General features: G+C 54.0%; 196 protein-coding genes and 1 riboswitch (2 of these 197 running past the window's edge). Of the genes, 101 read left to right on the plus strand and 95 right to left on the minus strand.

Features of this window, described 5'->3' with window-relative positions; genetic code table 11:
- Nucleotides 1–408 carry the 3' portion of a DUF3087 family protein gene (locus L1D43_RS01010; RefSeq protein ID WP_239849597.1) on the plus strand. It extends 117 nt beyond the left edge of the window, so 408 of the gene's 525 nt are visible here — the last part of the coding sequence; its start codon lies beyond the left edge, outside the window; the stop codon is at nt 406–408.
- Between the two features lie 5 nt (nt 409–413).
- On the opposite strand, the gene L1D43_RS01015 is transcribed toward L1D43_RS01010, so the two are convergent.
- Entirely contained in the window at nt 414–1,361 is a 948-nt protein-coding gene (locus L1D43_RS01015; RefSeq protein ID WP_239849598.1) for a LysR family transcriptional regulator, read from the minus strand.
- Nucleotides 1,362–1,508: 147 nt separating this feature from the next.
- Here L1D43_RS01015 and L1D43_RS01020 point away from each other — a divergent pair, with 147 nt between their 5' ends.
- The 4 genes from L1D43_RS01020 (at nt 1,509) to L1D43_RS01035 (ending at nt 6,850) form a co-directional block, all read left to right on the plus strand.
- Nucleotides 1,509–2,966: an NAD-dependent succinate-semialdehyde dehydrogenase gene (locus tag L1D43_RS01020; RefSeq protein ID WP_239849599.1), complete on the plus strand. Its 1,458-nt coding sequence runs from the start codon at nt 1,509–1,511 to the stop codon at nt 2,964–2,966.
- 33 nt (nt 2,967–2,999) lie between these two features.
- On the plus strand, nt 3,000–4,280 hold the full coding sequence (gabT, locus tag L1D43_RS01025; RefSeq protein WP_239849600.1) for a 4-aminobutyrate--2-oxoglutarate transaminase: 1,281 nt from the start codon (nt 3,000–3,002) through the stop codon (nt 4,278–4,280).
- A 444-nt stretch (nt 4,281–4,724) separates the two neighbouring features.
- Nucleotides 4,725–5,510: a prolipoprotein diacylglyceryl transferase gene (gene lgt, locus L1D43_RS01030; RefSeq protein WP_239849601.1), complete on the plus strand. Its 786-nt coding sequence runs from the start codon at nt 4,725–4,727 to the stop codon at nt 5,508–5,510.
- Nucleotides 5,511–5,659: 149 nt separating this feature from the next.
- Entirely contained in the window at nt 5,660–6,850 is a 1,191-nt protein-coding gene (locus L1D43_RS01035) for a potassium/proton antiporter (protein ID WP_239849602.1), read from the plus strand.
- A gap of 80 nt (nt 6,851–6,930) precedes the next feature.
- On the opposite strand, the gene L1D43_RS01040 is transcribed toward L1D43_RS01035, so the two are convergent.
- The 3 genes from L1D43_RS01040 to L1D43_RS01050 form a co-directional block, all read right to left on the minus strand.
- Nucleotides 6,931–7,929, minus strand: a complete 999-nt coding sequence (locus L1D43_RS01040; protein WP_239849603.1) for a WD40 repeat domain-containing protein — start codon at nt 7,927–7,929, stop codon at nt 6,931–6,933.
- A gap of 108 nt (nt 7,930–8,037) precedes the next feature.
- Nucleotides 8,038–8,751 (minus strand): oxidative stress defense protein, encoded by a 714-nt coding sequence (locus L1D43_RS01045; protein ID WP_239849604.1) that lies wholly within the window; start codon nt 8,749–8,751, stop codon nt 8,038–8,040.
- 422 nt (nt 8,752–9,173) lie between these two features.
- On the minus strand, nt 9,174–9,419 hold the full coding sequence (locus tag L1D43_RS01050; protein WP_239849605.1) for a hypothetical protein: 246 nt from the start codon (nt 9,417–9,419) through the stop codon (nt 9,174–9,176).
- Between the two features lie 518 nt (nt 9,420–9,937).
- On the opposite strand from L1D43_RS01050, the gene L1D43_RS01055 reads away from it, so the two are divergent.
- From L1D43_RS01055 to L1D43_RS01065, 3 genes are read left to right on the plus strand one after another with little or no spacing between them, the layout of a single operon-like run.
- A complete protein-coding gene (locus L1D43_RS01055) occupies nt 9,938–10,666 on the plus strand; it encodes a basic amino acid ABC transporter substrate-binding protein (protein WP_239849606.1) in 729 nt (242 codons plus the stop codon).
- Nucleotides 10,667–10,672: 6 nt separating this feature from the next.
- Nucleotides 10,673–11,353, plus strand: coding sequence for an amino acid ABC transporter permease (locus L1D43_RS01060; protein WP_239849607.1), 681 nt, complete (start codon nt 10,673–10,675; stop codon nt 11,351–11,353).
- Nucleotides 11,346–12,071 (plus strand): amino acid ABC transporter ATP-binding protein, encoded by a 726-nt coding sequence (locus tag L1D43_RS01065; RefSeq protein ID WP_239849608.1) that lies wholly within the window; start codon nt 11,346–11,348, stop codon nt 12,069–12,071. The genes L1D43_RS01060 and L1D43_RS01065 overlap by 8 nt, the downstream gene beginning before the upstream one ends.
- 43 nt (nt 12,072–12,114) lie before the next feature.
- Here L1D43_RS01065 and L1D43_RS01070 read toward each other — a convergent pair whose 3' ends face one another.
- From L1D43_RS01070 to L1D43_RS01085, 4 genes are all read right to left on the minus strand, one after another.
- Entirely contained in the window at nt 12,115–13,122 is a 1,008-nt protein-coding gene (locus L1D43_RS01070) for a diguanylate cyclase (RefSeq protein ID WP_239849609.1), read from the minus strand.
- Nucleotides 13,123–13,373: 251 nt separating this feature from the next.
- Nucleotides 13,374–16,940, minus strand: coding sequence for a zinc-dependent metalloprotease (locus L1D43_RS01075; RefSeq protein WP_239849610.1), 3,567 nt, complete (start codon nt 16,938–16,940; stop codon nt 13,374–13,376).
- Nucleotides 16,941–16,977: 37 nt separating this feature from the next.
- Complete coding sequence (locus L1D43_RS01080; protein WP_239849611.1) at nt 16,978–17,763, minus strand: hypothetical protein; 786 nt, start codon at nt 17,761–17,763, stop codon at nt 16,978–16,980.
- 217 nt (nt 17,764–17,980) lie between these two features.
- Nucleotides 17,981–18,331 carry a hypothetical protein gene (locus L1D43_RS01085; RefSeq protein ID WP_239849612.1) on the minus strand — a complete coding sequence of 117 codons (351 nt, stop codon included), beginning with the start codon at nt 18,329–18,331 and terminating at the stop codon, nt 17,981–17,983.
- 779 nt (nt 18,332–19,110) lie between these two features.
- On the opposite strand from L1D43_RS01085, the gene L1D43_RS01090 reads away from it, so the two are divergent.
- A complete protein-coding gene (locus L1D43_RS01090) occupies nt 19,111–20,172 on the plus strand; it encodes a glucosaminidase domain-containing protein (RefSeq protein ID WP_239849613.1) in 1,062 nt (353 codons plus the stop codon).
- 14 nt (nt 20,173–20,186) lie between these two features.
- Here L1D43_RS01090 and nrfD read toward each other — a convergent pair whose 3' ends face one another.
- The 4 genes from nrfD to L1D43_RS01110 all read right to left on the minus strand — a co-directional run bounded on the left by nrfD (nt 20,187) and on the right by L1D43_RS01110 (nt 22,810).
- Nucleotides 20,187–21,128, minus strand: a complete 942-nt coding sequence (gene nrfD / locus L1D43_RS01095) for a cytochrome c nitrite reductase subunit NrfD (protein WP_239849614.1) — start codon at nt 21,126–21,128, stop codon at nt 20,187–20,189.
- Nucleotides 21,125–21,817 (minus strand): 4Fe-4S dicluster domain-containing protein, encoded by a 693-nt coding sequence (locus tag L1D43_RS01100; RefSeq protein WP_239849615.1) that lies wholly within the window; start codon nt 21,815–21,817, stop codon nt 21,125–21,127. The genes nrfD and L1D43_RS01100 overlap by 4 nt, the downstream gene beginning before the upstream one ends.
- Before the next feature lie 10 nt (nt 21,818–21,827).
- Complete coding sequence (locus tag L1D43_RS01105) at nt 21,828–22,292, minus strand: cytochrome c3 family protein (RefSeq protein WP_239849616.1); 465 nt, start codon at nt 22,290–22,292, stop codon at nt 21,828–21,830.
- A gap of 98 nt (nt 22,293–22,390) precedes the next feature.
- Complete coding sequence (locus L1D43_RS01110) at nt 22,391–22,810, minus strand: DUF2726 domain-containing protein (RefSeq protein WP_239849617.1); 420 nt, start codon at nt 22,808–22,810, stop codon at nt 22,391–22,393.
- 471 nt (nt 22,811–23,281) lie between these two features.
- Here L1D43_RS01110 and L1D43_RS01115 point away from each other — a divergent pair, with 471 nt between their 5' ends.
- Complete coding sequence (locus tag L1D43_RS01115) at nt 23,282–24,256, plus strand: LysR family transcriptional regulator (RefSeq protein ID WP_239849618.1); 975 nt, start codon at nt 23,282–23,284, stop codon at nt 24,254–24,256.
- Nucleotides 24,257–24,323: 67 nt separating this feature from the next.
- Here the strand turns inward: L1D43_RS01115 and L1D43_RS01120 are convergent, their stop codons facing one another.
- A complete protein-coding gene (locus L1D43_RS01120) occupies nt 24,324–25,316 on the minus strand; it encodes a LysR family transcriptional regulator (RefSeq protein ID WP_239849619.1) in 993 nt (330 codons plus the stop codon).
- A gap of 254 nt (nt 25,317–25,570) precedes the next feature.
- Entirely contained in the window at nt 25,571–28,762 is a 3,192-nt protein-coding gene (locus tag L1D43_RS01125; RefSeq protein ID WP_239849620.1) for a DUF2339 domain-containing protein, read from the minus strand.
- A gap of 753 nt (nt 28,763–29,515) precedes the next feature.
- Here L1D43_RS01125 and L1D43_RS01130 point away from each other — a divergent pair.
- The 6 genes from L1D43_RS01130 (at nt 29,516) to L1D43_RS01155 (ending at nt 36,237) form a co-directional block, all read left to right on the plus strand.
- Entirely contained in the window at nt 29,516–31,177 is a 1,662-nt protein-coding gene (locus L1D43_RS01130) for a hypothetical protein (protein ID WP_239849621.1), read from the plus strand.
- Between the two features lie 590 nt (nt 31,178–31,767).
- On the plus strand, nt 31,768–33,150 hold the full coding sequence (mpl, locus tag L1D43_RS01135) for a UDP-N-acetylmuramate:L-alanyl-gamma-D-glutamyl-meso-diaminopimelate ligase (RefSeq protein WP_239849622.1): 1,383 nt from the start codon (nt 31,768–31,770) through the stop codon (nt 33,148–33,150).
- A gap of 47 nt (nt 33,151–33,197) precedes the next feature.
- Nucleotides 33,198–33,857 carry a flavin prenyltransferase UbiX gene (locus tag L1D43_RS01140; RefSeq protein WP_041510085.1) on the plus strand — a complete coding sequence of 220 codons (660 nt, stop codon included), beginning with the start codon at nt 33,198–33,200 and terminating at the stop codon, nt 33,855–33,857.
- 18 nt (nt 33,858–33,875) lie between these two features.
- A complete protein-coding gene (hpt, locus tag L1D43_RS01145) occupies nt 33,876–34,406 on the plus strand; it encodes a hypoxanthine phosphoribosyltransferase (RefSeq protein ID WP_011866938.1) in 531 nt (176 codons plus the stop codon).
- Nucleotides 34,407–34,510: 104 nt separating this feature from the next.
- Nucleotides 34,511–35,452 carry an ABC transporter ATP-binding protein gene (locus L1D43_RS01150; RefSeq protein ID WP_239849623.1) on the plus strand — a complete coding sequence of 314 codons (942 nt, stop codon included), beginning with the start codon at nt 34,511–34,513 and terminating at the stop codon, nt 35,450–35,452.
- 14 nt (nt 35,453–35,466) lie between these two features.
- Nucleotides 35,467–36,237: an ABC transporter permease gene (locus L1D43_RS01155; protein WP_041510088.1), complete on the plus strand. Its 771-nt coding sequence runs from the start codon at nt 35,467–35,469 to the stop codon at nt 36,235–36,237.
- Nucleotides 36,238–36,326: 89 nt separating this feature from the next.
- Here the strand turns inward: L1D43_RS01155 and L1D43_RS01160 are convergent, their stop codons facing one another.
- The 12 genes from L1D43_RS01160 to sfsA form a co-directional block, all read right to left on the minus strand.
- Nucleotides 36,327–36,641, minus strand: a complete 315-nt coding sequence (locus L1D43_RS01160; RefSeq protein WP_239849624.1) for a DUF4144 domain-containing protein — start codon at nt 36,639–36,641, stop codon at nt 36,327–36,329.
- Complete coding sequence (locus tag L1D43_RS01165) at nt 36,638–37,054, minus strand: hypothetical protein (RefSeq protein ID WP_239849625.1); 417 nt, start codon at nt 37,052–37,054, stop codon at nt 36,638–36,640. The genes L1D43_RS01160 and L1D43_RS01165 overlap by 4 nt, the downstream gene beginning before the upstream one ends.
- 79 nt (nt 37,055–37,133) lie before the next feature.
- Nucleotides 37,134–37,682, minus strand: a complete 549-nt coding sequence (locus L1D43_RS01170) for a DUF4124 domain-containing protein (RefSeq protein WP_239849626.1) — start codon at nt 37,680–37,682, stop codon at nt 37,134–37,136.
- Between the two features lie 333 nt (nt 37,683–38,015).
- Complete coding sequence (locus L1D43_RS01175; protein WP_239849627.1) at nt 38,016–40,820, minus strand: FAD-binding and (Fe-S)-binding domain-containing protein; 2,805 nt, start codon at nt 40,818–40,820, stop codon at nt 38,016–38,018.
- 67 nt (nt 40,821–40,887) lie between these two features.
- Nucleotides 40,888–42,531: an L-lactate permease gene (locus L1D43_RS01180; protein ID WP_239849628.1), complete on the minus strand. Its 1,644-nt coding sequence runs from the start codon at nt 42,529–42,531 to the stop codon at nt 40,888–40,890.
- A 781-nt stretch (nt 42,532–43,312) separates the two neighbouring features.
- On the minus strand, nt 43,313–44,161 hold the full coding sequence (gene panC, locus L1D43_RS01185) for a pantoate--beta-alanine ligase (RefSeq protein ID WP_239849629.1): 849 nt from the start codon (nt 44,159–44,161) through the stop codon (nt 43,313–43,315).
- A 16-nt stretch (nt 44,162–44,177) separates the two neighbouring features.
- Nucleotides 44,178–44,972: a 3-methyl-2-oxobutanoate hydroxymethyltransferase gene (panB, locus tag L1D43_RS01190; protein ID WP_160797849.1), complete on the minus strand. Its 795-nt coding sequence runs from the start codon at nt 44,970–44,972 to the stop codon at nt 44,178–44,180.
- Between the two features lie 79 nt (nt 44,973–45,051).
- Nucleotides 45,052–45,540, minus strand: a complete 489-nt coding sequence (gene folK / locus L1D43_RS01195) for a 2-amino-4-hydroxy-6-hydroxymethyldihydropteridine diphosphokinase (protein ID WP_239849630.1) — start codon at nt 45,538–45,540, stop codon at nt 45,052–45,054.
- Nucleotides 45,540–46,982 (minus strand): polynucleotide adenylyltransferase PcnB, encoded by a 1,443-nt coding sequence (gene pcnB, locus L1D43_RS01200; RefSeq protein WP_239849631.1) that lies wholly within the window; start codon nt 46,980–46,982, stop codon nt 45,540–45,542. The genes folK and pcnB overlap by 1 nt, the downstream gene beginning before the upstream one ends.
- Nucleotides 46,983–47,063: 81 nt before the next feature.
- Complete coding sequence (gene gluQRS / locus L1D43_RS01205; protein ID WP_239849632.1) at nt 47,064–47,987, minus strand: tRNA glutamyl-Q(34) synthetase GluQRS; 924 nt, start codon at nt 47,985–47,987, stop codon at nt 47,064–47,066.
- 86 nt (nt 47,988–48,073) lie between these two features.
- On the minus strand, nt 48,074–48,517 hold the full coding sequence (dksA, locus tag L1D43_RS01210) for an RNA polymerase-binding protein DksA (protein ID WP_011866925.1): 444 nt from the start codon (nt 48,515–48,517) through the stop codon (nt 48,074–48,076).
- Between the two features lie 159 nt (nt 48,518–48,676).
- Entirely contained in the window at nt 48,677–49,381 is a 705-nt protein-coding gene (sfsA, locus tag L1D43_RS01215; RefSeq protein WP_239849633.1) for a DNA/RNA nuclease SfsA, read from the minus strand.
- Between the two features lie 632 nt (nt 49,382–50,013).
- Here sfsA and pepB point away from each other — a divergent pair.
- The gene (pepB, locus tag L1D43_RS01220) at nt 50,014–51,291 is read left to right on the plus strand and encodes an aminopeptidase PepB (RefSeq protein ID WP_239849634.1); all 1,278 of its coding nucleotides are present in this window, start codon (nt 50,014–50,016) and stop codon (nt 51,289–51,291) included.
- Nucleotides 51,292–51,332: 41 nt separating this feature from the next.
- Here pepB and thpR read toward each other — a convergent pair whose 3' ends face one another.
- Nucleotides 51,333–51,863, minus strand: coding sequence for an RNA 2',3'-cyclic phosphodiesterase (gene thpR / locus L1D43_RS01225; protein ID WP_239849635.1), 531 nt, complete (start codon nt 51,861–51,863; stop codon nt 51,333–51,335).
- 235 nt (nt 51,864–52,098) lie between these two features.
- Here thpR and L1D43_RS01230 point away from each other — a divergent pair, with 235 nt between their 5' ends.
- From L1D43_RS01230 to mrcB, 3 genes are all read left to right on the plus strand, one after another.
- Nucleotides 52,099–54,294: an EAL domain-containing protein gene (locus tag L1D43_RS01230; protein ID WP_239849636.1), complete on the plus strand. Its 2,196-nt coding sequence runs from the start codon at nt 52,099–52,101 to the stop codon at nt 54,292–54,294.
- Between the two features lie 93 nt (nt 54,295–54,387).
- Nucleotides 54,388–56,919 carry an ATP-dependent helicase HrpB gene (hrpB, locus tag L1D43_RS01235; RefSeq protein ID WP_239849637.1) on the plus strand — a complete coding sequence of 844 codons (2,532 nt, stop codon included), beginning with the start codon at nt 54,388–54,390 and terminating at the stop codon, nt 56,917–56,919.
- A 27-nt stretch (nt 56,920–56,946) separates the two neighbouring features.
- The gene (gene mrcB, locus L1D43_RS01240; protein WP_239849638.1) at nt 56,947–59,334 is read left to right on the plus strand and encodes a penicillin-binding protein 1B; all 2,388 of its coding nucleotides are present in this window, start codon (nt 56,947–56,949) and stop codon (nt 59,332–59,334) included.
- 388 nt (nt 59,335–59,722) lie between these two features.
- Here mrcB and L1D43_RS01245 read toward each other — a convergent pair whose 3' ends face one another.
- The 3 genes from L1D43_RS01245 to L1D43_RS01255 form a co-directional block, all read right to left on the minus strand.
- A complete protein-coding gene (locus tag L1D43_RS01245; RefSeq protein WP_239849639.1) occupies nt 59,723–60,523 on the minus strand; it encodes a PepSY-associated TM helix domain-containing protein in 801 nt (266 codons plus the stop codon).
- 154 nt (nt 60,524–60,677) lie between these two features.
- A complete protein-coding gene (locus tag L1D43_RS01250) occupies nt 60,678–61,196 on the minus strand; it encodes an FMN-binding protein (RefSeq protein ID WP_239849640.1) in 519 nt (172 codons plus the stop codon).
- Nucleotides 61,197–61,374: 178 nt separating this feature from the next.
- Nucleotides 61,375–62,544, minus strand: a complete 1,170-nt coding sequence (locus L1D43_RS01255; RefSeq protein ID WP_239851007.1) for a porin — start codon at nt 62,542–62,544, stop codon at nt 61,375–61,377.
- A 564-nt stretch (nt 62,545–63,108) separates the two neighbouring features.
- On the opposite strand from L1D43_RS01255, the gene L1D43_RS01260 reads away from it, so the two are divergent.
- From L1D43_RS01260 to L1D43_RS01290, 7 genes are all read left to right on the plus strand, one after another.
- Entirely contained in the window at nt 63,109–63,822 is a 714-nt protein-coding gene (locus L1D43_RS01260; RefSeq protein WP_239849641.1) for a DUF3581 domain-containing protein, read from the plus strand.
- Between the two features lie 401 nt (nt 63,823–64,223).
- Nucleotides 64,224–67,895 carry an ATP-binding protein gene (locus L1D43_RS01265; protein WP_239849642.1) on the plus strand — a complete coding sequence of 1,224 codons (3,672 nt, stop codon included), beginning with the start codon at nt 64,224–64,226 and terminating at the stop codon, nt 67,893–67,895.
- On the plus strand, nt 67,896–68,549 hold the full coding sequence (locus L1D43_RS01270; protein WP_041510107.1) for a hypothetical protein: 654 nt from the start codon (nt 67,896–67,898) through the stop codon (nt 68,547–68,549).
- A 1-nt stretch (nt 68,550) separates the two neighbouring features.
- A complete protein-coding gene (locus L1D43_RS01275; protein WP_239849643.1) occupies nt 68,551–69,771 on the plus strand; it encodes a phosphoenolpyruvate carboxylase in 1,221 nt (406 codons plus the stop codon).
- A gap of 588 nt (nt 69,772–70,359) precedes the next feature.
- Nucleotides 70,360–71,628, plus strand: a complete 1,269-nt coding sequence (locus tag L1D43_RS01280; protein ID WP_239849644.1) for a dicarboxylate/amino acid:cation symporter — start codon at nt 70,360–70,362, stop codon at nt 71,626–71,628.
- Between the two features lie 262 nt (nt 71,629–71,890).
- Nucleotides 71,891–72,451: a hypothetical protein gene (locus L1D43_RS01285; RefSeq protein WP_041510110.1), complete on the plus strand. Its 561-nt coding sequence runs from the start codon at nt 71,891–71,893 to the stop codon at nt 72,449–72,451.
- Nucleotides 72,448–75,405: a prolyl oligopeptidase family serine peptidase gene (locus L1D43_RS01290; protein ID WP_239849645.1), complete on the plus strand. Its 2,958-nt coding sequence runs from the start codon at nt 72,448–72,450 to the stop codon at nt 75,403–75,405. The genes L1D43_RS01285 and L1D43_RS01290 overlap by 4 nt, the downstream gene beginning before the upstream one ends.
- 167 nt (nt 75,406–75,572) lie before the next feature.
- Here the strand turns inward: L1D43_RS01290 and L1D43_RS01295 are convergent, their stop codons facing one another.
- Together L1D43_RS01295 and L1D43_RS01300 are read right to left on the minus strand one after the other, a co-directional pair.
- On the minus strand, nt 75,573–76,955 hold the full coding sequence (locus L1D43_RS01295) for a sigma 54-interacting transcriptional regulator (protein ID WP_239849646.1): 1,383 nt from the start codon (nt 76,953–76,955) through the stop codon (nt 75,573–75,575).
- Nucleotides 76,956–76,964: 9 nt separating this feature from the next.
- A complete protein-coding gene (locus L1D43_RS01300; protein ID WP_239849647.1) occupies nt 76,965–78,929 on the minus strand; it encodes an ATP-binding protein in 1,965 nt (654 codons plus the stop codon).
- Nucleotides 78,930–79,582: 653 nt separating this feature from the next.
- On the opposite strand from L1D43_RS01300, the gene L1D43_RS01305 reads away from it, so the two are divergent.
- The 4 genes from L1D43_RS01305 to L1D43_RS01320 all read left to right on the plus strand — a co-directional run bounded on the left by L1D43_RS01305 (nt 79,583) and on the right by L1D43_RS01320 (nt 84,732).
- Nucleotides 79,583–81,373, plus strand: a complete 1,791-nt coding sequence (locus tag L1D43_RS01305) for a flavocytochrome c (protein WP_239849648.1) — start codon at nt 79,583–79,585, stop codon at nt 81,371–81,373.
- 608 nt (nt 81,374–81,981) lie between these two features.
- The gene (locus L1D43_RS01310; protein WP_239849649.1) at nt 81,982–82,863 is read left to right on the plus strand and encodes an NAD(P)-dependent oxidoreductase; all 882 of its coding nucleotides are present in this window, start codon (nt 81,982–81,984) and stop codon (nt 82,861–82,863) included.
- 430 nt (nt 82,864–83,293) lie between these two features.
- Nucleotides 83,294–83,638: a hypothetical protein gene (locus L1D43_RS01315; RefSeq protein ID WP_239849650.1), complete on the plus strand. Its 345-nt coding sequence runs from the start codon at nt 83,294–83,296 to the stop codon at nt 83,636–83,638.
- Nucleotides 83,639–83,703: 65 nt separating this feature from the next.
- Complete coding sequence (locus tag L1D43_RS01320) at nt 83,704–84,732, plus strand: DUF2157 domain-containing protein (RefSeq protein WP_239849651.1); 1,029 nt, start codon at nt 83,704–83,706, stop codon at nt 84,730–84,732.
- Nucleotides 84,733–84,817: 85 nt separating this feature from the next.
- Here the strand turns inward: L1D43_RS01320 and L1D43_RS01325 are convergent, their stop codons facing one another.
- Entirely contained in the window at nt 84,818–85,807 is a 990-nt protein-coding gene (locus tag L1D43_RS01325) for a class 1 fructose-bisphosphatase (RefSeq protein ID WP_239849652.1), read from the minus strand.
- Nucleotides 85,808–86,010: 203 nt separating this feature from the next.
- Between L1D43_RS01325 and L1D43_RS01330 the strand changes: the two genes are divergently transcribed.
- Nucleotides 86,011–88,263: a S9 family peptidase gene (locus L1D43_RS01330; protein WP_239849653.1), complete on the plus strand. Its 2,253-nt coding sequence runs from the start codon at nt 86,011–86,013 to the stop codon at nt 88,261–88,263.
- 759 nt (nt 88,264–89,022) lie between these two features.
- Here the strand turns inward: L1D43_RS01330 and arcA are convergent.
- The gene (arcA, locus tag L1D43_RS01335; RefSeq protein WP_011864583.1) at nt 89,023–89,742 is read right to left on the minus strand and encodes a two-component system response regulator ArcA; all 720 of its coding nucleotides are present in this window, start codon (nt 89,740–89,742) and stop codon (nt 89,023–89,025) included.
- Between the two features lie 577 nt (nt 89,743–90,319).
- Here arcA and L1D43_RS01340 point away from each other — a divergent pair.
- The 3 genes from L1D43_RS01340 (at nt 90,320) to L1D43_RS01350 (ending at nt 93,621) form a co-directional block, all read left to right on the plus strand.
- A complete protein-coding gene (locus L1D43_RS01340) occupies nt 90,320–90,751 on the plus strand; it encodes a DUF3293 domain-containing protein (RefSeq protein ID WP_011864584.1) in 432 nt (143 codons plus the stop codon).
- A 102-nt stretch (nt 90,752–90,853) separates the two neighbouring features.
- Nucleotides 90,854–91,030: riboswitch (Lysine riboswitch) on the plus strand.
- A 129-nt stretch (nt 91,031–91,159) separates the two neighbouring features.
- Nucleotides 91,160–92,512: a lysine-sensitive aspartokinase 3 gene (gene lysC, locus L1D43_RS01345; RefSeq protein ID WP_239849654.1), complete on the plus strand. Its 1,353-nt coding sequence runs from the start codon at nt 91,160–91,162 to the stop codon at nt 92,510–92,512.
- A 2-nt stretch (nt 92,513–92,514) separates the two neighbouring features.
- Nucleotides 92,515–93,621, plus strand: a complete 1,107-nt coding sequence (locus tag L1D43_RS01350; RefSeq protein WP_239849655.1) for a succinylglutamate desuccinylase/aspartoacylase family protein — start codon at nt 92,515–92,517, stop codon at nt 93,619–93,621.
- Between the two features lie 114 nt (nt 93,622–93,735).
- Here L1D43_RS01350 and L1D43_RS01355 read toward each other — a convergent pair whose 3' ends face one another.
- The 6 genes from L1D43_RS01355 to L1D43_RS01380 all read right to left on the minus strand — a co-directional run bounded on the left by L1D43_RS01355 (nt 93,736) and on the right by L1D43_RS01380 (nt 100,412).
- Nucleotides 93,736–97,587: a S8 family serine peptidase gene (locus L1D43_RS01355; protein WP_239849656.1), complete on the minus strand. Its 3,852-nt coding sequence runs from the start codon at nt 97,585–97,587 to the stop codon at nt 93,736–93,738.
- Between the two features lie 220 nt (nt 97,588–97,807).
- On the minus strand, nt 97,808–98,269 hold the full coding sequence (gene asnC, locus L1D43_RS01360) for a transcriptional regulator AsnC (protein WP_011864588.1): 462 nt from the start codon (nt 98,267–98,269) through the stop codon (nt 97,808–97,810).
- A 117-nt stretch (nt 98,270–98,386) separates the two neighbouring features.
- Nucleotides 98,387–99,064 (minus strand): bifunctional tRNA pseudouridine(32) synthase/23S rRNA pseudouridine(746) synthase RluA, encoded by a 678-nt coding sequence (gene rluA / locus L1D43_RS01365; RefSeq protein ID WP_239849657.1) that lies wholly within the window; start codon nt 99,062–99,064, stop codon nt 98,387–98,389.
- A 113-nt stretch (nt 99,065–99,177) separates the two neighbouring features.
- Nucleotides 99,178–99,465 (minus strand): hypothetical protein, encoded by a 288-nt coding sequence (locus L1D43_RS01370; protein WP_041510124.1) that lies wholly within the window; start codon nt 99,463–99,465, stop codon nt 99,178–99,180.
- A gap of 25 nt (nt 99,466–99,490) precedes the next feature.
- Nucleotides 99,491–100,021 carry a class I SAM-dependent methyltransferase gene (locus L1D43_RS01375; RefSeq protein ID WP_239849658.1) on the minus strand — a complete coding sequence of 177 codons (531 nt, stop codon included), beginning with the start codon at nt 100,019–100,021 and terminating at the stop codon, nt 99,491–99,493.
- Nucleotides 99,996–100,412: a hypothetical protein gene (locus L1D43_RS01380; protein WP_239851008.1), complete on the minus strand. Its 417-nt coding sequence runs from the start codon at nt 100,410–100,412 to the stop codon at nt 99,996–99,998. The genes L1D43_RS01375 and L1D43_RS01380 overlap by 26 nt, the downstream gene beginning before the upstream one ends.
- A 218-nt stretch (nt 100,413–100,630) precedes the next feature.
- Here L1D43_RS01380 and L1D43_RS01385 point away from each other — a divergent pair, with 218 nt between their 5' ends.
- Complete coding sequence (locus L1D43_RS01385; RefSeq protein WP_239849659.1) at nt 100,631–101,620, plus strand: 2-hydroxyacid dehydrogenase; 990 nt, start codon at nt 100,631–100,633, stop codon at nt 101,618–101,620.
- Nucleotides 101,621–101,734: 114 nt separating this feature from the next.
- On the plus strand, nt 101,735–102,472 hold the full coding sequence (locus tag L1D43_RS01390) for a dienelactone hydrolase family protein (RefSeq protein ID WP_239849660.1): 738 nt from the start codon (nt 101,735–101,737) through the stop codon (nt 102,470–102,472).
- Between the two features lie 74 nt (nt 102,473–102,546).
- Here L1D43_RS01390 and L1D43_RS01395 read toward each other — a convergent pair whose 3' ends face one another.
- The gene (locus L1D43_RS01395) at nt 102,547–103,515 is read right to left on the minus strand and encodes a magnesium transporter CorA family protein (protein WP_239849661.1); all 969 of its coding nucleotides are present in this window, start codon (nt 103,513–103,515) and stop codon (nt 102,547–102,549) included.
- A gap of 16 nt (nt 103,516–103,531) precedes the next feature.
- Nucleotides 103,532–104,083: a mechanosensitive ion channel domain-containing protein gene (locus tag L1D43_RS01400; protein WP_239849662.1), complete on the minus strand. Its 552-nt coding sequence runs from the start codon at nt 104,081–104,083 to the stop codon at nt 103,532–103,534.
- A 345-nt stretch (nt 104,084–104,428) separates the two neighbouring features.
- On the opposite strand from L1D43_RS01400, the gene L1D43_RS01405 reads away from it, so the two are divergent.
- From L1D43_RS01405 to L1D43_RS01420, 4 genes are all read left to right on the plus strand, one after another.
- A complete protein-coding gene (locus L1D43_RS01405; RefSeq protein WP_239849663.1) occupies nt 104,429–105,175 on the plus strand; it encodes a fused MFS/spermidine synthase in 747 nt (248 codons plus the stop codon).
- A 197-nt stretch (nt 105,176–105,372) separates the two neighbouring features.
- The gene (gene ahpC / locus L1D43_RS01410; protein WP_041510132.1) at nt 105,373–105,942 is read left to right on the plus strand and encodes an alkyl hydroperoxide reductase subunit C; all 570 of its coding nucleotides are present in this window, start codon (nt 105,373–105,375) and stop codon (nt 105,940–105,942) included.
- Nucleotides 105,943–106,114: 172 nt separating this feature from the next.
- Nucleotides 106,115–107,680: an alkyl hydroperoxide reductase subunit F gene (ahpF, locus tag L1D43_RS01415; RefSeq protein ID WP_239849664.1), complete on the plus strand. Its 1,566-nt coding sequence runs from the start codon at nt 106,115–106,117 to the stop codon at nt 107,678–107,680.
- Between the two features lie 111 nt (nt 107,681–107,791).
- A complete protein-coding gene (locus L1D43_RS01420; protein ID WP_239849665.1) occupies nt 107,792–108,976 on the plus strand; it encodes a GGDEF domain-containing protein in 1,185 nt (394 codons plus the stop codon).
- A 47-nt stretch (nt 108,977–109,023) separates the two neighbouring features.
- Here L1D43_RS01420 and L1D43_RS01425 read toward each other — a convergent pair whose 3' ends face one another.
- The 4 genes from L1D43_RS01425 to L1D43_RS01440 all read right to left on the minus strand — a co-directional run bounded on the left by L1D43_RS01425 (nt 109,024) and on the right by L1D43_RS01440 (nt 112,029).
- Nucleotides 109,024–109,428 carry a hypothetical protein gene (locus L1D43_RS01425; protein WP_041510135.1) on the minus strand — a complete coding sequence of 135 codons (405 nt, stop codon included), beginning with the start codon at nt 109,426–109,428 and terminating at the stop codon, nt 109,024–109,026.
- Nucleotides 109,429–109,636: 208 nt separating this feature from the next.
- On the minus strand, nt 109,637–109,834 hold the full coding sequence (locus L1D43_RS01430; protein ID WP_011864602.1) for a hypothetical protein: 198 nt from the start codon (nt 109,832–109,834) through the stop codon (nt 109,637–109,639).
- Nucleotides 109,835–109,942: 108 nt separating this feature from the next.
- Nucleotides 109,943–111,361, minus strand: coding sequence for a cytochrome C biosynthesis protein (locus L1D43_RS01435; RefSeq protein ID WP_239849666.1), 1,419 nt, complete (start codon nt 111,359–111,361; stop codon nt 109,943–109,945).
- Nucleotides 111,362–111,591: 230 nt separating this feature from the next.
- Nucleotides 111,592–112,029 (minus strand): hypothetical protein, encoded by a 438-nt coding sequence (locus L1D43_RS01440; RefSeq protein ID WP_239849667.1) that lies wholly within the window; start codon nt 112,027–112,029, stop codon nt 111,592–111,594.
- A 323-nt stretch (nt 112,030–112,352) separates the two neighbouring features.
- Here L1D43_RS01440 and L1D43_RS01445 point away from each other — a divergent pair, with 323 nt between their 5' ends.
- From L1D43_RS01445 to chrA, 4 genes are all read left to right on the plus strand, one after another.
- Nucleotides 112,353–112,820, plus strand: coding sequence for a MarR family transcriptional regulator (locus L1D43_RS01445; protein WP_239849668.1), 468 nt, complete (start codon nt 112,353–112,355; stop codon nt 112,818–112,820).
- Between the two features lie 33 nt (nt 112,821–112,853).
- Entirely contained in the window at nt 112,854–114,095 is a 1,242-nt protein-coding gene (locus L1D43_RS01450; protein WP_239849669.1) for an FAD-dependent oxidoreductase, read from the plus strand.
- A 42-nt stretch (nt 114,096–114,137) separates the two neighbouring features.
- The gene (gene rlmC, locus L1D43_RS01455) at nt 114,138–115,277 is read left to right on the plus strand and encodes a 23S rRNA (uracil(747)-C(5))-methyltransferase RlmC (RefSeq protein WP_239849670.1); all 1,140 of its coding nucleotides are present in this window, start codon (nt 114,138–114,140) and stop codon (nt 115,275–115,277) included.
- 152 nt (nt 115,278–115,429) lie between these two features.
- Nucleotides 115,430–116,626, plus strand: coding sequence for a chromate efflux transporter (gene chrA, locus L1D43_RS01460; protein WP_239851009.1), 1,197 nt, complete (start codon nt 115,430–115,432; stop codon nt 116,624–116,626).
- A gap of 34 nt (nt 116,627–116,660) precedes the next feature.
- On the opposite strand, the gene L1D43_RS01465 is transcribed toward chrA, so the two are convergent.
- Genes L1D43_RS01465 through L1D43_RS01480 form a run of 4 tightly spaced genes read right to left on the minus strand, consistent with a single transcriptional unit; the run spans nt 116,661 to nt 119,818 of the window.
- Nucleotides 116,661–117,899, minus strand: a complete 1,239-nt coding sequence (locus tag L1D43_RS01465; RefSeq protein WP_239849671.1) for an ATP-binding protein — start codon at nt 117,897–117,899, stop codon at nt 116,661–116,663.
- A complete protein-coding gene (locus L1D43_RS01470) occupies nt 117,896–118,600 on the minus strand; it encodes a response regulator transcription factor (RefSeq protein ID WP_239849672.1) in 705 nt (234 codons plus the stop codon). The genes L1D43_RS01465 and L1D43_RS01470 overlap by 4 nt, the downstream gene beginning before the upstream one ends.
- The gene (locus L1D43_RS01475) at nt 118,597–118,992 is read right to left on the minus strand and encodes a DUF3019 domain-containing protein (RefSeq protein ID WP_239849673.1); all 396 of its coding nucleotides are present in this window, start codon (nt 118,990–118,992) and stop codon (nt 118,597–118,599) included. The genes L1D43_RS01470 and L1D43_RS01475 overlap by 4 nt, the downstream gene beginning before the upstream one ends.
- Entirely contained in the window at nt 118,982–119,818 is an 837-nt protein-coding gene (locus tag L1D43_RS01480) for a MipA/OmpV family protein (protein WP_239849674.1), read from the minus strand. The genes L1D43_RS01475 and L1D43_RS01480 overlap by 11 nt, the downstream gene beginning before the upstream one ends.
- Nucleotides 119,819–120,535: 717 nt before the next feature.
- On the opposite strand from L1D43_RS01480, the gene L1D43_RS01490 reads away from it, so the two are divergent.
- Nucleotides 120,536–125,653 (plus strand): S8 family serine peptidase, encoded by a 5,118-nt coding sequence (locus L1D43_RS01490; RefSeq protein WP_275659036.1) that lies wholly within the window; start codon nt 120,536–120,538, stop codon nt 125,651–125,653.
- Nucleotides 125,654–125,932: 279 nt separating this feature from the next.
- Complete coding sequence (locus L1D43_RS01495) at nt 125,933–127,597, plus strand: methyl-accepting chemotaxis protein (RefSeq protein WP_239849675.1); 1,665 nt, start codon at nt 125,933–125,935, stop codon at nt 127,595–127,597.
- Between the two features lie 191 nt (nt 127,598–127,788).
- Here the strand turns inward: L1D43_RS01495 and fdhF are convergent, their stop codons facing one another.
- Nucleotides 127,789–132,021: a formate dehydrogenase subunit alpha gene (gene fdhF / locus L1D43_RS01500; protein WP_239849676.1), complete on the minus strand. Its 4,233-nt coding sequence runs from the start codon at nt 132,019–132,021 to the stop codon at nt 127,789–127,791.
- A gap of 295 nt (nt 132,022–132,316) precedes the next feature.
- Nucleotides 132,317–133,297, minus strand: coding sequence for a pentapeptide repeat-containing protein (locus L1D43_RS01505; RefSeq protein WP_239849677.1), 981 nt, complete (start codon nt 133,295–133,297; stop codon nt 132,317–132,319).
- Nucleotides 133,298–133,486: 189 nt separating this feature from the next.
- Between L1D43_RS01505 and prfB the strand changes: the two genes are divergently transcribed.
- The 3 genes from prfB (at nt 133,487) to L1D43_RS01520 (ending at nt 139,150) form a co-directional block, all read left to right on the plus strand.
- Nucleotides 133,487–134,585 (plus strand): peptide chain release factor 2 gene (gene prfB / locus L1D43_RS01510; RefSeq protein ID WP_239849678.1). Its coding sequence is split into 2 segments (ribosomal slippage): nt 133,487–133,561 and nt 133,563–134,585, totalling 1,098 coding nucleotides; the frame shifts between segments, so codons are not numbered across the junction.
- Between the two features lie 12 nt (nt 134,586–134,597).
- Entirely contained in the window at nt 134,598–136,100 is a 1,503-nt protein-coding gene (gene lysS / locus L1D43_RS01515) for a lysine--tRNA ligase (RefSeq protein WP_144203950.1), read from the plus strand.
- A 569-nt stretch (nt 136,101–136,669) separates the two neighbouring features.
- Nucleotides 136,670–139,150 carry a bifunctional diguanylate cyclase/phosphodiesterase gene (locus L1D43_RS01520; protein ID WP_239849679.1) on the plus strand — a complete coding sequence of 827 codons (2,481 nt, stop codon included), beginning with the start codon at nt 136,670–136,672 and terminating at the stop codon, nt 139,148–139,150.
- 69 nt (nt 139,151–139,219) lie between these two features.
- Here L1D43_RS01520 and L1D43_RS01525 read toward each other — a convergent pair whose 3' ends face one another.
- A complete protein-coding gene (locus L1D43_RS01525) occupies nt 139,220–139,768 on the minus strand; it encodes a pseudouridine synthase (protein WP_239851011.1) in 549 nt (182 codons plus the stop codon).
- 312 nt (nt 139,769–140,080) lie between these two features.
- Between L1D43_RS01525 and nagB the strand changes: the two genes are divergently transcribed.
- From nagB to L1D43_RS01550, 5 genes are all read left to right on the plus strand, one after another.
- Nucleotides 140,081–140,887, plus strand: a complete 807-nt coding sequence (gene nagB / locus L1D43_RS01530) for a glucosamine-6-phosphate deaminase (RefSeq protein WP_239849680.1) — start codon at nt 140,081–140,083, stop codon at nt 140,885–140,887.
- Between the two features lie 278 nt (nt 140,888–141,165).
- Nucleotides 141,166–141,702, plus strand: a complete 537-nt coding sequence (locus tag L1D43_RS01535; protein ID WP_239849681.1) for an SRPBCC family protein — start codon at nt 141,166–141,168, stop codon at nt 141,700–141,702.
- 17 nt (nt 141,703–141,719) lie between these two features.
- Nucleotides 141,720–142,037, plus strand: a complete 318-nt coding sequence (locus L1D43_RS01540; protein ID WP_239849682.1) for a cupin domain-containing protein — start codon at nt 141,720–141,722, stop codon at nt 142,035–142,037.
- 167 nt (nt 142,038–142,204) lie between these two features.
- Nucleotides 142,205–144,118 (plus strand): U32 family peptidase, encoded by a 1,914-nt coding sequence (locus tag L1D43_RS01545; protein WP_239849683.1) that lies wholly within the window; start codon nt 142,205–142,207, stop codon nt 144,116–144,118.
- Between the two features lie 40 nt (nt 144,119–144,158).
- A complete protein-coding gene (locus L1D43_RS01550; RefSeq protein ID WP_239849684.1) occupies nt 144,159–144,533 on the plus strand; it encodes a PH domain-containing protein in 375 nt (124 codons plus the stop codon).
- 49 nt (nt 144,534–144,582) lie between these two features.
- Here the strand turns inward: L1D43_RS01550 and L1D43_RS01555 are convergent, their stop codons facing one another.
- The 4 genes from L1D43_RS01555 to L1D43_RS01570 form a co-directional block, all read right to left on the minus strand.
- On the minus strand, nt 144,583–145,770 hold the full coding sequence (locus tag L1D43_RS01555; RefSeq protein ID WP_239849685.1) for an AAA family ATPase: 1,188 nt from the start codon (nt 145,768–145,770) through the stop codon (nt 144,583–144,585).
- A gap of 84 nt (nt 145,771–145,854) precedes the next feature.
- Nucleotides 145,855–146,148, minus strand: coding sequence for a helix-hairpin-helix domain-containing protein (locus tag L1D43_RS01560; RefSeq protein WP_239849686.1), 294 nt, complete (start codon nt 146,146–146,148; stop codon nt 145,855–145,857).
- Nucleotides 146,149–146,210: 62 nt separating this feature from the next.
- A complete protein-coding gene (locus L1D43_RS01565) occupies nt 146,211–146,804 on the minus strand; it encodes a LysE family translocator (RefSeq protein WP_239849687.1) in 594 nt (197 codons plus the stop codon).
- Nucleotides 146,805–147,072: 268 nt separating this feature from the next.
- Nucleotides 147,073–147,972 carry a LysR family transcriptional regulator gene (locus tag L1D43_RS01570; RefSeq protein ID WP_239849688.1) on the minus strand — a complete coding sequence of 300 codons (900 nt, stop codon included), beginning with the start codon at nt 147,970–147,972 and terminating at the stop codon, nt 147,073–147,075.
- Between the two features lie 144 nt (nt 147,973–148,116).
- Here L1D43_RS01570 and L1D43_RS01575 point away from each other — a divergent pair, with 144 nt between their 5' ends.
- On the plus strand, nt 148,117–148,758 hold the full coding sequence (locus L1D43_RS01575) for an NAD(P)-dependent oxidoreductase (protein WP_239849689.1): 642 nt from the start codon (nt 148,117–148,119) through the stop codon (nt 148,756–148,758).
- 115 nt (nt 148,759–148,873) lie between these two features.
- On the opposite strand, the gene rpiA is transcribed toward L1D43_RS01575, so the two are convergent.
- Nucleotides 148,874–149,533 (minus strand): ribose-5-phosphate isomerase RpiA, encoded by a 660-nt coding sequence (gene rpiA, locus L1D43_RS01580; RefSeq protein WP_041510159.1) that lies wholly within the window; start codon nt 149,531–149,533, stop codon nt 148,874–148,876.
- A 565-nt stretch (nt 149,534–150,098) separates the two neighbouring features.
- On the opposite strand from rpiA, the gene L1D43_RS01585 reads away from it, so the two are divergent.
- On the plus strand, nt 150,099–151,022 hold the full coding sequence (locus L1D43_RS01585; protein WP_239849690.1) for a DUF808 domain-containing protein: 924 nt from the start codon (nt 150,099–150,101) through the stop codon (nt 151,020–151,022).
- 110 nt (nt 151,023–151,132) lie between these two features.
- Nucleotides 151,133–151,780 carry a peptidylprolyl isomerase gene (locus L1D43_RS01590; RefSeq protein ID WP_239849691.1) on the plus strand — a complete coding sequence of 216 codons (648 nt, stop codon included), beginning with the start codon at nt 151,133–151,135 and terminating at the stop codon, nt 151,778–151,780.
- Between the two features lie 4 nt (nt 151,781–151,784).
- Here L1D43_RS01590 and L1D43_RS01595 read toward each other — a convergent pair whose 3' ends face one another.
- Nucleotides 151,785–152,678: a LysR substrate-binding domain-containing protein gene (locus L1D43_RS01595; RefSeq protein WP_239849692.1), complete on the minus strand. Its 894-nt coding sequence runs from the start codon at nt 152,676–152,678 to the stop codon at nt 151,785–151,787.
- Nucleotides 152,679–152,778: 100 nt separating this feature from the next.
- Here L1D43_RS01595 and L1D43_RS01600 point away from each other — a divergent pair, with 100 nt between their 5' ends.
- Nucleotides 152,779–153,207: a CidA/LrgA family protein gene (locus L1D43_RS01600; protein ID WP_239849693.1), complete on the plus strand. Its 429-nt coding sequence runs from the start codon at nt 152,779–152,781 to the stop codon at nt 153,205–153,207.
- Nucleotides 153,200–153,901, plus strand: a complete 702-nt coding sequence (locus tag L1D43_RS01605) for an LrgB family protein (protein ID WP_239849694.1) — start codon at nt 153,200–153,202, stop codon at nt 153,899–153,901. The genes L1D43_RS01600 and L1D43_RS01605 overlap by 8 nt, the downstream gene beginning before the upstream one ends.
- Before the next feature lie 35 nt (nt 153,902–153,936).
- Here L1D43_RS01605 and L1D43_RS01610 read toward each other — a convergent pair whose 3' ends face one another.
- Nucleotides 153,937–154,356: a CBS domain-containing protein gene (locus tag L1D43_RS01610; protein WP_239849695.1), complete on the minus strand. Its 420-nt coding sequence runs from the start codon at nt 154,354–154,356 to the stop codon at nt 153,937–153,939.
- A gap of 359 nt (nt 154,357–154,715) precedes the next feature.
- Between L1D43_RS01610 and L1D43_RS01615 the strand changes: the two genes are divergently transcribed.
- Entirely contained in the window at nt 154,716–156,488 is a 1,773-nt protein-coding gene (locus L1D43_RS01615; protein ID WP_239849696.1) for an alkaline phosphatase D family protein, read from the plus strand.
- 273 nt (nt 156,489–156,761) lie between these two features.
- Entirely contained in the window at nt 156,762–157,328 is a 567-nt protein-coding gene (locus L1D43_RS01620; protein WP_239849697.1) for a phosphoribosyltransferase family protein, read from the plus strand.
- A gap of 72 nt (nt 157,329–157,400) precedes the next feature.
- Here the strand turns inward: L1D43_RS01620 and L1D43_RS01625 are convergent, their stop codons facing one another.
- The 6 genes from L1D43_RS01625 to L1D43_RS01650 form a co-directional block, all read right to left on the minus strand.
- A complete protein-coding gene (locus L1D43_RS01625; protein WP_239849698.1) occupies nt 157,401–157,613 on the minus strand; it encodes a hypothetical protein in 213 nt (70 codons plus the stop codon).
- A gap of 131 nt (nt 157,614–157,744) precedes the next feature.
- Nucleotides 157,745–160,327 carry an ERAP1-like C-terminal domain-containing protein gene (locus L1D43_RS01630; protein ID WP_239849699.1) on the minus strand — a complete coding sequence of 861 codons (2,583 nt, stop codon included), beginning with the start codon at nt 160,325–160,327 and terminating at the stop codon, nt 157,745–157,747.
- 218 nt (nt 160,328–160,545) lie between these two features.
- Nucleotides 160,546–161,139, minus strand: coding sequence for a penicillin-binding protein activator LpoB (gene lpoB, locus L1D43_RS01635; RefSeq protein WP_041510170.1), 594 nt, complete (start codon nt 161,137–161,139; stop codon nt 160,546–160,548).
- A gap of 25 nt (nt 161,140–161,164) precedes the next feature.
- A complete protein-coding gene (locus tag L1D43_RS01640; RefSeq protein WP_239849700.1) occupies nt 161,165–162,574 on the minus strand; it encodes a hypothetical protein in 1,410 nt (469 codons plus the stop codon).
- 60 nt (nt 162,575–162,634) lie between these two features.
- Complete coding sequence (locus tag L1D43_RS01645; protein WP_239849701.1) at nt 162,635–162,847, minus strand: SlyX family protein; 213 nt, start codon at nt 162,845–162,847, stop codon at nt 162,635–162,637.
- 13 nt (nt 162,848–162,860) lie between these two features.
- Entirely contained in the window at nt 162,861–163,829 is a 969-nt protein-coding gene (locus tag L1D43_RS01650) for a WD40 repeat domain-containing protein (protein ID WP_239849702.1), read from the minus strand.
- 180 nt (nt 163,830–164,009) lie between these two features.
- Here L1D43_RS01650 and fkpA point away from each other — a divergent pair, with 180 nt between their 5' ends.
- Nucleotides 164,010–164,777, plus strand: coding sequence for an FKBP-type peptidyl-prolyl cis-trans isomerase (gene fkpA / locus L1D43_RS01655; RefSeq protein WP_239849703.1), 768 nt, complete (start codon nt 164,010–164,012; stop codon nt 164,775–164,777).
- Nucleotides 164,778–164,961: 184 nt separating this feature from the next.
- Complete coding sequence (locus tag L1D43_RS01660; RefSeq protein WP_041510175.1) at nt 164,962–165,336, plus strand: YacL family protein; 375 nt, start codon at nt 164,962–164,964, stop codon at nt 165,334–165,336.
- 147 nt (nt 165,337–165,483) lie between these two features.
- Here the strand turns inward: L1D43_RS01660 and L1D43_RS01665 are convergent, their stop codons facing one another.
- Nucleotides 165,484–166,113 (minus strand): response regulator, encoded by a 630-nt coding sequence (locus L1D43_RS01665; RefSeq protein ID WP_011864648.1) that lies wholly within the window; start codon nt 166,111–166,113, stop codon nt 165,484–165,486.
- A gap of 61 nt (nt 166,114–166,174) precedes the next feature.
- Entirely contained in the window at nt 166,175–167,878 is a 1,704-nt protein-coding gene (gene narQ / locus L1D43_RS01670) for a nitrate/nitrite two-component system sensor histidine kinase NarQ (RefSeq protein ID WP_239849704.1), read from the minus strand.
- Nucleotides 167,879–168,126: 248 nt separating this feature from the next.
- Here narQ and nrfA point away from each other — a divergent pair, with 248 nt between their 5' ends.
- Nucleotides 168,127–169,527, plus strand: a complete 1,401-nt coding sequence (gene nrfA / locus L1D43_RS01675) for an ammonia-forming nitrite reductase cytochrome c552 subunit (RefSeq protein ID WP_239849705.1) — start codon at nt 168,127–168,129, stop codon at nt 169,525–169,527.
- A gap of 57 nt (nt 169,528–169,584) precedes the next feature.
- On the opposite strand, the gene L1D43_RS01680 is transcribed toward nrfA, so the two are convergent.
- Complete coding sequence (locus tag L1D43_RS01680) at nt 169,585–170,127, minus strand: hydrolase (protein ID WP_239849706.1); 543 nt, start codon at nt 170,125–170,127, stop codon at nt 169,585–169,587.
- A 252-nt stretch (nt 170,128–170,379) separates the two neighbouring features.
- Between L1D43_RS01680 and L1D43_RS01685 the strand changes: the two genes are divergently transcribed.
- The 4 genes from L1D43_RS01685 to L1D43_RS01700 all read left to right on the plus strand — a co-directional run bounded on the left by L1D43_RS01685 (nt 170,380) and on the right by L1D43_RS01700 (nt 173,687).
- A complete protein-coding gene (locus tag L1D43_RS01685; RefSeq protein WP_011864652.1) occupies nt 170,380–170,718 on the plus strand; it encodes a P-II family nitrogen regulator in 339 nt (112 codons plus the stop codon).
- 12 nt (nt 170,719–170,730) lie between these two features.
- Nucleotides 170,731–171,981, plus strand: a complete 1,251-nt coding sequence (locus L1D43_RS01690; RefSeq protein WP_239849707.1) for an ammonium transporter — start codon at nt 170,731–170,733, stop codon at nt 171,979–171,981.
- A gap of 105 nt (nt 171,982–172,086) precedes the next feature.
- Entirely contained in the window at nt 172,087–172,413 is a 327-nt protein-coding gene (locus L1D43_RS01695; RefSeq protein ID WP_239849708.1) for a hypothetical protein, read from the plus strand.
- Nucleotides 172,414–172,535: 122 nt separating this feature from the next.
- Nucleotides 172,536–173,687 (plus strand): hypothetical protein, encoded by a 1,152-nt coding sequence (locus L1D43_RS01700; protein ID WP_239849709.1) that lies wholly within the window; start codon nt 172,536–172,538, stop codon nt 173,685–173,687.
- Between the two features lie 145 nt (nt 173,688–173,832).
- On the opposite strand, the gene L1D43_RS01705 is transcribed toward L1D43_RS01700, so the two are convergent.
- Nucleotides 173,833–174,600 (minus strand): transporter substrate-binding domain-containing protein, encoded by a 768-nt coding sequence (locus L1D43_RS01705; RefSeq protein WP_239849710.1) that lies wholly within the window; start codon nt 174,598–174,600, stop codon nt 173,833–173,835.
- A 338-nt stretch (nt 174,601–174,938) separates the two neighbouring features.
- Here L1D43_RS01705 and aroG point away from each other — a divergent pair, with 338 nt between their 5' ends.
- Entirely contained in the window at nt 174,939–175,991 is a 1,053-nt protein-coding gene (gene aroG / locus L1D43_RS01710) for a 3-deoxy-7-phosphoheptulonate synthase AroG (RefSeq protein WP_239849711.1), read from the plus strand.
- A gap of 95 nt (nt 175,992–176,086) precedes the next feature.
- On the opposite strand, the gene L1D43_RS01715 is transcribed toward aroG, so the two are convergent.
- On the minus strand, nt 176,087–176,263 hold the full coding sequence (locus L1D43_RS01715) for a hypothetical protein (protein WP_011864658.1): 177 nt from the start codon (nt 176,261–176,263) through the stop codon (nt 176,087–176,089).
- Nucleotides 176,264–176,661: 398 nt separating this feature from the next.
- On the opposite strand from L1D43_RS01715, the gene L1D43_RS01720 reads away from it, so the two are divergent.
- Nucleotides 176,662–178,437, plus strand: a complete 1,776-nt coding sequence (locus tag L1D43_RS01720; protein ID WP_239849712.1) for an ABC transporter ATP-binding protein/permease — start codon at nt 176,662–176,664, stop codon at nt 178,435–178,437.
- 75 nt (nt 178,438–178,512) lie between these two features.
- Complete coding sequence (locus L1D43_RS01725; protein WP_239849713.1) at nt 178,513–178,770, plus strand: hypothetical protein; 258 nt, start codon at nt 178,513–178,515, stop codon at nt 178,768–178,770.
- A gap of 30 nt (nt 178,771–178,800) precedes the next feature.
- Here L1D43_RS01725 and L1D43_RS19920 read toward each other — a convergent pair whose 3' ends face one another.
- Both L1D43_RS19920 and L1D43_RS01735 read right to left on the minus strand, forming a co-directional pair.
- Nucleotides 178,801–179,010, minus strand: coding sequence for a hypothetical protein (locus L1D43_RS19920; protein ID WP_082035623.1), 210 nt, complete (start codon nt 179,008–179,010; stop codon nt 178,801–178,803).
- Nucleotides 179,011–179,123: 113 nt separating this feature from the next.
- A complete protein-coding gene (locus L1D43_RS01735) occupies nt 179,124–179,660 on the minus strand; it encodes a phosphoglycerate mutase family protein (protein WP_239849714.1) in 537 nt (178 codons plus the stop codon).
- Nucleotides 179,661–179,813: 153 nt separating this feature from the next.
- Here L1D43_RS01735 and L1D43_RS01740 point away from each other — a divergent pair, with 153 nt between their 5' ends.
- From L1D43_RS01740 to L1D43_RS01750, 3 genes are all read left to right on the plus strand, one after another.
- Nucleotides 179,814–180,395 carry a DUF5610 domain-containing protein gene (locus L1D43_RS01740; RefSeq protein ID WP_041510196.1) on the plus strand — a complete coding sequence of 194 codons (582 nt, stop codon included), beginning with the start codon at nt 179,814–179,816 and terminating at the stop codon, nt 180,393–180,395.
- A 466-nt stretch (nt 180,396–180,861) separates the two neighbouring features.
- The gene (locus tag L1D43_RS01745; protein ID WP_239849715.1) at nt 180,862–181,602 is read left to right on the plus strand and encodes a ferredoxin--NADP reductase; all 741 of its coding nucleotides are present in this window, start codon (nt 180,862–180,864) and stop codon (nt 181,600–181,602) included.
- 10 nt (nt 181,603–181,612) lie between these two features.
- Entirely contained in the window at nt 181,613–182,212 is a 600-nt protein-coding gene (locus tag L1D43_RS01750; protein WP_239849716.1) for a glutathione S-transferase N-terminal domain-containing protein, read from the plus strand.
- Nucleotides 182,213–182,254: 42 nt separating this feature from the next.
- On the opposite strand, the gene L1D43_RS01755 is transcribed toward L1D43_RS01750, so the two are convergent.
- Entirely contained in the window at nt 182,255–182,725 is a 471-nt protein-coding gene (locus tag L1D43_RS01755; protein WP_239849717.1) for a hypothetical protein, read from the minus strand.
- A 170-nt stretch (nt 182,726–182,895) separates the two neighbouring features.
- Here L1D43_RS01755 and L1D43_RS01760 point away from each other — a divergent pair, with 170 nt between their 5' ends.
- The 4 genes from L1D43_RS01760 to L1D43_RS01775 all read left to right on the plus strand — a co-directional run bounded on the left by L1D43_RS01760 (nt 182,896) and on the right by L1D43_RS01775 (nt 187,849).
- Nucleotides 182,896–183,903: a Fe(3+) ABC transporter substrate-binding protein gene (locus tag L1D43_RS01760; RefSeq protein ID WP_239849718.1), complete on the plus strand. Its 1,008-nt coding sequence runs from the start codon at nt 182,896–182,898 to the stop codon at nt 183,901–183,903.
- A gap of 158 nt (nt 183,904–184,061) precedes the next feature.
- Nucleotides 184,062–185,693 (plus strand): iron ABC transporter permease, encoded by a 1,632-nt coding sequence (locus tag L1D43_RS01765; protein WP_239849719.1) that lies wholly within the window; start codon nt 184,062–184,064, stop codon nt 185,691–185,693.
- A gap of 1 nt (nt 185,694) precedes the next feature.
- Complete coding sequence (locus tag L1D43_RS01770; protein ID WP_239849720.1) at nt 185,695–186,723, plus strand: ABC transporter ATP-binding protein; 1,029 nt, start codon at nt 185,695–185,697, stop codon at nt 186,721–186,723.
- Between the two features lie 187 nt (nt 186,724–186,910).
- Nucleotides 186,911–187,849, plus strand: coding sequence for a Dyp-type peroxidase (locus L1D43_RS01775; RefSeq protein ID WP_239849721.1), 939 nt, complete (start codon nt 186,911–186,913; stop codon nt 187,847–187,849).
- 61 nt (nt 187,850–187,910) lie between these two features.
- Here the strand turns inward: L1D43_RS01775 and L1D43_RS01780 are convergent, their stop codons facing one another.
- Nucleotides 187,911–188,369 carry a cupin domain-containing protein gene (locus L1D43_RS01780; protein ID WP_239849722.1) on the minus strand — a complete coding sequence of 153 codons (459 nt, stop codon included), beginning with the start codon at nt 188,367–188,369 and terminating at the stop codon, nt 187,911–187,913.
- 230 nt (nt 188,370–188,599) lie between these two features.
- Nucleotides 188,600–189,070 carry a transcriptional regulator ArgR gene (gene argR / locus L1D43_RS01785; protein WP_041510202.1) on the minus strand — a complete coding sequence of 157 codons (471 nt, stop codon included), beginning with the start codon at nt 189,068–189,070 and terminating at the stop codon, nt 188,600–188,602.
- A gap of 318 nt (nt 189,071–189,388) precedes the next feature.
- On the opposite strand from argR, the gene mdh reads away from it, so the two are divergent.
- Nucleotides 189,389–190,324 (plus strand): malate dehydrogenase, encoded by a 936-nt coding sequence (gene mdh, locus L1D43_RS01790; protein WP_239849723.1) that lies wholly within the window; start codon nt 189,389–189,391, stop codon nt 190,322–190,324.
- A gap of 107 nt (nt 190,325–190,431) precedes the next feature.
- Here mdh and ispB read toward each other — a convergent pair whose 3' ends face one another.
- A complete protein-coding gene (ispB, locus tag L1D43_RS01795; RefSeq protein WP_041510203.1) occupies nt 190,432–191,403 on the minus strand; it encodes an octaprenyl diphosphate synthase in 972 nt (323 codons plus the stop codon).
- Between the two features lie 276 nt (nt 191,404–191,679).
- On the opposite strand from ispB, the gene rplU reads away from it, so the two are divergent.
- From rplU to L1D43_RS01830, 7 genes are all read left to right on the plus strand, one after another.
- A complete protein-coding gene (gene rplU, locus L1D43_RS01800; protein ID WP_011864675.1) occupies nt 191,680–191,991 on the plus strand; it encodes a 50S ribosomal protein L21 in 312 nt (103 codons plus the stop codon).
- A 15-nt stretch (nt 191,992–192,006) separates the two neighbouring features.
- Nucleotides 192,007–192,261 (plus strand): 50S ribosomal protein L27, encoded by a 255-nt coding sequence (gene rpmA / locus L1D43_RS01805; RefSeq protein WP_011864676.1) that lies wholly within the window; start codon nt 192,007–192,009, stop codon nt 192,259–192,261.
- 216 nt (nt 192,262–192,477) lie between these two features.
- Nucleotides 192,478–193,641 (plus strand): Obg family GTPase CgtA, encoded by a 1,164-nt coding sequence (gene cgtA, locus L1D43_RS01810; protein WP_041510204.1) that lies wholly within the window; start codon nt 192,478–192,480, stop codon nt 193,639–193,641.
- Between the two features lie 35 nt (nt 193,642–193,676).
- Nucleotides 193,677–194,438 carry a threonine/serine exporter family protein gene (locus L1D43_RS01815; RefSeq protein WP_239849724.1) on the plus strand — a complete coding sequence of 254 codons (762 nt, stop codon included), beginning with the start codon at nt 193,677–193,679 and terminating at the stop codon, nt 194,436–194,438.
- Entirely contained in the window at nt 194,435–194,905 is a 471-nt protein-coding gene (locus tag L1D43_RS01820; protein WP_041510206.1) for a threonine/serine exporter family protein, read from the plus strand. The genes L1D43_RS01815 and L1D43_RS01820 overlap by 4 nt, the downstream gene beginning before the upstream one ends.
- Before the next feature lie 40 nt (nt 194,906–194,945).
- Nucleotides 194,946–195,428: a type 3 dihydrofolate reductase gene (folA, locus tag L1D43_RS01825; RefSeq protein WP_239849725.1), complete on the plus strand. Its 483-nt coding sequence runs from the start codon at nt 194,946–194,948 to the stop codon at nt 195,426–195,428.
- Between the two features lie 85 nt (nt 195,429–195,513).
- Nucleotides 195,514–195,906 (plus strand): DUF3718 domain-containing protein, encoded by a 393-nt coding sequence (locus tag L1D43_RS01830; RefSeq protein ID WP_041510208.1) that lies wholly within the window; start codon nt 195,514–195,516, stop codon nt 195,904–195,906.
- A 104-nt stretch (nt 195,907–196,010) separates the two neighbouring features.
- Here the strand turns inward: L1D43_RS01830 and L1D43_RS01835 are convergent, their stop codons facing one another.
- The 7 genes from L1D43_RS01835 to lptD form a co-directional block, all read right to left on the minus strand.
- Complete coding sequence (locus tag L1D43_RS01835) at nt 196,011–198,035, minus strand: methyl-accepting chemotaxis protein (RefSeq protein ID WP_239849726.1); 2,025 nt, start codon at nt 198,033–198,035, stop codon at nt 196,011–196,013.
- A gap of 104 nt (nt 198,036–198,139) precedes the next feature.
- On the minus strand, nt 198,140–198,964 hold the full coding sequence (locus L1D43_RS01840) for a symmetrical bis(5'-nucleosyl)-tetraphosphatase (RefSeq protein WP_239849727.1): 825 nt from the start codon (nt 198,962–198,964) through the stop codon (nt 198,140–198,142).
- Nucleotides 198,965–198,990: 26 nt separating this feature from the next.
- The gene (gene apaG / locus L1D43_RS01845) at nt 198,991–199,371 is read right to left on the minus strand and encodes a Co2+/Mg2+ efflux protein ApaG (protein WP_239849728.1); all 381 of its coding nucleotides are present in this window, start codon (nt 199,369–199,371) and stop codon (nt 198,991–198,993) included.
- A 52-nt stretch (nt 199,372–199,423) separates the two neighbouring features.
- Complete coding sequence (gene rsmA / locus L1D43_RS01850; RefSeq protein ID WP_239849729.1) at nt 199,424–200,233, minus strand: 16S rRNA (adenine(1518)-N(6)/adenine(1519)-N(6))-dimethyltransferase RsmA; 810 nt, start codon at nt 200,231–200,233, stop codon at nt 199,424–199,426.
- A gap of 2 nt (nt 200,234–200,235) precedes the next feature.
- Nucleotides 200,236–201,234: a 4-hydroxythreonine-4-phosphate dehydrogenase PdxA gene (gene pdxA / locus L1D43_RS01855; RefSeq protein WP_041510213.1), complete on the minus strand. Its 999-nt coding sequence runs from the start codon at nt 201,232–201,234 to the stop codon at nt 200,236–200,238.
- A 5-nt stretch (nt 201,235–201,239) separates the two neighbouring features.
- Nucleotides 201,240–202,544, minus strand: coding sequence for a peptidylprolyl isomerase SurA (gene surA, locus L1D43_RS01860; RefSeq protein ID WP_041510214.1), 1,305 nt, complete (start codon nt 202,542–202,544; stop codon nt 201,240–201,242).
- Between the two features lie 126 nt (nt 202,545–202,670).
- On the minus strand, nt 202,671–204,992 hold the full coding sequence (gene lptD, locus L1D43_RS01865; protein WP_041510215.1) for an LPS assembly protein LptD: 2,322 nt from the start codon (nt 204,990–204,992) through the stop codon (nt 202,671–202,673).
- A gap of 156 nt (nt 204,993–205,148) precedes the next feature.
- On the opposite strand from lptD, the gene L1D43_RS01870 reads away from it, so the two are divergent.
- Genes L1D43_RS01870 through L1D43_RS01890 form a run of 5 tightly spaced genes read left to right on the plus strand, consistent with a single transcriptional unit; the run spans nt 205,149 to nt 209,317 of the window.
- A complete protein-coding gene (locus L1D43_RS01870; protein WP_239849730.1) occupies nt 205,149–206,189 on the plus strand; it encodes a phosphotransferase in 1,041 nt (346 codons plus the stop codon).
- Nucleotides 206,186–206,911: an N-acetylmuramate alpha-1-phosphate uridylyltransferase MurU gene (gene murU / locus L1D43_RS01875; RefSeq protein WP_239849731.1), complete on the plus strand. Its 726-nt coding sequence runs from the start codon at nt 206,186–206,188 to the stop codon at nt 206,909–206,911. Before L1D43_RS01870 ends, murU begins: the two co-directional genes overlap by 4 nt.
- Nucleotides 206,912–207,688 (plus strand): co-chaperone DjlA, encoded by a 777-nt coding sequence (gene djlA, locus L1D43_RS01880; protein WP_041510217.1) that lies wholly within the window; start codon nt 206,912–206,914, stop codon nt 207,686–207,688.
- Between the two features lie 25 nt (nt 207,689–207,713).
- Nucleotides 207,714–208,343, plus strand: coding sequence for an outer membrane beta-barrel protein (locus L1D43_RS01885; protein ID WP_239849732.1), 630 nt, complete (start codon nt 207,714–207,716; stop codon nt 208,341–208,343).
- 20 nt (nt 208,344–208,363) lie between these two features.
- Entirely contained in the window at nt 208,364–209,317 is a 954-nt protein-coding gene (locus L1D43_RS01890; protein WP_239849733.1) for a D-2-hydroxyacid dehydrogenase, read from the plus strand.
- Nucleotides 209,318–209,400: 83 nt separating this feature from the next.
- Here L1D43_RS01890 and purT read toward each other — a convergent pair whose 3' ends face one another.
- A complete protein-coding gene (gene purT / locus L1D43_RS01895; RefSeq protein WP_239849734.1) occupies nt 209,401–210,579 on the minus strand; it encodes a formate-dependent phosphoribosylglycinamide formyltransferase in 1,179 nt (392 codons plus the stop codon).
- A gap of 266 nt (nt 210,580–210,845) precedes the next feature.
- On the opposite strand from purT, the gene L1D43_RS01900 reads away from it, so the two are divergent.
- From L1D43_RS01900 to L1D43_RS01910, 3 genes are all read left to right on the plus strand, one after another.
- On the plus strand, nt 210,846–211,235 hold the full coding sequence (locus L1D43_RS01900) for a DUF3302 domain-containing protein (RefSeq protein ID WP_239849735.1): 390 nt from the start codon (nt 210,846–210,848) through the stop codon (nt 211,233–211,235).
- 1 nt (nt 211,236) lies between these two features.
- Entirely contained in the window at nt 211,237–212,373 is a 1,137-nt protein-coding gene (locus L1D43_RS01905; RefSeq protein ID WP_239849736.1) for an HlyD family secretion protein, read from the plus strand.
- Nucleotides 212,374–212,597: 224 nt separating this feature from the next.
- Entirely contained in the window at nt 212,598–214,067 is a 1,470-nt protein-coding gene (locus tag L1D43_RS01910; protein WP_239849737.1) for an AAA family ATPase, read from the plus strand.
- A gap of 11 nt (nt 214,068–214,078) precedes the next feature.
- Here L1D43_RS01910 and L1D43_RS01915 read toward each other — a convergent pair whose 3' ends face one another.
- Nucleotides 214,079–214,618 carry a DUF4136 domain-containing protein gene (locus L1D43_RS01915; RefSeq protein WP_239849738.1) on the minus strand — a complete coding sequence of 180 codons (540 nt, stop codon included), beginning with the start codon at nt 214,616–214,618 and terminating at the stop codon, nt 214,079–214,081.
- Nucleotides 214,619–214,806: 188 nt separating this feature from the next.
- Between L1D43_RS01915 and L1D43_RS01920 the strand changes: the two genes are divergently transcribed.
- Entirely contained in the window at nt 214,807–215,079 is a 273-nt protein-coding gene (locus L1D43_RS01920) for a DUF1289 domain-containing protein (RefSeq protein WP_239849739.1), read from the plus strand.
- 78 nt (nt 215,080–215,157) lie between these two features.
- Here L1D43_RS01920 and L1D43_RS01925 read toward each other — a convergent pair whose 3' ends face one another.
- The 5 genes from L1D43_RS01925 to L1D43_RS01945 all read right to left on the minus strand — a co-directional run bounded on the left by L1D43_RS01925 (nt 215,158) and on the right by L1D43_RS01945 (nt 219,468).
- Entirely contained in the window at nt 215,158–216,441 is a 1,284-nt protein-coding gene (locus tag L1D43_RS01925) for an ATP-binding protein (protein WP_239849740.1), read from the minus strand.
- Between the two features lie 10 nt (nt 216,442–216,451).
- A complete protein-coding gene (locus L1D43_RS01930) occupies nt 216,452–217,165 on the minus strand; it encodes a response regulator (RefSeq protein ID WP_011864701.1) in 714 nt (237 codons plus the stop codon).
- Entirely contained in the window at nt 217,165–217,473 is a 309-nt protein-coding gene (locus tag L1D43_RS01935) for a DUF3019 domain-containing protein (protein ID WP_239849741.1), read from the minus strand. Before L1D43_RS01935 ends, L1D43_RS01930 begins: the two co-directional genes overlap by 1 nt.
- A 107-nt stretch (nt 217,474–217,580) precedes the next feature.
- Entirely contained in the window at nt 217,581–218,459 is an 879-nt protein-coding gene (locus L1D43_RS01940; protein ID WP_239849742.1) for a MipA/OmpV family protein, read from the minus strand.
- Nucleotides 218,460–218,631: 172 nt separating this feature from the next.
- Nucleotides 218,632–219,468: a LysR family transcriptional regulator gene (locus tag L1D43_RS01945; RefSeq protein WP_239849743.1), complete on the minus strand. Its 837-nt coding sequence runs from the start codon at nt 219,466–219,468 to the stop codon at nt 218,632–218,634.
- Between the two features lie 156 nt (nt 219,469–219,624).
- Between L1D43_RS01945 and L1D43_RS01950 the strand changes: the two genes are divergently transcribed.
- From L1D43_RS01950 to L1D43_RS01970, 5 genes are all read left to right on the plus strand, one after another.
- On the plus strand, nt 219,625–220,800 hold the full coding sequence (locus L1D43_RS01950; protein ID WP_239849744.1) for an acyl-CoA dehydrogenase: 1,176 nt from the start codon (nt 219,625–219,627) through the stop codon (nt 220,798–220,800).
- Nucleotides 220,801–220,908: 108 nt separating this feature from the next.
- A complete protein-coding gene (locus L1D43_RS01955) occupies nt 220,909–223,182 on the plus strand; it encodes an alpha-ketoacid dehydrogenase subunit alpha/beta (protein ID WP_239849745.1) in 2,274 nt (757 codons plus the stop codon).
- Entirely contained in the window at nt 223,179–224,267 is a 1,089-nt protein-coding gene (locus tag L1D43_RS01960; RefSeq protein WP_239849746.1) for an ACP S-malonyltransferase, read from the plus strand. The genes L1D43_RS01955 and L1D43_RS01960 overlap by 4 nt, the downstream gene beginning before the upstream one ends.
- 66 nt (nt 224,268–224,333) lie before the next feature.
- A complete protein-coding gene (locus L1D43_RS01965) occupies nt 224,334–224,855 on the plus strand; it encodes a GNAT family N-acetyltransferase (protein WP_239849747.1) in 522 nt (173 codons plus the stop codon).
- A 589-nt stretch (nt 224,856–225,444) separates the two neighbouring features.
- Nucleotides 225,445–226,011: a GPR1/FUN34/YaaH family transporter gene (locus L1D43_RS01970; RefSeq protein WP_041510231.1), complete on the plus strand. Its 567-nt coding sequence runs from the start codon at nt 225,445–225,447 to the stop codon at nt 226,009–226,011.
- Here the strand turns inward: L1D43_RS01970 and L1D43_RS01975 are convergent.
- From L1D43_RS01975 to L1D43_RS01990, 4 genes are all read right to left on the minus strand, one after another.
- The gene (locus L1D43_RS01975; RefSeq protein ID WP_239849748.1) at nt 226,008–227,192 is read right to left on the minus strand and encodes a response regulator; all 1,185 of its coding nucleotides are present in this window, start codon (nt 227,190–227,192) and stop codon (nt 226,008–226,010) included. The genes L1D43_RS01970 and L1D43_RS01975 overlap by 4 nt on opposite strands.
- A complete protein-coding gene (locus tag L1D43_RS01980) occupies nt 227,189–227,527 on the minus strand; it encodes an Hpt domain-containing protein (protein ID WP_041510233.1) in 339 nt (112 codons plus the stop codon). Before L1D43_RS01980 ends, L1D43_RS01975 begins: the two co-directional genes overlap by 4 nt.
- Entirely contained in the window at nt 227,517–230,264 is a 2,748-nt protein-coding gene (locus L1D43_RS01985) for an ATP-binding protein (RefSeq protein ID WP_239849749.1), read from the minus strand. Before L1D43_RS01985 ends, L1D43_RS01980 begins: the two co-directional genes overlap by 11 nt.
- A 149-nt stretch (nt 230,265–230,413) precedes the next feature.
- Nucleotides 230,414–230,686, minus strand: the end of a protein-coding gene (locus tag L1D43_RS01990) for an OmpA family protein (protein ID WP_239849750.1). The gene runs 402 nt beyond the window's last position; 273 of the gene's 675 nt are visible here — the last part of the coding sequence; its start codon lies off the right edge, out of view; the stop codon is at nt 230,414–230,416.

The following is a 230,686-nucleotide window of genomic DNA, read 5'->3' on the forward strand; positions in this document are numbered from 1 at the left end:
TTGTTTGGCAATCAGGCGGTGGTCAGCGGCGAGTCGACAGGTAATCTGCACCTGAACTTTCTCGGCGTGCTACTGGGGTTCGCCGTCTGCGCCTGGGGGCTCTACCAGCAGAGGCACAAAGACTACTTTCGTGAGATCTATTATGTGTCTCGCCTCAAGGCGCTGCAGAACCGTATCTACCGCAAGTTTAAGCAGATCAAACAGGCGGGCGAACGTAACGACATCGACGCCCTCACCATACAGATGTTCTATTTCAGCAGCCAGAAGCTGGTCTATCTGCTGGACGACAACACCCTGACCCTGAGCCAGGTCGATAAGGAGCTGGAGGCAGTCAAGGCGCGCATCGCTGCACTTGGGCTTAATATCGGCCCTGAAGGTTTTGATGAGTCGCTGCTGGAGAAGTTTTAGCTCCTCTATCTCTGCTCGCCACGGGGCTTATCCAGGCCAAACACCTCGTTGAAGGCTTGGGTGAGCAGCTCTACCTTGGCGCTCTCCCGCGCCGACTGCTTGACCACCATGGAGAGGTTGAACTGGTAACAGGCCTCATCCCCGTGAATGATCTTGATCTCCTGCTGTTTCAGCTCCTCCTGAATGTAGCTCTGGGGCAGGTAACCTATGTAGCAACCCGATAGAATTAAGGTTTTACGAGTATCAAACTGATACGCCTTGGCCGACAGGTTGAGGCGTTTTAGTTGCTCTCGGCCCTCGGGATCGATATCGACACCTGGGTGGACAGAGGGGGTCTTGGCCAGCATCTCGGCACTGATCTCTTCGTCGCTCAGGTGAAAGTAGGGATGTTTGGCGCTGCAACACAGGTAGATGGGCTCGCTGAAGATAGTCTGATAGTTTAAGCCCTGGATCTGTTGATAGCTGGGCAAGAGGCCGACGTGGGCCTTGTCCTGTAGCAGCGACTTCTCAATCTGGTGCAGCGCCTCGCCGTCTAGAATAAGGTGCAACTGAGGCTGGCGTTGGTGTATGTAGGCGATCACCTGGGCCAGTTTCTGCTGCATGCCGTAGTCCAGCTGATCGGCGCAGAGGATCACCAATTCGCCGATCAACTCTTCCCCCAAGTTGTTAACAAACATCGAGAAATCGTTGAGGGAATCGAATAGTTCGATACAGGCGTGATACACGGCCTGGCCAGCCTCCGTGAGGGCAAATCCGCCCCGTCCCCGGCTACACAGCTTGAGCTTCATGCGACTCTCAAGGTTCGACATGTGCACGCTGATGGTGGAGCGGGTGACCCCGAGTTCATTCTCTGCGGCGGCGAAGCCTCCGTTCTCTACCACGGTGCGAAAGATGCGTAGCAAGCGCAGATCGTATTCGGTGATCGCCTTAGGGATGATGGACTGTTTACTCATTAGTTTTATAGGTTTCAAACTTTATGTTGAATATTTGGTATTTAACCCGAGTTAGTTTTGCTATTCAATAGAGAAATTAGCGCGCCCGTCTTGATTCAAGCTCAGGCGTAGCCCTTTAGATTCGGACTATTTATGCAGGGAACTGTTATGCAGGGAATTAGAGACACTCAGTTAATCAAACTTTCCTCCTATATTGACGGCAGATGGACGGCGGGCGAGCAGCGCTTCGACGTGTTGAATCCGGCCAGCCAGGAGGTGATCGCCCAGGTGGTTGACGCCAGTCTCGACGATACCCAGGAGGCGATATTGGCCGCCAAGCGGGCACTGCCGGAGTGGTCTAAGCGATCGGCCAACGAGCGCGCCGCCCTGATGCGTAAATGGTTCAACCTGATGATGGAGCACCAGGAAGATCTGGGCCGCTTGCTGACTCTGGAGCAGGGTAAGCCCCTGGCCGAGGCCAAGGGGGAGATCGCCTATGGCGCCGCCTTTATCGACTGGTTCGCCGAGGAGGGCAAGCGTGTCTATGGTGACACCATTCCGGCACCTGCTAACGACAAGCGTATTCTGGTGATCAAGCAACCTGTGGGCGTGGTGGCCTCTATCACCCCCTGGAACTTCCCCAACGCAATGATCGCCCGTAAGGCGGCGGCTGCGCTGGCGGCCGGTTGTACCTTCGTGGCGCGCCCCTCACCGCTGACGCCGCTGTCTGCCTTGGCGATGGCCGAGCTGGCCGAGCGCGCCGGTATTCCTGCTGGGGTGTTCAACATAGTGGTGGGCGAAGATGCCGTGGGCATGGGCAAGGTGCTGACCCAGCATCCAGATGTGGCCAAGTTTACCTTCACTGGCTCTACCGCCGTGGGCAAGATTTTGCTGGCCCAGTGCGCCACCAGTGTGAAGAAGGTCTCGATGGAGCTGGGGGGCAACGCGCCCTTCATCGTGTTCGACGATGCCGATATCGACGCCGCGGTGCAAGGTGCGCTCATCTCTAAGTATCGTAATGCCGGGCAGACCTGTGTCTGTACCAACCGTATCTTCGTGCAGAAGGGGGTCGAGCAGGCCTTTATCGAAAAATTTACCGCCGCCGTGGCCAAACTCAGGCTGGGCGATGGCTTGGGCGATGGTGTGACCGTCGGCCCCATGATCTCAAAGGACGCGGTGCAAAACGTGCTCAAGCTGGTGGATGACACAGTGGCAAGCGGCGGCAAGCTGGTGACCGGTGGTCAGCCGAGCGAGCTGGGCGAGAGCTTCCTGGCACCCGTGATCGTCACCGAGGTGACCAACGAGATGCCGTTGGCTCGCAACGAGATCTTCGGTCCCGTCACCCCTATCATCAGCTTCGACAGCGAGGCAGAGGCGCTGGCCATGGCCAACGATACCGAGTATGGCCTGGCTGCCTATTTCTACGCCCGGGATATCGGCCGCATCTTCCGCGTCGCCGAGGGGCTGGAGTATGGCATGGTCGGCGTCAACGAGGGGATCATCTCCAACGCCGCCGCGCCATTTGGCGGGGTGAAGCAGTCGGGCAATGGCCGTGAAGGCTCCAAGTATGGCCTGGACGATTACCTGGAAATTAAATACCTGTGCCTCGGTGGCTTGGATAAATAGTGGCTTGGATAAATAGAAGTAAGGATAGAGACGATGAGCAACGCAGAATTACAGGCACGTAAGGTACAGGCAATCGCCAGGGGACAGGGTAACGCCTATCCCGTTTATGTAGAGCGGGCGTTAAACGCTGAGCTGTGGGATGTCGAGGGCAAGCGCTACATCGACTTCGGCACAGGCATCGCCGTGTGTAACACTGGCCATAGCCATCCCAAGGTGGTGGCGGCGGTCAAGGCGCAGCTGGATAATTTCAGCCACACCTGTGTGATGGTGAACCCTTATGAGTCGGCGGTAGCCCTGGCGGAGCAGCTTAATCGCATCGCCCCCGGCGGTAGAGACAAGAAGGCTATCTTCGTGACCACGGGCGCCGAGGCGGTGGAAAACTGCGTCAAGATCGCCAGGGCCCATACCGGGCGTCGCGGCGTGATCGCCTTCAACGGTGGCTTCCATGGCCGCACCAACCTGACCATGGCGCTGACGGGTAAGATCACCCCCTACAAGCATCAGTTTGGCCCCTTCGCCGGGGATATCTTCCACGCGCCTTATCCTGTGGCCTTCCATGGCGTGAGCGTGAAAGACTCCCTCAAGGCGATCGAGCATCTGTTTAAGGTGGATATCGCCCCTTGTGATGTGGCGGCGATCGTGGTCGAGCCTGTGCAGGGTGAGGGCGGGTTCTACGCCGCGCCGCCTGAGTTCTTACAGGCGCTCAGGGCGCTGTGTGACCAGCACGGTATCGTGTTGGTGATGGATGAGATCCAGACCGGCTTTGGCCGTACCGGCAAGATGTTCAGCTGCGAACACGCGGGGGTCGAGCCGGATCTAATGACCATGGCCAAGGGGATCGCCGGTGGCTTCCCACTCGCCGCCGTGGTGGGTAAGAGCGAGATCATGGACGCGCCGTTGCCGGGAGGCCTTGGCGGCACCTATGGCGGCTCACCCGTGGGCTGCGTGGCGGCGCTGGCGGTGCTCGAGGTGATGCAAGAGGAGCAGCTGGTGGAGCGCGCCGTTAAGATAGGCGACAGCTTCAATCAGGCGCTCTCTGCCCTCAAGGAGCAATATCCACAGCTGATTGGCGAGGTGCGCAATCAAGGCGCCATGATCGCCATGGAGTTGGTGATCGACGGTGACAGTGAGCAGCCAAACACGGCATTGACCCAGGCTATTATCGCCAACGCCGCGGCCCATGGCTTGGTGCTGCTGGCCTGTGGCTTCTACGGCAACGTGATCCGCTTCCTGCCGGCGTTGACCATAAGCGATGAGATCATGGCCGAGGGGCTGGCCAAGTTTAAAGCGCTGTTCGAGAGCCTGGTGGACTAAGTCGCGTTGGGAAGGTGCAAACAAGTCGTCGCACAGCTCTGGCTTTGATAGCAGCGACAGTTCAAGGCATTCAACTGAGGGCATGCCGAGGCCTGTTGAAGCTGAATAACGCCGAAATAGTGTTGCTATCCAAGCCCCGCAGGGCGAGGCTTACAGTGGTATTTGCTGCGTTACAGTTCTTGCGAAGGACTAGGGCCATTCGCAAGAACTGTGCCTTGCATCTATCCACTTTAAGCACACGCAGAGCAAGCACGGGACTTATTCGCACCTTCCCTTGTTTGCGAGCCATCACCAAAAGCCTGGGAGATATCTTCCGGGCTTTTTTGTATCTGCATGTTGAAAATCGCCACAAGACCTTGAATAAGCAAGTCGAAGCGCGTAAAACTGCCTGTCAGCAGCGTTATTCACCAGGCCAATTGGCCTCAGGCGAGGGAGTTTAGGTTTTTGGATCACTTTATTTGGAATATGGACCCTGTGTTGGTCTCTTTCATGGGGCTGACGATTCATTGGTACGGCGTCTTGTTTGCTACCGCGATCTTCGCGGGCTTTCAGGTGATGAAGCACATCTATGTGCGCGAAGGGCTGGATGTCGAATCTCTAGATAACCTATTGATTTATTGTGTAATAGGCATTGTGGTGGGGGCCAGGTTAGCCCATGTGCTGTTTTACGATCCTAGCTACTACTTCTCTCACCCGGCCAAGATTTTGGCGATCTGGGAAGGCGGTCTGGCCAGCCATGGCGGCGGCCTGGGGGCGATCCTGGCGCTTTATTATTACCATCGCAAGATGAAGCTGCCGTTCCTCTTCCTGCTGGATCGACTGGCGATCGCCACGGCCATCTTCGGCTTCTTCGTGCGCATGGCCAACTTCGTCAATTCTGAGATCCTTGGCGTGCCGAGCGACAAGCCCTGGGCAATAGTGTTCGAGCGGGTGGACATGTTGCCGCGCCATCCGGCCCAGCTGTATGAGGCGTTGGCCTACCTGAGCATCTTCATCGCCCTTTGGGCTATCTACAAGACCACAGAGATGAAGCAGAAGCAGGGCGCCCTGTTTGGCCTCTTTCTGGTGTGGGTGTTCAGTGCCCGTTTTGCCATAGAGTTCGTCAAGGTGAAGCAGGCGGCCTACGCCCAAGATTGGACCATGAGCGCCGGTCAGATGCTGAGTATTCCTTTCCTGCTGGTGGGGGTCTTCCTGCTGGTGAAGCCCTATTTGGCATCCAAGACCAAATAGCGATAAACAAGCCCGACTCAGTTCGGGCTTTTTTTTCAATTAAAAACAGTTAATCAATCATTTAACTCATCTCCAATTAATAGTTCCTCTGCTAAAATAGGGGGGCAAATCTGATTGTCCCAGCCTATTCATCTGCCAGAAGGAGACCTATGTCCTACCAGGTTATCTTGTTAGGGATCGCCGCGCTAATCGCCGTGGGGATCCTGTTGCATCACCCCTCAAAGACCCTGGGTTTGCCCAGTCTGTTGATCTTCATGGGCGTGGGCCTGAGCCTGGGCAATGGCGAGTTTAATTTTGTCTACGATAACCTCACCCTGACCTCCACGGTCGGGGCGGTCGCCCTTAACATGATCGTCTTCGTCGGCGGCATCAATACCAAGACGGAGAGCATCAAGCTGGCCTACAAGGAGGGCGGGGTGCTGGCAACCTTTGGGGTGCTGTTGACCACGCTTATTTTGGGGGCGCTCCTCTATCCGCTGACGGACTGGAGCCTGGTGATCTGCCTGCTGTTTGCCGCCGTGGTCTCCTCGACCGATGCGGCGGCCGTGTTCTCGATTCTGGAGTCCAAGAAGCTCAAGCTCAAGGAGCGCACGGATACCGTGCTGGAGTTCGAGTCGGCCACCAACGACCCGGTCGCCCTGGTGATGGTGATGATACTCACAGGTATCGCTCTGGCGCCGGATGCGCCGGTATCGCCTTGGGCGATAGGCCAGATGCTAGGCTTGCAGATCGCCTTAGGGATAGGCGTTGCCTTCGTGGTGGCCAAGTTGGCGGTGTGGGCACTGAACAGCATACATCTCGAGGAATATGGCCTGATCCCAGTGTTTGTGCTCGCCAGTTTCGTGCTGGCGGCCTATGGCAGCGAGCTGGCCGGCGGCAATATCCTGATCGCCTCCTACGTGTGTGGCGTGGTGATGGGCAACGGCATACGCCGGGGCGTGGAGGTGACGCGGCATTTCTTTAACAGCCTCTCCTGGCTGGCGCAGTCGCTGATGTTCATCATACTCGGGCTGCAGATCTTCCCCCAGACCCTGTTTAGTGTGTTCTTCCTGTCGCTTATTCCGGCGGCGCTACTGATGCTGGTGGCCCGCCCCTTGGCGGTGCAGATCTGCTATCTGCCGTTTCGTCACGCGAGCTGGAAGAAGCGGCTGTTTATCTCCTCCATCGGTCTCAAGGGGGCGACCCCCATCGTCTTCTCGCTGATCCCGGCGGCGGCCGGTGTCGAGGGGGCGGTGGAGATGGTGCATCTGGTGTTCTTCATCGTGCTCTTCTCCATCCTGTTACAGGGGGCGGCCATAGAGCCACTGGCCAAGCGGCTTGGGCTCAATAGCGACAGTTAAGGGGCATTGCTCAGAGCCTTGCGCTCTATTTTTTAAGCTCAACTCACAGTGTTCAAATCTCAGTGCTCAGAGAAAAGTGCTTAATTCCCTGCGCCCAACTTCCACTGCTCTAGGGCGCCGTCTGAGCTGAGGGTGATGAGCTGCCCACCCTGGCTCACCATATCCATGACGGTCGTGCCCATGGAGAAGGGGGTGAGCTGCCAGCGTTCTAGCTCCTTGCCGGTGGCGACCTGCCAGCGAAAGATAGTCTGCTTCGAGGTGGCGGTGATCAACTCATCGCCCCTGTGAATGAAGAGGGCGCGGCGAAAATAGCGGTAGCGCTCGAAATAGTTCAGCTGACTCAGCGCCTCTCCCGTATCGAATGCCAGCAGTTGGTGATTATCCAGGTTGTCGGCGAAGAAGATGCGCCTATCGGCCTCATCGAAGGCTAGGCTGGTGATCCGCTGAGGCAGAGAGAACTGCTTGATGATCTTTCCGCTGGCACTTTCCCACCAGAGCACCTTGCCATCGTGGCCTGCGGACAGGAGGCGATCGTCCGTGGTGCCAAATTTCAGGAAGGACACCTCGGTGTCGTGTTGTTTGAACAGAGAAAAATGCTGCGCCGTGAGATCCACCAGGATCACGCTGCCTTCATTCATGCCGATGGCGATGCGTCTTCCCGTCTGATTGAGTGCCAGGGTCGAGATGCTGGCATAGTCGTTAAAGCCGTTGACCTGCCAGGTCAGCTGGATATTGCCCTGCTGGATATCTATCAGGGTAATTTGGCGTTTGCCGGCATAGGCTAGATAACGCTTGTTGCCCGATAAAGCCAGTTGATAACCCGGATGCTCGAAGGCAGTCGCCGGCCAGTGAAAACGCTGCTTGCCCTCGGGCAGCGTCCAGACGCTGAGATCCCGACTGCGGCTCAATGTGATGGCCAGGCTGGCATCCTCTGCCAGTAGCCCAGCCACCAAGCTATTTTCCACCAGACGTTTGAGGCTCTGCGGTGGCTGGCTTGTCTGCTTATCTGAGCAGCCTGAGAGGGCGACGAGTAACAGGGCTAGGCTTAAGAGGTGGCACTGGCGTTTGAGTGTAGACATGGGGATAGCGGATAAGGCTCATTTACAGGGAGTTAGCTGAGCATAACACATGTAAAAGCCCGCTGGCGTCTGCCGGCGGGCCTGAGCGGATCCGGTCTTGCCGGAGCATTACTTGAGGCGGTAGATCACCTCGACGCGATCGCTGATGCTAGTCTGCGCCTCCTGGTAACTCTCGGCCACATCACCACGGGCGGCGCTCATCTTATACACCATGGGGCGCACCGCTCCCTGGGCCTGATAGCGGATCTCCCATACGCCATCCAGGCGCTCGCCGAAGCCTTCCGCCAGTGCCGCGGCCTTCTGCTTGGCGTCCTTGATCGCCATCAGCCTGGCCTGTTCAATCATCTCCGCCTCCTTGCTGGATTTGAAGTTGATCTGATGGATGCGGTTGATCCCTTGCTGCAGCGCGCTGTCGAGCAGGTCGTTAAGCTTGTCCAGGGCCCTTAGGGTGACCACAACCTGGCGACTGGCGAGGTAGCCGATCTCCTTGTTGGTGCGTGTCTCAGGGTCGTACAGATAGTCGGGACGTAGATTCAGGTTGGCGCTCTGTACATCCTCTCGAGCGATTCCCGCCTTGGCTAATCTGGCCAGGAAGTCGCTGACCGCCTTGTCTGATCCCGCCTTGGCCTTGGCCGGGTTGTCGGCCTTAGTCACCACCTCGACGGTTAGCTCGGCCATGTCGGCCTTGACGACCAGCTCGCTGGTGCCGACGGTTTCGATATGGGGGAAGTTTAGCTCTGCGGCGGCCGCGTTAGGTAAAGCAAGCAGGCTGCCGGTGAAAACCAATGAACCAAATAGGGTGGCAATCAGGGTCTTTTTCATCGAATACTCCAAACGCTCTATAAAGTTAGCGGATATGAATCAGTTGTTTGAGCATATAGACGGAGCGGATCTGAAAAGGGGTTAAATAAATTGAAAAGTTTTTCTTGGGGCGATTTGGTGCTTTGCCTAAAAGAAAAAACCTGGTGATAGAGCGTCCTGCCTATCACCAGGCGAAAGCGCCTTTGGGGGAGCGCTGGGGAAGCTGCGAATAAGTCCTTGTGGGACTCGTTTGCATCTTCCCTAGAGGTGCCACCTGTAAAACACCTCTTTTAAATGGCTTTGGGATTCAGGCCCGTCGTCGGTCTCTGGCCCTCGACTTAGGCTATTATGTTTGCTGCCCTCTAACCTGAAATCCCATGCTTCCTGCAGACCACTTATTCCGTTGTTTTCTTATATTATTGTTATTTTGTTCTGTCGCCGTCTCATCCTTGGATGAGTTTGAGCTCACGCATGAGCTGATTGAGTTGTAGGGTGAGGCGGTCTATTTCCGCCCTTAGCACACCCACGCGTCCACCTTGCTGCTCGCTCTGCCTGACCAGTTGGTAGACCGTCTTGGTTGAGACGCCAAACTGTTTGGCGACCTCTGATAACAGGCAGTTATTGCTTTTGACTTCGGTGACGATCCGCTCTGCCATCTTAGGCGAGATACTCTTAGATATTGTACTCATCTGTGACTCCTTATGGATGAATCTGCGTGTTTGCCTATTCGACGTCCCACTGGCTGATGCCGAGGTGAAGGATAAACTGCCAATCTTCGAAGCGGCTGACTGCCAATAACCAAGGTTTCATCTTCTACTCCTTATGGGCTTAAATCTGTTTCTGGTAAGCCCGCCTTAGCAACTACCTATAAAGTAGTATGTAAGTTCTGTGCCAACTTTATAATGATAAGTTAATTTATTGATTTTTAACTATATATTCTATTTTCGCTTGGGGCGGTCGAGTGTGACCAGGCGCACAGCGCTCACCAACTTGGTGCCCTCGTGACTTGCATTGGTGCAAGTCGGCCGTCAGCCATAAGGTCGTCCCGTGCATTGAGGACTACACTGATTAAGAGGTGCGCGTATGTTAATAAAAAGCAAACAAAATGACTAAATAATCATTTTTATCGCATAAGTATTGACTGTGTGAGATGGGCTGCCTATAGTCGTTGCCAATTCGGTGAATATTCTGAGTAAGCGAGTAAATAATGAACAAATCTATCATGTTAGCCTGTTTTTCAGCCCTGTTAGTGCTGAGTGGCTGTGGCAAAGAGCAAGATTATCTGGTGGTGGGTACCAATGCGGCCTTCCCGCCCTTCGAATATGTGGGCGGTGTCAGCGGCGATCAGGTGATGGGATTCGATATCGATCTGGCGCGTCAAATAGCCGAGGATGCGGGCAAGACCCTCAAGGTGGAGAACATGAAGTTCGACTCGCTGATCGTGGCCCTGAACGCAGGCAAGATAGATATGATAGCCTCGGGCATGACCATCACCCCTGAGCGTCAGGCCAGCGTGAATTTCTCTGAGCCTTACTATGAGGCGACCCAGGTGGTCTTGGTCAACAAACAGGACGACAGCATCCACAGCCTCGCGGATCTCACCGATAAACACTTCGCGGTACAGCTAGGCTCCACGGCAGATATGATGGCCAAGAAATATACCCAGTCGGTGACAGCCTTCAATACCGGCTTCGAGGCGATCATGGAGCTGAAGAACGCTAGGGTGGATCTCGTGCTGTTCGACAGTGAGCCGGCCGCCAACTACCTGGCCAAGAACCCTGATCTAAAGCTCATTACCCTGGACTTTCCCCCCGAGTTCTACGGTTTTGCCGTGGCCAAGAGTCAGCCCGAGCTGCTGGCCAGCATCAACCAGACGCTGGCAACCATGAAGCAAAACGGTCAATACGACGCCCTGCTTGCCAAGCATATGAAGTAGGCCGCAATGTTAGACGCAATTAATACCTCACTATTTACCCCCATAGGTGAAGATGGACTCATAGGTATCTACCTGATCCTCAATGGCTTAAAGGTGACGCTGATAGTGACCCTGTTCGCCATGATCTTGGGGGCCATACTGGGTGTTGCCACCACATTGATGAAGATGTCGAGCCGTTGGTATCTGCGCTGGCCTGCCAACCTCTATGTGGGCGTGATACGCGGCACCCCAGTGGTGGTGCAGTTGGTGATCCTCTACTTTATCGTGCTGGCCACCTGGGATGTGGACAAGGTGAGCGCGGCGATTATCGCCTTCGGTCTCAACAGCGGTGCCTACATCTCTGAGATCATCCGCGCCGGCATACAGGCGGTGGATAAGGGGCAGACGGAGGCGGCGCGCTCCCTCGGCCTGTCGCAGGCGGTGACCATGAAGGAGGTGATCCTGCCCCAGGCAGTTAAGAATATCCTTCCCGCCCTGGGTAACGAGTTTATCGTGCTCTTGAAAGAAACCGCGGTGATAGGCTTCATCGGCGGCGTGGATCTGATGCGCTCGGGCGAGATCATCCGTAGCCGCACCTTCGAAGACAGCGTGCCCCTGTTTACCTGTGCACTCATCTACCTGGCGTTGACCTATAGCTTCACCTTTATGTTGTCGAAGTTTGAGAAGAGGCTTAAGCAAAGTGATTAAGATTAGCAATCTGCATAAATATTTCGGCGACAACCAGGTGCTCAAGGGGATCGACGAGTCGATCGAAAGAGGCGAGGTGGTCAGCGTCATCGGTCCCAGTGGCAGCGGCAAGAGCACCTTTCTGCGCTGCATCAATCTGCTGGAACAACCCACCCAGGGGGAGATAGTGATCGACGGTCAGTCGATCACCGCGCCCGATGCCTGCATCGACAAGCTGCGGCAGAAGGTGGGCATGGTGTTTCAAAACTTTAACCTCTTCCCCCATAAAACGGTGCAGCAGAACATCACCCTGGCACCGGTGAAACTGGGCTTGATGACTCAGGCCGAGGCGGACAGTGAGGCGATGAGGCTACTCGAGCAGGTGGGGCTGAGCGATAAGGCGAGCGCCTATCCCGCCAGCCTGTCAGGCGGTCAGAAACAGCGGGTCGCCATCGCCCGCGCCCTGGCGATGAAGCCCGAGCTGATGCTGTTTGACGAGCCCACCTCGGCGCTGGATCCTGAGATGGTGGGCGACGTGCTGGATGTGATGAAGCAGCTGGCCCAGGCGGGGATGACCATGGTGATTGTCACCCACGAGATGGGCTTCGCAAAAGACGTTTCCGATCGAGTGATCTTCATGGATGGCGGCTATGTGGTGGAGAGTAATGTGCCTTCGCTGCTGTTCGGTCAGCCCCAGGAGCCGCGCACCCAGGCATTCTTGAGCAAGGTGCTCAGATAAGTTAAATCTTCGGGTAAGTTAAATCTTCAGGTGAGTATTGCGGTTAGCCCTCGGCCGCCTGCTCGGGCTGCCAGAACTGGTAGTCGTGTTTGCCCTGGGCCTTGACCCGATACATGGCGGCATCGGCGAACTCGCAGGCGCTGGCAAAGTCATCGCTCGGGGTGAAGCAGTAGATGCCGATACTGAGGCCGAGTTTAACCTCTGTTCCTTCTAAGATGATTGGCTGACGATAGACATCCAGTAGAGACTGAGCCCGCGCCTGCAGCAGCGTCTGGTCCTGGCTTGGGTGCAGGATCAAAAACTCATCGCCGCCGAGACGGGCGATGTCGGCCTGCGTGCCAATCACGCCTCTGAGGGTGTCGGCCACATGGATCAGCAGGTGATCGCCAAACTTGTGGCCCAGCTTATCGTTGAGCTCCTTAAAGCCATCGAGATCGATGAAGAAGACGCTCCCGGCATCGTGTCGATATTGCTCCTCAAAGGCCTGGGTGATCGCCTTGCGGTTGCTAAGGTTGGTGAGGGGGTCGCAGTGTGCCAGCTCAGATAGCTCCTGCTCGTAACGCTTCTCCTGGGTGATATCCATATGCGTGCCCATCATCCTAAGTGGCGTGCCGTCACCCATGCGCTCGACGATACGGCCGCGATCGGACACCCAGGTAACCGAGCCATTCTTGTGGATCATCCGGTGCACCGCCTGATAGTAGTCGGACTTACCCTCCACATGATCCTCGAAGGCCTTGATCACCCAATCTCTGTCCTCGGGATGCAGATTCCGTTTCCAGCTGTCCACATGGGCCGCCAGCTCTTCACGGCTAAAGCCCAGCAGCTCGCCCCAGCGCATGTTAAAGATGGTCAGGTTGCCACTGGGAATATGTTGCTCCCACAGGCAGAGACGGTTGCCGTCCAGCGCCGCGAAGAGTTTCTCTTCGGCGCGATCATTGAGTAGCTTTAGCTTGGCGTTTTCGCGTTTGAGCGCCGCATTTTCGGCTTTAAGCTCGGCAATGAGGTCGGTAAGCGCTGACTGATTGGATGCTTGCTCATCCGGCTCCATCAGTGGGGATCTCCTATATGTTTATCAAGCATAAGTTAACCATTATTGGGTAGCGAAACAACCGTTTAAACAAGATGATACATTTCGCTACGTTTGTTGCAGCCCAGGCCTGGCAACCGATTCGGTGAGGTTTTCATGAAGAGTAGAGATGACCTCCATGGATTTTTTGGACAAGGTGCGCAGCTAAGTGGTTAGCACCAATAAAAAAAGAAGCCGACAGGCGGCTTCTTTTGGGTTGAATAAACCAGACCTTAGAGTATAGGCAGGTAGGTGATCACTCGCTCGTTGCGAGAGATGATAGGATCGACGACTAGTTGCTGGAAGGTCTCACCCTTGCTGTTCATCTGATGTTTCATCAGCTCGGGTGAGTCGACAATAAGCGCCTTGAGGGTGGTAATCTGATCGATCAGCATGAGAGCCAGCTGGTTTTCTTCCGTGGCGACATAGATTTTACCCTGCAGGGCGATCTGCTTGCTGGCGGCAACGGCGTCGCTGGCAAGATGGATGCCCACATACTCGCGCCATACTCTGGCCTTCTCCTCACCACGATAATCGCTATCACGTGATGCTAATACCACTTGTTTGAGCATCATCTGCAGCAGATTGCTCTTACCCTTCATCTCATAGCTACTCTGAGGGAAGCCGAAGTAGCGTCCCAGGGAGGTGGCATAGCTAGGAAGCGCCTCGATATGCTGGTCGGCATAATCGACGTCGTTGACATAGTACTTGGCATCCACCGACTTACAGCTGTCGCTCAGTACCGGCTTGGTCAGATACTGGTTGATATCCTGAACCGTGTTACCCATGGTCATCTGGCACAGCATACCTTCGAGTTGTTCCTTCACCTTAGGATAATCTGCCAGGGCGTAGTAGGTGCGACCAGTGGTGCTGCGAGGCGACTTGCGGGTTAGCAGCTGACGCATCGCCAGCAGTTTATCTGGCCACATGCCCAGCACGTCACGCTCATTAACATAAGGGTGGTTCGGGCTCGACGCTGGGGCCTTGATGCCGTTAAGCAGGCGTCCCTTGTTGGCAGTGACGTCGGCATAGAGCAGATCCTGATAGGCCTCGACGATATCGGCCTTGAGCAACAGCTCTTTTAGTTTTTCAGGGGCTTGCTCGTAGCCTGTGATAATTTGACCCAGCTCGAAACCTTCATCCAGCTTGCTGGCATTGAGGCGATAGAGGCGAGTCAAGATATCTTCCAGTGAGTGAACCTTGGTCAGCGCGCGGCTGTCGTCACTGTTCATGCGATAGGTGACATGCAGATAGATGTCGCTCAGACCGGCCGCGGTAAGGAAGGTATCGGCCGCCTTCTCAACTGCCCGCTGTGAGGCGCAGAACCAGTAGTTTTCATGGCTTGGGCAGAACTCGGTCAGCTCGTTTTGATCGAAGGAAAATAGCTCTTCTACCGTGGCGGTGTCTTCGACAAACTGACGTATGTCGCTAAAGCCTCTCAGACGATTGATGGTGTAGGGCAGAATATGGTCTTCGAACAGGGTCTGACGGTTATGACGCACGTTCATTGTGTCATAGCTGTCATGGTAGCTGTCGATATAGTACTGCACTATGTCGTCGTTGTTGGTACCGGCGTCGAAGCGGTTACAGTTGCTGTTGAGGGTAACATGGCCGTCGGTGCAGAAGGCAAAGTAACGCAGGTCGTTCTCTTTGCCTATCTGATGCAGGGCGCCATATTGGATTTCGCCTGTGATATTACCCTGGCGTAGCTCCTCGCGACGCTTGGCATCGGCGGCTTCGAGTGAGACAAGCGTGCCATCTTGGGTCTCTACCTGACGACCATAGCCGAAACGCAGTGCGGCCAAATCGTATTTTTGGAAGGTGGTGGCGAAACGGTCGGCGTTATAGTCCATCTGACTGGAGAAGTCAGCCTTGACCGTCAGGTGTGGATAACCCGCCTCGCTGAAGGCCTGGCTGAACTTGGCGATCTCCTCCTCGTTAAAGAAGTTGGCCTGATCCCGGCTACCTGCGAAGTTGTGTCTTAGCCCCAGAGTATGACCTAGCTCGTGGGTAAGGGTACCGGCAAACGCCTGAGCTGCCAGCTTAGTCACCAGATCAGCCTGGAAGCTGGTGGGCATCTTCTCGATATCTTTAAGCTTGCCGCCTATGATGCCATCGACCCAGAAGTTTGTGTCTTTCCAATCGATCTCATAGCCCTGTATGCCTCGTGGCAGTTCACGCAGTGCTCCGCCTGTCAGACCGAAGGCTTGATCCACGCTCATCAGATTGTGCTCTGCCCAGAAGGCTTCAGTTTTATTGTGTTGATTAACCAGCTCCTCGAAGGGGGCGTTGTTGGCATCATCAGTTGAAAGATCAGGGATGACGGTTTGCGGCTGAGCCTCGGTGCGCGGTTGCTGCACCATAGGATCTTGGCTCTGACTGTTCTGCTCGGCAATCAGCTTGTTGGCCGCCACCTGATTGGCGCGATCCACTGCTTCTTGCGAAGGCGTATAGTCGATGCCGGTGAGATCTTTTACCGAGTTAGGATCTAGCATGCCGCGGTTGTAGTCCAGCTGAACCCTGCGGTAATAGCGAGTCGAGCCCTGCTGCAGGTTAGCGCTGTACTGGTCTACTCGGCCGCTGACGATTTCGCCTGTGAGTGGGTTGGCGGCAGAAGGACCGTAACCGGCCAGGCCGTTGTCTAACGGTTCGTCAAACAAGGTGATGTTGCTGTAACGCAAATCCCCATGTCTGTGTTCGTTTGCCTGGGCCAGTTTTAGTTCGGGTAAGCCTGTTTCAAACAGCTTGTTCTGGATGTTGATGGCGGTAATGCTCTGTTTGGCCGCGTCCAGGAAGGGCTGATTCTTCGGCTCGAAGAAGTTGTTACTCAAGAAGTAGGTGATCGCCTCCTTCTTGGGATTGAAATGGTTGAGGTACTGGCGCACATAGCCATCCTTACCATCGGCATTGTTGCCGTCGCGGTATTCATGCTGGGTGCGGAAGAAGCCGAAGGTGCCGTTCTCATCCTCACTATAAGGGATGGTGACAAAGTCCTTGCTGGCCAACTGATCCAGGGCCACGACAGAGATATATTCCGTGGTGGTGAAGGAGAGGTTGTCGAAGCTGCCCTTGAAGAACTTGCCGAAACAGGCGGGATTGGCCTGATAGGTGTGCTCGATTTCGAAGTTGATCACCCCCTTGGCCAAGTCCATCTCATAGCCTTCCCAGTTTCCATCTTTTACCAGGTGGGCCGACTCGGTTTCAGTGGTGCACTGCTTGAAGGTGACCAGATCTGTGTAGTTCTCTTCGGCGATCTGTGCACCTTCAAACTTAGGAATGAAGAACTTCTTCTGATCCCAGGTGATATTGCGATCTGTGACTTCCTCTTCGCGGTTGGTGCAGTCACCCCAGTTGTCTTGTTGGCACTGGAAATCGATGTAATCGCCGGGAATCGTGAGCACAGGTGCCTTGTTGTACTCGTTATCGAAGCGCGAGTCGTGGTCCAGACCTATGTTGTCTCTGTCGATCTGACGCAGCTGGATGCCGTTTTCCGTCATGCGCAGGGTCACCAGTTTGGCTTCCCCCTGAGAGAAACCATGGATGGGGGCCGAGTAGCGCGGTGCCTCACCCAGGCTGCGGGTGTAGAGAAAGAGTCGTTCGGGCTGCTTGCTGGCTAATTCGCCCGTGGTGGTCGAGGAGGTAAGTTGATCCCCCGCGGCGCCGCTGGTGGTGGCATCTTTGAAGTCTTTGACGGCGATCATCCGCTCATCTTTCTTGACCTCCTGATACGGCTCGTCTGTGCCGCAGGCGCTCAATCCTATCGCGCTCAATATGGCGATGGCGACAGTGCTCTTGTACATTGAAACCTCTCCTAGCTGTTTGATTTATAAGTGCTTTTTATAAATATTTAGTGATCGATAGATAAAACACGGAGTTGCGTTCGTCGTAGAGCGTAAAGCTGTGGGACGGGCCGCGATCCGGGTCGAAGAAATAGCCGCTGTTGTTGTGGCCTATGGCCGCCACCCAAGTGGGGGCAAACGACCAGCCGATCTCTTCGCTGATGGTGAAACGGTTGTCGTAACGGCTGGTGTTAAAAGGCTTGTTCATGGTGTAGGAGGCGTTGACATCCAGATACCAATTGTCGATGAACTGCCAGGTGGCATCGGCCAGCAGGCTGATGCTGTGCTCGATGAAGTGCTCGCCGTGACGGCCTATCTCATGTTCATAGGCGTTATATTTAAGCCGGGGTGAGAGATAGAAGTTCCAGTCTTGGTTCGGGCGGTAGAAGAGATAGCCCGCCAGCCTGGGGGCGGCCCTCAACTTGTTTTCTTTGCTCGTATGGCCGGTAGGCAGATAGATCCCGGCACTGCCGACATAGCTCCAGTCATTGCCCAGAGCCTTGGACGGGGTGCGATACTCTAAGAAGGTGTCGTAGAAATAGCTCTGGTTATGGCGCGTCTCCACCTCGCCGCCGCTGGAGAGACGTATGCTGCCCCAGGTGTCGCGGTAGGCTATCCTGCCGCTGGCACTGAGGGCCTGGTAGGAGCTGGGGGCCGACTGCTCGAAGGTGTTGCTGGCGGCGCTGGCACTGAGATAACCGGACCAGTGGGAGCGCTTGGTGTCTATGGCGGCGGCAACGTTTTCATTGTCTGCCAATACCTGACTCGACAGCATCAGGCTCATTATTAGTCCCAGGGATAATTTTGCATGCCGTGTCGTGGAGCGCGCGCAATAATTCGCACTCGACAGACGTGAGTGTGCATAAGGCATTAAATAAACCTCATTTGAATAAGTTAGAAGAATCAGCCAAGCTTAGTAATAATGTGGCTAGAGTTTTAGAATTGGTTTTGGATGTGAATATCAGTAGCAACATCTATCACTGAATATTCACTGTGTTGGCCTATGAAGGTGTGCCCTTTATAGGTTTAATCCAGCTCATGAGTAATGAGATAGATTCCAAAATACTTTTGGGTGTACGATATTTTCTCTGTCCGTAACAAGGAAGGCCAGCAGAGAGAAATAATAGGCAGAAGATGACGGCAGTCTGCGTTACATTGCTACTTTCACTTTCGTGGGTTTCGCCGTTAAGCTGCATAAACACTTTATGTGGCTGCTGGCAAGCGCATTGCCAATACAGTGCGATTAATGCTATTTGTCCGGCGGGAGCTACCTCCTTGGTCGCGAGATTTTCTGCTTTTATCGCTTTACAGATTAGTGTTTGTTCGGAGCGAATGCCTTGCTCCTCAGCCATTAGACAGGTGCTCAGGTGGCTGAGTACCAGTAGGCCGAGCAAGAGAGTTAAGCTTGATAGTGTGACTGTTCCTTGTTTCAACATATAACCAGCTAAGTAGAAATTTATATATCGCTCGAATGATACAAAAAGATACATTTAATTTTGAGGCGAATATTCAATGTATGAAACAGGCAAATTTTAATCAATATTAAAATAACATTAACGTCAATATTGAGGTCTTTGTCACATTCATTTGTGGAACTAGGGTTTTAATTTAAAAGTTATTAACTTTTTATTATCGAGTTGTTTACCAGAAAGGGATTGGTTCTTGGTTATTCTAAATTAGAAATAATTTGTGGTGCTAATTTTAGATGCTATTTATTGTCTGGTTTTATAAGTTTACTTTAAAATGCTTAATTTAACTTGATTTTAACTTTAGGTTTTAGCTCTTAATCGTAATGGCTGAATAAAAGATTTATTTAATTAAGCAAATAATCTTGTAATGAAGTTTATGAGTTAGGGAGGCTTACTGCGGTATTTGCTGCGTTACAGTTCTTGCGAAGGACTAGGGAAGGTGCGAACAAGTCGTCCCACAGCTCTGGTTTTGATAGCAGCGACAGTTCAAGGCATTCAACTGAGGGCATGCCGAGGCCTGCAGCAGGTCTAAGCTGCTCGTTAGGTGAGGGTTCAGGGTCTTGCTTGAGAGCTTGGCTAAAGACGGGCATCGAAAGATGGATTAGAGTAGATAATAACATTGATAACTAATATCTCTCGTCTAATCGTCAAAAGGAGCCTTTATGCCCAGTGATAGCCGCTTTAAGATTGCACTGCCTCTGCTACTCTTGATCGCCTCGCTACTTATACTGTGGGCGTTTTGGTACCGCTCCACCGAGAACATCGGCGGTCTGTCTACAGCACTAGCCGCTGCGGGGATGGAGCCGCCAGTAGCAGATGCTAGCCAGTTGGTCACTCCGCCGGACAGTAAACAGACACAGACCAGCTTCAAGACTGTCTCCAAGGCGAGGCCGACCAAGGCACCCAAGGATGTGGTACTTAACTCCCTCGATGAGCTGATCGCCCTGTTCGATAGTCTGGAATATAACCAGGTCTCCTGGAAGGCTGGCAATCGTGAGGTGCCCAGACTCACCTTCGAGGCCGTGAGTGAGCGCTGGCAGAAGACCTCGTCGCAGATCCCGGTGCAGCTTAAGAAGATGGTGTTCTTCCGTCTGATGGCGCCGCTGATTCTGGTGGCCAATGAGCAGATATTGCTGGAGCGGCAAACTGTCGCCCAGTCGTCGCTGGATTCTCCCGAGCTGCTCGCTCTGGCTCGTAAGTATCGCCTGTTAACCGATGAGAGCGGCAGCCTGACCGAGGAGCAGCGTCAGCAGCTCTTAGCGAGGGTCGACATCATGCCGCCCTCCTTGGTGCTGGCCCAGGCGGCAGAAGAGAGTGGCTGGGCGACGTCACGCTTTACCGTCGAGGGTAATGCATTCTTTGGTCAGTGGGACTTTAGTGGTAAGGGAATGATCCCTAAGGCCCAGCGCAAGGAGCTGGGTAACTATGGTCTGGCACGTTTCGATACTCCCTTGGCCTCGGTGGAGGGCTACCTGCTTAACCTCAACACCAACGCCGCCTACCAGTCGCTGAGAGAGCTAAGGGCGCAGCTGCGCGAAGGCAATAAGCCAATCACAGGCCTGGAACTGGCGGGTACCCTGGAGCGATATTCCGAGCGCGGTCAGGCCTATATCGATGGTATACGCCATATGATCCGCTACAACGGCCTGGATCAGGTGGATGAGGCTTACCTGAGTGATGGGGCGCCGCTGCACCTTATTAGCGCAGACGACGCCCGTGAGTGATTGCCCAGCTTTGATTAGGTCCCCGTCATCTGGCCGGTATAGAGGATAAAGTTGCGCAGCAGGAACACCCCTATCAGGCTGAAGCTGGCGGTAACCGCTACATAGGCGAACTTACGATCTGCCGATACCTTCATCCATAGGTTGAAGGCCAGTGGCAGGGTGAGGCCTATGCCGATAACACCGGCCCAGAAGATCCAACCCCAGAAGCCGAAGCCCAAGGCGTTGAGCGCGGCGACCTGGCTCTGGCCGCCTGAGAGGATCAATCCGGCGAAGAAGGTAAACAGCAGGCCAATCTCCACTAAAATCAAGGGGATCTCTATGCCGTGGATGAAACGTACCTCGACTCCATTGGGATTACCTCGAAGCAGTACACCACCCAGCAGAGTCGCGGCGGCGCCGGAGGAGAGCCCGGAGATCAAGAACAGCAGCGGCAACACCGGGTTATTTAGTAGTGGGAAGCCGATCAACGCCGACAGCAGGAAACCGGTATAGGCCCCAAGTGAGATGGCGAGGATCACCAAGACGCCGGTGATCGCCGCTTCCTGCTTCACCAGCCAGTTAAGCAGCCTGTGGGCGATAGGCAGACGCTTACCCAGCAGCTGAGTGATGCGACGCTGGAAGACGCAGGCTATCCAGGCAAACAGCACTAGCTGGTAGGCCATCAGCACCAGTACCCCCATGGACATCACTGAGCTGGTGTTGTAGAACACCAGGATCTTCCAGAAATCCAGCGGGCGGGTGAGGTCGAATACCAAGATCCCCAGGCCTGCACACACGGCGACCGGTGCTATGATGGCTGCTGCCTGCACGAAGGGTGAATGCCAGGCCTCATGGGATAGCTTGAAATGTTTCAGCATGATGGCGAAAAATACCGCCCCGGCTGACAGACCGGCGAGGAAGAGGTATATGGCGATAGGCCAATGCCATACCAGGCCTTCGAAATGAAAAGCACTCATAGCATTATCTCCCCATCTATGGTTTGAATATGGAACAGCTTAGGCCGGGTGCCCAGGTCCACCTTGGCGCGGTAGCTGGGCTTGCGCTTAAGCAGCTTGACCAGATCCGACTCGGGATCCTTGAGGTTGCCGAAGGTCAGTGCCTTGGTGGGGCAGGCCTCGACACAGGCAGGCTGAAGCCCTTGGGCCAAGCGACTCTTCTGACAGAAATCACACTTGTCGGCGGTACGGGTCTCGGGGTGGATATACCTGACCTGATAGGGACAGGCGGCGATGCAATACTGGCAGCCCACGCAGCGGTCGCTATTGACCGCGACTATGCCTGTCTCTTTATCTATATAGGCGGCGCCTGTGGGGCAGACCCTTACACAGGGTGCGGCTTCGCAGTGCTGACAGGAGACACGGCTGAAACGGTAGCTCTGATCTGGGTACTCGCCGAAGGGACCCTTGCGCTCTATCTTCACCCGGGTGACGCCCTCGGGAATATGGTTAACCTCGCGGCAGGCCTCGACGCAGGCGTTGCAGCCGATACAGGCATTCTCATCATGCACCATGGCGTATTTGATCTCGCTTTCCTGCTCTGGTTGAAGCAGGGAATCGGCCTGGGGCGTCCGGGTGGCACCATACACAGAGACACCGGCCAGTAGGGCCCCAACTCCCTTGAGAAATTGGCGTTTAGAAACTTGCATCACAGGCCTCCTATTGTTCGACTTGGTGGCAGCCGACACAGAGCTGGCTATGTTGTTGCGTATCGAGCGACAGCATAGGATCCGTTTCGGGATGAAGCTTATGGCACTGATCGCAGCCAAGGTGATTGGCGTGTACATTGTGGGTCCATTCGACTTCACCCAAGGCCTGATGGTCGTGACAGGTCAGGCAGACGGCGCCGCGTTGCTGAGCCGAGAAGGGGCTATCGGGCCCAAAGGTTATGATGGTCGATCCCTTCTTGGGATGGCTGCCTTTGGGGCCGTGACAGTCCTGACAGAGAATGGCCAGGCCGGGGCTTGCGTGTATGCCCTCGAGTTGGCCATTGCGTTTATGACACTTGATACAGCTGCGGCTGGTTTGCTCGTCGGCGGCTAAGGCATTGGGCGTTAGGCCCACCAGGCCAAGTGCTAAGACGCTGGCCAGCAGCAAAGTAGTACAAGGGGTAATCTGACACATAATGCATCCTTACACCTCAGTGAGCATGACGTTGTGGGGAAGAGGAGCGTCAAGTGGTCGGTTTGACGCTCAGTGGGCGTTGCGGTGAGGGACACTCATCAGGCGGCGAGTGCGGTGCGCAGCAAGGCTTCGTCGCAATGCTTGTCTTTGTCCAGCTTAATCAGCTGTACCCCTATATAATCCAAACATTTTTCGACAAACTTCATCTGCTCTGGAGAGCTGGCCGCAGGGTCGCTCACCACGAGTTTGACCGCAGAAGATTCGTTGTCGACGACCACGTAATCCAGGTGACAGTGCTCCATGAAGTCCTGTACCTCTTCGTGATTCTTGAGGGAGTCATCTAAGTCGACGACATTCACCAGTGACGCGCCGTAAAGGACATCGTAGCGGTTGGCGGCGATGGCCTTTAAGCCTTTTAGAAAATGCATTGACTCTTTATCGAGCAGGTGAGGCTTGATACTTACGGCAGCATCGACCAGCTGAGTCTCGCTTGATCTAAAGAACTTGATGCACGTCATGACGAAAGTCACGATGACGAGAGGGCAAATGATAAACAAAACAAAGTACATAAATGCATAGCTTAAAATAACGGTAGCGGTGGCGTTCATGATAAACCTCCAAGGTTATTTTGATTTTTAACTCTCGATTTAATTATTACGCCATGGGATTTATTTACAATAATTATTGAAATCGGATTATTAAAATTTAGCCTTGGGTCAGATACTTATTTTTAGTTATTTCATTTTGTAGATAATCAATAAGTAGATATGTGTTTTTTAATTGTTGGATATCTGGGTGTTGGTGGGGCTTTCAAAATATTTCGCATGAAAATTAGTTCATTGCAACTTTTATGTAAATGATTGAAATTTAGAAATATGATCTAGGTCTATTTTATTTGTTTTATTGAATCAGAATAAAAGTATTGTCTGCTTAATAATATTTACTATACTCTCAATGGGTATATTCGATGTCGGGAGAGGTATTTTTAAATGAAAAATATGACTCTAGATAGTTTAGATATGCTGAGCGCCAATATATTAGTTAATTTGTATGAAAAGCATTCCGCTTCTTCGGTGGCGATGGAGATGAATATACCCGCCCCCAAGGTAAGCCGCTGTCTGCAGCATGCCCGAATGATCTTTAACGATCCCTTGTTTATTCGTAAGAAGCATGGCCTGGAACCCAACGATTTTACCCGTCAACTCTACCCTCTGGTGAAGGCGCTGGTGCAATGTGGCGAGCAGCTGCATCAGTTGGAGATCTGTCACGATCAGGCCGCGAGCCAGATCATGGTGCTCTATGTCAGCGATCTCTTGATTGCCGAGCTGCCTCAACGCCTGAGTGGCGCCATCAGCGAGGCACAGCTGCCTATTAGCTATGAGCTGCGTAGCGGCAGTGTGGATCTGGTAGAAGATCTGGCCCAGGGGCTTATCGATCTGGCAATTGTCAGCGAGTCTTCGGATAAGGCATTGCAAGATGATAGGCTCAGTGTCGAACCACTCAAACAGTTAACCCATCTGTATCTACTCTGCTCCCTCAAGCATCCCCTGCTGCAGCAGGAGATCAGTCTGGCCAATATCGCCAACTATCCCTACCTAAGCGCATTCGGCCAGTTTGATAAGCTGGCGCCGGATCCCTTCCAGCGTTACTGCGCCCAACACAGACTCAGCTGCCATCCTGCGCCTACCGAGATAGGAAGAGAGGGGCTGGCCTTTAATCAGCTTTATCGGTATCTGTCGGACGATAAGACGGTGAGCCTGCTGCCTTACAGCAAGGTATACGAACACAGTGAGCTATTACCTGGCCTGCATGTATGCTGCCTGTCGAGCATGGATACCAAGCGTCTGTATCAAGAGCAACCCTATCCCAGGCTCTATATGTTGAGCCGCGGCGGTCGCTGCGCTACCCATCTCGACTGGTTAAAGCGGGAGATAACTCTGCTGATCAAGCAGAACGTGCACTAGCCAGCGCATTCGGCGCGGCCTGTAGCGGCTAAGTGTTCTTGGCGGTTAAACTTATCTCTGTGCTTGTCTAGGCTTGGTCCAAGGCCCGTGCAAGGGGGGCGCGCTTCTGGGTCACTCGAGCACAGTGTGCCTGCATCTCGAGTAATTTCTCCGTTAAAATCCTGCGCAGGCAGTTCACCAGCTCAGGCTTGATCCCCTTGTGGCAGTGCAGATAGTAGCTCTGCGTCTCAAGGTCTGTGATTTCTAACCAGATCTTAGAGATATCCAGGTAGTCCACGTCGTTGCGATTCTCGAAATAGCTCATGGACATGGCCGAGGAGAGCAGGCCGATATCCTCGCTGTGACTGACATGATCCACCAACATCCTCAGGCTCGGGCTCTTGAGGGCCACACGGATCTCTATCTGCCTGGCTCTGGCATACACCTCTATGGGATGAGGTTCCTGCTCCTGCAGGTGGGTATTAACCAGGGCGATAGGGTAATCAAACATCTGCCGCAGCGGATCCTCGCTGTGAAGAATGGGATGATCCTGTCGGGCGACGATGAAGAAGTGGGTGATATCCCCCAGCTTAAAGTTGTTCACCATGGGGTGGTTGATCGGCTCGGTGGAGATGCTGCAGTCGACCTTGCCCTGACACAGGCGTTGATTGACCTTATCTGTCCAGGGTTGAATATTGATATTGACCCCACCCTCGATGCAGTTGCAGGTGTTGTGTACACAGTTCATCGCCATCAGCGACCACTGCTCATAGATGGCGACACTGAGTTGATAGGGCTCGGCTACCTTGTCTATGGTGGCGGCCACTATTTTGTCGTACTGCTCCACTATGGTCTTGACCATGGGGTAGATGGTGAGGGCGACCTGATTAGGTTCGAAGCCATATTGCTGACGGATAAAGAGCTCGTCTTCCAGCACCTCCCGCAGGCAGGTAAGGCTGCGGCTTACCTTAGACTGAGTGGTACGTAATCGCTCGGCCACCGCACTGCCACTCTTGAGTTCAACCAGTCCGATAAATACCTGCAGGGTATAGTAATCGAGTCGGCTCACTTTCTTTAGCATGACATATCCCTCTATCGGCAGGTTTCGATGGCGTTAACAGGCAAAAATTATAGATCTTATGCCTAAAAATTAACCAGTTGATGAAGGTTTCTTTTAGCACGGATTGGTTAAAAATTCTGCGGGTGACATCACAGTTAGCCGGCGGTAAGCCTTGCTGTAGAGCTTCATCAAAGTCTGCCGATACCGAGCTTTAGGGGGAGTAAGCCAAAGTTCCCCATGTGGCAGCCTTAACTGCCACATGGGGGGAAGAGTGACTATTGAGGCGTCGGCAGGCGGTTCTTCTGCTTCTGGTAGAAGTAGGCCACCGTCAGCAAAATGATGCCTATGATGATGAAGGCGACCACCTTCTGCACCAGCACGAAGGAGGCCATGTCGATAAACAGCACCTTGAGACAGGCGAGACCAAACAAGATGCCGGCCAGTCGTACCAGGCTGGCCTGTCGAGGTCGCAGGCTGAGGAACATGAGCGCGCTGCCGTGACTCACCAGAAAGATGCTGCTGACAGGCGCGGCTATCTGATCCCCCAGCTGATAACTCCAGAGGAAATAGCTCACCGCCAGCAGGCTGTGCCAGCCCCACAGCAGGGCAGGTTTTGGCAGCAGCTTCTTATGGGACGCTATGCCGAGTCGCTTGCCCCTGAGATACCAGGCGAGCACCACCAATATGCCAAGCTCGCTGAGGCTAAACAGTAGGCTGCTGATATCCAGCCCCAGGGGGCGATCGCCATGCAATATGATGGGCGCCAGCGGCAGCGAGATGAGCGAGGCGTAGGCCAGGCCATAGCCGGGTCTTAGCGCCTCGGCGAAACGTCTGCCCAGGGCATTGTCTCGCTCAAGCAGCAAGGCAAAGTAGGTCGTTAACCCGAGGAACACCAGCGTCCATCCCGGGGCGATGAGCCCGGACAGGGTCTGTACGGCGACGGCGACTACCAAGGCAAAATAGAAGGGGCTCAACTGCCATGGGAAGCGTAGCAACAGACGCCAGTGTCGGTTCATTTGCTCATAACGGCCGTGCACTGTGCCCAGTGCTAGCGCGCCTATGGCGAGGGCGACAAGCCCCTGCCACTGATTGTCCAGACAGCTAATGGCGGTGAACAGCATGGCCGTTGCACACAGCACTTGCGTCTCAATCACCAGACTCCTATGGCGCACGAACCTCGCGAGGCCGAGGGCCATGGCGCTGGCCAACCAGAGGTAGATGGGCAGCAGCGCCAGATAGCTGCGAAGCACCTTGGGCAGCAGGATGAGTGGCACGGCCAGATAACAGCCCAGTTGCACATAGTAGGCCAGACGCACCAGAGGCGATTGCGGGGAGTATTTTTTGTACCAGTAGTAGGCCAACAGCAGACTGGTAAACAGCTCGATACGCGCCAGCTTGGCGTTGAGAGGCTGCTGGGCAAAGTTGACGCTGCCCGCCTCTAGCATGCCGAGCATGATGAGGCCACCTAGCGGCAGTAGCCAGAACCAGGCCATGATCTCGGTAAAGCGCAGCTCGTTTCGCTTACCAAGATAGAGCAGCATCAGGGCGATCAGTGGCAGCCCATTGAGATAGAAGTCTGGGCTCAAGCAGTAGCCGATAAACAGCGCGGTGATCGCCAGCAGCTGACCAAAAACGCCCTGCAGGGCGCGGCGCAGGAGTCGCTCCGTCCCGGCAAGCCTATCCCCTAGGGCATCAATCAGGCGTATCGCCTGATAACAGGCGGCGCAGCTTAGTGTAAGGGTGAGAATGAGGATGAGGTTATCGCTCATTCCCGCGGCGCCACCCAGCTCGCGGTGACTCACTGCCAAGCTGTCGAACAGGGTCAGCAGGTTGCTGCCAAGGCCCATCGCCAACAGGATATAGGCCTCGGTGCGAATCGCGATAAAGTCATGTTTAGCGCCGAGCCAGAGCAGCAGTAGGGCTTCGATCAACAGCACTAAACCAAGCAGATCGGCGCTGATGAGGTAGAGCGCAGCCACCCCGGCGAACACCCCGGCCGCCGCCAGCATCAGCGGCGCAATCAGGCTATCACGCCGTATCTTCCAATAGAGCAGGGCGCAGATAACGCCGTTGATCGCGAAAAGCTCGCCGGCGTAAGAGGTAAACTCCCCCAGGGTATAGAGGGTAAAGCAGAGCATGGCCACGGGCACCATGAGCAGGCGTGCACTGGGCTCCCGCTTGGTCTGGAGCCTGAGGCTACCCAGGCCATAGAGATAGAAGAGGGCGTTGATGCACCCCAGCGCCAGCATCTTCATGGGGCCGATGGGGGCCAGCGGCAGAAACAGAAAGAAGCCCAGCAGCTGCACACATGCGATATGCAGCAGTGCCGTTATCTCGATCAGCACGGGCCAATTCAGCCTATGACTCTGCACCAGGGAGCAGGCACCTATGATCAGCAAGTAGGGCAGATAGAGCAGCGGTGCTTGGCTGGCATCGAGCAGCATAAGCGGCGCCAAGGAGCCGCCGCACAGGGCGATGATGGCCACCACCTTGGTCTCCAGCTTCATCGCCAGGCCATAACCCAGGAGGGTGTTGACCAGCATCAGCGAGAAGGCGGCGCTCTCCGGGATCAGCTCAAAATAGGGGCCGAGGAAATAGATACAGAGATAATTCAATATGACGCCAAGGCCCACTATGCCCGAAGCATAGTCCTCCATACCGGGCCTGGCCCGCCGGATAAAGAGGCCGACAGCAATGACGGTATTGGCCGTTACCAGGCCGAGCAGTGCCTTACCCAGCTCGGAGAACCAGTGGTTGATGGAGTATTGCAGCAGGTAGCCAAAGCCCAGGGTGAGGGTGATGATGCCTGCCAGTGTCATCAGAAACACCGCGCCTTGTCCTTTGGCTTGATAGTGTTGATAGAAGGCCTTGGCCTGCTCGCCGAGGCCGCCGAAGGGGCCGAGCAGCAGGTTGACCAGCTGTCCCAATGAGCCCTGCAGCTGAGCCGCCGAGTTGGCCAGCTGTTGGCCAATACCTGGAGTGGCGGCCTTCTGTTTTGTGGTTTTCGTTGTGCGAGCCGAAGTTTTAACTTGTTCCTCTGGTTGAGGCGTCTGGCGCTGCCAGGCGTCGTGGCGATAGCTGGTATCGGCCTGCTGGCTGAGTTCGCCTTGCTGGGGGGACTGTGTCTGCTCTAACTCTAGCTGCGCTGACTGAACTTGCGCTGACGCTAAGTGAGTTTGCTCAGGCTGGGCTTGTCCAGAATGCGTCTGCCATGGCAAGTATTGGCTTGATTGGCTTGGCGCAGATGTTGAGTGCGCAGATGTTGAGTGTGTAGGAGTGGAATGCGCCAGATCTGAAGCCTCGGGCTGGTCATAGCCCTCCAGGGCATTTACCCGCGCATTGAGCTCAGCCAGCTGCTGGCTAAACTCCGCTAATTGACTCGTGAGCGCCGCGCGGTCCGATGCCTGTTGTGATTGCATCGCCTCCAGGGCCTGAGTGAGCTTGTTGACATCTTCCTTCAGTGTCATCGCCTTTCCTTTGGTCTTGCCAACTTATCCTAAGACTTATCATTGTACTTGTAGTATAGGCACTTAGGGAAGTGGTTGATATTTTTATGAATGCGGACGTTCACTTGTTTTCCAAACTCTGTTTGAATTAGCGGAGTGGGATTCCATCTCACACACTGGGATGTGCGACCTGATGGTCGAGGTAAGTCGTGGGAGTCTTCCCATGTTGTGGGACGGATAGGACCTATGACCATTTACTTGATTTTCAAACTCCGTTTGAAAATGAAAGTCGTGGGATTCCATCCCACACCTGGGCAAGGAGGACTGCTCGTCCTCGCCCTCCTTGCATCCACCCTGACGCCCCGACGAAGTTGTTGATCCTCATGCTTCAATGAAAATCGCCTAACGACTCGGATGGGACTCCTGTCCCCCCGAGTCTTAGCCATCGTCCATGATGGCTATACGGCATTTTCATCTACGCATTTCGGCAACTTCGATGGGGATCAGTTGTAGCCACAACCGGCATTTATTTGAGGTGATATATTGTTTAGAGCTTGCTTAAGTATTTAAGATGTTTGAATTTATACAACGAAAGTATGCGAGCCTACTACTAGACATGCTTCTTTATCATCTGTATTTTAAACCGTATTTTTTACATGATTTTTGCTAGATTTATTGGTTAGGCTTTACGATTGTTTGGACATGATTTTTAATGTTTCGATAATTGCTGGTTTAATTTGTCATTAGTATTCTACAAAATCACTGAGATAGGACATGACTTTGGAGCAAATAGTTATAAAGAAAGGCGTTAAGTTAGGGCAGTTAGACGCTGAATCTGACTCTAGCTTGCTAGATAACTGCTTTATTGATAATGGACAGTTGGAAGATTTACTTGATGTAAGTAAGACAGAGTCTATTATAGTTGGTCGTACAGGGGCTGGGAAGAGTGCTTTTGTTTATCATATTTCAAAATCAGTAGAGCATTCGGTTATTTTAGATCCTCATTCTATTTCTGTTCAATTTGTAGAACATTCAAATATAATTCAGTTTTTAAATAAGTTGGGGATAAAGCTTGATTTGTTTTATCGCATGCTTTGGCGACATATCCTAATAGTTGAATTGTTGAAGTTAAGATATGAGTTAAGGAGCGAAGATGCTAGCGCTAACTTCATTCGTAGGCTCTATGAAAGTGTAAGTAGAGATCAGACCAAGCAAAGAGCGTTAAATTACTTCAGGGATTGGGGTGATAAATTTTGGTTGGAAACAAGTGAGCACCTTAAAGAAATAACAAATAAACTTAGTCAGGATTTAAAATCAGGTTTAGGCTCAAAGTTCTCATCATTAGATATTTCTCTTGAAGGGGCAAAACATCTATCGGATAGCGTGAGGACTGAAGTTAAATCTCTTGCTACGCAAGTTATAAGTCAAATTCAAATTCAAAAGTTAAATGAAGTTTTTGATTTGTTATCAGATTATGCATTTAATGACAAGCAAAAGAAATTTTATATTTTAATTGATAAGTTAGATGAGGATTGGGCAGGAACAGAAACTAGGTGTAGACTAATAAGGGCATTGATTGAAGAAACAAAGTCATTTCGAAATATTCCTCAAGTGAAAATAATAACAGCTTTAAGGGTTGACTTGTTAGACATTGTTTTTGATAAAACTAGGGACTCAGGTTTTCAGCAGGATAAATATGAATCTTATCTTGTGAAAATTAGTTGGAGTGAACAAGATTTAAAGAACTTGATAGAGTCTAGGTTGAGAGAGGTTTATAAACGACAATATACATCAGTTGATGTAGGGTTTAGCGATGTATTCCCGTCACCAAAGCATGGTCAGGATGCGTTGTCATATATTATTCAGCGTACTTTAATGCGGCCTAGAGATGTTATTCAGTTTGTTAATGAGTGTTTTTTTGCTGCGTTAAATACACCTAGGATTTCGTGGCGTTCTATTCATGTTGCTGAGTCGACATATTCAGCTAAGCGACTAGATTCTTTGAAGGAGGAATGGCACGAAATATTTCCAAGTCTTGAGACTACGGTTGAGATGTTGCGTGGTATTGTTTCACCATTTACTCGAACAACTTTGTCTAATGATAAGATTGAAGCTATTGCTTCTGATTTAGCTATTAATAGTGATGATGGTAATTGTGATCCGTGCACTGTTTTAGCTAAAAGAATGTATGAAGCTGGTCAAAATTTAGAAGTGTCAGATTTTATGTATGAATCACTTCTCTGCTTGTATCAAGTGGGGGTTATTGGGGCAAAAATCAGTACGCTTGATAGTTTTAGTTGGTCTTATAAAGATCAGCCAAAGTTGAAAAAAAGTGAGATAAAAAGAACGAATCAAATGGCCGTGCATAGAATGGTTTGCCATGTTCTAGAAATATCAGAGAAAGAAATATTGTCTTTACCAAGGAAGCAGAAGTAAAGGTTTATTTTAATTATATAATTAGGTTTTAGCTTGATTTTTAAATTAGCATTTCTTTATTGCTGTTGCGGGTAGAAGCTACGACAGGTCCCCATCGAAGTTGCCGGAGTGGATAGCAGGAAATGGCGTGAGACTCACATGGATGTGAGGCTAGCTTTCGGGGGGCTTGGACGCCCCATCGGAAGCGTCAGTCATTTTCAAATATCCACGTAGGGATCACAACTTCGTCTGGGGCGGCACGGGGAGATGCAAGAGGGGGATTGCTGGAGATCCCCCTCTTGCCCTGGTGTGGAACGGAGTTCCACGACTTTCACTTCCAAACGAAGTTTGGAAAACGTAATTCCGGTCGAAAGGCTACACCTACCCTGGTGTGGAACGGAGTTCCACGACTTTCACCTCCAAACGAAGTTTGGAAAATCAGTATCCGGCCGTAAGGCCGCGCACCGGCGTCAGCCATCCCAAACGAAGTTTGGATAAACCATCAACATGACGTTAGTCATCAAAAAGTTATTTAAACCATTGTTAACTGACAATGGTGACACGAATCGTTAGAATAACCCCCAGATTATTCCTATCCAGAGCCAACCCCAATGCATGTACATATCTTAGGGATCTGCGGCACCTTTATGGGTGGTCTCGCACTCCTTGCTCGCGCTAACGGTCACAAGGTCACGGGCAGCGATGCCAACGTCTATCCGCCCATGAGCACTCAGCTCGAGGAGCAGGGGATAGAACTGATCCAGGGCTTCGACCCAAGTCAGCTGGGGCAAAACGAGGACGAGGCGCCGGATCTGGTGGTGATAGGTAATGCCATGAGTCGCGGTAATCCCTGTGTCGAGGCTGTGCTGAATCGTGGCCTGAAATATACCTCCGGGCCACAGTTTCTGGCCGAACATATTCTGCCCAATCGTTGGGTGCTGGCGGTGTCGGGTACCCATGGTAAGACATCGACCTCCAGCATGCTGGCGTGGATCTTAGAAGATTGCGGCTATGCGCCAGGCTTCTTGATCGGCGGCGTGCCGCAAAATTTCGGTGTGTCAGCGCGGTTGGGGGATTCCCCCTTCTTCGTGGTGGAGGCGGACGAGTATGACAGCGCCTTCTTCGATAAGCGCTCCAAGTTTGTTCACTATCAGCCGCGTACTCTGGTGATTAACAACCTAGAGTTCGACCACGCCGATATCTTCGATGATTTAAAAGCGATCCAGCGTCAGTTTAATCACGTAATACGTACGGTACCGGGTCAGGGCAAGGTGATCTGGCCATCCGCCAGCGACGCGGTGCGCGAGGTGATCGACATGGGCTGCTGGAGCGAGCAGGAGACCTTTAACCTGATGGCGGGTAGTCCAGGCTGGTACAGCGAGCTGCTGAGTGAGGATGGCCATAGATTCGAGCTGTTCCTCGATGGCGAGTCCCAGGGCGTGCTCGACTGGTCGCTCATCGGTCAGCACAACGTGGAGAACGCCACCATGGCAGTTGCCGCGGCCCGTCACGTGGGCGTCAAGCCCGCGGCGGCTATCGAGGCATTGACCCGCTTCGCGCCGCCAAAGCGGCGCATGGAGCTTATCGGCACTGTCAATGATATTGCCGTGTATGATGACTTTGCCCACCACCCAACGGCCATTGCCACCACGCTACAGGGCTGCCGCGCCAAGGTGGGTGATGGTCGCATCCTGGTGGTGCTCGAGCCTCGCTCTAACACCATGAAGCGCGGCGTGCATAAGGATACCCTGGCGGGATCTATGGCGCTGGCCGATGCCGCCTACCTGTATCAGGCGGACAACATCGACTGGGACGTCGAGGCGGCGATGGCCAAGGCCGAGTTGACCGTGACTGTGCTATACCAGATAGATGAACTGGCAGACACGGTCGCTGGCGCGGCTAAGCCGGGCGACACCATCATAGTGATGAGCAACGGCGGCTTCGGTGGCCTACACGGCAAGTTGCTGGCTAAGCTGGAACAGAACAAGGCATGAGTCTAGCCTGTAAGGGTTAGACTCGGGTCTTCAACGAAGAGAGTGATATGAATTATCCCAAGCGGGCCAAGGCGATCAGCCTGGCCTGGACCGGCGCCAGCGGGGCGCCATATGGACTTAAGTTATTGCAGTGTCTGCTGATGGCGGATTATCAGGTGTTTCTGATGATCTCCAGCGCGGCGCGTGTGGTGCTGGCTACCGAACACGGCTTGCAGCTCAGTGCTAACGGCGACAAGGCTAAGGAGCAACTGCTGGCGCTGTTTGCCGAGCAGGGGCTAAAGCCAACAGGTGAATTGCATGTGCTGGGCAAGGAGGAGTGGTTCTCGCCACCAGCCTCTGGCTCGGCGGCGCCCAAACAGATGGTGATCTGCCCCTGTAGCACGGGCACCCTGGCGGCGGTGGCCACCGGCATGAGCAATAGCCTGCTAGAGCGCGCCGCCGATGTGGTGCTCAAGGAGCGTGGCCAGCTGATCTTAGTACCCAGAGAAACCCCCTTTAGCAGCATACACTTAGAGCATATGCTGTCACTTTCGCGCCTGGGAGCCACCATAATGCCGGCGGCGCCGGGCTTTTATCATGATCCCAAATCGATTGAAGATCTGGTAGACTTCATGGTCGCTCGGATTTTAGACCATCTGGGTGTCGACCACGGGTTAACCAAGCGTTGGGGCTATGATAAGCACAGTGCCGACAACCGCGACAATTAACACAAATTTGAGAAGAGTATGAAACACACTACCGAAGTGATGATCTCGGCAGATGAGATTGAACAACAACTGGATATCCTGGCAGCGCAGATCAATGCCCATTACGCCAATAGCGAACGCCTGCTAATGGTTGGCCTGCTGAAGGGGTCAGTGGTCTTTATGGCCGACCTCTGCCGCCGCATCAAGGGCCACGTTGAGATCGATTTCATGTCGGTATCCAGCTACGGCAACGCCATGACCAGTTCGCGCGACGTGAAGATCCTAAAGGATGTGCAGTCGGATATCGAAGGCCGTGACGTGTTGATCGTCGAAGACCTGATCGATTCGGGTAATACCCTGAACAAGGTGCGCGAGATGCTACTGCTGCGCGAACCTAAGAGCCTGGCCCTCTGCACCTTGCTGGACAAGCCAGAGCGCCGCGAGGTGGATGTACCGGTAGACTTTATCGGTTTCACCATCCCCGATGAGTTTATCGTCGGCTATGGTATCGACTATGCCGAGCAGTATCGTAACCTGCCTTACATAGCGAAAGTCGTACCCTTAGATTAATCGCGCCTTAGTTAAGATCTTAAACTCCTGCTTTGTGCGGGAGTTTTTGTTTTTTCATATCAATAGCAATACCAATTTCAAGATCAGGATAACGGAAGTCACTAATGACCAAAGAGCCATATGCTTTAGTTATCGACTCGCTCAGAAAAACCTACAAGGGCGGCGTCGAAGCGGTAAAAGGGATCAGCCTTAAGGTCGAGGCGGGGGATTTCTTTGCCCTGCTGGGCCCCAACGGCGCCGGCAAGTCCACCACGATCGGGGTGATCTGCTCCCTGGTGCAGAAGAGTTCCGGCAAGGTGAAGGTGTTCGAACACGATATCGACACCCAGCTGGAGCTGGCCAAGATGTCCATCGGCCTGGTGCCCCAGGAGTTCAACTTCAATCAGTTTGAGACGGTGCAGCAGATAGTGGTCAACCAGGCCGGCTATTTCGGTGTCTCCCGTGAGGTGGCCTTCGAGCGCGCCAAGAAGTACCTGAGCCAGCTCGACCTGTGGGACAAGCGCAACAGCCCGTCTCGCGCCCTCTCGGGCGGCATGAAGCGCCGTCTGATGATTGCCCGCGCCCTGATGCACGAACCTAAGCTGCTGATACTGGATGAGCCTACCGCCGGGGTGGATATCGAGCTCAGACGTTCAATGTGGACCTTCCTGACGGATCTTAACCGCCAGGGGGTGACCATCATACTGACCACCCACTACCTGGAAGAGGCCGAGATGCTGTGCCGCAACATTGGCATCATAGACAAGGGCGAGCTGGTGGAGTGCACCAGCATGAAATCCTTGCTCAGCCGCCTCAACATGGAGACCTTCGTGTTCGACCTCAAGGCCGATATCAACGAGGCGCCGACCCTCGACGGAATTAGTTGTCGCCTGACCGACCCACACACATTAGAGGTGGATGTGGAGAAGGCCCATAGCATCAACAGCGTGTTCGCCCAGCTTACCGAGCAGGGGATAGAGGTGTTGTCTATGCGTAACAAGGCTAACCGATTGGAGGAGCTGTTTGTGGAGCTGGTGGAACAAGGTAAGGGAGGTGCTAAGGCATGAGCACTAGCATGAACATGAAGCAGGTCTATTTTACCGCCTTTAAGAGCATATTGATCAAGGAGGTGACCCGTTTCACCCGTATCTGGGTGCAGACCCTGGTGCCGCCGGCGATCTCTATGACTCTGTATTTCCTGATCTTCGGTAATCTGGTGGGTAAGCGCATCGGTGAGATGGGCGGCGTCAGCTACATGGAGTTTATCGCTCCCGGCCTCATCATGATGTCGGTGATCACCGCCTCCTACTCCAACGTGGCGTCATCCTTCTTCAGTGCCAAGTTTCAGCGCAACCTGGAGGAGCTGATCGTCGCGCCCGTGCCTCACTATGTGATGATTGCCGGTTACGTGGGCGGCGGTGTGGCTCGCGGCCTGTGTGTGGGTACCATAGTGACCCTGGTGGCCATGTTCTTCGTGGATATCAGTCTGCATCACGCCGGGCTGGTGGCCCTGACCGTGCTGCTGACCTCTATCCTGTTCGCCCTTGGTGGCCTCATCAATGCGGTCTTTGCCAAGAGCTATGACGACATCAGCATAGTCCCCACCTTCGTGCTGACGCCGCTGACCTATCTGGGCGGTGTCTTCTACTCGCTGACTCTGCTGCCGAGCTTCTGGCAGGGGGTGTCACAGCTGAACCCTGTGGTCTATATGATCAACGTGTTCCGTTACGGTTTCCTGGGTTATGCCGACATAGGCATTGGCCTGTCGATTGCCGTCATGGTGGGCTTCTGCGCCGGCCTCTGGTTGCTGGCCTACTACCTGATCAGCCGCGGCATAGGCTTGAGAACCTAGTTGGTTCATGACAGACAAATCCAACTAAAAAGCCCCACATTGGTGGGGCTTTTTTATGGCTGTATTCTTTAATGCATGGCGTGCATCGACTAGCTATCTTCCAAATAGCGCACCATATCAAACAGCTGCGCCAGGCTGTATGCGCCTATCTTGGCACTGCAGAAATGACCATTTTGGCAGGCATAGTCGCTGACCCATTGGACTATTCGTGAAAGGGCTATCTGCTCGTCCGAGGGGAGTAGAACGCCATCTTGGCAGTGATAACAGATGCCTTGGCTGTCGATAAGCAGCAGGGATTGGCCAAGCAGATGGTCGCGCTCATCGAGCCAGGCTCGCTCGCTATCTAACAGCATCAACTGCTTGTCGTTGGTGAGCTTGAGCAGTAAGGGCCAGTGGATAGTCATATTTGAGTCTGCTCTGGGGCCATCTGAACCTCGGGATGGTTCTGGTCGCAGCCCAGGTGGAAGTAGGCGCCGGGTTTGTCCTCTATGCCGTGGGCCAGTCCGAAGGCGTAGCCTTTGACATAGATAAACAGATACAGGGCGGCGTCTTTATCGTCGTCATAGGCTTTGAGGGTCTGCCGCAGCGCTTGGTTAACCTGGTTTTGGTCTATGGTAAAGCCCATGTCGATGGCGAGCTTGGCACATACCAGAGGCGCTATCACCTCGCTCTGAGTCGTCAGGTATTGGGCATGGTCGATGAAGCTGTCGACGTTGATCTCTCTGGGGTCATCGGCAGGCGTGAAGAAGGTTTGGCGCAGATAGAATCCCAGCAGAAGCAGGCCGATAATGAGCAGGCTCAACTGGGTCTTGTTCATGGTGGCCTCGCGACTTAAGTTAGTGCTGCATGACTGAGGTCAATGCGGCAAGGCTTTCATCAAAGCTTTACGGCTCATGTTAGTGTTGCACTACCTGGGGCGCGCCCCTGTCGACCTGCTCCCTCTGCTCTTCCTGCTCCGGCGCCGTGATGCGCCGCTTATGTTGCTTTAGCATGAACATGGCGTCCTTGTTGAGCTTTATCAGGCCGTCGAAGTAGCTGTTCATCTCATCGACTTTGGTGAGAAACTCGGGGTCGTCCTTGGCCTGCTTCTGCCAGTAGCGCTTGCGATCCAGCTTCTGTTTCTCGCTGGCCCTTAGGATCTCATAATAGCTGTTTTCCTGCTTGAGGCGGTAGACTTCCGCATCGATCAGCTGTAACAGCTTTTCCTGGGACAGGGTGCGCTTGTTGAGTAGCGCCTGCAGGGGGTCGAGCTTCTCCTTAGGCTTATCGCTATCGATCTCAGTCGTGATGCCGAGTTGGTACTGAATATGGTGTTGCTTAAACTCTTTCGGACAGGAGGTCTGGCTGAAGACCACCTTATCGCCCTTGATACACTTATAGATGCTGCTGGCGTGACTCAGGCCGGGAAGCAGCAGGAGTGCGATGGCTAAGAGCAGTTTTCCCATGGAGCGATAATTCCTCTATCTGCGTCGAGTCTTGGGGTGGCGGCATCAATTGGGTGAGCGTCGCCGCGACGAGTGATTTCCCTGATTCCTTGTTCATGTCGGCAAGCCCTAGCTTCTACAGGCTATGGCTAAAATCTTCAGCCTGTGTGCCACTGGCATGGACAGCTATTACTATGGCGCAACTCCTGGAATAACACCAGTATTTTGCATGACTTAGGTGGTTTTCACGGTTTTTCAGAGGCGTAGAGATAAAAAACCGCGATGTGAGCTAATGTCACACCGCGGAGTTTGCTTGGGTGGGGTTATCTAAACCTTAAATCGGTTGCTGCTCCCCTAGCGGCTACACTCTTCGAGCAGGTAGGCTAGGTGGCGATAGGAGATGCCGCTGTGCTGGGTCAGACCCACTTCGCACATACGGTTGGCATAGTAGCCCTCCTTGATGTCCACTGGGATCAGCTTCTTGATGTTGCGCAGGGCGCTGGCGTTGATCTCAGGCTTGTATAAGCCCTTCTCGCCGGCGTAACCACAACATTCAATTCCTTCCGGCAGCTTAACGCCGTTACTACACGCATCGGCCAGGGCCTGCATCTTAGGCTCAAGCTTCATCTTGCGGGCACTACAGCCCAGGTGGAGCGCCACATTAACCTTCTTGGTGAAGGTGAGCTTAGGCAGGATCTTGTCGTGCATAAATTCGACCAGATCGGTGATCTCCACCTTAGGGTTACCCGTCAGTGTGCGGTAGGTACAAGAGAGGGCATCTACCACCACCGGCACCTTACCGTTGTCGCTCAGGGCGCTGAGGGCGTCGATCAGCTCATCGCGCTTGGCATCGGCGTTCTTGAAGTCACCCTTAGATTCCCACATCTGGCCGCAGCACAGGTGACGGGTGTTATCAGGAGTCACTACGTTGTAACCGGCGCGCTCCAGCAGGGTGACCACGACCTCAGGCAGGGTGCGGTTGTCGGGATCTTTCGGCGTCGGGCCGAAGGTGCGACCGCCACAGGCCGGGAAGTAGACTATCGTCTCCTTGTCTGGCGAGGCTGGGCTAGGCTTAGGCAGCTTGCCGCCCTTGGCGAAGTCCGGGTTCCAGTAAGGCACCTCTTTGGACACCATGCGGCCCACCTTCATCAGGCCGTTGGTGACGCTGTCGCCTGTGACCTTGTGGATGATGTTGAGCACGTCGAAGCCTGTGCTGATCACCTGGTTGACGGCGCCGAAGTGTTTGGCCTGGAAGTCCAGCACCTTCTGCTCGGTCGTGGTGATGTATGGGGTTCTCAGCTTACGTACCAGCTGACCCATGCTGTTGTCCACCGGACAGGCGATGGTACAGAGCTGACAGGCGGCGCAGGTGTCGACCACGTCATACTTGGCGGCGGCGCGCATCTCTTCGGCGGCTTGCTTGTCGCCAGAGGCCTCCAGGCGGGCGATCTCACGCAGGGTGGCGATACGCTGACGCGGAGTAAAGTTAAGCGCCGAGGTCGGGCAGGTCTTCTCACAGAAGCCACACTCGATACATCTGTCCACAAAGTCATCGACCACAGGGCATGGCTTGATGTTCTTGACGTGCACGTTGGCGTCGTCGTTGAGGATCACGCCTGGGTTAAGCAGGCCCTGGGGATCGAAGATCTGCTTGATGCGCTTCATCAGGGTGTAGGCATCGGCGCCCCATTCCATCTCGACGAAAGGTGCTACCGCGCGGCCTGTGCCGTGCTCCGCCTTCATGGAGCCGTCGTACTTGTTGATCACCATCTCGGCCACGTCTTGCATGAAGCCGTGGAAGCGCTCGATATCAGCCTGTGAGGCGAAGGTCGGTGTGATGATGAAGTGGAAGTTACCCGCCAGCGCATGGCCGTAGATCACCCCTTCAGGGTAGCCATGCTTGTGGAACAGCGCGGTCAGGTCGGTCGCCGCATTGGCCAGGTGTTCCAGCTCGAAGGCTACGTCTTCGATGATCACCGAGGTGCCCTTTGGACGCTCGCCGCCGATGATAGGGAAGAGGCCAGAGCGCATCGCCCAGTATTTGCTATAGACCTCTGGGTCACGGCTGAAGCTGATAGGGCGCTCGGTTTCGATATGGGCCAGCTTGGCGATTACGTCCTGGGTGTAGGCATCCAGGGTCGTTTCGTCGTTGGCGCGGGATTCGATAAGCAGGATGGCGGCACCTTCCGGCAGCTCGCTCAACCAGTCTGGCATCCCTTTCTTGCCGGTCACCGCCTTGATCGACGCCCAGTCCAGCAGCTCGGCGGCCGCTACGCTGTCGCATTTGATCGGCGGAATGGCACGGGCCGCATCTTCCATGTTGAAGAATACCGCCATGGCCGAGGCCTTGAACTTGGCCTCATCGACCGTGTTGTAGGTGACCTCTTCGACGAAGGCCAGGGTGCCCTCGGCGCCGACGATCAGGTGGTTGATCAGCTCGAACGGATCCTCAAAGTCTACCAGGGCGTTAATGCTGTAGCCGGTGGTGTTCTTGATGGAGTATTTCTTGCGAATACGGTCGGCCAGTACCGGGTTGCTGGCGGTGAGCTTGGCGAGATCGGTGAGCTCCTGCAGCAGTTGCTTGTGTGACTCGCGAAACGCTTCTTTTGAGCGCTCACAGCCTGTGTCCAGACGGGTACCGTCGGCAAACAGTAACTTGGCCGAGGCGATGGTCTGGTAGCTGTTCTGGGCCGTACCACAGCACATGCCCGAGGCGTTGTTAGAGACGATACCACCCACCATGGCCGAGGCCAGGGTAGCCGGATCCGGCCCTATCTTCTTGTTGAAAGGCTTGAGCGCCATGTTGGCATCGCTGCCGATGACGGCTGCGCCTAACGAGATTTGGTTGTGATCTTCGCTGACGGCGATCTTTCTAAAACCGTCGTGGCCGAGGATCAACAAGATGCCTTCGCCGATGGCCTGGCCTGACAGGCTGGTGCCGGCGGCGCGGAAAGTGACCGGGGCATTATGGGCGCGGGCGACCTCTAGGGTGTCGCGGGCATCTTCCAGGGTCTCGGCGTGGACCACGACCTCAGGCACGATACGGAAGTAACTGGCGTCGGTTGACCAGGCGAAACGACGTACCGCATCGTCCGATACCGCTTCTACACCAAGTTTTGCACGTAAATCTGCGACTACTGCTGAATAATTAATCGACATAACATTACTCTTTTATTTGACCCACAAAAAGGCGGGTTCATCACGTCCGCCTTTCTCGAGTTATCTGTTATAGACCGCCCCACAGGGTAGCGATAGTGCCTGCAATCAAGGCATAACCGAGCGCAACGGGCATGGTTTTACGGATAATTTCTGATTCTCGGCCTGCCATACCCACCACGGTAGCGGCGGCGACCACGTTCATGACACACATCATGTTACCTGCGTTGGCACCTATGCCTTGTAGGGCCAGGACTAACGCGTGGTTCATGCCGATGTTGTCGGCCACGCTGTACTGTAGGCCTGAGAACATCATGTTAGAGAAGGTGGCCGAGCCAGATAGGAAGGCACCGAAGATACCCACTATGGGTGACATCCAGGCCCAGATGGCGCCCATAGAACCGGCCAGCATGTCGGCCAGGGCAACAGGCATAGACTGCAGGCCCGCCTCGTTGGTGCCAGAGTTCAGGAAGATCTTCACCATAGGCACAGAGGCGCCCAGGGAGATGATGGTCGGCAGCATAGACTTGCAAGAGACGGTGATCGACTCCTTGATGGCTGGCGACTTCATCTTGAAGAGCACGAAGCCCAGGATACACACCAGCACGAAGAAGGCGCCAGGGGCATACAGGGTCGCGAAACCGGCTTTTAGCTCGGTACCCAGCAGGTTAGTCCAGCTGATGTTAAAGCTAGTGAGCCAGGACTTGAGCGGCGCAACGGTGCGAGACAGTACCAGCAGGCCGGCCATGATGATGTAAGGCGTCCAGGCGGCAACCTGAGAGAACTGTGCCTTGGTTTCAATCTTGGTCTGAGTCTGGTTGTCGTTTTCGGCGAAATCGTTCCAGGGGGTCTTAGGTAGCAACAGACCCTTGCGCGCCACTGGGATCACCAGGGCCATACCGACTAGTGCACCGATAACCGATGGGAACTCAGGACCGGCGAAGTAGTTGATAAGCCAAGCCGGTACGGTAAAGGCGAGACCGGCGAACAGGGCAAACTTCCAAATTGCCAGACCCTCTTTGAAGGACTTGTTACGGCCGAAGAAGCCGGTGAGAACAGAAACCAATACCAGCGGGATCAGGGTACCCGTCAACAGATCGATAGTGATCATATGCAGGGCGATAAACTGGGCATAGTCGGCGAAGCTGGTGCCGTGCTGGGCAATCTGGTCGGCAGCCATGCTGACACCACCCTGCATCAGACCCTGTTCCATACCGAAGAGCACCGGCAGACCGATGGCGCCGAAGGAGACGCTGGTAGAGTCGGCGATCAGGGCAACCACGGCGGCTGCCACAGGCGGCACGCCTAGCAGTACCAGCAGCGGCGCGCCGATGGCGGCCGGGGTACCGAAACCGGCAGAGCCTTCGATAAACGAACCAAATAACCAACAGATGATGATCACCTGCACGCGGGCATCACCACTGATGTTGGTAAAGCCGGCGCGGATGGTGTCCATGGCGCCCGAGTATTTAAGGGTGTTCAGTAGGAACACGGCGCCGAAGATGATGCTCAGTGGGGTCAGGGCCGAGAGTAGGCCTTCTACCACTGAGGCACCTAAGATAGTGGTATCCATCTGCCAGATAAAGACGGCGGCAAGGCCTGTCATTACCATGGAGATGGGCATGGCGCGAGATGCTGGCATCTTGAGTAGCACCAAAAATAGCATAACGCTGATTACAGGCGTCAAACTGGCGAGTAGTTGAAGTAGGGTCATGATTGCCTCTTACTGTCTTTACTTGGTTATTTTAGTTGTTGTTGATGCTGACTCGTCCGTTGCAGCATCTTGTGTTGTCGGAAGCTATTCCCAAATGGAATCCTTTCATCCTTGATGCGTAATAAACGCTAATTCACCAAATGCAAATATGATCTAGATCATTATGTGCCGATTATGTGAGATGGGGTTAGATGGGTGTGAACTTTGTCTGACCACTTAAACTGAAAGTGTGATCGATATCACTGGTCGGAGCGGGCTTTTATAACTTTTTGAAAGTTACATGACGCTTTTTAGCTGAAAATGGGATTTTACTAAGAGTTATTACTCTAATTTGGTCTCAAAAGTGGAAATATCTGATCGGATAATTTCAGTTTAGAATCTAATCAGTTAGTGGTGGAAATTTGGCTTTAGTGATCCAGATCACCTTGTGAAACCTCTGTTGGAGCCTGGCATTTCTGGTAAATAGGTATTACCAATTAATTTCAGTAGGTTAGCCAGAAAGCATGCTTAATCGCTTGAAATGCATGTAAATGAATTGCAGGGGATCTGGATCCAGGTCACTTTATTGGCTTTCGCTCAAATAAGTAATTTTATTTCTGAAAATAATGGCATTTTTGCCTGGCAGGCCGATCGACTTTGGTGCATTACCAGGGACTTAGCTGGCAAGGTTTAGAGCAAATTGCGGTGTTTTGGGGCAAATCTCAGGATGAAAAATACGCTAAATATAGAAAATCGCTTCCCCGGTCGGAGAAGCGATTTTTAGGCGCGAACGTCCCTAAGTTTAGGGACGCTCGAAGGTTAAGTTATCAATAAGGCGTGTGCTGCCCATAAAGGCGGCGGCCAGGATCACCAGCTGCTTGTCGTCGTCGCTGGCTTCGCGCAGATCGGCGGCGTTGCGCACCGACAGGTAATCAGGCTTAAACCCAGCCTGGTGCAACTGCTCCTGAGCCTGCTGCACTACATTAGGGATGGCTTGACCCTGGGCGATCGCCTCGGCCATCTCATCCAGGGTGCGCTTAAGCTGAGCCGCCTGCTGCTTCTGAGACTCGCTGAGGTAGCCATTGCGTGAACTCATGGCCAGGCCAGAGCGCTCACGAATGGTATCGACACCGAAGATCTCGATAGGCAGAGACAGATCTTCCACCATGGCCTTGATCACCATCAGCTGCTGGAAGTCCTTCTTGCCGAACAGGGCCACGTCTGGCTGCACTATGTTGAATAGCTTGCAGACTATGGTGGCGACGCCGCGAAAGTGCCCAGGGCGACTAGCGCCGCACAGCTCTTCAGACAGGCCCGGCACCTCGACAAAGGTCTGCTTATCCATCCCCTTGGGATAGATGATGGCCGGTGTTGGGGTAAACAACAGCTCGGCACCGGCGGCCTCGAGGGCGGCCTGATCGGCGGCCAGGGTGCGCGGGTAGGCATCCAGATCTTCATTCTGTCCAAACTGCATAGGGTTTACGAAGATGGAGACCACCACGTGATCGGCGCGTTTAAGCGCCTCGGTGACCAGGGTGATATGCCCCTGGTGCAGATTGCCCATGGTGGGCACGAATGCCACTGTCTCGCCGGCATGTTTCCACTGACGCACCTGGGTGCGGATCGCGGCGATATCTTGGGTGGTGTACATGTTACAGCAACCTTTCTTAGCTAAATGTATGCTCGGCGGCGGGGAAGACGCCAGTGTCGACCTCTTCGATATAGGCGCGAATGGCGCTGCGGATCTCGCCGGTCTGGGCCAGATAGTTCTTCGAGAAGCGTGGAATGTAGCCGCTGGAGATCCCCAGCACGTCGTGCATCACCAGGATCTGACCGTCGGTGTCGGCGCCTGCGCCAATGCCGATAACGGGAATGGTGAGGGCCTCTGTGATGCTCTTTGCCAGCGCGGCCGGGATACACTCGAGCACCAATAGCTGGGCACCGGCCGCCTCGATCGCCTTGGCTTCATCTATGATGCGCTGGGCGTTGTCGGCGTCACGGCCCTGTACCTTGAAGCCGCCGAAGACATGCACAGATTGCGGGGTGAGTCCCAGGTGGGCACACACGGGAATGCCGCGCTCGGTTAGCTTAGTGACGGTTTCCAGCAGCCAGTGACCGCCTTCGAGTTTCACCATGTTGGCGCCTGCCTGCATCAGGGCGGTGGCATTGGTCATCGCCTGCTCTGGTGTGGCGTAGCTCATGAAGGGCATGTCGGCGATCAGCAGTGAACGCTTGATGCCACGACGCACACAACGAGTGTGGTAGGCGATATCTTCGACTGTGACCGGCAGGGTGTCGTCGTGTCCCTGCAATACCATGCCTAACGAGTCGCCCACCAGTAGGACGTCGATCCCTTCGCTGTCGAAGGCGCCCGCAAAGCTGGCATCATAGGCGGTGAGTGCAGTGAACTTCTTACCTTCCTGCTTGAATTTCAGCAGGGTAGAGCTGGTTATCTTAGACATAATGCTGGTCTTAACTTTGATTTAAAAAAGGGTTCTGCCTGGGCAGTAGTGTGCTTTATAAGCTAACTGGGGCCTAAGTTCAATGATCCGGGCCGAGTTGTTGAACTTGCCTCTTAAGTTCCTCGGTGATCAGTGAGCTGAGTTGGGTTCCGCAGGGGAGAATGAGCGTTGGCGCCAGATCTGACAGGGGAATTAATACGAAGCTGCGGGTCTTCATGCCGTAGTGTGGCACTTGAAGACGTGGGATATCCAATTGCCAGTCGCCATAGAGGAGCAGGTCCAGATCTAAGGTTCTGGCGCCCCAGCGTACCTCGCGCACCCGGCCTTGTTCGTTCTCGATCGCCTGCAGGGCATCGAGCAGCGCCAGTGGCGCTAGGGTAGTGGTAAAGCTAGCCACGGCATTGAGGTAGTCGGGCTGCGGTACATCGCCCATGGGGGCGCTCTGGTAATAAGGGGAGACGCTAAGTTGTCCGTCGCTTGCCAAGGCCTTCAGTGCCTGACAGGCCTGATCCAATTGGGCTTTAGGGGACGCGAGATTAGCCCCCAGTGCGACATAGACGATGTTCATTATTCGGCTTTCGGTGTCTTCTTCGGGCTGCGACGACGGCGGTTGTTGCGGTTGCGGCTACCCTTGTTGGTGCTGCGGGCGATGACGCTGCGCTGCTCTTCGCTGCCTTCGACGAAGCTCTTCCACCAGGCGGCCGTCTTGGCCAGGTTGCCGCCCTCGGCCTCGGCCCTCAGCAATAGCAGATCATAGGCGGCGCGGAACTTAGGATGCTCGATAAACTTGAAGGCACGTGTGCCCTGATTGCGCTCGAACCTCAGTTGCAGCTGCCAGATATCCTTGGCCGGGGTGCTGAAGCGACGGGGAATGCTGATGGTGCGGCACTGCTGCTCCATCACATCGCCCATGGCGGCGTAGAAAGCGTCGTATTGGCTCAGTCCACTCTCCAGGGCGATATCGTCGGCCCGTTGACTGAGGGGGTACCAGAGCATGGCGGCGTAGAAGAAGGCCGGCGTGACCGACTTATCTTGCTGCACCCGCTCGTCAGTGTTGCGCATGATCGCCTTGATCATCTTGTGACTAGGCCCCTTGGGATCTTCCTCTAGCAGGTTATCCACCAGGGGAAAGAGGGGGGCAAACAGGCCAAAGTCGCGCATCATGACGAAATTATTTTGTGCCTGACCGGCGAAGAAGAGCTTGAGTACCTCTTCATACATGCGGGCGGCGGGAATATCTTTCAGCAGGGGCGCCAGCTCGGAGATCGGCTCGGCCGCTGCCTTGTCTATGTTCATCCCCAGCTTAGTGGCAAAACGTACGGCGCGCAGCATACGCACGGGATCTTCGCGGTAGCGTTTCTGTGGGTCACCGATGAGGCGCAGGGTGCGAGACTCGAGATCTTGCAGGCCGCCGCCATAGCTGTGGATGGAGAAGTCGCTGATATCGTAATAGAGGGCGTTAACCGTGAAGTCGCGGCGCTCGGCGTCTTCATCTATGGTGCCGTAGACGTTGTCGCGCAGCAGGCGACCCTCGGCGTTGATCTTAGAGATCTTTTCGCCGCTATCTACATGATGGCCCCTCAGGGTCGCGACCTCGATGACGTCGCGACCGAAGACGATATGGGCCAGACGGAATCTGCGTCCCACCAGGCGGCAGTTACGAAATAGCTTCTTAATCTCTTCCGGCGTGGCGTTGGTGACCACGTCGAAATCCTTGGGCTCTAGACCGAGGAGGATGTCGCGCACGCCGCCGCCCACCAAATAGGCCTTAAAGCCAGATTTGTGTAGACGATAGAGTACCTTAATAGCGTTTTCGCTAATGTGCTTGCGAGAGATTGCATGATGTTTGCGTGCAACTATCTCCAGGCTTAGTCCCGCTGGTGTGGTTTCTGTGGTGTTTTGATTGTCTTCAAAAAGCTGTTTACAGAATTGACTAATACGGCGAAAAATAGGACACCTCGAACTTGGATCTTGAGTCAGGGTTAAAATTAGGCCGCTATCATAACTCAATTATGGGTTAAAGAGTATACCCGGACTTAGCCTGTCAAATCGGGTTTCGTGACGGCGGTTTGGTTTATGGCCTTAGCGGACTTAAGCGCCCGGCGGAAGTATGATCTCCTGCTGGCGCGGGATTCGGCTCAGGTCAAACTGGCTGACGGCCTGGGTCAGCATGGTCTCGACCCTGTCGGGGTCGCAGAGGGGCTGTCCGAGGAAGGCGAGCGCCGCATTGATGCTGGCCTGTGGCGCCTTAAGGTCGATGGCCGGGGCGTGATTCTGTTTCGAGAGTTTCATCCCGGGCTCGGCGCAGGCCAGAGGCAGGTGCAGCCACTTAGGCGTGTGTTCGCCAAAGAGGCGAAACAGGGTCGTCTGGCGGGCGCTGGAGGTGAGCAGGTCGGCGCCGCGCACCACCTCGGTAATGCCCTGAAAGGCATCGTCCATCACCACGGCCAGCTGATAAGCGTAGAGGCCGTCGCGGCGCTTGATGATAAAGTCCTCGGCGGCAAACACTGGCTCGACCTGGATAGGCCCCAGCAGCTCGTCATCGAAATGATCTATGGCAAGCGTGTTACGGATGCGAATAGCGCCTGCTGTATGTTTAGCTGTGCGGGTCGCGCAGCGGCCATCATAGGTGCCGCCCATCGCTTGGATCTGCTTGCGGGTACATTGGCAGTAGTAGGCCATGTCCTCTGCCAGCAGGCTATCGAGGCTCGCCTGGTAGGCCTCTAGGCGCTCACGCTGATAGAGCACGGCGCCATCCCAATGTAGGCCGTAGGCCTCTAGGGTCTTGAGTATGAGCTCGCTGGCGCCGGCTACCTCTCTGGGCGGGTCGATATCTTCGATACGCACCAGCCACTGACCCTGCTCGGCACGGGCTCGCAGATAGCTGCCCAGTGCGGCGACAAGGGAGCCAAAGTGCAGCGGCCCAGAGGGCGAGGGGGCGAAGCGGCCGATATAGGCCTTGTCGTCTAGCTTAGGGTGATTGGGGAAGAGGGTTGGGTCTGCTTGGGGGCTCACGGCAAAACCTTTGTTAACACTATCTATATCGCTGATTGGGGCGACTGGATACAAAAAAGCGGGGCTAAGCCCCGCTTCTCGCCAGATTAACCGGCCATCTGTTTCTCTTTGATCTCGGCGAGCGTCTTACAGTCGATACAAAGGTCGGCCGTCGGACGGGCTTCGAGACGTCGGATACCGATTTCGATACCGCATGAATCACAGAAACCGAAATCGTCGTCTTCGATCTTCTGCAATGTCTTTTCAATCTTCTTGATCAGCTTACGCTCTCTGTCACGGGCGCGTAGTTCAAGACTGAACTCCTCTTCCTGAGCCGCACGGTCGACAGGGTCTGGGAAGTTAGCCGCTTCATCTTGCATATGATTCAGGGTGCGATCCACTTCTTCACGGAGCTGACTACGCCAAGCATCGAGAATCTTTTTGAAGTGACCCAGTTGAGCGGTATTCATATATTCCTCACCCGGTTTTTCCTGGTAAGGATCTACACCTGCGATAGCGAGCACGCCAAGTTTTTTAGTGCCTTCAGGCATAACGCATCTCCTGTTAATCATTTGCGTTGTAGGGCGTCTTTTATTAAAGGCCGATATCTATATCAGAATCTGATATACCACGCAAATTTTTTAAGCTGCCATGAGTTTATCTTTTGACTATGTCCTCTATTACGTATTAATTCAACTTTTACCGTCTATTTACAACTTGACAGGGCAGGATTTAATCAGCTTGGCGGCACTGGGCGATAGTTCGCAGCGGTAGGCGAGAATTTCTACCCCCGCCAGGTGCGCCTGAGCGAGCAGATCGGCGTACTCAGGGTCGATATGGCGGGCCGCTGCCACAGTGGTTATCCCAGTATGTTGCACCACAAATAGCAGCACCGCCCTGTGGCCTAGCTTGACCATCTCCATCAGCTCGCGCAGATGTTTCTGACCACGAGTGGTCACCGCGTCCGGGAAATACCCCTGATCCTGCTCTAATAAGGTACAACTTTTGACTTCTATATAGCAGGCGGGTTTGTTCTTGCTCTCCAGCAGGAGATCGATACGGCTGTTCTCGCTGCCATATTTGACCTCGCGGCGCAGGCTGTCGTAGCCGGTCAGTTCGCTTATTACCCCGGCCTCAATCGCCTCGGCCGCCAGGGCGTTGGCCCTTCCCGTGTTGATCCCTATGATGTGACCCTCATCGGAGGCCGCCTGCTCCCAGGTGTGGGCATACTTACGCTTGGGATTATCTGAGGTAGAGAACCAGACGGGCTCACCGGGAAACAGGCAGTTGCGCATCGAGCCCGTGTTGGGGCAGTGGATGGTGATCTCCGAGCCGTCGCTGAGCTGCACGTCGGCGAGGAAGCGCTTATAGCGTCTGAGTAACTTTCCCTGTTCAAATGCGGGGGTAAAAATCATCTTTTTGACCTTGTTGTTCTGCTTATATGTCTTTGGCTGAGTTAGGGACTGAGCTTAGGGCTGAGCATGGAGTTGTCTTGGGCCTGTCTGGAGCCCGAGTGTCTGAGACTCCCTGTTGAGATACGCCGATACTTAGCGCCCGGATTCTACCTTATTAGGCGGCGTGCTGTCGCGGCGCCCTTTTAGGTTAAGTGTGAGTAGGTTAGATAAAGCAGGGCGATTGGCGTTATACTTGGCTGCATTATTAGGCAGGCCCACTAGGGCCTGTTGATCTTTTCCGTTTGTTTTTGCAGCTGTTTGAAGGTGATTTATACAAGGCAGAGCCTGTGTCGTGTAGTCTTCTACACAAACTGGCGATAACGCCGTAGAAATGGCCTACAAACGCTGCCCAACGGGTTCATCTAAACGCGCGCTGCACTTTATGAAAGGCTTCCTGCCTTTCACCGCAGGCGGTCAGCTAGGCTGTTAGAAATCGTTCCAGACGATTTCTTTGTTGTTCGCCATTCACATAGAGTAACTATGCTTCATGGCTCTCGCCTCGTGCAAAACGCGTTTAGATTGAACAAAAATTAAACTTGAAAGATTAACAGGCCCTAATGCCTAGCCACTCTCTGTACTGACAAGGAACAATTATGAGCGACGTGATGAAGATTTATCTGACCGAGGACGCCCCAGCGGCCCATTGGGGCAGCGCAGATGTGACCTTTACGACTGGCCAAGCCAATATCCATCTGCAGGCGGGGGATCAGCTACGCCAGGTGCAGCAGGCGGCACGTAAGCTGCGCGGTCAGGGGATTAACGAGGTGGCGCTCGAGGGCGAGCTGTGGGATCTTCACACTCAGTGGGCCTTCGCCCAGGGCTTTGCTACCGCCAAGCAGATCGGCAAGATTGCCTGGACCGGCGACGATGCCGTCAAGAAGGTTCTGGACGACAGACGCGATAGCGCGGCCTTCGCCCGACAGTTGATCAACGAGACTCCTGAAAACTTGGCCCCAATGACCCTGGCCAACCAGGCGGCCCAGTGGCTGACTAAAGTGGGCGGCGACAAGGTGAGCTACCGCATCATCGAAGGGGAAGCCCTGCTGGAAGAGAAGTGGATCGGTATTCACTCTGTCGGTCGTGGCAGCGAGCGTCCACCTGCGTTGCTGGAGCTGGATTATAACCCGCTGGGCGAAGACGCGCCTGTGTCGGCGGCCCTGGTCGGTAAGGGGATCACCTTCGACTCTGGCGGTTACAGCATCAAGGCATCCGAAGGCATGCTGGGCATGAAGTGTGACATGGGCGGCGCGGCGACCGTGACCGCGGCCCTGGGACTGGCTATTAAGTCTGGCCTGAACAAGCGTATCAAGCTGTTCCTCTGCTGCGCCGAGAACCTGATCAGCGGCCGAGCCTATAAGCTGGGGGATATCCTCACCTATAAGAATGGTGTCTCGGTCGAGGTGGTAAACACGGATGCCGAGGGGCGTCTGGTGCTGGCCGATGGTCTGCAGGCCGCCTGTGAAACCGGTGCGCCTCTGGTGATCGATGCCGCGACCCTGACCGGCGCCGCCGTGATGGCGGTGGGTACATCATACAACGCCATCTTCTCACCTAGCCGTGAGCTGATCAGCCGTACGCAGGAGAAGGCATCCGCCGTGGCCGAGCAGGTATGGCCGCTGCCACTTGAGCCTTGGCATAAAGAGATGTGTCCATCAGCCTATGCCGATACCGCTAACAGCCGCCCAGTGAAGGGTGGCGGTGCGGGTGGCGCCTCAAATGCCGCCGGTTTCCTCTGGCGTTTCGTGTCCGATGACACTCAGTGGCTGCACATGGATCTCGCCTCGGCCTTCGCCGACACGGCTAACGGCCTGTGGGCCGCTGGGGCAACCGCACATGGCGTGTTGACCATCGCCGAGCTGCTGCAGGACTAAGTTGTAGTGAAAGAGAAAAACGCGCCATTTGGCGCGTTTTTTTATGCTTTTGGGGCCGTGAGCGGCCAGGAGGCCAATACCTTATACTGCACGCCCTGCTCGCTACTCTGAGAGTGATATAGATGCAGGGCGTTGCCGCTGAGGGTGAGGGAAGGCGCCTTGAACTCGGGTAGCACCTTGGCCTTACGCATCAAGGTAATATGGGGCGTAAAGCTGTGCTCGCTGGTGTGTAGACCCAGCTGCTGGGCCAGCCCTTGGCATAAATCGAACAGGCTGATGAGTCCGGGATCCCGCGCCACACCCTTGAGACAGATAATCTTAGGCTTAAGCCAATGGTCCAGGGTGTTGAGGGTCACCTCGAAAGCCGGTAAACGGCGTTGATGGCCGAGCCTGTCGAGGGTGTCGCATAGCGCCTCCTGCTGCGCCTCGCTGCACTGGCCGAGGAAGGCTAGCGTCATGTGCAGATTGTCTCTGGGGACTAGGCGTCCCTCACCGTCTAAGCTCGCCTGTAACTGGGTCAGTTGCGCCAGCTGCACCGCATCGGGGGCGATGGCGAGAAAGAGTCGTTTCATTGGTGTCCCCTGGTTGCCGATAAAGGTTAAAGTGTGTTACAAAAATGCTACGAGTTGAGCTTTCTACTGGCTTGATTTTTAAGCGACTTATTTTGCTGGTGTCGCTGTAAAAGCGAAATATAACCTATAGTCACTCACAGCTAGCCGTTACAACTTTAATCATAAGGTAATCCTATGATTTCTGACTATAATCAGTGTTTGTATCAGGTTAGCCAATCTAAGGACTAGATAGTATATGTCATCCGATACGCAACAGGGCCCCCTATCGCTAGAGCAGACGCTTGCTTACTTATGCGAACACGATCTGGAAGAGGAGCTGCAGCTTATCCTGCAGCAACTTGCCGCCAGCAATCAGTGTGATGGCCTGTTTCTGTTACGTATCGGCAAGGGACGTTTGCCGGTGCAGATCGAAGCCATGTACCAGTCCGACGCCTCTATTTTCAGTAAGCGCGACGCCGAGATGTTGCTCAGTCGGGTCGCCAATAACCGTCACCTGCATTCCTACACCTCCCTGCGCGAACCCGCCATAGTCGAAGATGTGGCCGCGATCATCGATGATGAGGACAGCCGTCTGCGCCTCAACCAGGCCAAGATCCGCAGCGTCCTGCTGCTGCCCGTGGGAGGAGAGAGGCACTATATCTTCGGCGCCTATCGCTACGACTGCAACGGCATATGGCCAGAGGCTATTCGCCACAATCTGCTGCTGGCCGGCAGTATGCTGGGGCTGGTACAGGAGGCGGCGCGCCAGCGCTTAAATGCCAAGAGTAACGAGCTGGTCTGTATCGAGCATCTCTATCGTCTGCCGATTCCCTGCGTGCATATCGGCGTGGATGACAGGGTGATTCGCTACAATCAGAGTGCGGCCGAGATACTGCGTGTGGAGACGCTGCAGAAGGTGGAGAGCCTGGTGCCCAAGCGGGCGCAGAAGCGTCTGCTCGAGACCATGGCCCTGGTAAGAGATCAGCTGCTGGAGCAATCCAGCTGCGAGGTACCGCTGAAATATGCCTTGGACGATGACTTGTCCAAGGTGACATTTCTCTGCCTGTCCGGTGAAGATGGCCCCATTCTCATGCTGGTGGAGCCTGTGGGCGAGCCAGCAGTGGAGAGCGAAGAGCGCAGCGTTTCGCTCAATTTCGACTCGCTGACTGGGCTGCCCAATCGCGCCTACTTCGAGGCCCTGTATGATCTGGCCAATCCCTGTCAGTGCGAGCGCTCTACCTTCGTCGGCTTCATCAACCTGGACAGGTTTCAGGTGGTCAATAATGTCAGCGGTCACAGGGCCGGCGATCAGCTCTTGTGCCAGCTGGCAGCCCGCCTGAGTCAGTTGGTACGCAAGGAAGATGTGATCGCCCGTCTCAGCGGCGATGAATTTGGCATCCTGATGCCCAATATTGATGCGCAGAGCGCCGAGCAGGTCGCCGAGCGTATCTGTCATGCGATGGCCAACCATGAGTTTTGCTGGGAGGGGCGCCGCCATAGCGTGAGCGTCAGCATGGGGCTGGCCCGCTGCGAGAGCGAGGTCGACTCTGTCTCGGATCTGCTGCGCCGTGCCGGTGCCGCCTGTCGTCTGGTCAAGGAGAAGGGCGGTAACGCCTGGTACTTCTATAGTGCCCAAGATCCCGTGGTCGAGAAACTCAATACCGAGATGAATGCCTCGGTGGATATCGTCGGTGCCCTGGCGAATGACAGGTTTGAACTCTTCTATCAACCCATAGAGCCCCTGAATGTCAACGACGACGGGCTGCACTTTGAGATCTTGCTGCGCATGCGTTCGCCCGAGGGGGAGCTGATCCCGCCGGGGATCTTCCTGCCCGCCGCCGAGCGTTTTAACCTGGCGTCCAAGCTGGATCGCTGGGTGATCGATAAGCTGCTGCGTTGGGGCAGTGAACACCTGGCGTTGTGGCAGTCACTTTCTATGGTGTCGGTGAACCTGTCGGCGCTCTCCATCAGCGACAGCGAGTTTATCAACTGGCTGGAGATGCGCCTGCTGGGCGAGCCTGAGCTGGTGAGTAAGCTCTGTTTCGAGATCACAGAGACGGCGGCGGTGAGCCAGCTGGATCATGCCACTGGGCTAATCAATACGGTGAAGCCACTTGGTTGTAAGCTGGCGCTGGATGACTTTGGCTCAGGGTTTTCCAGCTTTGCCTATCTTAAGTTGCTCAATGTCGATTATGTGAAGATTGACGGCCAGTTCATTCAGCACCTGTGTGAGGATCGCGCCGACCAGGCCATCGTCTCTGCCATCTGTCAGCTCGGCCGTGACATGGAGTTTGAGATAGTGGCCGAGTTTGTCGAGTCGCTCGAAATCGCCAAACACCTGTTAAAACTGGGCGTCGAGTTTGGCCAGGGCTATGGCATAGCGTGTCCCGCGCCGCTGTCGACCCTGACCTCGGCTGAGGGACTGCACTGGTATCGCGAGCTGGAAGGTTAAGAGATGTTAACCTAAGGCAAGGCCTAAGCGGGGACTCCTCTGTTTAGCTTTGTCCTCATCTTTAGTAAACTGTCGCCAGTTTTTGCCGATTGAATGCGCCCTTTGAACCAAGTAGCTACTCAAGAATTTAGTCAAGTCCCGATCCAGACACTCCTTCCCGAGATCCAGCGGACGCTGGCGGACAATGCCCAGCTGATCTTGCAGGCGCCGACCGGCGCGGGCAAGTCGACCGCGCTGCCCCTGGCCATGCTCGACTGGCCTGAGATTGAGGGTAAGATCTTGATGCTGGAGCCCAGACGCATCGCGGCCCGTAGCGTGGCGCATTTTATTGCGGCCAGGCGGGGGGAGGCCGTGGGTCAGTCTGTGGGTTTTCGGGTGCGCGGCGAGTCGAGCGTTAGCGCCAAGACCCGCCTCGAGGTGGTGACCGAAGGGGTGCTGACGCGGATGATCCAGCAAGACCCTGAGCTTAACGGTTATGGGCTTGTCATCTTCGATGAGATCCATGAGCGCCACCTCAGCACTGATCTCGGTCTGGCACTGGCGCTGGAGGTGCAGGCCTCGTTTCGCGAAGATCTTAAGATACTCGCCATGTCGGCCACCCTGGACGGTTTGCCGCTAAAGGCGCTGATGCCCGAGGCGGCGAGTCTGGTGAGTGAGGGCCGCAGTTTTCCCGTGAGTCTGAGTTACCGCCCTGGCGCGGCCCATCAGGACTGGCTGCTGCACATGGCCAAGGTGATCGTCGAGGCGGTGACCGAGCATCAAGAGGGCTCCTTGCTGGCCTTTCTGCCCGGCCAGCGAGAGATAGCGCGGCTACAGACCCTGTTATCGGAACGGCTCGATGCTAAGCAATTTTTAATTACGCCGCTTTATGGCGCCCTGCCGCCGGCGCAGCAAGACAGCGCCATCGCGCCGCCACCGCCTGGGATGCGTAAGCTGGTGCTCGCCACCAACGTGGCCGAGTCGAGTCTGACCATCCAAGATATCCGTCTGGTGGTGGACGCAGGCTTTAAGCGTCAGGCAAGTTTCAATCCCAAGACGGCGGTGAGCCGCCTGTCACTCAAACGGATCAGCCAGTCGTCGGCGGCGCAGCGTAGCGGCCGCGCAGGGCGTCTGAGTGAAGGCCACTGCATTCGCCTCTGGCCGCAGCAGGAGCATGAGCGTCTGCTCAAGGCCGATGAGCCCGAGATCCTCCATGGGGATCTGACCAATTCAGCCCTTGATGCCGCCTACTGGGGGGTCAACGCCCTGGGGGCTCTGCCGCTGATCTCGCCCCCGTCCGAGGCCAATGAGACGGTGGCCTGGGAGCTGCTGCAAGCCCTGGCGCTGGTGGATGGCGACAGGCGTATTACCGCCCATGGCCGCGCCGCCTATCGGCTTGGTTGTCATCCGCGCCTGGCACATATGCTGCTGGCCGCCAGGGAGATGGACGGCATGGACGAGCCCTATTACCTGCCGATCGCGGCGGTGCTGGCGGCGCTGCTGGAATCTCGCGCCCTGGCGCGACGCGGCGCCGATATCAGCCGTTATCTGAGCGATGCCAGGGGCGGTGAAACGGCCAAGTTGGCGCAGCAATATCTGGCCAGGATGAATGCTGGTCGAGGCAATCAGATAGCCAAGGTCATCGGCGAGAGTCGCGACCAGGATATCGCCACCCTGCTGGCGCTGGCCTTTCCCGATCGCATCGCCAAGGCACGCGGTGCCAAGGGCTATCAGCTGGCCTGCGGCGCAGGCGTCGCCCTCAATGATGACGATGCATTGCAGGGTGAGCCCTGGCTGGTGGTAGCACAGTTTCAGGAGAGTGAAGGCCAGAGCAGCGGCCGGGTGCTGCTGGCGGCCAAGCTGGATGCGACGCTGTTTGACGGGGCGCTGGCCAGTCAGGTGAAGTCGGCTGTTGAGACTGGCTGGGATGAGGAGAAGGCGCGTTTTTACGGGTTAACTCAAGCGCGTATCGGCGCTATCATATTGCGCGAGCGCCCCCTGGCTACCCTGGATGAAGAGACAATCAAGCAGGCGATCTATCAGCTGATCCGCACTAAGGGTCTCTCCTTACTGGGCTTTGATGATAAGGTGGAGCAGCTTCGCCTGCGCGTCGCCTTGGCAAGCAAGCTCGGCCTAGCGGGTGATTGGCCCGATCTGAGTGATCAGGCCTTGCTCGCGACCTTGCCTGAGTGGCTCGGCCCCTATCTCGACGGTGTGCGCCGTCTTACCCAGCTCAAGGGACTGGATTTCTATACCTTGCTCCACAACCAGATGGAGTGGGGGCAACAACAGATATTAAACGAGGCGCTGCCGAGCCATTGGCCGATGAAGACGGGCACTCGGGCGGCGATACGATATGAAAATTCGGGGCGAGCCCTGCTGAGTGTGCGCCTGCAGGAGGCGCTGGGCATGGCCGAGAGTCCCAGGCTGGCTCAGGGCAAGTTGACAGTGACCATGGAACTGCTGTCGCCGGCCATGCGACCGCTGGCGCTGACTGCGGATCTGGTCAACTTCTGGGCGGGCCCCTATGTCGAGGTGAAGAAAGAGATGAAGGGGCGCTATCCCAAGCATCTGTGGCCGGACGATCCCGCCAACACCTTGCCGACTAAATTGACCAAGAAAAAGATGTCAGCAAAGGGGCTTTAGCCCCTTTGCTGTTTGACTGGAAATACGATGACGAATAAAGAGACACCAAAACCACGCAGACCCCGCCAGTCTTCTAATCGAAAGCCTTCTACTGGCAAGTCGGCTAGTAGCAAGTCGGGCAAGAGTAAGACGGCCAAGAGCAAGCGTGCCGCTGCGGCGAGGCCGGGTTGGGGACGCAGGATCTGGTCGTTAAGCTGGAAGCTTGGTCTGATCCTGATTGCCGCCATGACCATCTACAGTATCTATCTGGATCAGATCATCGCCCGCAAGTTTGAGGGGCAGAAGTGGCACCTGCCGGCGCAGGTATTCAGCCGATCCATGGCCCTCTATCCCGGCGCCGCTGTGAGTCATGCTCAGCTGATCGCTGAGCTCAAGCTACTGGGCTACCGCAAGGTGGCCAACCCCCGCCAGGTGGGGGAATTTTCTGCCTCCATGACCAAGGTGGATCTCTGGCGTCGTCCCTTCCTGCATCCCCAAGGATCCCAAGAGGCGCAGCGGGTGATGATCACCTTCGACAGCCAGGGGGTCGCCTCGGTGTCGCGCAATAGCGATCACCGCGAGCTGGCGGTGTTCCACCTTGAGCCTGTGCTGTTGGATCGCATGATCACCGGCGACGGTGAAGACAGGTTGTTTGTGGCCACAGATAAGATCCCCCAGGCGATCGTCGATGCGCTAATCCTGGTGGAAGACAGGAGCTTCTACGAGCATCACGGGGTTAACCCCTTCGCCATCATACGTGCCGCCATGGTCAACATCAGCGCCGGGCGCACTGTGCAGGGTGGTTCGACCCTGACCCAGCAGTTGGCGAAAAACTTCTTCCTCTCCAGTGAGCGCTCCATCATACGTAAGCTCAGAGAGGCCTTGATGGCGATCATTATCGATTTTCGTTACGACAAGGATGAGATCCTTGAGGCCTACCTCAACGAGGTCTATATGGGCCAGGATAAGTCTCGCGCCGTTCACGGCATGGGCCTGGCCTCTCAGTTCTATTTCGGTCGGCCGATCGCCGAGTTGACCCTGCCGCAGCAGGCCTTCCTTGTGGCGGCAATCAAGGGGCCTTCCTACTACAACCCCTGGCGTTATCCTGAGCGGGCTCAGGAGCGACGGGATCTGGTGCTGCGCCTCTTGATGGAGTCGGGACAGCTGCCGGTGGCCCAGTACAAGGCCGCGGTGGAATCTCCCCTCGGTGTGCGTAAGGCGAGCAAGCCTGTGCATCAGAAGTTGCCGGCCTTCTTCGCCGTGGTGCGCGGCGAGTTGTCGCGCCGATTCGGCGACAGCCTGTTGCAGCAGTCGGGCATCAAGGTTTACACCACCCTAGATCCCCTGGCCCAGGAGGCGGCGGAGCAGGCGGTGCGCTCGACCATGAAAAAACTGGAGCAGCGCGACAAGGCGCTGCAGGTGGGCATGGTGGTCACCGACAAATACTCTGCCGGTATCGCCGCCATGGTGGGCGACAAGGTGCCTAGTTATCAAGGCTTTAACCGCGCGGTGGAGATCCGCCGCCCCATAGGCTCGCTGATCAAGCCGTTCGTCTATGCCACGGCGTTGACCCATGGAGACAAGTACACCCTGGCGACGCCGTTAAAGGATGAGCCCATCACTCTGACCAACTCCCATGGCAAGACCTGGTCGCCGCAAAACGTCAACAAGCAGTTCTCCGGCGAGGTGCCGCTATTGACCGCCTTCAAGAAGTCGATGAACGTGCCGACGGTCAACCTGGGGATGGCGATTGGTACAGACGCGGTGGCAACCACCCTGGCCAAGTCTGGCTGGAACGAGGCGATCCCCGAGTATCCTTCCATGCTGCTGGGGGCGGTCAACGGTTCGCCTTTGATGGTGGCCCAGGTGTATCAGACCCTGGCCGATAACGGTCGCTACCGTCAGCTGAGTGCGGTGACCCATGTGCTGGATGCCGATAATCAAGCTCTGTCGGCCAGTCAGCGCGCGACGGATCAGGCGATCCCCGTGGCCAGCGACTTCCTGGTGCAACATGCCATGACTCAGGTGGTGCAATCGGGCACTGCCGCTAGGTTGGGCCAAGCCTTCCCGGGCGTGACCCTGGCGGGTAAGACGGGTACCAGTAACGATTCGCGCGACTCCTGGTTTGCCGGATTCGATGAGCGTAACGTGGCGGCTGTCTGGGTGGGGCTGGATGACAACGGCAAGACCAGCCTCTATGGCAGTAGTGGCGCCATGGCCGTGTACCAGGCCTTCCTCAAGCAGCGCGCGCCTATCAGCCTGAGACGCACGCCGGTAAGTGGAGTGGTGCCTGGATATTTCGATGCCAAGACGGGGGTCGCCAAGGAGAAGGGCTGCAACAATGTGGTGGCGCTACCGGCCTTGAGTGAGAGTTATCATCCGGCCAAGAACTGTGGCGATCCGCTGTCCTGGTGGCAGAAGCTGATGGGCGGCTAGGCGCTATCAGGCTTTCCATAGTTAATAAAAAAGCTCACCTTAGGTGAGCTTTTTTATTGTATCGCTGGATTGAACCGCGCTATATGGCGCTCTCTGTCTTGGTGGCAGAGCTAGGGCCTGTTGACCTTTTGAGAACAAATTTTGTTCTAATTGAGCACGTTCAAATCGCGGCATGAGGCTTGTAGTATAGTTATTCTATATATAAAGCCGAGCAACAAAGAGTTGAACGTGCTCAAGACGAACCCTGCGGGCAGTGTCTGTATCATTTTTCTACTGCGTTATCGCTCATTGATGTAGCACACCACATTACAATCGCTCTGCCTTGTATAAAAGCGATACAGAATGCTGCACAAATGAACGCGAAAGATAAACAGGCCCTAGGGCCTAGTTACTTACGGCGTTTCTTAGGCTTGGCCTGTTGCCATAGATAGAGGCCGGAGATCGCCATGAAGATGAGACAGAGGGCGACGAGATCCATCATCAGCGAGCCGGCTAGCCCGACGATGCGGCCGCTGTGCAGGTCCAGCAGCACACGCTCCCAAGTGAGGTGCATGGCGCGGGCGCTGAGTGATAACTCCTGGATGAGCTTGTTACTCTTGTCATCGGCCAGCGGCGCCTGCCAGTCGAGGGCCACCAGAGGCTTTGCCGCCTGCCACTCGATGAGATCGGCATCGCTCAGATAACTGCCCGAATCTGTGTCGAGCCATAGCTGCTGGCCGTCACCTGTGGGCAGCAGGCCCAGTGCTTTGAGATCTTGAGGCAGGCCGGTTGCCCGGCCCTGCTGTTCAAGCAATGCGCCGTCTTGGCTCAGCAGATAGAGGTGCTGGGCGTCGATGGCCACATAGTGCTCGCCATAGGCGAGGGCACCAAGCAGCGGCCCTTGGGCTTCTAATACAGGTTTGCCTTTTAGCCAGAGCAGGTTATCGCTGGTGGCGAGCAGTGGCTGTGTTTCGAAGATGGCGACCCGGCCAGGCGCCTTGATGCCATAGTGATCCAGCAGCCGGCTCTGATGTACATGGGCGCTGTCTAGTGCGAAGTCGTTGCTGTGGTTGATTAAGACGCCAGTGACTGCAACCATGACCACTAAGAGGGCGCTGGCGATCCCTAAGCGTCTGTGCCAGGGGCGGAAGATCTTGGCGAGTTTCTGCCACAGGGGTTTACGATGGGGGTGGCGGGGCTTGTTTGTCATCTATGGCGTTCTTTATTCTGACTATTATCTGGCGCGCGGCCGAAAGCAGACTCATGGATGCCCGGCGCTGACAGCCTGTTGGATACGAAAAGAGCAGGGCTAGCCTGCTCGCTGGTCATCATATAACAGCCTTTAGAATAACGCCAACCTAGGCTTAGGGCTTGTTGACCTTGTCGTCCAGATAGAGGGCGATGCGTGATAGCTTAGTCAGGGCGCGTACCGACAGGGTGGCCCCTGTGATGCCATCTATCTTGCGATCCAGCTGATGTTCCTCGGTAAGCCTGGCCTGCTTAAACTGATCGGTGAAAAACTCGTGGCGTACCTCGTCGCCGCGGCTCTCACGGTAGACCAGCACCTTGGTCTGCACTATCGCCTTGTCTTTCACATGAATGCCGACCGTGATGGGGGACTCCTTGCCTATCTCTTCGAGGATCCAAACTGTCTCGCCTTGTTGCAGCCAGTAGCGAAGGCGCATCTTGTTGAATTTATGCGCCAGGATATCTTCGATCACCAGCTTGTCGCTATCCTCTAACCAGTAGACCTTAGCCTTGGGCATGGGGCCTGCAAAGGCCTGGCTGATAAAGTCTTCACTGCTTTGGTAGACGCTGGCGGCCTGTACGCAGAAGGCGGTGAAGAGTGAGGCAAATATAAGTTTGATAGAGAGAGACTTCATTGGATGACCCGGTAGCAAGAGTGGAGGAGGCCTGTGGTAATGAATCCGTTCAGCTGTTGTTTCATTGTGCTTGTTAACTATGACTAAGACACCTCGTAAAGTGGCTTAGCCATAGGCAGTGCTCAATGGGAGCATTGAGCACTGCGGTATGTGCTATTGGCTTAGATGGGCCAAAGGCTTAGAACTGGTAGCCAACGCCTAGGTTGAAACCGTCGGCATCCTTAGCGCCACCAACTTTTTCGTAGTCGGCCTTGAAGACAACGTTTTCGTGCAACCAGTAGTTGATACCTACGTTAGTTTGCTCGACCTTAGTGTCGGCGCCGTTACCTGCGTTGTTGTCATACTCGTTGTAGCGAGCGAAGACACCAAAGCTTTCGTTGAAACGGTAAGATGGCTCGATATACCAACCTGTTTGCTCATCACGGCCAAGTGCTTCAGCTTCTTTACCATCGATATCCCACTGAGCATAAAGTGCCTTAACGGTGAAGTTTTCGATGTTGTAGATAGCGTGTGCAGTCAATAGGGTCGCAGAAGCGGTATCGACATCGCCACGGCCTTGAGTCAGATCAGATTGGTACTGCACGGTAGCAGCCAGCTCTAGACCTGGAACGGCAGTGTATTTAACGCGTGCTGTGTAAGCCAGATCTTCAGCTTTTGCCTTAGAAACTTTCTGACGACCGCCACGGATCTTGTAGTCTTCGCCAACGTTCAGGCCAGAAGTGACCGCTGCATCGAAGGCTAGGCCTGGGGCTGCCTTAACGTTTAGGTTTAGACCTGCTTCCCACCAAGTGGCTGGCAGGATGTTTTTCTCAACTGGGTTACGCTCAACACCGTAGAATGCTGGTGGCTCGTGAGTTTCGTTGATGATACCTACTGGCATCAGGAACAGACCCGCCTTACCGGTCAGCATGTCGTTGAAATCGTGCTCGATGTAAGCCTGCTCTAGCTCGACTTCACCGTTCTGGCCGTCACCAGAGATAGAGTGCTCTAGCTCTACTTCAGAGAAGAAACGTGTGTTTGAAGTGAATTCGTGGCCGAAGAAAAGTACGAAACGGTGGAAATCGAACTCTTTCTTGTCTGAACCTGATTTGTTGTCAGTGATGTTGTTGTAGTGAAGCTCACCATAACCACCGATAGTCGTCGCGCTCTTAGCAGAGCTGCTTTCTTCAACGGCGTCGGCAGTTTTCTCTACACGCTGCTCGGTTTGCTCTAGACGCTTCTCAAGATCTTTCAGCACTTTCTGTTGCTGTTCGATCACTTTACGCAGTTCTTGAGTCTCATCTGAGGCGATAGCGGCTTGGCTAGCGAATGCGCTGACCAGTGCTGCGGCAATTAGCGTTTTCTTCATCATTTCTCTTCCCAGTTGTTGTATCAGGGTTATTAAGTTGCTGGCGATTCTATCAACTAGGTATCGTAATGCAAACTATTATCATTAAGTTTTTTGATTGAGATCAACAAATGTAAAGTCAAGGTAAATGAGCTTGTACCCAGGTAGTGCAGCGTTAGTGTGGTTTAAAATCATTTTATAACAATGTCTTGATGTTGTTTTTCCTGATTTTTAACCCTTGACGTTGACTGACATTGTTAATTTTAAAAAATTTATCTTTTTTGCAGCTTTAGAGGAGTTTTGGGGAAAATCAGCATTCTTGCTTCTGGTTTGAGGCTCAGCTTTAGGCATGGTTTGGGCACAGTTTGAGCGATCGAGTAGATGGGCTTAAGTCATAGACGAGTCAAGGGAATAGGAGAGTTGCGTCAGGGAAATGGCGGATCTTTCGGCCTAGATTGGTGGCAAAACAAGGGCTCCTCAAGTCATCGGAGAAGTGTTTGGCGGGTTTTGCTATAGACTGTGCCTCCTTAAATTTTTAACTGACTGTTATAGTTAACTCTTACACCACCTGATTGACGAGCCGATATGTTTCTAAGTCCTTATTTTAATAAAGCACAGCAATTGGTCTCTGTGTCAGCCCAGCAGGCGAGCGAATTTGCCAAAGGGGTCGCACAGGACTTTAATCCCATCCACGATGTCGATGCCAAGAAGTTTTGCGTACCCGGAGATCTCCTGTTTGCCTTGGTGCTGGGACAATATGGGCTGAGCCAGAAGATGACATTTCGTTTCGAGGGCATGGTCGGCAGCGGTGTCAATCTGGTGTTTCCCGATGCGGTCGGTGACAGCTTTGCCATCTTGGATGATAAGGACAAGCAGTACCTGAGTGTGAGCCGCAGCGGCGAGACAACCGAGTGCGAGGTGCAGACAGAGTCCTTCGTGCGTAGCTATGTGGCCTTCTCCGGGCTCAACTTTACCCATGTGCTGGTGCCGCTGATGAAGCAGCACGGCATGATGATCAACCCGGCCCGTCCTCTGGTGATCTATGAGAGCATGTCGTTCGATCTCAATACCTTAGATTTCGACAGCATCGCCCTCAACCTGGTGGAGCAGACGCTTGAGATAGACGGCAAGCGCGGCGACGTGACCCTGAAGTTTGAGCTGCACTGCGGCGACACCCTGGTGGGCACGGGTGAGAAGACCCTGGTGCTTAGCGGCCTGCGTCCACTGGAAGATGCAAGCATGGATGAGATGGTGGCCCGCTATGAGGCGCGCCGCGTCAGCTATCAGCAAGCCGACTAGTCTGCTGGCATGCTGAATTGGGGTCGGCGCTTGCCGGCCCTTTCTATTTCTGCTCCCGACGCCTAAATTGCGGCCCCAGCTCTCCATTTCCTGTTCCCAGCTCTCCATTTCCTGTTCCCAGCTCTCAATTTTCTGTTCCAAGCATTTAGCCATTGGCATTCGCCACGAGCCGATCCTGAACATCACTCCTTCTCTTTATGCTTGCCGTCTTCTTCATTCCTGCCGTGAAAACCGTCTGAAATCGGGCGTTACGCACGCTTTTTAAACGACTACCCCGCGCAAGTCTCGGGCCAGATTGCCAAGCCGATAGCTTTGTTTTACTTTAGTGGGATTGTTTTGCTATTCCCCTTTGCTGCTCGCCCCGCTGGGCGGCCGACAAGCTCGTTTGGATAAGGAAAGAGATGCCAAGCTTAAATCGAATCGTGCTGATCAATACGCACCTCCCTGGCGTTGTGGAACTCGCCCTCGATGGACACACCAATATTTGTGGTACCAATGCCTCGGGCAAGACCACACTACAGCGTCTGGTGCCCGTGTTTTATGGCGAGTACCCCAGCCGCGTGGTGCCCTCGACCCGTGACAGCTTCGAGCGTTGGTATCTGCCCCATGATTCCAGCTATATCATCTACGAGTATCGCCGCGACGATGGCCTGCTGACCCAGGCTGTACTGGCCTCTGCAGGTGACGGCAAGGGGGTCAACTACCGTTTCATCGGCAAGGGCTTCGAGCTGGAAGACTATGTCAAGTCGCAACAAGGGGAGTCGATTCTTTGCCATAACATGGCCGAGCTCGGCCGGGAGATGAAACGCGCCGGGGTGGCGGTGACTAATTTGCTGAACACCCGTGAGTATCGCGCCATCATCCAAAACGATCGCACCCTGCTCAGCACCGGCAGCAACCGCAGCGAATTACGCGCCTATGCCCGTCAGTTCTCCCTGTGTCAGCACGAACATACGCTGCGCCACATAGAGAAGTTGGCTAAGGCGGTGCACTCCAAAGAAGGCAAGATGGAGACCATCAAGTCGATGATCGCCGCCATCTTGGAGGAGGATGGGGTTAACCCGCCGAGTTCACGTCTCAACCCTCAGCGGGTAGAGGCCTGGATCCGCGAGAGCCAATTAATCCAGGGCTTCGAGCAGATCCGTCCCGAATTTGACAAATTAGAGCAGGAATTTAATCAGCTACTGAGCGCCGAACAGCGTCTGGCCGGACTCAAACGCGGCTATGGCAAGGATGAGGCCCAGGAGATAGAGCGTCAGGAGATCAATCAACAGCGCTCGAAAGATCTTGGTAACAAGCTGCGTCAGCTCGACGACGAGTGGAAGGAGCTGCGCGACGAGCTTAACCTGGACCTCTCAGCCGCCAAGGGCGACGTGGCCAAGATAGAGCACGAGCTGGATATCATAGAAGATCAGCACGCAGGTTTTCTCGATGCCGACATAGAGCAGGCCAAGCTGGACCTTGAGCAGCTGCCTAGCTGGCGCGCCAGCCTGGAGAATCTGACCGAGCGTCATAAGCTGCAGACCGAGAAGCACCAGGATATCGAGGCGGCCTACAATGCCCGTCGTAGCAAGATTGGCGAGAACCTCAACCGCGAACTGGAACAGCTAGATAAAGAACAAGATAAACATCGCGAAGCCAGAGACAAGCAGCAGGAGGCGGGCCGTGAGGAGCTGGCCGCCCTCGAGCAAAGCTGGCGTGAGCAGATGGAGGTGGGCCGCGCCAAGCACAACGAGCAGGAATATCAGCTCAAGCTGACCGCGGCCGAGCTGCAGATGCAGATTAACGGCGTCACCTACAGCGAAGAAGAGAAGCTGACCCTGGCGGTGTTTGACGAGCGTATCTCCCGCGCCGACGAGGAGCAGGAGGCGTGCAACGCCATGGTGGATCGCCTGGCAGGCGAGGAGCGCAAGCTCAGAGCCAAGCGGGACCAGGCCAACGAGAGCCTGAGACAGGCAGGGCTAAGGGTTATCGAGCGTCAGGGCGCACTGGATGAGCTGCATCAGGTGCTCTTTCCTCAGTCTCATACCCTGCTTGAGTACCTGCGCAAGGAGGTCGACGGCTGGGAGGAGAGCATAGGCAAGCTGATCAACCCAGAGCTTTTACATCGCAGCGATCTGCACCCGGCCAAGTCGGCCGGCGGCGACAGCTTCTGCGGCGTCGAGCTGGATCTCAAGGCGCTGGCAACTCCAGAATATGCTGCCTCGGAGCAGGAGCTCAGGGGCCGCTACAGCGAGGCCGAGGAGGCGCTGGCCAGCGCCAAGCAGCTGCAGGCCGAGGCGGAGGAGGCCCTGGTGGCCATCAATGCCGAGCTGGATAAGCTTAATCGCGAACTCACCTTTGCCAAGACGGCCTACAAGAACAGCCGCGACGATCTGCGCCGCCTGTTCGACGAGAAACGCGCCGAGCAGGAGAAGATCAATCAGGCACTCTCTGCCCGTAAGGCCGAGTCGCAGAAGCGTCTCGCCCGTCTCGACAGCGAGATGAAACAGCTTAAGGCTCAGCATCAGGAGTGGCTCGAGGAACAAAACGAGCAGGCGCTCGAGGCGCGCATGGAGAAGAAGGCCTACTGGCAGGAAGTGGTCGGCGCGCTGGATGCCCAGCTCTCCCAGGTGAAGCAGAATATTAACGATCGCCGCCAGGCGGCCAAGGCGGAGCAGAAGGCCTGCGAGCAGTGGTATAAGGATGAGCTGAAGTCCCGCGGCGTGGATGAAGACAAGATCCTTAAGCTTAAGCAGGAGATCCGCGAGCTGGAGAGCAACATCAGCAAGGCGGAGCAGCGCCGCAGCGAGGTACTGCGCTTCGACGACTGGTATCAACACACCTGGCTGGCCCGTAAGCCTAAGCTGCAGACCGAGCTGAGTCAGGTCAAGATGGCGGTGACCGAGCTGACGCAACAGCTCACCACTAAGGCCAACGAGATTAAACATCAGCGCCAGCAATATGATAGCGAGCGTAAACAGTCCGATGCCATCCAGGTGGAGGCCTCGGAGAACCTGACCAAGCTGCGCGCCGTGATGCGCAAGCTGGCAGAGCTTAAGCTGCCATCGAGCCAGGATGAGATGCAGGGTGGACTCACCGAGCGTCTGCGTCAGGGCGAAGAGTTATTGCTGCGCCGGGATCAGCTGATGGGATCGGTGAAGCAGTATATCGAGCATTTCGACTCGGTGATCGCCAGCAAGTCGGGCTCTAGCCTGTCTGAGACCTGGGAGCGCGCCCGCGAGGAGTCGAGCTTCGTCAACGACAAGGGCATTCGCCTGCTGGATTATCGCAAGCTGGTGCCGCAGCTTGAGCAGCTGCTCAACGTAATGGTGCCACAGGCGATCATGGGGCTGCGAGAGCAGGGGCGTAACTTTGGTATCGATCTGACGGCGTTTTACGACGTGCTGGCGGATATCGACCGCCGCATCGCTTCCCAGAGTGCACGCATCACCCGCGAGGTGGGTGAAGAGCTGTTCCTCGACGGGGTGAGCGAGTCGGCGGTGCGTATCCGCTCACGCATCAGCGAGCTCGAGTTCTGGCCCGAGCTGGAGGAGTTCGTTAAGGCGTTCAAACAGTGGAAGGCCGAAGGCTTTGCCGATCTGCCTGACGAGCACTACACCAGCAGCATGCGCCGTGCATTGGATATTATTGGCCGCGCCGCCCTGACTGGCGGTATCGCCAAGCTGCTGGAGATCGAGCTGCGCCTGAAGGAGGGCAACAGCGATCTGGTGATCCGTACCGACCGTCAGCTCAACGAGTCGTCGAGCCATGGTATGGCCTATCTGATCTTGTGTAAGTTCCTGCTGGCCTTCACCCGCCTGCTGCGTGGCCGCGCCGACGTCACCATCCACTGGCCGATCGACGAGCTGGGTACCCTGCACCACGGCAACGTGAAGAAGATCTTCGATGCCTGTGAGAACAACAACATCTCGGTACTGGGCGCCTTCCCGAACCCTGAGTCAGAGGTGCTTAACCTGTTTGCCAACCGATACATCATCAATAAGCAAACCAAGAAATTACAGGTGGTTAAGCCGCAAGTTAACCCTATTGCCGATAAGCTGAGCCAGCGTTTTGCCAAGGAGGCTGTGTAAATGAGCACTAGCACACAAACCGTACTCGTGGGCCAGGGCGCCCTGATCGAAGCCTTGCTGCGCGGCGAGTTTATCTGCCGAACCAGTAACGAAGACGCCTGGCGCGCGCTCAAGTCCCAGACCACGCGTGACAGCGTCGAGCAATACCTGAATCAGATCAACCGCACCCTGGCCTCAGCCGGGGAGGGCGAGGTGTTCTTCTGTGGCTATCTGCAACTGGGGGACGATGAGCGTAAGGTGATCTCCAGTCAGTTTCGCGACATCTGTCATGCGCTGATCCCGCTAGTGGAGTGGTTGGTGCTGGTGCAAGAGGCCAGCGGCCAGGATGCGCCCCTGTCAGAAGGTGCGGCGGTGCGTCTCAATGAGTTACAGACACGTATCGAAGATACGCCGGCGTTTCGTGAGCAGCTGGCCAAGATCAGCCACTATCGCCTGTTTGGCTCAAGTTCTACTCAGGTGGACGCGCAGATCAAGTTGGTGTTTAAGCGCCTGGTGGAGCTGGGATATCTGCTGCGTCCCAACCAGGAGAAGCAGATCTATATCGCCACCGGTAAGCTGGACTATCTCTATGAGGTGATCCGCTTTATCGATGAAACCGAAGGACTCAGCCTGGAGGCCCAGGCGGAAACCGCAACCCAGAGGGACTTGATCTGATATGAGTAGCAACTTACATCAGGCGGGGGTCACGCTACTCAAGCAGCTGGGGCGCCATGCGGATCTCATCATGGATGTCTATCTGTCTGGCTCTGTGACCGAAGAGGGCGAACGCGCCGGTGCCATCGACAAGCTGCGTAAGGCCGACATCTTGTGGCAACCCGACGGCGAGCAGGGACTGAGGCTGAAACGCTCGGTGCGCGCCCTGCTCGAAGAGGTGCTGAGCGATGAGCGCAATCGACAGATCGATGCCAATGTTGGCTCTTCGCTTGCCACCATCAAGACCCTGGCGGATCACTATAAGGAGGCTCGCCAGGCGGCCGATTACGGCGCCAGCGAGGCCTATCTGGCCGATCTCAGCGAGCAGGTCTACAGCTTTACCGAGGGGCTGAAGTACTCTATTCGTGTGCTCTGGAGCCGGATCAACAACGAATTCGGTTATGTAGGCACCATCAACGCCAAGATACGTGAAAATGAGCTGGCCCAGAGTCAGGTGACCGAGCTGCTCAACGGCCTGGAGATGTTCCAGTTTAGCGAGCTGGGTGAGATTGCCGGCGATATCCGCGAGCTGCGTAAGCTGTTGGTGACCCGCTTACAAGAGACCCTGAGTGACTGTACCCAGGAACTGAGTGTGGTGCAGGGACGCCTGCTGGAGCTACTTGGCCGTTTCCGTCAGATCCAGGGGCGTACTCGCCTGCTCAAGGGCTGGCTGCTCTATACGGATATGCACCCAGACTATGAGGTGGCGGATCATGTGAGTCACAAGCAGCTGCCGACCCTGTTTAATCGCGCCGAGGCGATTCTGGCACCGGCGGCGGTGGATGTGACCAACACAGGTCAGGAAGCCGAACTGCTGGCCATGGTGTCGCAGATCAAGAGCATCAGCCGCGCGGGCCGTGATCTTTCGGTGCGTGACCATGATGTGCCTTTTGCGCTAGTGGAGGCGGAAGACTTCGATATTCCCGATAATCCGCTCAAGCTAGCGGTGGATGAGTATTTCTGCGCCGTGATCGACTCAGGACTCAGACAATCGGCGCTGGACTATCATAGAGCCAACGAGCTGAGCTGGGATACCGAGAGCTGGCTGTATCAGGTGATCTGTGGCTATGAAGGCCTGCCCGAGGAGCACAGGCGCTATTTCGAGCTTGAGCCCATAGGCGAGCGTCATCCTGTCTATAGCGGCAACTTCATCATACGTGACGTGGAGTTATGGTTGGCCTAAGTTTAAGCTTAAGCATTAGCCGTGATCAGGTGTTAACCAATATAGTGACTGCTTATCCGGTTGCTATCTGATGCTAAAAATCACTTAAAACCGTTAAATCAGTAGCTTATCAAAATGCTGGTTTAGCGGTTTTTGTTTATCTGCCTTCTTGGCTATCTGCTGTGTTTTCGCCTATGCCTAGTGGATCTCACTAGCCTCTGCCTGTGAGTAATGACTCTCACTGAATATCGTGGTTATGTCAGAGTTTAATGTTGGTTAATTTGTTCTTGCTGGCGTGTTTCACTGGCTTGAGAGAGGCTTTTGTGAATGCCTTGTTGGTTTGTTGTGCTAACAGGTAAAACTTGTTATTTAGCCTTAAACGGGTGGTGTGTATGTTTGTATTTTTAAATCAATGGCTTGCATTGTAATTCTCTTTGCTTTCACCTTTTGTAGGCTGTTAACCTGCCCAGATTATGATTGAAATTATCACTAGCATGATCCACTATCACTGACCAGTAACGGCAGAGCCACGGCTCTCATCACTATCTCCACGCTAGATGGAGAAGAAAAAAAGCGCACGATAGATGCGCGGCAAAACAAGGCAAGCATATGACTAAATCACTTTCAACGCGCATCTTTATCGGCCTCTTTTCTGGCCTGGTTCTGGGTAGCATCATTCAATATTTCTTGGCCGATGTCGGGTTTTTCTCCGGTACCCTGGTCGAGGTCGCCTCCGGCTTAGGTACCATGTTCGTCAACATGATCATGATGATGGTGGTGCCCCTGGTCTTCGTCAGCATCGTCTGCGGCGTGCTGGAACTCGACGACCTCAAGAGTTTCGGTCGCCTTGGCGGCAAGACCTTCGGTTTCTATATCATCAATACCCTGGTGGCCATCTTCGCCGCCCTGACCGTGGCCCTGCTGCTTAAGCCAGGACTCGGGGTAGACATGACGGGGGGCACGGGCGCAGAGATCACTGCAACCGAGCTGCCTAACCTGATGCAGCTTATCGTCAACATAGTACCGAGCAACCCGGTAGCCGCCTTCACCTCGGGCAACATGCTACAGGTGATCTTCATGGCGCTGCTGGTAGGTGGTGTCATCAAGGCGATGAATGGCGCCGTGCCGCTGTTGCAACAAGGCTTCACGGAAGGCAACAAGCTGATGATGAAACTTATCAGTGTGGTGATGCAGCTGGCGCCGATTGGTGTGTTTGCGCTGATGTTTAAGCTGGGCGCGACCCTGGAGGCTAGCCTATTCCTCAGCGTTGTCGAATACCTGGTGGTGATCCTCAGCCTGCTGCTGCTGTGGATCTTCGTGGTCTACCCTTGGGCGGTGAGCCTGTTTACCCCTGTGTCGGCCAAGACCTTCCGCGCCAAGACCCAGGAGCAGATCCTATTCTCTCTGTCGACCGCCAGCTCGAATGCCACCATTCCTGTCACCATGCGTACCCTGACCGAGAAGCTGGGCGTGAAGCGCGCCGTGGCCGGTTTCGGCGTGCCGCTGGGGGCGACCATGAACATGGGCGGCGTCTCTATCTATATCACCATCGCCATCTTCTTCGTGGCTAACTCCTTCGGTGCTCCTATCGCCATGGATCAGCTGCCCGCCCTGCTGTTCAGCATCTTCCTGCTGTCTGTTGGCGCAGGCGGCGTGCCAGGCGGCGGCATGGTGATGATCGGCGTGCTGATTCACCAGATGGGTCTGCCAGTCGAGGCCTTCGTGATTGTCGCGGCACTGGATAGACTGATCGACATGGTACTGACCTCTTGTAACGTCGTGGGTGACGCCGCCGTGCTCACCATAGTCGACGCCACAGAGAACGCCCATGAAGAGGAGCAGGCTGTCACTGTGCCTCGTACCAGTGAGGTGAGTTAAGGTTAATCTTACGGTTTCATTTTATCGATAATTGGCCCGCCTCTGGCGGGCCTTTTTATTATTTGATTGTGAGGAAAGGGGTGCCAGCAAGCGTCATTCATCAGCGATGTGTATTAGCGCTTGGTTAATTAAGTGTTTGTTAAAAGTGTTGATTTTTTGTTTTATTTGGGTATTTTAGAGCGGTTGATATAGCACTTTATTACTAGAAAATGAGAAACGGTAATTAACCGTCGCTTGTAATAGATAGACGAAAGGGAATTCGATGAAACAATTCATGACCTTATTACTCATCATAGTGGTGAGTACCCTCTCTGGCTGTGCCCAAAGGCTGCAGTCCATTTCAAAAGATGTTGATAAAACCTTAGCTGAAAACAGTGGTTACCTGCTGATCGGTGTTGATACCAATTGGGGATTACACAGTATTCTTATCGGCGGTGATAACAAGCTGATGTTGACCGAGCGCGATCTTAAGTTTGGTAGTAATTATATATTGGTGGATGTGCCAGCCGGTCATTATCGAATCGAAGATGTGAAGTTTGGGCGCTACGTCTATATGGAGCTTGAGGAGGGCTACTGGGATTTTGAAGTCCGGCCGAATCAGGTGAGCTATGTGGGGGACTTGAACATAGAAATTCAGGGATTGTGGGAAATCACGTCGGCAGAGATTATCCTCGAAAATCGTTCAACCAAGGCACTGCGTTTTCTCGAATCCTCTTTTCCTAACATTTTGCAGTCGCGTCAGGTGCGTTATTCAGGCCCTGGAAAAGATAACTTTCTCGAATTTGCAGAAGGCTTAAGCGAGTCGAAGGAGGCTGCACTATGAAGTATTTGATCGCCTTAGCGCTGTTAATCATTAGCCTTTCGATTCATGCGTTGCCTATCCCAGCTTCGACGCTTTATCGCTCTCCCATGATGTCCCACGTGACATTTACGCCTGATGGTAAGCATATCTCTGCGCTTATCGTGGAGGAAGGCAAATCCTATATTTCACTTATCGATACTCGCGATAAGGAGTATCAACATATCGGCTCATTCGATAGCGATGAGCGACTGAGTGAATATAGTTGGATCAATGATGAGGTGCTCTATATCCATTATGTAAAGCGTGGTGAATCTAGGCATGTGCTACTCAAGCTGTCAGAGAAGGAGGGAAAATTTACCTCTGAGTTGGTGCCGCTGCCAAACGATAGCTACCTGGTGGATCCGCTTGTTGATGAGCCCAACCATGTGCTTTTCGCCAAGAATCGCTATGACGGACGACTCAGCTACCAACTCTATAAACTGACCCTGGCACAGTTGCTGGATAAAGATTTCGACAAGGGCAGCCTTGTTGAACAAAAACTTAAAGATGTGGCTTTTTTTGGTTGGGACAATATACGCAAAGCCTTGTTTGCCGTGACCGTTGATATTGAGGCGATGAAGGGGGAAGTGCTTTATCGAGAGTTGACAGATCGACGCTGGAAGCAGCTGTTTGAGATCACTGATAAGAAGGTGCAATTTAGCCCCATTGGCTTCATTGGCGATGATAAGCTGGCGGTCTTGAGCAACGAAAACACAGATAAGATTGCGCTCTATGAGTTTGATATTGCTAGCCAAAAGCTTGGTAAGCTTATCTATGAACATCCTAAGTATGATCTTGTCAGCGGAGAGGTGAATAATGCTGGCAATGGCATAAGTTCGGTGACCTATGTTGAGAATGGCCAGCATGTTATCCAATTTCTCGATAGTGGCACGACAGAAGGCGACTCACTGATTAAGCATCATTTCAAGGGTAAAGAAGGGGTTGTTAGTGCCTACGCACCTGATAACAAGCATCAAGTATTATTTGTCTATGCCTCAAATGATCCCGGTAGCTACTATCTCTATGACCAAGAGGCGGACAAAGTTGAGTTGTTGACTGAGCTGAATCCTGAACTGATGGCCTTTGACTTGTCTGACACTCAGGTCTTTAGCGTAGAGAGTGTGCCCGGTGTTAACGTCGAAGGCTACCTCACCTTGCCTAATTCGCAGAGTCGTAATGGTGTCTTGCTTGTTATGCCCCATGGTGGGCCTATCGGTAGACGCGATTATAACTACTTCAATAATGATACTCAGTATTTTGCAAGCCGTGGTTTTGCTGTCTTAAGGGTAAATTTCCGAGGCTCCGAGGGGTATGGCAAGTCTTTCCTAAATAGCGGTAAGGGCGAGTTTGGTAAGGCGATTGAGCAAGATATCACGGCTGCGGTTAATCATGTCAGGAAACAATATTCCTTCGAGAAGATGTGCGCCATGGGGGCGAGTTATGGTGGCTATTCTGCATTGATGTTAGCGATCAAGCATCCTAAAGATTATCAATGCGCCATTGGTGCCTACGGTGTCTATGACCTCCCGCTTTTGTTTAATGGTAGCAACTACAAGGTGCTAGAGGAATATCGCAAGGCAGTGAGTGAAGTTGTGGGTGAACTGAGTGACGACTTGTTGAAGTATTCCCCCGTCTATCTGGCCGATAAGATAGAAGCACCAGTGCTGCTAATTGCCGGTAAAGAGGATCGTATCGCCGACTTTGAACACTCGCAACGTATGCAATATGTGCTCGAGAAACAAGGTAAGCGGGTCGAGCACCTTTATTATGACAAGACGGCGCACGGTCAGAATACTTGGTATTGGCAGCAACATGAAAATGCTTATGTGGCCGATTATTTGAAACGAACCTTGGCGCTGTCTGAATACCATGAGATGGCGGGCGTAAAACCTGAACTTGCACACCAGCTGGGCTATGACCTGGCTATCATTGCCGATGGCTATAACTTTGATAATAAAGTTGAAAATAGTCCTTCTCAGGCACTTGCCTATTATCATCAAGCCGCGTTAGCCGGCGATGGACGCTCTGCTTATAACTATGGGGTTAAGCTGGTGCAAAAGGGCAAGCAGTTGCTTAAAGAGACTCAAGGGAAGCAGACCACAGAGCTGATGGGGGGCGATGACAGTCAGGAAGGCACTCGTCTGGTGGCGGATGGGATAAGCTGGGTAGAGATAGGTTCCTCCTTAGGTTATGCGTCGGCCAGTAATTGGCTCGGCTTGTTATACGATGATGGCGAAGAGGTGACTCAGGATCTGGCCAAGGCGGTGGAGTTTTATAGCGCTGCGGTGGAGCAGGGTTATGATGCGCGATCTCAACTGAGGATGGGGAAAATATACTGCCTCGCCAAGGATGAGTTGAGAGATGTGAAGCGCTGCACCGAACTGCTTGCGCTCTCTAAGTTGGCGGACTTGCCGAAGCAAGATCAGAAAAATGCCGTGACTGACGATTCGCGTAAGTTGCTGCATTGGATAATAAGCCAGCTTTATACTTACGGACATTTTGATGCCAAAGAGATTCAGCTCATCCAGGATTTGGTTAAACAGGAGTACGGCGTCTCGGATGTGCAAGTGATGTTAGAGGGTGTTGAAGCCGGCGCAATCGAATATAGTCGTTATTACAAGAAGTATAGGATTTACGAGAAGCGTAAGCGTTTTGATGCCTCACCCAGCCTGGTGTTAGGAATGGTCTTCGAAGTTGAGCCGCAAAAAGGTGTGGATCAACAGAGCAAGGTCGCCTTTATCGCCAAGTGGACTAAAGAGGACGATAAGGGACGCAAAGAGATAGTGCAGACGAACTTCTTGTGGGGAAGCCAGGAGGACACATGGAGTACGCGTATCTCGTTTGGCGACGATGAGCTGTTCAAGGGTAAATTGACAGTGGAATTATCTGATCTCAATAATAACTTGCTTGCGACTAAGACATTGGAGCTCCTTTAACTTATTCGCTTGAGAGTAAAAAGGGACGCTACGCGTCCCTTTTTTATTGCTTTAGCTTCTAACCTCTCGATAGGCTACTCGGAGCAGTGCCCCTTGGTCAGTGCCCCTTGGTCAGTGCCCCTTGATCAGTGCCCCTTGGTCAGTGCCCCTTGGTCAGTGTCCCTTGGTCAGTGTCCCTTGGTCAATCGCCGGCTGAGGGCGCTCTGGCTTATTCCCAGCATCTGCGCCGCCGCCGTCTGATTGTTGGCCGTGCGGCTCATGGCCTCGTCGATCAGGGCCTGGTTCATCTCGGCCAGCGTCGGCAGGGACTTTGGAAAGATGATGTGATCTCCAGGCGTAGCCGTGAGTGACTTATGCTCCTTCACCGCCTCCATGAAGGGGGAGATGTTGAGGGTGACGCCGTCGCTGCGACTGACGGCATCGAATACCATACCCTTGAGCTCATTGAGGTTCCCAGGAAAGTCATAGTCCAGTAGTTTGGGCGCCAGATCCCTGGGTTGCTGTGGAGCACTAAGGGACATCTCCTCGGCGGCCTCGGCAATGAAGTGGTTGATCAACATGGCGATATCCAGCGGTCTCTCCGCCAGCCTAGGCAGCTTTATCTTGTGGGCGCGCAGGCGGTAGAGGAGATCGCTACGAAACTCGCCCGCCTTGTTCAGCGCAAGTAGATCATCCTGGGTGGAGACCACAAACTTACACTTGATGGGGAAACGACTGTCGCTGCCCTGGGGGGAGTAGCTTCTGCTCTCGATAAGCTCCAGCAGGATGATCTGGGCGCTCAGGGGGAGGGCGCCTATCTCACTCAGGTAGAGGACGCCACTGCCTGCCTGATGGAGCAAGCCGGTCACCGCATCGAGCTCACCATTAGGCTTATGGCTCAGGCGGCCACAGAGCTTGAGCTCGAAGGTGTCGCTGTTGATGCCCGCCAGGTTGAGGCTGACAAAGGGCTGCTCTGGACTGAACAGCTGGTGACAGGAGCGGGCGAATTCACTCTTGCCCGTGCCGCTCTCGCCGTAAATCAGCAGAGGCTCAGGGCTGAAGGCGACGGCCTCGAGATAGCGAAACTGATCCAGCAGCGCAGGCTCGCAGGTAAGAATATTATTAAAGGCCTTGGGGTTATCTAAGGTGCGGCTGAGAAAGCGCTCCTTGATATGTAGATAGTTGCGCTCTAGCCCCACCACTTCAAGTGCGCGGCGTACCGTATGGGCTAAGTCGCTGACATTGTCTGTCTTGATGAAGTAGTCGTAGGCGCCATGCTTGATGCAGCGCACCGCGGTATCCACCTCGTTGACGCCAGTGACTATGATCACCCGGGTATTGGGATGTTCGGCGCGGATCATCCCAAGCAGCTCTTCGCCCGAATGAAATGGCATGGTGAGATCGAGTAGCACCAGGGCATAGTCGCCTACCTCTAGGCGGTTGAGCACCTGGCGGCTGTCGACACAGGTATCTATCTCTGCCTCGGGGACCAGACGGTTGAGGGTTACCGCCAGCGTGCGTAGCCAGGAGGCCTCGTCGTCGACCAATAGGATATTGCGTGCAAGTTTCATCTGTCGTTGCTACTCCTGAACCAAGGCAAAACTAAGTTGGATACGGGTACCCTTACCGGGTGTCGAGTGGATCTGCATCTGCCCCTGATGCTCCTTGATGATACGGCTGCAGACCGACAGGCCCAGGCCGCTGCCGCCCTCGGTGCGCCGGGTGGTGAAGAAGGGCTCAGTGATGCGCTTAAGGGTATTGCTGTCCATGCCGCAGCCATTGTCGTTGACATTGATGATGGCGCGCCCCTGGCTAATCTGGGTGCTGATCTGAATGCTGCCCTCATGGGGTGGACAGGCATGGCAGGCGTTTTGGATAAGGTTGATTAACACCTGATGCAGCTGCTGGGCATCCCCCATAATTTTCGGGCTGGGCAGGTGCAGCAGTTTAGTGATCTGGCGGGTCTTGGTCTGGTTAGCGGTGAGACGCAGCGCCACCTCGACCACCTCGTTGAGGCACACCGGAGTATGTTCCTGGGTGAGATTAGGCAGGGCGTAGCGCTTGAGATCCTTGACGATACGGCTGATGCGCTTGGCGGCCTCCTCTATGGTGTCGCAGCTCACGCCCATCTCATCTATGGCTTGGCCGGGAGGCAGGCCGGCTACCTGCCAGAAGGGGTTGTGCTGCTGATAGTAGTTGGCTGCGGGCCTTAAGTCTTTCATCGCCGCCGAGAATAGCGAGATGGCGTGCAGGATGAGCCCGGTCGGGTTATTGATCTCGTGGGCGATGCCGGCAGAAAGCTCCCCAAGGGATGCAAGACGACTGGCCTCTTCGTTGGCCTGACGCAATTGATGCTGCTCCGTGCTCTCCTCAAGCAGGATCACCACCTGATCGTTGGCGATGGGGTGGATCTGCAGCTGCCAATATTGCTCCTGATACATCATATCGGCGATCAGTGATTTTTGCTGGGTGAGTACCTGCAGCACGGCGGGCCTGAGGTCGAACGCCTGGTTATCTATGTAATGAAAGGCTTCCGAGATCAGCAGGTGCACATTGTTGTCGTTACTCCACAGGCGCTGTAGCTCGCGGTTGACTATGGTGACCCCGTGAGGAATACCGTCCAGCACAGACTGGAACTGTTTGGAGATGTTGGAGATCTCCGCCTCGACCCGGCGGCGCTGAATGAGCTCGGCGTCCAGCGCCTTCTTGCGCCTGCGCAGGCTGGCACTGATGAAGCCTGTGTAGATCATACCGCTCGCCGAGACGATGGCGACTAAGATCGCCAGAGAAAACATACGTTTCTCTGTCGAGGTCAGGTCGACTTTCTCGCGGCCGGTACCAAACCACTTGTTGACCAGGCGGTCATATTCACCCGACAGCTTGAGCTGGCGCAGGGCGTCGTTGATCTCATGCATCAGCTGCGACTTTTTGCCGTTACAGACGAAGTTGAAGGCACCGTAGATGAGGGCGTCGCTGGAGCTGCGCACCGAAGGGTAGAGTGGCAGCAGGCGGCGGGCCACGAAGCTCTCGGCGATCACCACATCCACCTCGCCCTCAATCAGCTGCTTGAAGCCGGTTTCATACAGGTCGACATCGACGCGGTTAAATTTTTGCGGATAGCCTGAGAGATAGACGTCGACGAAGGCGCCTTTCTTGATGGCAACCCGTTTACCCACCAGATCTGTCCAGCTGTTGATCAGCGCCTTACCTTGCAGGGTATAGGCCTTGGCATGGGTGGCATAGATGGGATCCGACTGGGCTAGCTTGCGATCCAGATTCACCGGGCTGACGACGGCGATCACATCTATGTCGCTGCCGGGATTGTGCACATCTTTTACCAGCTGCTGAAAGCTCTTGCGGCGGATGATGATCCGCCTGTCGATCAGCTGGCCGATCCTGTGCATCAGCTCTATGTTGAAGCCTTGGTCAACACCGTTGTTGCGCCACTCTAGCGGCGCGGTCTTCGAGTGGACGCCAAAGACGATGCTCTCCTGTGTCAGTGCAGGAAAGCTGATAAATAGTAGGCAGATAAGTAAGCGTTTCATGCGGAAATGTTACATTTTTCCGATGCAATAAACTGTGCTGTATTACGCGAATTAGCGATTTCTTATCTAGGGCCTGTTTATCTTTCGCGTTCATTTTTGCAGCACTCTGTATCGATTTTATACAAGGCAGAGCGATTGTAATCTAGTGTGCTATATCAATGAGCGATAACGCAGTAGAAAAATGATACAGACGCTGCCCGCAGGGTTCGTCTTGAGCACGTTCAACTCTTTGTAACTCGGCTTTTATATAGAATAACTATACTCCAAGCCTCTTGCCGCGATTTGAACGTGCTCAATTAGAATAAAATTTGTTCTCAAAAGGTCAACAGGCCCTAGCTAACATTTGGGTGATCCCGATCTCCGTGAGTTATGCATTTTTGCATATACCTCTTTGTGATTATGCATACTTGCATAGGGGATCTCGGGGCATGTGATTGAGGTGTCATTTCTGAGGGTTATTTAGGGTATCCGTTTGCCGCTTTGTCATCCCTGGTTAATCATTTATATCGAGCGATAGTGAAGGCCCTAGGTACTCATCAATACCTGTTAAGGCTTTCTTCTAAAGTTAAGTGTGAATCACTTTAATCTAAATATAATGTAAGTGCTTCTAAATTCAGCGGGTTAAGCCTGTAAGTTTAGAAGGGGGAGCAAAGATGAAAAAGATGAAACTTGCGGTTTGTCTAGCCACATTAATGGGCACAGCCGGATTCATGGGTAACGCCATGGCAGCCGATAACCTGGCTGACTTCCACGCCCAAAATCAAGAATGTGATAGCTGCCACCAACCCGATGGTGAGTTGTCAAACGACAGCCTGACCTATGAGAACGAGCAGTGTGTATCTTGTCATGGTACCTTAGCTGAAGTGGCTGAAACCACTAAGCATGAACACTACAACGCCCACGATTCTCACTTCCCTGGCGATGTATCCTGTACCTCATGTCACAGCGCCCACGAAAAGTCTATGGTCTACTGTGATTCTTGCCATAGCTTCGATTTCAACATGCCATATGCCAAGAAGTGGGAGCGTCACGAGCCTACTATTGCCGAACTGGCGAAAGACAAGGCAGAACGTCAAGCGGCTCTTGCTAGCGCACCTCGCGATACCGTTGACGTAGTGGTTGTGGGTTCAGGCGGCGCAGGTTTCTCTGCCGCAGTATCGGCCCATGATAACGGCGCCAAAGTCATTCTGATTGAGAAAGAGCCTGTTATCGGTGGTAACGCTAAGCTGGCGGCCGGTGGTATGAACGCCGCTTGGACAGATCAGCAAAAAGCGAAAAACATCAAAGACGACCCAGAGATCATGTTTAAAGACACCATGAAAGGTGGCCGTAACATCAACGATCCTGAGCTGGTTAAGATTCTTTCTTCTCATTCTAAAGGTTCAGTTGATTGGATGACCGCTATGGGTGCTGACCTGAACGACGTGGGTCGTATGGGTGGCGCATCGGTTAACCGTTCACACCGTCCAACAGGTGGTGCTGGTGTTGGCGCACACGTGGTACAAGTACTTTACGATAATGCTGTTAAGCGTAACATCGATATCCGTATGAACACTCGCGGCATTGAGATCCTAAAAGATGACAGCGGCAAGGTAAAAGGTATCCTGGTTAAGGGTATGTACAAGGGTTACTACTGGGTGAAAGCAGATGCTGTGATTCTTGCTACCGGTGGTTTCGCTAAGAACAACGAGCGCGTGTCTAAGCTGGATCCTAAGCTAAAAGGCTTCATCTCTACTAACCAACCAGGTGCTGTAGGTGATGGTATCGACGTAGCAGCAAACGCTGGCGCAGCGATGAAAGATCTTGAATATATCCAGGCTCACCCAACCCTATCTGTTAAAGGTGGTGTGATGGTAACTGAAGCGGTACGTGGTAACGGGGCTATCTTAGTTAACCGTGAAGGTAAGCGTTTCGTTAACGAAATTACCACCCGAGACAAAGCTTCTGCGGCTATCCTGAAGCAAACTGGTAAGTCTGCCTATCTGATCTTCGATGATTCAGTTCGTAAGTCTCTGAAGAAGATCGATAAGTATATCGGCCTGGGTGTTGCACCTAGCGCAGATAGCCTAGAGAAACTAGGTAAACTGGAAGGTATCGACGGTAAAGCACTTACCGAAACCGTTGCACGCTACAACAGCTTCGTGACTGCCGGTAAAGATGCTGATTTCGAGCGTCCTAACCTGCCACGTGCACTAAACGAAGGTAACTACTATGCCATCGAAGTAACTCCTGGTGTTCACCACACCATGGGTGGCGTGATGATCGATACCAAGGCTGAGGTAATGGATGCTAAGAAGCAGGTCATTCCAGGTCTATATGGTGCCGGTGAAGTAACTGGTGGCGTTCACGGTGCAAACCGTCTGGGTGGTAACGCTATCTCTGACATCATCACCTTCGGTCGCCTAGCGGGTGAAGAAGCAGCGAAATACTCTAAGAAGAACTAAATCTTCTTAACTAACCTAACTCATAGGTTACTAACATAGTTTAGCAACATCCCAAAGGTGGCTAGGAAGCCACCGCTAAAAAAGCCACGGTCTCCGCCGTGGCTTTTTTGTATAGGGATATGCTTATCCCCGGTGGCCAGGGAAGGCCAAAGAGGGGATTTGTGTCAGGAACACTTATGCCAAAGCCCAGGGATGGAAGGCTTTGGTGTTTGTATAGGGATATGCTTATCCCCGGTGGCCAGGGCCTTGAAATGTTCCCGACATTTCAAGGCATTTCCTCCCTGACCCACAGGGAAGTGGGGAATGTCTAAAATCCTAGGGAAGGATTTAGACCTGGAGGTCAGAAGGCCAAAGAGGGGATTTGTGTCAGGAACACTTATGCCAAAGCCCAGGGATGGAAGGCTTTGGTGTTTGTATAGGGACTTACGTTTATGGGGACGTTATCCCCGGTGGCCCTGCTATCGACGTTCGCAGATGCATTTATACAGGAAGTTTTACCTCTTAGATTAGGCTTTAACTCTGTCATTTAAGGGTTAAGCGTTTGGGATTTCGTACTATTAGGCTTTTCGTTGTTAGAATGGTTTCCTGTATTCAAATAGGCAGCAAAGTTGAAAATTTTAGTTACAGGCACTGCGGGTAGGGTCGGTCGGGCCATCTATATTCACCTAATGAAAGAGCATGAAGTCGTTGGGATCGATAGGACACCATGTTCGACCGCTGATGTTGTCGGAGATATCCGTGACACTGCCTTATTGGCAGAAGCGTTAGAAGGTGTCGAGGTGATCATTCATACCGCGGCGCTGCATGCGCCCCATGTTGGGTTGGTACCAGATGATGAATTTGAAGAGATCAATATCAAAGCGACAGAGCAGTTGGCTCTGATGGGGGTAAAAAAGGGGATCAAACACTTTGTATTCACCAGCACTACTGCCCTTTATGGTTTTGCGTCAACTCCCGAAGGACGTGCCGGATGGGTTGATGAAACTGTGATGCCAAGGCCTAAGACGATCTATCATCATTCAAAGATTAAGGCTGAGCAGTTACTCGAAAATATCTCAAGCTCGTTTGATTTACCTGTCACGGTTCTGCAGATGTCGCGCTGTTTTCCTGAACCGGTGAACTTAATGGCTGTCTATCGTTTGACCCGCGGCATAGATGCTCGAGACGTTGCCCGTGCCCATGCCTGTGCCGTGGAGCGCAGGTTGTCGGGATTCAGGCGTTACATCATTTCCGGTAAGACCCCCTTTAGCAAAGCATGTTGTGAAAGGCTTTATCGAGAGGCCAATGATGTTATTCGAGAGGCGATACCGGGGCTTGCCGAGAGCTTTGCGGTTCGAGGTTGGAGCATGCCACAATCGCTCGATCGTGTGTATGATTCAAGCCTGGCACAGCATGAGCTTGGCTGGCAGCCCAAATATGGTTATGAGAGTGTATTGAGTTTGCTCGATAATGAAAGCGCCGAGGTTCTACCAATGAAAAGTCAAAGTTAGCAAAGAAACAAATTGCCTGTATGATTCGAACCTAGAGTCTTAAGTTTGTCTAAGTAGGATATTTCGCATCTTATAATTAAGCGCAGTTTAGAAAATGGAGTGTTAAGTCGAATGGATTTAAACGCAACTGTTTGGGGGCAAGTGTATTTGGTTCTTGCTCTTATCGTTATTTATCTGACAATTAGGTATGCAAAAGGCATTTCTAACAATCTTTCTTTGGTTGTTTTTTATACGTGCATCCTAAATGTTTTTATGCCGCCGGTTGGCTGGATATATTGTTTCTACTGGTTTAGACGCAGCGCTTTAGGAAAAATCAGCTAATAAAGAGTTTAGGCTGCGAAAGAGGTGAGTGCTGTCTTTCGATAGCTTTTATGCATTGACTGTATCTATTTGGGTATTGAGAAACGATAAGGAAAGGAGACCTTAAATTATGCAAAGCGTTGTTGAAGTGCTAGAGAGCGAAGGGTTTAACGTTCGTCAGAAGGATAGCAAAGCCATTGTGAAGCTCGATGGTCTCGCTAACCCCGTCACTGTCACCAAGGATATTGCGAAGAACGAGTATAAGCTGGGCAGCAACGATTGGGGCAAGTCGTTATCCGCTTCTTTGGTTCTTATGCTCGGCCTTTATGGATATCAACACCAGAGTGGCAGCTTTATTAGTTCCGTTTTTATTGCTGGAGGCCTGTGGCTGTTTGTCGTCGTGCTGCTTACCGAGCTTAAGTTGACAAAATTGCGTGCCCTTGTCGATACGCTCAATCGAGAAAGTCAAAGATAACAAGTGATTATCGCAATACCACTGTAGCCACAGTGTTCGACAAAAATTAATGTCAGGGAGTAAACATGGATGTCAGTAAGAAACAGTTAGATGCTGCGGCGCGGGAAAATATCATTTCAGCTCAGCAAGCTGAAGCCCTCTATCAGTTCTTAGCCGCTCAGCCTGGTGCCAACCCCAAATTTACTTTTACCCATGTGCTCTATTACTTGGGTGGGCTTATCGCCATCGGCGCAATGACACTTTTCATGAACTTAGGTTGGGAGTCCTTCGGCGGCGCAGGTATTTTGTTTATCTCGATGCTGTATGCGGCTGTTGGCTTAACCCTGACCAACAGGTTTTCGGCAAGAGGCCTCATCATCCCAGCTGGCATTTGTGCCACCTTTGTCGTCTGTCTAACCCCGCTAGCGATTTATGGCCTGCAACAATGGTTAGATGTATGGCCAGATGAGAGTAGATACAGGGATTATCACAGAGTCATAAAATGGCATTGGTTATACATGGAACTGGGGACATTAGCCATCGGCGTCATCACCGCGTGGCGATATAAATATCCCTTTTTAATCATGCCTATTGCGGTCACGCTCTGGTATATGACGATGGACATGACGGTAGTGATCTCGGGTGATGATATAACATGGGAGCTTAGAGCCTTAGTCTCAATGTATTTAGGCCTGTTAATGATAGGGCTCGCCTTTTGGGTCGATATTAGGTCTCACCATAAGGCTGACTATGGCTTTTGGATCTACATTTTTGGGGTTATCGCCTTTTGGTGTGGCTTAACTTTCCAGCACTCTGACAGTGAACTATCAAAGTTCATCTATTTCTGCATTAACCTGTTGATGATTGGGGTTGGCGCGCTATTAGTTCGAAGAGTGTTCGTGATATTTGGCGCCCTTGGCAGTTGCGGCTATCTGAGTTACTTGGCTTACGACGTCTTTAAGGATAGCTGGCTGTTCCCGATTGCATTATCGTTAATCGGGCTCGGGGTGGTTTATCTCGGCGTGCTCTGGCAGAAGCATGAAAAAGCCATTACCGAAAAATCGAGAGCATTACTGCCGGCGCCACTTAGGGAACTGCTGGAATCAAAGTCGTGAATTGGCTTTTAACATGCTTCCCGTGAGGCAATAAAAAAGTCGCCAGTTGGCGACTTTTTCATTTAATAAACAGGAGAAGATTAGTTTACAGGCTTGGCTCTTCGCTGTAATCCTGACCATGGTATTCCAGGCAGGCATCGACTTCGTTGGCCGAGCCTAAGATCACCGCGACGCGCTGGTGGATCTCGCTTGGCTGGATCTCCATGATGGTTTCATAGCCGGTAGAGGCCTTGCCGCCCGCCTGCTCGACCAGGAAGGACATAGGGTTGGCCTCATACATCAGGCGCAGCTTGTATGGCTTCTCTGGGTTCTTGTTGTCGGTGGGGTAGGTGAACAGGCCGCCACGTGACAGTACGCGATGCACGTCGCCAACCATGGCGGCGATCCAGCGCATGTTGAATGACTTCTCGCGCGGACCTATCTTACCAAGCAGCAGGTCGGCGATATAGGTCTGCATCGGTGCTTCCCAGAAACGCTGGTTAGACATATTGATGGCAAATTCGCTTGTGTCCTTGCTGATGGACATGGCGTCGTTGGTCAGCAGGTACTCGTTGGTCTCAGGGTTGAGGGTAAATAGCTGTACCCCTTGGCCAGTCGTCAGTGCCAGCATGGTCGAAGGGCCGTATAGCACATAACCTGCGGCGACTTGTTGACGCCCCGGCTGCAAGAAGCTTTGCTCGCTCAGTTCACCGCTAGGAGCCGGCAGTACCGAGAAGATGGTGCCCACCAGTGAGTTGATGTCGATGTTTGACGAGCCATCTAACGGGTCGAAACAAACCAGGAAATCGCCACTCTGACCTACCTCGACGATATGATCTTCCTCTTCAGATGCCAGGCCACGTACCGTGCTGTCGGCGGTTAAGGCTTCTTTGAGCATGTCGTTGGTGATCACGTCGAGCTTCTTCTGGGTTTCGCCTTGAACGTTTTCCTGTTCGGTGGCGCCCAGCACGCCTGCAAGGGCGCCGTGACGCACCGCATGGCTGATGGCTTTGGAGGTATCGGCCAGCGTGGTTAACAGCTGGGCTAGCGGAGCTTGAATTCCTTGTGAACTAAGGTGTTGTGCCAGAGTTTGCATGTTATTTCCTATGACAAATGGGAGCTAGGCTCGCACTGGAGGTCAGATCTTGCTTATCTTGTTATGCGGGCGATTCTACCCCAGATGAATCATTTTTTCAGCGGCAATTTAGGTCGGCTGGATCGCGGTTTTCGTTTTGGGTCACTTTAGGGCACAATGTCAGCCTGCAATTTGACCTAACTGTTTTCTATCCGGACATAATAATGACTAAAAAATGGATAAGTTCAGCCTTAATGGCGGTGCCTATGTTTTTATCTCATGCGGTAAGTGCGTCACAACCCCAACTTGTACAGCCACTTGGCGGCAACGAGCCCCTCACTATCGAAAGGCTCTATGCCTCACCAGCGTTGGCGGGGAGTAGCCCAAGAGGATTAAAGCTGTCGCCTGACGGTAAGCGGGTGACCTATCTGGCGGGGCGGGCGGAAGATCAACATTTCTATGATCTCTGGCAGATGGAGGTGGCAACGGGTAAACAGAGCCTGCTGCTCGATGCCGATAAGTTAAAAAGTGCCGAACTGTCCGACGAAGAGAAAGCGCGGCGTGAGCGCCAGCGCATCTATGGTCAGGGGATCATGGAATATTTTTGGGCGGATGACAGTCAGGCGCTGCTGATCCCGGCATCGGGGGCGCTCTATTACTACTCTCTGAGTGACAACAAGGTGACGCCGCTGCCTGTGGGGGAGGGCTTTACCACGGATGCCAAGCTGTCGCCTAAGGGGCATTTTGTCTCTTTCGTTAGAGATCAGAACCTCTATGTATTCGATCTGAAAACCCAGAAGCTTACTGCCATGACCACAGATGGGGGCGGCGCCATCAAGAATGGCATGGCCGAGTTTGTCGCCCAGGAAGAGATGGACAGGATGACGGGTTACTGGTGGGCGCCGGATGAGTCGGCCATCGCCTTTACACGTATCGACGAGTCCGGTGTAGAGCTGGTGACCCGCAACGAGATCTATGCCGATGGCATCAAGCTAACCGAGCAGCGTTACCCTTATGCGGGTAAGAACAACGTGGTCATCGACTTGGGCGTGGTGACCCTGGCCGATAAAAAAGTGCGCTGGGTCGACCTGGGAGAGGAGAAGGATATCTATCTACCGGGAGTGAAGTGGTTGCCAGACAGCCTGCAGCTTTCCTTTCAGTGGCAGAGCCGAGATCAGAAAACCTTAGATCTGCGTATTGTCGATCTACGTAGCCAGGATGCCCCAATGACCATGATCCGCGAGGAGAGTGACGCCTGGGTGAACCTGAATAACGACCTATATTTCCTCAAAAAATCAACGCAGATGCTGTGGGCATCGGAGCGCGATGGCTTTAACCATCTGTATCTGTTCGATCAGCAGGGACGACTGCTTAAGCGGTTGACTAAGGGCGATTGGGCGGTGGATGAGCTGGTGCATGTGGATGAGCAGGAAGGCTGGGTCTATTTTACCGGCCGCAAGGCGAGCGTGGTCGAGCAGCATCTGTTTCGCGTGTCACTCAAGGGCGGCAAGATAGAGCAGCTGAGCAAGCGTAGCGGCATGCACGCGCCGGTATTTGCCGACAATCAGGCAATCTATCTGGATTACTTCAACAGCCTGGCGCAGCCGCCGCAGATTAGTTTGCACGACGAGCAGGGCAAGCGTCTGGCCTGGGTGGAGCAGAACAAGGTGGATAAGGCGCACCCTCTCTATCCTTACTTTGGTCAGTGGCAGCTGCCCGAGTTTGGCCAGATAAAGGCTGAAGACGGTCAGGCACTGCAATATCGTCTGTTTAAGCCGACGCAGTTTGACGCCACTAAGCAATATCCTGTGGTGGTGCGCGTCTACGGTGGTCCCCATGCCCAGCTGGTGGTTAACAGCTGGAGTGAGCATGACTACTTTACCCAGTATCTGTTGCAGCAGGGCTTTATCGTGTTCCAGCTGGATAACCGTGGCTCGGCTCATCGTGGTACTAAGTTCGAGCAAGTGATCTATAAACATCTGGGGGAGGCCGAGGTGAACGATCAGAAGGCCGGTGTCGACTACCTGCGTAGCCTGAGCTATGTCGATGGCAAGAATATCGCTATCTATGGCCATAGCTATGGCGGCTACATGGCCTTGATGAGCCTGTTTAAGGCGCCGGATTACTTCAAGGCGGCTATCTCGGGCGCACCCGTGACCGACTGGTCTCTGTATGACAGCCACTACACAGAGCGTTACCTGTCGCATCCGGCGACCAATGCCGAAGGCTATGAGGCCTCTAGCGTACTGCCATACGTCAAAGGCTATCAGTCTGGCCTGCTCATGTACCACGGTATGGCCGACGACAACGTGTTATTTGAAAACAGTACTCGGGTCTACAAGGCGCTGCAGGATGAGGGCAAGCTGTTCCAAATGATTGATTACCCTGGCTCTAAGCACTCGATGCGCGGTGAGAAGGTGCGTACCCACCTCTACCGCTCACTGGCTGACTTCCTCGATAAGCAGCTGAAGCACTAGGCTATCGCTCTTAAGCCTTAGCAAAACAAAAGCCCTGTTGCTTATCGAAAGCAGCAGGGCTTTTTGTTGGGGAATAAGTATTGAAGTAGTTGAGTTGGTTTTGAATAAATTTTAACAAGGTACGAATAAACCTAACTAATCTTAGTTAGCCTAGGTTTAGAACTTTTGTGCATCTAATCAAATGTAGCTAAATCGAAGAGATAGAAGATACCTGTGTAAACACGATTTTGGCCCTTGATGACAGGACATCGTCGTGGAGGCTCCAAGGATGGAAATTCGGCGTGCCAAAATTGTGTTTGCACATCCCTCGCCGGGCAGGCGATTCAAAGCAATGCAGTGTGATGATGTTAATTAGGTTAGTGTGACAAAATTTGTAGGTGCAAATACCAAAGCTATCCATTCTTGGGCTTTGGCATAGTGTACCAGACACAAATCCCCTCTTTGGCCTTCTGACCTCCAGGTCTAAATCCTTCCCTAGGATTTTAGACATTCCCCACTTCCCTGTGGGTCAGGTAGGAAATGCCTTGAAATGTCGGGAACATTTCAGGCCCTGGCCATTGGGGATACCTCTCCATAAACAGAAAATCCATGTACAAATCCCCTCTTTGGCCTTCCTTGGCCACCGGGGATAAGTACAGTCCATGTACAAATACCAAAGCTATCCATCCATGGGCTTTGGCATAAGTGTTCCAGACACAAAAAAGCCAGTCGTTAGACTGGCTTTTTAATCGAATCACATTTGCGCTAGCTGGATGTGATTTATGCTTCTTCTAAGTTACCGCAGAAACGATAGCCTTCGCCGTGGATGGTGGCGATGATCTCTGGCGTATCTGGTAAGCTTTCGAAGTGCTTACGGATGCGACGAATGGTCACGTCCACGGTACGGTCGTGTGGCTTAAGCTCACGGCCTGTCATCTTCATCAGCAGGTCGGCACGGGTCAGGATCTTGCCTGGGTTCTCAACGAAGTGCAGCATGGCGCGGAACTCACTGCGGGGCAGCTTGTACGACTCGCCTTGTGGGCTTACCAGTGAACGGCTGTTGATCTCTAGGCTCCAACCGTTGAAGCGGTAGAATTCTACGGCACTCTTTTCTTCGGTTTCGCCGCCAGTGCTGTTGACGCGAGTCAGCAGGTTGCGTGCACGGATAGTCAGTTCGCGTGGGTTAAATGGCTTGGTGATATAGTCATCTGCACCAATTTCCAGACCCAAGATCTTGTCAACTTCGTTGTCACGGCCGGTAAGGAAGATAAGGCCGATGTTGTTGATTTCACGAAGTTCACGCGCAAGCAGTAGACCATTCTTGCCTGGTAGGTTGATATCCATTACCACAAGATTGATCTTGTTTTCCTGCATGGCTTTATGCATCTCTGCGCCGTCATTGGCTTCAGTTACCACATATCCTTCAGCCTCGAAAATACTTCTTAGCGTGTTCCGGGTAACGGCTTCATCTTCAACGATCAGAATGTGCGGGTTTTGCATATTTATTTACCTAATATTTGTTTAAAACTGTTCTAACCATGAGCGCTAGTTGGTGCTGCTGCGCCCTATCTGTCTTCGCGACAATTACCGAACTCACGTAGTGCTTTTATCAAACCCAATTGGTACAGCAACACACTTCATGATTAGTAAAGTATACGTATCTCTTTCAAAAGACACGCGAACTGTTACTCACTTCGATTAACAATAGTTGGGAATAGTTCCGTTAACTATCTAATATTTTCAAGTTTAAATGCTAAATCAGCCTAAGCTCACATTTTATACAGGAAATTGACTAACTTTTGATGACCTTGTCGTCGACAAGATGTAACAAAAAGTATTTCATCGTGAGATGAGTGGAAGTGAATCAACGAACTTATTGTACTCGTTTTAGTCATTTGTTAACAAATGAAATGTTAACAAAATTCCTTTGAGATTTGATGTAAATCACATTTGTGTGCATAAGGTTCTGATTTTAATGGTATTAATAAAATTTAATAAAGTGACCTGTCTCACACCTCTAGGAAGGCGGAGGAATTTTGCTATAATCGACGGAATCTAATTTAGGAATATTTTAGTGATGAGTACAGCAAGCGAACACCTTTGGCAATGCTATCAGCAAACGCAGTTCTTACTTACACAACCTTTCTCCCCTTCGTTATCATTTGCAATCATTACCGCTCATAATCCTAAAGGCCAACACCTTTCTCCCTCGCAAAACCGTCTCCTCGACAAACAGCTTCAACGTCATATTCAACGTCTCCAATATCCCTATCGTGCCCTGATCGGTGCCTCCAGTGACAGAGGCCATATGGAGAAGAGCTGGGCCGTGTCTATCGATAAGGCCGCAGCCGTAGATCTTGGCAAGGTGTTTAATCAAAACGCCATCTATTTTGTCGATGAGGACGAGCTGCAACTGGTGCCTTGTCTGGTGGAGTATGACGAGCTCACCCTGGGCAAGTTTTCTGCCCGGGTCTGTCTGGTCAGCGAGCTGCCCGACATCAGCCGCTAGCAGGCGGGGAACTTGAGAGGCTTTCATCAAGACAAGCTAAAATATCGTTGACTTTTTATTCTGTTATTTGATAGTTTTCTTGCATCCTGACCTTAAGGTTAGTGATACAGAAGAGGAGCGTTAACTAGGTAGTAAGCCCGAGGAGTCCAAACTCCGTTGACGGTTTATGAGGGAGATTAACGCCGAGGTAAAGAGATGTTTGGTTTCATCTATTTATCGGTCGACTGGGCTGAATCCCATCGATTGTCACCTGTTTTTTGGTGGAGAGCTTCTGGTGGCAATCGCTGTTTCCCGTCTTGGGGTGCGTCATCTTTGCACCAGGCTCTTCGAACGAAGTAAGTTCGGAGCGTATTCAATGTTATCTATTTCTTTCGTGTCATCGTCAGCTACTTGGGTTGAGGTGCGCTAATGTCTATTGTTGTTGCTAAGTTTGGTGGTACCTCGGTTGCCGATTATGAGGCGATGAACCGCTGCGCCGATATCGTATTGGCCAACCCTGAAACCCGCGTGGTGGTCGTTAGCGCCTCGAGCGGTGTGACCAATCTGTTGGTGGAGCTAACTCAGGAGCATGTGGACTTTGAGCGTCGTCAGCAGCTGCTCAAGGCGATCGCCTCGATTCAATATAAGATCCTCGACGAGTTGGGTCAGCCCCATGATGTGGCCGCCCGCCTCGATGCCATCTTAAGTAAGATTGCCAGCCTGAGCGAGTCGCTTTGCCAGCATCGCAGCAAGGCGACCATAGATGAATTATTGGCTCAGGGTGAGCAGTGCTCGTCTGTGCTCTTTGCTGCCGTGTTAAGAGAGAAGGGCGAGCGGGCGAGTGCCTTTGATGTGCGTCAGGTGATGCGCACCGACAGTCATTTCGGCCGCGCCGAGCCGCAGATAGAGGCGGTGAAGCAGCTTTGCTCAGAGCATCTGCTACCGCTGCTTAGTGAGCAGCGAATCGTGACCCAAGGTTTTATCGGCGCCGATGAACAGGGGGCCACCACTACGCTAGGGCGTGGGGGTAGCGATTACTCTGCGGCTTTGCTTGCCGAGGCGCTGGATGCGTCTGCGGTTGAGATCTGGACGGATGTGCCGGGGATCTTTACCACAGATCCACGCCTTGCACCGAATGCGCGTCCTATCCCTGAGATCAGTTTCAACGAGGCGGCCGAGATGGCCACCTTTGGTGCCAAGGTGCTGCACCCGGCAACCATTTTGCCTGCGGTCAGACATAAGATTCAGGTGTTTGTCGGCTCTAGCAAGGCCCCTGAGCTAGGCGGCACCTGGATTCGTCATCAGGTGAATGACGAGCCTATCTATCGCGCCGTGGCGGTACGACGCGACCAGACCCTACTTAACCTGCATAGCCTGCAGATGCTGCATGCCCAGGGCTTCCTGGCCGAAACCTTTGCCACCCTGGCAAGGCATAAGATCAGTGTGGATTTGATCACCACCTCAGAGGTAAACGTCTCGCTGACCTTAGATAAGACGGGATCAGATTCGGCCGGAAACAGCCTGCTGAGCGAGGCCTTGTTGCAGGAACTGTCACAGCACTGCCGGGTGCGGGTAGAAGAGGGCTTGGCGCTGGTGGCGATCGTCGGCAATAAGATTGCCACTACGGCAGGTGTGTGTCGCCGGGTCTTCGAGGTGCTTGAGCCCCACAATGTGCGCATGATCTGTCAGGGGGCGAGCCCGCACAACCTGTGTGTCCTGGTGGCCGAGTCTGAGGCGGCTCAGGTGGTGAGTGCGCTGCATCAGAATCTGTTCGAAGGCTAATGATGAAACCAATTCGTTCTACGCTAAAGGTTGGCGAGCTCGCCACAGGCCAAGATCTCGAACTCAACCTGTTTGAGTTTGCCCCAGAGGTCGTGACCGGCCCGAGCGTCTATATTCAGGCGAATGTGCACGGCGCCGAGGTGCAGGGCAATGCGGTGATCTATCAGTTGATGCAGGCGCTCGAAGGCTGTGAACTGCGCGGCAAGATCACCCTGGTGCCCCTGGCCAATCCTCTGGGAATTAATCAAAAGAGTGGCGAGTTTACCCTGGGCCGGTTCGATCCCATTACCGGGGTAAACTGGAACCGTGAATATCTCGACCATAAGCTGGATATTGCTAGCTGGTATCAGGGTCATAATCACCTTAATGATGCCGAGCTGATCGCCCATTTCAGGGCCTTGTTGGTCGAGCGTTGCTATAGCCGTCTGCATGAGCCCTGGGGGATCACTACGGGCCATCGTCTGGCGGTGAGCCTGCAGCAGATGGGCCATGAGGCGGATATCGTGCTGGATCTGCATACCGGCCCTAAGTCGTGTAAGCACCTCTATTGCCCCGAGTATGATAAAGATGCCGCCAAGTACTTCTCTATTCCCTATACCCTGCTTATTCCTAATGAGTTTGGCGGGGCCATGGATGAGTCTATTTTTTGCCCTTGGTGGCAGCTGAGTGAATATCTGGCCACTCAGGGGCGAGAGATTGAGGTGCCTGTGTCGGCCTTTACGCTGGAGCTGGGCAGTCAGGAGAATGTCGACCTAGAAGATGCCTTGGTGGATGTCGAAGGGATACTGGCCTATCTCAGCCTGCGCGGCGTGATAGGTGAGCGCATTTCGCCCTCGGGCATGCCACGCTATGCCTGCTACCTGAAAGACTATAAGAAGTATCATGCGCCACTGGGTGGTTTGGTGGAGTACAAAGCCAAGGTCGGGCAGCCGCTGCTCGCCGGTGAACCCTTAGCCAATATCCTGCGCGTAGACAGATATGGTGAGGAGCAGGCGATAGTGCCTTTGAGTCTGCGGGTAGACTGCGTGCCAGTACTGCATTTTGCCTCGGCATCTGTCTACCAAGGCACGGAACTCTACAAGGTGATGACCAAGGTGTTTGCGCTTTAGTTATAGGCTTGGTTAAGACTTAGCGTGTTAGCGTAGAGTTTGGTCTAATCGCCCGAAGCGTTACCAATAAAAAAGGGAGCCAAATGGCTCCCTTTTTCTGTTCATGCTAGATGCTTACTTGCGACGACGTAGCGCTGCAAATGGTAGCATCAGTAGTGCGAACCAACCCAGTGAACCACCACCTGAAGATTTCTCTTCCTTGGCGTTAACTGTGATTGTTGCAGTACCTGCTGCACTCTCTAGCTCACCATCGCTGGCGACAACAGAGAAAGTCAGGGTGTTGTTACCCGCTGGAGCAGTGAACTTAATTTCTGCACCGCCGTTGTTAAAGGTAACAGGTGTACCTGCAGTCTGTGTCCAAGTGTAGGTTAGCTTGTCACCATCAACGTCTTTACCGTTAGCCTTAGCGGTAACCACGAAGCCTTCGGTACTTGTCATACCGCTAGGCGCCACAGTTGGCGCATCGTTGATGTTGTTCACCATCACGTTGACAGTAGTCGCTGCGTTCAGGTTGCCTTCGGCATCCTTAGAGGTGTAGGTGAATGAGTCTTTACCGAAGAAGTCATCTTCTGGTGTGTAGGTAATAGAACCATCTTTATCTACAGTTACTTCACCATGCTCAGGCTCATCAACCAGTGTCGCTTCACCTAGGGCTCCAGCAGGCGCAACATCGATAATGCGCTGCGCATTAGCCGTCATGCCGTCACCAGTTATAGAGACGCGAGCCACTTTTTGGCTAACAGTGTCGTTTTCTAACACGTTTGCTTCCAAGGTCGCTTCTTCGTCAACTGAGAAGTTGTCTGTTTGACCTGGGTTGAAGCTAGTTGGTGTTGCCAGATAGTCGATCTCTACGCTGCCTGAAGAGGTTGCTTGAAGTGCAACATAGTCGTCAGAAGTAACAGTGCCACCTTGTCCATTGTAGTGGAAGGTTGTACCTACGCTACCGCTGATGTTCTCTGCACCGATAGTGACATTGCTAGGCATGTTAGGGATGTCTAGGTAGTTGAACCAAATATCTTCTACGTCACCAGTTTGAATCCACAGGCTGAAGCTGTACTTGTTACCAGAATCGTCTGCATAGAGCTGGGCATCTTTCCATTCGACAACGATCCACTTCTTGTCGCCAGCAGCAACAACGCTGATACCTAGCTGTCCGCCACCAGTGTCACCAACAGTGCCATCGCTCAGGTCGTAGTCACTCCAGAACGGTGCCAAGATGTTGTTTGGATTCGCGCTATCTGGTAGTTCCTTGTTGTTCCAAGTGCCAGAAGCTGAACCGCCACCAACGATAGCGATACCGTTGTCAGAGATGGTTAGCTGGGTGTAAGTTGCACCGTTGTATTTGAACTCAGGCAGGTTGAAGGTGAATGACTTCTCATCGCAACCATCAGTACAAGCTGGAACATAAGCCAGGTCTAGGTCGAAGATACTTGGCGCTGCGCCAGTACCTTTAGCCGATTTGATCTCTGGAAGATCCAGTCTACCTACCCAAGTGATACGACCAAGTGCTTCATCAACTTCAAAACCGTTTTGCGTTGCACCATTTAGTGTCACCTCAACATCATCGGCAGAAGTGAGCTTAGTGCCTTCTGGTGCCATAGCGGTAACAGTCACAGTGTTCTCAAACACAGTGTTGTTTACAACGGCTTTGATTGGCATATCCTCAGCGGCTGTTAGATCCGCCTTGGTCGCCATGGTAGAGATCAGTGAATCATCACTAGATTCTTTCGCCAAGATGGCAACAGGTAGGTGAGCATCTTGGTGAGAAGCACTCTTGATCATTACGTTACCGAAGATCCAAGCACCGTATTCGCTGAAGGTTGAATCAACAGTCACAGTGAAGGTTGCTGATTCGCCAGCTTCCAGTTCCAGTGATGAAGGCGATACGCTGATACCTGCGCTGTCAGAAGAAGCTGAAAGCTCCCAAGAGGTCTTCTCGTCGCTCTTGTTGTATACGGTACGAGTGAAAGTACAAGGACCGACACAAGAGTCAGAAGCGATTGAAGGCTTGTCGAAGGTCAGAACTGCTTTAGCCGCAGCATCTAAATCCATGCGACCCGCGCCCATTGCAAATGGATCGGCTGGTGTGGCTGCATCATCATCAAGCACGCCATCCATATGAGCGGTAGAGGTTAGAGCAGTCTTGATGTCGTTAGCAGACCAATCAGGGTGTAGCTGGCTCATCAAGGCTGCAGCACCTGCAACATGTGGGCTCGCCATACTTGTACCTGACATAGTGGTAAAGTCAGTGCCATCTTCATCAGGAGAGGTTGCAGACAGGATAGAGGTACCTGGCGCTGCAAGATCTGGCTTCAGAATGTTTTGGTTACCGTTAGGACCACGAGAGCTAGACTGGTTCAGGATATCGGCAAACTTGCTGTTAACGATACGAGTAACTTCGGCAGCAATCGTACCTGTGGTGTCATCACCTAGGCCTTCAAGAATTGCAGCACCATCAGCGTCAGAGACCATCACTGCTGGCAGTGTTGAATCTGGCATATACATAGTGATTGGAGCACCTGGTACGCTGTTGTAAACGATCATAGCTTTCGCGCCAGCAGCTTCTGCATTTTCAGCCTTAGTCGCGAATGAGCATGAACCACGAGAGATAAGCGCGATACCGTCTTTGAAAGAGTCGGCAGCAAATGGCGTACAGCCAATAGTGTTCTCTGCATCAATATTAGCTGCAGCGATAATTTGTCCAGAGATATCGCTTTCTAGCAGACCATTGTTACCTTCAAGAGCTAGAATTTCTTCCCCATCCACGGTTAGCGTGTTAGCGAAGAAACGACCTGTTGTGGTGTTGGCTACGGTAATGCCAGATTCGATACAGGCTGGACAACCGATAGTTTGAGGGCCGTTACCGTCGTTACCCGCAGCGGTAACAACCACTACGCCAGCGGCTTCAGCGGCTTCATACATCGCCTTGTATGGGCTGTTGGCTGGGTCGCCACCGGCGCCACCACCCCAAGAGTTGTTGATTACATCTGCACCATCGTTTACCGCGTGCTCCATCGCTTCCATCAGCATGATGTTAGAGCCACTGCCACGAGCGCAGTCAGTCTTAGTGAATAGGGCCTTGTAAACCATCAGGTAGGCAGCAGGTGCAACGCCTGACAGTTCAACTTCAACACCTTCATAGGTAGTGGTGATCTTGTTACCTACAGAAGTACCGGCAACGTGAGAGCCGTGACCACCGTAACCCAGTGGGCTCATGTGCTCTTCGGCACACACTTCAAAAGTAGGTTGTGACCAACGGGCAACGATTAGCTTGTCGTTACAGAAGCTTGCATCTACTGTCGAACAGTAGTCGTCGCTAGGCATTCCTTCGGCTGGTTTTGTGAAACCTTCGCCAGCAAACATTGGGTTTTCTGGGCGGATACCTGTATCAATTACCGCTACGCGAATGTCTTTACCAGCGTTTTCCATACCAGAAACCGCTTCCCACATCGCCGCTGAGTTGATGACGTCGTGAGATGAGTCCATGTTAGCTTCGTACATGGTCTCTGGGTACACAGACTTAACGTTTGGCATGGCCGCTAGCTGCTCGATGCTTAGACCTTGACCAACGATAGTCACACCGTTAAATAGGGTCTTGAAGCTTTGCTCGACTTTGGCGTTAGGCACTTTCTTCGCCAGTTCACTCACAAATTGTGACTGCTCTTTGGCGAGGAAGCTGGCATAGCTTTGAGCTGGTGCAGACTGTACGTTAACCTTTTGGCCTTTCTTAGGGGCTGTAGCTGCCATTGACTCAATGCCGCCTTGGTATTTAGCGACGGCTGGAGAGTTTAGTTCAATTATGAAGCGCTGCGGAGCCACTTGTGAAGGCTGAGAAGCTGCTGGCTTCTTGTAGCTATCGGCAGAAGTGATTTCCGGTGCGTAGGGATTTGCGGTGTACTGGTTGCTGGCAACAGCCGCACTCGAGATCAGCGCCGCTGAAATGGCTAGAGATAATTTAGTTTTCACAACTTCTTCCTTGTCAAATAGAAGTGTTTTGAGACACAAAACACTATTGGTATTGCTGTAACTTTGGTTACTAATCTTTTCTTATTTTGTTGCCGCTATGTTGACGGCTTGTTCTTTTTAACACAAAAGATTACCAAAGTTAAAGCTGGTAGAAGAAAAAGTTGTAAGCGGTTTTTAAATAGTAGTATCCACTAAGGCTGTAAGCCCCAGTGGTACTGACTTAAGGCTTCACCGCGCGGCTGATTGGATTTTGTAAACTGATGAGTGTTTCGGTGGACTGGATCTCATCGATCGACTGGATGCGGTTGATCAGCACATGTTGCAGGCCATCGATCGACTGGCACATCACCTTGACGAAGATGCTGTAGTTGCCCGTGGTGTAATAGGCCTCGGTGACCTCTTCTAAGGCGTTGAGTTTAGCGATGGCGGCAGGATAGTCTCCGGCGCTCTTGAGGTTGATGCCGATAAAGCAGCAGACATCATAACCTAAGGCCTTGGGGTTGACCGTGATCTGGGCGCCCGTGATGATGCCAGCCTGCTTCATCTTCTCTACCCGCACATGTATGGTACCGGCGCTCACGCCGAAGCGTTTAGCCAGTTCGGCGAAGGGGGTGCGTGCCTCCTCCATGAGTGCCGAGAGGATCTGGTTGTCGAGTTGGTCTCGTTGAAATGAACTATCCATTGCCATATACCGTTTTAAGTCAATATTATGAGGTAATTTACGGCATTGGTTAGCAAACTGCTAACCTTTTAGCGAGTTAAGTAGATTTTATCGCAAAATTCTCTGTGAATGACGGGCCTATTGCTGCTCGGTGACATCTACAAAAGGAATAGGTGTGCTAAAAGTCATCGGCTGCTTGCTGTAGGGATGGGTCAGGCTCAGTGATTGGGCATGCAGTAGCAGACGCGGTGCCAGACGCTTAGCCAGAGGATCGGCGTAGAAGTTATCGCCCAAAATGGGATGCCCAATGGCCATCATGTGAACACGCAGCTGATGAGAACGCCCCGTTATCGGGGTGAGCTTGACCAGAGTCGAGCGCTTGGCGCGGCTGACGACCTCAAACAGCGTCTTAGAGGCCTTACCAACCTGATGATCCACCTTCTGTTTCGGGCGATTAGGCCAGTCACAGATAAGCGGATAATCCACGCTACCTAGTTCTTCCTTCACGTGGCCGGCGACGCGGGCGTAGTAGATCTTATGGGTCTCCCTATCACGAAACTGTCGCTTAAGCTCCCGCTCGGCGCTGCGCCTGAGCGCCACCACGATAATGCCAGAGGTGGCCATATCCAGGCGGTGTACTATCTGGGCGTTGGGGTGGTCGTGTAAGACACGGGTGTAGACGCTGTCATGATAGGCGGGGTCGCGTCCTGGCACCGACAAGAGGCCTGAGGGCTTATTGACCACCAGAATATCTTTATCCTCATGGAGGATCTCGAGCCAGGGCTCGGTAGGCGGCGCATACACAAAATCAGTCATAGCAAACCTTGGGGGTTAAATCGGGCTGCAAAGATACCCCTAGGGCGCGGGCGGCGCAAGTATTGTGGACGAAACCTATGTGGTTTAGACGGGTGTATCGGTAGAGCTTGGGGCTAAAAGCTGTGGCCATTGACATGCATGATGGCGAAGGTCCAGACCACGAAAGCTAGGCTGAGGTGGATAAAGGCGTAGATGCCCTGATCCAGCCGCTCTATTCCCTTGGCCTGCCAGATCAACTTGCCGTGCAGTAAGATATTGAGAGGAAACAGCATAAACAGCGGGTAGAAGGCGATGGCGCTGTCATCGCCGAACAGGGCGCGTGACAGGATTGACCATAACACCATGAAGGCGGTGACCAATGGTGGCGCGGCGAGCCGGTACTGTTCGGGATAGGGAAACATCTATCGTCCTTAACGCTGTGAGATCCTAGTTAGCCGGCTTGCGGCCAATATATTGCGCCTTGAAGCAGGGCGTCTCTTCACAGCCTACATCACCTTCGAAAGCGTGCAAAGTCTTCCAGCCACAAAAGCGCTGTGATAATTCGCCTTCGGCCAGAAGGAAGTTGGGATTCTTAGGTCTGCCCACCTCGGCCTGCTTCTCTATGAAGGTCTCATAGACGATGAGACCGCCGGGCTTGATGCTCGCCTTAATCAGCTCAAACAGCTGGCGGTGCAGGTAGTTGAACACTAGGACTATGTCATATCGCGCCGTGGGGAGTTGTGGCTCGCCGCTTTCCAAGTCGAGGGCTAAGGCCTGACACTGCTTAGGAACAGCTGCTAGCCTGCCAAGGTCTTTGTCGATAAAGGTGACATGGGCGCCATGGGCCGCTAACCATATGCCGTTACGCCCTGTGCCGCAGGCAAGGTCGAGCACCTCGGGATGGCTATCGAGTTCGAGAAGCTGGCTGCTTTGCGTCAGCAGCGGCGCGGCTTCAGCCCTTAATCTCTTTTCGTCCATCGAGGCGTCGTCCATGTATTACCGAGAAATGTCTGAGCCCAGCGGGGCCGTGGGAGACGATCACCGACAGCAAGACGATGACTATAAGCAGCTCAGGCTTGTAGTTGGCTAAGGGAATAAATAGCGCCAGCAGGCAGAGTTTCACCAGGGTCAACACGCCCTTGAGCTGGATCAGCCAGCGCCAGTCTCTGACCACTTCCCAGAGCATCAACAAGCTGCCAGTGCCCATGGCCAAGATCCAGTAGTTGCACCACAAGGTTTTATCCACCCCGAGTAAGATGCCGCCACCGGCGCCAGTGATGCCTAAGATGTGAAGGGCGCGCAGACTGGTCTTGCTTAGGCGTTGCAGCCAAAACTGTTTCTCGGAAATCGGCTTATGCTTTTGACTCATGGGGCGAAAGAAGGCTGAAAATTTGCGCCAGCTTAGCAGGAAATTCACATAAAACACATTGGCGGCTCACAAAGTTAACTATTTCGTGATCTAAGGGCGATTTATCTTTGCTAAGGCACATGTTTCCTTGGCTATAATGGAGCCAAGACAGGCAGAGGCTTTGTGATACTAGGGTGACAAATCTCTGCTTAATGTTGAACCACTTTTAGGTAGCTAAGATGAGAATAGGTTTTTTTAGTGCTAAGCACTATGACATGGAACATTTCAACCGCACCAACCAGGCCTTTGGCGCTCAGATTGAGTATTTCGATTATCGTCTGTGTATGCAGTCGGTCAAGCTGGCCTATGGTTTTGAGGTGATTTGCGCCTTCGTTAACGATTCGCTATGTGAAGAGGTGTTGGTAGAGCTAGCTAAAAATGGCACTAAGATCATTGCGATGCGCTGCGCCGGATTTAATAACGTGGACCTCGATGCAGCCAAACGTTTGGGGATCAGGGTGGTAAACGTTCCCGCCTATTCGCCCGAGTCGGTGGCCGAGCATACGGTGGCCCTGATGTTGACCCTTAACCGTAAGGTACATAAGGCTTACCAACGTACCCGTGATGCCAACTTTTCCCTTGAGGGGCTGGTGGGCTTCAATATGTATGGCCGCACCGTCGGGGTGATTGGCACGGGCAAGATTGGGGTGGCGACCATTAAGATTCTCCTTGGTTTCGGTTGTAAGGTCGTGGTTTACGATCCTTACCCCAACCAGGCGGTGTTAGATATGGGCATCGAATACCTGTCACTGGATGAGCTTTATGCCGTGAGCGACATCATCAGTCTGCATTGTCCGCTAACCAAAGAGAATCATCACCTGCTCAACAAGGCGAGCTTCGACAAGATGAAGTCTGGGGTCATGGTGATCAACACCAGCCGTGGCGGCCTGCTAAATGCCTTCGATGCCATGGAGGCGCTCAAGACCGGACAGATAGGTTCCCTCGGGCTAGACGTGTACGAGAATGAGAAAGAGCTCTTCTTCGAGGATAAGTCGAACCAGATCATCCAGGACGATGTGTTCAGACGTCTGTCGGCCTGCCACAACGTGATCTTTACCGGTCACCAGGCCTTCCTCACCGAGGAGGCGCTCGGCGCCATTGCTCACACTAGCTTGACCAATGTGCGTCAGCTGCTCGATGGCGAAGAGTGCCCGAACCAGCTATTTTAACTTCTTTCACTTCTACTTCTTTCACTTCTTTAGTTTCGTCAGCCGGGTTTCACCTGACAAGGGGAGCCCAGGCTGATAACTTAGGGATAAGTTTATTGGCCTGAGGGCAAGATTATGATGGTAAAACAGGAAGTTCACGACATAGACACGCCCACGGGCACGATGCGCTGTTATCTCTATCGTCCCGACAGCGAGGGCTTGTTCTCGACGATCATCTTCTACTCGGAGATTTTCCAACAGACCGCACCCATCGCGAGAGCCGCAACCATGTTGGCCGGTCACGGTTTCGTGGTCTTGGTGCCGGAAGTCTTCCATGAGCTCAACCCCATAGGCACAGTGTTGGCCTATGACGATGAGGGCAAAGATAAGGGCAATCAGGACAAGTTTACCAAGGCGCTGGAGCATCACGACAGCGACACTCAGGCCTTAGTCGACTTTGCCATGAGCCAAGCATTCTGCACCAATCAGATCGGGGCCATGGGCGTCTGTATCGGTGGTCATCTGGCCTTCCGCGCCGCACTGAATATCGATGTTGTCGGTGCCTTCTGCCTCTATCCTACGGACATACATTCCAATACCTTACCTGCTAATCCTGGCAATGATTCCCTGAGCCGTACCGGCGATATAGACGGTGAGTTAGTGCTGGTGTTTGGCAAGCAAGATCCCCATGTGCCGAGCGAGGGGCGCAGGCTCATCTATGACAGACTGACGGAGACGCGGCGCAAGTTTACCTATCTCGAGGTCAATGCCCAGCATGCCTTTATGCGTGATGAGGGCGACAGATACGATCCCGCGCTGGCGTTGCAGATCTATCAGCAGGCGGTGGCCTTCTTCCATCGGGTGCTGCGCTAAACTGATTATGTAGAAGTATTATGAACAAAAAGGCGAACCTAAGGTTCGCCTTTTTACTTTGGCCTAGATAATGGTTAGAGCCATTTGCGGCGCCTGAACAGCCAGATCAGTACCGCAGTGATGCTAAGCATCACGCCCCAAACGATGAAGTAGCCATCTTTATGTTTCAGCTCTGGGATATACTCGAAGTTCATGCCATAGATACCGGCGATAAAGGTCAGCGGCACGAAGATGGCGGTAATGATGGTCAGCACCTTCATGATGTTATTTAGCCTGTGGGCGCTGATGGAAATGTAACCGTCGATGAGATCGCTTGAGACCTGATAGAAGAGGTCCGCCAGACTGGCCGCCCTGTGTTGATGCTCGCACACGTCGTTGATCTCATGGTAGAGGCTGTCGTCGAAGGGGACAGAGGGCTCGCTGCGCAGGCTGTCGAACAGCTCCACATGGTAGTGAAAGTTGCGTCTCAGCCGGGTGAGATCTGTCTTGTAGAGTACCACCTCGGCCAAGATCTTATCGTCCGCCGTGGTGAGCATCACAGTTTCCAGCTCCTCCAGGCGGCTCTCGAGATCGAATAGGATCTTATGGTAGCGCTTAATCACATAGCGACTGAGTTTCAGCGCCACGGCACCTGTGTTTTGCAGCGACAGCTCGCCCGCCTCAAGCGAGGTCATGGTGCGCTCGATGGAGAGGGAACGCTTACTGTGTCGGGTCACGATAAAACGCGGCCCCACAAACAGCGCCAGTACTATGTTGTCGCAGTTGATGGAGTCTGAATCGGCCGACAAGCCCCTAAGCAGAATAAAGGTATGATCGTCGAAGTCCTCTATCTTAGGAGGATGGCGATCCCGCGAGGCGTCCTGTAGCGCCAATGGGTGCAGGCCGAAATCCCGCTGCAGCGACTCGCTCAACTCATCGTCTATCTCACCGTCGATATTGAGCCAGAGTATGGTGTCGTCGCGCTGCTGCCAGCTGGCGACCTGAGACGCGTCTCCCCGGGTGAGCGAATCATCTTGCGGATCATAGAGTAATGTCGTGAGCATCGCGGCCCCCTGTAGGTTAATCGCTTTGTACTTGAGTATGGTCTTTCTCGGACGATTCGCTCAATGGCTTGGTCTGAGTGTGTGCCTGAGTCAGTTTCAACACCCCTTTCTGTAGCATCAGGTTGTTCGGATAGGTGATGGTGATGCCATCGCTGCGTTCTATCAGCACATGAAACAGGCTGATCTCGGCGATGATACCGCTGACATCTTCATCCTTGTCGATAATCTTGATGCGATCGCCAATACGGTAGGGGAAGACGAAGAAGATCAATATGCCGGCGGTGATGTTACTCAAAATTGACCACTGGGCTACCAAGGCCACGCCGAGTACGGCAAATACCGAGGAGATAAACAGTGACACCTGCTGATATTCGATGCCGAGTGAGATCACCCAGAGACAGGCGATGATGATAAACAGCAGGTAGGTAATATATTGGGTCACCATCTTGGTGCGCTTAAAGGAGACCTGTTTGGCCTCGGAAAGCTTGGCGATCCAGTTGGTCAGTAGACGTTGGGCGAAGATGAAGATGCCGATATAGAGGCAGCTGATGAGTAGGGTTTGTGTCATGGTAAATCGCAAATGAGCCAAAGATTTCAAACAAATACTACAAGGCTTGCCCGATTGCAACGCGAGAATGATGGGCCGAATGAGGGGAGGGGGCGGCATTGGACGATGCTGCTTAGCTCTAATCCTTACTTCACGAAATAAACCCGCGCGCCTGCCTCTCGTTTTGTATAAGGCTCTGTAAAAGGGCTAAGAAAAGGTTTTGTCTGTTGTTGTGTGCGCTGTTGTCTTTGCTATTGCCTTTGCCGTTGTGGGGGCTTTTGCGGCATACTAGCGCCTTTATTTCGCCTATCTTTTGTTGCGTTTGAAGACCTACGCCTAAGATGAGGCGTGCCTGCGGAGAGACAGATGTCAGACTATACCACCCTATATACCGGCGAAGATGACCACGGCCCACTGCTGGTCATGGAAGATAAGGAGGTTCGCCTACTCTCCTTCGGGGATAACGATGAGCAGAGCAAGCTGCTTAAGTCTGCGCTGCATGTGCCCATGCATACCTATCTGCAGGCCATGTTGCTGGTGTTGCTGTTTATCAAGCCAAAACGCGTCATCGTACTCGGCCTGGGTGGTGGCGGCCTCATTCATGCACTGCGTAACTTCGACCGCGGGATCAATATTACCGCGGTAGAGCTGAGGGAGGCGGTGATTGAGGTGGCCAAGCGTTATTTCTGGTTGCCACTGGGGAAGAAGCTCAACCTGATCCACCAAGATGCCAATGAGTTCCTGAGCGAGGCTAACCACAAGAAGGCCGATGTGATCTTCGCCGACATCTACCATGGTGACGGGGTGGACGAGCAGCAGCTAAGCGAGACCTTCATCGCCAACGCCGCCGCCCTGCTCAAGAGTGAAGGTTATTTGGTGCTTAACTGCTGGAAGGAACATAGTCGCAACACCGCCTTGCTAGCTCAACTAGAGCAACATTTCGGTGACGTGCGCGCCTGTCTGACCGGTGGTGGCAACTGGGTAGTACTCGCCGGTAAACAGGCGCGCCAGATAAGTGCCAGTGCTCTTAAGGCCGAGGCGCAGCAGTTGTCGCAACAGTTGGATTTCCCCCTGAGTCGCAGCCTGACGCGCTTCGAACCCTGGGAGTCATGATTCAGAGGTGTTGGCCTAATCGGTTTTTTGCCATCATAGATAGTTCAATCTTAAAAATCGATTAGTATGATAGTTTTTATCCGTTATATTTAATTATCCAGTCTCGTTATTATCTCTTCATCGACAAAGAACACGGGGTTAAGGCAAACGCCTCACCCCCACAAATTTACTGTTAATAACGAGCACTGGAGCAAGCAATGACTCAATCTATCATCAACACCGAAATCAAGCCTTTCTCAGCCACTGCATACCACAATGGCGATTTCGTCTCTGTGACTGAGCAAGACCTACTGGGTAAGTGGTCTGTGGTTTTCTTCTACCCAGCCGACTTCACTTTCGTCTGCCCGACTGAACTGGGTGATATGGCTGACCATTACGAGAAGCTGCAGTCTATGGGTGTCGAAGTTTACTCAGTTTCTACCGACACTCACTTTACTCACAAGGCGTGGCACGATAGCTCAGACACTATCGGTAAGATCAACTACCCAATGATCGGCGACCCAACCGGTGTTATCTCACGTAACTTTGGCGTGATGATCGAAGAGGAAGGTCTGGCACTGCGCGGTACCTTCGTGATCAACCCAGAAGGTCAGATAAAGGTTGCCGAGGTTCATGACCTGGGTATCGGTCGTAGCGCTTCTGAGCTGGTTCGTAAGATTCAAGCGGCTCAGTATGTTGCGACTCACGATGGTGAAGTTTGCCCGGCAGCATGGCAGCCAGGTGAAGAGACCCTAGCACCTTCACTTGACCTGGTCGGTAAGATCTAAGATCTCTCTTAAAGGTTTCCCGGGCCCCATCATCTCGGGCGACCCGGCGAAAGCCAAAATCGTTTAATCATCATTCTTTTTCATTGCCGGTTCACCTCCCCCTGCATGCGAGCCGGCAATTTTTCCCTATGTTTTGGCTCCCTATGGGAGCCACTTTTTCCTAGGAGTTATCATGTTAGATGCGAATGTGAAAAATCAGCTGACTACCTATCTGCAAAACCTCAAGCGCCCAGTTGAACTTGTCGTATCGGCAGATGAGCGTCCTAAAGCAAAAGAACTATTGTCGTTGGCAACCGATATTGCCGCGCTTTCCCAATTAGTGTCATTGACCCAAGTTGAGGGTGAGCGCACTCCGTCGATGACAGTGACCAGCCCTGACGCCGGTAGTCAGATCCATTTTGCCGGTCTGCCCATGGGGCACGAGTTTACCTCTCTGGTGCTGGCACTGCTGCACACAGGTGGCCATCCTATCAAGCTCGCCCCCGAGGTGATCGAGCAGATCCGCGACCTGCCGGGCGAGTATCGCTTCGAGACCTATGTGTCACTCAGCTGTCAAACCTGTCCCGAGGTGGTGCAGGCGCTCAACATGATGTCGGCGATCAACCCTAATATTCAAAACACCATGATAGACGGCGCCCTGTTCCAGGATGAAGTGAACGAGCGCAATATCATGGCGGTGCCCTCTGTTTACCTTAACGGCGAGCCGTTTTCTGTCGGTGGTATCAGCGTGGTCGAGATCCTCAATAAGCTGGATGTTAACGCGGCCAGTCGTCAGGCGGAAAAGCTCAGCCAGAAAGAGGCCTTCGATGTGCTTGTGGTCGGTGGTGGCCCAGCTGGCGCCTCTGCAGCCATCTATGCGGCCCGTAAGGGGCTGAGAACCGGCATCCTGGCGGACAAATTTGGCGGCCAGGTGGCCGAGACTGTGGGTATCGAAAACTTTATCTCGGTCAAGGCGACCGAAGGGCCTAAGCTGGTGGCTAATCTGGAAGCCCATGTTCACGACTATGATGTCGATATCATGGATAACCAACGCGCCCTGAGCCTCAAGTCAGGCGAGCTGTTTGAGATCCAGACCGAAAGCGGCGCACTGCTGCGCAGCAGGACGGTACTCTTGGCTACGGGCGCCCGCTGGCGCGAGATGAATGTACCGGGTGAGAAAGAGTACCGCGGCAAAGGCGTCGCCTACTGCCCACACTGTGATGGCCCGCTGTTTAAGGGCAAGCGTGTCGCCGTGATTGGCGGCGGTAATTCTGGCATTGAGGCGGCCATAGATCTGGCCAATATCGTCGAGCATGTCACCGTACTGGAGTTCGACAGCAAGCTACGCGCCGACGAGGTGTTGCAGCGTAAGGCGGCTTCCATGGGCAATATAGACATCATCACCCAGGCGATGACCACAGAAGTGGTGGGCGATGGCACACGGGTACAAGGCCTGAACTACACAGACAGAGCCACGGGTGAGCAGCACCATGTACCGCTGTCGGGGATCTTCGTGCAGATTGGCCTGGTGCCAAATGCCGAGTGGCTCAAGGGCACGGTCGATCTCAGCGAACGCGGCGAGATCATGGTCGATGCCAAGGGCCAGACCTCATTGCCGGGGGTATTTGCCGCGGGCGATGTGACCGATTCGGCCTTTAAACAGATCATTATCGCCATGGGCAGCGGCGCAACGGCCTCCCTGGGTGCCTTCGACTATCTGATCCGTCTCGGCGAGCCGGCGGAGTCGGTTGCGGCTTAGGGAACAAATTGCTACAGATAAACAGCCAGCTTTATGCTGGCTGTTTTTTTATTCGTCTTTATAATTACTTAAGCTTATGACGATAGCAGAAGAGGGGCGGGCGCAGATACGATGAACAGTAAGCCAAAAAGCTTTGACGAACTCCTGACCCAAGAGACTCACCTCTATCTTTGCCGCTCGGTGAAGTGGACCGCCTATCTCTCGGTGTTCCTGCTGGTTGCCATCTTCCTCGCGACCATGCTTCAGAAGCATCATGTTTTAACCCTACAGGATCTCTTGGTATTGCAGATGCCCACTCTGTGTATCGCCCTGTTTGGGTTGGCGGGGATTCTCTATCGTCAGCCTGAGCAGCATCGCATGGGGCTAGTGCTGGCTTACCTCTTGGTACTCGAAGTCGCCTGGATCTATTTTGTGATTGGACATTACTGGCTGACCAGCACCTTAAGTATTCAATGGGAATATAGCTCCCTTGCCGCAGTCGATTCTGTTGTCGATGTCTTGGTGTTTACCTTTGCCATCTCTCTCTATCCCCTGCGCGGCTGGCTCTTGGTGAGCGTGGTGCCCTTGCTGACGGTGAGTATGGTGACGCGGCTTATCGAGATCCCGGAAAATCCCATTTTTGCCGTCACTAAGTTTATCTGTCTCTTTGTGATCATACTTACCGGGCAGAAGGTGTTGCTGCAGTGGTTTCGTAAGGCAATTCTGCGTAACGCCGAGAAATTGCAGCTATTGCAACAATTTAAGCGGATGGCCTTGATAGACGGCCTGACTGACCTGAGCAATAGACGCCATTTCGACGAGGTGCTGGCCCTTGAGATCAAGGCGTCCGAGCGCACCGGCGACCCCCTGAGCATCATCTTACTGGATGTGGATTTCTTTAAACGCCTCAACGATAGCCTGGGCCATGGCGAAGGCGATCGCTGTTTGATTCGGCTCGGTGAGGTGCTGCGCGGCGTGGCGTCTCGGCCTAGAGATCTGGCGGCGCGCTATGGCGGTGAGGAGTTTGCCATCATATTGCCCGATACCGATCTCGATGGGGCGCGTCATATTGCCGAGCAGATCCGTAATGGGCTAAAGAGCGCCGAGATTCCCCATCCAGACTCGATGCTGGGGGATTATGTCACCGTCTCTCAAGGGGTCAGCCTTTGGCAACCTGGGCTGGATGCCAACGAGCTGCTGGCCAGCGCCGATAGGTTGCTCTACCTGAGTAAGTCCCAGGGGCGGGATCGGTTTAACTGTGGGGTAGCCAAGGTGGAGGAGGCCGACGACAAGCTTGTCAGCCACCACTTAGCCTGATCCCTGTGAATCTCCCTGAGTGCAAGGCAGGCAGAAGGGACTTTGCTTCAGCTATATTTGGCATCTATGGCTTTGAGTGAGCGTAAAAACAGTCCCAGGCCGCCCACGGCCAGAACCAGGATGACCAAGAGGTCGAAGGTGGTCATGGTCCTGAGATTGAACCTCACACTGGCCAGCACGCCGAAGATAAGCGCCGTGAGTGACCCCAGGGTCAAAAGCCAACCCAGCAGATTTCTGGCGTTGTAGAAGATGATGCCTATGCCAAAGATCAGCGGGATCAGTATGGTGCCCCCGGTGATCCCCATGCCGCCGACGTTGTACAGTCGATAACCAAGGCTAAAGTTTGACGTCACGGAAATGGCGTTCAGCAGCAGGTAGAAACCGCCGCACATCATTACCAGGCCCACTAAAAACAGGCCTATTCCTCCGGAACTGCCGCCGGCTCCTCTCATTCGTCTATCCTCCATGTGTAAGCTTCCACTTTCTATTCCAAGTACTGGCTACATTGCATCGCTTCGATGAGCGCTATGATAAGCGCCTTAGTGACCGGATTGGCTCAGCTTAATATGTTTTGCCGCAAGGTGATAGTCGTCACCTGTATGTTTTGAGCCACTATAAAAAAAGCCCTCATGATGAGGGCTTTACGAAGTTCGCTCTGATTTAAGCTGTGGTATTAATGTTGTGACCACTATTTCCCACAGGCCCAGCGCTAGGCGCTGAGTCAACCGCTTCAATCAGTTGTAGTGCAATCTCTCCCTCTGCCTGCTGCTGCTCTTTGGCGAGCTGTGCAACTTTAACCCCAACGCTTCCATTGCTTAGGTTAGGTTGTAGATTACTGGTTCCAACTGTTATTGCCATGATTACCGCCTTAAACTGGGTGAGAGCCTATAGTTAACCGAAAAACTTTCGCTAAGGTTAACTATAGTGCTATCGGCAGGGTTTGGGAAAACTTTAGCCTATTCCAAATTAATTGGTGGCGCGCCGTCTCTCAAGCAACTTGCGTCCCATGCTGATGATGAAGGTGACGCCGATGGACGCGAAGATCAAGCCAATGGCCAGCCCAGCGTTTTGCAGCGCGGTCGGGTCGAGCGCCAGCATGCCGCCCAGACCTATCATCATGATCCCCGACATGAGTTTCAGGGTTTGGCCCTCTTTCTCGGTCAGCTTACGCTTGCCCAGGGTGGCGCTGAAGGCGATCACGATAGCTGCCAGTGGGATCACATAGACGATGTTGTAGAAGGCCAGGTAGAGGTAGCGCTCGAAGGCCGGCAGCTCATGCATAGAGAGTACGCTGGTGTAGATCATCGGGAAGCCCGCGGTACACAGCAGCTCATAGGCGTTGGCCAGAATGGCTAACACCACAGTGCCGGCGATCATCGCCGCCATGCTGCTGGCACTGGTGAGCTTACCCATACGCTTGATAAGGCCGGTGCGGTTTTCCGCCGACATGGAGAGGCTGACTTCCCCCTTGGTGAAGAAGTATTCCTTGATGTTGATAGCACCGGCGATCAGCGCCATGATCCCCGCCCCAAGAATGATGAGGCCACCGTCGCTACCCGCGCCCAGCAGCTCGAAGATGTTGAGCCAGGCGATCATAAACAGGAAGTAGATAAAGCCAGAGAAGAAGACGAAGATGCCACCGACGATCAACATGCGACTGCGGCTCTTGGCGTTGACCATGATAGAGAGCAAGAACAACAACACGAAGAAGGCGCAGGGGTTAAAGGCATCGACCCCGGCCAGCACCACGGTCAGCACGGGCAGTGAGAGCTGCTCGGGGGCAACCACGCCGATAAGTGGCAGCTCTATGGGTTGTATCTTAGTGGCTGGCGCGGCAGCGGTGCTTTCCTCCAGTCCCAGGTCACAGGTGCCGGGTTGGCTGCTGGCGCTACAGGTGGCAAACAGCGGCTCGCCTTCAGTGGCAGCCGTACCAGTCTGAGTCGCCTGGTCGTTATCCTCCACCACGCCGCCCAAGGCGCGATAACAGGCCTTGAGCTGCCCCAGAATAAATTGTCCGGTCACGGCCTCGCTGCTGTAGCCCACGGTAGCCTGTTCGCAGGCGGCGATATAGGGCACAGAGCGGGCGGCAACCTTGGTCTGCTCGGCGACCGCCTGCCATTTCTCCCGGGTGCCCGCCTGAGACACCATGTGTGACTCCAGTTCTATCCAGGGATATTTTTCCGGCAGGCTGTCGATAAAGGGGTGGGCCTCGGCGCAGTGGGGGCAGGTCTTAGACCAGAAGAAATAGAGCTTAATTTTCAGCTGACCGTCGGCGTCGACATAATGCCAGGTGGCATTTTGAGGTGCTGGCTGTCCTTCGGCCTGTGCGAAACTGGGTTGTGCGCTCGAGAGCATTAGAAAACAAAAAATCAGGGCTCTAAACATAATCCCTCCCCGGGAGCTGATTTGCCAAAAGACGATGACAAAGGCGTGAATCCTCTGCCTCTAGTGTACTGCGCGTGGTGGGGGAGGCTAAGTTTATGTTTCAGATTTGCAACGCAAATCTTGAAATGTACAGGAAGTGTTAACTGGCGCGGATTTTAACCTATCGTCAACTTGCCGCCTCGCCTTTTTACAGGGAGGCGGGCTCTGGAATTGTATATACCCTAAACCTATTATTTCAGCTGCTGGTGGGCTGGAGCTGTGGTGCTGGCGATGACAGTTGCCTGCTCGCTCTGCTGGCACCAGTGGATGCTCAGGGTGCGGGTATCTTCCTTGCTGGCGGTTAACAACTTGGTGACCACAGGTTGGTTGTAGTCGGCCTTGGTCAGGAAACTCTTGACCCGTTCGATGCGGCGGTTGGCGAGCCAGAAATTGTATTCTCTGAGCTTCTTATCTGTCTCGCCCTTAAAGAGGGGAAACTCCAGTAGCAGGTAACCGCTATCTGTCTGAGTCTTCTCGATCAGCTGCTGCAGCTGTTTGGCATATCGGCTATTGAAGTAAGAGCTGTTTTTCTCGAAGGGGATATCGCCAAAGCTGATGTTTTGCGGGCAGGCAGCACCGGCTTGGGCGGTAAAGAGACATGACAACATCACCAGTAGCAATCGCTTCATAGTGAACACCTCCATTGTGTTTTTAGAGTATTTAAGCTGAATTAGGAGGGGGAATTTAGGGGATTATCGCTCGAAAAGCAACCATGTTTGATGTAGGGGATGGGCGAAAATTCCAGCTTTTTTGCGTATTTAACCCGGCGTCAGGTTTCAGTCGAACCGCATCTAAATGGTTTTACTTAGTTATTTTAATAAGTCACTGTAAAGATGACAGATTATTGACTAACTATGCAGTAAAAAAATTTTTTGATAATTTTTCACTTTGGCCAGCACATGGCGTAAACTTGGTAAAAGTTGTGTGCAATTTAATAATGGCGATCCAATTCATGAGTCAATCCACGAGCCAAGATACTCAGCCTAACCCCCTGGCCCTCGAAAATCAGATCTGTTTCTCGCTTTATAGCGCTGCCAATGCCATGGTGCGTGCCTATCGTCCCTTGCTGGAGGCGCTGGACTTGACCTATTCGCAATATCTGGCGATGTTGGTCTTATGGCAAGAGCCGGGGATCAGCGTCAAGACCCTAGGTGAGCAGCTGCATCTGGATTCGGGCACCCTGACCCCGCTGCTGAAACGTTTGGAAGCCAAAGGACTGGTGACCCGTGGGCGCAGCGAGGCCGATGAGCGGGTGCGGGTACTCCAGCTGACTGATGCCGGCAAGGCGTTACAGCAGCAGGCTAGGTCTATTCCTATGCAGATGCGCTGCAAACTGGGAGGTGAGCCCGAGGAGTTTATTGAACTCAAGCGCCTGTGTGACAAGGCCTACCGTTATCTGGAAGCGGCGGGCCAGGGGTAATCTAATTAGATTCATTTAGCGAAAGGACGCGATATGCAAGCAGTGGATTTAGTAGTGATTGGCGGCGGTATTACCGGGGTGGGCATCGCCCAGTGTGCCCAGGCGGCTGGCTACTCAGTGGTGCTGCTTGAAAAGGATAATTTGGGCGAGAAGACCTCATCTAACTCGAGCAAGTTGATCCATGGCGGCCTGCGTTACTTAGAGTCGGGCCAACTTGGTTTGGTGCGCCAATCCTTGGCCGAGCGCAAGGCACTACTGACCTTGGCCCCCGAGCTGGTCAAGCCTGTGCCTTTCTATATTCCTATCTATCGGCGCAGTCAGCGCGGCCCCCTGGCCATTCGCGCCGGGTTGAGTCTGTACGCCCTGCTGAGCGAGCTGGATCCCCTGGGACAGTTTCAGTCTGTGGCGGCCAGTCGCTGGAGTGAGCTGGCCGGTCTCAAGCTTAAGGGGCTGCGCGCCGTGTTTCGTTACTGGGACGCCCAGACGGACGATGGTGCCCTGACTCGCGCGGTGGCCGAGAGTGCCAGGCAACTGGGCGCCGAGCTGCTGACCCATGTCAGCCTGGAGCAGATAGAGCATAGGCCTGATTCCTGTATCGTAAGCTTTAGTGCTGACGGCGAGCGTCGCCGCCTCAGCAGTCGCTGCGTCATCAATGCCACCGGCCCCTGGGTGAATCAGACGCTTGAGTGTGTCATCCCTAAGGTCGAGGTCTCGCCCGTTGAGCTGGTGCAAGGAAGTCACCTGGTGCTGGATATCCCAGCGCCGAGCGGCATCTTTTATCTGGAGTCTATCTTCGACAAGCGAGTGGTGTTTGTCATGCCCTGGCTGGGCAAGACAATGATAGGCACTACCGAGACCCCAATCGATAATGTGGAGGCGGCGGGGGTGACGCCAGCAGAGGAGGCCTACTTGCTGGGGATCTACCGCCATTACTTTCCCCTGTGTGAGAATGATGGCGTGCTGGAGGCGCGCATCATAGGGCGATACTGCGGCGTGCGCGTGCTGCCCAAACAAGGCGGGGAGGCATTCGATCTGCCCAGGGATACCATGATGCTGTCACGGGATACCCATCCCAACCTACTCACCGTCTATGGCGGTAAGCTCACCACCTTCAGGCACACGGCCAAGGAGGCGCTGGCCTGGGTCAAGAATCGCCGCGGCCCCAAGCCGATACGCGCCGATGTCGATAAGTTGCGCCTCACTCCCGTGACAGATGAGGCGCTGCTAAGCGAATCGCCCACGGCGACAGGTGATTTTTCTCCCCAAAAAGGCTAAAGTAGGGCGCCTTTTTTAAGCCAAGCTGCGAGCAAACCATCCGTGAAGTGTGCCTATTTCGATGCTAATCAGTGTCTTTCCTGCCGTCATATCGAGACGCCCCTGAATGAACAGGTGGCGGCGAAAACGGCGACCCTTGAGGCGCTGCTAAAGGATCTGCCCGTGGCACAGTGGCTTCCTCCCGTGGTGGGGCCCGAGAGTGGTTTTCGTAATAAGGCGAAGATGGTGGTACTGGGCGCGGCCCATGAGCCGATACTCGGACTGGTGAGCCCCAGCGGCGAGGCGGTAAGCCTGTGTGACTGTAGCCTCTATCCTCAAGATATGCAGCAGTTGCTGCACAGATTAGAGCGTTTCGTGCGCCAGGCAGGCATCCCGCCCTATAGGGTCGATAAGGCCAAGGGCGAGCTTAAGTTTATTCTGTTGACCCGCAGTCAGGTACGCGGCGAGTATATGCTGCGTTTCGTGATGCGAAGCCAGCAGGCGATTCCCCGTATCGAACGTGAACTCCCCGCGCTGCTCGCCGAGCACCCTGAGATCAAGGTGGTGTCGGTGAACCTGCAACCCGTGCATATGGCCATTTTGGAAGGTGAGGAGGAGATCTTCCTCACAGAGGCGACTCGGCTGGAGGAGGAATTTAATGGCGTGCCCCTCTACATTCGTCCCAAGAGCTTCTTCCAGACCCATCCCGAGGTGGCGGCCAAGCTCTACCTGAGCGCGCGGGAGTGGACTCGTGAGTTGGCGCCTAAGTCTATTTGGGATCTCTTCTGCGGCGTCGGCGGCTTCGGCCTGCACTGCGCCTCGAAAGAGGTAGCGCTTACCGGTATAGAGATCGAGGCTGAGGCCATCGCCTGCGCCAAGATGTCCGCCGAGACGCTGGGGCTTGATAAGGTACGCTTCACCGCCCTGGATTCGACCAGCTTTGCCAGCGACAGCCGCGGCGAAGAGAAGCCGGAGCTTATCATAGTCAACCCGCCCAGACGCGGTATCGGCGAGGCCCTGTGTCATTCGTTGAGCGAGTTCGCGCCCAAGGCGATTCTCTATTCCAGCTGTAATCCCAAGACGCTGGCCAAAGATCTACATTGCATCTCAGGCTACCGGGTGACCAAGGTGCAGCTGTTTGACATGTTCCCCCACACAGATCATTTCGAGGTGCTGGTGATGCTGCAGCGCATCGGCGACTAGCCGCTGAGCTCTCTAAGCCCGCCTAACACTTCCCGGTCTGTCATCAGACGGTCATCTGTCTGTCATAATCTCATTAACCTGTATTTCAAAAGGCTGCGCGCAACATAGCGGCGCGGCCAAATCTCGGCTCTGGCTTGACGGAGGGTGACCAATTGGGTGAGGTGTTTAAGCAGTTTCTGCTCTTGGGACTGATGAGTTTTGGGGGGCCTGCGGCCCATATAGGCTATTTTAAGCGACGTTTCGTAGATGAACTCAGCTGGCTGGATGCGGAGCGTTTCGGTGCCATAGTCGCCATGAGTCAGGTGATCCCAGGGCCGGGCTCGAGCCAGGTGGGCTTCGCCATCGGGCATCACAGGGCGGGGCTGCAAGGTGCCATCGCCGCCTTTCTCGGCTTTACCTTACCCTCCTTTCTGCTGCTCTATCTCTTGGCGGTGGCGAGTGTCAGCTGGCTGGATACCAGCTGGTTTCAGGGGCTTATCCATGGCCTCAAGTTGATGGCGGTCGTGGTGGTGACCGACGCCGTTCTGAGCATGTTTAAACAGTTCTGCCGTCGCGGCGCGACCCGGCTCTTGATGCTGCTCTGCGCCTCGCTGACCCTGTTTGTCGGCACCCTGGCTAGCCAGCTGGGCATGTTGCTTCTGGCCGGTGTGTTTGGGAGCTTGTTATTGGCACCAACAGCGCTGCAAGATGGCGAGAAGGGCGAACAGAAAGGCTTTCAAGGCGATGTTGTTGATACCTTGCGACCTCAGATGCTGCCGCTGGCGCTGTTTATCTCGCTGTTTGGCCTGTCGCTCTTCTGGCTGGGGACTGGCCATAGTCTGGCGCAGTTGTTTGCCCAGTTCTATCAGGCGGGTTCCTTGGTGTTTGGTGGTGGTCACGTGGTGCTGCCGCTACTGGAGGCGAGCGTGGGGCAGCAGCTGACCAATGAGCGTTTCCTGACGGGTTATGCCTTGGCGCAGGCGGTGCCGGGCCCCATGTTTACCCTAGCGGCCTTTCTTGGCGCCGAATCCTGGCTGGCGTCGCCGCTGGTGGGGGCCCTGGTGGCGACCCTCGCCATCTTCTTGCCGGGATTTTTGCTGCAACTCTCCTTGCTGCGCAGCTGGCATGGCTTGATGGGGCGGGCGAGATTTCGCGGCGCCATCATGGGGCTTAACGCCGCCGTGGTGGGTCTGCTGTTGGCGGCGTTGATCTCACCTGTGATAACCAGTGCCATCCTCTCCTGGCCCGATGCCTTGTTGGTGCTGGCGGGGCTGGCCTGGCAGCTGCGTTATCGCCCCAGCATTCTCATGCTCTTGCTCTGCTTCGCGCTGGCGGGGATGCTGCTCGGCGTGCTGGCTGGGCTTTTTTAGGATGAGACAAGTTTAACGCAGCGGCGAGCCGAGTCTATTTTGTTGGCTGATTGCGCCAGACTAGGGTGAGGCTGGCGCCGCCGAGTTCATCTGACTTTGCCGCCTCTAGCCGGCCCTGATGCCAGATGGCTATCTTACGGGCGATGTAGAGCCCCAGACCGTAGCCCGAGCCGTCGGATTGCTCCTTGTCCCTTGCAAAAGCGGCCAGTAGTTGCTTGCCCTTACCTTCGAAGCCGGGACCATCGTCTTCGACCGTGATCTGGCATTGATCCTTGTCGCAGCAAAAGCGCACCTGGATCTTATGTTTAGCGAAGCGCAGGGCGTTCATGATCAGGTTTTGGGTGGCGATGGTCATGGAGTTGGCATCGAACAAGGCCTGCCCATCGTCGGCGATAAACTCTATGCTTATCTTGTCTTGATAGAGGGCAAACTTCTCCTCTAACTGTTCGAGGAAGGCTTGGGTGGCGATCGTCTGTTTCTGTATTTTCGCCTCCCTGTGCTCCAGCTTGGCGAAGGAGAGGTAGTTGTTGGCCAGCTGCTCAATCTCATCGATATCGGCGTTGAGTCGCTGCCAGTATTTCTCATCTAGCTCAGCCTTGCTCAGCTGCAGGGCGAAGCGCATGCGAGCCAGGGGGGTCCTGACCTCGTGGGAGATGGTGCGCGACAGCTCCTTGTGCATCTGCAGAAAATCCACTATCTGCAGTGTGACCTCATTAAACACCTTGGCCAGGGGATAGATGGCCGAGCGCTTGTTGATCGTCTGCTCCATCTTTCTCGGGTTGGCACCGAACTCCACCGCGGATGCCTGCAGCTGGGCGAGATCCCGAAACAGGGGCCAGATAAGCAGCAGGGCCAAGCAGCCCAGGCTGGCATAGAGGGCGAAGATGATAAGCTCTGTGGGCACTGCCAGAGTGGGCTTACGCAGCACAGGGCCGAAGGCGATCACCTTGGCTGGTTCTTTGTTGTTTGAATCGCTAATCTCGGGGGCCTGGCGATAGTAGTAGGTCTTGCCGCCGCTCAGGGTGAGGGCGATGGTTTCGCCGCGGGCGAGCTTGTCGGCCAGATCTTGAGGCAGCGCGAGCTCGTCTCTGAACAGCTCGCGGATGAGAAGCTTGTTGTCTGCCTCATTCAGGCTGTGAAACACGCTGTCGATATCTATCTGGTAGGATTCTACCTGATGCTGCATGGCGCCGTGGATCTCGCTGAAAGACCAGATGATCAGCGCGCTGCTTAAGATCAGCAGGGCGTAGAGACGGTAGAATTGAAATTTCATCCCTTTTCCGAGGTCTGGGGCTGATAGTTAAACAGGTAGCCCTGGCCGTGTACCGTCTTGATGGTGAGTCCGTCTATCTGATAGCTGTCGATTTTCTTTCTCAGGCGGCTGATCTTGAGATCGATCGCCCGGTCGAGGCCATCGTAGGGGCGGCCCACATACTGCTCAAATAGATATTCGCGGCTGAGTACCTTGCCCGGGTGCTGGGCGAAGATCCACAAGAGATCGAACTCTTGAGTGGTCACCTTCTGGGGGCGATCGCCTATGGTCAGCAGTTGATGGGTATGATCTATGGTGAAGTCGTGTAGGGTGACGGCCTGAGGGGCTGCCTCGCCGGGGAATTTCCTCAGGTTGGCCTTGATGCGAGCCACCAACAGCTCAGGGTTGACCGGCTTGACGATATAGTCGCTGGCACCCAACTCCAGGCCCTTTATCTGCTCCTGCTGGCCGTCGAGGGCGGTCATGAAGATGATCACGCACTGGTAGCGCGCCTGTAACTCGGCGAACAGGCTAAAGCCATCTGTGTCGGGCAACATGATGTCACAGATAATGAGATCGAAGTTGAGATCGGCGGGCAGGTTCGCGACCGCCTGGGCCGATTCGCTGTGGGTCAGGTCGAAGCCTTGCTGCGTCAGGTAGAGCAGGGTGAGCTCGGCCAAATCCAGATCGTCTTCAATCAGGAGTATCTTAGGTTTGCTCATAACAGGTTCCAGTTGAGTCCTCGGCGTTTGCGGGTGTTGACGGGCTGATAGGTGGCGATCTGTATGGTCACCTCATCGAGCACCTTGTTGTTGAGATCTTTAATTTGTACCTGGGTGTCTTTGGTGAGAGTCAGCTCGAGCAGGTGATCCACGCTCAGGCGGTCGAAACACTGCTCTGGCTTCTCCTTGAGGGCGACCCAGATACAGGTTTGCTCCAAGGCCTCTAGTCTGTAGCTTATCTTGAGCGTTAGATGGCAGGGACTTCCCGCCTCGAGTACTGCGCAGGTCTTGGGCTTGATATTGACCTGGGTGCTATTGCCCTGGCAGTAGAAGCTGGTGGTCAGGGCCAGCAACAACATGCACTGTATCAGCTTGATGGCGTTAGAAGGCATAGCTGACTCCAATGAACCCGGATAGGTAGCCATCCTTCTCTACCATGAGGTTCTTAGTGATCTCATCTCCTAACCAAGTGTAGGTGACAATGGCTACGAAATTAATATCTTGCCACAGGGGGACATTGACGACGCCGCTGGTATGGTAGTTGATAGCCGCCGATTGGGGTTGTTGCGCCCGGCCGCGGCCCAGTTCCTCCTGGGTAAAGTGGTAGTAGTAGCTGATCAGCTGGCTGCTCTTGCGTATCGCACCGACTTCGAAACCCAGTGCCCCCCAGGAAAATGCCATGTTTTTCTTGGCCTTGAAGTGGATCTCGTTGCCCTGATGTACACCACTGATATCGTGAAAATAGCCCAGAGTGAAATCGCTGTAGGGAGTCAGCCAGGTGGTGCTGAGGCCACCCAGGTAGGAGATGTGACGCTCAATGGGTACCTCGGGGATTTCGGGACCAAACAGGGGTTGTTTGTTGGGCTTATAGCCGAGAATGTCACTCAAGAAGACCTTGTTCCAACCATCGAGTTCGAAGAAGAAGCCATCTTCGTTGAGGCGGGTCTGCAGGTCGACCAATAGGCTGTCTGACTCATACAGGCTATAGCCCAGAGTGAAGTTCTCGACATAGAAGCGGTCATCATAGTAGGACCAGCTCGGCAGGACATAGGTGGTGATATCGTCTGACTTGGCCCTGGGGTTCTCGATGCCACCATAGCCCAAGGCGAGGGTGAAATGAAATTCGCCCGTGGTAATGTCATCTATCTGCTCTTCGGCCCTAGCCTCGCTCAGGAGCAGCCCTGTGAGGAAAATAAGACCGGACAAGAGGTACTTCATGGCCTTCATCCACATCCCGAAACTGAAACTAGCATCTAAAACCATCTCAGGTTAAAAGTCTGTAAAAATATATATAAGTGTACAAAATGCTACATGCCTTGGGAGGATTTTTCGAGTAGAGCCTTTAGGTTAGCGCTAATCGAGGCATTTAAGATCTGTCCCTTGCCAAGCTTAGCTGTGACTTTGTTGTATTCCCCCGTCATTCGCGTACTGCGTTTTTCTTCTTTTCGCTACAGCCACCCGTGTCGGTCGGCTGTACAGCTTGACTTGTACTGTGCGACTTGTAGCGCTCGACTTGCACTGAATGATTGAATAATCATGCTTGGTCATTTGCTAGCGCAGAAGCTCCTTCTATCATGTAGCAAGATGATCTCTTATCCCACTTGCCTCTTGAGCTTACTGCATTTCGACGCCTAGTTTGTAGTGATTTTGTTATCGGATGGCGTTTTTGGGGGAACTCGGGTTATTGTATTTAATTTATTGTTTTAATTGTGGTTGTCGTTGTTTTTAGGCTTTGGTTTTTCTGTGGTCTGACCTGAAAGTTGTAAAAATAATCCGCTGTTAACCAAATGTTTGTTTTTTAACAAAACTACAAAATGCTACACCAAAGCTATCCACATTAGTTAAGTCATCATGATTATATGTTAGTTCGCTGGTGAATAAGTATGCAAACAACAAGCTTCATCAGGGCATAACTACAAAAAAGGTGGAAGTTTCATGAGAGTGAAAACATTAGTAACAGCCGTGGCAGCCGCACTCTACAGTGCCGGTATGGCCCATGCGGCGATACAGCCGGGTAAGGTCGAAAGACTCGAGCCGTTGAAGATCACCGCCGAGCAGGCGAAAAAGCTCAACGCCGGTAGCACGCAAGAGGTTAACCTGTTGCAAAACGATGGTCTGAACGTACAGATCAGCCATCAGAACCAGAAGTTCGTCGCCGAAGAGGGGCTGACTGGCGAGCACGTCTATATCGTCAGACTCTATCAGAAGCCGTTGGCACAGGCGGGCGCGAGTCTGTTGGCGCAAGGCGGCGCCGAGCGTAGTTCGGTCAAGGGTAAACCAGGTGAGGCTAAGTTGTTTGTGGCCGGTCAGCCGGTTAACCGCGAGATTAAACAATACCGCGATCAGCTGCTGAGCGAGCAGCAGTCGGTCATTTCTGAACTGTCGGCCACTCTGGGCGATCGTCCTGTGCGTCAGCAGTTTACCAATGCGGTCAACGGTTTCTCTATGACCATGACCCAGGAAGAGGCCAAGCGCGTCTCTCAGATGGCGAACGTCGCCTCTGTTCGTCGTTCTAAGACCTATGATCTGCTTAGCGATGTTGGCCCAGAGCTGATTGGCGCCGACAAGATCTGGACCGGCACAGTGACAGACTCTGTACCTTACAAGGGTGAGAACGTGATCGTCGGTATTATCGATACCGGGGTAAACACAGACCACAGATCTTTTGCCGATGTGGGCGACGATGGCTATGACCATCAAAACCCATGGGGCGCGGGCCAGTATGTGGGCGACTGTCTGAAAGAGGGCTTCGAAGGCCTGTGTAACGACAAGTTGATCGGCGTTCGCTCATATCCTGTGATCACTGATAACTTCACCAGCGGTGTCTATGGCGATACGCGTCCGGCAGTGGGTGAAGATTACCAGGGACACGGCTCTCACGTGGCCTCGACTGCGGCGGGTAACGTGCTGCTGGATGTCGACTTTGTGAACCCGGCGCCGGGGGCGGTTAACGATGGCAACGTGGTGAAAGAGGCACTCTTCCCACGCATGAGTGGTGTGGCGCCTCATGCCAACATCGTCTCTTATCAGGTATGTCATCCTTCGAACGCATTAAACGCTGGCTGTCCGGGTGAAGCGCTTATCGCCGGTATCGAAGATGCCATCAGCGATGGCGTGGATGTGATTAACTTCTCTATCGGTGGTCAGGATTCTCACCCATGGAGCGACGATGTGGAACTGGCCTTCCTGTCGGCACGCGAAGCTGGTATCTCTGTGGCGGCCGCGGCGGGTAACTCGGGTCAGCCTCAGGGATATAAAGAGTATTTCGGTGCCATCGACCATGCCTCGCCTTGGCTGATGAACGTGGCGGCGAGCACTCACTCGCGCGAGATTCTGGTGGAGACCAAGCTTGTCGATCCTATGGGCGGCGCCGAAATGCCTCGCTGGAGCGAGATTGTCGGCGGTGCGGTAAACACCAGCTCGGTAACAGGTATGGTGGTGAAGGCCAGCGACTATGGTGACGAGTATTGTGGCGAGCCGTTCCCGGCGGGGACTTTCGACCTGACCGATTCTGGTGGAAACCCAACCGATGTGATTGTGGTATGTAAGCGTAACAGTCTTAGCGATCCTAACGGTATCGCCCGTACCGCCAAGGCCGACAACATCAAGGCGGGCGGCGCCGATGGCATGATCATGTACAACTATGCCAATGCCGACGCCATCGTAGCAACCGCAGCCTACTCTGTGCCAAGCATACATATCACCAAGCAGGAGTGGGATGGTCGCTGGGACAACGGCATGTCTGGTTACGGCCTGAGTGATTGGCTGACTAAAGGCAGCGACCATGTGTTGACCATCTCAGAGACGACGATAGATCGTGATCTGGATCCTGAGCGCGCCGACTGGCTGGCCGCCTTCTCGTCACGTGGCCCGAGCCCTTCGACGCCTGAAGCCCTGATCCCAGCGGTAGCGGCGCCTGGTGTAAATATCTACGCCGCCTTTGCCGATGAGCATCCGTTTGTCAGCAGTGGCGCATCCGGTGACTTCGCCTTCCTCAGCGGTACCTCTATGGCCTCGCCACATGTGGCTGGTGCCATGGCGCTGCTGAAGCAGGCTAAGCCGGACTGGAGTGCTACCGAGATCCAGTCTGCGCTGGCAATGACTGCCGAGAACAAGGTGCAATATCACAGACTCGACGATGAAAATGGTGATGTGGCACTGGCTTCGACCTACCGTGCAGGTACGGGTCGTATCAACGTGGCTAACGCCGCCAAGGCCGGTTTTGTCCTGGATGAGACTGCCGAGAACTTCAAGGCTGCCGATCCGCAAAATGGCGGTGCTGTGCACAAGCTCAACATTCCACAGCTGGTGAACTTCGAGTGTAAGCCACAGTGTCAGTGGATCCGTACTATCAAGGCGACAACCGCCGGTAGCTGGAGCGTGACCCATGATGACGTGATGAACTGGGCCTTCGATTCTCGTTCTCAGATGGTGCAGAATGGTGTGTCTATCAAGGTGACCCCGAGCGAGTTTAGCCTCGAAGCCGGTGAGACCATGGATATCGTGGTCGAAGCCTCAATCATGGATACCCAGGACTGGTTCAGCAACGCGGAAGTTGAGCTGCACTCTAACCTGATCTTCACCGAAACCACAGGCAATGCCTCAGAGGCCCACTGGCCAGTGGTCTTCAAGTACGACAAGAACGGTATGCCTGGACGTCTGGCGGCAACCGCGCATCGTAACGACGGCAATGTCGTCATTAAGGGCATCAACCTGCCTGAAGGTGATAACATCCACGGCCGTATCTTCGCGCCGGTCAAGGCCGATGTGAAGACCATTACCCTGCCAAAAGATGATGATGGTAACTTCCCATGGAGCGCATCGGGCGACATGACTGTGCCTATGGAAGAACGTCTGGATGAGGCGACTCATGTCGAGATGATCGATGTGCCAGCCAACGCCCGTCGTCTGATGGTCGAGTCTTTCGGTACTACAGAGAGTGAACTCGAAGGCACCCTGGATAAGGGTAACCTCTTAGTATTTGTGGGTAAGGACTACAACGGTAACGGTCAAGCGGATCCGTATGAAGAGCTACTCTGTGTCTCTAACCACATCCAGTACGACAACTTCTGTAACATCAACCAGCCGGAAGAGGGCCAGTACTGGGCGGTCTTCTACAACCCAAGAAAGGGCTCGGCGCAGAACAACTACTATGACGCCATGGAAGAGACCTTCCAGTTTGCGACTACGGTAGTGACTGACACTGTGGCGTCAAACATGAGCATCGACGTGCCAGCCAGCAATGGTCAGGACGCTGTAGATGTTCAGGTTAACTGGAACCTGCCTGAGATGGTTGAGGGCGACGTTTACTACTCGCTGATCGACTTTGGCAGTTCAGAGATTAACGCCGGCAACATAGGCAAGGTTGCCTTCAAGTTGGAACGTGGTATCGATGATGTGCATCTGGATGTACCGCAAACCGGTGCCCATCTGGGTGAGCAGGTGCCTTTCACCTTCGAGGTGCAGCCTAACGACAGTGGTATCGATCGCGCCTTCACCATTAGCGCAGATATCCCTGCAGGCCTGAGCCTAAATGTGGAAGATGTACTGACCTCATCAAAAGAGATAGTCACAGATATCACTTTAGAAGATGGCACTCTGACCATTAGCGGTATTCAGCCTAATACGGCGGATGTTGAAGCCAGCTATAACATAACCACTAACTTAGAAGATGCCATGTGCCGTACGCCGAACTTTGGCAACAGCAACCCAGGTGGCTATGTGAACCTCGAAGAGTTCCGTATCTACCCTATGTTCAGTGGTTTCGCGCCGGTGGAATACGATGCCAATGGTCGTGCCCTCACAGGTAAAGACAATAATATTCTTTACCGCAAGGGCATTGCGCTGCCAATCGACGTGATCTTTGGTGGTCGTTATGACAATTTCCATCTGTATAACAACAGCGAAAACCTCAACGTAGGAAAGCAGAATGCACTGGATATCCATGCTCACGGCATAGTATCGCTATGGGAAGGTCAACCTTTCTTCTTCCCATATCACGACATCTTCCCGTATAACAGCTTCCCATACGAGTCGATCGGCATGATGTGGCGTGGCTTCGAGGTGCTGGATGTCAATGCACCAAAAGCTATCCTGTCGGCACCACTGATCAACAACTTCAGCGAGCGCTCGGGTATCTCAATTGCCAGCACGCAAACTGGTTGGGCTATCTTGGAATACGACAATGCCCGTACATACCTGCCTGCGGGCCGCGATGCAAACCGCGTCTACCAGTGGGAAGAGCTGGATGACAGATTTGACTTCGAGCTGATCTTCAACGTCAATACCCGTCATGGTGACGGCGAGTACGAGATGATGATGGCCTATGACAATCTGGACTTCGGTTCACAAGATGGTCGCGGTTCTATCGGTGTGCAAGGGTTCCGAGGTGGGGTGTATCAGTATGGTCCTTTAGAGAAACTTCTTGGAGAGCAGTTCAGCTATGGTGAGCTGGATAAGAAGCTATCTGACGGTCTGGTGATCTGTTACGACTATGTGGGACCTGAGTCTTCACAGTTCGAGGTAACCGCCTGGACCAGTGTTAAGCAAAATGCCGCCGGTCAGGACCTGACGGTCAATGCCGTCAGCCAGGTCGAAGGCATGGCCGATATCAGCATGAGCCACACAGTTAGTGTTGCTTCTAACATCACCCTGGGCGCCATCGCCGACCAGAGTGTTACCGAGAACACGAGTCTGGAAGGCATCACAGTGATGTACGCCGATGAGCAAAACAGCGTTAATCAGATCACCGTTACCGGTGAGCACATTACCGCTGTGGTCGATGGCCATACTTCGGGCAGCGAAATCACCATCACACCAGAAGAGAACTTCTACGGTGAGGTTGAAGTGACGGTTACCGTGAGTGATGTGGAAAACCCGGCAGATGCGGCATCGACCAGCTTCATGCTGACGATCGTCTCTGACGGTGTCGAGCCACAGCCTGAGCCAGAGACAGAACCCGAAGTCGAAGAAAAAGACGACGGTGGTGCGCTCGGTTTCGCGGCTCTCATGCTGCTGATGTTTGCCGGCCTGCGCCGCAAGTTAGCACGCTAATCTTGAGAGCGTTCAGGCGGTTTGTCACTGAGCCGCCTGACAAATCGATAAACGCCTAGTGCCTAGCTATCAGGGCGATACCTAGGCAGAAACCAAAAAGTGAAGTGATTGCCAGTATTCCAGGGATGGAATGCTGGCTTTTTTTATGTTAGGTGGAAAATTTGAGTAACTTGGCAGGGATTATTGATCTACTACAATTTATCTAGCATTAGGCACTGACACTGGTACTTTTTAGCTATATTTTACTTACAAATGTAACAAATCCTGTTGGAGTTGGTCATGTGGCAATTAAAAATGAAGAATAAGCTGTTGGTATTTGCTCTCCTACCCCTAATATTAAGTTTTCTATTTTTAGTTTCAATTACCTATAACTTGGAATCCAATTCTCTCGAAGAGAATATGGCGACCTTCAAAGAGAGTCTCTACAAAGAGAGAAAGGCGCAGTTGCAGGAGCAAGTTCAGATAGCCCTCGAAATTGTTAACTATCAGATGAGTCTTGGCGAAGCCGGGGACGTGAATAAGGCGCTGCGTAATGTGCGTTTCGGCAGTGCTGGCTACTTCTTCATCTATGACTTTAATGGCATTAGCATTTTTCATGCGGTGAAGCCGGATCAGGAAGGCAAGAATATGATCGGCATGACAGATCCCAATGGTAAGAAGGTGGTGGTGGGGTTGATCGATACCGCTCGTCGTAGTGATGGTTTCTTCTCCTATAAACATGCCAAGCCTGGTGCGGTGGGCCTGGTACCCAAAATCGGCTACGCGGTGACGATACCAGGAAAGGATTGGATCTTAGGAACCGGCGCCTATACCGACGATATCGAGGCGCAGGTGGACAGCTACCGCGAGGTGATGACCCAGCACATGAACGACAAGGCGATGATGATCATGCTCTTCGCCCTGGTGCTGGTGGCTATTACCGCGGTAGTGATTCTGGTGGCAGCCCAGCGCATGGTCAATCCCATTCATAACATGGTGCAGAACCTCGAAGATATCGCTAAGGGTGAGGGGGACTTGACCAAGCGCCTCGATGTGCAGGGCAGCGATGAGATCGCCATGCTGGGCCGCGCCTTCAACCAGTTTGTCGATAAGCTACAGGGGATCATCAAGGATGTGGCCAGGGCCACGGTGGAGGTGAAGAGTGGTGCCGACAATATCTCCTCCCAGACCGCCGCCATGGCTCAGCAATTGATAAGCCATAACAACGAGACGGATCAGGTGGTCACGGCCATTACCGAGATGTCGGCGACCGCCTCTGAGGTGGCCATGAGCACGACTCAGGTGGCCGAGGCGACTCAGGCGGCGACCCAGGATGTGGGCAATGCTCAGGAGTGTGTCGACAGCTCGCTGCATGAGGTGTCGACCCTGATGGCCGAAATCGACATGGCGGCGGGACACATCAACTCGCTCAATGAACAGTCGCAGAAGATCAACAGCGTACTGACTGTGATAGGTGGCATCGCCGAGCAGACCAACCTGCTCGCCCTCAACGCCGCCATCGAGGCCGCCCGTGCCGGTGAGCAGGGGCGTGGTTTTGCCGTGGTGGCCGATGAGGTGCGCAGCCTGGCCAGCCGCACACAGGCCAGTACCTTAGAGATCAACGAGATGCTTTCCGAGCTACATAATCTGGTGTCGCTGGCGGTGAGCAGCATGGAGTCGAGTCAGCAGAGCTGTCATCGTTCTGTGACCTCGTCGCGGGCGATCTCAGACAGCCTGGGCGCGGTGACCTCGGCGGTGACCTCCATTAACGACATGAGTACCCAGATCGCCACCGCCGCTACCGAGCAGAGTTCGGTGACCGAGGAGATCAACCGCAACGTGTTTGCGATTCAGGAGATCGTCAACGAGCTGCTACAGGCCAGTAACAGCGCCTCGGATACCAGTCAGGGACTGGCCAACGAGGGCAGCAACCTGGATACCCTGGTAGGCCAATTTAAGGTTTAGGGGGGCTGTTTAAGGTATAAGGGGCAGATTAAGGTTTAGGGGCAGTTTAAGGCTCCGTGGGAGCTATGCCTCTGCCGAGTCAAAGGGCTAAAAAATAGAAAAAGGCCGTAACCTAAGTTACGGCCTTTTTTCATCAGTTTATCAGCTAGGCTTATCTGCCAGGACTATCAGTCTAGGCTATTCGCCGGGCATCAGGGCCAGCAGATGGCCTCGCTGGCCTTCTCGACCCTGACGGCGCAGATCTTAAACTCGGGGATCTTGGCCACGGGATCCAGCACATTGTTGGTCAGCTTGTTGGCCGCCGCCTCGGCGAAATGGAAGGGCAGGAAGAGCACCCCAGGCTGGGCGCGGCGTGTGACGAAGGCGGCGATGTTGATGCTGCCACGCCTCGTGGACAGGGTCAGCACGTCGCCGTTGTTCACCCCCAGGCGGTCGGCGTCGATGGCCGACATCATCACCCTGGGCGAGCCCAGGGTATTGAGGCCGTCCGTCTTGCGGGTCAGGGTGCCGGTGTGGAACTGCTCCAGCAGGCGCCCGGTGGAGAGGGTGAAGGGATAATCCTCACAGGGCAGCTCGGCCGGCAGGCGGTAGCCGACGGGCGTCATCTTGCCAAGCCCGCGGGTAAAGAGCTCTTTATGCATCAGGCGGGTACCCTCATGGCCAGGCTCTGGGCAGGGCCAATGCTTACCCAGCAGGCCTTGTGGCGTGCAGGGGTCTGTGTCATGCCATTGGATGCCGCGGTACTGGGGCGTGACGCAGGTCAGCTCCCGCCAGATAGCCTCTTCATCCTCATAGCGCCAATCGGCGCCGAGCGCCTTGGCGATATCTGAGATGATCTGCCAGTCGCGGCGCGCCAGCCCAGGGCTCTCGATGGCCGCCTGCAGACGCTGCACCCGGCGCTCGGTATTGGTGAAGTGGCCCGGCTTCTCGGCGAAGCTGGCGGCTGGCAATACCACGTCGGCCAGCTGGGCCGTCTCCGTCATGAAGATATCCTGCACTATGAGCAGCTCGGCCGACTCAAGCCCCTGCATCACATGGGCCTGATCGGGATCGCTCAGCACAGGGTTTTCCCCCATCACATAGAGGGCCTTGAGTCTGCCGTGGGCCAGGGCGTGCATCATTTCGGTGGCCGCCAGGCCTATCTGATCCGGTAGCCACTCCTGCTGCCAGGCTTGTCTGAAAGCGGCTTGCACCTCGGGGTCGGTGACCTTCTGGTAGCCGGTGAAGTAGTTGGGTAGGGCGCCCATGTCGCAGGCGCCCTGGACATTGCTCTGGCCCCGCAGCGGGTTGATCCCCGCGCCCTCGATGCCTATGTTGCCGCACAGCAGTTGCAGGTTGGCGATGGCGGTGACATTGTCATGTCCCGAGGTGTGCTGGGTGATCCCCATGGCGTAGTAGATGGCGGTCTTCTCTGCCGTGCCTATCATGCGGGCCAGCTGGGCTATCTCCTCTGCGTCGACGCCTGTGATCTTGGCAGCGTTACTCAGGCTGTAGTCGTCCTTCATCACCTCGGCGCGCAGTGCGTCGAATCCTTCGACACGGCGACTGATGTAGTCGCTGTCGTGCCAGCCCTGCTTGATGATCTCCTGCATGATGGCGTTGAGTAGCATGACGTCGCTGCCGGGGCGGTGACGCAGGTAGAGCTCGGCGCTGTCGGCGATGCTCACCCGTTTGGGGTCGGCCACCACCAGGCGGGCACCGTGTTGCTTCACCGCCTGTTTGATCTTGGAGGCGATGATGGGGTGAGCCGACTCGGTATCCGAGCCTAGGATGAAGATAAGGTCCGAGGATTTGATTGACGGAATATCATTGGTCATGGCACCGCTGCCCAGGCTTTCCTGCAGGGCCGTCACCGTAGAGGCATGGCACAGGCGGGCGCAGTGATCTATGTTGTTGGTGCCGATGACGCTTCTAAACAGCTTCTGGAACAGATAGTTGTCTTCGTTGGTCGCCTTGGCCGATGCCAGGCCCGCGATGGCGTTGCCGCCATGTTCTGCCTTGATGCGGCTAAGTTCACTGCCTATGTAGTCGATCGCCTCGGACCAGCTTACGGGCACCAGTTCACCTGCCTTGCGCAGCAGTGGCTGGGTCAGGCGTTGCTGGCTGTTGATGAAGTCGAAGCCGAAGCGCCCCTTGACGCAGAGCATGCCTTCGTTGACCAATGAGCGACTGTCGCCGGTGACGCGCTTTATCTCGTTGCTCACGGGGTCGCTGTGGATCACTATCCGGCAACCCACACCGCAGTAGGTACAGACGGTGGAGGTCTGTTTCGGCTGCGCCTTAACCCCCTGACGCTTGTCTCTGGCGTCGGTCAGCGCCCCAGTCGGGCAGACCTGCACACAGTTACCGCACTGCACACACTGGCTGTCGGCCATGGTGGCGCGAAAACCGGCGCGAGGGGCCTGTCGGATAGCTTGTTGGGCGTTCTCCTGAGGCAGGGCCAGGTAGCTGTCGGGCTCGAAGCTGATCGCCTTGTGGCCCGATTGTTGATGGCAGGCGCTGACGCAGGCACCGCAACTGATGCAGCGGTTGGGATCGAAGTTGATAAAGGGCGTACTGTCATCCTGAGTGAAGGCGCGGTGGCCTTGCTTGTCCAGCGCCGCGCCGTCGATGCGGTATTCTGTGGCATAGTCGCGCAAGGCGCACTCTGTGTTGGCCTGGCAGCCACACTCGAGACAGCGAGCGGCCTCCAGCATCGCCGCCTCATCGTTGAAGCCAAGTTCAATCTCGTCGAAATTGCTCAGGCGCTTGTCGATGGCCAGCTCGGGCATCTTGGCCTTGGCTTGCAACAGGCGTGCGGGGAAGTGGCGGGTATCTGGCTTCTTGTCGGTCTGTTTTTGCGAGTTAAAGGGGGCTGGCGTCAGCTCGCAGCTCAGCTCGCCGCTGAGCAGCTTCTCGATGGCATCGGCGGCCTTACGACCGTCGGCCACCGCGGCCACCGCCGTGGCCGGGCCTGTGCGCGAGTCGCCAAGCACAAACAGCTTCTCTACCCCGGATGACATGGTGTGCTCACAACCGGAGAAGGTATTCCAGCGTGTCAGCGCCACCTCGCCGCTCGAGAGCTGGCTCTCGGGATGGATCAAAAACTCCATGTCCGGGGTCTGGGAGACGGCCGGGATCACGGTATCGAAGGCCTCGGTAAAGGTCTCGCCCGTGGCCTGGGGAGAGCGTCTGCCCGAGGCATCGGGCTCACCAAGGCGCATCTTCTCGAAGGTGACAGCTTCGATACGGCCATTGGCGTCGCCATGGTTTTCGACAGGGTTGGTGAGGAAATGGAAGCGCACGCCTTCGTGTTCGGCCTCTTCTATCTCATAGGTTTCCGCCGGCATCTCGTCGCGGGTGCGGCGGTAGACCAGGGTCACCTCTGCGCCTTTACGCAGGGCGGTGCGAGCACAGTCGATGGCGGTATTACCTCCGCCGATCACCGCTACCTTCTTGCCCGTATGGTAGCGGTTGTCGGTGCAGTGATCCTTAAGGTAATCGACCCCGAGATAACAACCCTCGAGGTCCACCCCTGGGTAGTTCATGGGCACGGCTTTCTGGGCGCCGATGGCGAGACACACGGCGTCGTACTGATCGACGAGTTCCTTAAGGTGAATGTCGCGGCCGAGGCGGGTATCTGTCTGGATTATCAGGCCATTTTGGCACAGAAGATCTATCTCCCTGTCCAGGATCGCCTTGGGCAGGCGGTACTCGGGAATACCGTATCTTAGCCAGCCGCCCGCCTTGGGCATGGACTCGAAAATGGTCACCTCGTGACCTGCGTTAGAGAGGTAGTAACCCGCGCTGATCCCCGCCGGGCCGCTGCCTATGATGGCGACGCGTTTGCCGGTAGCGGGCGCCTTGGGCGGCACATAGGTGTCTTCACTGTCGAGATCAAAATCGGCGGCATGACGCTTGAGCTGACGAATCGCCAGGGGCTCGTCCAGCTTGCCACGGCGGCAGGCCGATTCGCAGAAGGCCGGGCAGACGCGGCCGATGGAGAGCGGCAGAGGCAGTGTCTGTTTGATCACCTTGACCGCCTCTCTGTGGTTGCCCTGGGCGATATGTAACAGATAAGACTGCACGTCTACCCCAGCGGGGCAGGCCTGTTGGCAGGGCGCCTCGCAGTCGGCGAAGTGATCGCTCAAAAGGTGTTTCAGGGCGGCCTGGCGGCGTTTGCTTAGGGCGGCAGAATGGGGGATCACCTCGAGCGGTGACTCGACCTGTGTCTTACAGGCCTTGACGGTGCGGGTTTCGCCTCGGCTGTCTCGCACCTCGACATAACAGAGGTTGCAATCTTGTTTGCCGGCGAGTTTGTCATCCAGTTGTTTGCCCAGATGACATAAATTTGGGATCGCTATGCCTGCGGCCTTGGCCGTGCTGAGCAGATCGTCGCCCCGGTTGGCTTTGACGACCTGGCCGTCGAAGGTGAGTTCTATCATGGTAGGGACCTTTTATTAGAATCTAAGCCTGAGCTCGACAGTCTTTAGTTTGGTAATCTTGAGCTCGACAACCTTGCTCTCGTTGATGGTTTTTATGGATTGCCTATGGGTAACAAGGCGTATCGGTAAATTAGCGAAACAAGGTTTTCTGGAGTATACCCAGAGCCTTTTTCACCACAGGTCTTAGTAGTGATTTTTTGTGCAGCATTTGCAGGGGTGCTCACAAATTGCGCTGGGTTTGTTGGCTTACGCCATGCTTTGAAGGGCTTGATTTGAGGCGGATCACACTTTGGGTTTAGCGGGTCATCTTCTTGACGAATACCACCACGAACAGGGCGATGGTAAAGCTGCCGGTGAAGGCCTCAACCGCGGCGATGGCGCGGGAATAGCCTATGGGGGTGAAGTCGCCATAGCCTAGCGTGGTGAAGGTGACGACCGAGTAGTAGATGCAATTGAAGAAGAGCGCCAGGTTGGTGGTGAGATCGTTGTGCCAGTTGAAGACATGAATATTGCCGTCATAGTTGAGGCCAGTAAACAGGTAGAGCAGGGCGCAGACGAAGATGAGCCCCATGGAGAAGCCGATCACCCGGGTGGGGGCCTCACCATAGCCGCAGAAGATGTCGATCATCTTGGAGAGGATGCGCGAGTAGCTGTATTTGGGCATCTGATGGCGGCGCATGGTGAGCTCTTTACGCAGGTAATCGCCGCCCATGGCAAACAGCCCCTCCCGCTCGGCGGCCTTACGCAGATCTCGGTAGATCTCTTCGGCCTGCTCGAAGTAATCCAGGGCGATCTCGGTTTCGCCGACCCTTTCCGCCTCGTTGGCCAGTCGCTCCTGTTTGAGCACCTTGCCTGTGTTGATGTTCTCTATCTTGGCGCCGTTCCACTTGATCCCCAAGAGATTTGTACCCACTAGGTTGGCGCAGTGGACGTTGGCCTCACGTAGATCTGCCTTCATCAGGCTGGCGTGTTGCAGGTTGAGGTTAAACATGTGCGCCCCCTGCAAATTGGCGCGGTACAGCTCGGCGTGGCTCATGTCGAAGCCTGTCTTCTGATGGTGCCTCACCAGATCGATGCCGGGCAGGTTGGCACGCTTGAGGGAGATGCCCCGCAGCATGCCGCCGTTGCGGGCGAAGGCCTCCAGACGGGCGACATCTTCCGGCTTATCTTTAATGATTTTAGGATCATGCCAATAACAGAGCCCTGAGGCTTCGGCTGGCTCGGTGCAGGAGAAACCTTCGTCTTCGTGATAGCAGCATTGGTTCGTCTGTTTCATATTGAACATTATAGCCAGCCTGTCGAAAAGGGGCGGGGATTCTCCCGTCGAGTCATTGGGAGCAATAATGCTGTTTTTTGCGATGAAATTCGCTCAATAAGACTGAGTGTGCCCCTATGCGAATTGGGGCGATTGCGTTAAAATACCGCGTTTGCATTCCTGCCAATCGAATTTTAAGTAGAAAGAGTCATGTTTGAAGTAAATCCGGTTAAATTTAAAATCAAGGAGCTGGCCGAGCGCACCCAACTTCTTCGGGGGTATCTTTGACTACGATGCCAAGAGTGAGCGTCTAGAAGAAGTCAGTCGAGAGCTAGAGAGCGCCGACGTTTGGAACAATCCCGATAATGCTCAGGCCCTGGGTAAAGAGCGCGCCTCTCTCGAGGCCGTGGTCAAGACCATAGACGATATGGACAGTGGCCTAGAGGATGTGGAAGGCCTGCTGGAGCTGGCGGTCGAAGAGGAAGATGAAGACACCTTCAACGACGCCAACAGCGAGCTGGCTGGTCTAGAGAAGCGCCTGGAAGAGCTGGAGGTCCGCCGCATGTTCTCGGGTCCGAACGACGCCTCTGATTGCTACCTTGATATTCAATCGGGTTCTGGTGGTACCGAGGCTCAGGATTGGGCCAACATGGTGCTACGTATGTATCTGCGCTGGGGCGAAGCCAAGGGCTATAAGCCAGAGCTTATCGAAGTCACCGACGGCGATGTCGCCGGTATCAAGGGCGCCACCATCAAGTTTACCGGCGAGTACGCCTTCGGGTCGCTACGCACCGAAACCGGGGTACACCGTCTGGTGCGTAAGTCGCCGTTCGACTCCTCGGGTAAGCGTCACACCTCGTTCTGTTCTGTGTTTGTCTATCCGGAGATCGACGACTCTATCGAGATCGATATCAATCCGGCGGATCTGCGCATCGACGTCTACCGCGCCTCGGGCGCTGGTGGTCAGCACGTTAACCGTACCGAGTCTGCGGTGCGTATTACCCACTTGCCGACCAATACCGTGGTGCAGTGCCAGAACGATCGTTCACAGCACAAGAACAAAGACACGGCGATGAAACAGCTGAAAGCTAAGCTGTTCGAACTGGAAATGCATAAGCAAAACGCCGAGAAGCAAGCCGCCGAAGACGCCAAGTCTGATATCGGTTGGGGCAGCCAGATCCGCTCTTACGTGCTGGACGATGCCCGTATCAAAGATCTGCGTACCGGCGTGGAAAACCGTAATACCCAGAGCGTCCTCGACGGCGATCTGGACAAGTTTATTGAAGCTAGCCTGAAATCTGGCCTTTAACGAGAGAAGAAGATGACTGAACAAACTCAAGACGAAAACAAGTTAATTGCAGAGCGCCGTGCCAAGTTAGATCACGTTCGCGCTTCTTGCCCTGCTAACGGTCACCCGAACAACTTCGATCGAAAACATAAGGCTGCCGACATCCAGGCCGAGTATGGTCAATACAGCAAGGAAGAGCTGGAAGAGATGAATGTCCAGCGTTCTATCGCCGGTCGTATCATGGCCAAGCGTGGCCCCTTCCTGGTGATCCAGGATGTGAGCGGTCGTATCCAGGCCTATGCCGGTAAAGACGTTCAGAAAGATCTTAAGGCCAAGTATCAAGGTCTGGATATCGGTGACATTATCGGTGTTACCGGCCAGCTGCACCTGTCTGGCAAGGGCGACCTCTATGTCAACATGGAAGAGTACCAGCTACTGACCAAGGCGCTGCGTCCGCTGCCTGAGAAGTTCCACGGCCTGACCGACCAGGAGACCCGCTACCGTCAGCGTTATGTAGACCTGATCGTGAACGAAGAGTCACGTGCGGCCTTCATCATGCGCTCTAAAGTGGTAACCGCTATTCGTAACTTCATGGTAAGCAAAGAGTTTATGGAAGTGGAAACCCCTATGATGCACAGCATCCCGGGTGGTGCCTCTGCGCGTCCTTTCATTACTCATCACAATGCGCTGGATATCGAGATGTACCTGCGTATCGCGCCTGAGCTATACCTCAAGCGTCTGGTGGTAGGTGGTTTCGAGCGCGTGTTCGAGATCAACCGTAACTTCCGTAACGAAGGCCTGTCGCCACGCCATAACCCAGAATTCACCATGATGGAATTCTATATGGCCTATGCCGACTACAAAGATCTGATGGATCTGACCGAAGAGATGCTCTCGTCAATCGCCAAAGATCTGCTGGGTGATACCAAGCTGCCATATGGCGATCACACTATCGACTTCGGCGGTCCATATGAGCGTCTGAGCATGCTGGATGCGATCAAGAAGTACAACCCAGACAACGAGACGATTCAGTCTATGACCTATGAAGAGGTTAAAGACGTCGAGTTTATGCGTAACCTGGCCAAGAGCCTGGGCATGACTATCGAGAAGTTCTGGACCTGTGGTCAGCTGCTGGAAGAGATCTTCGGTGAAACCGCCGAGCCTAAGCTGATGCAGCCTACCTTCATCACTGGCTACCCGGCAGATATCTCGCCGCTGGCCCGCCGTAACGATGAGAACCACTTCATCACCGACCGTTTCGAGTTCTTCATCGGTGGCCGTGAAGTGGCCAACGGCTTCAGCGAGCTGAACGACGCGGAAGATCAGGATAAGCGCTTCAAGGCGCAGGTAGATGCTAAAGACGCGGGTGATGACGAAGCCATGTTCTACGACGCCGACTACATCACGGCGCTGGAGCACGGTCTGCCGCCGACTGCGGGCCAGGGTATAGGTATCGATCGTCTAGTGATGTTGTTTACCAACACTCACACCATTCGTGACGTGATCCTCTTCCCGGCAATGCGTCCTCAGGGATAAGCCATTACGCCACACTAAAAACCAGCCTCAGGGCTGGTTTTTTTATCGCTATCGATTGGAGGCTAAATAACCATCCGAACAGAAGTTTTAGATTAAATCACTGATAATCTATCCTATTTTTAGTGTAAGATGGCTTAAGTTTCTCCACGAGCCATTTTTTGTCGCGGTTCGTATACTTTTGTTAATTTAGGGTTAATTTTCTAGCGTTTGTGGGTGTCTATTAGCATGAATAGACGATATGCTTGCAAATAGCGAAGGGAAGATGGGAGAGTGCTAGGGCCTGTTGACCTTTTGAGAACAATTTTTGTTCTAATTGAGCACGTTCAAATCGCGGCATGAGGCTTGAAGTATAGTTGTTCTATATAAAAGCCGAGTAACAAAGAGTTGAACGTGCTCAAGACGAACCCTGCGGGCAGCGTCTGTATCATTTTTCTACTGCGTTATCGCTCATTGATGTAGCACACCACATTACAATCGCTCTGCCTTGTATAAAAGCGATACAGAATACTGCAAAAATGAACGCGAAAGATAAACAGGCCCTTGTTCACGGTCACTCTCGGAGAAGGATAGTGATAGATATCAAGATTCCAGATGATGCATTGCAAGAATGGCAGGAAGCGCTAGAGACCCTAGCCCTGGCATTTGACGGCAGTCTTTTTTTGCTGGCCTTAACCGCGACCGATGGCCTGACACCTATGCTCAGCCTGTGCGACGACACCGAGACACATCGCCAGAGTGTGAATCAGCTTTGCGCTCAGGGACTCACCCTGTTTCGCGACTATATCGAACATCCCCATCATCCCCGTGAACCTGTCGATGTCGGCGGTATCATACTGCATCCGCTCTTCTGGCCGTCTCAGGCCCTCTTCGGCACCCTGTGTCTGGTGCCCAACGAACAGCCTCATCATGACAAGCAGCTAGACGTCTTAGTCAAACTGACCTGCCAGTCAATGCAATATGGGCTGGTTAACCTATACCAGGACCATCGCCAGCAGTTGCTGCAACTTGCCCCGTCAGAGACATCTAATGTGGACCTGCAGCTCTTTATCGATAGCCTGCCTGAGCATGTATGGATGAAGGATGTAGCGGGGCGCTATGTGCTGATCAATCACAGTGTCGAGGTGGCCTGGGGAAGAAGTCGGCAGGAGCTGCTTAATCGCACCGATGATGAGATCTTCTCCCCCGAGGTGGCCGAAGAGTTTGTGCAGGGAGATTATGAGTCTATCGTGCGCGGCGTGCAGGTGACGGCTGCCGAGTGCGAGGCTAAAGATATAGACCAGTCCAACTCCTGGCTTGAGACCACTAAGGTCCCCGTCGTCTCATCCGATGGCACCCTCGAGGGGGTGATCGGCATCTCCCGTAACATCACCTCCCATAAGGCGGCCCAGGAACAGCTGGAACTGGCCGCGAATATCTTCGAGAACTCGGTGGAAGGCGTGGTGATCACAGATGCCAGCGGCAATATCGTCGAGGTTCATGGTGCCTTTACCGAGATCACCGGCTACAGCCGTGAAGAGGTTTTGGGCGAGAACCCACGCATCTTGAATTCCGGCCGCCACGACAAGGCCTTTTTCGAACGCCTGTGGCAATCCTTGCTGACCAATGGCAAGTGGCATGGCGAGATCTGGAACCGGCGCAAGAGTGGCGCCATCTATCCCGAGCAGCTGACCATCAGCTCCATGTATGGCGACGACCACCAGGTGCGCTATTTTGTCGCCGTGTTCGCCGATATCTCGGCGCAGAAGCAGAGCGAGAAGGAGATGGCAAGGCTGGTGTATCACGACCCACTGACCAAGCTGCCCAACCGCCTGATGCTGTCGGCCAACCTGGAACAGGAACTGCGCCACGCGGCCCGTGAAGAGACGCAACTGGCGCTGATCTTCATCGACGTGGATCTGTTTAAACATATTAACGATAGCTATGGTCATGTGACCGGCGATGCCATCCTAATGGAGGTGTCCAGGCGCCTGGAGCAGAAGCTGGGCGAGGAAGCCACCTTGGCCAGGCTAGGTAGCGACGAGTTTATTGCCGTACTGCCCCATGTGGAGAGTGACGATAGTGTCTCCCTCATGGTGAGTCGGCTGCGCGAGGCCTTCGATGCGCCTTTCCTGCTGGATGATAAAGGCAGTGTGCGCCTGACCGCCAGCATGGGCGTGGCCATCTATCCCGGCGACGGTGATAGTGGCGACACCCTGCTGCGTAACGCCGATACCGCCATGCACAGGGCTAAGGCCAATGGCCGCAACAACTATGCCTTCTATACCCAGTCCCTGACTCTGGCGTCGGTAGAGCACCTCAAGTTGCAGAGCGCCCTGCACGATGCCATCAGCAAGGATGCCTTCTATCTGGTGTATCAGCCCAAGCTGGCATTGGGCACTGGCCAATGTGTCGGCTTCGAGGCGTTGCTGCGTTGGGAAGACCCGCAACTTGGGCTGATCTCGCCTGCGGTGTTCATCCCTGTGGCGGAAAATATTGGCCTGATCAACGAGATAGGCCTCTGGGTGCTGAAGCAGGCAGCCGCTCAGGGTGCATTTTGGCTGGCCGAAGGGAAAACCTTCGGGCGGATATCTGTGAATGTGGCTGGGCCTCAGTTGCAACAGAAGCAGTTTTTCACTCAGGTCAAACAGGTGCTCGACGAGACGGGCTTGCCGCCCGAGTATCTGGAGCTCGAGGTGACCGAGAGCTGCATGATGTCCGACCCACTGGCGGTGATCGAGGTGCTAAAACAGCTGGGCGAGCTCGGCGTCGAGCTGTCGGTGGATGACTTCGGTACCGGCTATTCGTCGCTAAACTATCTGAAACGCCTGCCCATACATAAGTTGAAGATAGATCAGTCTTTCATTCGCGATATCCCAAGAGACGGCAACAACACGGCGATTGCTAAGGCAGTGATCGCTCTCGGTCATGCGCTGAACCTCTGCATCATAGCCGAAGGGGTCGAGACGCCTGAGCAGGCGGCCTTCCTGGAAGCGGCGGGATGTGACCAGGCCCAGGGCTATCTCTACAGTAAGCCCAGGGTGGTCGATGAGCTGGATGAGTTTCTTGGCTAGACGCAGATTGAGTGCTCGTTTCGGCGCTTGAGCTAGCTATTAAGCTAGCGTTTGAGTTAGCGCTTAATGCTAGCCGAGCGTCCTAAGCGGGCGAACCTCGCCCGGCTGTAAGGTTCCCAAGTGAATATCGCCGATGCGCACCCTGACTAACCTGAGGGTGGCAAAGCCTACGGCGGCGGTCATCTTGCGTAGCTGACGATTCTTGCCCTCTGTGATGGTGATCGCCAGCCAGCTGGTGGGGCCGTGACGAGCATCCCTGATCTTGCGCCCTCTGCCTAGCAAGTTAGGTGCCAGCGCCAGCCTCTGTGCCCGGCAGGGCAGGGTAAGGTATTTTTCACCCTTGATTCCTATCTCAACTCCCTCGCAGAGACTGGCGATAGCCTGATCGGTGATCTCGCCATCGAGCTGCAGATAGTATTCCTTCTCAATCGACTTGCTGCGCACCGCATGGCTGGTCTTGCCGTTTGTGGTCAGCAGCAGTAGCCCCTCTGAATCATGATCCAGCCGACCGATCGCCATGATACCGCTTGGAAAGTCGGCTAGCTCGCCCAGCAGGGGCTTACGTTTGCGCCGCTCGGCGACAAACTGGCTCAGGTAGCCATAGGGCTTGTAGATCATGAAGTGCTGGGGCTGAGTGTTATCTTGCGCCTCTGTGCTTGTATGTTCTGATGACCCAGGTGCTGCCTGCATGTGCGTCTGATTGGATGTCTGATTGAGCGTCTGATTGAGGGGTACTGACATAGGTTTCTCTGTGATAAAGGGCTGAGCTAGCTTACCACGAATGGCGTGTTGATTTTACCATCAGATTAATAATGACAACGCTGTCATTTGTGGTTATAGTAATGTTAATTTCTCTTGTCGCCGCTCAGCTGTGATGCTGACAGGCGTCGAGAGAGCGTGTTAATTACCAGGGCCGAGACGAATCAAATCATGCAAATTGTTATTCTAAGAGACAGCGACGAGGTGGCCGAATATGGCGCCAATCTCATCATCAATCAGCTTAAGCGTAAGCCGGACTCGGTCCTGGGACTGGCGACGGGATCGACCCCTGTATCCCTCTATCAGCGTCTGGTTGCGGCCAATCAGGCGGGCACGGTCTCCTTCGAGGGCGTGACCAGCTTTAACCTGGACGAATATCTGGGGCTGGAGGGCAGTCATCCCCAGAGTTATCGCTACTTCATGAATAGCCAGCTGTTTGATGCCATAGATATCGATAAGGCCAACACCCATGTGCCGCCTGGAGATGCCGAGGATCCCATCGCCGCCTGTGAAGCCTATGAGGCGCAGATCCAGGCCGCTGGCGGTATCGACATTCAGCTGCTCGGCATAGGGCGCAACGGGCATATCGGCTTCAACGAGCCCTCATCGGGTTTGATGTCACGCACCCGGGTGAAGACGTTGACCAAGGCGACCATTGAAGATAACGCCCGCTTCTTCGGCGAGGGGGAATATCAACCCCACCTGTCGATCACCATGGGGATAGGCACTATCCTAGATGCTAGAAAGGTACTGCTGCTGGCAACCGGCGAGAGCAAGGCCGAGGCGATTCGCGCCGCGGTAGAGGGCGCCCTAAGTGCGTCCTGTCCCGCATCTGCGCTACAGCTGCATCGCGACGCCGTGTTGGTGATCGATGAGGCGGCGGCATCTAAGTTGGCCGACAAGGCGTTCTATCGTCATATCGAGGTGGAAAACCAGCAGCTGCAGGCAAGACTGGCCGCACTGAAGGTCAATCGCTAAGCTCTGTTCACTCAGGCCAGCCTTACTTAAGTTAGTCTCACTCTGCTGTTTATCGTCGAGTGTTGTACGTCGGTGTAAAGCGCGTCACCATCTGTGATGCGCTTTTTTGTTTATGTGGGGAGAGCTGGCGTCGCAACGCCTTGTTAATTATCCACTCTTGTTTCATTTTAATCGTGCGATGGCTTTCCTGTCGCCGCAATCTTGACTATGTTATGACAAGTAGCGCAAGCCCTGAGCAGATCTTTGGGGCAGCTTGTGCCAGTCCTAAGGAACTCGTCATGCTAAAGAAACTCTTGATACTCGTGTTGCTGCTAGCCTCGTCGCCCTTTATTGCCGCCCTCTTTATCGAAGAAGATTATCGTGTGGATACCCAGGTCGTCATAGATATACCCAATGAGCAGGTGTTCGACTTCCTGAGAAGGCTCAAAAATCAGGATCAGTTCAGCGTGTGGGCCAAGATGGATCCGGCCATGGAGCAATACTATCGCGGCGAGGATGGTACTGTGGGGTTCGTCTCCGGCTGGCGCAGCGATAATCCCGATGTGGGTTCGGGCGAGCAGGAGATCATGGCGATCTTTCCCGGCAAGCGTATCGAATATGAGCTGAGATTTAAGACACCCTTCGAGGCGGTCTCGCCCGCCTATATCACTACCGACGCCCTGGGGCCGAATCAGACCGAGGTGCATTGGGGCTTTAGCGGCCACATGGCCTATCCAATGAATATATTGCTGCCGCTGATGCAGGTGGATGCCATGGTCGAGCGGGATCTCAGCCAGGGGCTGAGTAACCTCAAGACCCTACTCGAGAGCAAGTGAACCTGAGGGAGATGGCGATGGAAAAGCACAACTTCTTTACGTCTTTGCCGGAGGATCTAACCCTAGAGGCGTTCGAACCCTTGGTGGAAACTGGCGGCGTGTTGATCGAGCGAATCGTCTCTAAGGCCCACCGCACGCCAGAGGGGCAATGGTACGATCAGGACAGAAACGAGTGGGTCATGGTGCTTAAGGGGGAGGCGACCTTAGTGTTCGAGGGCGCCGAGGTGGTGCACCTTAAGGTGGGCGATCACCTTAATATTCCTGCCCACTGTCGCCACAGGGTCAGTTGGACCAGCGAGCAGGAAGAGACTATATGGCTGGCGGTGCATTATTGAGTATATGGCGACCGGCATTAGTTAAAGCCGAGGCTCGAGTGGTATCTGAGCCTGATGAATGGCTGGCTTGGTGAAAAAACGCGCGATATCGAAGTGTTTTGTGAGCCAGGTCTGTTATAATCGCGCCCCTAATTTTTATCTATCTGTGATCTGATTCGAGACTCCTCATGGACAAGCCTGAGATTTTTATCCCCGATAGCGCCGCCAGTGCGCCGGTAACCACCCGCTCAAACCGCCTCGAGCTCCTGGCCCCCGCCAAGAATGCCGACTATGGTATCGAGGCCATCAAGCATGGTGCCGACGCCGTCTATATCGGTGGCCCAGCCTTCGGTGCCAGGGCGACTGCCGGCAACAGCGTCGAGGATATCGCGCGTCTGTGTGAGTTTGCCCACCGCTATCACGCCCAGGTGTTTGTCGCCATCAACACCATCTTGATGGACGATGAGCTGGACGCGGCGCAGAAGCTGATCTGGCAGGTATATGAGGCCGGGGCCGACGCGCTGATCGTGCAGGACATGGGCGTGCTGCAGCTGGATATTCCGCCTATCGCCCTGCACGCCAGTACCCAGATGGATAACCGTAACCCAGAGAAGGTCGCCTTCTTAGAGCAGGTAGGCTTCTCACAGGTGGTGCTTGCCCGAGAGCTTGGCCTGAGTCAGATCCGCGACGTGGCAGCTAAGACTAATATGCAGCTGGAGTTCTTCATCCACGGCGCCCTGTGTGTCGCCTACAGTGGCCTGTGTAACCTGAGTCACGCCTTTAGCAATCGCAGTGCCAACCGCGGCGAGTGTTCGCAGATGTGCCGTTTGCCGGGGGATCTCAAGACTCGTCAGGGCGAGGTGCTGGCGCAGAATGAACACCTCTTGTCTCTCAAAGACAACAACCAGACGGATAACTTAGAGGCGCTGATCGACGCGGGCATTCGCTCATTCAAGATTGAGGGGCGTCTTAAAGATCTCAGCTATGTAAAGAACGTGACCGCTCACTATCGTCAGGAGCTAGATAAGATCATCGCGCGCCGCCCCGAGTTTGTCGCCTCGAGCCATGGCCGCTGCGAGCACACCTTTACGCCTAACACAGAGAAGACCTTTAATCGTGGCCGCACCGACTACTTCGTTAACGAGCGTAGCCAGGGGGTCAGCGACTTCCGTTCGCCAAAATACATCGGCGAAGAGGTGGGCAAGGTGGCGGCCCTGGGCAAAGACTTTATTCAGGTAGAATCGAGCCACAGTTTCAACAATGGTGACGGCCTGTGTTACTTCCCGCCTAACTATGAGAAGGCCAAGCAGTCTGACGATAAGCTACAGGGGCTCAGGGTCAACCGCGCCGACGGCAACAAGCTGTATGTGATCGCCGTGCCGGGCGATCTTAAGGTGGGCGCTACCCTATACCGTAACCATGATCAGGCGTTCGAGACAGTGCTGGCCAAGGAGTCGTCTAAGCGGATCATCAAGGTGGACATGACGCTGAGCGATACCCCGGAGGGGGTCGCCCTGACCATGACCGACCAATATGGCCTGAGCGCCACCTGTGAGCTGGCGATGGAGAAGACCCCGGCCACAGACGTCGAGAAGGCGATGCAGAACCTGAACAAGCAGCTAAGAAAGCTGGGCAGCACAGACTTCGAGGCCCGCGAGATCCATGTTGAGACCGCCAGCGCCTGGTTTATGCCGGCTTCCCAGCTTAACGGCCTGCGCCGTGACACGGTCGCGGCTCTGGAGCAGGCGCGCGTCGAGGGTTATGTGCGCCCGCAGGCGTGGAAATACAATCAAGACGCCACCTATCCCTTTAAGCATCTGAGCTTCATGGGCAACGTGGCCAACGAGAAGGCGAAAGACTTCTACACACGTCATGGGGTGATCGAGATAGAAGATACCTATGAGAAGAACGGCATCACAGAGGATGCACCGCTGATGGTGACCAAGCACTGCCTGCGCTTTAATTTCAACCTCTGCCCGAAAGAGGTGCCCGGTATCAAGGCCGAGCCACTGCAGATAGAGATAGGTAAAGATGTGCTCAAGTTGGTGTTCGACTGCCCTAAATGTGAAATGATGGTTGTCGGCGCTAACCGTCAGGTATAGGCTAGGGAACAAATTAAGTTCACTTTCAAGGAGATCAAATATGGGACTGTTAGATGCGCTGATGGGCAATGCTGCCGAAGTGAACCTGGATGAATTAGCCCAGGATCTGGGGCCTATCATGGGCGACAACGAGCAGTTAGCCCTGGCTTACCGAGTGGTGCGTGATATGTTTGTGTTTACTAACAAGCGCCTTATCCTCATCGACAAGCAGGGCGTGACCGGCAAGAAGGTGAGTTATCACTCTGTGCCCTATAAGGCGATCACCCATTTCGAGGTGGAAACCGCCGGGACCTTCGACATGGACGCCGAGTTAAAGCTGTGGATCTCGGGCCAGAAAGATCCCCTGGTGAAGGAGCTGAAGAAGGGCACAGACGTGGTGGGTATCCAGAAGACGATCGCTAACTTCTCACTCTAGGCGATGACTCCTCGATTTAGTCGCCTTATCGACCCTTACAAGCCCAGGCCTAGGCCTGGGCTTTTTGTTGCCAGTGCCAGCTTGGCGTCGAGAGCAGATCTTGCCCCAAGACCTTGGTCTGCCCCAATTGTTTATCTAGTTCGATGAGCTGGCACTGCTCAAATTCGTTGAGGGCATTTATCAGCCGATTGGCGTGGGAGACCACCCATAGCTGACACACCTCAGATGCCTTGGCGATAAGCCTGGCCAGTGCCGGTAGCAGATCCGGATGCAGGCTGGTTTCCGGCTCGTTCAATACCATCAGCTCCGGCGGCCTGGGTGTCAGCAAGGCCGCGATCAACAGCAGATACCTTAAGGTGCCATCGGAGAGTTCTTTGGCATTGAGGGGTCTGAGCAGTCCCTGCTGATGAAAGTTGACGCTTAACAGGCCACCTGCCTGGTAGTCTATGGTGACATGGGCGCCGGGAAAGGCATCACTCACCGCCTCGTCGAAGCTTTCCTTATCGCCTATCTCGAAGATGGTCTGAATCGCCGAGGCCAGATCCCGACCGTCATGGTGCAACACTGGGGTGCGGGTGCCCAGCTGTGGCTGGCGCGCGGGCGCCTCGCTGTCGCTGCGAAAATGATCGTAGAAGCGCCAGGCGCGGATGCTGTCTCTGAGTCTTAACACCTCGGGCGTGCGAGTGGGATCCGACAGCTCGGTGAAGATGCTGTCGCCGTGCTGCATATGCTGATTCAGGCTCTGCCAGCCATCTTGCCCCCCTTGCTGGGCGCGCCCCTTCACCATGGGGCCACGTCGCTCCACCAGTACGGTGGCGGGTCGATACTTGTTGCCGACCCAGATCGCCTCACGTTTTATCTGAGGATCTAGCCCAAAGAGGGTGGTGCTGTCGGGCTTAGGCAGGCCAAGCTCAATCAGGTAGCTAAACTCGTCGCCGGCAAAGCCCAGTTTTAACCGCTTAGTCTGTTGGCGAACTGTAGGCGTGATTTCTGTCTCGCCGCTTAACATTCCTTTAGTAAGGTTTTCCGGTCCCGCCCAGAAGCAGGAGTCTAATCCGCCCTCCTGAGCCAGGGCGTTGACTACGCCGCCTTGTGCCGTTTGTGCCAGCAGGCGTAGCGCCTTATAGAGATTGGATTTACCACTGCCGTTGGCGCCTGTCACCAGATTGAGCTGGCCAAGAGGCAGACGTATGTCGCGTAATGAACGGTAGTTACTGATGGCTAAGGTGGTGAGCATGGCTTATTCGGATTGAGATGAGCTTGGATCAATAGTGGCATCTTTAATCTCTCGATGCCATAAAAGGCCAGGAGGAAAATGAGCTTAACCCTGATTTTGCTTGGCCAGATGCACCTTACGCTCGGGCGTGTAGTGCCACCAGGGCTGCGCCTCTTCCCCTTCCATGAAACGCACCGCGGCGATAAAGACATCGATGACGCAGGGGTCGTGACGTTCGCCCGTGATGGCTTCGAGCCTGGCGTGCATCTGGTAAGGATCTTGCCCAATAAGATCGCTCGGCTGCGTTAGCCCAAGCTTTTGAAAGTCCTCAGCGGTGGCCTTGCCCACATTGGGGATCATGGTAAATGTGGTGATGCAATCTCGCCCGGCTTTGTTCATGAGCTGCTCCTGTTGATATGGTTAAAGTGTAGGGCCTATTACTGGCGGTCTGCTGCTGGCTTTTATGCCCACAGGGCGTAGCCGACGGCGATCAGCATGGCGATGGCGAAGAAAATTCGCAGCGCTCTTGCCGCGCGCGGGCGGGAAAACAGCGGTCGCAGCAGGCCTCCGAAGGCTAGCCAGAGGCTGTCTACCAGGGTGGCGACCAGCAGGGCGCAGATACCTGTGGCCAGATAGCCCAGGCTGGTGTTCTCGAGTGGCAGCAAGAACTGGGAGAAGATGGCCAGAAAGGCCGCATAGGCCTTGGGGTTGAGCAGGTTTAGGACAAAGCCATCCCTAAAACTCGGCGCACGCTGGGCCGCATCCAACTGGGTGCAGGGGGCGCTGGCGATCTTATAGGCGATAAAGGCGATATAGGCGGCGCCCAGTAGTTGGCAGGTGAGCCTTAGCTCGGGAAAGCGGCTAAACAGGGCGGCGAGTCCAATGCTGGCGCCAACAATGGCGACCGAGAGTCCCAGGAGTATGCCCGCAAGAAAGGGGGCGCCGCGTCTGATGCCAAAGGTGGCCCCTGTGGCGGCAAGCGCCAGTGGCGCGGGCCCTGGCGAGCCCAGGAGTAATCCAGTTGCTGCGATTAACGAAAGTAGTGATTCCAACATGCCAGGCTCCTTGTGACGCATATTCCATTGGGTAACCCATTTACCCGGACTCAGCATCATATCCTGAATGGCAGGCGTGTAAAGTCATCACCTAAACTGGCGAGGCGGCCTGGCTGCAAGTTTATCGCTACACCTGCACAGCTTTCCTTACAGACTCTCATATAGCAGCGCTTACTGTTGCACTTTCTGTTGCACTTTCTGTTGCACTTACTGTTGTTAAAGACAGGCCTTGCTTGGTTTCGCTGTTTCTCACTCTGCTTCGACAGCGCTATTCGGGCTGGTGTTTGACTATGTCTTGCTGCCAGCGCTCGGCGAGAAAGTCGATGAAGTGACGAATGAGATGTTGCTGATAGCTTCGCGACAGATAGACGGCCCACAGCTGCTTGCTCGACAGATGATAGTCGGGCAGCAGCTCGACCAGCTCCCCCGAGCTCAGGTATGTATTGGCGAGGTCGCAGGGCAGATGGATGATGCCCTTACCCCGCAGCGCGGCCTTGAGGAGCACGCCCATGTCGTTAGCCTGTAGGTTGCCGCTAATCGGTTGCTCAATGTTTTGATTGTCTTTTACAAATCGCCAGCTGGTTTGGCTGACATGGATCAGGCAGTTGTGCACGGCGAGATCGCCGAGCTCAGTGATGGGCTCATGCCCGGCGAGATAGTCCGGCGAGGCGCACAGCACCGAGTCAATCTGCATCAGGCGGCGGGCGATCAGGCTCTCGTCGGGCTGCTGGGTATAACGCAGGGCGATATCCACCCGCTCGTCGACCAGCTGCACCATCTCATCCGACAGCACCAGCTGTACCTTGACCTCTGGGTGTGCCTGGGTGAAGTCGTCTACCGCATCGAACAGTAGCGCCTGACCCAGGCCGATGGGGCTGGCGATGCGTATGCTGCCGACCAATTCTTGTCGGTGGCGCTGGGCGCGGTTTTGCAGGGCGGCGACCTCATCGAGGATCTTCTGACAATAGAGAAACGCCTCTTCGCCCTGCACGCTCAGGCTGACGCTACGTGTGGTGCGATGCAGCAGGCGCAGCCCCAGCCAGCGTTCCACCTCTTGAATATGGCGGGAGACCTGTAGTCGGCTCAGGTTCAGTTGCTCGGCGGCCTGGGTGAAGCTGCCGCAGCTGGCGACCTCGACGAAGCTGCGGATAGCGCTGATCTTATCCATTCTAGTAACCTTATTTTGTAACTAAGATTGGCAACCGAAATTGGTAACCTAAACTGAAACAATGATGCTCTATCTAAGCTGTTTATCACGATAAGCGGGCTAAGTAAACTGATGCCAATTTAGTCAGATTGTGAGGAACAGAAGATGAATATAGCGATCATTGGCGCCACGGGTTGGATAGGCAGCACCTTGATGCAGGAGGCTTTGAGCCGCCAATTGCCGGTCACCGCCTTGGTGAGAGACCCAGCTAAATTAACCGGTGAGTTAGCAGATCAGGTTACGGCGCGGCCCTTAGATCTTGAGCAGGCCATAGACCCTCAGGTGTTTGAGGGGATCGATCTGGTGATCGCCGCCGTGGGCGGACGCGCCTCGGGTCAGCATCAGCTGGTGCCATCGAGCGCCAAGGCGCTACTCGAGGTGCTGCCTAAGACGCAGGTGAAGCGTCTGTTGTGGGTCGGCGGTGCAGGTAGCCTTGAGGTGGCTCCCGGTGTGACCTTAGTGCAATCGCCGGACTTTCCGCCAGAGTATAAGGATGAGGCTTTGGCGCAGGGCGAAGCGCTTAAGGTGTTTAGAGAGAGCGACTCGGCCGTTAACTGGACCTTTGTCAGCCCGGCCGCCGAGATCTACCCCGGCGCCAGCGAAGGGGCCTATCGTATCGGTGGTGACAAGTTTTTCACCGATGACGCGGGACGCAGCCGCATCTCGGTAACGGATTACGCTAAGGCGATGTTAGATCTCATCGCTTCAGAAGACTATGGCCGTCAGCGGATCAGCGTCGCCTACTAAGAAGCGACAAGGGGACCTGGCCCTGATACAGAAAAAGCCACTCTATGAGTGGCTTTTTTATGAGGCCTTATTTTAAGACTGTTTTATAAGGCTGTTTTAAAAGGCTTAGTCTGGCCTATGGCTTAACCGTCTTGACGCCTTCAGGGGTGCCGACCAGCAGCACGTCTGCGCCGCGGTTGGCGAACAGGCCGTTGGTGACCACGCCGACGATCTGATTAATCTGCTCTTCCAGCTCTTTTGGATTAACGATCTTCATGTTGTAGACATCGAGGATCACGTTGCCGTTATCTGTGACAACGCCTTCGCGGTAGACAGGATCGCCACCTAGTTTCACCAGCTCACGTGCTACGTAAGAGCGCGCCATAGGGATCACTTCGACTGGCAGCGGGAACTCGCCCAATACTTCGACTTCCTTGGTGTTATCCACGATACAGACGAACTTGTCGGCCACGGCGGCGACAATCTTCTCGCGGGTCAATGCCGCGCCGCCACCCTTGATCATGTCCATGTGGCCATTGATCTCATCGGCACCATCGACATAGACAGAGAGCTGATCGACAGAGTTCAGATCAAAAACCGGGATCCCCAGCGCCTTCATCTTCTCGGTCGAGGCCTCAGAGCTAGACACTGCACCTTCGATGTCGGCCTTCATGGTGGCCAGGGCATCGATAAAGTGGTTAACGGTCGAGCCGGTACCTACGCCGACAATACTGTCTTTCTCAACATACTCGAGCGCAGCCCATCCGGCGGCTTTTTTCATTTCATCTTGAGTCATAAGGAGTTCCTATAAGGATAAACGAAGCATTTTGTCGTCATTATACCTTTAGTTCTCCTCGGGAGTATGTCAAATGACGCAGTTTGTTACTTTAGCGAAGAATTTATCTAGGGCCTGTTGACCTTTTGAGAACAATTTTTGTTCTAATTGAGCACGTTCAAATCGCGGCATGAGGCTTGAAGTATAGTTATTCTATATAAAAGCCGAGTAACAAAGCGTTGAGCTTGCTCAAGACGAACCCTGCGGGCAGCGTCTGTATCATTTTTCTACTGCGTTATCGCTCATTGATGTAGTGCACTACATGACAATCGCTCTACCTTGTATAAAAGCGATACAGAATGCTGCAAAAATGAACGCGAAAGATAAACAGGCCCTAGGGGAAATTTGTGTGAAATCTCTCAACTTAGGCCTGTGGTGGGGGATTTGCATGGGTCTTACTGGAAAAATACCCGGGTTCAGAGTACGTTAGCTGTCAACATTAGCCCTCTAGCGATTAATTGGTTAGAGGCCCCGTGCCCAGTTCGGGTTGCGGGTAAAGGATATTGAGTAGAGAAAAGGAGACAGCATGGCAGGCGCGAGTCTATTGAGCTTGTTGGATGATATTGCAGCCATTTTGGATGATGTGGCCCTGATGAGTAAGGTCGCGGCGCGCAAGACGGCCGGGGTGCTGGGGGATGACCTGGCGTTAAACGCCCAACAGGTATCAGGGGTCAACGCCGATCGTGAGCTGCCCGTGGTGTGGGCTGTGGCCAAGGGCTCGCTGCGAAACAAGCTGATCTTAGTGCCGGCGGCGCTCTTGATTAGCGCCTTCATCCCCTGGGCGGTGACGCCTCTGCTGATGTTCGGCGGCCTGTTTCTCTGCTATGAGGGCTTCGAGAAGGTCCACCACTCCATGACCCATAAGCACGAGCCTGCCATGAGTGAGAGCGAGATGGCCAAGGCGGCTGTGGATCTCAAGGCCTTCGAGAAGCAGAAGGTGGCCGGGGCGATCCGCACCGACTTCGTGCTGTCGGCGGAGATCATCGCCATCACCTTAGGCGTGGTGGCCGAGAGCAGTTTCATGACTCAGGTGGTGACCCTGGCAATCATTGCCGTGTTGATGACGGTCGGTGTCTATGGCCTGGTGGCGGGTATCGTGAAGCTGGATGATGCCGGGCTCTACCTGAGTCAGCGTCAGGGGGATGGCCTGCTGCGACGTCTGGGTCGTAAGTTAGGCGGCGCCCTGGTGAACGCCGCGCCCTACCTGATGCGCGGCCTGACCGTGGTGGGCACCATCGCCATGTTTATGGTGGGGGGCGGTATCCTCACCCATGGTATTCATCAGATTGCCGAGGTGTTTGAGCAGGCAGCCCATTGGGTGGCAGGGTTTACTATAGTCGGGCCTGTCTTGGCCTGGATGACCCCGAGTCTGCTCAACGCCCTGTTTGGTGTATTGGTGGGCGCGGTGGCCCTTGTTGTGATGTCGCTGATTGGGCGGCTTCGCAACTGATATTTGGCCGTTAGATGTAGCATAATGTATCAGTAACAACTTGTATCTTATGTTGTTTTCTAATTTACGGACTCGTAACATCCCTCTTGTGACACGCTTTGGGGACTGTGATGAAAAAGCAATTAAGAGGCAAGTTAGTCCTGGGGGCTCTGTTGCTCCTGGGTTTGAGTGGCTGCGGCAGTGAGGCAGGCAGTAACGGGGTGATAGTCAATCCGCCGGTGACCGGCCCAGTGCCCGATATGAGCATAGATGCCTGCTTCACCATGACCACGAGTCTGGGGGAGGTTGGGCTAGGTATAGATAGCCGCCATACGCCGCAATCGGCCGCCAACTTCATCGGCTATGTCGATGCTAAATTTTACGATGGCACCCTGATCCACAGGGTGATTCATAATTTCATCATTCAGGGGGGCGGTTTCACCTCGGGCATGGTACCTAAGCCGGGAGGTGCGCCCATATCTAACGAGGCTAGCGTAGGCTTTAGCAATCTCAGGGGAACACTGGCCATGGCGCGTGGGCGTCAGAGTGATTCGGCCACCTCGCAGTTTTTCATCAACATCCTAGACAACCCTCAGCTGGATTACAGCGCCAGCAGCCCAGGCTACGCCGTGTTCGGCAAGGTGCTCTTCGGCATGGAGGTGGTGGATCAGATAGGCATAGTGGCCACCACTCGGGTAGGGGAGTACAGCGATTTCCCGCTGGAGGAGGTCGTTATCGAGCGTATCGCCCCCAGCGAGTGTCCCATCGTGGAAGACTAATAGGCTATTCGCCGCTCGCCTGATGGCGTTTGACCAGGTCTATCATCGCCTGAGCCGCGAAGGAGAGGCTGAGATCTTTGCGCCAAAATAGGCTCATCTGCCAGCTGAGTGCAGTCTGGGTGAGGGGGCGGATGACCACGCCCTTGGGCCGGTAGCGCTCGGCAATAAACTTAGGCAGTAGCATCACGCCGATCCCGGCGGCCACCAGGGCGACGCCAAACTCGGGCTGGTTCACCTGGGTCGGATTCTTGATGTTAACGCTTGCCTGCTGACATGCCCTGATCACCATCTCATGGAGTGAAAATTCCGATTCAAACAGTATTTGTGGCTGGTCATCGAGTTCGCCTAGGGGGATCTCAGCGTGCCTCGCCAGCGGATGTTCGCTGGGGAGCACCACCACCATGGGCTCGGTATGAATGGCAATCCCCTCATAGCGATCCTTGAGATCGATAATGCCGGTGGCGAGTTCAATTTCACCCTGTTGCAGTGCCTGAGTCTGCTCCACGCCGCCGCGAACCAGCAGCTGGGTCTCTATCTCTGGGTAGGCCTGACGATACTTAGCGATGATGGGCGCAAATAGCTCGGCGCTGCCCAGTGGCGCCAGACCCAGGCGCAGTATCCCTAAGTTAAGTCCTTTGAGCTGTGCCAGCTCTTCCATCATTGCCTGCTTGTCTTCCAGTAGCCTAATGGCGTGGCGATAGACCACCTCGCCATGGGGTGTAAGCTGCACCTTAGTGCCGCGTTTGCCCCGGGTGAGCAAGGGTAGATCCAGCTCGTGCTCGAGCTGGGCGATAGACTTTGACAGGGCAGGTTGGCTGATATGGATCCGCTCGGCGGCGCGGTTAAACCCCCCCGAGGTGACGATTTCGACAAAGTAGTGTAATGCCTTGAGATCCATTGAATAGCTTTTGGTAATCTATTTTATAAATAATATTCATTTTTTTTATTTAAATGGCAAGCGTAAGATCGCTACATCTTCTCGTTATACAGAGTTTTTCATGGCAACTTTTCTTCCCCCACTTCGAAATCTGCTGCAACTCCTGTTGCAGGTGGGGCTATTGTCTCTGCTGGCCCTTGCCGCCCAATGGTTGGTGACTCGCCTGGCCTTACCCCTGCCGAGCGGGGTGATTGGCTTGGCTGCGCTGCTGGCCCTGTTGTCACTCAACTGGTTGCCGGAGCGTTTCGTGGCCCGCGGCGCAGCCTGGCTGCTGGGTGAGCTGCTACTCTTCTTCATTCCGCCGGTTGTCGCCTCCATGCATTATGCGCCGCTGCTGGAGCAGTATGGTGTGAGCCTACTCTGCACCTTAGTGCTGGGGAGCGTCAGCGTCCTGCTGATCACCGGCTTTGTCATCGACCGAGTCTTTAAATATGAGCGCCGCATTAGACGCGTCGGCGCGGCCCAGACATTGGATATTCGACATGGTTAACTCATTGCATCTGTCGCTGCTCGGCCTAGGCTGCTTGCTGGCGACCCTGGTCAGTTATGCCCTGAGTAAGTACCTCTATCGTCGCTTCGGTCACTGGTGGTTATCGCCCATGGTGCTGACACCGGCCATACTGCTGGGCTTGGTGGTCATTTTTGCCATTCCGCTGCCCACCTATTTCGAATATAACCACTATCTCAGCTTGCTACTGGCGCCGGCGACCATAGCGTTCGCCTTGCCCATCTATCGTGAGCGTCATCTGATCCGTCGCTACCCGCTGACTTTGAGCCTGGGTGTGCTGACCGGTCTGCTGGCGGGTCTGGTCTCCTCCTGGCTGCTGACGCGGGTGATCTATCTGCCGCCCGAGTTGTCTCACAGCCTGCTGGTGCGGTCGGTTTCGACCCCTTTTGCCTTGGAGGCGACCCGCGAGTTTGGCGGCGTGCCGGACCTCACCGCCGTACTGGTGTTGATGACGGGTGTGCTGGGCATGTTGCTGTGTGGTCCTGTGTTCAGGCTGGCGAAGATCTCTAGCCCTTTGGCTAAGGGCGCCGCCTTAGGCGCCAGCGCCCATGGGGTGGGGGCGGCCAAGGCCGCCGAATATGGCCGTGAGGAGGGCGTAGTGGCCAGCCTCACCATGATCTTTACCGGCATCGCCATGGTGATCGGTGCGCCGCTATTCGCCTATCTCTTGGTGTAGTTAGCCTAAGTTACAGGCTTAGACGACTCGCGTATCTAGCGTTTCAGTAGCGCGGCGCATAGCTTGACGAAGTCCGACGAGGTTAAGATGCCGATCACCTTGTGGGCCTCGTCGACTACCGGCAGGCAGCCCAGCTTGTTGTCGACGAAGTAGTCCACCACCACGGCCAGCGGCTCGTCCAGGGTCACCTTCTGAAACTCTCTATCCATGATCTCGGCCACCGAGGTGCGCCGCTCCTGACGATCCAGCCCTTCGTTGCCGTAATGGGTCAGCATGCCCATGACTGTGCTGATCATCTTCTTGTGGGTCAGTATGCCTACTAGGGTGCCGTCGACTTCGCTGATGACGGGCAGATGGCGCACGCCGCGGCTGCTCATCAAGAGGTGGGCGTCCTTGGTGGTGGCCTGATCGCTGATGCACACAGTGTCTTTGGACATGATATCGCTGACTCTCATGGTCGACTCCTTCAACTATGGGGATGCATTTATCATAACAGTTATTTACGGCGCGATTAAAAAATGCACGCCATCGGCCTGAGGGCGCAGATATCCGCACGGCGAAAAATGCTGCTGCATGGCATTAACCCTGCCCCTTTCGAGATGTTCTGCTGCCTTGGCTATCTCCCTCAGTCGAAACTAGCGGTTGCCGTGATCATAATAATTTTGCAATATTGTTAATTGATAATTAGAGTCATTAGACCTCTTACCAGGAATAACAATAACAAGGTCAGTTATCTTTCGCAGTAGGCGTTTTCAGCTTCACATGTTGTGAAACGAGGGCACAAGGGATAACCGGCTCAAATAAAGGAATAATAATGAAAACCAAGTATTCTCGCAGGGATTTTCTGGCCATGTCGGCCAAGGGTGTTGGTGCCGCCGTTGTCTCCTATGGCCTGATGGGCTGTTCAAGCAGTGACGACGACAAGCAAGAAACCGCCCCTAAGGTTCAATTTTTACACGGTATCGCCAGTGGTGACCCTACCCACAGCGCAGTGATCCTCTGGACCCGAGTCACTCCTGACACCGACGGTGACGTCAAGGTCGGCTGGGAGATCGCAACCGATGCCGACTTTACCCAGATGATCTCCAACGGCGAGACCACCACCAATGCTGATCGCGACTATACCGTCAAGGTGGATGCCATCGGCCTGGACGCGGGTACGGCCTACTATTATCGCTTCATGTCGGGCGAGCAGGTATCAAATGCTGGCATGACCAAGACGCTGCCGCAGGGCGCGGTTGAGCAGGTTAAGCTGGCGGTGATGTCTTGCGCTAACTACCCGGCCGGTCATTTCAATGTGTATCAGCTTGCAAGCGAGCAGGACGCTCTGGACGCAGTGGTGCACCTTGGCGACTACATCTATGAGTATGGTCGCGGCGGTTATGCCAGCGAAAATGCGGCCGAGTTGGGCCGTGAAGTCATGCCTGCGGGTGAGCTCTTTACCCTGTCTGATTACCGCACCCGCTACGGTCAATACCGTAGCGATGGCTCACTGCAGGGCCTACATGCCAAGGTACCTTTCATTACCGTATGGGATGACCATGAGGTGGCGAATGATACCTGGTCTGGCGGCGCCGAAAATCATAACGAGGGCGAAGGGGATTTCGAGGCCCGTAAGACGGCTGCGTTACAAGCCTACTTCGAGTGGCTGCCTATCCGCCCATGGCGCGAGGGTAACCACGAGGAGATCTATCGCTCATTTAGCTTCGGCGATCTAGTCGACCTGCACATGTTAGACACCCGCGTACTGGCTCGTGACAAGCAGCTGGACTACGCCGACTATGTCGATGCCACCACAGGTGCCATGGACAGTGCCCGCTTCATGGCGGATGTCACCAGCAGCGACCGCACCTTACTGGGCGCCGATCAGCTACAGTGGCTGCAGGCCAGTCTGCTGAGTGCAACGGGTAAGTGGCAGGTGCTGGGACAACAGATATTGATGGGCACCATGATGCTGCCTGCGGCGATCGCCATGCAGAAGCTCTCTGTCTATGAATATGCCGAGCTAGGCGCGTTGGCGCAGCTGGCGGCCCGTGCGGCGGCCAATGACCCGACTCTGACGGCGCAGGAATACAGCTTCCTTCTAGGGAATCAGTACAAGCTGACACCCGAGGTGATGGCGCTGCTGCAACTGCCTTCTATCCCCTACAACCTGGATGCCTGGGATGGCTATGCCTATGAGCGTGAGGTGATCCTGGCGACGGCCAAGCAGAAGGGCGCTAACCTGGTGGTGATCGCCGGTGATACCCATAACGCCTGGGCCAACGAGCTTAAGGACAGCCATGGCGATATCGTTGGCGTCGAGTATGCGACCAGCTCGGTTTCTTCACCAGGACTCGAGTATTACCTTGGTATTCCTGCCGATCAGCAGAGCGTGACCGAGGCCGGTGTCGTCGACCTGGTCGATGGCCTCAAGTACACCAACTTGAGGGATCGCGGTTTCATGGTGCTGACCTTCACTCCTGAGTCGGTACGCAGCGACTGGCACTTCGTCGATACTATTCTCGATAGTGAGTTTAGCGAGGCAACTGACAAGCACTACGCGGCGATGACCAAGGCGGGTGAGGCCAAGATCAGCGCGGCATAAGTCGAGGCAAATTGACTCAAAGTAACTGAAGCCGCCTTAGAGGCGGCTTTTTTGTCTTAAAAAGTGCATCCCCCGTCCAAGTTTCGTTATTTAGTTCTGCATGGGGGGCTTTTTTAGTATAAAATTCAGCTCCAAATCCCGCAGCGCCGATTGTCGTCGTGTTGAAGTTCAATACGCGCCCCTTGTGCTACGCTGGATTTGGGGCGAAGCCTAATCGATGGATTACCTTCCTCCCTCTCAAAGACCAAATTAGAACAAGATGGGGACGGCCTGATGTCTGAGAAACACTTTATTACCGCACAGGAATTGCTGGAAGATTCTTTTCGCCTTGCGGCGCAAGTTTATGAGAGCGGTTTTAGACCACAGTTTATTGTCGGCATATGGCGTGGTGGTGCCCCGATAGGGATCGCAGTCCAAGAATATTTCGATTTTAAGCAGGTCGAGACAGATCATATTGCCGTACGTACCTCTTCTTACTATGGCATAGGCACAGACAAGCAGAGCAAGCAGATCAAGGTGCATGGTTTGCACTATATCGTCGAGAACGCCAATGCCGATGATGGCCTGTTGATCGTCGACGATGTGTTCGACTCTGGCCGCAGCATCCACGCCCTGAAAGAGAAGCTGGCGGAGCTGATGCGTCTCAATATGCCAAGAGACGTGCGCATCGCCTGCCCATACTACAAGCCAAAGAATACCGCGGTATCTTTGAAGCCGGATTACTTCATCCATGAATCTGAAGACTGGTTGGTGTTCCCGCACGAGGTGTCTGGCCTGTCGCCAGAGGAGATTGCCAACGGTAAGGGCGATCTGAAGAACATCAAAGAGCTCTTCGTGTAATATTCTGAGCCCAACAAAAAATGCCACCCTAGGGTGGCATTTTTATTGGTGCTAAGTCTTGCTCTAGCCAGGCTAGAGCTTGTCTATCTCGTCACCCAACTGGTAGGCCTTGTCGGTGACTATCTTCTCCAACGTGGCGATGCGGGATTTTAGCTTGTCTATCTCGGCCTTAAGCGCATCAATTTCATTATTGTCCACGCTGGCTTTTCGGCGGTTGTGTTCCTTAAAGGCTGCTAAGGCGAAGGCGCCTATGATGGCGATGGCGGCGATTTGAAAAATGCCCATGTCGTGCTCCTGTCGATGTTAGGCGTCCTTTGTACTTATTATCCCACTATAACCCAAAACAGGCTTGTCACCAGCCCCTTAGCCCGTTTCAAATAAATTGTTTAGTTGAGTCTATCAGGCTGCGCAGTGGGCTAGGGCCGCTGCTGCATCGCTTCTTGCACGCGAATACACTCCTGCTCGGCGGCAATCGTCTGGTTAATGCCTCTCAGCGTCGTTGGGCTAAAGGCCTCTGGCTGGGTGAGTAATGCCTGCAGTCTCACCAGGCTGGCGTAATTGCAGCTTCTGGGTAGCAGATTGGCGGTGTAGCTCTGCATAAAGCGCTGGCTGTTGCGTCTATCCAGGCTTGCCAGCTCCGTCAGGCGCTGCTCGGCGCTGGCCTGACTCAGGGCCTTCTGCTCGCTGGGGTAGAGGTGGCGCATCACCTGAGTTAATTTCTCCAGTAGCTGAGGGTCGCTCTCCTTGGTGTGGGCCTGAATACGCTCAAACCACTGGCGTTTCTCCTTGGCGCTGGGGCGGGCCACCAGGGCGCCGAGCGCCGCCTGCTCGCCCTCGGGCGAACCGTCATTTTGTTTCTCCTTGAGCAGGAGTCGTTCGCTGCCCGGGTAATCATAGCGATTGAGGTGGGTAATTATCTGCCAGCGACGCTCGGGCGTGAGCGTGATGCCGGGTAGCGATTCTCTCTCCTCGAGCAGCGCCGCCAGATGACGCTTTGCCTGATGGCTGACGGCGAAATGCTGGTAGTTGTCGAACCATAGAGATTGCAGTTCGGGTTCGGCCTTATTGGTGATGGTCAGGCGCAGGCTCATCTGGGCGATGGCGTTGAGCGCCTGTCGGCTATAGCGCCGCTGATTGGGACTCATCTGCTCCAGCAGGGCCTTGGCCTCTCTAAGCTGGTCTTGCACGCTGAGCAGCACCTGGGGATCGGTTTCAGCTGGCAGGTTCACCAGGGCGCTGCCAATAAAGCGGGGCAGAGGTAGCTCACCAATTAGTACGGATTCCCATAGGGATTGCCACAGCATGCGCCTCAGTTCTGCCTCTTCCAGGCTGCCAAGGTGCAAGAGGGCTGTCTCGAGAGAGGCCTTGTCCAGCTTGACCCTGACATAGGCCTTGTTCTGGTAGTTGGTATACACGAGATCCGGGCAGCGCACCCCCTTGAGGCGCTTCACCTCAGTGCGCTCCCCCTGGTAATTGACCTCGCTCACCAGGTTCTTGTGCAGGCCATGACGGCCCAAGGTAAACAGGCCCACCTTGACCCTCTGCATGCTCTCGGCATCACCGTTATACTGTATGAGGTTAAAGCGTGAGATGCGATCGCCTGCGCAGCTGAACTCTGCCTCCAGGCGGATGATGCCCGCTCGTTTAAAGGCCGTCTGACTCCACTGGCTCAGGGGCTGCTTGGTGACATGCTCGAGGCTTGAAATAAAATCATTCAGATCGGCATTTTGCAGCGCAAAGCGCTCGAGATACTGGCCTATACCCTGGTAGAAACTGGCGTCGCCCAGCATGAACTTGAGCTGATTGAGCTGGGCGATAGCCTTATTTTGACTCGGCGTCCGATCTTGTGAGAACAGCTCCAGGCTGTTGGCGATCTGCTGCTGCACCTGTTCAGGGCTGCGAATAAAGCTAGCCTGGCTGCCTGTATGGGCCTGGCCAAATAGCTGCGCCTCGCCGTCATCTGCAACCAGATAGGCCAGGCTCTGATTGAGCCAGAGCTGATCCCACCACTTGAGGGTGACCAGATTGCCAAGCCACTGCTCGGCCAATGCCCGCAGGATAGCCCGCCGAGGCGTGACTCTAGGCAGACTCTCCTCACTGAAGCTGGTCTGCGCCTGACTGGCGCGAAACTCGCTGGGCAAGTGAGGCACTATCGCCTGGGTGTAGTGGCCGAAGGGATATTGGCTGCCAAGACGCTGCCGATAATGACTAAGGGCCTGGCTGGTCTGGGAAAGCCAGGCCTCGGCATCGATAGATTGTGCCTGAGATTGACGGGCAAACAGATTCAATGCAACACCTTCTGCCTCGCTCTGCCAGGTTTGATATGGCCCGGCGAGCAGGGAGAAGTTATGGGGACTGACCGGCTTACTCAGCATAAACTGCCACAGGCTGTTCTCGCCCATCGGCTGACGGCTCTGCATATTGGCCGCGCTGGCGACCTGCCATCCCTTAGGGGCCAATATACTCAGATGGTAGCTGGCCCTGAGATCCGGCTGATCAAATTGTGGCGCCAGGGTCTGGGCGCTGGAGGGCAGAAAATGGCTGTAGAGGTAGCGCAGGCCATCTTGCGGGTCGATAAACTCGATAAGGCCCTGATCTTCATGGCTGTAGGGACTGCTAAAGTCTACCTTTATCTGGTTACTGCCGCCCCGTAACAGGCTGGCCGGGATCACTAGCCTGTGACCATCATAGTTGGGATAGAGCTTCTGACCATTGATGAGCAGTTGGCTGATAAGCGCCTGCTCCAGATCTAGGCTCAAGGCTTGTTCGCTGTCGGCGAGCTCAAACTGGATCAGCGCCTCGCCCTTAAAGCGTCTCGCCTGGGTTAGATCTAGGTGTAGCTGGTAGCTGACCTGACTGACTCGGCTGGCACGCTGTTTGGCGACGCTGGCGCTGATGCCGAGGGATTTCTCGTCTGTCTGTTGACTGCCGGGGGAGGTGCTTTGGCATGCGCCGATAAGGAGGCAGAGGAGGCTAGCGCACAGGGAAAACAGTCTCAAAACGGGTCCTTCTTATATTATTGGCTCGAGGGCTTATCGGTTCGGTTAGCATTCAATGGGCGGGCAAAACCCCGCGCCATACATGGGTGCCAAAGGCCGCCACATTCTACCCGACTCTGCCCCTTGGCAGTAGAATTTATCGACAAAATTTCTCTTCGCTATCCAGGTTTAGGCATAAAAAAACCAGCACTAGGCTGGTTTTTAACGGTGAACCTGGCTTACATGCCGAGGAAAGATTTCGACTTGGTCTTGCGGATCTCTTTCTCGTCTGACCATTCGATTAGGCCGGTTTCCAGATCCATCAGGCGCATGGTCATCTTGTAGTAGACATCCTTGGTGCTACCATCTTGCTTAACTATGCTCGACAGGTTGCCGTACAGCATGTACTGGGCACCGATCTGACGACCGAAGTTGATGGCGGTCGATGGGTCTACCATGCCGGCGTTGTTCTGATAATCCAGTTGCTTGCGTACCGCGTCGACCTTGGTCATGTCGATGAAGCGGAATTTACCCGAGCGCAGTAGCTTGTTGCTGATCGAATCTGTGACAGATTCGGTATCGATATGCTCTGAGGTCTTGTTCTTGATCTTGTCGACAAAGATGACAGGGCGATCTTTGGCCGTCATGGCTACCACAGGCGGGAAGCTCAGCATGCTGTCGACCATCTTGGCGGTGATCGCCTGCAGATCCGTAGAACCGAAGTTTTCATTGACGGTTTCGACTTCAGTAGCATCACCGTACTGCACCTTAGATTGACAACCCGCCAGGCCAATCGCCACGGCGATGATAAAAATGAGGTTGAACTTTTTCATAAAAATACCGATTCCTTAGTCTTGATTAGATGATTATTGAATGAAAACGGGTGAAATTACCAGTCTCAATTATCCAAATTAATGTGGTTTTATCGCTTTGTACGTCAACTGCTTGCACCTGAGACTGCCCCAGACGGATCTGATACTGGCCCGCATCCAGATAACGACGTCCTAACTGGGCCTGGCTGGGCAGTGTTAACCAGCTGCGTCTGTCGGCCTGCTCGGTAACCACATTGAAGATCTGCATGGCGATGGCGCCGGCGTCAAACTCATCTTTGCGTCGCTTGGACTCGCTGCGCACGCTGCGGGCCATCTCTGCCTTGGCGTAGATCCTCGCGGCCTGGCGAAACAGGGCGCTGGGGAGTTCTTCCTTAAGCGCGGTGATTGCCAGGGCGTCGATATTGGCGAGCGGCGCCGTCTTCAGCACAGTACCCAGGCCAATGATTTCCCCTTGGGGGACGCTGATCCGGCTGGGAACGTAGGTGGCCAAGGAGGCCGTCTGCCAGTTGCCGCTAATGCGAAACGGCACGGTGAAGCTTTGCTTCTCGGGGACAAAACCTCGCTCGAGCAGGATCACCACCTGGCCCTGGCCGGGCTTGGCCAGCTTGGCATCGCCCCAGCGGCGCTTAAAATCCTCATATTGCGGCATGGCCAGTTTTTTGGCTAGACGCACCAGATCTTGCTGTAGATAGGGGTTGTCCGGGGTTATCTGCGCCGCCTTGCGATAATCGATGAAGGCGTCATTCTCTTCGCCCAGCAGCTCGTGCAACAGCCCAGTGGTGTAGTAACTATAGGCGTTGAGGAAAGAACTTGTGGTGGTGCCGGCCGCTTGCCCGAGTCGATTGACCTCGCCGTCTATGGTGCCGTTGGCCATCGCCTGTACCGACGCCTGGGATTTCTGGTATCTGGCCTGCTCGCTCTGCTGTAGCTCGTTGCTGCGCCTCACCTCGACCAGCGCTCCCTGGCTATCTCGGCTAAAGAGGTAGTTAAGGGCCTGATACTGATGCAACATGATCCGCTCATAGCCGGGGCCACGATAGGGGATCACGTTGTCGTTGATAAACAGGCTGCTGGCGGTAGCACCAAGATCAGATGCGCTGATCACCGCCTGGTCGTCAAACTTGGTGTAGGCATCGACGGCCTGCCGGTAATAGGCCTTGCTGGCCTCGAAGTCTCCCGTGATCTGGGCAATACGCCCCGCCTCCTGGGCGTACAGCAGTCCATCTTGCCCCGTGATAGCATCGTCGAACTGTCGATAGAGGGCGGCATCGCTCTGTCTGGTGAGATCGGCCTTTACCGGCGCAAGCTGTGACGGATAACTGATAAAGACACTGTTAAAGGCGCAGCCCGACAAGGTGAGCGATAAGAGCGCGCCAACAAATGTCGTGCGGTATCGCCTTGAGACTCGACTATGAGGGCTGCTTTGGTGTGGCATAGTTGGTCAGTTCCTTTGTGAAGCAAGTTCCGTTCAATGGCCTGGGCGATGTACGCCGGTCTAATAGTGGGGAGGCGGCGTCTCTTCCGCCTGACTGGCGATGTTGCTGGGCTCGACCTGGGAGAGCTTGCTGGTGAGCAGGCGCAGTTTTTCCTGTTGCTCGGCCAGCAGGTCGTTGAGCTTGATCACCTGCTGGTTCAGCGACTCTATGGTGTCGTCCTGAAAAGCCAGTTTCATCTCAAGATCTTCGATTCTTTGTTCTAGTTGCACCAATGTTAGTCCTCTATCAATCGGGCATGGGCCAGGTTTCCAGCAAGCCATTACTGCTAAAGCTGATGATCTGCCCATTAAGGGTTTCAGCCACAGAGTATACAACGGCGCCCTTGATTTGGGCACGCTCGGTGCGGGTAACTTGCCAGTTGGCGCGCATTTTTCCATCGGCTACCCGCCAAACGCTCACTTCTCTGGCAGGGGTGCCGGTGAGTAGTGTCTGGTTATCTTTGGTAAAGCGTGCGGTGGAAAAGTTCATCGTGCGACGTTTTATTTTAAGGCGAGACACAGATTCGCCTGTCTGTGTCTGCCAGATCTCGGCCCTATTGGTGCTATCGGCGGCGAAAGCCAGGCTGGCGTCCTGGGTCAGGCTGACACTGAGTACCCGGCTGGGAAGTTGCCACTGCTGCCGGGGCTGCCCCGTGTTGGCCTGCCAAAGAATGACCCGGTTGTCGTTACCGCCCGATAGTGCCCAACGGCCGTCGGCAGAGAGGGCGACGTTGTTAACCTTCTCGCTGTGCCCGAGGAATTTGATTAGGGTGTCGGTCTGGTGATTGAGTGACATGACGCTGCCGTCGGTGAGACCGATCAGCAGGGTACCATTGTCGGCCAGCGCCAGACACTGCCCCTTGGCGGGCAGGGACCACCATCCCAGGGGCTGTCCATCTTGTATATTCCACAGGGCGACCGAATCGCGGCTGAGGGAGGCGGCGTATTTGAGGTTGTCCGACAGGGCGGTGGCAATTGCGGTGCCGCCCGCTTTGCCGTGTAGCCACTGATACTTAAGCGCTTTTTGGGTGAGATCCCAGAGTTGCAGGTTGTTGCTGGTGGTGCTGACCAGAAGTAAACGCGCCTGGGGGGAGAGGCTGGCATCATAGCTAGGTTCGGCGATCAGGCTATCGACCTCAGGTTTAGGCTGACAAGCACTCAGCAGGAGTGTACAAGCAATCAGTGTACAAAAATACAGCAAGCCGGTTCTGCTCATGAACTTGTTCCTGGTTGAGTTGTCTTTAGCTCAAAGGTTTTCGCCTTGCGCAAGGCTACCAAACCATCATTGATGAAACTTAATCAATGTAATTGGTATATGTTAATTAACTAGTATAAAGTGGTTCGTCTTAGAAGAGTAAGGTTATTGTAACCACAAGAAAATGCTGAGGAAGCTTTAATGAAGTCCATTTATAAGATGTCACTGGTCGCGTTGGCGGTGGTTGGTCTAACTGCTTGTAACCAAGAACAAAAAACAACAAAACCGGCAGAAGTTAAACTCGAGACCCAGGCGCAGAAGCAAGCCTATAGCGTAGGCGCGTCTATCGGTAAATATATGTCTGGTCATATCAAGGAGCAGGAAGAGCTAGGTCTACCCGTAGATCGTAGCCTGATTATTCAAGGTTTTAGCAACGGTCTGAACGACGAACTGAAGCTGACCGAAGAAGAGATGCAGACAGTACTGCAAGGCCTTGACGAGCAACTAAACGAGAAGCGTCAGGCCCAGGCGACTGCACTGGCCGAGAAAGCCCAGGCAGAGAGCGCGGCTTTCTTAGAAGCTAACAAGGCGAAAGAAGGCGTTGTGACGACAGAATCTGGTCTGCAGTATGAAGTGATCACCGAAGGTACTGGTGATAAGCCGGCTGCAGAAGATACGGTTGAAGTGCACTATGTCGGTACCCTGATCGACGGCACAGAGTTTGATAGCTCTATCGCCCGTGGTCAGAGCGCTAAGTTCCCGCTAAACCGCGTTATCCCAGGTTGGACCGAGGGTGTTCAGCTGATGTCTGTGGGTTCTAAGTACCGTTTCGTGATTCCAGCCGAGCTGGCCTATGGTAGCCGCGATACCGGCAGCATCCCGGCCAATTCGACGCTGATCTTCGAAGTTGAGCTGCTTTCTATCGAGAAGGCCGCACCGGCAGCAGAAGAGGAGGCAGCGGCTAAGTAATTCGCTGTTCTTCTAAAGAGATTGAAAAAGGGCGCCTCGGCGCCCTTTTTGCGTCTGTATGAAATGCCAGAGTGAACTGCCCGAGGGGGAATTTTCGCCGCTTAGCGTCAGGCGGCTTGGATATCTCTGCAATTGTCTTGGCCTTAGGTTAGAATTTGCAAAGTAACCTTGGGGAAGACAGCTTATGGAATATGAATTTCGCCGCAACACATTGACCGGCACCCTGGTGGCACAGTTCACCATGGATCATGAGATTATGGGGCTTTGGTTTGTCGATGAGCTGGGCGAAGATAAGGCGCTTATCGCTCAGATTGCCTCGACTATCGAGGCATTGCAGCAGGGTAAGCTGACAGAGCAAGGTTTTATCGGTAAAGCCATCTCTCTCGAGCTGGATGAGGAGCAGGCGAGAGTCTTTGCCAACGCCTTAGAGATGGATGATGATACGCCTCTAGATGAGTCTATGTCGCTATATGACGGCGAGTCCCAGGCCTTCTGTGGCCTGGAGGATTTTGAGGCGGCGCTAAAGAGCTGGCAGGCCTTCATCGAAGAGAGTCGATAGCTGTGAACCTGAAACCTAGGGGGAACCTGAAACCTAGGGGAAAGCTTAGGGGAAAAATCTACAAAGAAGAAAGGCAGCCTGGGCTGCCTTTTTAGCGTCTAATGAGCATTTTGAGCTTAATCAAACCAAATCAAGCTACACCAAGGCCTATTGGTTTAGGTAGCGTACCGCCATCTCGGTGCGCGACTTGGCGTTGGCCTTGCGCAGCAGATTCTTTACATGCACCTTGACCGTGCCTTCGCTGATATGCAGCTGCTCTGAGATCACCCGGTTGCTCTTGCCTTCGGCCAGTTGCTCGAGGATCTGCAGCTCTCTCGGTGTCAGGTTGTCTATCCAGGCCTGCTCGTCGGCGCCATCTTTCAGCTCATAGATGAAGTCTTCCACCGATTCAGAGATCACGCGGTGACCCTGCATGGCATTCTTGAGCTTCTCCAGCAGCAGATCCGGCTCGGTATCTTTGAGAAGGTAACCGTCGGCGCCGGCCCTGACCAGGCGGATAACGTCCTGCTTGGCATCGGATACCGTTAGGATCACTATGCGGCTGGTGACCCCTTCCTGACGCAATGCATTGAGGGTATCTAGTCCTGTCATCCCTTTCATGTTGAGATCCAGTAACACTATATCCGGTTCATTCTCGGCAATTGCCGACAGGGCATCTAGGCCGCTGCCTGCTTCACCAAATAGGGTGAAGTCTGAGTCAGAGGTGATAAGTTGACAGATCCCGCGACGTAACAGGGGGTGATCGTCTACAACCAAAACTGAATAGGGTTTGCCCATTTTTTATGCCTCCACTGAGGTCTGTTTTATTTAAAAATTAGTGTCTTATATTACCAGCATCCTACTGGTTTGGCTCTTTTTCGGGAGGGAAAACTAAGGTGACCGTGGTCCCGCCCTGTTCGTTGCTGCTGAAGTCTACCACACCCGAGAGGCGACTTGCGCGTTCATGCATGATTCCTATGCCAAAATGTTGGTCTCTTTCCTTGAGCTTCTCCAGACCTACGCCATCGTCACTGATGCTGATCTTCACATTGTTCCCGCTACGGGTGCAGCAGATATGAATATGATTCGCCTGGGCATGCTTGATGGCGTTGAGGGTCGCCTCCCGGGTGAGCTGCAGCACGTGAATATGCTGATGGGCTCCCAGCAGCTGGATCGGCAGTTTATCTTCCAGGGTGATCTCGGCGGTGGTTTGCCCCCTGAGTTGGTCCAGCATCATCTCGATGGCGTGATTCAGGTTGGGGTCCTTAATGGTCAGGCGGAAGGTGGATAGCAGTTCTCGCAGCTGAACATAGGCGGTGTTAACCCCTTCGTTGATCTCCTGGAGTTGTTCCTCCACCTGAGGGCTGCGGCACTGGCTATCGAGTCCCTTGGAGAGCAGGTTGACCTGAATCTTAAGAAACGACAGCAGCTGGCCCAGGGAGTCGTGTAGCTCACGGGCGATCACGCCGCGCTCTTCCATCAGTGCCAGCTGTTGGCGCTGCTCGCCGGCGTTATAGATGACGATAGAGCGGGCCAACATGATGGCGAAGTTCTCAAACAGGGGGTGATTGATCTCGCCCAGGGAGGTGACCTCGAGATAGCCCAGCTCATTGTCGGCAAACTTCAGCGGGAAGCGTGTCTGGCTCAGGGAGGCTATCGGCCAGCCGCCATCGGCATCTATGTAGAGCTTCTCCTTGTCGTCCTGGGCGATCACTAGCCTGAGGAAGCTATGGGGTTCATGGGCCCTGAGTTGATTCAGTGCCTGCTTCAACGTGCTGATCTCCAGCTTGCCCGAATGCAGCATCACCAGGTTGTCATAGAGCAGCTTCAACTCGTTGTTGGCGCGGGTGAGGGCGAAGGTCTTCTCTTTAACCTGATTTTCCAGGTTGTTATACAGGGTTGACAGTTCCCTGGCGCTGGTGGCCAGGGCGTTGCTCAGCGAGCTGAGCTCAACATATTCACTGTCTGGCATGGTGACATCGAACTCGCCTTTAGAGATGGTGTTGGCCGACTCCATCAACTGATTGAGCGGCTTGACCACTTTGCGCTTGGTAAAGCGCACGGCGAAGAAGGCAATCAACAGCATCAGCCCCAGGCCGCTGATCTGGCTGGCGGCCAGCAGCTTAAGCTTGAAGGCGGCGAATTCTTCAGTCTCCAGCACGAAGAGATCTATGGTGTCGACGAAATCCTTGAGGGCGGAGACATAGAGGCGGGAGTTCTCCTCTTCGATATATTGCTTCATTACCTGCCATTTCTCGATAACCAGCAGATATTGGGAGGCGAGATCGTCCGGCGTCATCCAGTCGAGTGAGCGTTTCAGGGCATCCGAGTGGAGTGTGGCCTCAAATTCCTTAATTTTCTCGTCGGCTTCTTCGCTGCCCGAGTTGGCATAGAACATTAAGCGGTAACTTTGCATACGCAGAGAGCCGGAGGCGTTGATGGCTCTGGCATCTCCCAGGCTATAAGCCAAATTAGCTATGGCGAAGGTGGCAAGTCCAGTGGAAAGTAAAATTAAGGCCAGCATTAACCTTAAGATGGTGGAGGTAAGACTACCTTTCTTCATGTATTAGAACTCATTAAATAATAGGGAAAAATCGGAAATTTGGACTATCATACTTGTTTAGCAATCGCTGATAAAATTAACAATGTGGTAAAAATGTGACCAACAACACATTCACATTATGATCTGCCTCAAGTTTTAACCAGGATACCCCATAAGGGGTATATTTTTAACGGGGTTAAGGGACTAACTTTGGCCCTGGAGATGTTGTGGTTTTAAAGACTACTATAAAAAAGTAACACGGAGATGAGATGGTGAGAACATTAACAACAAAAACCTTTGCACTGAGTGCTTTGGTCGCCGCGGGCCTGATGGCTACCGGCGTGATGGCAAGCGACAAGACCGAGCCACGCAATGAAGTCTACAAAGACAAGTTTTCAAAGCAGTACAACAGCTGGCATGACACAGCCGAAAGCAAAGAAGTTGTCGATATGCTTGAAGAGGTTCCTAGCCTAGTCGTATTGTGGGCAGGTTATGGTTTCGCGAAAGATTACAATGCGCCACGTGGTCATATGTATGCGGTAACTGACGTACGTAACACACTGCGTACCGGTGCGCCTAAGTCTGCCGACGATGGTCCAATGCCGATGGCATGTTGGTCTTGTAAGAGCCCAGACGTACCGCGCGTTATCGAAGAGCAGGGCGAAGATGGCTACTTCACTGGTAAGTGGTACAAAGGCGGCGCCGAAATCGTTAACACTATCGGTTGTTCAGACTGTCACGAGAAAGGCTCTTCTAAGCTACGCATGTCACGTCCATTCGCCGAGCGCGCAATGGCTACACTAGGCACACCGTTTGACAAGGCTTCTAAGAAAGACAAGCAGTCTATGGTTTGTGGCCAGTGTCACGTAGAGTACTACTTCGAGAAGACCAAAGATCGTAAGGGCTTCGTGAAATTCCCATGGGATATGGGTACAACTGTTGAGCAGATGGAAGTCTACTACGACAACATGGAGTTCAAAGACTGGACACATGCTGTTTCTAAGACGCCTATGCTGAAAGCACAGCACCCAGGTTATGAAACTTGGCAGCTGGGTGTGCATGGTAAGAACAATGTGACCTGTACCGACTGTCACATGCCTAAGGTGAAGAATGCTGAAGGCCGTAAGTTTACAGACCATAAGGTAGGTAATCCATTCGATCGCTTCGAAGAGACTTGTGCGACTTGTCATACTCAAAGCAAAGAGTTCATGGTTAACCTAACTAAAGAACGTAAAGCGAAAGTTGCTGACCTTAAAGCACGAGCTGAATCTCAGTTAGTTAAGGCGCACTTCGAAGCTAAAGCTGCTTGGGATGCCGGTGCAACCGAAGCTGAAATGAAGCCTATCTTAATGGATATCCGTCATTCACAATGGCGCTGGGACTATGCAACTGCCTCTCACGGTGTTGCGGCTCACGCGGCTGATGAAGCACTGCGTATATTAGGTACCTCAGTAGATAAGGCTGGTGATGCTCGCGTTAAGCTTGCTCAGCTGCTAGCGAAGAAAGGTGTTAAGCAACCTATCGCCTTCCCTGATGTCTCTACCAAGGCTAAGGCACAAGCTGCGCTGGGTATGGATATGAAGAAGTTGAATGGCGACAAGGAAGAGTTCAAGAAGACTGTACTTCCTAAGTGGGATGCCGAAGCTAAGAAGCGCGAAGCAACTTACTAATTTCTCCCCCCTGCATAGTAAAAGCCCCGGTTATCCGGGGCTTTTTTATGTCTGATCTTATTTAATCATCTTCAATAAGGCCTTGAACCTGTCGCCGTTGGCCTCAGCCTGCAGCTCGAATAGCAGAGATTCGCTGTTGGTCAATAGCGCGCCGTGCTGCGCCATCATCTCACAGCCCAAGATCTTATTGGCCTCGGTTCGCGAGGAGACGGCGTCTGTCACCAGATGCACCTGGTAACTGTTGTCCAGCAGATCCCGGCAGGTCTGATAGACGCAGATATGGGTCTCTATACCTGCGAGTAGCACCTTGGGTCTGTCATACTGGCGTAATGCCTGTCTGAAGGGCTCGGCCTGCCAGGCGCTAAAAGTTGCCTTGGCGATAGGCTGATAGTGAGGCGCAAGTAGCTCAGCTAACACCGGGCTGGTGGCGCCTAGCTTATCTGGGAGTTGTTCGAGCCAGATGACAGGGATCTCAAACAGCTCGGCCGCCTTGATCAGTGTGATGAGCCGGGCTTCAAGTTCCTCGGCTTGGTGCATCAGGGTAGCCAGCTTTCCTTGAACATCGACGATGACGAGTACACATTCCTGTGGTTTTAACATGGGGCGCTCCTCAATGGGTGGTGACTCCATGATACCCAGATAATCCCCTCTACCAATCCGTCATAAGTCGAATAGTTGGCTGCGCTATTTCTGTGCAGCCAATGCATAGCCGCACCTATTTGGTGCATTTGTATTCAACCCTAAGTGAACCTGTATTACTAAACCCATGAATGTTAAGGATTTGTAATATTGGCCTGATGATTGAATTGCCTTTGGCATCAGCAAGAATACTAAGATGAGTCGGAGGCGGTAATGAAATTAATCAGCGCAATAATCAAGCCATTCAAACTCGATGATGTGCGAGAAGCCATTGCAGGGTTGGGGATTGAGGGGATGACGGTGACCGAGGTGAAGGGATTCGGACGTCAGAAAGGCCACACTGAGCTCTATCGTGGCGCCGAATACCAGGTGGATTTTCTGCCTAAGGTCAAACTGGATATCGCCACTAAGGCTGAAAACGTCGACCACCTTATCGAGTCCATCGTCGCGGCGGCGCACACGGGCAAGATAGGCGACGGCAAGATTTTCGTGACGGATCTCGATCAGGTGATCCGTATCCGTACCGGCGAACTCGATAACGAAGCACTTTAAGGGGGAATTCCAATGGAAGAGTTAGTAACACTAGGTGCGACAGTATCTGAGTTAAAGTTTGCTCTCGACACCTTTTATTTCTTGATCTCAGGCGCGCTGGTGATGTGGATGGCAGCCGGGTTTGCCATGTTGGAAGCGGGTCTGGTGCGCTCCAAGAACACCACAGAGATCTTAACCAAGAACGTCTGTCTCTACTCTATCGCCTGTATCATGTATCTGGTGGTGGGTTACAACATCATGTATGTGGATAACGCCGAGGGGGGCTGGTTGCCATCGTTCGCCAGTCTCATCGGTGCTCAGGCAAGTGACGCCGACCACGCGCTGGAGTCTGATTTCTTCTTCCAGGTGGTGTTTGTGGCGACCGCTATGTCTATCGTCTCTGGCGCCGTTGCCGAGCGTATGAAGCTGTGGGCCTTCCTGATCTTCTCCGTGGTAATGACTGGGGTTATCTATCCTGTAGAAGGTTACTGGACCTGGGGCGGCGGTTTCCTCTCTGAGGCTGGGTTTGTCGACTTTGCCGGCAGTGGCATAGTGCACATGGCGGGCGCAGCGGCAGCGATCTCAGGCGTCTTATTGCTCGGCGCTCGTAAGGGCAAGTATGGCCCTAACGGTCAGGTTAATCCTATCCCAGGTTCAAACCTGCCGATGGCTACTCTAGGTATGTTCATTCTGTGGATGGGTTGGTTCGGCTTTAACGGTGGCTCTCAGCTGCTGGTGTCTGACGCCGAGAACGCGTCGGCGGTGGCGAAGATCTTCGTTAACACTAACTCTGCAGCCGCTTTCGGCGCCGTCTCTGCCCTCGTGGTCTGTAAGATGGTATGGGGTAAGGCGGACTTGACCATGATCTTAAACGGCGCCTTGGCGGGCCTGGTGGCGATCACCGCCGATCCGCTATCGCCTTCGCTGCCTCTGGCCGGGGTTATCGGCCTGGTAGCCGGTGGTCTGGTGGTCTTCTCTATCGTGATGTTCGATAGAATCAAGATTGACGATCCTGTTGGCGCGATTTCGGTGCACGGTGTTGCCGGTCTGTTTGGTCTGGTGTTAGTGCCACTATCAAATGCCGATGCGACGCTATTGGGTCAGCTTTATGGCGCGGCTGTTATCTTCGCCTGGGTGTTCTCGGCTTCCTTTGCGGCCTGGTATCTACTCAAGGTCACCATGGGTATCCGTGTCTCTGAAGAGGAAGAGTACAACGGCATGGACGCATCGGACTGTGGTATCGATGCCTATCCTGAGTTTGTCTCGCTCAAGAGCGCCAGCTGATACTCCTCTAGACTAGATAGTCTGATAAACAGGGTCCCTGCCTCATGGTGCGGACCCTGTTTTTTGTATTATGCTATCGACAGGGATGGTGTGAGGAGCGTTAACATGAAGCAGTCTCTCTGGGTATTAGTTTTGTTGATGATGTCGGCTCAACTGCAGGCGGGCCAGGTGGTGGTGCGTAAGTCGAGTGAGCCTTTCGATGCCTTTGCCGTGCGTGATAAGGTGCAGCAGGATTTCGCGTGGCGAGAATCTTTGCGAATGCAGCAACAGATCAATATATTGCAGAGTCTCCCCCTAGGCTGCGTGATGTTTAAGCTGCCCTATGCCTACTATCGTTGTGGCGCGAATTTTTATCGTCCCTATCAGTATCGAGACGAGGGCACGGCTCCTCGGCAGCTCTATATTCAGGTCGATCCGCCAGTTGCTCATTGATTGTTAATATTTTGTAACGCTTTGCGTGGGGCAAAATGAAAAAGCCTACTTTATGATAGATCTTACGGTGCCCTCATCAGCGTAGGTTTAATATGAAAAGGCTATTTGAGTATAGGCGCGCTATGTTGCTGTTATTCTTCATAGTGAGCGGTTGTGCCAGCGGCCCGGGTAAGGAAACCCTCGCTAATATAGATCAATACTTTGCCGACGAAGAATTCACGGCGGTAGCGGTTCAAGTCACCCCAGATAAGCTGTTTGCATTGCCCACACAGGTAACTGTGGATCTGCGGCAAGATTATAAGCGTAGCCGAATGGCAAGGGACTATATTGCCGCTAACTTGTGGCTGGCTAATTACATCAACGCCGATAAGGGTGGCTTCAAGTACCGAGATAATCTGACCAAGATCCCCGCCGATACCTTTGATGCCCGGGCCGGTAACTGCCTGTCGCTGGTGCTGCTGAGTGCCTCGCTGGCCGATGCCTTAGGGGTCGATGTCGAGTTTCAAGAGGTCGAGGTTCCGCCCGTGTGGGACAAGGCAGGTGATTTCTATCTGGTGAATGGTCACATCAATCTGCGCCTCATTCCAAGAGAGACGAGTGATACCTTCCTTGCCGACAAGAATGCGCTGCAGATCGATTTTCTGCCCGAACGTACCATGCGTGGCTACGCTAAGCGGCGTATCGATAGAACTACCGTCATGGCGATGTTCTATAACAATGTCGCGGCGGAGTCGCTGGTGGAGGGACGTTACGATCAGGCCTATGCCTACCTGAAACAGAGTCTCATGTTGAAGGCCGACTTTATTCCCGCATTGAATACCCTAGCAATTCTCTACCGCTACAAGGGGTTGGATGACAGGGCGGAGACCCTCTATAAGCTGGCGTTATCCCAAGACAGTGAGGATATGAATGCCCTGTTTAATTACAGTGTGCTGCTGGCCAGCCAAGACAGATTAGAGGAGTGGGCTGAGGTACATAAGACCCTGGAACTGGTCAGGATCCGTAATCCCTATTATTACTATGACATGGCGCAGCAGGCCTACTCAGAACATGAGTACCAGACCGCGCTGGCCTGGTACAAACGCGCGGTGGAGAAGGCAGACTATCGCCATGAGTTTTACTTTGGTCTCTCCAGAGCCTATTGGGCCACGGGGGATGAGCGCAGGGCTAAGCTGAATATGCAAAAGGCCTTGTCCTTATCTGTGGATGAATATAACCAGCGACGCTATCAGGCCAAGTTGCAGGCGATGCAGTCGCATCAAGGTATTCATTAACCCAGTATTTATTAATTAAGGCATTTATTCACTAAGGTATTTTATTACCAAGGTATTCATAAATAAGGCGCCTGTGAGAGGCGTCTTTCATATCACGCCTGTCCTGGTTGAATGACGCTATTTGAATCGCCAGCGTATACCGACACTATTTTAGCTCTACAGGCATCTTCTCAGGCTCTGGCGCTGAGTCGATACTTTGGTTTTTTTCCTCAGCTTCCTCTCTGTCCAACTGGGCGATACCCAAGTCTATCTTTTCTGCAATGGCTTGGCTGTGACAGGCTATCTTGCGTGGAGCCGGCGCAAACAGAGGATGGCGAACCGTTGCCTGAAGGGTGTCGACTCTAAACTTGAGCTGTTCGCGGTAATATTCAAATATGCGCCCTTCCAAGATAATGGCTTCGACCCTTCCAGAAAACAGCATCATCACCTGGCTTTTCTGGCTGTTGGATTCGCCATATTTCGGGTTATTGAGTGCCATCTGGTAGAAGTCTTTACCTAAATATTGGGTTGCGTTCTGAAATCCCATGACAGAGATCGCCGCCAGATCGGTGATTGAGTCGATGAGCAGTTTATTGCTGGCCAGAGTAAATACGCTGTTTTGGTAACTGATAAGGCTGCGGGTGTAGTAGAGGCCCGCTAGCTTCTCGGGGGCATTGATGAGGCAATCGACATTGCCGCTGGCGACCTGGCGGAACGCTCGTTTATTGGGGGATAGATGAATGTGCCCGATCGATAACGACTGCCTGGCTAACACTGCCGCGAGACGCTCATATTGAATCCCGCTTTGACCGTTGGCAAAGAAATAGGGGGGAATGGTGTTGCTGACCGCAAAGGAGATCTCTGTGTCAGCAGCGTGTGCCAGAAGCGGGTTTGAAAAAAGTATAAAACCTGATGCCAGCAGCAATTTTCTCATCGGGGCGATGGTTACCTCAACAGGGGCTGTTGCGCCATCTCGAGAGCCTCTGTGTCACTCTCTTATGACCATTAATAATCTACTATAGATAGGCTTCTAGCCGATTTCCAGACAAATGTTAACAATTTGTTTTGTCTGGATCCGTTTATATCGCTGGCTTAGCTGGGAAAGTTTTAAATAAAAATAATAATTTAATCTTATATAACAGATGGTTATTTTTATATTTTTAATTTTATTAATGTTTGGTTGCAATAGCGGAGGATACTGGATAAATTGAAATCAGTAGTGTAATAGAGAGACCCTTATTTAATCCAGAGCCGGAGTGGAAAATAAATATCATGTATTATCAAACTGATGACGTTCGCATTAATAAAATTAAAGAGTTGTTACCCCCTGTCGCCATTCTTGAGCGATTTCCGGCAAGCGAAAATGCATCGGCAACAGTGTTTAATGCACGGCAGAATATACACAATATCCTGAAAAAAGAAGATGATCGCCTGTTAGTGATCATTGGCCCTTGTTCTATCCATGATCCTAAGGCGGCGCTTGAATACGGTGAGAGACTCGCCAAATTGCGTGAGCAATATAAGGATCAATTAGAGGTGGTGATGCGGGTCTATTTCGAGAAGCCGCGTACCACTGTGGGCTGGAAAGGCCTGATCAACGACCCTTACATGGATAACAGTTTTAAGTTGAACGATGGTTTGCGTACCGCGCGTAAACTGCTGTTAGATCTTAACGACTTAGGTGTGCCTACCGCGGGTGAATTTCTGGATATGATCACCCCACAATATGTGGCGGATCTCATGTGTTGGGGCGCAATTGGCGCTCGTACCACAGAGTCACAGGTACACAGAGAGTTGGCATCGGGCCTCTCTTGCCCCGTCGGTTTCAAGAATGGAACCGATGGCACCATCAAGGTCGCTATCGACGCGATCGGCGCGGCCAGTGCGCCGCACCATTTTCTGTCGGTGACCAAGTATGGCCATTCGGCGATCGTCTCCACCAAGGGCAACCCCGATTGTCACATCATTCTGCGTGGAGGCAAGGAGCCTAACTATAGCGCCGAACACGTTCAGGCGATCAGTGAACAGCTGGCGAAGGCTAACCTGCCGCAAAATATCATGGTGGATTTTAGCCACGCTAACAGCAGCAAACAGTTTAAGCGCCAGATGCTGGTGGGGGAAGATGTGGCCAGCCAGGTGAGCGCCGGTGAGCGGGCTATTTTCGGCGTAATGGTCGAGAGTCACCTAGTTGAGGGACGTCAGGACTATATCGAAGGGCAGCCGCTGTGTTACGGTCAGAGCATCACAGATGCCTGTATTGGTTGGGAAGATACCGAGACTTTGCTGGCACAGCTCAACCAGAGTGTGCTCGAACGTCGCGCTTAGTCTGGCCTTTATCTGCTGAGCTTGCTCAGCCGGGAGTCGACGAGAAACTAAAAAGGAAGCCAATTGGCTTCCTTTTTTGCATTCTGCTGGCCTGTTTATTTGGCTTGTTGTTTCACCAGATATTCATTGGCCTTAGCCAGACTGCCAAAAGACGATATTAAATTGTTTTGACCCTTTTGCTGAATTTCTGGGCTGTTCGATTCTGTCATCATCCATACCCAAGTTTGTACCAATGGCAGTGGAGGGTATTGCACGTCAGATGATTGTGGCATATCGGCTTCCTTTAAAAAATTGGGGTTATTCCCGCTCTGCTTTTGCTCGGCTTGAACTGCCTTTAGCTGATCTTGAGATTATCAAAATCTCCGGCAAGAGATAACAATAATTACCCCGTTGAAACATTAAAGTGATAATTATTCTTTCAAGAATAATGCTTTTTTCTAATTTTGCCATCATTTTGTCATTCAAAAGTCGTACTGACTTGTACGGGCGAATGCTCCTAAAGTCTGATATTGGACAGCTTGCATAGGGCAAAATGCTAACCCCTTGGCAAAGCTGAACAATTGCGCTAGTGGCGGATGAGTCTACTAAGGTAAGATGGTGTATGTTATGGCTTTTATCTCGATTTCATCTAAATGCCATCCTCCCAATATTGATGCTAGCTGGAGTTGCCATGCGTCCCACGCTCTATTTTGATGGTCCTATCGATAAATTGAACTGGCAGGTCCTGAAACTGCTTTGGCCCTATCTATTGGAGTTCAAGGGGCGGGTGGTATTGGCGCTGGCCTGTCTGGTGGTGGCGAAAATGGCAAGCGTCGGCCTGCCTTTCGTGCTCAAACACCTGGTGGATACCCTGAGCGAGGCCTCGAGTGAGCAGATAATTGCGGTGCCCATCGCCCTGGTGCTGGCATACGGTAGTCTACGCCTGCTGAACACAGTGATCTCCGAGGTGAGAGATACGCTATTTGGTCGGGTTACCGAACGGGCGATAAGGCGTTTGGGTTTGTCTGTGTTTGATCATCTGCATCGGCTGGATCTGGCGTTTCACCTGGAGCGGCGCACCGGCGGCCTGTCTCGAGATATAGAGCGGGGCACCAGTGGGGTCAGCTTCTTGATGCGCTTCATGGTGTTCAATATAGTACCGACCCTGCTCGAGATAGCACTGGTGGTGGGTATCTTGCTTTATAACTATGGCTGGGCATTTGCCATCATTACGTTAAGCGCCGTCGTCGCTTATATCCTCTTTTCCATCTTTGCCACCGAGTGGCGCACCGGCTTCGTGCGTGAGGCTGCTATGGCGGATTCTCAGTCTAATACCCGCGCCATCGACAGCCTGCTTAACTATGAGACGGTGAAGTATTTTAACAACGAGGCCTATGAGTCTGAGCAATATGATCAGGCCCTCGAGCGATGGGAGGTGGCCAAGCGAAAGAATCGACTCTCTCTGTTTGCCCTCAATGCCGGTCAGGCGTTGATCATCTCGCTGGCGATGACGTTGATGTTGGCATTGGCCGCGAGCCAGGTCAGCCAGGGAGCCATGACCATAGGTGACTTCGTGCTGATCAACGCCTTCATGATGCAGCTGTTTATGCCGCTGAATTTTTTAGGCTTTGTCTATCGCGAGATACGCGGCGCGCTGGCCAATATCGAGCGCATGTTTGGTCTGCTAGATAGAGTGCCAAAGATTAAAGATGCGCCCGGCGCTAAGTCGCCCCAGATCACGCAGGGGAGCCTTAGATTTGAGGGAGTATGTTTTCGTTACGGCGACAGGCCTATCTTGTCCGATGTTAGTTTCGAGATCCCTGCCGGGCATAAGGTGGCGATTGTGGGGGATAGCGGCGCGGGTAAATCCACCATAGTGAAGCTGCTGTTTCGCTTCTATGAGGCGCAGCAGGGGATTATCACCATAGATGGGCATGATACTAAGGCGTTGACCCAACACGCGTTGCGTAGCGCCATCGCCATAGTGCCGCAAGATACTGTGTTGTTTAACGACTCCTTGCTGGAAAATATTCGTTATGGTCTGCCGGGGGCGAGCGATGAGCAAGTGAAGGAGGCTATAGAACTGGCCCATCTTTCTCATTTTGTCTCACAACTCAGCGAAGGTTGGCATACCAAGGTGGGCGAGCGCGGGCTAAAGCTATCCGGTGGCGAGAAGCAGAGGGTGGCGATCGCCAGGGCGATTCTTAAGGGGTCGCCCCTGTTGGTGTTCGACGAGGCGACCTCGTCCCTAGATAGTCATTCGGAGCAGGCGATCCTCAATGCCCTCAAGGAGATGGCCAAGGGACATACCAGTCTGGTTATCGCCCATAGGCTGTCGACGGTCGTGGATGCCGACCAGATCTTGGTGCTGAGTCAAGGGAAGATCGTCGAGCGCGGCGATCATCAGAACCTGCTGGCAGCTAATGGTCTCTACAAGAAGCTGTGGACGGTACAAAATCAACATTAATTGTAGGGGATTAAGTATTCGTTCAGGTTTGATTTGCATAATATTTGTCAATAACAAACCTGTGGAGGCGGTCCCATGAAAAATATCCCTATACATGCAAGTATCGAAGGCCAGGCGCGGGTTGTGGATACCGATTGGCTAGCCATCATGGCGACCTTGAAAGAGCGGGGGCTGGAACAGGAGGAGTTGGTAACCGTCTATGCCCAACTTAGCTCCTACTTGAGGGTCACGACTCGGGGCCTGACCCTGGCGATGATACCACCCTCGACCGTGATCGAGGGGCTGACTCGCGAGGTAAAACACTGCGCGAATGACTATGCGGGGATGTTATAGAGGTTATTGCCTGAGTGGCAGGTAGAAAGATTAGGCTGACTTTGAGGTATTGACCGGTCTCCAGCCGTCGCAAAGGAGGCTGAGTTTGCTATTTTGAGGTTCATAAGGCGTAAGCCTAATGATCTCTCCACCCTTGAAGCAGATGGTCTCACCTTCGATAACCGTTAATCGGTTGCAGTTTTGGCAGCTAACCGACAAGGGTTTACTTTTATTTCCCGCTCCAAAAAACGAATTACTCACCTGTGACTCTCCATGGCTGGGCTTATTGCCAGCACCTGCTGCTAATCCATATATCGCTAATGTAATCAAGTTTAGTCTATAAAGCTAGCGCTATCTAGACTAATGTCTAATCCTTATTGGGTATTGCTTGAACTTGCACCATATTGGGTTTTTATCAGACTACTTGGGCCATCTTGGTGCAGGGAAAGGATAAATAAATTGTCATATTCATCCTCTCCCAATTGAGGTATCTCTGGTCCTCTCAGTGCCTTGATGATCAGTGGTACAGTATTGGAATGCCCCGCAATGACCACATTGCCTTCCTGCGCCATGATGCTATCGACGATAGCCGCTATATGCTTGTCCATCTCCCTGCCTGCGTCGATAACGATCAGAGGAATCCCTTTCGCGGCGATAAGCGGCGCCAAAGTTTCCTGGGTGCGCTTAAATTGTGTCGATATGGCCAGGGTGAGTGGGGTATCGGTCAGGCTCTCTACCAAGGCTTGTGCCCTTAACTTGCCTGCGTCATTCAGGCTAGGGTCGCGACCTTGAGTGGTCTTTTCCCCATGACGTACCAGAATCACTGTCTTACTGACAATCGCCGCATTGGCCTGTGCTATAGGCAGGTAACCTAATAGGGCGAGAAGCCCAAAGCTGATGAGTCGGAACATAACCATCCCTATCTGTCTAAACGAGTTGGCTAGCATATCCTATTTCGCTGAGTATGCCGATGACAGATTAATTGGGCCTTAGGGCTAAAGTTGTTTATAAAATGGACGATAATTATAGCTGAGGGTTAATTTAATTTGGTGAGCGAGGCGATTATGGAGATTCAAAATCACGGCGGAGCCGTATCTGCGGCGGCGCATAACAAGACAGATTCGACGACTAACCATGGTCAGCAAGTCTCCGAAGTGGCTAAGAACAAGACGGCCCTGGCGGCCAGTAAACAGTTGATGAATACGGCGATCCTGGAAGCGCAACAAGATGTGAACTTGAGCGCAGGCAATGAGCCCATGCAGCTGCTCTATAAGGCGGCAATCGAGGCGATCAATGAGGAGCTGGCGCCCACTATGGGAGAGCACGCCATTGAGACGGCTGTGGCTCAAGGGGTCGATACCTCGCCTGAGGCGACGGCCGAGCGCATCGTTAGCTTTGCCACCCAGTTTTTTGCCATACACCAGGAGCAAAACAGTGGCATGTCGTTCGACGAACAGTTGAGCTCCTTCATGGACATTATCGGCGGGGCGATAGACCAAGGTTTCGATGAGGCCAAAGATATCCTCTCTGGGCTCAAGGTGCTTGAAGGTGACATTGAGGCCGGGGTCGACAAGACCTACGGGCTGGTACAGGAAGGGCTGCAGGCATTCAGAGACAGTTTCAATCAGGAGCCTGAGCAAGAATAGCGTCTCTTTCGATACCATTTGGCTAGGGCCTGTTGATCTTTGCTGTTTGTTTTTGCAGCATTTTGAAGGTGATTTATACAAGGCAGAGCCTGTGTCGTGTAGTCTTCTACACAAACTGGCGATAACACCGTAGAAATGGCCTACAAACGCTGCCCAACGGGTTCATCTAAACGCGCGCTGCACTTTATGAAAGGCTTCCTGCCTTTCACCGCAGGCGGTCAGCTACGCTGTTAGAAATCGTTCCAGACGATTTCTTTGTTGTTCGCCATTCACATAGAGTAACTATGCTTCATGGCTCTCGCCTCGCGCAAAACGCGTTTAGATTGAACGAAAATTAAACTTAAAAGATCAACAGGCCCTAGGATAAACCCCTTCATATAAGGGGTTTTTTGTTGTCTTGACTCGGATAGAAAATCTATGAATCATGGGAGTATCAGTGTCGATTGATGCCAGCAGAGGTGGCGATATGTGGGGAGAGGCAAAGGTTGTAGAGCGGATTGACTGGAGCGATCAGTTATTTACCTTGAAGCTGTCGGCGGATATCGGCGAGTTTATTGCTGGGCAATTTATCAAGTTGTCGCTGCATATCGACGATAAACGTGTCGCCCGGGCCTATTCTTTGGTCAATGCGCCCGATGCGCCGCTGCTTGAGGTGCTGGCGGTGAGTGTCGACGACGGGCTGCTTTCGCCTAAGCTCCAGGCCTTAGGGCCGGGGGATAGCGTCGATATCTCTACCAAGGCGGCGGGCTTCATGACGCTGGATGAGCTCCCTGAGCAGGGCAAACATCTGTGGTTTTTTGCCACGGGCACAGCAGTGGGCCCCTTTATCTCCATGATGAGAACCGCCGAGCCCTGGCAGAGGTTTGAGCGTGTGATCTTAGTATATGGGGTGAGGTATCAAGACGATCTCGCCTATTATCAGGAGCTTAAATCGTTCGAAGCGCAATACCCTGAGCAGTTTACCTTAGTCACCTCAGTGACCCGAGAGCCGGTAGAAGGGGCGCTGAGTTGCCGCATCACCCAAGGGGTAGAGAGCGGCGTGATAGAGCAGCAAGTTGGCCTCAGCCTAAGCGCACAAGATTCACAGGTGATGATCTGTGGTCATCCCGAGATGATAAAAGAACTTAATACCCTGTTGCAGTCCCGTGGCCTGGCTAAAAATCTTCGCCGCGCGCCAGGACAGATCACCGTCGAGAAATATTGGTAGAGGAAGCGAGATGCAATTACTGTTTTCTGACGCATCACCCTACGCAAGAACCGTGCGTGTCGTCATCGCACAGTTTGCCATCAGGGGGATCGAGCCGGTAGCGGTGAACCCATTGGACAATACCGAGCTACTGCTAGATGCCAATCCGCTGGCCAAGATCCCCTGCTTGTTGTTAAACGATGGCGGCGCCTTGTATGACAGCGAGGTGATCTTGCGCTACCTGGATCATGAATATTGCGGTGGTGAGCTGTTTGGTCAGCCGGGGGACTCTTGGTATGGCGAGACTCAGTACTCCCTGATCAAGGGGCTGCTCGACAGTGCGGTGGCATTAAGGCAGGAACAGATGCGTGACGATGAAGGATTGCGTAGTCCGTTCTGGACGGCGAGATTCGAGCAAGCCTTACTCAGGGGGCTGGCACAAATAGAGCTCATGGCCATTTCTGGGCACAGCAAGTTGTCGTTGCAGCAGATTTGTCTCGCCTGCCTGTTAGAGTATATGGATTTTCGACATCCTGACCTGGATTGGCGTAAGGTGGCGCCCGCCACGGCTAGATGGCTACAGACTTTCTCTATGGGCGCGGCCATGTTAACCACGCGTCCCCGCGGCTAGCCTTTGCCTAACGTCAGGCCGTTTGCATTTGAGGCTCTGCCTCTAGTGGCGGCTATCGGTAAGGCGCCGCCCCTTAGCCGGTTGATTGCGTCGATTGGGCTCGCCGAAAACGCCATAGAGTTCGCTGGTCACGCCAAAGTCGACCCGCCTGTCCTCGGTTTGTCCTCTTCTGTCTTCATGATGTAGATATCGACAGTGACAGTCGGCCTCGTTGCAGTCAGGGAGGGGGAGTGTCGGCGCGTCTTTGGAGAGAAAACGTTTATCTTTAAGTTTCTTCGCGCTGTCACACAGACCTTTGTCGTTGACAATCTCGACGCAGTGATAGGGGTGACTAGTGCTCTGATCATGGATTGGAGTATGGGGAACTTCTTCGCTAATCGTACTGGTGCCGTGGCTTGCCTGAGTCATGGCGGCTCTGCGGGCTCGGCGGACTCGTCCCCGAGTAAATCTATGTTTAAAGAGGAACAGAAGCAGAATGACGGCAAGCATCAGCGCGAGAATTTCCAGTAGCATATAAGATCCTTTTATTGGCCGAGTCCTTTGAGTCTAGTCAGCGAGGCATTTTTGGTCAAAATGAGCGGCCTCGCAAATTTTGACCAATCTGGCTTGCCGTTTCATGCCAGATTGATTACTCTTGTCGCAATTGATAATTATTATCATTAACTTTAGCGCGGAGTATCTGCATGAGATTCATGAAACGTTTGGCTGTTTTGGGTTTTGCTTGTGTCACTTCAATGGCCAATGCGGCCGACAGCATCACGGTTTATTCCTATCGACAGGCTTTCCTTATCGATCCTATTCTGGCTGACTTTACCAAGGAGACAGGGATTAAGGTTAATCTGGTGTTTGCCAAGCAGGGCATCGCCGAACGCATCGCCCGAGAGGGGCGTCTTTCACCGGCGGATCTTGTGCTCACCTCAGATTTTTCCCGTTTGATGGAGCTGGCTGACAAGGGGCTTGTGGCCTCGGTCGACAGCGAGACCTTGCAGCAGAACATCCCTGCCAATCTTCGTTCGCCCGATGGCGATTGGTTTGCCCTCACCAAGCGTGTGAGAAACATCTATTCCTCTAAAGAGCGACTTGGCCCGCTGGATATCGATTATGAAGATCTGGCGGATCCTAAATTTAAGGGTAAGATCTGTACTCGTAGTGGCAAGCATCCCTACAACATCTCTCTGGTCGCGTCGATGATCGCCCATCATGGCGAGGCGGATACCAAGACCTGGCTAGAAGGCGTTAAGGCAAATCTTGCTCGCAAGCCACAGGGCAACGACAGGGCGCAGGTGAAGGCGGTCAAGGAAGGCTTATGCGACATCGCCATAGGTAACAGCTACTACCTGGGTAAGATGCTGCAAGACCCCAAGCAGGTACCTTGGGCCGAGGCGGTTAACATCAACTTCCCGAATCAGAAAAATCGCGGCGCTCACATCAATGTCTCTGGCATGGCCTTGGCTAAGTATGCCCCAGAGCGTCAGAACGCCATCAAGCTGATGGAATATCTCTCGGGTCAACAGGCGCAGCAGACCTACGCCGAACTTAACATGGAATACCCGGTTAAGTTGGACGTAAAGCCGTCAACGCTGGTGGCATCCTGGGGAGACTACAAGGCCGATGAGCTGCCTATCCACAAGCTGGCGGAATTCCACGGCGCGGCGGTGAAGTTGCTCGACCAGGTGAAGTTTGACCTCTAAATCGAGCTCGAATACTCATCAGTTGATAGCCTTCCCTCGGGAAGGCTATCTCGTTTTTATGCCAGATGGGTCATCATTCAACTAATTATCGTTTGCGTTTAAGCTTAGATTTAAGTTGGTCACCGATAATGACCTGACTCGATCTATTGAGATTTTCTATGATTTTAGGCTTCCCCAAATCTTGGTCTACCCTGAGTTATCTGACCGCCATCTGCTTTGCCTTACCCTTGGGGGCCATCTGCATTCAGGCATTGGTGCCAGATGAGGCGGTATTCGGTCACCTGATGCAGACTGTACTGCCTACCTATATTTTCAACACCTTGGCCTTGATGTTGTTTGTCAGCTTGGGTGCCTTGCTGATCGCCGTGCCTGCCGCCTGGTGTGTGGCCCGCTGTGATTTTCCTGGGCGCAACTGGTTTCAATGGGCGCTGCTGCTGCCCTTAGCCATGCCCGCCTATGTGGTGGCCTATGTCTATACGGATCTACTGGACTATGCCGGGCCAGTGCAGGGCTGGCTGAGGCTGGTCAATGGCTGGCAGTCGCCCATGGATTACTACTTTCCCGATGTGCGTACCTTAGGCGGCGCGTCTGTGATGCTGGCGCTGGTGTTGTTTCCCTATATCTATCTTCTGGCGCGCACCGCATTTATGGAGCAGTCGCCTAGCCTGCTGCACGCCTCCCGAGTGATGGGGGCCGACCCCTGGCGCAGTTTTTGGCGCCTGAACCTGCCTATGGCGAGGCCGGCCTTGGCGGTGGGAGCGGCTCTTGTGGCGATGGAGACGGCTGCCGATTTTGCCACGGTCAGCTACTTTGCCGTACCCACGCTAACGACGGCGGTCTACGATACCTGGCTGGGCTACGGCAGTCTGGCGGCGGCCGCTAAGTTGTCTGCCATCATCCTGTTGGTGGTCTTCTGTCTGATCGGCGCCGAGCGTTTTGCCCGGCGTAAGCAGCAGCTGTTTCAGAAACAGACACCAATCACCTCCCACGAAAGATACGCGCTATCGGGGAGTAAGGCGTGGCTGGCCAGTGGTTATTGCGCGGTGCTGCTCTTATTGGCCTTCGGCCTTCCCGTGTGGGTGTTGCTGGGTTACGCCTGGGATTACTTTGAGGTGAGTTGGAATCAGGATTTCTGGCAATACAGTTTGAACAGTCTGACGATCGCCCTGGTGGTTAGCCTGATCACCGTGATGTTTGCCTTGCTGTTGATGTTTGTCCGGCGCTGTAGCCCAAGGAAAATCGATATCTTGCCCTCGCGCCTGGCTTCTACCGGATATGCCCTGCCAGGTACAGTGCTGGCTATCGGTGTCTTAGTGCCCCTCAGCTACCTGGATTTTGCGGTGAATGATCTCTATGCCTATTTTGACTTGAATGGGCCGGGACTTATCTTCAGCGGTACTCTGTTTGTGTTAATTTTTGCCTTCGCCATCCGCTTTGCTGCCATTGCCATCGGCAGCATAGAAAACAGCTATAAACAGATCAGCCCCTCGCTGGATATGGCATCAGTGACCATGGGGATGAGGCCTGGGAGCATACTCACACGGATCCACCTGCCATTGCTGCGTAGCGGCATCTTTGCCGGCATCTTGCTGGTGTTTATCGAGTGCATGAAGGAGCTACCGGCGGCATTACTACTCAGGCCCGTCGGCTTTGAAAATCTCGCCACCTATGTCTATCAGTTTGTCTCAGATGAGCAGCTCGAGCAGGGGGCCCTGGGGGCCATAGTGATCGTCTTGGTAGGTCTGGTTCCACTCATCTATCTCAATCGTTCCCTGGAGCAAGGTAACTAAAATGTCGACTCTTACCATAGAACAAGTGCATAGCGATTATCAGGGGCAGGCGATACTGAAAGGCTTAGATCTCGTGTTGCATCAGGGGGAAATAGCCGCCCTTCTCGGGCCCAGTGGCTGTGGCAAGACCACGCTACTCAAAGCGATAGCCGGATTACAGCCTATCTCTCAGGGACGCATCAGTATCAATGGCCGACTATTGTCTGGTCCGGATGTTTTTGTGCCCAGCGAGCAGCGTGAGGTCGGCATGATCTTTCAAGATTACGCCCTGTTTCCTCACCTGACCGTAGCCGAGAACATACTTTTTGGTGTCAAAGGGTTAGACAAGTCTGGCAGGCAGTCGCGGCTCAGTGAGATGTTGGCGCTGGTTAAGCTGGAAGGTCTAGGTGGGCGTTATCCCCACGAGCTCTCCGGTGGTCAGCAGCAGCGGGTGTCGATTGCTCGGGCACTCGCCTATGAGCCGGAGCTGCTGCTACTCGATGAGCCCTTTTCTAATATCGATGCTAAGGTGCGCGGCGAGATGATGGTGGAGATCCGCGAGATCTTAAAACAGCGCGGGGTCAGTGCTGTGTTCGTGACCCATAGTAAGGATGAGGCCTTCGTCTTTGCCGACAAGCTGGCGCTGTTTAAAGAGGGGGCTATCGCGCAATACGGTGATGCAGAGGCCCTCTATGCCTTGCCTGCCGACAAGTATGTGGCGGAATTTCTCGGTCAGGTGAATTATCTCAGCTGTGAGGTGAGTGCGCGTAATAGGCTAAATACCTTGCTGGGCGAGGTGCAAAGCAGTAGTGACTTGGACAAGGCCAAAGGCTATCGCGGTGAGCTCTTGCTGCGCCCAGAGCAGCTGCAGATAGCAGAGGATGAGCGAGGGGAGGGCACTATAATAGCGCGGCGCTTCCTCGGTAACCTCTGCCACTACAGTATCTTGATTGGCGAGGAGGTATTGGCGGTGCGCTCGCCTTTGCATCATTTCACAGAGGGGCAGAATGTTGCCCTGTCGGTGACGCCTCATCCGGCGGTATTGTTCTAAACTGGGCTGATGTAACACTTTTGTGAAGCGCATTTACGTCTTGCTATGGTTGCCAACTTAAAAAAAAGTTAATCTAGCCATTAAATGACGTTTCGCTTTAACGGTTTGTGGGTTGTGTAATACTAATTATCGCTAAAGTTTCGGATAATAGCGCCGAAATTGAGACTGACGAAGGGTAGGTTTATTTATGGATAATCTGGTTATGCCACGTGAACAGCTGGGTGTGTGTGCCGAAGGAAATTTACATAGCGTGTATCTGATGTTCAACGCCAATGATGGCGTCGAGTCTCAGCTGCGCCCCTGCGTCGCCAATGTCGCTCAGTATATCTATGAATTGGCCGACCAGTATGCCGACAGTGCCTTCAACGGCTTCGTGGCCATAGGTGCTAACTATTGGGATAGCCTCTATGGCGAGCGCAGACCTTTAGAGCTCAAGCCTTTCCCGGCCATGCATGCCGACAACCGCGATGCACCGGCCCATGAGTATGATCTCTTCGTGCATCTGCGCTGCGATCGCTACGATATCCTGCATCTGGTGGCTAACGAGGTGTGTCAGATGTTTGAAGATCTCGTCGAGTTGGTGGACGAGGAGCGGGGATTCCAGTTTATGGATACCCGAGATCTGACCGGATTTGTCGACGGCACTGAGAACCCCAAGGGACGTCATCGTCAGGATGTGGCTCTGGTGGGAGACGAAGACGAATACTTCCGAGGCGGCAGCTATATCCATGTGCAGAAGTTCGCCCATAATCTCAGCAAGTGGAATCGTCTGCCACAGAAGAAGCAGGAAGATATCATAGGCCGTACTAAGATAGACAATATCGAGTATGCCTCCGAGGACAAGCCGCTTACCAGTCATATCAAGCGGGTTAACCTGAAAGATGCCGACGGCAAGTCGATGGAGATCCTGCGTCAGAGTATGCCTTACGGTTCGATGAAAGAGCAGGGGCTGATGTTTATTTCCGTCTGTCGCAACTCGGTGAATTTCGAGAAGATGCTACACAGCATGATCCATGGTGACGGCGAGGGAAATCACGATCACCTGATGCACTTTACTCAGGCGCTGACCGGATCGGCATTCTTTGCCCCTTCGTTGGATTTTATGGAGCGCGAAGCCGATAGCTAGGGCCTAGCCCAACAAAAAACACACCTTAAGGTGTGTTTTTTTATGCTCGCTTACAAGCGGATTAGCGGTCTGGGTCCCAATAGTTGGTCGGCCGCTTGGCATAAACCTCGTCGATGGAGCGCACCTGCACCTTATTGTGCTCTGGATACACCACCACATCGTGGGGATCGCGATTGCCCAACACCATAAACAGAAAGTCGGCATCTGACTCGTTTTTTAAGGTATGGGAAATACCTGAGTTGGCGGTAAAACAGATATAGTCGCCCTGTTTAAAGGGATGTGGCTCGCCGTCGATATACAGGGTGGCTTCGCCCTGTAGCGCGTAGAGGTGCTCCTCTTCCTTGGTGTGATAATGGGCGACGGAGGAGAGTTTACCGGGTTCCAGTCGCTCCATGGTGACACCTATCTGCTGGCAACCGGCGGCATCGCCGATATGTTTCTGATGACTGGCGTATTGATCTGAGTGTTGCCAAGATTCCCAGCAAAGGTTGTTGATATTGATTATCTTATTGTTATTCATCTCGGGTCCTTAACCATCGGGTGACAGAGGGGATGGTTTGGCATCAGTGTATCCTATCGTATATACAGTATTCAATTTGAGCGTAAATAAAAAAAGACACCCTTTGGCGTTATTAGCGCAAAGGGTGTCTCTATATTTATTGCCGAGGTATTTCGCCGAGGAGTATTGCCGAGGCCAAGTTCGAGTGTGGATTAATCGGCGGACTTAATCGGCGGATTTAATCGGTGGATTTAGTCGGCGTAGTTAAACAGCGACTTCACCGTCTCGAGTGTCTTGTCCACTTCCTGAATGTTGGAAGGGCAGATAAAGATAGTATCGTCACCGGCGATGGTGCCCAGTATACCTTCGGGCTTGCCGATAGAGTCCAGCAGTCTGGCGATCAGCTGCGCAGCACCAGGGCTGGTTCTGACCACTATCATAGATTGGTTATGGTCGACGTCCAGTACTAGGTTCTTCAGCGGGCTGCCAGCCGTCGGGACCCCAAGCTCGGCGGGCAGACAGTAGACCATCTCTTGCTTGGCGTTGCGGGTGCGCACCGCGCCAAACTTGCTCAGCATACGAGAGACTTTGGATTGGTTAATGTTGTTGAAGCCCTCAGCTTGCAGGGCATTGACTATCTCGCTCTGGGAGCCAAAACGCTCCTCTTTCAAGATAGCCTTAAAGGTCTTTACAAGTTCGTCTTGATTTTTATTGGCTTGCATATCGAATTATTCTTATATTCAAAAAACTGGCTTATTTTGAATATTTTTGCGCCATTAGTCAAGCGTTATTCGGATTGTGTGAATAAAAATTCAGGTTTGTCGGGTGGGTTTTGTGGCGGTCTTGTGACGGAGCATCGCGGGCAAGGCCGGCCAGTATAACTTATATCTGTTGTAAATGGCAGCTGACTGGGACAATTCGAAATTATCTGGCCACACGACTAAGGGATAATTGAATTTTTACCGTGATTCCAGTAATGTTGCGCCATCGGTAAATCTAGATCTATATCACATAATATCCAAGAATTAACGGAGATAACTATGAAAGTTGCTGTACTTGGTGCCGCCGGTGGTATTGGCCAGGCTCTTGCCCTACTACTCAAAACTCAATTGCCTGCCGGTTCAAAACTATCCCTTTATGATATCGCGCCAGTAACCCCAGGTGTTGCTGTTGACCTAAGCCACATCCCTACTGCGGTAGAAGTAAAGGGTTTTGCGGGTGAAGATCCAACGCCAGCACTGGAAGGTGCCGACGTGGTACTTATCTCTGCTGGTGTTGCGCGTAAGCCAGGCATGGATCGCTCAGATCTATTTAACATCAACGCGGGTATCGTGAGAAACCTGGTTGAGAAGTGTGCCGCAACTTGCCCTAAGGCACTGATCGGTATCATCACTAACCCAGTTAACACGACTGTGGCTATCGCTGCCGAAGTATTGAAGGCGGCCGGTGTATATGACAAGAACCGTCTGTTCGGTGTGACTACCCTTGATGTGATCCGTTCTGAAACTTTCGTTGCCGAAGCGAAGGGCCTGAATGTTGCCGACGTTAAAGTCAATGTTATTGGTGGACACAGTGGCGTGACCATCCTGCCATTACTGTCTCAAATCGAAGGCGTAAGCTTCTCTGATGAAGAAGTGGCGGCTCTGACGACTCGTATCCAGAACGCGGGTACAGAAGTGGTTGAAGCTAAGGCGGGTGGCGGTAGCGCGACTCTGTCTATGGGTCAGGCGGCATGTCGTTTCGGTTTGTCACTGGTTCGTGGCCTACAGGGTGAAGCTAACGTTGTTGAATGTGCCTATGTAGATGGTGGCAGCGAGCATGCCGACTTCTTTGCACAACCTGTACTACTGGGTAAGAAGGGTATCGAGCAGGTACTTGCCTATGGTGAGGTTAGCGAGTTCGAAGCCAACGCACGCGACGCTATGCTAGACACGCTGAAAGCCGATATCACACTGGGTGTAGACTTTGTTAAGTAAGGCACTGTGTGAGTAAGGTTGAGTCCTGAATAAAAAAATGGAGCCAATCGGCTCCATTTTTTATGGGTAATGTTTAACTCGTCATGACAAACCGACTAACTAGTTCGTTAGTGATTACGCGCCACGGCGATTTTCGCCAGCGATATCAGGGCCTGCTTATAGTCGCTATCGGCAAGCGGATCTAACGCGCGTATGGCCTTCTCTGCTTCTTCCTGAGCACGTTTCTCTGTGTAGCTGAGGGCGCCACATTGATCCAGGGCCTTTAATATGGTGTCGATATGTTCTGTGCCGTCGCCCTTCTCGATGGCATCGCGGATCAGCTGACGCTCTACCTCGTTACCGTTGGCGATGGCGTAGATCAGCGGTAGGGTGGGTTTACCCTCGGCGAGATCGTCACCTATATTCTTGCCCAGCGCCTCTGTATCGGCTGTATAGTCCAGCAGGTCATCGGTCAGCTGGAAGGCTGTACCAAGGTATTTACCATAGTCGGCCAGGGCGGTCTGAACCTCTATGCTACTATCGGCCAGCACGCCTGCCAGACGGGTGGCGGCTTCAAATAGCTTGGCCGTCTTGCAGTAGATGACGCGCATATAGCTCTCTTCACTGGTGTCAGGGTCGTTACAGTTCATCAGCTGTAGAACCTCACCTTCGGCGAGCACGTTGGTGGTGTCGGCCAGTACCTCTAGCACCAGCATGTTTTTCAGCTCAGTCATCATCTGGAATGAGCGGGTATAGAGGAAGTCACCTACCAGTACGCTGGCACTGTTACCAAAGAGGGCGTTAGCCGTCTCGCGGCCACGTCTAAGCATGGATTCGTCGACGACATCGTCGTGTAGCAAGGAGGCGGTATGAATGAATTCGACGATTGCCGCCAACTTGACATGCGCTTCACCTTCATAGGCGATGGCGCGGGCGGCCAGAATAGACAGTAGCGGACGCATGCGTTTGCCGCCGCCGTTGATGATGTAGAATCCGAGTTGATTAATAAGGGCGACATCCGATTCCAACTGCTTATAGATAAGTTGGTCGACGGCTTTCATATCAGCGTCTGCCAGCTGACGAATGGCATTCAAATCCATATAATGGCTCTACTTTGAGGGTTGTAAGGTAATTCAGACAGCCCAAATTAAGGCGAAAAATGTTATAATTATTAGATTCTACCTAAAAAAGCCTCGCCTGACAGTAGCAGAAGAGTATTGTGCGAGTAATTCCGATCTTTTTTTGATCAAAGTGAATTAGGACTTGTCAGCCAGGCGAACTTAGCGTAAACTCCGCGACCATTGTCATTAAAGCTTTTATAGCACCCAGCCAAACAAAAAGGGTCTGCGTGCTAGAAATATCGGAGTAAAATAGCTATGTACGCTGTTTTTCAAAGTGGTGGTAAGCAACACCGTGTTGCTGAAGGCCATACTGTACGTCTAGAAAAATTAGAAGTTGCTACAGGCGAAACTATCGAATTCGACCAAGTTCTTTTGGTTGCCGATGGTGAAACTGTACACGTTGGTGCACCTTTAGTTGAAGGTGGTAAGGTTGTAGCTGAAGTGATCAGCCATGGCCGTGGCGAGAAGGTAACTATCGTTAAGTTCCGTCGTCGTAAGCACCACGACAAGAAGATGGGCCACCGTCAGTGGTTCACCGAAGTTAAAATTACAGCTATCAACGCTTAATAAGGGGTCTAACTAATGGCACATAAAAAAGCTGGCGGTTCTACTCGTAACGGCCGCGATTCAGAAAGCAAACGTCTTGGTGTTAAGCGTTTCGGTGGTGAGTCAGTTCTAGCTGGTAACATCATCGTTCGTCAACGTGGTACTAAGTTCCACGCAGGTGTTAACGTAGGTATCGGTCGTGACCATACTCTATTTGCACTAACTGACGGTAAAGTTAAGTTCGAAGTTAAAGGTCCTAAGAACCGCAAGTTCATTAGCATCGAAGCTTAATACTTAGCTACCCAAGCTAGTTTCTAAAGCCCTGCCTCTGGTGGGGCTTTATTGTTTATGAAGAATCATTACTGGTGAATGAGCCTGTATATCGCTCCAGCACCAGTCCAATATTGCCTCTGCCACTTTTGAGCTGGGGTAGTTGCATCATTGTTTTTTGGCGGTAAGTTTCGATAGGCAGTATAATCGGTCTATTGTTTGGCGCCTGGAGTTGGTATGAAGTTTGTCGATGAAGCCGTGATCAGAGTAGAAGCTGGTGATGGCGGTAGTGGATGCGTTAGTTTTCGACGCGAAAAGTATGTGCCTGATGGCGGCCCAGATGGCGGTGACGGTGGTGATGGCGGCAGTGTCTATCTGCAGGCCGATGAAAACCTCAACACCCTGATCGATTACCGTTTCGAGCGCTTTCATTTTGCCGAGCGCGGTGAGAATGGTCGTGGTCGTGACTGTACCGGTCATGGCGGTAAAGACCTTATTCTTAAGGTGCCCGTAGGGACTCGCGCCGTCGATGAAGAAACCCAGGAAGCCTTGGGGGATCTCAAGACCCATGGTCAGAAGCTGTTGGTCGCCAAGGGCGGTTTTCACGGCCTGGGTAATACCCGCTTTAAGAGCAGTACCAACCGTGCACCGCGTCAGAAGACATTGGGTACACCGGGTGAGGTGCGCAGCTTGAGACTCGAGCTGATGCTGTTGGCGGACGTGGGGCTGCTGGGTATGCCAAACGCCGGTAAGTCGACCTTCATTCGCTCCGTTTCTCGCGCCAAGCCGAAGGTTGCCGATTATCCTTTTACCACCTTGGTACCTAACCTGGGTGTGGTGACGCCAAGACATGGTCAGAGCTTCGTGATCGCCGATATTCCGGGTCTGATCGAAGGCGCAGCCGAAGGGGCCGGCCTGGGGATTCGCTTCCTCAAGCACCTCGAGCGCTGTCGCGTGCTGCTGCATATCCTGGATATCGAGCCTATCGACGGCACAGATCCTGTCGACAGTGCCCGCGCCATCGTGGGTGAGCTAGAGAAGCATTCACCTCTGCTGGCCAGTAAGCCGCGTTGGTTGGTGTTTAACAAGACTGATCTGCTGCTCGAAGAAGAGCTGCAAGAGCGTGTCGATCGCATCGTCAAAGAGCTGGATTGGCAGGGTGAGGTCTACTGTATTTCGGCCTACAACCGTGAAGGCACCCAGGAGCTGGCACTCAAGCTGATGGACTTTATCGATTCGCTGCCTGCAGAGGTCGAGGAAGATCCCGATGCCGAGGTCGAGTTCAAGTGGGACAACTATCATCAGAAGACCCAGGAAGTGGTCAACGAAGACTATGATGATGACTTCGACGATGACTTCGATGATGATGACTATGATGTCGAAATCATCTATCAAAGGTAAGTTTATTAAGCTACCCCTTTCATTCTGAGAGAATTGTGTACGCCGATACTCAAAATGATATTACCCGGCAAGTTGTCCGGGTTGCTCAACTCTTGCTAGCCTATGGTGCTGAGTCTGACCTCGTCGAAGAGATCAGCCAGCGCCTGGGTAAGGCATTAGGTCTCGCCAGCGTCGAGATCTCCATCTCCTCTAACTCCTTGGTGCTAACCAGCCTGGTGCACGGTCGCTGTATTACCACTACCCGGCGCATTCGTGAACATGGCATCAATATGACTGTTATCTGCGAGCTCCAGCGTATCTGCCTGCTGACCGAGAAGGGGATCTACGGCCTCAACGAGGTGCGCAAGCGTGTCTCTAGGATTCAGCCTAAGAGCTATCCTAGGCGCTATCTGGTGCCTATGATAGGCCTCTCCTGTGGCAGTTTCTGTCATCTGTTTGGCGGCGATACCATGGCGGTGTTGATCACCATATTAGCCTCCTCGGTCGGTATGTCTGTGCGTCTGGCGATTGCCAAGCATCATTTTAACCTGCTGGTTAACTTTGCGGTGACCGCATTTATCACCACCTTGGTGGCGCAGATGGGCTATCACCTGCAACTGACCGATACCCCTAAGCTGCCAATGGCCGCCAGCGTGCTAATGTTAGTGCCGGGCTTTCCCATGATCAATGCCATCTCGGATATGGTGAAGGGACACCTTAACGTGGGGATCTCCCGTTGGGGACACGCCACCCTGTTGACCGTCTCATCCGTCATAGGGATCACCATTGCCATGCAACTGGGAGGACTCTTCCTATGATGGAGCTCCTGCTTAAGCTGCTCAATGACGCCGCCTTCTCCGCGGTTCCGGCCGTGGGATTTGCCATGGTTTTCAATGTTCCCAGGCGTTTCTTGCCATATTGCGCCCTCGCCGGCGCCCTGGGTCACAGCCTGCGTACCCTGCTGTTGCATTTCGGCATGCCGATAGAGTGGTGCACCTTTGCCGCGGCCGCCTTGGTGGGCGTGTTGACCATAGGCTTTGCGAAGAAGCATCTGGCACCGCCTCTGATGTACGCGGTGGCAGCGATCATTCCTATGATCCCCGGAACCTATGCCTACAACACTGTGATCGCCCTGGTGCAGCTGTCTGCCCAGTCAGAGGTGAGCCCTGAGCTGACCGCCGAGGTGATCAGCAATGGCTTGAAGACCATCTTTATCTTAGGGGCGCTATCTGTCGGACTCGCCATGCCTAGTCTGCTCTATTTTCGTACCCGCCCAGTGATCTAATTCTTAACCCTAGAAACGGCATAAGACCGTTGGAGAGCCCATGAAAATAGCGATGATTGCCGCGATGGCAAATAACCGGGTTATCGGCAAAGATAATCAGATGCCATGGCATCTGCCCGAAGACCTACGCCACTTTAAACAGATGACCTTAGGCAAGCCTGTGGTCATGGGCCGCAAAACATTCGAATCCATTGGCAGACCCCTACCTGGGCGCCACAACCTGGTGGTGAGTCGACAAAAAGATCTGGTTATCGAGGGGGTGACCTGTGTGACCTCTTTTGAGCAGGCCAAGGAAGTGGTGCAAGGCTGTGAGGAGTTGGTGGTGATCGGTGGCGGTCAGCTGTACGCCGAGCTCTTACCCCAGGCGGATCGCTTGTATCTGACCGAGATCAATCTTGATGTCGAGGGAGATACCCATTTCCCTGAGTGGGACGATGGCAGTTGGCAGCTGCTCGACAGTGAATCTCACATAAATGATATAGGTTTGGAATATCGCTTTATCAATTTGGCAAAAAAATGTTAACTTATGGTGTTACCCCGAGTTGTCTTTAGGCATCACTTTAGTGATAGCTTACTGAAAAAAATAATAAATATTATAGGAGTACCCGATGCGTTTTTTACCGACTACGTTAGCTGTGGTAATTGCAGCCTCTGTTTATACTGTTCCTGCACCGGTTCAAGCCAACGATCAACTCGTTGCCAACATCTGTAACTATGTTCAGGCCGATGATAAAAACCGTTTACGTAAGAAATTAAAAGAAGCGCGCGTTAAGCTACGTAACGTGTATCAAGGGGTGAGCTGTAATGGTGACAGCCTGCTGCGTTTTGCCATGAAGAGCGGCGCCAACGACGTGGGTGAGTTTATGACCAAGCGTCTATCCACCGAAGAGTTGAGCGTGAAGGAAGCCGATGGTTTGACCGTCGTTGAGTGGGCCGAGGGTAATGGTCATGGCGGCAGCCCAATTACTGCAGCAGTCAAGGATCGCCTCGCGGGTAACTAATCTATTAAAGCGCTTTTAGCCGAGCATAAAAAAACCGGACCCTAAGTCCGGTTTTTTGTGCCTGTTTAAAGGCGCTACTGTGTCTTTAACTTTGTCTTTAGCTTTTACACCTTAAACTCGCCCACCGAGGCCTGTAACTCTTCGGCAAGCTGGGCAACCTGATGGCTCGACTGCGCCGTTTGATCGGCACCCGTGGCCGTCTCTTCGGAGATAGCCGCGATATGCTCGAGCTTCTCAGACACTTGCTGGCTCACTAGGTTCTGTTCCTGGGCGGCATTGGCAATATGGGTGCCCGAGTCATGGGCGTAGTGAACCGCATTGCTGATGCTCTCCAGGGCGACGTTGGCCTGCTCTGTCTTCTCGACACAGCTGCTTGCCTGTTCACGGCCCAGCTCCATCACGGAAACGGCTTCCTGGGTGCCCTGTTGTAACACCTGAATCATCTGCTGGATCTCTTGGGTCGAGTCTTGAGTGCGCGATGCCAGGCTGCGAACCTCATCGGCCACTACGGCAAAGCCTCGGCCTTGTTCACCGGCCCTGGCGGCCTCGATGGCGGCGTTCAGCGCCAGCAGGTTAGTCTGTTCGGCGATGCCGCGGATAACGTCTAGAATCGAGCCGATAGAGGCGCTGTCGGAGTGAACCTTGTTGATCACCTGACTCGCCTTGGCTACTTCATCGGCCAGCGCGAGTATGGTGCGCTTGTTCTCATCGGCGATGGCGCGCATATGTTGCGCCTCTTCATCGGCCTGCCTGATCTGATTCAGGGCTTCGTCGGCACTGGTGCTCACCTGCATTGCGCTAGAGCTGAGCTGTGTCGTGGCGGTTGCCACCTGATCGACCTGGTTCTTCTGCTCCTGGATGCCTGCGGTGGTTTGTGCGGTAATGGCAGAAGTCTCTTCGGCCGCGGCGGCCAATTGGTTTGAGCGATCCAGGATCCCCTGGATCAGGGTGCGCAGGCTGTCTACTAGTCGGTTACAGTTGCGAGACAGCTCGGCAAATTCGTCATGGCCGCTATCGTCCAGCTTATGGGTCAGATTGCCAGAGGCCAGGATATTGAGGGCGTTGTTGACCTTATCCAGTGAATGCTTGAGTGGGCGGATCACGGCGATGCTCACCAGCACGGCCACCACTATGGCAATCAGGACCAGCGCTAGTGTCTTATAGCTGGCACTGTCGACCTCATCGATCGCCTTGACGCTAACGGCCTGTGAGGTAGATTCAATCGCCTTGTTCAGGCTGCCCATGCTCTGATTCACCGCGGTGGCATTTGCTTCGACCGTGTTAAGCAGTTCACCTGCCTGGAGGTTGAAGTCAAGCTGTTGACCCTTACGCTTGAGGATCGAGTCAGGGCCGTTGAGCATGGTAAAGACCTTGCCTGCCTCCGCGTTGATGTTGTCTAGCATCTCTTGGTCGATGACGCCTTCCCAGTGGCGGCCCACATATTCCAGCTTGTTTTGCGCTTCGCTGATGATGTAGTCCAGCTCCTTGAGGATGGTCTCGTACTTGGATTTCTCCTTGGTATTGACCAGGTCATAGCTGCTGGTGATCAGGTTGCTGAAGCTGTTGTCTATGTTGCTGGCGGTGGCGGCAATTTCGCGCTCGGTGGGATCTTCACTGACCTCTAGATCGATAAGGTCCAGCAGCAGAGAGGCGGTATCGTCAGCCGCGACCTCTAGGCTGTCCAGGTTGTCGATTAAGGACTCCTGCGTCAGTAGCGACTGCTCTCTGGCCTGCATCATCTTGAGGCTGTTGTCGTTGAAGGACTGGTAGTTGGCTCTGAGGGACTTGATCTGGCCGCCCAGGTTGTCGCCATGGCCCTGAATGATGTGATTAAGTTGATCCAGCTCGGATATAAAGCCCTTGCTTAGGTTGGAGAATTGAGTACGAACCTGAGGCAGTTCTTTAGATTGCTTGCTATGGAAGGCCACCAGTAGCTGTTTTTCCTGTAGTGCAAGATTTTGAGTCAGGCCATTGCTGCTCTTTAGGGCTGGAAGGCTCAGGTCTTGCAAAACGAGGGTGCTGCTCTTGATGTTGTCATTGGTGACCAGAGACGCCACACCTAAGACGATAAGCAGTAAGGTGACGACACTAAATCCACCGATGACTCGAGTGGCGACGTTCAATTTCATAGGGCACTCCGGTTTTTGTTGTTATATCCCTAATTACATAACACATTCTCAGGGCAGGGCGGTGAAATCCGCTTATTTTTTTATCGGCCAAGCTAAGGCCTAGTTTAACTCTTTTTTAACTTATTTTGGGTAATTTTTTGATTCGATTCAAGGTGCCAGAGGGTTAAATAGTGGCCCCAACAGCATCCCGTATCCAGGGCTTGTAGACCCGGTTGGTCGACTTCGCCCATTAAGGCAGCCCAATGCCCAAAGACCAATGTATGGTGCTTCATAGCCCGTCCTGGTTGTTTAAACCAAGGGATCAAGCCTTCCTTCTCGCCATTCGCTGGCGGCAGCTTGCAATCGAAGTCTAATCGACCATTGCTGTAAAGAAAGCGCATTCGGGTGAGGGCGTTGATGGTATAGACGAGGCGCTCGAGCCCCTGAATCTCTGGTGACCACTCACTGACCGAGTTGGTGTACATCTTGGCGATGAGGTGTTCTATGTAGCCATCCTCTGCTAGCGCCTGTTGCACCTCGCTGGATTCTTTGAGGGCGGTCTCGGCGTCCCACTGAGGGGGAATGCCAGCATGGGCCATCAAGATGGAATGGCTCTTGTGCTCCCGAGCCAGGGGCTGCAGCCTGAGCCAATCAATGAGTTGGTTGAGATCTGGCGCGTCGAGTAAAGCGTCGAGATTATCCTTGGGGTTGACCCGTTTCACCTTGCCGTGCAGCGCCATGAGGTGCAGGTCGTGGTTGCCCAGAACAGGCTTTACCGAGCCTTCTAGCCCCTTGAGGTAACGCAGTGTCTCCAGCGATTGGGTCCCCCTGGCCACCATGTCGCCGACGACCCACAGCTCATCTTTGGAAGGGTTAAAGGCTACCTTGGCCAGCAGGGCCTGAAGTTCATCGAAACAGCCCTGAATGTCGCCTACGAAGTATGTCGCCATAGATGCTCTCGGATCGCTGTTTCGAATTAGTGCAGCAGGCCGGGGGCCGCTAGACGGAAGGGGGCGATGGGGGCCTTGAAGGTCTCGCCCTGCTCGGTCACCATCACATAGTAGCCCTGCATGACGGCAAAGGGAGTCTCGCATACCGTGCCGCTGGTGTATTGATAAGCGGTATTGGGCGCGATAGTGGGCGTCTCGCCAACCACACCGGCACCCTCGACCTTGCTCTCATGGCCATTGGCGTCTGTGATGCACCACATGCGGCTCTTAAGGGTGACCGGCTCATCCCCTAAGTTGATGATGGTGATGGTGTAGCTGAACAGGTATCTCTCTTCTTCCGGTGAAGATTGCTCTTCGATATAGTCGGTTTTGACCTCAATCCTGATTGAGGATTCGAGTTGTTTCATTCGGATCCCTAAAAGGTTAACGAGTGGGAGGCGCTATGCGCCTCCTTCATGGTTAGGCTTGGCGTTTGTCGGCCAGATGGTTGGCCATGGCGACATATTGCTGCACTGTGATCTGCTCTGGGCGCATGCTGGCATCGATGCCCAACGCGCTGAAGTCGTCATCGTTCAACAACTGCTTGAGGTTGTTACGCAGTGTCTTACGGCGCATGTTAAAGGCCGTGGTACACAGATGCCTTAGCAGATCCACATCTTTGCAGGGGTAGGGCTTCTCTTTGTAGGGCACTAGCCTTACGACGGCAGAGTCGACCTTAGGTGGTGGCGTGAAGCAGCCAGGGGGCACTTCGAGCACAGGCATCACCTGGCAGAAATATTGCGCCATCACGGTTAAACGGCCATAGGCCTTGGTGCCGGGGGCGGCTGACAGTCTCAGTACCACCTCTTTTTGCAACATGAAGTGCATATTCTCGATATGCTCGGCAAATTCGAATAGGTGGAACATCAACGGCGTGGAGATGTTGTAGGGCAGGTTGCCAAACACCTTCATCTGCTTGCCTTCTTCCACCAGTTGCATGAAGTCGAACTTCAGCGCGTCGCCCTGGTGGATCTCCAGCTTATCCTTGAGAAACGGGTGGGTCTGCAGGCGTTCCACCAGATCTTTATCCAGCTCGACTACGGTCAGCTTGTCGATGCTTTCTGCAACAGGCTCGGTAAGCGCCGCAAGGCCTGGGCCAATCTCGACCATCACGTGGTCGTTGTCGGGGGAGATGGCGCCGACGATACGATTGATCACATTGCTGTCGGTCAAAAAGTTTTGTCCGAAGCGTTTTCTCGCCGTGTGGCCTAAATGTACTTTATTACTCATTACTACTCTTTAAGTGACTCATTCTTGGTGGCTAGTTCGATAGCCTTGTTAAGCGCGCAGACAAAACTGCCGATGTCTGCCTTGCCTGTGCCCGCCAGCTCCAGCGCCGTGCCGTGGTCGACCGAGGTGCGGATATAGGGCAGGCCTAAGGTGATATTGACCGAGCTGCCAAACCCTTGTGACTTTAATACCGGCAGGCCCTGATCGTGATACATGGCGAGGATCACGTCGGCATCTTCCAGGTATTTAGGTTGGAACAGGGTGTCGGCGGGCAGTGGCCCGACGATATTCATGTTCTGTTCGCGCAGCTCGTTGAGAGCGGGAATGATCACATCGATCTCTTCGCGCCCCAGGTGGCCATCTTCACCCGCATGGGGATTGAGGCCACAGACATAGATCTTAGGATCGTCTAGGGCAAACTTAGTTACCAGATCCTTGTGCAAGATCTTGATGATCTGGTGCAGACGGTCACGGGTGATTGCCTTAGACACATAGGCCAGCGGAATATGCGTGGTCACCAGTGCCACCTGCAGGCCTGGCGCCGCGAGGAGCATCACCACATCCTGACAATTGGCCTGGTGGGCAAAAAATTCGGTATGACCGCTAAAGGGGATGCCCGCCTGGTTGATGATCCCTTTGTGCACCGGGCCAGTTACCACTGCGTCGAACTCGCCATTCATGTTCTTCTCACCTGCATAGGCCAGGGTATCGATTACATAGCTGCTGTTCTGTTCGTCGAGTTTGCCGCAAACTGCATCGTTGACCAGCGGAAAGGGCACTATGGTCAGTGTGCCGGCTTCCTGTGGCTTAGGTGGCTGGTTGGGCTGGAAGGGACGCAGCTGGATCGGCAGACCGATCTGCTTGGCGCGACTGGTCAGCAAAGTGGGATCGGCACAAACAACAAGCTCAGCGGGCCAAGCGCGCTGAGCAAGTTGAATGACTAAGTCTGGGCCCACACCGGCAGGTTCTCCCGGTGTGATGGCGATGCGTTTAGTCGTCAATATGGTTAACCTCGATTGAAATCGGCATCGAATACTTCAATGTAAGCCTCTGCTCGCATTTCATCCAGCCAGTTCTGTAATTCTTCATTAAACTTACGGCGGAAGATGAGCTGGTGTGCCCGATTAGTGTTAAATTTATCTGTCGCATCCGTCTTACGTCGCTCCTCCAGCTGCACTATGTGCCAGCCGTGGCTAGAACGGAAAGGCTCACTGATTTCGTTAATCTTCAGTGCGCCCAGTGTTTGTGCAAAGGCTGGCACATAGACGGTGGGATCCGCCCAGCCTAATTCACCGCCCTTGGCCGCCGAACCTGGGTCTTCGCTGTATTGACGGGCCAGGGTAGCAAAGTCTGCTTCGCCGCTTCTTAGCTGGTCGGCAAACTTGTCGAGCATCGCCTTGGCACGTTCTTCCGACAGGATAGGCGACGGCTTGATCAGTATATGACGTGAACGTACTTCGTCAATTTCTTTGGTCTGCAGGCCGCGGGCATCCATCACCTTGATGATGTGGAAACCGGCGCCGCTGCGCACAGGGCCTATGATGTCGCCCGTCTTGGCGCCGACCAGTAGTTCGGCAAACAGGGTTGGCATCTCATTGACGTTCATGTAATCCCAGATACCGCCTTCCAGCGCCTTAGGGCCTGAAGAGGAGGCGATGGCGGTCTGCTTGAAGTCGCCATCGTTTTGCAGGCGCTTGAGCACCGCATTGGCGCGGCTGCTGGCGGCTTCAAGTTGTTCGCTGTTGGGGTTGCTAGGCACTTCGATCAGAATATGGCCGATCTGGTATTCTACCTGCTGCATCCCTTGTTCTTCGATAAGCTTAACCAGGCTGTTGATCTCCTGTGGAGACACCTGGATACGACGCTGAACCTGAATACGCTGGATCTCGCCCAGGGTGATCTCTTCGCGCAGCTGCTCGCGGTATTGGCTCCAGCTCATGCCCTCGGCCTCAACCTTTTCACGCATCATCTCAGGCGTCAACTTCTGTTCCTTGGCGATGTTCTCGATTGTCTGGTCCAGCTGAAGGTCACCGATATGCAGACCGATGCGGTCGGCCATCTGCAGTTGCAGGCGGGTGACGATCAGACGCTCGATCACCTGAGTGCGTAGCGCCTTGTCAGAAGGTAATGACTGGCCGGCGGCTTTTGCGTTGGCTTTGACTGTCTTCAACATGTTGACGATTTCGCTCTCCAGCACTATGCCTTCGTTGATCTGAACCGTCACCCTATCCAGGGGAACGTTCTCGGCCATCGCGCCGTGGCTCATCGCCAGTGTAAGTAAAGCAAAAATCAGTTGTTTACAGGGTTTCATCCACAAAAATCCTTGGCATATTCAGGTCGGTCAACTTAGGCGTCGACCGAGTATCTAATTCGACTATTCTGATTGGACTACAAGTCCGTATCTAGGTTCAGCGCGGAGCCGATTAAAATATTAAAACTAGTTTTTCAGGTAGAGCGGCTTGCGATAATTAAACAGGCCATCGTTAAGCATGTCCGACACCCCAAGCGGGCCGGAGCCACCTAGTCCCTTGATCACAAAGTTCAGGTAGAAGCCGCTTTCGAACAGCTCCCTGTCGTTGAACGTTGGATCTAAATTGTCATCGTAGTTGGTTTTAATGCGGTAATGATAACTTAAGCGCACCGCCCAGCAACAAGATTCGTATTGAAATCCTGTGTAGGTCTCGACGCTACGATTCTCGTTGAGATCGTAATACCAGTTGCCCACGATATACCAGTTGTCGCTGATCGGCCAGGCCGTGCGTAGGCCGGTTTGCGACACATTAACAGATTCGTTGGTGTTGCTGTTAACTAAATCGGGCACGTAACGATAGCTGAGCTGCAACAGCTTGTTGACCCCGGGGCGGAAATCCAGGGTGACCTCACTCTTCTTGTTGTTCTTGTTTTTGGTGTCATATTGAATGGCACCGCTCAAGAACCAGTCGCTGTAGAGTTGGGTATTTAGTTCCGCCGCCAGCACCGAGTTGGAGGTGTTTTCCTGCTTGAAGATCTCGTTCGGACGTGAGGGATCTGTGATGCCGACCTCGCTGTCCTCGAAGTAGTAGATCTGACCTAGGCTGAACTTGAAACGCTCCAGGTTATGATCGTCAAACAGGCGGGTGGTCAAACCCAGCGTCATCTGATTGGCGTCTGCGATACGATCGAGACCCGAGAAGCGGCGATCCCTGAAGAGGCCGTAGTAGTCATCCTGTAATAGCGCAGTGTCATAGATGCCGATGTTGGACTGATCTTCATAGCCTACATACAGGTACTGGAACTGTGGCTCCAGAGTCTGGCGGTAGTTAGTATCGAAGTAATCGGTGAAACGCTCGAAGTTGATCTGACCGTGAATACGTACCTGGGGCAGGGTACGGCTCACAGTGCTGTCCAGCGGCTCTGTACCCGTGTAGTTTTTGGTGTCCTGCCAATAGTTGGTCTGTAACAGCTTGAGTTCACTGGTCAGCGAGCCCGCAGGCCCGTGGATCGGCAGGGATACGCTTGGCTCGAAGTGCAGACGGCTGGCGGTGGCATATTGATCTTCCTTGTGGCGGAAGTTGCTCGCTTCCCCCATGAGGTTGAAGTCTATGCCTTGCCACAATCCTGGCGCGCGATAGTTAAAGCCAATCTGCGGCATCACCTGGTAGGGAGATTCTTCCTCACCCAGTACCTTGATGTCCTGCACTCTGGCTGACATGTCCCAGTTATCGTCGAAATAGGCGATTTCGCCTATGCGCGAGATCTGATTGTCCGTGGCACGCAGCACGTCAGAGGGTAGATCGTTGAAGTAGTTGTTATCTGACACATCGGTAAAGTTGGCCAGTACCCGCCAGTTGTCGGCGATGGCCCCTTGATGCTGCCAGTGGTAGAGGTAACGGTCGGCGCGGTTGGGCACCAGATCGTCTTTGCCTAGGTATTCGACATTTAACTGTCCCTGCTGCGCCTCGCCGGCAAGATAGCGAAACTCGGACTTGAGGAACAGGCCGCGGGCCGACATATAGTGCGGGGTAAAGGTGAGATCATACTCTGGTGCTATGTTCCAGTAGTAGGGCGTCGCCACCTCGACACCATTTGTGGTACTGGTGCTGAAAAACGGGAACAGAAAGCCCGACTTACGCTTCTCCGACACGGGAATCGTCATATAGGGCAGATAGAAGACTGGTACATCGCCGATTTTCAGTTTGGCGTCCCAGAGCTCGCCCCATTCTTCACTGCTGTCTATCTTGATGGTCTCGGCTTCAAGCAGCCAGGAGGTATCGCCCGGCGGACAGGTGGTGAAGCTGGTATTAGACAGGTGCAGGTTGTTGTCCTGGGTGATCTCCAGGTTTTCCGCGTCGCCGTGGATCTGCTGGCCGTGGAGCCAATATTGGGCACCCTTAAGTTGGGCGCTGTTGCTGCGCATCTCGGCGCTCAGGGAGTCTGCCGTGACGGTAAACATATTGTCTTGGAACACCAGGTTGCCGTTAGCATCCAGGCGCTCGTTGGCCTGATCCAGCACGGCACTGTCTGCGGCGATATGACGGCCGCCTTGACTGAAAGTCACATCTCCCTGGAAAGTGGCCTTGTCACCCATCTTGGCGTTGGATGAGTCGGAAACGATCTTAATCTGCTGCAGATCCAGAGGGCGTTCGTCTGTGCTGGGTTCTGGAATAGGTACGGGCGGAAGTACCAGGCACTGGGCACCGGGCGCGGGAGTGGTTTCCGATTCGTCTGCCAAGACTAGCTGCGGGAGTAGCGCCAATGCCAATAAGTAACGGATATGCATCTTTTATCGTTTTTGTGATTTCTTCGTCTAGACAAGTTATCGGTGAGAATAGTTGCATCCCCCTTAGGAAGCAACTTAGCAAAAGAGATAGAATCATCTTAATTGCTGTTTCTATTTTGCTTTATAATAAAGCAATTTTCTTCTAAGAGCCATGAGGTGCCCTTGTCAGATCCAAGATTTCTTGCCCTTAATTCATGGATAGCGCGAACTTTAGGCGATGAGGCGCAGCTAGCCTTAATTTCCGGTGACGCCAGTTTTCGTCGCTACTATCGTGTTCGGTATCTAAGCCAGACTTTTATCGCCATGGACTCGCCGCCGGATCTGGTGCCCGTCGCCCCCTTTATTGCCCTCGCAAACGCCTATCATGATCATGGTATCCTAGCGCCAGAAGTTAAGGCCGCCGAGCTGACGCAGGGCTTTCTGCTGCTCTCCGACCTCGGCGATATCCAGCTGCTCGAGGTGCTGACGCCTGAGAATGTCGAGCAATACTATGGCAAGGCCCTTGGCTTGCTTGAGGCGCTGCAGACCATCACCTCGGCGGCTGGGCAGCCCTTGCCCGATTATGACGACGCCTTCGTGCTGCGGGAGCTTACTATCTTCATCGAGTGGCTGGTCGAGCATCACCTGCAGCTGACCCTAGATCGTCAGACGCGGCAGATGATAGATGGGTGTTTTAGCCTACTTATAGAAAACGTTGCCCAGCAGCCCAAGGTGGGTATGCACAGGGATTACCATAGTCGTAATCTGATGCTCTGCGATGACGAGCTGGCGGTGATCGATTTTCAGGACGCGGTTATCGGCCCTATCACCTATGATGCCGTCTCCCTGCTGCGGGACTGCTATGTGCGCTGGCCGCTCGACGTGGTCGAGGCTTTACTCGAGCAGCACTATAATCAGATGCGCGTCCTGGGCCGCCTAGGCGATGAGGTGAACTTGAGCCAGTATCGCCGCTGGTTCGATCTCATGGGGATGCAGCGTCACCTGAAAGCTGCGGGTATCTTCTGCCGCCTCAACTATCGCGATGCCAAGCCGGGTTATCTGAAAGATATTCCCTTGACCTTGAGCTACGTGTGCGACATAGGGGAGCAATATCCTGAGTTTGCGCCTTTCATCGCCTGGTTAAGGCGTGAGGTGATGACGCACATGACCTGCAAAAAATTGTCTCAGCTGACAAGTCATGTGGAGGTACAGCGATGAAGGCCATGATACTCGCCGCCGGTCGCGGCGAGCGCCTGCGCCCGTTGACAGATAGCTTGCCTAAACCTCTGGCAGAGGTCGCGGGCAAGCCGCTGATCGTCTATCACATAGAGCGTCTGGCGAAGATAGGCATAACAGAGATAGTGATCAACCACGCCTGGTTAGGGCATAAGCTCGAAGCCTATCTGGGCAATGGCAGCGCCTGGGGCGTCAGCATCAGCTACAGCCCTGAGACAGAGGCGTTAGAGACAGGCGGCGGCATTAAGCAGGCCTTACCACTGCTTGGGGATGAGCCCTTTGTGGTGCTCAATGGCGATGTCTACATCGACAGCCTGCCCAGGGTGAAGGGCTTGTCCCTCGAAGCGGCGCTCGATAAGGCAAGAGTCGCCGAGTTGATGGGCGAGCACCAGGCCTACCTTTGGTTGGTGGATAACCCTAAGCAGCATCCAGAGGGAGATTTTGCCCTGGAGGCGGGCAAGGTTAATGACAGCGGCGAGCCCAGGCTGACCTTCTCCGGCATGGCCATTTATCATCCGCGCTTTTTCGATGACGCGCCCAGCGGGCGTTTCGCCCTGGCGCCGATGTTGAGGGATAAGATGCAGCAGGGACTGATAGCTGGTGAGCACTATTCTCACCTCTGGTGCGACGTGGGCACCCTGGAGCGATTGCAGTCACTGGACGCCGAACTGCGCACGGCACAAAAACACAATAAAGGTTGTTAGATGAAGATTTGGGGAAAGTTTTTTGGGTTTGCCATAGGTTTCATGTTTGGCCGCATCATAGGCGGCATCATAGGTCTCTGGCTGGGCCACCTCTATGACAAGAAGCGCGGCGAGGTGGAGCAATTGATGGGTAAGGGCAGCGATCGACAGGCGCTGTTTTTCAACACAGCTTTTGCGGTGATGGGCCATGTGGCCAAGGCCTCGGGTCAGGTGACCGAGAATGATATCCGCCTGGCGACGGCGCTGATGGATCAGCTGCGGCTCAGCGGCGATGCCCGCCGCGAGGCTCAGGCGGCCTTTACTCAGGGCAAGGCCGCCGATTTCGACCTGAAGGCTTCACTGCGCACCTTCAGGCTGATCTCCATGGGGCGACGTGAACTGCTACAGATGTTTCTGGAGATCCAGATCCAGACAGCACTATCGGACGCCGAGCTAGATGCCAAAGAACATGCCATACTCTTAACCGTGGCGAAGGAGCTGGGCTTTAGCCGCGAGCAACTCGATGAACTACTCAAGCGCTGGCAGGCGGAAGTGAACTTCCAGCGCCACGGCCGCCAGCAGACCTCCATTAACGATGCCTACGAGGTGTTAGGCCTCAACGAGCAGGCCTCGGATCAGCAGGTAAAGCGTGCCTATCGTAAGTTGATGAACGAGCATCACCCCGACAAGTTAGTTGCCAAGGGGCTACCCGCCGAGATGATGGAACTGGCCAAACAGAAGGCGCAGGATATTCAGGCCGCCTATGACAGGGTAAAGCAAGACCGCGCCATGAGATAATCATAAACAAGTAAAGGAGAGGGCGATGAAGGGAATAAGGCTGATCTTATTAACGGGACTCTTAGCATGGATGACGGCTCAGTCTGCCTGGGCAAAGTCGGATATCTTTGTCGCTCCCTTCGGTGGTTATAGCTTTGGCACCAGTGAACTCGATGCCACAGATATCGACACTAGCACCCAAGGCAGTATCAGCATCAAGGACTCCAGCCACTACGGCATCATAGTGGGGATGAAGACCCGGGATCCTGGCGATGTCTACCTACTCTACAGCCACCAGAGCACAGATATGCACGCTGGTGGCATGTTTAATCCCAACCGCTTGGCAAAGCTTGAGCTGGATTACGCCCACCTTGGTGGCTCGCTCTATTTTCCCAAGGGAGATCTGCGCCCCTATGTTACCGTCAGCGTCGGCATGACACAGATGCGTCCGTCCGGGGATTTCTCCGACGAGTCACGCTTCTCCATGGGCATAGGGGGAGGCGTGGAATACCAGCTCGGGGATAACTTCAGCCTGTTTGCCGATGGTCGCGGCTATGCCACCTTCATCAACAGTGACAACGAGCTGTTTTGCGATGCTAACCGCTGTATCTGGAATATCCGCGCCGATGTCATCTGGCAGGGCCAGCTGAATGCCGGTTTTAAATACACTTTTTAACCCTTAAGAGAGCAGTCTTCATGAAGATAGTCGTACTCGATGGCTACACCCTCAACCCTGGCGATCTCGATTGGCAGCCGCTGACAGCGCTGGGCGAGTTTCACTGCTTTGACAGAACCGCTCCGGCCGAGCTTATCGATCGTGCTCAGGGGGCCCAGGTGTTGCTGACCAATAAGACTGTTCTCGATGGCGAGGGTCTTAGGGCCTTGCCTGGGCTCGAGTATGTCGGCGTGCTCGCCACTGGTACCAATGTGGTGGATCTCAAGGCTGCCAGTGAGCTAGGGATCAAGGTGACCAATGTGCCCGGCTATGGCCCTGACGCCGTGGCGCAGATGGTATTTGCCCATATACTGCACCACACCCAGAGATTGTCTGATCATCACAATGCCGTGGTGGCTGGGGCCTGGTCTCAGGCGCCAGATTTCTGCTTTACTCTGGCGCCGCTGCAATCGCTTAAGGGCAAGACGCTGGGACTGGTGGGCTTTGGCGATATAGGTCGGCAGGTGGCCGCTATTGCCAAGGCCTTTCAGATGCGGGTGTTGGTCAACACGCCATCCGTTAAGCAGGATCTCCCGGAAGGGGTCAGCTGGTGCGAGCGTGAGGCGTTATTCGGCAGTGCCGATATTATCTCGCTGCACTGTCCGCTAACGCCGGATACCCTGCAGCTGATCAATAGTGAGCGACTAAGGGCCATGAAATCCAGCGCCATCTTGATCAACACTGCTAGGGGCGGTCTGGTGGATGAGCAGGCCCTGGCCGATGCCTTAAGTCGCGGCGAGATTGCCGCTGCCGGCGTGGATGTCCTATCGAGCGAGCCGCCAGAGGCAGACAATCCCCTGCTGAGTGCGGCCAATATCAGCATCAGCCCTCATAATGCCTGGGCGACCAGGGAGGCGAGGCAGAATCTGCTGACCATTGCCATCGATAACCTCAGGGGCTATCTGGCGGGGCAGCCGATTAATCAGGTGAATTAAGCCAAGGTCATCTGGTCGAAAAGAAAAGGGCGCCTGATTCTTGAGAAGAGGCGCCCTTTTCTTTGATCTCAGTTGCGGAGGATTTAATCCAGCAAAACTTCTACCTGAGCGGCAACCTTGAGCGCCTTGTCGATGGCGTTATCAATGCTTTCCCCGCGAGCCAGGCCTACGCCGAGACGGCGACGGCCGTCGATATCCGGCTTGCCAAACAAGCGCAGCTGAGTGTTTGGCTCAACGAGTGCCTGCGCCATGCCGCGGTAGCTGATGTTATGGCTAGTGCCCTCGGCCAGGATCACTGCCGATGCCGATGGGCCGTGTTGCATTATGTTGGCGATAGGCAGGCCTAAGATGGCCCGCACATGCAGGGCGAACTCCGACAGGTCTTGGCTGATAAGGGTGACCAGGCCGGTATCGTGTGGGCGAGGCGACACCTCGGAGAAATAGACCTCCTCGCCCTTGATAAACAGCTCGACGCCGAACAGACCATAGCCGCCAAGTGCCTCGACTACCTTACGACCGATCGCCTGCGCCTTGGCGAGCACGGCATCAGACATGGCCTGGGGCTGCCAAGACTCGCGGTAGTCGCCATCCTCTTGGCGATGACCTATGGGGTCGCAGAAGTGGATGCCGTTGACGGCACTGATGGTAAGCAGGGTGATCTCATAGTCGAAGGGCACGAAGCCCTCGACGATCACCTTGCCACCACCTGCGCGGCCGCCTTCCTGGGCATATTGCCAGGCCGAAACAATATCCGCCTCACTGCGTATGATGCTCTGGCCCTTGCCCGATGAGCTCATCACAGGTTTGACGACACTGGGGAGGCCGATGTCGGCGACTGCCTGCTCAAATTCTGCCTGGGTGTCGCAGAAGAAATAGGGAGAGGTGGGGAGGCCCAATGTCTCGGCGGCGAGGCGACGAATGCCTTCGCGATCCATGGTGAGCTGGGTTGCCTTGGCGGTGGGGACGACATTCACTCCTTGCGCTTCCAGCTCGACCAGGGTCTGAGTGGCGATCGCCTCGATCTCGGGGATCACCAGGTGGGGCTGTTCCTGCTCTATGATGGCGCGCAGGGCCTCACCGTCCAGCATGTTGATCACATGAAACCTGTGGCTGACCTGCATGGCCGGCGCGTTGGGGTAGCGGTCGACGCCAATGACCTCGACGCCCAGGCGTTGTAGTTCGATGGCAACTTCTTTGCCGAGTTCGCCGCAGCCTAGCAGCATGGCGCGCCTAGCGCCTTTTGAATAGGGTGTGCCTATCATGGTGTGGGTACCTTTTTATCTTGAGTGGGTCGTGCGCCCAGCTTCGATTATTTGGCGACTATCTTACCTCTTAGCAAGGAATATGCAGACCCCTTACGCAGACAAGTGTGTACTGGATCAAGATTATGACGCGAATTAGGAAAGCATTATCAGCAATTTATGGCTAGTATGGATAAAGTAAAACTGCGAGATCTGTTTGTTTGCGCCAATCTCGATGGCGCGGCGTGTTGTGGTTAAATAGGTTCAATAACAATAAGGAGTGAGCCGTGTTTTTGGATTACTTTGCATTAGGTGTCATCATCTTTGTCGCCGTTTTCCTGTTTTATGGGGTGATCGTGATCCACGATATTCCTTATGAGATAGCCAAGAAGCGTAATCATCCCCAGCAAGATGCCCTGCATGTTGCCGGTTGGGTAAGCCTTTTTACCCTGCACGCTATCTGGCCCTTCCTGTGGATCTGGGCGACCCTGTATCGCGAGGACAGAGGCTGGGGCTTCAACAAGGTGGTCGAGCGAGAGCTGGCGCTGGAAGATGAGGTCAAACAGCTCAATCAAACCATAGCTCAGCTTGAGCAGCGTCTGAGCGCCGTCGAGGGCGGGCAAACGGCCTTGCATGTGGTCGAGACACAGTCAGATTCCCAAGAGAAGGAGTCATAAGATGGATCTATTACTCATTCTGACCTACACCGCCATCTGCATCGCCATCTTTAAGATCTTCAAGATACCCTTAAACAAATGGACAGTGCCCACAGCGATTCTCGGCGGCATAGTGATCGTCGGCGCCCTGGTGCTCTTGATGAACTATAACCACCCCTACACGCCCTATGCGCGTCAGGTGTTTGCCACGGTTCCCATCAACCCCGCGGTGCGCGGCTTGGTGACCAGCGTCGAGGCCAAACCCAATGTGCCCCTGAAGAAGGGGGATGTGCTGTTTCGCATCGATCCTAAGCCCTTCGAGGCGGTGGTGATGCAAAAGCGCGCGGCACTGGCGGCGGCCGAACTCGAGGTGCCTCAGTTAGAGGCGGCCTGGCAGACGGCTCAGGCCAGTGTGGAACGGGCCACGGCCGACAGAGACAGAAGCAAGTCGGCGTTCGAGCGATACGAGAAGGGGCGCAAGCGTGGCGGTGCCAACTCCCCCTTTACCGAGCTGGAGCTGGATAACAAACGCCAGCTCTACATGGCCTCCGAGGCGCAGCTCACCGCGGCGCGCTCTGAAGAGTTGAGAGTCAGGCTCGCCTATGAGTCCAATGTCGATGGCGTTAATACCAAGGTGGCCGGGATCCGGGCCGAACTGGATAAGGCGATGTACGATCTCGAGCAAACTGTGGTGCGGGCGCCGGCCGATGGCATAGTCACTCAGATGGCGCTGCGTCCCGGGGTGATTGCCGTACCTATGCCGCTACGCTCCCTGGTGAGTTTTATTCCCGACGAGGAGCGCTACTTTGCCGGAGCCTTCTGGCAAAACTCCCTGCTGCGCCTCAAGGAGGGAGATGAAGCCGAGATGATCTTGGACGCCGCGCCGGGTCAGGTGTTTAAGGGACGGGTGGCCAAGGTGTTGCCAGCCATGGCCGAGGGCGAGTTTCAGTCTCAGGGGGCATTGGTCTCTTCCAGAGTGCTACTACCAAGGGGGCGTGCCATAGTCTTGATTGAGCTTGACGATCACGAGGCGAAACGTAACTTTCCCGCCGGGGTATCGGGTCAGGCGGCCGTCTATACCGAGCATTTCTCCCACGTGGCTGTGATGCGCAAGGTGTTGCTGCGCATGCAGGGCTGGTTGAACTATCTATTTCATTAACTGATAGCCTGCCAGCCTGGCGAGTCATATAGAGTCCCGCCAATAGATAAGCCCGCGTTGCGGGCTTTTTTGTGGGGTAATTCATGGCGTGAACAATTGAATTTGTTGAGATACTGGGGTATCAATAGCGCTTGGGTTGGCGAACCAGGGCCAGCCCTGGTGGCTAATGCTTCTATCGCTAGTGACTAATCTTATATCGCTAGCGGCTCTGTTTAAGGATGACTATGCAAGATATTCGCGATCTCACCGCCGTGCTGCGCTCCAATACCCCGATCGTCGTGATCGAAACCTATGAAGAGTATCGGGTGATCGAGCTGTTAAAAAGGGTATCGACCATCCTATATCAGCCGCTGTTTACCTGGAGCATCACCCAAGGGCTGGCGCGTGCCGATGTGAAGATGGGGACTCAGAAATTCAACACAGATCCCACAGAGATCCTGGGGCAGATCAAGTCCACCAGTCAGCAGGGGATCTATGTGCTGTGCGACTTTCATCCCTTCGTCGACAATGCCCCCAAGAATGTGCGTCTGCTCAAGGAGATCGCCTTAGAGTATGAGGCGCTGAAACATACTATAGTCCTGGTGAGCCATGCCTTCGATATTCCGCCCGAGATCAAACGCTACTGCGCCCATTTCTCCATCTCGCTGCCCGATACCGTGCAGCTGCAAAACCTTATCTATGAACAGATAGACAAGGCTCGTGGCGAAGGTCTGCTGCAGAGTGTCGATGATGATGCCGTGGCTAAGCTGGCCGAGAATCTCAGGGGGCTGACCTTCGACGATGCCCGCCGTCTGGCCCATAAGGCGATAGTGGATGATGGGGCCATCACTCACTCGGACGTGGACAGGATCAACCAAGGCAAGTTTAAGCTGCTGGATATGGAAGGTGTGTTGCAATTTGAATATGACACCAGCGACTTCTCTCAGGTGGCTGGCCTGCATAACCTGAAGAAATGGCTCTCCCATCGCAGTCCGGTATCGAGTGCAGAAGGGCGGGCCGATCATCCCAAGGGGATCTTGCTGCTGGGGGTACAGGGCAGTGGTAAGAGCCTGGCGGCCAAGGCCGTGGCGGGCATGTGGCAGCGTCCCTTACTGCGCCTGGATATGTCGGCCCTGTATAACAAGTATATCGGCGAGACGGAGAAGAATTTGCGTAACGCCCTGGCGCTGGCCGATCTTATGGCGCCTTGCGTATTGTGGATAGACGAGATAGAGAAGGGGCTCAGTAGTGGTAGCAGCGACGATGGCACCTCTAAGCGGATCCTGGGAGCGCTGCTGACCTGGATGGCAGAGCGAAAATCTGAGGTGTTCTTGGTGGCTACGGCCAACGATATCAGTGCCCTACCACCCGAGCTGATGCGTAAGGGCAGGATGGATGAGATCTTCTTTGTGGATCTGCCCGACGATAGCGTGCGCCAGGCGATCTTCCTGATCCATCTGCAGCGTCGTCGGCTCGACCCGCTCAATTTTGACCTGGTTAAGCTGTCACAGGCCAGCCAGGGCTTCTCCGGCGCCGAGATAGAGCAGGCGATCATCTCCGCGCGTTATACGGCGCGAGCGGCTGAGCAAAGCGTGTCTCAGGCGCTCTTATTGGGCGAGTTGATGAAGACCCGCCCCCTATCTGTGGTGATGCGGGAAAAACTGGCCGCGCTGCGTCACTGGGCGCAAGGGCGTACCGTCAACGCCCATCAATAGCGGGTGCGAGTCTACTCGGGCTTAGGGGGGAACTGAGAGAGAATCTTGTTCACGGTTTCCTTGGTCTCTCTGGCCTTTTTCTCGCCGCCATCATCGTAATCAAACTTATCGCTGCCGCGCCAGACAAGCTTGTTGCTGGCGCTGTCGACTATGTCTATCTGGATGAGCTGCATCTTGGCGCTGTCGCTGCCCAGTGGCACACCGACGCTGGTGCCGACTCCGACACTGCCTGAGCTGCCCCAGCTGCCGGTTCCCAGGCCGATGGAGAGCCCGGAGCTCTTGGGCTTGTCTACCACCTTGAAGCCGTAGGTCACCATAAACTGGGGCTGGTCGGCGACCTGGCTGTAGCCTCTCTGAGTCAGGCTATCGACGATGGCCTGGTCTATTCGCGCCGTGCTGAGGGGGTCGCCGATATTGGCAGGACTCTGCAGGGTGAAGCGCTTAAGCGTATCGAAGTCATACTGGGTATCGTAATCTGTGGTAGGTTTGCTGGCACAGGCGCCTACGAGTAAGGCGGCCATTGTTAGGATGAGCAGGCGTAGTGAACTCATGAGACTCCTTAATAATCATAATTTGATGCTATCAGCTTATTTATACAAGAGTTTTTAGTTTTAGTGTATGAATAAAGTTTAGCCTGTTGCCGAGATTTAGGTTATGTTTTAACTATAGGCTCATTTAGCGACCCCTTAAGTGAGCCCATATTCAAGATGTCGCAGACAATTAGGTGTAGCTAGCCCCCATGGAACAGTTAGAGTTTTTCGAGATCCCTAGTCCCTGTATCGGTGTCTGCCAGACAGACGCTCGGGGCTATTGCAAGGGCTGCCTGCGCAGCAGAGAGGAGCGCTTTAATTGGCTGCACTTCTCCGATGCGCAAAAAAATGAGGTGATTCGCCTATGTAAACAGCGTCATCGCCGTCGTCGCCTGGCCCTGCTAAAGGCGAAGAAGACGGCCATCTTGGAAGAGCGCGCCGCCGCGACCCAATCACTGGACTTCGACATCGATGCCGAATGATCTCGGCTGGCGTTAACCCAATGTCGAGTTCGGCCGCATCAACATACCACTTACTCGTTTAAGCCCGTTTTCCGTCTGCTATTTTCTTTGTCTGTTCGCGTTCACCCTGGGCCAGCTTAGGGTAAAGACGGTATTGCCCGGCTCGCTTGCCAGTGACACCCGGCCATTGTGCTTGTGCATGATCCGCTTGATGATGGCCAGCCCCAGTCCATGACCCTTGTTGCCATTCTGTACCACCTTGCTGCGATAGAAAGGTTCGAAGATCTTCTCTTGATCCACGGCCGCGATACCCGGGCCATCGTCGATCACCTTGAGCTGCACCGACTTGTTTTCCTGGCTGATCTCTATGGTGATATGGCTCTTGGCAAAACGCTGGGCATTGATGATCAGGTTTTGCAGTGCACGCTCGATGAGGGAAGGGTCTCCCATCACCTTCAGTTCGGGCGTCTGCTCGTCAAAATAAATCGGAATGCTGTGGCGGTTTTKCAGTCGGCTGATGGTCTGCTGGGTAAGCCGAGTAAGCTCACAGCATTCAAACTCTAAATCCTGCTGTTGTGACTCCAGGCTGGCGTAGGTGAGCAGTTCCTGCAGTAGGGTCTCCATCTCCTTCACATCTTGCTGCATCTCGTCGAGAAATACCTGGCGCCGCTCGGGATCTGAGTCGGGGCCACAATATTGAGGCACCAGGGCCAGGGCAAACTTGAGCCGGGCCAGGGGCGTTCTGATCTCGTGGGAGACGGCGTTAGAGAGATGCTTCTGGTTCTCGATCAGCGCGCTGATGTGGCGTGCCATCTCGTTGAAGGTTGACGCCAGGGGCTGTACCTGCGAGCGGCTGGAGAGTTGTATCTGGGTGTCCCATTTGGCCTGGCCAAATGCCTTGGTCGCCAGTCGCAGCGTCTTGAGATCCCGTGACAGGGGCCAGACCCAGATCAGCGCGACCAATGCAAGGGAAAGGTAGAAGAAGAGGGTAAACAGGCCGCGCAGCTGCTCCCTGGGATCTATCTCTATGGGGCCGGCCATCAGGATCTGCTGATCATCGATCTCGATAAAATGCAGCTCGTGTTGCTCGTCCGGCGCCGTGACCAGGACGCTGTCGCGCGCGAGGGAGTCGTCTAGGTTGACCGCCACCTGAGCCTTAGGAAGTAGGCTGAGTGGGTAGCTGTGTCGGGTGCTGAGCTGGGAGAGAAACGCCTCGCGCTGGGCCTTGGGCAGCTTGCCGATCAGCTGAGCTAAGGCGATGAGCGGCGCGTCTTGTGCGCCGCCGTCGTCGACATTGTTTTGCCAGATGCTGTCCAGGGTCCAGCCGATACCGAGAAAACTAAGGCTCAGTAGCAGGTATAGGCTGATGAAGAGTCGTTTCAACGCAGCTCCGTTAGTTGTTCCAGGCTTCTGGGGCGAATAGATATCCCTGACCCCATACCGTCTTAATTCTAAATGGGGTTTCGATATTGTCACCTAACTTCTTACGCAGCCGTGAGATGCGCACGTCGATCTTCCTGTCTTTGCCGTCGAAATCTATGTTGAGCAGGTATTGATAGATATATTGACGGCTCAGCACCTGCCCGGCTTGTGAGGCCAGCAACCAGAGAAGCTCGAACTCATGACTGGTGAGGTCCACCTCGAGATCGCCCAGGCGAATGGCCTGAGTGTGGGGATCTATGCTCAGCTTACCGAAGCTGAGGCAGTGAGACTCCGCCTGTGGTGGCTTGGCGGTTCGGCGCAGCAAATTATTGATGCGGGCGATAAGCAGCGCAGGATCGACTGGCTTTACCACATAGTCGTCGGCGCCCAGCTCTAATCCCTTGATCTGATCCTCGTTGGAACCCAGGGCGCTCATCAGCAGGATAGGGCCGGCAAAGTAGTCGGGCAGTTTTTCACAAAGAGTAAGGCCATCCATCCCTGGCAGCATGATATCGAGCAAGATGATATCTGGTTTGTAGTTGATCAGTCGGGTCAGTACTGTGTCACCACGACGCTCAACTTCCACGTGCATTCCATGCGACTTTAAATAATCCACAATCAGGTTTGCCAGACGAATATCGTCTTCGACGAGCAAGACTCTATGGGTCGATTGAGATTCTGTCATTAGAATAGACTCCAGGGGTTGCGATAACGACGCCTCACCTGAGGCGACGAAGTAGGGGTAACTTTTAATTTTACGCCGGCCAATGTTTGGTGGCTTTCTTTGTCTATCATGACAAATTGAATATCTTTTTGTGTCTCAACCTTCACGGTGAGCGAGTGGGTATTGGGGGAATCGGCGCACCACTTTTCCAGGTCGCTATGATCCGACATGATACAAACCACCTGGGGATAGGTGGTTTCCCAATTCAGTACCAACTCAATTTCACAGCTCTGTTCGACATCGGCCGTGATGCAAAATTGGGGTGACAATGACAAGCTGGCCGTAGACTCTTGGCCCGCGGCATAGGTAATGTTACACAGTAAAATAATGGCAAGAATTGCCTGTATCAGCCTGAAAGTCATTGAAAACACAAACCTTAAAACCTATAGGCTGTGCCGATAAAGTAAGTGTTGGTGTAACTTTCGGTGACGAGCGGGCTGTCGGTGATCGCATCGGCCAGGTCGGTATAGCGTATCAGGAAGAGCAACTCCCAGTGCTCATTCATTATGTATTGTGTCGTCAATTCTAATCCTAAATTAGTGCCAGAACCGGCACGATAGCGTTCACTCCAATATGCATTCTCGCTTGGACGTACGCCGTAATAGTAGTTGATGATCTCTTCGCTCTTCCAGTTGGCCACCGCGGCGACTTCAAATTTCCAGTCGGTCAGCGACAGGTTGTAGAGCCATTTGACTTTGCCTTCCATGCCGGAGTGGACATCGAAAAGGTCGTGGGCCAAGGCGAGGTTGATTATACCCACCGGAGTGTAAATAAACGCTTCGGCTCCGCCAAGAAGTGTAAATTTTCTGTCTTCGAGTTCGTTGAAAAACGGCTCGGGCTCGGCGCCAAAAGCTTGAAATCGCGAGGTAAGCGCCGGTGTCGAGCTGAGCTGGCTGGTACCAGAGATAAAGATGTTCGACGGATCCCAACGGTAGAAGTAAGCACTGTCGCTGCTGAAGCTGGTGGTCAGGTTGAGGCTGAACAGCTCCTCGTCCGCCAGGGTGTAGCCCAGATTGCCATTGTCGAAAAACCAGCTGTCGCCATAGTAGGCTAGGGTCGGTGCCAGGTAGATGGGGATATCGTCGTAGTCGCGGATGGGGTTACTGCGCTCACCATAGCCTAACGCCAGGCCGAGTTGCCACTGGCCAACCTCGATGCATTCATCATCCATATGACAAACCTTCTGCTCTTCGGCCTGGATGGCAAAGGAGAACAGCAGAGTCGTAAGTAGGCCTGTCAGCAGCTTGTTTTTCATGGGTATAGATACACTAAATTGGATCAAACAGGAGTCTGAACAAAGATTACCATTTACGTCATATATGCACAGCGTTTTCGCTATTCCTGATGCAAAATGATACAGCTTGATGCCTTGTGTTGGTTGCATTTTGGCGAAATGTTGCGCAGCAACAGGGAGCCTGTGATCCCTTTTAGCTATAGAGTTTACTGACTTGTTGCAACTGCCTCTGCTGCTCGGTGCGCTCCCCCTCTCTGGGCATGGCCAGGCCGACGGTGCGCCTGAGCTGCAAGTCGCCAATCGCCTTATAGATGATGTTGCTTTGCTCCATCAATACCGGCAGGGCTGGCACCAGGGCGATACCCACGCCGGCGGCCACTAAACCCACGGCATATTCCACCGTCTGGATCCGTGCGCGGATCTGCATCTTTATCCCCTCGAGGTCCATCAGCTGCTGCAGATCTGCCAGGGCCTCGCAGGGGGCGCGGTGGATGAAGGGCTGGCCGCTGAGATCCTGCAGGCGGATCTCCTTTTTCAGGGCCAGGCTCATGGTCGAGGGGATCGCCAGTAGGTAGTCGTCATGCCAGATGGGCTGAAACACTTCGTCCGACTTTAGCTGACTGGTGGTGATGATGCGGGCGTCGCAGGGCTCGTTGGCCTCGACCAGGGTAAGCTCCATATCATGGCAGGCCTGGCTGAAGTCTTTGAGCAGCATGCTCATGCGTTGTACCCCGAGGGAGTTGATCAGCCCAAGCTTGAAGGGTTGGCGCTGCTCTGGCGTATTAAACAGCGAGGCGATCGCCTTGGACTCGTTTAGCAGCCGCTGGGCCAAGGGATAGAGGCGCTCTGCCGACTCTGTGGGGCTCACACCTCTGCCGTGACGCTGGAACAGCTGAGTGTTGAGCTCGTCTTCGAGTTGACTGATGGCCGAGGAGATCGACGGCTGGGCGATATAGCACTGCTTAGCGGCGGCGCTGATGGTGCCCTTATCGTAGACGGCGACGAAGTAGCTCAGGGCTCTCAGGTTCATCTTTACCCTTACGTAAGATATAGAAAATAACTATGTAAGCTAAACAAAAAGAATATTTTTCCTACGGATAAATTATGCCTATGCTAGTCGAATTAGCAAGTGATGAATTAGTCACCAGCGACAACCACAACAATAACGACAGCAAGGAACAGACTCATGGCTCGAGTGAAATTTGATTGGCAAGATCCACTGCAATTCGATGCGCTACTTAGCGAAGATGAACGCATGATCCGCGACATGGTGCACGACTATGCGCAAGAGAAGTTGATGACCCGGGTATTGATGGCCAATCGCGAGGAGCATTTCGACCGTGAGATCATGAACGAACTTGGCGAGCTGGGGCTCCTGGGGGCGACCCTGCCCGAGGCCTATGGCTGTGCCAATGCCAACTATGTCAGTTATGGCCTGGTGGCCCGTGAAATTGAGCGGGTCGATAGCGGCTATCGTAGCGCCATGAGCGTGCAGTCTTCATTGGTGATGCACCCCATCTATACCTATGGCAGCGAGCAGCAGCGTCAGAAGTACCTGCCTAAGCTGGCTACCGGCGAGTGGGTAGGCTGTTTTGGTCTGACCGAGCCGGATGTGGGCTCAGATCCCGGTGGGATGAAGACCCGCGCCGAGCGCATCGAGGGGGGGTACCGTCTCAACGGCGCCAAGATGTGGATCACCAACTCGCCTATCGCCGATGTGTTTGTGGTGTGGGCCAAGCTCGATGGGGTGATCCGCGGCTTCATCCTAGAGAAGGGGATGAAGGGGCTGAGTGCGCCTAAGATTGAGGGTAAGTTCAGCCTCCGGGCATCGATCACCGGCGAGATAGTGATGGACAATGTCGAGGTGGGTGAAGAGGCGCTATTGCCTAACGTCGAGGGACTCAAGGGCCCATTTGGCTGCCTCAACAAGGCTCGCTACGGCATCGCCTGGGGGGCGCTTGGCGCCGCCGAATTCTGTTGGCACGCGGCGCGTCAATATAGCCTAGACCGTATCCAGTTTAACCGTCCGCTGGCGGCCACTCAGCTGATTCAGAAGAAGCTGGCCGACATGCAGACAGAGATCACAACTGGTTTATTTGCCTGTCTGCAGGCCGGTCGCCTGATGGATCAGGACGCCTTGCCCGTCGAGGCCATCTCACTCATCAAGCGTAACTCCTGCGGTAAGGCGTTGGAGATCGCCCGTATCTCCCGCGACATGCATGGCGGCAACGGCATCAGCGACGAGTTCCATGTGATCCGTCACGTGATGAACCTTGAGGCCGTCAACACCTACGAGGGCACCCATGATATTCATGCGCTCATCCTGGGTCGTGCGCAGACCGGTATCCAGGCCTTCGGCTAATTCCTCTCCTTCAGCTCGGAGCGACGGCGTCGCTCCGCCTTCTCGTCGCAGCGGCCTGTTGAACGCCCGTGGTATAGGCCTTGTTGCGCCCAATTGAGGTAGATCAACTTGGAAGATAGAGCTATTGCCCTCGACAGGCAATTTGTCGAACGTGTATCTCAGCAAGATTTCCTGGAGATAGAGCAGGGCTGGTGCCACACTCGCCTGGGGCTCAGCGATGCCGATTTTGTTGGCATGTTTGAGTCTCAGATGAAGAGCCGGCTGCTGGATCTCGAGTCCCGTAAGATGCGAGCCCGTAATCAGGGCTTCTATACCATAGGCAGCTCGGGCCACGAAGGCAACGCCGCCTGCGCCGCGGCCCTGCGCCCGACCGATATGGCGTTTCTGCACTATCGCAGCGCGGCCTTCATGATAGAGAGGGCGCGCCAGGTGCCCGGCGAGACGTCTCTGTGGGACATGCTGCTCTCCTTCGCCGCCTCCAGCGAAGATCCCATCTCGGGCGGACGCCATAAGGTACTTGGCAGTAAGCGCTTGATGATACCGCCGCAGACCTCCACCATCGCCTCTCACCTGCCTAAGGCGGTGGGGGCAGCCCTGAGTATTCCCCTGACTCAGAGGCTGGATATCGACAGTGCCCTGCCCGAGGACAGCCTGGTGTTCTGCAACTTTGGTGATGCCTCGGCGAACCACGCCAGCGCCCAGACGGCGATCAATGCCGCGGGCTGGGCCGCCTATCAGCAGGTGCCACTGCCGCTGCTGTTTGTCTGCGAAGACAATGGTATCGGCATCTCCACCGCCACCCCAAGCGGCTGGATCGCAGCCAACTTTAAAGATCGCGCCGGCATCAAGTATTTCTATTGTGACGGTCGGGATCTACTGGACTGCTACCGGGTCAGTCGCCAGGCGGCTGAGTATGCCAGAGTCAAGCGCCGTCCCGTCTTCTTACATGTCAGAACGGTTCGCCTGATGGGCCATGCCGGCAGCGACGCCGAGATTGCCTATCTGAACAAACAGAAGATTTTAGACAACGAGGCGCAGGATCCACTGCTGCTCACGGCCAAGCAGATCATCGAGGCCAAGCTGATGAGCCCGGATGAAATCGTCGAGCAGTACCAAAGCCTCAAATCGCGCATCGCGGCCATTGCCAAGGTCGCGGTCGAGCGGCCAAAACTGACCAGTGCCAAGACGGCGATGGCGGCGGTGGTCCCGCCTGTAAATGACCAGGTTCAGTCACACCAAGATCTGTCCAAAGAAGCCTTTGCGCGGCTATTCAGCGCAGACAAGAACTCCCTGGGTAAACCGCTGCACATGGGCAAGCTGATCAATATGACCCTCACAGAGTTGATGGCACGTCAGCAGAACATAGTGGTCTGCGGCGAGGATGTGGGCAAGAAGGGCGGGGTGTATCATGTCACCTCGCGCCTGGTGGAGCGCTTCGGGCCTAACAGGGTGATCAATACCCTGCTCGATGAGACCTCCATATTGGGGCTGGCCATCGGCATGGCCCACAACGGCCTGCTCCCGATTCCCGAGATCCAGTTCCTCGCCTATGTGCACAACGCCGAGGATCAGATCCGCGGCGAGGCGGCGACCCTGCCGTTCTTCTCTAACGGCCAATTTACTAATCCCATGGTGATCCGCATCGCCGGTCTGGGTTATCAGAAGGGCTTCGGCGGCCACTTCCATAACGACAACTCTCTGGCAGTGTTTCGCGATATACCTGGCCTCATCCTGGCCTGTCCCTCCAACGGCGCCGATGCCATGGGCATGCTACGTGAATGCGTGCGGCTGGCCGAGCAGGAGCAGCGACTGGTGATCTTCCTTGAGCCGATCGCCCTCTACATGACGCGGGATCTGCACCAGGAGGGCGACGGCCTCTGGAGTCATGCCTATTGTCCTCAGGAGCAGGCCAAGGCGCTGCCCTACGGTGAGCTGGGTGTCTACGGTAAGGGCAAGACCCTGGCTATCCTCAGCTATGGCAACGGCTATTACCTCAGCCGTCAGGCCGAGCGTGAGTTGGCCGAGCAGGGGATAGATTGCCGGGTTATCGATCTGCGCTACCTCATCCCGCTTAACGAGGAGGCGATCATCGCTGCGGTCAGCGAGTGTGAACACCTGTTGATCGTCGATGAATGCCGCCGCAGTGGCTCGGTAAGCGAGGCGATAGTCACCTGTGTGCATGAGCGTTTGGGGGATCTTGCGCCGCAGATGGCCAGGCTGACCGCCGAGGATTGCTTTATTCCACTGGCGGAGGCGGCGACCCTGCCGCTGCCTGGGCGCTCGCAGATAGTCGAGGCCGCCCTGGCCCTGATTGGTGAGCAGGCAAAGGACGACGAGGGGAGTGAAACCATCCAGCGCACAGGAGTGAGACAAGCCTTATGACACAGGAAGCTAAGATGATGAAGACAGGCGAAACGGCGGCGACAGGCAAGCTAAGAGCGCTGGTGGTCGCGCCGGGAAGAGGCTGCTACAACAAGGAGGAGCTCGGTTATCTCGCCAGGTACCATAGCGACAAGCTTGCCTTTATCGAGGCGATCGATGCCTATCGGCGTGATTTGGGGCAGAAGCCCGTCGCCGAGCTCGATGCTCAGGGTAAATACTCCTTTAAGCTGCACACCCCGGGGGAAAATGCCTCGGCCTTAATCTATGCCTGCGCCATGGCCGACTTTATGGATATCGACCGTGAGCGCTTCGATATCGTGGCGGTCACGGGTAACTCCATGGGCTGGTATATCGCCCTGGCGCTGGCCGGCGCCCTGGATGAGCGCGGCGCGATTGAGGTGATCAACACCATGGGCAGCATGATGAGTGATGGCCTGATTGGCGGACAGATGATCTATCCAGAGATGGACGATAACTGGCGCCGGGACAAGACCAAGACAGCACTGCTGGACAGGGTGATCGCCGAGGTGAATGAGCAGGCCGGCTGTGAGCTCTATACCTCTATTCATCTGGGGGGATATAGGGTGCTGGCGGGTAACGAGGCGGGGCTGACTCAGGCTGAGGCCCGACTGCCAAGGCTTGAAGAGCGTTACCCTATGCGACTGTATAACCATGGCGCCTTTCACTCGCCACTGCTGCAAGAGATCGCCCGCCGAGGGCAGAAGGCCCTGCCGGAGTCGCTGTTTCATCGCCCCAGATTGCCCATGGTCGATGGCCGGGGGCAGGTGTGGAGTCCTTTCTCCACTGATATGGCACGACTGCACAGCTACACCTTAGATCATCAGGTGGTGGCGCCCTATGACTTTAGTCAGGCGATGGCCGTGGGGGTCAAGGAGTTTGCCCCAGATTGCGTGATAGTGCTGGGGCCGGGTAACACCTTAGGCGGGCCCGTAGCGCAGACGCTGATCGCCAACCAATGGTTTGACTGGCAGAGCAAGCAGGATTTCAGCGAGGCGCAGAAGTTGGCGCCTAAGCTGATCGCCATGGGCAACCCTGCGCAGCGACCCATTGCCACGGGAGAATAAGGGCGTTGCTATGCCTGTTGTACCTATGGCATATTGCCTTCTTTTATAAGGAAATATAGGACGTTTATGGCCGAGCAGCAGTTCAACTCCCCCCAAGCCCCGGAGATCACTATTCGTCACAGCACAGATGGCGACATAGAGGGGATTTTCGCCTTGTACGGTCAGCCTAGCTGTTATGCCGGTACACTGCAGCGTCCCTATCCGTCGCTGGCCTTCTGGCAGAAACGGCTAAAGGATCTGCCGGAGAACTGTTACAGCTTGGTGGCCGTGCGTGATGGGCAGATAGTGGGGCAGCTTGGCATGGAGGTCTACAGCAATGCCAGGCGCAAGCATGTGGCCAACTTTGGCATGGCGGTGTGTGAGTCGGCGCGTGGGCAGGGGATCGGCAGTGCCTTGCTGGCCGCCATGATAGATCTGGCGACCAACTGGCTGGCGGTGCGTCGTATCGAACTCGAGGTCTATACCGATAACGAGGCCGCGGTTGCGCTCTATAAGTCCCATGGCTTTGTGATAGAAGGCGAGGCCAAAGATTATGCCTTTCGGGACGGCGGCTATGTGAACGCCTTCCTGATGGCGAGGTGCAGCTAAGCCCTGATTTAGAGCTCCGTCTTTGAGTCCTGTCTTTGATGCCTGTCTTTAAGGCCAGGGCTTGAGTCATAGCTTCTAGCATTAGCTTTAAACATTGGCTTTACGCATAAGCTATGAATGCTCTCTAAGCGCCCAGGCACAGGCGCTATCTGAGACGTAAAACTGATCTAGATCAGCAGATGGTTAACTAAGATCTTCTGCTGATTTTTTTGATAGGTAGATCACGTAAAGCCGTAAAATGTGAGGCTTGTCCTGTCTACCCGGGTTTTACTTGTTGTAGGAGCGCTCGCCTGAGATGACCTGAAACAAGCTTTGTGACACTCCTATCAAAAAAGTGAGTTAACGTGATCTTGATTGCTTTATCTGTGGGGCGATATTTATCTCAATGAATTTATTGGATATTTTGGCTCCTCGTTAATGTCACTATTAGACTGTGACTCTTATCTTATTGTTTTGTATCTGTTTTTGTTATGACGCATCACCCACTCGGGCAGGCATTGTAGTGTCCTTAAGACTTCTCTAGAATCCGCCGCGATTTTGACCGCGCCATGGTGGCGCATTTACTGCGAGCGATAACGAGGGGAATTAAATGTCGACAAAATTGGCCAATCCTGCGCCTCTGGGTCTGATGGGGTTTGGTATGACGACTGTGCTGTTGAACATACACAATGCGGGTTTTTTTGACATCGATGCCATGATCTTGGCGATGGGGATCTTCTACGGCGGTCTGGGCCAGGTGCTGGTGGGCATGATGTGCTTTAAACGGGGAGACACCTTCGGCACCACGGCATTTACCTCATATGGCCTGTTCTGGTTGACCTTAGTGGGACTCATTATGCTGCCTAAGCTTGGACTTGCCGCCGCCAGTCCGAGTCATTTCATGGGCTGGTATCTAAGCCTTTGGGGTGTGTTTACCGCCTTCATGTTTGTCGGTTCTTTGCGTTATCCACGCGCCAAGCAAGTGGTATTTGGCTCCTTGACCCTGCTGTTTTTCCTGCTGGCGGCCCGCGACTTTACCGGTAGCGAGTCGATTGGATTGATCGCCGGATTCGAAGGGATATTCTGCGGCGCCAGCGCCATCTACTTTGCTATGGCCCAGGTGCTTAATCAGGAATATGGCCGGGTGATCCTGCCTATCGGTGAGGCTAAAGCTTAGCCATATTCGATGGCGGTCTTGACCGCCTGTAGGATCTCGGTGCGATTGGAGGGCTTAAGAATGTATCCCTTCAGTCCCACCTGAGCCCAGCGCTTGATCAGCTCACGGTTGTTGTTGCTGGTCAGCGCCACCACGGGAATGTCCTTACCGTCGTTATGGACCTTGAGTTGCTTGGTGGTGTTGATGCCATCTAGGTGAGGCATATAGAGATCCATGAGGATCAACGCGTAATCGTTCCCCTCGATCATCTTGAGGGCGGTCAGGCCGTCGCAGGCCTGCTCTGTGTCATATTCATCCTGCTCCAGCACCTTGACGATCATCTCGCGGTATATCTGATTGTCTTCCACCACTAAGATCTTCTTCTTGGGCGGCTTGGCGTCATGCTCATCAAACAGGGAGGAAACCAGGGCCTGACTGGGGAGCCTGCTTTTCTGTTTAGCCTGTACCTTCTGCTTGATATCTTTGATCTCGCTGTGGCGACTGGTGAGCTGCGCCAGGATGAGATCCAGACCATCTTTGATCTCCACCTCAAGCTGGGTCAGTAGGGGCTCGATATGCTGCTTCGCCAGCGATTTGACCAGTGCCTTGTCGTGACCCATGCCCTCGTCGCCATGGGGGAGTTGCTCGGTCGACTGCTCCATGGAGGCCTTGCAGGAGTCGACTGAATCCAGTAGTTGACGCTTACACTGACTGCTGAGTTCGATCAGCGAGGCGAGGTTAGTGTCTATCCGCTCTAGCTGGTCGTCATCCAGACCGGCGTAATGGTCATCCCCCTGACTCTGTCTCAGTCCGTTGTGGACTATCATCTTCAGGCGAAACTTCTCATACAGGGGGAGATAGACGAAGTAGTTGTCGAACACCCCCTTGATGCAGCTGCGAAAGGCCAAACCAGATTCCTTGTTCTTACACAGCACAATGGCGTAATGCCTGTGGACGATCTGCTGGTTCTTCAGGAGTTTGGTATAGAGCTCTATGCTGAGTTTCACCGTGCTCATGGCAAAGAGGATCACCGAGGGTTTATGCTCTTTTATCTGCTCGCCCACCAGCCTGGTGACAGGCACAGTGCGGTATTCGTCGACCTGTTCGGCAATGATGTTAGCCGCGCCTGAGATATCCTCCTCCTTTTCATAGAGCATGATCACTTCGGGGTGACGGCTGGCGACGCTAGGTTTTCGGGTCATGAGTTGATCACCTCTATCAGGGATTGCAGGGCGTTCTTGAGCTGGATGATGAGCTGCTTGCACTGAGCCATATCTTGCTCGATGGCGGCGAACTCCAGTTGTTGTAGTTTGTCGGTAACCTCTTCGGCACCAATCGCCTTGGCAGAGGTCTTGAGAAAGTGCGCCCCCTGCTTGAGCCCCTTGAATTCGCGGTTGTTGTAGTGGGTAGCGAGTTCGCGAAGGCTGGAGCGGGCCTGGTTGACGAAGTCCTGTTTGAACTGGGCGATGAGGGTAGGATCATTGCCGATGAGATCGCGCATGATCTTAGGGTTGAGGATCTGGGGACTATTCTTCATGGCGATACCATTTTTGTATGACCTTCTTCAGGTCTCTCAGCTGTACGGGCTTACTGACAAAGTCGTTCATGCCCGATCGATAGCAGTCGTCGAGTTCGGTTGCCATGGCGGCGCCTGTTATGGCGACAATGGGCACCGACTTACGTTGGGTGCTGGTTTCTATCTGGCGGATCTGTTTGGACATGTCATAACCGTCTAGATTGGGCATATGGCAGTCGGTGAGGATCAGTTTGTAATTCGCCGATTGCCACAGGTGTACACCGGCGAGGCCATCTTCGGCGAGGTTGCAACGATAGCCAAGCATGTCGAGTTGTTTAAGAATAAGCTTCTGATTTAACGGGTTATCCTCAACGACCAGTATGTCGGCATCCCCCTTGAGTCGAGGTTCTGGCTCCTGAGTTAAGGAGTCAAAGAGCTCTAACTCCATCTCCTCGAGATCGATGGCGAGGTCGGTGTCGAGACGTTTCTGCACCGCCTTGAGCAGTAATGCCTTGGATAACAGATAGATATCCAGGGTGTCTATCTGGGGAATGGCCTGTTTTAGCGCTTTGCGTTGGTGTTGGGGCAGGGCTACAAGCCAGTTACTATGCCCCTTGGGGCTCGCCGCCTGATTGACCAGAAAACTCAGCTCGTCTGCCTCGCCTGTGGCGAGGATAATCACCAGCTGCAGGCTTTGGGTGTCGAAACCCAGGTGCTCGGCCTGGTAGCATTTGACCCTGCCACCCTTGTCGGTCAAACACTGTTTAATCCAGTCCATCTTACTCTGGGGCTGGCCCAGGTTCACTATCCCTATGGTGTGTTGGGAAAGCGTCTGATTCTGCTCATGGCGATGGGCGCGCCAGAAGGGAAGCTCGACACAGAATTGGGCGCCCTGACCCAGTTCGCTTTCGAGATTGACGCTACCGCCCATCAGGTTGGTGAGTTTGCCGCAGATAGCCAGCCCGAGTCCCGTGCCGCCATAGTTACGCGTGGTAGAGCGCTGCGCCTGTACGAAGGGGGTAAAGAGACGTTTCTGGGTCGCCTTGTCTATGCCTATGCCGTTGTCTGTCACAGTGAAACGCACCCGGGTCACGATATCATTCTGCTCGCTCACGGCGATGTTTAGCGAGACACAGCCCGTCTGTTCCTCTGTGGTGTGAGTGAACTTCATCGCGTTGCTGAGCAGGTTACTGAGGATCTGTCGCACCTTGACGATATCTCCTTCGACCCATTCGGGCAGATCCAGGGCTTCCTCTACGGCGAACCTCAACCCCTGGCGGCTGGCTACCGGCGAGAAACTCTTGATCAGATCGGCGATGACTCCGGTGAGGTGGAAGTCTTGCTGCTCAAGTTGCATCTTGCCCGACTCTATCTTGTTGATATCTAGTATGTCGTTAAGGATATAGATGAGGTTATTGGCCGAGGTCGAGGCGGTTTCGATAAGATCTCTTTCTTCGCTCGACTTATCTGCCAGCGACAGCAGCTCCAGCGCACCGATCACCGCATTCATCGGCGTGCGAAGCTCGTGGCTGATCATCGAGAGAAACTCACTCTTGGCCTGGCTGGCGATTTCGGCTCGCTCCTTGGCAAGCTGCAGTTCTGTGGTGCGCTGCTTGACCCGGCTCTCCAACGATTTGTAGCTTTCCTGCAGCGCCAGACGGGCCTGATAAATGGGGGTCTGATCGATGCAGATGCCGTCGATGCGGCTATTTTGATTGTTCTGTCCCTGGCTCACCTTGCCTTTAGCGAGTATGTAGATGGTCTCCTGGTTGGGCAGAATGGCGCGATACTCCTGATGAAAGGGGGTGCCGTTGGCCAGAGAGTCCTCGACGGCCGTCATTACTGTGGGTAAGTCTTCTGGATGGATCCGCTCGGCCCACTTCTCTAATACGCCAATATCTTCAAAGTTGAGGCAAAACATCTCGTTGGCTCTTTGATCCCACTGCCAGATCCATCGTCCCCGTTCATCTATTTGTGCCCGCCAGTTACCTATGTTACCGGCCTCGAGCGCCAGCTTCTTCGACTCGTTAGCCTCGTTAAGGGCATCGAGCATGGCGTTGGATTCTGTCTGATCTTTGATGAGGCCGAGCAGCTTAAAGTGGCCATTGTCCAGGAAGATATGCTCGGCGAATAGCTCATAGACCCTCTCCACATCTTTTGAGTCGATACGAAAACGAAATTGAGTCTTATGTTTGCCCGAGGGCGAAGGGGCGAGAAAGCTATCGAACTTATGGCGGTCTTTCACCCTGACCATCTGCTGTAGCACCTGCCAGTCTAGGGGACTGTGATGGCTCAGCTGCAGCAGCTCCTTCATCCTGTTGGAGAAACGCGTCTGGCCTGTGGCTGAGTCATAATGCCAGATGCCGATATTTGCCGAGCAGAGAAAATCCTCGAAACGCTTGAGGTAGGCCTGCTGAATATTGGGATCATCTCTCTGCGCGACAAACAGCAGCTGGTAGTGACTGTCGTCTAGACGGTGGGGGAGCAGTTGGTACCAAGGAGTCTGAGACTGGCGGTGGAGACGTACGTCGAGGGATCGTTCCTCTGTTAATGCATGGGTGATGGCATCAATGAGTGAGGTGCTTGAATCGATTTGATTAAGGGTCAATAGCTGATCGAGTGGGTGCTCGATGATGGCCGCATCATTAAGCTTAAACAAGGCGCAAAGGGCGTCGTTGGCCTCGATGATCAGTCCTTGCTCATCGCAGATAAGCTGCGCAAATGGTGAGTGGTCAATGCTTTTCCCTGTAGGCGCCATGGCATCCACATCCTTGTTATTGCTTAAGAATAAGTCTAGACCTATGTGAGCAATTTTGGGGAATGGATTTGTGAATCTTTTTTGCGGGAACGCTTTGGAAGGAGCGTCCCTCGGCTGCAGAGAGCGAGGGACGCTAAAATACTAGCGGGTTAGCCCTTTGGCATTGGGCTCAGTACGATTTCGACACGGCGGTTTTGTGCGCGGCCTTGTTGCGTCGAGTTGTCGGCAATCGGACGAGATTCGCCCATGCCTATAGAGCTGATGCGCTGGTTCTCGATTTCACGAGACATCAGGTAGTTGGCCACTTCAGCGGCACGTACCTGAGACAGGCGCAGGTTGTATGACTCGCTGCCCGAACTGTCGGTGAAGCCCATGATATTCAGCATGGTTTCGTCATATTCCTTGGCCACCAGGGCGACGCT

Source organism: Shewanella sp. Isolate8 (assembly GCF_022398495.1).
GTDB classification, from domain to species: domain Bacteria; phylum Pseudomonadota; class Gammaproteobacteria; order Enterobacterales; family Shewanellaceae; genus Shewanella; species Shewanella aquimarina.

What these genes read in the sequence shown, in the direction of transcription:
- L1D43_RS01015 (WP_239849598.1), bottom strand. Translation starts at nt 1,361, where the DNA reads ATGAGTAAACAGTCCATCATCCCTAAGGCGATCACCGAATACGATCTG.
- L1D43_RS01020 (WP_239849599.1), top strand. Translation starts at nt 1,509, where the DNA reads ATGCAGGGAATTAGAGACACTCAGTTAATCAAACTTTCCTCCTATATT.
- gabT (WP_239849600.1), top strand. Translation starts at nt 3,000, where the DNA reads ATGAGCAACGCAGAATTACAGGCACGTAAGGTACAGGCAATCGCCAGG.
- L1D43_RS01035 (WP_239849602.1), top strand. Translation starts at nt 5,660, where the DNA reads ATGTCCTACCAGGTTATCTTGTTAGGGATCGCCGCGCTAATCGCCGTG.
- L1D43_RS01040 (WP_239849603.1), bottom strand. Translation starts at nt 7,929, where the DNA reads ATGTCTACACTCAAACGCCAGTGCCACCTCTTAAGCCTAGCCCTGTTA.
- L1D43_RS01045 (WP_239849604.1), bottom strand. Translation starts at nt 8,751, where the DNA reads ATGAAAAAGACCCTGATTGCCACCCTATTTGGTTCATTGGTTTTCACC.
- L1D43_RS01050 (WP_239849605.1), bottom strand. Translation starts at nt 9,419, where the DNA reads ATGAGTACAATATCTAAGAGTATCTCGCCTAAGATGGCAGAGCGGATC.
- L1D43_RS01055 (WP_239849606.1), top strand. Translation starts at nt 9,938, where the DNA reads ATGAACAAATCTATCATGTTAGCCTGTTTTTCAGCCCTGTTAGTGCTG.
- L1D43_RS01060 (WP_239849607.1), top strand. Translation starts at nt 10,673, where the DNA reads ATGTTAGACGCAATTAATACCTCACTATTTACCCCCATAGGTGAAGAT.
- L1D43_RS01070 (WP_239849609.1), bottom strand. Translation starts at nt 13,122, where the DNA reads ATGGAGCCGGATGAGCAAGCATCCAATCAGTCAGCGCTTACCGACCTC.
- L1D43_RS01075 (WP_239849610.1), bottom strand. Translation starts at nt 16,940, where the DNA reads ATGTACAAGAGCACTGTCGCCATCGCCATATTGAGCGCGATAGGATTG.
- L1D43_RS01080 (WP_239849611.1), bottom strand. Translation starts at nt 17,763, where the DNA reads ATGAGCCTGATGCTGTCGAGTCAGGTATTGGCAGACAATGAAAACGTT.
- L1D43_RS01085 (WP_239849612.1), bottom strand. Translation starts at nt 18,331, where the DNA reads ATGGCTGAGGAGCAAGGCATTCGCTCCGAACAAACACTAATCTGTAAA.
- L1D43_RS01090 (WP_239849613.1), top strand. Translation starts at nt 19,111, where the DNA reads ATGCCCAGTGATAGCCGCTTTAAGATTGCACTGCCTCTGCTACTCTTG.
- nrfD (WP_239849614.1), bottom strand. Translation starts at nt 21,128, where the DNA reads ATGAGTGCTTTTCATTTCGAAGGCCTGGTATGGCATTGGCCTATCGCC.
- L1D43_RS01100 (WP_239849615.1), bottom strand. Translation starts at nt 21,817, where the DNA reads ATGCAAGTTTCTAAACGCCAATTTCTCAAGGGAGTTGGGGCCCTACTG.
- L1D43_RS01105 (WP_239849616.1), bottom strand. Translation starts at nt 22,292, where the DNA reads ATGTGTCAGATTACCCCTTGTACTACTTTGCTGCTGGCCAGCGTCTTA.
- L1D43_RS01110 (WP_239849617.1), bottom strand. Translation starts at nt 22,810, where the DNA reads ATGACGTGCATCAAGTTCTTTAGATCAAGCGAGACTCAGCTGGTCGAT.
- L1D43_RS01115 (WP_239849618.1), top strand. Translation starts at nt 23,282, where the DNA reads ATGAAAAATATGACTCTAGATAGTTTAGATATGCTGAGCGCCAATATA.
- L1D43_RS01120 (WP_239849619.1), bottom strand. Translation starts at nt 25,316, where the DNA reads ATGCTAAAGAAAGTGAGCCGACTCGATTACTATACCCTGCAGGTATTT.
- L1D43_RS01125 (WP_239849620.1), bottom strand. Translation starts at nt 28,762, where the DNA reads ATGACACTGAAGGAAGATGTCAACAAGCTCACTCAGGCCCTGGAGGCG.
- L1D43_RS01130 (WP_239849621.1), top strand. Translation starts at nt 29,516, where the DNA reads ATGACTTTGGAGCAAATAGTTATAAAGAAAGGCGTTAAGTTAGGGCAG.
- mpl (WP_239849622.1), top strand. Translation starts at nt 31,768, where the DNA reads ATGCATGTACATATCTTAGGGATCTGCGGCACCTTTATGGGTGGTCTC.
- L1D43_RS01140 (WP_041510085.1), top strand. Translation starts at nt 33,198, where the DNA reads ATGAATTATCCCAAGCGGGCCAAGGCGATCAGCCTGGCCTGGACCGGC.
- hpt (WP_011866938.1), top strand. Translation starts at nt 33,876, where the DNA reads ATGAAACACACTACCGAAGTGATGATCTCGGCAGATGAGATTGAACAA.
- L1D43_RS01150 (WP_239849623.1), top strand. Translation starts at nt 34,511, where the DNA reads ATGACCAAAGAGCCATATGCTTTAGTTATCGACTCGCTCAGAAAAACC.
- L1D43_RS01155 (WP_041510088.1), top strand. Translation starts at nt 35,467, where the DNA reads ATGAAGCAGGTCTATTTTACCGCCTTTAAGAGCATATTGATCAAGGAG.
- L1D43_RS01160 (WP_239849624.1), bottom strand. Translation starts at nt 36,641, where the DNA reads ATGACTATCCACTGGCCCTTACTGCTCAAGCTCACCAACGACAAGCAG.
- L1D43_RS01165 (WP_239849625.1), bottom strand. Translation starts at nt 37,054, where the DNA reads ATGAACAAGACCCAGTTGAGCCTGCTCATTATCGGCCTGCTTCTGCTG.
- L1D43_RS01170 (WP_239849626.1), bottom strand. Translation starts at nt 37,682, where the DNA reads ATGGGAAAACTGCTCTTAGCCATCGCACTCCTGCTGCTTCCCGGCCTG.
- L1D43_RS01175 (WP_239849627.1), bottom strand. Translation starts at nt 40,820, where the DNA reads ATGTCGATTAATTATTCAGCAGTAGTCGCAGATTTACGTGCAAAACTT.
- L1D43_RS01180 (WP_239849628.1), bottom strand. Translation starts at nt 42,531, where the DNA reads ATGACCCTACTTCAACTACTCGCCAGTTTGACGCCTGTAATCAGCGTT.
- panC (WP_239849629.1), bottom strand. Translation starts at nt 44,161, where the DNA reads ATGTACACCACCCAAGATATCGCCGCGATCCGCACCCAGGTGCGTCAG.
- panB (WP_160797849.1), bottom strand. Translation starts at nt 44,972, where the DNA reads ATGTCTAAGATAACCAGCTCTACCCTGCTGAAATTCAAGCAGGAAGGT.
- folK (WP_239849630.1), bottom strand. Translation starts at nt 45,540, where the DNA reads ATGAACATCGTCTATGTCGCACTGGGGGCTAATCTCGCGTCCCCTAAA.
- dksA (WP_011866925.1), bottom strand. Translation starts at nt 48,517, where the DNA reads ATGCCTGAAGGCACTAAAAAACTTGGCGTGCTCGCTATCGCAGGTGTA.
- sfsA (WP_239849633.1), bottom strand. Translation starts at nt 49,381, where the DNA reads ATGATTTTTACCCCCGCATTTGAACAGGGAAAGTTACTCAGACGCTAT.
- pepB (WP_239849634.1), top strand. Translation starts at nt 50,014, where the DNA reads ATGAGCGACGTGATGAAGATTTATCTGACCGAGGACGCCCCAGCGGCC.
- thpR (WP_239849635.1), bottom strand. Translation starts at nt 51,863, where the DNA reads ATGAAACGACTCTTTCTCGCCATCGCCCCCGATGCGGTGCAGCTGGCG.
- L1D43_RS01230 (WP_239849636.1), top strand. Translation starts at nt 52,099, where the DNA reads ATGTCATCCGATACGCAACAGGGCCCCCTATCGCTAGAGCAGACGCTT.
- hrpB (WP_239849637.1), top strand. Translation starts at nt 54,388, where the DNA reads ATGCGCCCTTTGAACCAAGTAGCTACTCAAGAATTTAGTCAAGTCCCG.
- mrcB (WP_239849638.1), top strand. Translation starts at nt 56,947, where the DNA reads ATGACGAATAAAGAGACACCAAAACCACGCAGACCCCGCCAGTCTTCT.
- L1D43_RS01245 (WP_239849639.1), bottom strand. Translation starts at nt 60,523, where the DNA reads ATGACAAACAAGCCCCGCCACCCCCATCGTAAACCCCTGTGGCAGAAA.
- L1D43_RS01250 (WP_239849640.1), bottom strand. Translation starts at nt 61,196, where the DNA reads ATGAAGTCTCTCTCTATCAAACTTATATTTGCCTCACTCTTCACCGCC.
- L1D43_RS01255 (WP_239851007.1), bottom strand. Translation starts at nt 62,544, where the DNA reads ATGAAGAAAACGCTAATTGCCGCAGCACTGGTCAGCGCATTCGCTAGC.
- L1D43_RS01260 (WP_239849641.1), top strand. Translation starts at nt 63,109, where the DNA reads ATGTTTCTAAGTCCTTATTTTAATAAAGCACAGCAATTGGTCTCTGTG.
- L1D43_RS01265 (WP_239849642.1), top strand. Translation starts at nt 64,224, where the DNA reads ATGCCAAGCTTAAATCGAATCGTGCTGATCAATACGCACCTCCCTGGC.
- L1D43_RS01270 (WP_041510107.1), top strand. Translation starts at nt 67,896, where the DNA reads ATGAGCACTAGCACACAAACCGTACTCGTGGGCCAGGGCGCCCTGATC.
- L1D43_RS01275 (WP_239849643.1), top strand. Translation starts at nt 68,551, where the DNA reads ATGAGTAGCAACTTACATCAGGCGGGGGTCACGCTACTCAAGCAGCTG.
- L1D43_RS01280 (WP_239849644.1), top strand. Translation starts at nt 70,360, where the DNA reads ATGACTAAATCACTTTCAACGCGCATCTTTATCGGCCTCTTTTCTGGC.
- L1D43_RS01285 (WP_041510110.1), top strand. Translation starts at nt 71,891, where the DNA reads ATGAAACAATTCATGACCTTATTACTCATCATAGTGGTGAGTACCCTC.
- L1D43_RS01290 (WP_239849645.1), top strand. Translation starts at nt 72,448, where the DNA reads ATGAAGTATTTGATCGCCTTAGCGCTGTTAATCATTAGCCTTTCGATT.
- L1D43_RS01295 (WP_239849646.1), bottom strand. Translation starts at nt 76,955, where the DNA reads ATGAAACTTGCACGCAATATCCTATTGGTCGACGACGAGGCCTCCTGG.
- L1D43_RS01300 (WP_239849647.1), bottom strand. Translation starts at nt 78,929, where the DNA reads ATGAAACGCTTACTTATCTGCCTACTATTTATCAGCTTTCCTGCACTG.
- L1D43_RS01305 (WP_239849648.1), top strand. Translation starts at nt 79,583, where the DNA reads ATGAAAAAGATGAAACTTGCGGTTTGTCTAGCCACATTAATGGGCACA.
- L1D43_RS01315 (WP_239849650.1), top strand. Translation starts at nt 83,294, where the DNA reads ATGCAAAGCGTTGTTGAAGTGCTAGAGAGCGAAGGGTTTAACGTTCGT.
- L1D43_RS01320 (WP_239849651.1), top strand. Translation starts at nt 83,704, where the DNA reads ATGGATGTCAGTAAGAAACAGTTAGATGCTGCGGCGCGGGAAAATATC.
- L1D43_RS01325 (WP_239849652.1), bottom strand. Translation starts at nt 85,807, where the DNA reads ATGCAAACTCTGGCACAACACCTTAGTTCACAAGGAATTCAAGCTCCG.
- L1D43_RS01330 (WP_239849653.1), top strand. Translation starts at nt 86,011, where the DNA reads ATGACTAAAAAATGGATAAGTTCAGCCTTAATGGCGGTGCCTATGTTT.
- arcA (WP_011864583.1), bottom strand. Translation starts at nt 89,742, where the DNA reads ATGCAAAACCCGCACATTCTGATCGTTGAAGATGAAGCCGTTACCCGG.
- L1D43_RS01340 (WP_011864584.1), top strand. Translation starts at nt 90,320, where the DNA reads ATGAGTACAGCAAGCGAACACCTTTGGCAATGCTATCAGCAAACGCAG.
- lysC (WP_239849654.1), top strand. Translation starts at nt 91,160, where the DNA reads ATGTCTATTGTTGTTGCTAAGTTTGGTGGTACCTCGGTTGCCGATTAT.
- L1D43_RS01350 (WP_239849655.1), top strand. Translation starts at nt 92,515, where the DNA reads ATGAAACCAATTCGTTCTACGCTAAAGGTTGGCGAGCTCGCCACAGGC.
- asnC (WP_011864588.1), bottom strand. Translation starts at nt 98,269, where the DNA reads ATGGATAGTTCATTTCAACGAGACCAACTCGACAACCAGATCCTCTCG.
- rluA (WP_239849657.1), bottom strand. Translation starts at nt 99,064, where the DNA reads ATGACTGATTTTGTGTATGCGCCGCCTACCGAGCCCTGGCTCGAGATC.
- L1D43_RS01370 (WP_041510124.1), bottom strand. Translation starts at nt 99,465, where the DNA reads ATGTTTCCCTATCCCGAACAGTACCGGCTCGCCGCGCCACCATTGGTC.
- L1D43_RS01375 (WP_239849658.1), bottom strand. Translation starts at nt 100,021, where the DNA reads ATGGACGAAAAGAGATTAAGGGCTGAAGCCGCGCCGCTGCTGACGCAA.
- L1D43_RS01380 (WP_239851008.1), bottom strand. Translation starts at nt 100,412, where the DNA reads ATGAGTCAAAAGCATAAGCCGATTTCCGAGAAACAGTTTTGGCTGCAA.
- L1D43_RS01385 (WP_239849659.1), top strand. Translation starts at nt 100,631, where the DNA reads ATGAGAATAGGTTTTTTTAGTGCTAAGCACTATGACATGGAACATTTC.
- L1D43_RS01390 (WP_239849660.1), top strand. Translation starts at nt 101,735, where the DNA reads ATGATGGTAAAACAGGAAGTTCACGACATAGACACGCCCACGGGCACG.
- L1D43_RS01395 (WP_239849661.1), bottom strand. Translation starts at nt 103,515, where the DNA reads ATGCTCACGACATTACTCTATGATCCGCAAGATGATTCGCTCACCCGG.
- L1D43_RS01400 (WP_239849662.1), bottom strand. Translation starts at nt 104,083, where the DNA reads ATGACACAAACCCTACTCATCAGCTGCCTCTATATCGGCATCTTCATC.
- L1D43_RS01405 (WP_239849663.1), top strand. Translation starts at nt 104,429, where the DNA reads ATGTCAGACTATACCACCCTATATACCGGCGAAGATGACCACGGCCCA.
- ahpC (WP_041510132.1), top strand. Translation starts at nt 105,373, where the DNA reads ATGACTCAATCTATCATCAACACCGAAATCAAGCCTTTCTCAGCCACT.
- ahpF (WP_239849664.1), top strand. Translation starts at nt 106,115, where the DNA reads ATGTTAGATGCGAATGTGAAAAATCAGCTGACTACCTATCTGCAAAAC.
- L1D43_RS01420 (WP_239849665.1), top strand. Translation starts at nt 107,792, where the DNA reads ATGAACAGTAAGCCAAAAAGCTTTGACGAACTCCTGACCCAAGAGACT.
- L1D43_RS01425 (WP_041510135.1), bottom strand. Translation starts at nt 109,428, where the DNA reads ATGAGAGGAGCCGGCGGCAGTTCCGGAGGAATAGGCCTGTTTTTAGTG.
- L1D43_RS01430 (WP_011864602.1), bottom strand. Translation starts at nt 109,834, where the DNA reads ATGGCAATAACAGTTGGAACCAGTAATCTACAACCTAACCTAAGCAAT.
- L1D43_RS01435 (WP_239849666.1), bottom strand. Translation starts at nt 111,361, where the DNA reads ATGTTTAGAGCCCTGATTTTTTGTTTTCTAATGCTCTCGAGCGCACAA.
- L1D43_RS01440 (WP_239849667.1), bottom strand. Translation starts at nt 112,029, where the DNA reads ATGAAGCGATTGCTACTGGTGATGTTGTCATGTCTCTTTACCGCCCAA.
- L1D43_RS01445 (WP_239849668.1), top strand. Translation starts at nt 112,353, where the DNA reads ATGAGTCAATCCACGAGCCAAGATACTCAGCCTAACCCCCTGGCCCTC.
- L1D43_RS01450 (WP_239849669.1), top strand. Translation starts at nt 112,854, where the DNA reads ATGCAAGCAGTGGATTTAGTAGTGATTGGCGGCGGTATTACCGGGGTG.
- L1D43_RS01465 (WP_239849671.1), bottom strand. Translation starts at nt 117,899, where the DNA reads ATGAAATTTCAATTCTACCGTCTCTACGCCCTGCTGATCTTAAGCAGC.
- L1D43_RS01470 (WP_239849672.1), bottom strand. Translation starts at nt 118,600, where the DNA reads ATGAGCAAACCTAAGATACTCCTGATTGAAGACGATCTGGATTTGGCC.
- L1D43_RS01475 (WP_239849673.1), bottom strand. Translation starts at nt 118,992, where the DNA reads ATGCCTTCTAACGCCATCAAGCTGATACAGTGCATGTTGTTGCTGGCC.
- L1D43_RS01480 (WP_239849674.1), bottom strand. Translation starts at nt 119,818, where the DNA reads ATGAAGTACCTCTTGTCCGGTCTTATTTTCCTCACAGGGCTGCTCCTG.
- L1D43_RS01490 (WP_275659036.1), top strand. Translation starts at nt 120,536, where the DNA reads ATGAGAGTGAAAACATTAGTAACAGCCGTGGCAGCCGCACTCTACAGT.
- L1D43_RS01495 (WP_239849675.1), top strand. Translation starts at nt 125,933, where the DNA reads ATGTGGCAATTAAAAATGAAGAATAAGCTGTTGGTATTTGCTCTCCTA.
- fdhF (WP_239849676.1), bottom strand. Translation starts at nt 132,021, where the DNA reads ATGATAGAACTCACCTTCGACGGCCAGGTCGTCAAAGCCAACCGGGGC.
- L1D43_RS01505 (WP_239849677.1), bottom strand. Translation starts at nt 133,297, where the DNA reads ATGAAACAGACGAACCAATGCTGCTATCACGAAGACGAAGGTTTCTCC.
- lysS (WP_144203950.1), top strand. Translation starts at nt 134,598, where the DNA reads ATGACTGAACAAACTCAAGACGAAAACAAGTTAATTGCAGAGCGCCGT.
- L1D43_RS01525 (WP_239851011.1), bottom strand. Translation starts at nt 139,768, where the DNA reads ATGATCTACAAGCCCTATGGCTACCTGAGCCAGTTTGTCGCCGAGCGG.
- nagB (WP_239849680.1), top strand. Translation starts at nt 140,081, where the DNA reads ATGCAAATTGTTATTCTAAGAGACAGCGACGAGGTGGCCGAATATGGC.
- L1D43_RS01535 (WP_239849681.1), top strand. Translation starts at nt 141,166, where the DNA reads ATGCTAAAGAAACTCTTGATACTCGTGTTGCTGCTAGCCTCGTCGCCC.
- L1D43_RS01540 (WP_239849682.1), top strand. Translation starts at nt 141,720, where the DNA reads ATGGAAAAGCACAACTTCTTTACGTCTTTGCCGGAGGATCTAACCCTA.
- L1D43_RS01545 (WP_239849683.1), top strand. Translation starts at nt 142,205, where the DNA reads ATGGACAAGCCTGAGATTTTTATCCCCGATAGCGCCGCCAGTGCGCCG.
- L1D43_RS01550 (WP_239849684.1), top strand. Translation starts at nt 144,159, where the DNA reads ATGGGACTGTTAGATGCGCTGATGGGCAATGCTGCCGAAGTGAACCTG.
- L1D43_RS01555 (WP_239849685.1), bottom strand. Translation starts at nt 145,770, where the DNA reads ATGCTCACCACCTTAGCCATCAGTAACTACCGTTCATTACGCGACATA.
- L1D43_RS01560 (WP_239849686.1), bottom strand. Translation starts at nt 146,148, where the DNA reads ATGAACAAAGCCGGGCGAGATTGCATCACCACATTTACCATGATCCCC.
- L1D43_RS01565 (WP_239849687.1), bottom strand. Translation starts at nt 146,804, where the DNA reads ATGTTGGAATCACTACTTTCGTTAATCGCAGCAACTGGATTACTCCTG.
- L1D43_RS01570 (WP_239849688.1), bottom strand. Translation starts at nt 147,972, where the DNA reads ATGGATAAGATCAGCGCTATCCGCAGCTTCGTCGAGGTCGCCAGCTGC.
- L1D43_RS01575 (WP_239849689.1), top strand. Translation starts at nt 148,117, where the DNA reads ATGAATATAGCGATCATTGGCGCCACGGGTTGGATAGGCAGCACCTTG.
- rpiA (WP_041510159.1), bottom strand. Translation starts at nt 149,533, where the DNA reads ATGACTCAAGATGAAATGAAAAAAGCCGCCGGATGGGCTGCGCTCGAG.
- L1D43_RS01585 (WP_239849690.1), top strand. Translation starts at nt 150,099, where the DNA reads ATGGCAGGCGCGAGTCTATTGAGCTTGTTGGATGATATTGCAGCCATT.
- L1D43_RS01590 (WP_239849691.1), top strand. Translation starts at nt 151,133, where the DNA reads ATGAAAAAGCAATTAAGAGGCAAGTTAGTCCTGGGGGCTCTGTTGCTC.
- L1D43_RS01595 (WP_239849692.1), bottom strand. Translation starts at nt 152,678, where the DNA reads ATGGATCTCAAGGCATTACACTACTTTGTCGAAATCGTCACCTCGGGG.
- L1D43_RS01600 (WP_239849693.1), top strand. Translation starts at nt 152,779, where the DNA reads ATGGCAACTTTTCTTCCCCCACTTCGAAATCTGCTGCAACTCCTGTTG.
- L1D43_RS01605 (WP_239849694.1), top strand. Translation starts at nt 153,200, where the DNA reads ATGGTTAACTCATTGCATCTGTCGCTGCTCGGCCTAGGCTGCTTGCTG.
- L1D43_RS01610 (WP_239849695.1), bottom strand. Translation starts at nt 154,356, where the DNA reads ATGAGAGTCAGCGATATCATGTCCAAAGACACTGTGTGCATCAGCGAT.
- L1D43_RS01615 (WP_239849696.1), top strand. Translation starts at nt 154,716, where the DNA reads ATGAAAACCAAGTATTCTCGCAGGGATTTTCTGGCCATGTCGGCCAAG.
- L1D43_RS01620 (WP_239849697.1), top strand. Translation starts at nt 156,762, where the DNA reads ATGTCTGAGAAACACTTTATTACCGCACAGGAATTGCTGGAAGATTCT.
- L1D43_RS01625 (WP_239849698.1), bottom strand. Translation starts at nt 157,613, where the DNA reads ATGGGCATTTTTCAAATCGCCGCCATCGCCATCATAGGCGCCTTCGCC.
- lpoB (WP_041510170.1), bottom strand. Translation starts at nt 161,139, where the DNA reads ATGAAAAAGTTCAACCTCATTTTTATCATCGCCGTGGCGATTGGCCTG.
- L1D43_RS01640 (WP_239849700.1), bottom strand. Translation starts at nt 162,574, where the DNA reads ATGCCACACCAAAGCAGCCCTCATAGTCGAGTCTCAAGGCGATACCGC.
- L1D43_RS01650 (WP_239849702.1), bottom strand. Translation starts at nt 163,829, where the DNA reads ATGAGCAGAACCGGCTTGCTGTATTTTTGTACACTGATTGCTTGTACA.
- fkpA (WP_239849703.1), top strand. Translation starts at nt 164,010, where the DNA reads ATGAAGTCCATTTATAAGATGTCACTGGTCGCGTTGGCGGTGGTTGGT.
- L1D43_RS01660 (WP_041510175.1), top strand. Translation starts at nt 164,962, where the DNA reads ATGGAATATGAATTTCGCCGCAACACATTGACCGGCACCCTGGTGGCA.
- L1D43_RS01665 (WP_011864648.1), bottom strand. Translation starts at nt 166,113, where the DNA reads ATGGGCAAACCCTATTCAGTTTTGGTTGTAGACGATCACCCCCTGTTA.
- narQ (WP_239849704.1), bottom strand. Translation starts at nt 167,878, where the DNA reads ATGAAGAAAGGTAGTCTTACCTCCACCATCTTAAGGTTAATGCTGGCC.
- nrfA (WP_239849705.1), top strand. Translation starts at nt 168,127, where the DNA reads ATGGTGAGAACATTAACAACAAAAACCTTTGCACTGAGTGCTTTGGTC.
- L1D43_RS01680 (WP_239849706.1), bottom strand. Translation starts at nt 170,127, where the DNA reads ATGTTAAAACCACAGGAATGTGTACTCGTCATCGTCGATGTTCAAGGA.
- L1D43_RS01685 (WP_011864652.1), top strand. Translation starts at nt 170,380, where the DNA reads ATGAAATTAATCAGCGCAATAATCAAGCCATTCAAACTCGATGATGTG.
- L1D43_RS01690 (WP_239849707.1), top strand. Translation starts at nt 170,731, where the DNA reads ATGGAAGAGTTAGTAACACTAGGTGCGACAGTATCTGAGTTAAAGTTT.
- L1D43_RS01695 (WP_239849708.1), top strand. Translation starts at nt 172,087, where the DNA reads ATGAAGCAGTCTCTCTGGGTATTAGTTTTGTTGATGATGTCGGCTCAA.
- L1D43_RS01700 (WP_239849709.1), top strand. Translation starts at nt 172,536, where the DNA reads ATGTTGCTGTTATTCTTCATAGTGAGCGGTTGTGCCAGCGGCCCGGGT.
- L1D43_RS01705 (WP_239849710.1), bottom strand. Translation starts at nt 174,600, where the DNA reads ATGAGAAAATTGCTGCTGGCATCAGGTTTTATACTTTTTTCAAACCCG.
- aroG (WP_239849711.1), top strand. Translation starts at nt 174,939, where the DNA reads ATGTATTATCAAACTGATGACGTTCGCATTAATAAAATTAAAGAGTTG.
- L1D43_RS01715 (WP_011864658.1), bottom strand. Translation starts at nt 176,263, where the DNA reads ATGCCACAATCATCTGACGTGCAATACCCTCCACTGCCATTGGTACAA.
- L1D43_RS01720 (WP_239849712.1), top strand. Translation starts at nt 176,662, where the DNA reads ATGCGTCCCACGCTCTATTTTGATGGTCCTATCGATAAATTGAACTGG.
- L1D43_RS01725 (WP_239849713.1), top strand. Translation starts at nt 178,513, where the DNA reads ATGAAAAATATCCCTATACATGCAAGTATCGAAGGCCAGGCGCGGGTT.
- L1D43_RS01735 (WP_239849714.1), bottom strand. Translation starts at nt 179,660, where the DNA reads ATGTTCCGACTCATCAGCTTTGGGCTTCTCGCCCTATTAGGTTACCTG.
- L1D43_RS01740 (WP_041510196.1), top strand. Translation starts at nt 179,814, where the DNA reads ATGGAGATTCAAAATCACGGCGGAGCCGTATCTGCGGCGGCGCATAAC.
- L1D43_RS01745 (WP_239849715.1), top strand. Translation starts at nt 180,862, where the DNA reads ATGTGGGGAGAGGCAAAGGTTGTAGAGCGGATTGACTGGAGCGATCAG.
- L1D43_RS01750 (WP_239849716.1), top strand. Translation starts at nt 181,613, where the DNA reads ATGCAATTACTGTTTTCTGACGCATCACCCTACGCAAGAACCGTGCGT.
- L1D43_RS01755 (WP_239849717.1), bottom strand. Translation starts at nt 182,725, where the DNA reads ATGCTACTGGAAATTCTCGCGCTGATGCTTGCCGTCATTCTGCTTCTG.
- L1D43_RS01760 (WP_239849718.1), top strand. Translation starts at nt 182,896, where the DNA reads ATGAGATTCATGAAACGTTTGGCTGTTTTGGGTTTTGCTTGTGTCACT.
- L1D43_RS01765 (WP_239849719.1), top strand. Translation starts at nt 184,062, where the DNA reads ATGATTTTAGGCTTCCCCAAATCTTGGTCTACCCTGAGTTATCTGACC.
- L1D43_RS01770 (WP_239849720.1), top strand. Translation starts at nt 185,695, where the DNA reads ATGTCGACTCTTACCATAGAACAAGTGCATAGCGATTATCAGGGGCAG.
- L1D43_RS01775 (WP_239849721.1), top strand. Translation starts at nt 186,911, where the DNA reads ATGGATAATCTGGTTATGCCACGTGAACAGCTGGGTGTGTGTGCCGAA.
- L1D43_RS01780 (WP_239849722.1), bottom strand. Translation starts at nt 188,369, where the DNA reads ATGAATAACAATAAGATAATCAATATCAACAACCTTTGCTGGGAATCT.
- argR (WP_041510202.1), bottom strand. Translation starts at nt 189,070, where the DNA reads ATGCAAGCCAATAAAAATCAAGACGAACTTGTAAAGACCTTTAAGGCT.
- mdh (WP_239849723.1), top strand. Translation starts at nt 189,389, where the DNA reads ATGAAAGTTGCTGTACTTGGTGCCGCCGGTGGTATTGGCCAGGCTCTT.
- ispB (WP_041510203.1), bottom strand. Translation starts at nt 191,403, where the DNA reads ATGGATTTGAATGCCATTCGTCAGCTGGCAGACGCTGATATGAAAGCC.
- rplU (WP_011864675.1), top strand. Translation starts at nt 191,680, where the DNA reads ATGTACGCTGTTTTTCAAAGTGGTGGTAAGCAACACCGTGTTGCTGAA.
- rpmA (WP_011864676.1), top strand. Translation starts at nt 192,007, where the DNA reads ATGGCACATAAAAAAGCTGGCGGTTCTACTCGTAACGGCCGCGATTCA.
- cgtA (WP_041510204.1), top strand. Translation starts at nt 192,478, where the DNA reads ATGAAGTTTGTCGATGAAGCCGTGATCAGAGTAGAAGCTGGTGATGGC.
- L1D43_RS01820 (WP_041510206.1), top strand. Translation starts at nt 194,435, where the DNA reads ATGATGGAGCTCCTGCTTAAGCTGCTCAATGACGCCGCCTTCTCCGCG.
- folA (WP_239849725.1), top strand. Translation starts at nt 194,946, where the DNA reads ATGAAAATAGCGATGATTGCCGCGATGGCAAATAACCGGGTTATCGGC.
- L1D43_RS01830 (WP_041510208.1), top strand. Translation starts at nt 195,514, where the DNA reads ATGCGTTTTTTACCGACTACGTTAGCTGTGGTAATTGCAGCCTCTGTT.
- L1D43_RS01835 (WP_239849726.1), bottom strand. Translation starts at nt 198,035, where the DNA reads ATGAAATTGAACGTCGCCACTCGAGTCATCGGTGGATTTAGTGTCGTC.
- L1D43_RS01840 (WP_239849727.1), bottom strand. Translation starts at nt 198,964, where the DNA reads ATGGCGACATACTTCGTAGGCGACATTCAGGGCTGTTTCGATGAACTT.
- apaG (WP_239849728.1), bottom strand. Translation starts at nt 199,371, where the DNA reads ATGAAACAACTCGAATCCTCAATCAGGATTGAGGTCAAAACCGACTAT.
- rsmA (WP_239849729.1), bottom strand. Translation starts at nt 200,233, where the DNA reads ATGAGTAATAAAGTACATTTAGGCCACACGGCGAGAAAACGCTTCGGA.
- surA (WP_041510214.1), bottom strand. Translation starts at nt 202,544, where the DNA reads ATGAAACCCTGTAAACAACTGATTTTTGCTTTACTTACACTGGCGATG.
- lptD (WP_041510215.1), bottom strand. Translation starts at nt 204,992, where the DNA reads ATGCATATCCGTTACTTATTGGCATTGGCGCTACTCCCGCAGCTAGTC.
- murU (WP_239849731.1), top strand. Translation starts at nt 206,186, where the DNA reads ATGAAGGCCATGATACTCGCCGCCGGTCGCGGCGAGCGCCTGCGCCCG.
- djlA (WP_041510217.1), top strand. Translation starts at nt 206,912, where the DNA reads ATGAAGATTTGGGGAAAGTTTTTTGGGTTTGCCATAGGTTTCATGTTT.
- L1D43_RS01885 (WP_239849732.1), top strand. Translation starts at nt 207,714, where the DNA reads ATGAAGGGAATAAGGCTGATCTTATTAACGGGACTCTTAGCATGGATG.
- L1D43_RS01890 (WP_239849733.1), top strand. Translation starts at nt 208,364, where the DNA reads ATGAAGATAGTCGTACTCGATGGCTACACCCTCAACCCTGGCGATCTC.
- purT (WP_239849734.1), bottom strand. Translation starts at nt 210,579, where the DNA reads ATGATAGGCACACCCTATTCAAAAGGCGCTAGGCGCGCCATGCTGCTA.
- L1D43_RS01905 (WP_239849736.1), top strand. Translation starts at nt 211,237, where the DNA reads ATGGATCTATTACTCATTCTGACCTACACCGCCATCTGCATCGCCATC.
- L1D43_RS01910 (WP_239849737.1), top strand. Translation starts at nt 212,598, where the DNA reads ATGCAAGATATTCGCGATCTCACCGCCGTGCTGCGCTCCAATACCCCG.
- L1D43_RS01915 (WP_239849738.1), bottom strand. Translation starts at nt 214,618, where the DNA reads ATGAGTTCACTACGCCTGCTCATCCTAACAATGGCCGCCTTACTCGTA.
- L1D43_RS01920 (WP_239849739.1), top strand. Translation starts at nt 214,807, where the DNA reads ATGGAACAGTTAGAGTTTTTCGAGATCCCTAGTCCCTGTATCGGTGTC.
- L1D43_RS01930 (WP_011864701.1), bottom strand. Translation starts at nt 217,165, where the DNA reads ATGACAGAATCTCAATCGACCCATAGAGTCTTGCTCGTCGAAGACGAT.
- L1D43_RS01940 (WP_239849742.1), bottom strand. Translation starts at nt 218,459, where the DNA reads ATGAAAAACAAGCTGCTGACAGGCCTACTTACGACTCTGCTGTTCTCC.
- L1D43_RS01945 (WP_239849743.1), bottom strand. Translation starts at nt 219,468, where the DNA reads ATGAACCTGAGAGCCCTGAGCTACTTCGTCGCCGTCTACGATAAGGGC.
- L1D43_RS01950 (WP_239849744.1), top strand. Translation starts at nt 219,625, where the DNA reads ATGGCTCGAGTGAAATTTGATTGGCAAGATCCACTGCAATTCGATGCG.
- L1D43_RS01960 (WP_239849746.1), top strand. Translation starts at nt 223,179, where the DNA reads ATGACACAGGAAGCTAAGATGATGAAGACAGGCGAAACGGCGGCGACA.
- L1D43_RS01965 (WP_239849747.1), top strand. Translation starts at nt 224,334, where the DNA reads ATGGCCGAGCAGCAGTTCAACTCCCCCCAAGCCCCGGAGATCACTATT.
- L1D43_RS01970 (WP_041510231.1), top strand. Translation starts at nt 225,445, where the DNA reads ATGTCGACAAAATTGGCCAATCCTGCGCCTCTGGGTCTGATGGGGTTT.
- L1D43_RS01975 (WP_239849748.1), bottom strand. Translation starts at nt 227,192, where the DNA reads ATGACCCGAAAACCTAGCGTCGCCAGCCGTCACCCCGAAGTGATCATG.
- L1D43_RS01980 (WP_041510233.1), bottom strand. Translation starts at nt 227,527, where the DNA reads ATGAAGAATAGTCCCCAGATCCTCAACCCTAAGATCATGCGCGATCTC.
- L1D43_RS01985 (WP_239849749.1), bottom strand. Translation starts at nt 230,264, where the DNA reads ATGGCGCCTACAGGGAAAAGCATTGACCACTCACCATTTGCGCAGCTT.